Source organism: Rhizobium sp. WW22 (assembly GCF_047041135.1).
Taxonomy (GTDB): Bacteria; Pseudomonadota; Alphaproteobacteria; order Rhizobiales; family Rhizobiaceae; genus Rhizobium.
This window is the reverse complement of sequence record NZ_CP178198.1, coordinates 1,864,814-2,092,557: the sequence shown is the minus strand read 5'-3', so window position 1 is coordinate 2,092,557 and position 227,744 is coordinate 1,864,814. Positions and strand designations below refer to the sequence as shown.

General features: G+C 58.9%; 210 protein-coding genes, 1 tRNA gene, 10 pseudogenes and 1 riboswitch (2 of these 222 running past the window's edge). Of the genes and pseudogenes, 106 read left to right on the top strand and 115 right to left on the bottom strand.

Annotated features, from left to right (window positions below):
• Positions 1–712: the 3' portion of a type I methionyl aminopeptidase gene (gene map / locus ACK83U_RS10340; protein WP_112604752.1), read on the top strand. It extends 41 nt beyond the left edge of the window; the window shows 712 of its 753 coding nt (coding positions 42–753); its start codon lies off the left edge, out of view; its stop codon occupies positions 710–712.
• A 9-nt stretch (positions 713–721) separates the two neighbouring features.
• On the opposite strand, the gene ACK83U_RS10335 is transcribed toward map, so the two are convergent.
• Positions 722–1,306 (bottom strand): PadR family transcriptional regulator, encoded by a 585-nt coding sequence (locus ACK83U_RS10335; RefSeq protein ID WP_112399137.1) that lies wholly within the window; start codon positions 1,304–1,306, stop codon positions 722–724.
• Between the two features lie 424 nt (positions 1,307–1,730).
• Between ACK83U_RS10335 and sbmA the strand changes: the two genes are divergently transcribed.
• The gene (gene sbmA / locus ACK83U_RS10330; RefSeq protein ID WP_112334253.1) at positions 1,731–2,996 is read left to right on the top strand and encodes a peptide antibiotic transporter SbmA; all 1,266 of its coding nucleotides are present in this window, start codon (positions 1,731–1,733) and stop codon (positions 2,994–2,996) included.
• A 238-nt stretch (positions 2,997–3,234) separates the two neighbouring features.
• Here sbmA and ACK83U_RS10325 read toward each other — a convergent pair whose 3' ends face one another.
• Positions 3,235–4,215 carry a polysaccharide deacetylase family protein gene (locus ACK83U_RS10325; RefSeq protein WP_112604755.1) on the bottom strand — a complete coding sequence of 327 codons (981 nt, stop codon included), beginning with the start codon at positions 4,213–4,215 and terminating at the stop codon, positions 3,235–3,237.
• A gap of 179 nt (positions 4,216–4,394) precedes the next feature.
• Between ACK83U_RS10325 and ACK83U_RS10320 the strand changes: the two genes are divergently transcribed.
• The 3 genes from ACK83U_RS10320 (at position 4,395) to der (ending at position 7,316) form a co-directional block, all read left to right on the top strand.
• A complete protein-coding gene (locus ACK83U_RS10320; RefSeq protein ID WP_112413571.1) occupies positions 4,395–4,976 on the top strand; it encodes an NnrU family protein in 582 nt (193 codons plus the stop codon).
• 214 nt (positions 4,977–5,190) lie between these two features.
• Complete coding sequence (locus ACK83U_RS10315) at positions 5,191–5,874, top strand: tetratricopeptide repeat protein (protein ID WP_112334256.1); 684 nt, start codon at positions 5,191–5,193, stop codon at positions 5,872–5,874.
• 11 nt (positions 5,875–5,885) lie between these two features.
• On the top strand, positions 5,886–7,316 hold the full coding sequence (gene der, locus ACK83U_RS10310) for a ribosome biogenesis GTPase Der (protein WP_112604757.1): 1,431 nt from the start codon (positions 5,886–5,888) through the stop codon (positions 7,314–7,316).
• 41 nt (positions 7,317–7,357) lie between these two features.
• Here der and ACK83U_RS10305 read toward each other — a convergent pair whose 3' ends face one another.
• The gene (locus ACK83U_RS10305; RefSeq protein WP_112604760.1) at positions 7,358–7,798 is read right to left on the bottom strand and encodes a MarR family winged helix-turn-helix transcriptional regulator; all 441 of its coding nucleotides are present in this window, start codon (positions 7,796–7,798) and stop codon (positions 7,358–7,360) included.
• Positions 7,799–8,323: 525 nt separating this feature from the next.
• Here ACK83U_RS10305 and ACK83U_RS10300 point away from each other — a divergent pair.
• On the top strand, positions 8,324–9,469 hold the full coding sequence (locus ACK83U_RS10300; protein ID WP_412474587.1) for an FkbM family methyltransferase: 1,146 nt from the start codon (positions 8,324–8,326) through the stop codon (positions 9,467–9,469).
• A 63-nt stretch (positions 9,470–9,532) separates the two neighbouring features.
• Here ACK83U_RS10300 and ACK83U_RS10295 read toward each other — a convergent pair whose 3' ends face one another.
• The 7 genes from ACK83U_RS10295 to ACK83U_RS10265 form a co-directional block, all read right to left on the bottom strand.
• Positions 9,533–10,639: a glycosyltransferase family 4 protein gene (locus ACK83U_RS10295; RefSeq protein ID WP_112604766.1), complete on the bottom strand. Its 1,107-nt coding sequence runs from the start codon at positions 10,637–10,639 to the stop codon at positions 9,533–9,535.
• Positions 10,640–10,762: 123 nt separating this feature from the next.
• Complete coding sequence (locus ACK83U_RS10290; protein WP_112605608.1) at positions 10,763–11,680, bottom strand: sugar kinase; 918 nt, start codon at positions 11,678–11,680, stop codon at positions 10,763–10,765.
• A 98-nt stretch (positions 11,681–11,778) separates the two neighbouring features.
• Positions 11,779–12,765 carry an ABC transporter ATP-binding protein gene (locus ACK83U_RS10285; protein WP_112604769.1) on the bottom strand — a complete coding sequence of 329 codons (987 nt, stop codon included), beginning with the start codon at positions 12,763–12,765 and terminating at the stop codon, positions 11,779–11,781.
• On the bottom strand, positions 12,758–13,753 hold the full coding sequence (locus ACK83U_RS10280; RefSeq protein ID WP_112604772.1) for an ABC transporter ATP-binding protein: 996 nt from the start codon (positions 13,751–13,753) through the stop codon (positions 12,758–12,760). Before ACK83U_RS10280 ends, ACK83U_RS10285 begins: the two co-directional genes overlap by 8 nt.
• A gap of 1 nt (position 13,754) precedes the next feature.
• The gene (locus ACK83U_RS10275) at positions 13,755–14,672 is read right to left on the bottom strand and encodes an ABC transporter permease subunit (RefSeq protein ID WP_112604775.1); all 918 of its coding nucleotides are present in this window, start codon (positions 14,670–14,672) and stop codon (positions 13,755–13,757) included.
• Positions 14,669–15,592: an ABC transporter permease subunit gene (locus tag ACK83U_RS10270; protein WP_112334263.1), complete on the bottom strand. Its 924-nt coding sequence runs from the start codon at positions 15,590–15,592 to the stop codon at positions 14,669–14,671. Before ACK83U_RS10270 ends, ACK83U_RS10275 begins: the two co-directional genes overlap by 4 nt.
• 51 nt (positions 15,593–15,643) lie before the next feature.
• Positions 15,644–17,224, bottom strand: a complete 1,581-nt coding sequence (locus ACK83U_RS10265) for a peptide ABC transporter substrate-binding protein (protein ID WP_112399129.1) — start codon at positions 17,222–17,224, stop codon at positions 15,644–15,646.
• 291 nt (positions 17,225–17,515) lie between these two features.
• Between ACK83U_RS10265 and ACK83U_RS10260 the strand changes: the two genes are divergently transcribed.
• The gene (locus ACK83U_RS10260) at positions 17,516–19,162 is read left to right on the top strand and encodes an alpha-glucosidase family protein (RefSeq protein ID WP_112605611.1); all 1,647 of its coding nucleotides are present in this window, start codon (positions 17,516–17,518) and stop codon (positions 19,160–19,162) included.
• 18 nt (positions 19,163–19,180) lie between these two features.
• Here the strand turns inward: ACK83U_RS10260 and ACK83U_RS10255 are convergent, their stop codons facing one another.
• The 9 genes and pseudogenes from ACK83U_RS10255 to ACK83U_RS10215 all read right to left on the bottom strand — a co-directional run bounded on the left by ACK83U_RS10255 (position 19,181) and on the right by ACK83U_RS10215 (position 28,388).
• On the bottom strand, positions 19,181–19,996 hold the full coding sequence (locus tag ACK83U_RS10255) for a DUF2066 domain-containing protein (RefSeq protein WP_162708021.1): 816 nt from the start codon (positions 19,994–19,996) through the stop codon (positions 19,181–19,183).
• Between the two features lie 85 nt (positions 19,997–20,081).
• Positions 20,082–21,779 (bottom strand): adenine deaminase, encoded by a 1,698-nt coding sequence (gene ade / locus ACK83U_RS10250; RefSeq protein WP_112604781.1) that lies wholly within the window; start codon positions 21,777–21,779, stop codon positions 20,082–20,084.
• Between the two features lie 168 nt (positions 21,780–21,947).
• Positions 21,948–22,350, bottom strand: a pseudogene (locus ACK83U_RS10245) (endonuclease domain-containing protein).
• A gap of 121 nt (positions 22,351–22,471) precedes the next feature.
• Complete coding sequence (locus tag ACK83U_RS10240; protein WP_112399126.1) at positions 22,472–23,800, bottom strand: aspartate aminotransferase family protein; 1,329 nt, start codon at positions 23,798–23,800, stop codon at positions 22,472–22,474.
• Between the two features lie 343 nt (positions 23,801–24,143).
• Positions 24,144–24,461 (bottom strand): ArsR/SmtB family transcription factor, encoded by a 318-nt coding sequence (locus ACK83U_RS10235; protein ID WP_015340680.1) that lies wholly within the window; start codon positions 24,459–24,461, stop codon positions 24,144–24,146.
• Between the two features lie 372 nt (positions 24,462–24,833).
• Positions 24,834–25,319: pseudogene (locus ACK83U_RS10230) on the bottom strand (HugZ family protein); the annotation flags it as partial.
• A 36-nt stretch (positions 25,320–25,355) separates the two neighbouring features.
• Positions 25,356–26,405, bottom strand: coding sequence for a choline ABC transporter ATP-binding protein (gene choV, locus ACK83U_RS10225; RefSeq protein WP_112604788.1), 1,050 nt, complete (start codon positions 26,403–26,405; stop codon positions 25,356–25,358).
• On the bottom strand, positions 26,402–27,259 hold the full coding sequence (choW, locus tag ACK83U_RS10220) for a choline ABC transporter permease subunit (protein ID WP_112604793.1): 858 nt from the start codon (positions 27,257–27,259) through the stop codon (positions 26,402–26,404). Before choW ends, choV begins: the two co-directional genes overlap by 4 nt.
• Positions 27,260–27,431: 172 nt before the next feature.
• A complete protein-coding gene (locus ACK83U_RS10215; RefSeq protein WP_112604796.1) occupies positions 27,432–28,388 on the bottom strand; it encodes a choline ABC transporter substrate-binding protein in 957 nt (318 codons plus the stop codon).
• A 234-nt stretch (positions 28,389–28,622) separates the two neighbouring features.
• Here ACK83U_RS10215 and ACK83U_RS10210 point away from each other — a divergent pair.
• The 4 genes and pseudogenes from ACK83U_RS10210 (at position 28,623) to ACK83U_RS10195 (ending at position 32,105) form a co-directional block, all read left to right on the top strand.
• Positions 28,623–29,203, top strand: a pseudogene (locus ACK83U_RS10210) (thymidine kinase).
• Positions 29,204–29,292: 89 nt separating this feature from the next.
• Positions 29,293–29,679, top strand: coding sequence for a c-type cytochrome (locus ACK83U_RS10205; RefSeq protein WP_112604802.1), 387 nt, complete (start codon positions 29,293–29,295; stop codon positions 29,677–29,679).
• A 66-nt stretch (positions 29,680–29,745) separates the two neighbouring features.
• Positions 29,746–30,768 (top strand): hypothetical protein, encoded by a 1,023-nt coding sequence (locus ACK83U_RS10200; protein WP_112604805.1) that lies wholly within the window; start codon positions 29,746–29,748, stop codon positions 30,766–30,768.
• 197 nt (positions 30,769–30,965) lie between these two features.
• Positions 30,966–32,105, top strand: a complete 1,140-nt coding sequence (locus tag ACK83U_RS10195) for a DUF2333 family protein (protein WP_112604807.1) — start codon at positions 30,966–30,968, stop codon at positions 32,103–32,105.
• A gap of 135 nt (positions 32,106–32,240) precedes the next feature.
• Here the strand turns inward: ACK83U_RS10195 and ACK83U_RS10190 are convergent, their stop codons facing one another.
• Positions 32,241–32,972, bottom strand: coding sequence for a helix-turn-helix transcriptional regulator (locus ACK83U_RS10190; protein ID WP_015340671.1), 732 nt, complete (start codon positions 32,970–32,972; stop codon positions 32,241–32,243).
• Between the two features lie 565 nt (positions 32,973–33,537).
• Between ACK83U_RS10190 and ACK83U_RS10185 the strand changes: the two genes are divergently transcribed.
• Positions 33,538–34,503 carry a hypothetical protein gene (locus tag ACK83U_RS10185; protein ID WP_112604810.1) on the top strand — a complete coding sequence of 322 codons (966 nt, stop codon included), beginning with the start codon at positions 33,538–33,540 and terminating at the stop codon, positions 34,501–34,503.
• Positions 34,504–34,517: 14 nt separating this feature from the next.
• Here the strand turns inward: ACK83U_RS10185 and ACK83U_RS10180 are convergent, their stop codons facing one another.
• Positions 34,518–35,033, bottom strand: coding sequence for a TIGR00645 family protein (locus ACK83U_RS10180; protein ID WP_112604813.1), 516 nt, complete (start codon positions 35,031–35,033; stop codon positions 34,518–34,520).
• 168 nt (positions 35,034–35,201) lie between these two features.
• Here ACK83U_RS10180 and ACK83U_RS10175 point away from each other — a divergent pair, with 168 nt between their 5' ends.
• Together ACK83U_RS10175 and ACK83U_RS10170 are read left to right on the top strand one after the other, a co-directional pair.
• The gene (locus ACK83U_RS10175; protein WP_112604816.1) at positions 35,202–36,884 is read left to right on the top strand and encodes a formate--tetrahydrofolate ligase; all 1,683 of its coding nucleotides are present in this window, start codon (positions 35,202–35,204) and stop codon (positions 36,882–36,884) included.
• Between the two features lie 160 nt (positions 36,885–37,044).
• Entirely contained in the window at positions 37,045–37,884 is an 840-nt protein-coding gene (locus ACK83U_RS10170; protein ID WP_112411588.1) for a methyltransferase domain-containing protein, read from the top strand.
• A gap of 49 nt (positions 37,885–37,933) precedes the next feature.
• Here the strand turns inward: ACK83U_RS10170 and ACK83U_RS10165 are convergent, their stop codons facing one another.
• On the bottom strand, positions 37,934–38,530 hold the full coding sequence (locus ACK83U_RS10165; RefSeq protein ID WP_412474586.1) for an extensin family protein: 597 nt from the start codon (positions 38,528–38,530) through the stop codon (positions 37,934–37,936).
• A 523-nt stretch (positions 38,531–39,053) separates the two neighbouring features.
• Between ACK83U_RS10165 and ACK83U_RS10160 the strand changes: the two genes are divergently transcribed.
• Positions 39,054–41,309, top strand: a complete 2,256-nt coding sequence (locus tag ACK83U_RS10160) for a TonB-dependent hemoglobin/transferrin/lactoferrin family receptor (protein ID WP_112604819.1) — start codon at positions 39,054–39,056, stop codon at positions 41,307–41,309.
• A gap of 421 nt (positions 41,310–41,730) precedes the next feature.
• Positions 41,731–43,254, top strand: coding sequence for an ABC-F family ATP-binding cassette domain-containing protein (locus ACK83U_RS10155; protein WP_112604822.1), 1,524 nt, complete (start codon positions 41,731–41,733; stop codon positions 43,252–43,254).
• 12 nt (positions 43,255–43,266) lie between these two features.
• Here the strand turns inward: ACK83U_RS10155 and ACK83U_RS10150 are convergent, their stop codons facing one another.
• Positions 43,267–44,166: a LysR family transcriptional regulator gene (locus tag ACK83U_RS10150; RefSeq protein ID WP_112604825.1), complete on the bottom strand. Its 900-nt coding sequence runs from the start codon at positions 44,164–44,166 to the stop codon at positions 43,267–43,269.
• A 123-nt stretch (positions 44,167–44,289) separates the two neighbouring features.
• On the opposite strand from ACK83U_RS10150, the gene ACK83U_RS10145 reads away from it, so the two are divergent.
• The 3 genes from ACK83U_RS10145 (at position 44,290) to ACK83U_RS10135 (ending at position 47,949) form a co-directional block, all read left to right on the top strand.
• Positions 44,290–44,655 (top strand): antibiotic biosynthesis monooxygenase, encoded by a 366-nt coding sequence (locus ACK83U_RS10145; protein WP_112604828.1) that lies wholly within the window; start codon positions 44,290–44,292, stop codon positions 44,653–44,655.
• A 265-nt stretch (positions 44,656–44,920) separates the two neighbouring features.
• Positions 44,921–47,110: an anthranilate synthase gene (locus ACK83U_RS10140; RefSeq protein WP_112604831.1), complete on the top strand. Its 2,190-nt coding sequence runs from the start codon at positions 44,921–44,923 to the stop codon at positions 47,108–47,110.
• A gap of 53 nt (positions 47,111–47,163) precedes the next feature.
• Entirely contained in the window at positions 47,164–47,949 is a 786-nt protein-coding gene (locus tag ACK83U_RS10135; RefSeq protein ID WP_112604834.1) for a TIGR02117 family protein, read from the top strand.
• Positions 47,950–48,035: 86 nt separating this feature from the next.
• On the opposite strand, the gene bluB is transcribed toward ACK83U_RS10135, so the two are convergent.
• Positions 48,036–48,776, bottom strand: coding sequence for a 5,6-dimethylbenzimidazole synthase (bluB, locus tag ACK83U_RS10130; RefSeq protein WP_246698840.1), 741 nt, complete (start codon positions 48,774–48,776; stop codon positions 48,036–48,038).
• 405 nt (positions 48,777–49,181) lie between these two features.
• Between bluB and emfA the strand changes: the two genes are divergently transcribed.
• Together emfA and queF are read left to right on the top strand one after the other, a co-directional pair.
• On the top strand, positions 49,182–50,096 hold the full coding sequence (emfA, locus tag ACK83U_RS10125; protein ID WP_112604837.1) for a CDF family cation efflux transporter EmfA: 915 nt from the start codon (positions 49,182–49,184) through the stop codon (positions 50,094–50,096).
• 1 nt (position 50,097) lies between these two features.
• A complete protein-coding gene (gene queF / locus ACK83U_RS10120) occupies positions 50,098–50,562 on the top strand; it encodes a preQ(1) synthase (RefSeq protein ID WP_112604840.1) in 465 nt (154 codons plus the stop codon).
• A 59-nt stretch (positions 50,563–50,621) separates the two neighbouring features.
• Here the strand turns inward: queF and ACK83U_RS10115 are convergent, their stop codons facing one another.
• On the bottom strand, positions 50,622–51,434 hold the full coding sequence (locus ACK83U_RS10115; protein WP_112604843.1) for a DUF2076 domain-containing protein: 813 nt from the start codon (positions 51,432–51,434) through the stop codon (positions 50,622–50,624).
• Between the two features lie 231 nt (positions 51,435–51,665).
• Between ACK83U_RS10115 and ACK83U_RS10110 the strand changes: the two genes are divergently transcribed.
• Positions 51,666–52,253 (top strand): ATP-dependent Clp protease proteolytic subunit, encoded by a 588-nt coding sequence (locus ACK83U_RS10110; RefSeq protein ID WP_112340662.1) that lies wholly within the window; start codon positions 51,666–51,668, stop codon positions 52,251–52,253.
• Between the two features lie 197 nt (positions 52,254–52,450).
• On the opposite strand, the gene ACK83U_RS10105 is transcribed toward ACK83U_RS10110, so the two are convergent.
• The 3 genes from ACK83U_RS10105 to ACK83U_RS10095 are packed head-to-tail and all read right to left on the bottom strand — an operon-like array spanning position 52,451 to position 54,798.
• Positions 52,451–52,834 carry a VOC family protein gene (locus ACK83U_RS10105; RefSeq protein WP_112604846.1) on the bottom strand — a complete coding sequence of 128 codons (384 nt, stop codon included), beginning with the start codon at positions 52,832–52,834 and terminating at the stop codon, positions 52,451–52,453.
• On the bottom strand, positions 52,800–53,990 hold the full coding sequence (locus ACK83U_RS10100) for an MFS transporter (RefSeq protein ID WP_112605617.1): 1,191 nt from the start codon (positions 53,988–53,990) through the stop codon (positions 52,800–52,802). The genes ACK83U_RS10105 and ACK83U_RS10100 overlap by 35 nt, the downstream gene beginning before the upstream one ends.
• 22 nt (positions 53,991–54,012) lie before the next feature.
• A complete protein-coding gene (locus tag ACK83U_RS10095; protein ID WP_112605622.1) occupies positions 54,013–54,798 on the bottom strand; it encodes a DeoR/GlpR family DNA-binding transcription regulator in 786 nt (261 codons plus the stop codon).
• Between the two features lie 190 nt (positions 54,799–54,988).
• On the opposite strand from ACK83U_RS10095, the gene ACK83U_RS10090 reads away from it, so the two are divergent.
• Both ACK83U_RS10090 and leuA read left to right on the top strand, forming a co-directional pair.
• Positions 54,989–56,173, top strand: a complete 1,185-nt coding sequence (locus tag ACK83U_RS10090; RefSeq protein ID WP_112604849.1) for a benzoate/H(+) symporter BenE family transporter — start codon at positions 54,989–54,991, stop codon at positions 56,171–56,173.
• A 328-nt stretch (positions 56,174–56,501) separates the two neighbouring features.
• On the top strand, positions 56,502–58,208 hold the full coding sequence (gene leuA / locus ACK83U_RS10085) for a 2-isopropylmalate synthase (protein WP_112604852.1): 1,707 nt from the start codon (positions 56,502–56,504) through the stop codon (positions 58,206–58,208).
• A 69-nt stretch (positions 58,209–58,277) separates the two neighbouring features.
• On the opposite strand, the gene ACK83U_RS10080 is transcribed toward leuA, so the two are convergent.
• The 5 genes and pseudogenes from ACK83U_RS10080 to ACK83U_RS10060 form a co-directional block, all read right to left on the bottom strand.
• Positions 58,278–60,122: an ABC transporter ATP-binding protein gene (locus tag ACK83U_RS10080; RefSeq protein ID WP_112604855.1), complete on the bottom strand. Its 1,845-nt coding sequence runs from the start codon at positions 60,120–60,122 to the stop codon at positions 58,278–58,280.
• A 272-nt stretch (positions 60,123–60,394) separates the two neighbouring features.
• Positions 60,395–60,598 (bottom strand): hypothetical protein, encoded by a 204-nt coding sequence (locus ACK83U_RS10075; protein ID WP_112604858.1) that lies wholly within the window; start codon positions 60,596–60,598, stop codon positions 60,395–60,397.
• Between the two features lie 100 nt (positions 60,599–60,698).
• Positions 60,699–61,537: pseudogene (locus tag ACK83U_RS10070) on the bottom strand (anti-sigma factor).
• Between the two features lie 3 nt (positions 61,538–61,540).
• Positions 61,541–62,053 carry an RNA polymerase sigma factor gene (locus ACK83U_RS10065; protein WP_112334292.1) on the bottom strand — a complete coding sequence of 171 codons (513 nt, stop codon included), beginning with the start codon at positions 62,051–62,053 and terminating at the stop codon, positions 61,541–61,543.
• A 387-nt stretch (positions 62,054–62,440) separates the two neighbouring features.
• Positions 62,441–63,379: a metallophosphoesterase family protein gene (locus ACK83U_RS10060; protein WP_112605625.1), complete on the bottom strand. Its 939-nt coding sequence runs from the start codon at positions 63,377–63,379 to the stop codon at positions 62,441–62,443.
• A 50-nt stretch (positions 63,380–63,429) separates the two neighbouring features.
• Here ACK83U_RS10060 and ACK83U_RS10055 point away from each other — a divergent pair, with 50 nt between their 5' ends.
• The gene (locus ACK83U_RS10055) at positions 63,430–63,921 is read left to right on the top strand and encodes an NUDIX domain-containing protein (RefSeq protein WP_112604864.1); all 492 of its coding nucleotides are present in this window, start codon (positions 63,430–63,432) and stop codon (positions 63,919–63,921) included.
• A gap of 15 nt (positions 63,922–63,936) precedes the next feature.
• Here ACK83U_RS10055 and ACK83U_RS10050 read toward each other — a convergent pair whose 3' ends face one another.
• Positions 63,937–64,926 (bottom strand): glutathione S-transferase family protein, encoded by a 990-nt coding sequence (locus ACK83U_RS10050; protein WP_112604867.1) that lies wholly within the window; start codon positions 64,924–64,926, stop codon positions 63,937–63,939.
• 324 nt (positions 64,927–65,250) lie between these two features.
• Here ACK83U_RS10050 and ACK83U_RS10045 point away from each other — a divergent pair, with 324 nt between their 5' ends.
• Positions 65,251–65,823, top strand: a complete 573-nt coding sequence (locus ACK83U_RS10045; RefSeq protein WP_112334295.1) for a GNAT family N-acetyltransferase — start codon at positions 65,251–65,253, stop codon at positions 65,821–65,823.
• Positions 65,824–65,857: 34 nt separating this feature from the next.
• Here the strand turns inward: ACK83U_RS10045 and ACK83U_RS10040 are convergent, their stop codons facing one another.
• The 5 genes from ACK83U_RS10040 to ACK83U_RS10020 are packed head-to-tail and all read right to left on the bottom strand — an operon-like array spanning position 65,858 to position 73,136.
• Entirely contained in the window at positions 65,858–66,280 is a 423-nt protein-coding gene (locus ACK83U_RS10040) for a GNAT family N-acetyltransferase (RefSeq protein ID WP_112334296.1), read from the bottom strand.
• A 2-nt stretch (positions 66,281–66,282) separates the two neighbouring features.
• Positions 66,283–68,355 carry a hypothetical protein gene (locus ACK83U_RS10035; protein WP_112604870.1) on the bottom strand — a complete coding sequence of 691 codons (2,073 nt, stop codon included), beginning with the start codon at positions 68,353–68,355 and terminating at the stop codon, positions 66,283–66,285.
• A 1-nt stretch (position 68,356) separates the two neighbouring features.
• Complete coding sequence (locus ACK83U_RS10030) at positions 68,357–71,179, bottom strand: DUF4159 domain-containing protein (protein ID WP_112604873.1); 2,823 nt, start codon at positions 71,177–71,179, stop codon at positions 68,357–68,359.
• Positions 71,176–72,096: a DUF58 domain-containing protein gene (locus tag ACK83U_RS10025; protein ID WP_112604876.1), complete on the bottom strand. Its 921-nt coding sequence runs from the start codon at positions 72,094–72,096 to the stop codon at positions 71,176–71,178. The genes ACK83U_RS10030 and ACK83U_RS10025 overlap by 4 nt, the downstream gene beginning before the upstream one ends.
• A 26-nt stretch (positions 72,097–72,122) precedes the next feature.
• Positions 72,123–73,136: an AAA family ATPase gene (locus ACK83U_RS10020; protein WP_112604879.1), complete on the bottom strand. Its 1,014-nt coding sequence runs from the start codon at positions 73,134–73,136 to the stop codon at positions 72,123–72,125.
• A gap of 167 nt (positions 73,137–73,303) precedes the next feature.
• Between ACK83U_RS10020 and ACK83U_RS10015 the strand changes: the two genes are divergently transcribed.
• From ACK83U_RS10015 to ACK83U_RS10005, 3 genes are read left to right on the top strand one after another with little or no spacing between them, the layout of a single operon-like run.
• Positions 73,304–73,927 (top strand): DUF1285 domain-containing protein, encoded by a 624-nt coding sequence (locus ACK83U_RS10015; RefSeq protein WP_112604882.1) that lies wholly within the window; start codon positions 73,304–73,306, stop codon positions 73,925–73,927.
• The gene (locus tag ACK83U_RS10010) at positions 73,924–74,559 is read left to right on the top strand and encodes a CoA pyrophosphatase (protein WP_112604885.1); all 636 of its coding nucleotides are present in this window, start codon (positions 73,924–73,926) and stop codon (positions 74,557–74,559) included. The genes ACK83U_RS10015 and ACK83U_RS10010 overlap by 4 nt, the downstream gene beginning before the upstream one ends.
• Entirely contained in the window at positions 74,556–75,812 is a 1,257-nt protein-coding gene (locus ACK83U_RS10005) for a CCA tRNA nucleotidyltransferase (protein WP_112604888.1), read from the top strand. Before ACK83U_RS10010 ends, ACK83U_RS10005 begins: the two co-directional genes overlap by 4 nt.
• A gap of 41 nt (positions 75,813–75,853) precedes the next feature.
• On the opposite strand, the gene ACK83U_RS10000 is transcribed toward ACK83U_RS10005, so the two are convergent.
• The 3 genes from ACK83U_RS10000 to hemF all read right to left on the bottom strand — a co-directional run bounded on the left by ACK83U_RS10000 (position 75,854) and on the right by hemF (position 77,540).
• Positions 75,854–76,039 (bottom strand): DUF1059 domain-containing protein, encoded by a 186-nt coding sequence (locus tag ACK83U_RS10000; protein ID WP_015340634.1) that lies wholly within the window; start codon positions 76,037–76,039, stop codon positions 75,854–75,856.
• Positions 76,040–76,165: 126 nt separating this feature from the next.
• Positions 76,166–76,444 (bottom strand): hypothetical protein, encoded by a 279-nt coding sequence (locus ACK83U_RS09995; RefSeq protein ID WP_015340633.1) that lies wholly within the window; start codon positions 76,442–76,444, stop codon positions 76,166–76,168.
• A 184-nt stretch (positions 76,445–76,628) separates the two neighbouring features.
• A complete protein-coding gene (hemF, locus tag ACK83U_RS09990) occupies positions 76,629–77,540 on the bottom strand; it encodes an oxygen-dependent coproporphyrinogen oxidase (protein WP_112604891.1) in 912 nt (303 codons plus the stop codon).
• A gap of 171 nt (positions 77,541–77,711) precedes the next feature.
• On the opposite strand from hemF, the gene ACK83U_RS09985 reads away from it, so the two are divergent.
• Positions 77,712–77,972 carry a hypothetical protein gene (locus ACK83U_RS09985; RefSeq protein WP_041677939.1) on the top strand — a complete coding sequence of 87 codons (261 nt, stop codon included), beginning with the start codon at positions 77,712–77,714 and terminating at the stop codon, positions 77,970–77,972.
• Between the two features lie 87 nt (positions 77,973–78,059).
• Here ACK83U_RS09985 and ACK83U_RS09980 read toward each other — a convergent pair whose 3' ends face one another.
• A complete protein-coding gene (locus ACK83U_RS09980) occupies positions 78,060–79,211 on the bottom strand; it encodes a hypothetical protein (protein ID WP_112604894.1) in 1,152 nt (383 codons plus the stop codon).
• 77 nt (positions 79,212–79,288) lie between these two features.
• Positions 79,289–79,786, bottom strand: coding sequence for a tRNA (cytidine(34)-2'-O)-methyltransferase (locus tag ACK83U_RS09975; RefSeq protein WP_112604897.1), 498 nt, complete (start codon positions 79,784–79,786; stop codon positions 79,289–79,291).
• A 395-nt stretch (positions 79,787–80,181) separates the two neighbouring features.
• Between ACK83U_RS09975 and ACK83U_RS09970 the strand changes: the two genes are divergently transcribed.
• Positions 80,182–82,035, top strand: coding sequence for an ABC transporter ATP-binding protein (locus tag ACK83U_RS09970; RefSeq protein WP_112604900.1), 1,854 nt, complete (start codon positions 80,182–80,184; stop codon positions 82,033–82,035).
• Between the two features lie 107 nt (positions 82,036–82,142).
• Here the strand turns inward: ACK83U_RS09970 and ACK83U_RS09965 are convergent, their stop codons facing one another.
• Entirely contained in the window at positions 82,143–82,754 is a 612-nt protein-coding gene (locus ACK83U_RS09965; RefSeq protein ID WP_112604903.1) for a LysE family translocator, read from the bottom strand.
• Between the two features lie 835 nt (positions 82,755–83,589).
• Between ACK83U_RS09965 and petA the strand changes: the two genes are divergently transcribed.
• The 4 genes from petA (at position 83,590) to ACK83U_RS09945 (ending at position 87,005) form a co-directional block, all read left to right on the top strand.
• Positions 83,590–84,168, top strand: coding sequence for a ubiquinol-cytochrome c reductase iron-sulfur subunit (petA, locus tag ACK83U_RS09960; protein ID WP_112413579.1), 579 nt, complete (start codon positions 83,590–83,592; stop codon positions 84,166–84,168).
• Between the two features lie 14 nt (positions 84,169–84,182).
• Positions 84,183–85,457: a cytochrome b gene (locus ACK83U_RS09955; RefSeq protein ID WP_112604906.1), complete on the top strand. Its 1,275-nt coding sequence runs from the start codon at positions 84,183–84,185 to the stop codon at positions 85,455–85,457.
• A gap of 22 nt (positions 85,458–85,479) precedes the next feature.
• Positions 85,480–86,346, top strand: a complete 867-nt coding sequence (locus ACK83U_RS09950; RefSeq protein ID WP_112334311.1) for a cytochrome c1 — start codon at positions 85,480–85,482, stop codon at positions 86,344–86,346.
• A 116-nt stretch (positions 86,347–86,462) separates the two neighbouring features.
• On the top strand, positions 86,463–87,005 hold the full coding sequence (locus ACK83U_RS09945) for an adenine phosphoribosyltransferase (protein ID WP_112334312.1): 543 nt from the start codon (positions 86,463–86,465) through the stop codon (positions 87,003–87,005).
• A 47-nt stretch (positions 87,006–87,052) separates the two neighbouring features.
• Here the strand turns inward: ACK83U_RS09945 and ACK83U_RS09940 are convergent, their stop codons facing one another.
• Both ACK83U_RS09940 and ACK83U_RS09935 read right to left on the bottom strand, forming a co-directional pair.
• On the bottom strand, positions 87,053–87,520 hold the full coding sequence (locus tag ACK83U_RS09940) for a MaoC family dehydratase (protein ID WP_112604909.1): 468 nt from the start codon (positions 87,518–87,520) through the stop codon (positions 87,053–87,055).
• Positions 87,517–87,981: a MaoC family dehydratase gene (locus ACK83U_RS09935; RefSeq protein ID WP_112399086.1), complete on the bottom strand. Its 465-nt coding sequence runs from the start codon at positions 87,979–87,981 to the stop codon at positions 87,517–87,519. The genes ACK83U_RS09940 and ACK83U_RS09935 overlap by 4 nt, the downstream gene beginning before the upstream one ends.
• Before the next feature lie 186 nt (positions 87,982–88,167).
• On the opposite strand from ACK83U_RS09935, the gene ACK83U_RS09930 reads away from it, so the two are divergent.
• Complete coding sequence (locus tag ACK83U_RS09930; RefSeq protein WP_112604912.1) at positions 88,168–89,292, top strand: hypothetical protein; 1,125 nt, start codon at positions 88,168–88,170, stop codon at positions 89,290–89,292.
• 123 nt (positions 89,293–89,415) lie between these two features.
• Here the strand turns inward: ACK83U_RS09930 and ychF are convergent, their stop codons facing one another.
• Entirely contained in the window at positions 89,416–90,519 is a 1,104-nt protein-coding gene (gene ychF, locus ACK83U_RS09925) for a redox-regulated ATPase YchF (protein ID WP_112604915.1), read from the bottom strand.
• A 228-nt stretch (positions 90,520–90,747) separates the two neighbouring features.
• Here ychF and clpS point away from each other — a divergent pair, with 228 nt between their 5' ends.
• Positions 90,748–91,059, top strand: a complete 312-nt coding sequence (clpS, locus tag ACK83U_RS09920) for an ATP-dependent Clp protease adapter ClpS (RefSeq protein ID WP_112334317.1) — start codon at positions 90,748–90,750, stop codon at positions 91,057–91,059.
• A 16-nt stretch (positions 91,060–91,075) separates the two neighbouring features.
• Here clpS and ACK83U_RS09915 read toward each other — a convergent pair whose 3' ends face one another.
• The 5 genes and pseudogenes from ACK83U_RS09915 to ACK83U_RS09895 all read right to left on the bottom strand — a co-directional run bounded on the left by ACK83U_RS09915 (position 91,076) and on the right by ACK83U_RS09895 (position 96,317).
• Complete coding sequence (locus ACK83U_RS09915) at positions 91,076–91,501, bottom strand: GNAT family N-acetyltransferase (RefSeq protein ID WP_112604918.1); 426 nt, start codon at positions 91,499–91,501, stop codon at positions 91,076–91,078.
• A gap of 55 nt (positions 91,502–91,556) precedes the next feature.
• The gene (pth, locus tag ACK83U_RS09910; protein ID WP_112605627.1) at positions 91,557–92,273 is read right to left on the bottom strand and encodes an aminoacyl-tRNA hydrolase; all 717 of its coding nucleotides are present in this window, start codon (positions 92,271–92,273) and stop codon (positions 91,557–91,559) included.
• Positions 92,274–92,346: 73 nt separating this feature from the next.
• Positions 92,347–93,078 carry a transporter substrate-binding domain-containing protein gene (locus tag ACK83U_RS09905; RefSeq protein WP_112605630.1) on the bottom strand — a complete coding sequence of 244 codons (732 nt, stop codon included), beginning with the start codon at positions 93,076–93,078 and terminating at the stop codon, positions 92,347–92,349.
• Positions 93,079–93,092: 14 nt separating this feature from the next.
• Positions 93,093–95,458, bottom strand: a pseudogene (locus tag ACK83U_RS09900) (EAL domain-containing protein).
• A 241-nt stretch (positions 95,459–95,699) separates the two neighbouring features.
• On the bottom strand, positions 95,700–96,317 hold the full coding sequence (locus ACK83U_RS09895; RefSeq protein ID WP_015340613.1) for a 50S ribosomal protein L25/general stress protein Ctc: 618 nt from the start codon (positions 96,315–96,317) through the stop codon (positions 95,700–95,702).
• Positions 96,318–96,616: 299 nt separating this feature from the next.
• Here ACK83U_RS09895 and ACK83U_RS09890 point away from each other — a divergent pair, with 299 nt between their 5' ends.
• The 3 genes from ACK83U_RS09890 to ACK83U_RS09880 all read left to right on the top strand — a co-directional run bounded on the left by ACK83U_RS09890 (position 96,617) and on the right by ACK83U_RS09880 (position 100,891).
• Positions 96,617–98,059 carry a hypothetical protein gene (locus ACK83U_RS09890; protein ID WP_112605633.1) on the top strand — a complete coding sequence of 481 codons (1,443 nt, stop codon included), beginning with the start codon at positions 96,617–96,619 and terminating at the stop codon, positions 98,057–98,059.
• 110 nt (positions 98,060–98,169) lie between these two features.
• The gene (locus ACK83U_RS09885; protein WP_112604924.1) at positions 98,170–99,630 is read left to right on the top strand and encodes a hypothetical protein; all 1,461 of its coding nucleotides are present in this window, start codon (positions 98,170–98,172) and stop codon (positions 99,628–99,630) included.
• Positions 99,631–99,655: 25 nt separating this feature from the next.
• A complete protein-coding gene (locus ACK83U_RS09880; protein WP_112604927.1) occupies positions 99,656–100,891 on the top strand; it encodes an MFS transporter in 1,236 nt (411 codons plus the stop codon).
• A 14-nt stretch (positions 100,892–100,905) separates the two neighbouring features.
• Here ACK83U_RS09880 and ACK83U_RS09875 read toward each other — a convergent pair whose 3' ends face one another.
• The 6 genes from ACK83U_RS09875 to lgt form a co-directional block, all read right to left on the bottom strand.
• On the bottom strand, positions 100,906–101,838 hold the full coding sequence (locus ACK83U_RS09875) for a ribose-phosphate pyrophosphokinase (RefSeq protein WP_015340609.1): 933 nt from the start codon (positions 101,836–101,838) through the stop codon (positions 100,906–100,908).
• Positions 101,839–101,942: 104 nt separating this feature from the next.
• Positions 101,943–102,824: a hypothetical protein gene (locus ACK83U_RS09870; RefSeq protein ID WP_412474585.1), complete on the bottom strand. Its 882-nt coding sequence runs from the start codon at positions 102,822–102,824 to the stop codon at positions 101,943–101,945.
• A gap of 55 nt (positions 102,825–102,879) precedes the next feature.
• Positions 102,880–104,031, bottom strand: coding sequence for a M24 family metallopeptidase (locus tag ACK83U_RS09865; protein WP_112604933.1), 1,152 nt, complete (start codon positions 104,029–104,031; stop codon positions 102,880–102,882).
• Position 104,032: 1 nt separating this feature from the next.
• The gene (gene pgeF / locus ACK83U_RS09860; RefSeq protein ID WP_112604936.1) at positions 104,033–104,815 is read right to left on the bottom strand and encodes a peptidoglycan editing factor PgeF; all 783 of its coding nucleotides are present in this window, start codon (positions 104,813–104,815) and stop codon (positions 104,033–104,035) included.
• Positions 104,816–104,949: 134 nt separating this feature from the next.
• On the bottom strand, positions 104,950–106,047 hold the full coding sequence (locus tag ACK83U_RS09855) for a class I SAM-dependent methyltransferase (protein ID WP_112604939.1): 1,098 nt from the start codon (positions 106,045–106,047) through the stop codon (positions 104,950–104,952).
• Positions 106,048–106,123: 76 nt separating this feature from the next.
• Complete coding sequence (lgt, locus tag ACK83U_RS09850; protein ID WP_412474584.1) at positions 106,124–107,053, bottom strand: prolipoprotein diacylglyceryl transferase; 930 nt, start codon at positions 107,051–107,053, stop codon at positions 106,124–106,126.
• Positions 107,054–107,271: 218 nt separating this feature from the next.
• Here lgt and ACK83U_RS09845 point away from each other — a divergent pair, with 218 nt between their 5' ends.
• The 4 genes from ACK83U_RS09845 (at position 107,272) to ACK83U_RS09830 (ending at position 109,626) form a co-directional block, all read left to right on the top strand.
• Positions 107,272–107,532, top strand: coding sequence for an accessory factor UbiK family protein (locus ACK83U_RS09845; RefSeq protein ID WP_015340603.1), 261 nt, complete (start codon positions 107,272–107,274; stop codon positions 107,530–107,532).
• Positions 107,533–107,922: 390 nt separating this feature from the next.
• Positions 107,923–108,423: a YbjN domain-containing protein gene (locus ACK83U_RS09840; RefSeq protein WP_041677603.1), complete on the top strand. Its 501-nt coding sequence runs from the start codon at positions 107,923–107,925 to the stop codon at positions 108,421–108,423.
• Position 108,424: 1 nt separating this feature from the next.
• Complete coding sequence (gene proC, locus ACK83U_RS09835) at positions 108,425–109,264, top strand: pyrroline-5-carboxylate reductase (RefSeq protein WP_112604941.1); 840 nt, start codon at positions 108,425–108,427, stop codon at positions 109,262–109,264.
• A 20-nt stretch (positions 109,265–109,284) separates the two neighbouring features.
• Entirely contained in the window at positions 109,285–109,626 is a 342-nt protein-coding gene (locus ACK83U_RS09830) for a tRNA-binding protein (RefSeq protein WP_112399074.1), read from the top strand.
• Between the two features lie 34 nt (positions 109,627–109,660).
• Here the strand turns inward: ACK83U_RS09830 and ACK83U_RS09825 are convergent, their stop codons facing one another.
• From ACK83U_RS09825 to ACK83U_RS09800, 6 genes are all read right to left on the bottom strand, one after another.
• Positions 109,661–110,242, bottom strand: a complete 582-nt coding sequence (locus tag ACK83U_RS09825; RefSeq protein WP_112604944.1) for a DUF1349 domain-containing protein — start codon at positions 110,240–110,242, stop codon at positions 109,661–109,663.
• A 12-nt stretch (positions 110,243–110,254) separates the two neighbouring features.
• Positions 110,255–111,637, bottom strand: coding sequence for an ATP-binding protein (locus tag ACK83U_RS09820; RefSeq protein WP_112399072.1), 1,383 nt, complete (start codon positions 111,635–111,637; stop codon positions 110,255–110,257).
• Positions 111,638–111,659: 22 nt separating this feature from the next.
• A complete protein-coding gene (locus tag ACK83U_RS09815; protein ID WP_015340597.1) occupies positions 111,660–112,361 on the bottom strand; it encodes a response regulator in 702 nt (233 codons plus the stop codon).
• Positions 112,362–112,437: 76 nt separating this feature from the next.
• On the bottom strand, positions 112,438–112,908 hold the full coding sequence (locus ACK83U_RS09810; RefSeq protein ID WP_181476084.1) for a MarR family winged helix-turn-helix transcriptional regulator: 471 nt from the start codon (positions 112,906–112,908) through the stop codon (positions 112,438–112,440).
• 461 nt (positions 112,909–113,369) lie between these two features.
• Positions 113,370–113,633, bottom strand: a complete 264-nt coding sequence (locus ACK83U_RS09805; RefSeq protein ID WP_112604947.1) for a hypothetical protein — start codon at positions 113,631–113,633, stop codon at positions 113,370–113,372.
• Between the two features lie 245 nt (positions 113,634–113,878).
• Positions 113,879–114,517 (bottom strand): DUF1236 domain-containing protein, encoded by a 639-nt coding sequence (locus ACK83U_RS09800; RefSeq protein ID WP_112604949.1) that lies wholly within the window; start codon positions 114,515–114,517, stop codon positions 113,879–113,881.
• 248 nt (positions 114,518–114,765) lie between these two features.
• Between ACK83U_RS09800 and ACK83U_RS09795 the strand changes: the two genes are divergently transcribed.
• On the top strand, positions 114,766–115,410 hold the full coding sequence (locus ACK83U_RS09795; RefSeq protein WP_112604952.1) for an MBL fold metallo-hydrolase: 645 nt from the start codon (positions 114,766–114,768) through the stop codon (positions 115,408–115,410).
• A gap of 42 nt (positions 115,411–115,452) precedes the next feature.
• On the opposite strand, the gene ACK83U_RS09790 is transcribed toward ACK83U_RS09795, so the two are convergent.
• The 5 genes from ACK83U_RS09790 to ACK83U_RS09770 form a co-directional block, all read right to left on the bottom strand.
• Positions 115,453–115,971, bottom strand: coding sequence for a nucleoside kinase (locus tag ACK83U_RS09790; RefSeq protein WP_112604955.1), 519 nt, complete (start codon positions 115,969–115,971; stop codon positions 115,453–115,455).
• A gap of 51 nt (positions 115,972–116,022) precedes the next feature.
• A complete protein-coding gene (locus tag ACK83U_RS09785) occupies positions 116,023–116,460 on the bottom strand; it encodes a BA14K family protein (RefSeq protein WP_112604957.1) in 438 nt (145 codons plus the stop codon).
• 148 nt (positions 116,461–116,608) lie between these two features.
• Positions 116,609–116,824: a cold-shock protein gene (locus tag ACK83U_RS09780; RefSeq protein WP_004116423.1), complete on the bottom strand. Its 216-nt coding sequence runs from the start codon at positions 116,822–116,824 to the stop codon at positions 116,609–116,611.
• Positions 116,825–117,322: 498 nt separating this feature from the next.
• Positions 117,323–118,213 carry a DMT family transporter gene (locus ACK83U_RS09775; RefSeq protein WP_112411610.1) on the bottom strand — a complete coding sequence of 297 codons (891 nt, stop codon included), beginning with the start codon at positions 118,211–118,213 and terminating at the stop codon, positions 117,323–117,325.
• Between the two features lie 100 nt (positions 118,214–118,313).
• Positions 118,314–119,474 (bottom strand): PQQ-dependent sugar dehydrogenase, encoded by a 1,161-nt coding sequence (locus tag ACK83U_RS09770; protein WP_112604960.1) that lies wholly within the window; start codon positions 119,472–119,474, stop codon positions 118,314–118,316.
• Between the two features lie 517 nt (positions 119,475–119,991).
• Between ACK83U_RS09770 and ACK83U_RS09765 the strand changes: the two genes are divergently transcribed.
• A complete protein-coding gene (locus tag ACK83U_RS09765; protein ID WP_112604963.1) occupies positions 119,992–121,194 on the top strand; it encodes a pyridoxal phosphate-dependent aminotransferase in 1,203 nt (400 codons plus the stop codon).
• 142 nt (positions 121,195–121,336) lie between these two features.
• Here ACK83U_RS09765 and ACK83U_RS09760 read toward each other — a convergent pair whose 3' ends face one another.
• Positions 121,337–122,398: a calcium:proton antiporter gene (locus ACK83U_RS09760; RefSeq protein WP_112604966.1), complete on the bottom strand. Its 1,062-nt coding sequence runs from the start codon at positions 122,396–122,398 to the stop codon at positions 121,337–121,339.
• A 269-nt stretch (positions 122,399–122,667) separates the two neighbouring features.
• Here ACK83U_RS09760 and ACK83U_RS09755 point away from each other — a divergent pair, with 269 nt between their 5' ends.
• Positions 122,668–122,949: a DUF2188 domain-containing protein gene (locus tag ACK83U_RS09755; RefSeq protein WP_015340586.1), complete on the top strand. Its 282-nt coding sequence runs from the start codon at positions 122,668–122,670 to the stop codon at positions 122,947–122,949.
• Here the strand turns inward: ACK83U_RS09755 and ACK83U_RS09750 are convergent.
• The gene (locus tag ACK83U_RS09750; RefSeq protein ID WP_412474845.1) at positions 122,946–123,467 is read right to left on the bottom strand and encodes a GrpB family protein; all 522 of its coding nucleotides are present in this window, start codon (positions 123,465–123,467) and stop codon (positions 122,946–122,948) included. The genes ACK83U_RS09755 and ACK83U_RS09750 overlap by 4 nt on opposite strands.
• Positions 123,464–124,378, bottom strand: a complete 915-nt coding sequence (locus tag ACK83U_RS09745) for a LysR family transcriptional regulator (protein ID WP_112604972.1) — start codon at positions 124,376–124,378, stop codon at positions 123,464–123,466. Before ACK83U_RS09745 ends, ACK83U_RS09750 begins: the two co-directional genes overlap by 4 nt.
• Before the next feature lie 92 nt (positions 124,379–124,470).
• Between ACK83U_RS09745 and ACK83U_RS09740 the strand changes: the two genes are divergently transcribed.
• Positions 124,471–125,448, top strand: a complete 978-nt coding sequence (locus tag ACK83U_RS09740) for an SDR family oxidoreductase (protein ID WP_412474583.1) — start codon at positions 124,471–124,473, stop codon at positions 125,446–125,448.
• A gap of 101 nt (positions 125,449–125,549) precedes the next feature.
• On the opposite strand, the gene ACK83U_RS09735 is transcribed toward ACK83U_RS09740, so the two are convergent.
• The 4 genes and pseudogenes from ACK83U_RS09735 to trxB form a co-directional block, all read right to left on the bottom strand.
• Positions 125,550–126,662 (bottom strand): alkene reductase, encoded by a 1,113-nt coding sequence (locus tag ACK83U_RS09735; protein WP_112604978.1) that lies wholly within the window; start codon positions 126,660–126,662, stop codon positions 125,550–125,552.
• Between the two features lie 149 nt (positions 126,663–126,811).
• A pseudogene (locus ACK83U_RS09730) lies at positions 126,812–127,104 on the bottom strand (ArsR/SmtB family transcription factor).
• A gap of 562 nt (positions 127,105–127,666) precedes the next feature.
• Positions 127,667–128,563, bottom strand: coding sequence for a LysR family transcriptional regulator VtlR (locus tag ACK83U_RS09725; RefSeq protein WP_015340580.1), 897 nt, complete (start codon positions 128,561–128,563; stop codon positions 127,667–127,669).
• 23 nt (positions 128,564–128,586) lie between these two features.
• Positions 128,587–129,561: a thioredoxin-disulfide reductase gene (gene trxB / locus ACK83U_RS09720; protein WP_112334343.1), complete on the bottom strand. Its 975-nt coding sequence runs from the start codon at positions 129,559–129,561 to the stop codon at positions 128,587–128,589.
• Between the two features lie 236 nt (positions 129,562–129,797).
• On the opposite strand from trxB, the gene ACK83U_RS09715 reads away from it, so the two are divergent.
• Genes ACK83U_RS09715 through ACK83U_RS09705 form a run of 3 tightly spaced genes read left to right on the top strand, consistent with a single transcriptional unit; the run spans position 129,798 to position 132,148 of the window.
• The gene (locus tag ACK83U_RS09715; RefSeq protein WP_015340578.1) at positions 129,798–130,265 is read left to right on the top strand and encodes an Lrp/AsnC family transcriptional regulator; all 468 of its coding nucleotides are present in this window, start codon (positions 129,798–129,800) and stop codon (positions 130,263–130,265) included.
• A gap of 4 nt (positions 130,266–130,269) precedes the next feature.
• Positions 130,270–131,178, top strand: coding sequence for a glycosyl transferase (locus ACK83U_RS09710; protein ID WP_112604981.1), 909 nt, complete (start codon positions 130,270–130,272; stop codon positions 131,176–131,178).
• A 55-nt stretch (positions 131,179–131,233) separates the two neighbouring features.
• On the top strand, positions 131,234–132,148 hold the full coding sequence (locus ACK83U_RS09705; protein WP_112605640.1) for a glycosyltransferase family 92 protein: 915 nt from the start codon (positions 131,234–131,236) through the stop codon (positions 132,146–132,148).
• 9 nt (positions 132,149–132,157) lie between these two features.
• Here the strand turns inward: ACK83U_RS09705 and ACK83U_RS09700 are convergent, their stop codons facing one another.
• The 6 genes from ACK83U_RS09700 to ACK83U_RS09675 all read right to left on the bottom strand — a co-directional run bounded on the left by ACK83U_RS09700 (position 132,158) and on the right by ACK83U_RS09675 (position 140,579).
• Positions 132,158–133,237 carry a glycosyltransferase gene (locus ACK83U_RS09700; RefSeq protein ID WP_112604984.1) on the bottom strand — a complete coding sequence of 360 codons (1,080 nt, stop codon included), beginning with the start codon at positions 133,235–133,237 and terminating at the stop codon, positions 132,158–132,160.
• Positions 133,238–133,243: 6 nt separating this feature from the next.
• The gene (gene greA / locus ACK83U_RS09695; RefSeq protein WP_015340574.1) at positions 133,244–133,720 is read right to left on the bottom strand and encodes a transcription elongation factor GreA; all 477 of its coding nucleotides are present in this window, start codon (positions 133,718–133,720) and stop codon (positions 133,244–133,246) included.
• A gap of 252 nt (positions 133,721–133,972) precedes the next feature.
• A complete protein-coding gene (gene carB / locus ACK83U_RS09690) occupies positions 133,973–137,458 on the bottom strand; it encodes a carbamoyl-phosphate synthase large subunit (protein ID WP_112604987.1) in 3,486 nt (1,161 codons plus the stop codon).
• 232 nt (positions 137,459–137,690) lie between these two features.
• Positions 137,691–138,860, bottom strand: a complete 1,170-nt coding sequence (locus tag ACK83U_RS09685; RefSeq protein ID WP_112604990.1) for a glutathionylspermidine synthase family protein — start codon at positions 138,858–138,860, stop codon at positions 137,691–137,693.
• A gap of 11 nt (positions 138,861–138,871) precedes the next feature.
• A complete protein-coding gene (locus ACK83U_RS09680; protein ID WP_162708022.1) occupies positions 138,872–139,441 on the bottom strand; it encodes a DUF1190 domain-containing protein in 570 nt (189 codons plus the stop codon).
• Between the two features lie 313 nt (positions 139,442–139,754).
• On the bottom strand, positions 139,755–140,579 hold the full coding sequence (locus ACK83U_RS09675) for a LytTR family DNA-binding domain-containing protein (RefSeq protein ID WP_112604996.1): 825 nt from the start codon (positions 140,577–140,579) through the stop codon (positions 139,755–139,757).
• Positions 140,580–140,665: 86 nt separating this feature from the next.
• Here ACK83U_RS09675 and ACK83U_RS09670 point away from each other — a divergent pair, with 86 nt between their 5' ends.
• Both ACK83U_RS09670 and ACK83U_RS09665 read left to right on the top strand, forming a co-directional pair.
• Positions 140,666–141,157, top strand: a complete 492-nt coding sequence (locus ACK83U_RS09670) for a DUF2306 domain-containing protein (protein ID WP_112605000.1) — start codon at positions 140,666–140,668, stop codon at positions 141,155–141,157.
• 93 nt (positions 141,158–141,250) lie between these two features.
• Entirely contained in the window at positions 141,251–142,171 is a 921-nt protein-coding gene (locus ACK83U_RS09665) for a neutral zinc metallopeptidase (RefSeq protein ID WP_112605003.1), read from the top strand.
• A 49-nt stretch (positions 142,172–142,220) separates the two neighbouring features.
• On the opposite strand, the gene ACK83U_RS09660 is transcribed toward ACK83U_RS09665, so the two are convergent.
• Positions 142,221–143,213: an aldo/keto reductase gene (locus ACK83U_RS09660; RefSeq protein WP_112605006.1), complete on the bottom strand. Its 993-nt coding sequence runs from the start codon at positions 143,211–143,213 to the stop codon at positions 142,221–142,223.
• A gap of 123 nt (positions 143,214–143,336) precedes the next feature.
• Here ACK83U_RS09660 and ACK83U_RS09655 point away from each other — a divergent pair, with 123 nt between their 5' ends.
• The 4 genes from ACK83U_RS09655 to ACK83U_RS09640 all read left to right on the top strand — a co-directional run bounded on the left by ACK83U_RS09655 (position 143,337) and on the right by ACK83U_RS09640 (position 147,879).
• Positions 143,337–144,248: a LysR family transcriptional regulator gene (locus tag ACK83U_RS09655; protein WP_112605009.1), complete on the top strand. Its 912-nt coding sequence runs from the start codon at positions 143,337–143,339 to the stop codon at positions 144,246–144,248.
• Positions 144,249–144,408: 160 nt separating this feature from the next.
• Positions 144,409–145,665 carry a TCR/Tet family MFS transporter gene (locus tag ACK83U_RS09650; protein WP_112334806.1) on the top strand — a complete coding sequence of 419 codons (1,257 nt, stop codon included), beginning with the start codon at positions 144,409–144,411 and terminating at the stop codon, positions 145,663–145,665.
• 148 nt (positions 145,666–145,813) lie between these two features.
• Complete coding sequence (locus tag ACK83U_RS09645) at positions 145,814–147,214, top strand: MATE family efflux transporter (RefSeq protein ID WP_112605012.1); 1,401 nt, start codon at positions 145,814–145,816, stop codon at positions 147,212–147,214.
• A gap of 92 nt (positions 147,215–147,306) precedes the next feature.
• Entirely contained in the window at positions 147,307–147,879 is a 573-nt protein-coding gene (locus ACK83U_RS09640; RefSeq protein ID WP_112605015.1) for an EVE domain-containing protein, read from the top strand.
• A 115-nt stretch (positions 147,880–147,994) separates the two neighbouring features.
• Here ACK83U_RS09640 and carA read toward each other — a convergent pair whose 3' ends face one another.
• Positions 147,995–149,203 carry a glutamine-hydrolyzing carbamoyl-phosphate synthase small subunit gene (gene carA / locus ACK83U_RS09635; RefSeq protein ID WP_112334807.1) on the bottom strand — a complete coding sequence of 403 codons (1,209 nt, stop codon included), beginning with the start codon at positions 149,201–149,203 and terminating at the stop codon, positions 147,995–147,997.
• Positions 149,204–149,504: 301 nt separating this feature from the next.
• Here carA and ACK83U_RS09630 point away from each other — a divergent pair, with 301 nt between their 5' ends.
• On the top strand, positions 149,505–149,957 hold the full coding sequence (locus tag ACK83U_RS09630; RefSeq protein ID WP_112605018.1) for a GatB/YqeY domain-containing protein: 453 nt from the start codon (positions 149,505–149,507) through the stop codon (positions 149,955–149,957).
• Here the strand turns inward: ACK83U_RS09630 and ACK83U_RS09625 are convergent.
• Together ACK83U_RS09625 and ACK83U_RS09620 are read right to left on the bottom strand one after the other, a co-directional pair.
• Complete coding sequence (locus ACK83U_RS09625; protein ID WP_112605021.1) at positions 149,932–150,840, bottom strand: hypothetical protein; 909 nt, start codon at positions 150,838–150,840, stop codon at positions 149,932–149,934. The genes ACK83U_RS09630 and ACK83U_RS09625 overlap by 26 nt on opposite strands.
• A 348-nt stretch (positions 150,841–151,188) precedes the next feature.
• Entirely contained in the window at positions 151,189–151,422 is a 234-nt protein-coding gene (locus ACK83U_RS09620; RefSeq protein WP_015340561.1) for a hypothetical protein, read from the bottom strand.
• A 568-nt stretch (positions 151,423–151,990) separates the two neighbouring features.
• Here ACK83U_RS09620 and dnaG point away from each other — a divergent pair.
• Together dnaG and recQ are read left to right on the top strand one after the other, a co-directional pair.
• Positions 151,991–153,976: a DNA primase gene (gene dnaG, locus ACK83U_RS09615; RefSeq protein ID WP_112605024.1), complete on the top strand. Its 1,986-nt coding sequence runs from the start codon at positions 151,991–151,993 to the stop codon at positions 153,974–153,976.
• Positions 153,977–153,983: 7 nt separating this feature from the next.
• Positions 153,984–155,864 carry a DNA helicase RecQ gene (recQ, locus tag ACK83U_RS09610; protein ID WP_112605026.1) on the top strand — a complete coding sequence of 627 codons (1,881 nt, stop codon included), beginning with the start codon at positions 153,984–153,986 and terminating at the stop codon, positions 155,862–155,864.
• Between the two features lie 38 nt (positions 155,865–155,902).
• On the opposite strand, the gene ACK83U_RS09605 is transcribed toward recQ, so the two are convergent.
• Entirely contained in the window at positions 155,903–156,673 is a 771-nt protein-coding gene (locus ACK83U_RS09605) for an SDR family oxidoreductase (protein WP_112605029.1), read from the bottom strand.
• A gap of 261 nt (positions 156,674–156,934) precedes the next feature.
• Here ACK83U_RS09605 and ACK83U_RS09600 point away from each other — a divergent pair, with 261 nt between their 5' ends.
• The 6 genes and pseudogenes from ACK83U_RS09600 (at position 156,935) to ACK83U_RS09575 (ending at position 165,314) form a co-directional block, all read left to right on the top strand.
• Positions 156,935–158,122, top strand: a complete 1,188-nt coding sequence (locus tag ACK83U_RS09600; protein ID WP_112334361.1) for a glycine C-acetyltransferase — start codon at positions 156,935–156,937, stop codon at positions 158,120–158,122.
• A 21-nt stretch (positions 158,123–158,143) separates the two neighbouring features.
• Positions 158,144–159,181 (top strand): L-threonine 3-dehydrogenase, encoded by a 1,038-nt coding sequence (gene tdh, locus ACK83U_RS09595; protein WP_112605032.1) that lies wholly within the window; start codon positions 158,144–158,146, stop codon positions 159,179–159,181.
• 449 nt (positions 159,182–159,630) lie between these two features.
• Positions 159,631–161,690: pseudogene (rpoD, locus tag ACK83U_RS09590) on the top strand (RNA polymerase sigma factor RpoD).
• Positions 161,691–161,790: 100 nt separating this feature from the next.
• The gene (locus ACK83U_RS09585) at positions 161,791–162,591 is read left to right on the top strand and encodes an APH(3')-II family aminoglycoside O-phosphotransferase (RefSeq protein WP_112605035.1); all 801 of its coding nucleotides are present in this window, start codon (positions 161,791–161,793) and stop codon (positions 162,589–162,591) included.
• Positions 162,592–162,827: 236 nt separating this feature from the next.
• A complete protein-coding gene (locus tag ACK83U_RS09580) occupies positions 162,828–164,201 on the top strand; it encodes a DUF930 domain-containing protein (RefSeq protein WP_112605038.1) in 1,374 nt (457 codons plus the stop codon).
• A gap of 135 nt (positions 164,202–164,336) precedes the next feature.
• Entirely contained in the window at positions 164,337–165,314 is a 978-nt protein-coding gene (locus ACK83U_RS09575) for a DMT family transporter (RefSeq protein ID WP_112605041.1), read from the top strand.
• A 103-nt stretch (positions 165,315–165,417) separates the two neighbouring features.
• On the opposite strand, the gene ACK83U_RS09570 is transcribed toward ACK83U_RS09575, so the two are convergent.
• Positions 165,418–165,591 carry a hypothetical protein gene (locus ACK83U_RS09570; RefSeq protein ID WP_412474844.1) on the bottom strand — a complete coding sequence of 58 codons (174 nt, stop codon included), beginning with the start codon at positions 165,589–165,591 and terminating at the stop codon, positions 165,418–165,420.
• On the opposite strand from ACK83U_RS09570, the pseudogene ACK83U_RS09565 reads away from it, so the two are divergent.
• From ACK83U_RS09565 to ACK83U_RS09545, 5 genes and pseudogenes are all read left to right on the top strand, one after another.
• A pseudogene (locus ACK83U_RS09565) lies at positions 165,509–165,790 on the top strand (AraC family ligand binding domain-containing protein); the annotation flags it as partial. The gene ACK83U_RS09570 and the pseudogene ACK83U_RS09565 sit on opposite strands and share 83 nt — an antisense overlap.
• A 69-nt stretch (positions 165,791–165,859) precedes the next feature.
• Positions 165,860–166,213 (top strand): helix-turn-helix transcriptional regulator, encoded by a 354-nt coding sequence (locus ACK83U_RS09560; protein ID WP_412474843.1) that lies wholly within the window; start codon positions 165,860–165,862, stop codon positions 166,211–166,213.
• Between the two features lie 81 nt (positions 166,214–166,294).
• Positions 166,295–167,026, top strand: a complete 732-nt coding sequence (locus tag ACK83U_RS09555) for a phenylalanine--tRNA ligase beta subunit-related protein (RefSeq protein WP_112605048.1) — start codon at positions 166,295–166,297, stop codon at positions 167,024–167,026.
• 94 nt (positions 167,027–167,120) lie between these two features.
• Positions 167,121–168,350, top strand: a complete 1,230-nt coding sequence (locus tag ACK83U_RS09550) for an MFS transporter (protein WP_112605051.1) — start codon at positions 167,121–167,123, stop codon at positions 168,348–168,350.
• 288 nt (positions 168,351–168,638) lie between these two features.
• A complete protein-coding gene (locus tag ACK83U_RS09545) occupies positions 168,639–169,565 on the top strand; it encodes a LysR substrate-binding domain-containing protein (RefSeq protein WP_112605057.1) in 927 nt (308 codons plus the stop codon).
• A 14-nt stretch (positions 169,566–169,579) separates the two neighbouring features.
• On the opposite strand, the gene ACK83U_RS09540 is transcribed toward ACK83U_RS09545, so the two are convergent.
• On the bottom strand, positions 169,580–169,972 hold the full coding sequence (locus ACK83U_RS09540) for a GNAT family N-acetyltransferase (RefSeq protein WP_412474827.1): 393 nt from the start codon (positions 169,970–169,972) through the stop codon (positions 169,580–169,582).
• A gap of 137 nt (positions 169,973–170,109) precedes the next feature.
• Here ACK83U_RS09540 and ACK83U_RS09535 point away from each other — a divergent pair, with 137 nt between their 5' ends.
• From ACK83U_RS09535 to ACK83U_RS09520, 4 genes are all read left to right on the top strand, one after another.
• Positions 170,110–170,463 (top strand): DUF1428 domain-containing protein, encoded by a 354-nt coding sequence (locus ACK83U_RS09535; protein ID WP_112605063.1) that lies wholly within the window; start codon positions 170,110–170,112, stop codon positions 170,461–170,463.
• Positions 170,464–170,542: 79 nt separating this feature from the next.
• Positions 170,543–170,968, top strand: a complete 426-nt coding sequence (locus ACK83U_RS09530; protein WP_112605643.1) for a secondary thiamine-phosphate synthase enzyme YjbQ — start codon at positions 170,543–170,545, stop codon at positions 170,966–170,968.
• A gap of 179 nt (positions 170,969–171,147) precedes the next feature.
• Complete coding sequence (locus ACK83U_RS09525) at positions 171,148–171,453, top strand: hypothetical protein (protein ID WP_112411637.1); 306 nt, start codon at positions 171,148–171,150, stop codon at positions 171,451–171,453.
• A 245-nt stretch (positions 171,454–171,698) separates the two neighbouring features.
• Complete coding sequence (locus ACK83U_RS09520; RefSeq protein ID WP_112334374.1) at positions 171,699–172,037, top strand: hypothetical protein; 339 nt, start codon at positions 171,699–171,701, stop codon at positions 172,035–172,037.
• A 124-nt stretch (positions 172,038–172,161) separates the two neighbouring features.
• Here the strand turns inward: ACK83U_RS09520 and ACK83U_RS09515 are convergent, their stop codons facing one another.
• Positions 172,162–172,905: an SIMPL domain-containing protein gene (locus tag ACK83U_RS09515; RefSeq protein WP_112605066.1), complete on the bottom strand. Its 744-nt coding sequence runs from the start codon at positions 172,903–172,905 to the stop codon at positions 172,162–172,164.
• A 163-nt stretch (positions 172,906–173,068) separates the two neighbouring features.
• Between ACK83U_RS09515 and ACK83U_RS09510 the strand changes: the two genes are divergently transcribed.
• Positions 173,069–173,144: transfer RNA gene (locus tag ACK83U_RS09510), tRNA-Ile, on the top strand.
• 441 nt (positions 173,145–173,585) lie between these two features.
• Here the strand turns inward: ACK83U_RS09510 and ACK83U_RS09505 are convergent.
• Positions 173,586–175,367, bottom strand: a complete 1,782-nt coding sequence (locus tag ACK83U_RS09505; protein ID WP_412474826.1) for a hypothetical protein — start codon at positions 175,365–175,367, stop codon at positions 173,586–173,588.
• A gap of 843 nt (positions 175,368–176,210) precedes the next feature.
• Here ACK83U_RS09505 and ACK83U_RS09500 point away from each other — a divergent pair.
• From ACK83U_RS09500 to ACK83U_RS09480, 5 genes are all read left to right on the top strand, one after another.
• Positions 176,211–176,441 carry a hypothetical protein gene (locus tag ACK83U_RS09500; RefSeq protein WP_112605072.1) on the top strand — a complete coding sequence of 77 codons (231 nt, stop codon included), beginning with the start codon at positions 176,211–176,213 and terminating at the stop codon, positions 176,439–176,441.
• 92 nt (positions 176,442–176,533) lie between these two features.
• Positions 176,534–178,294 carry an ABC transporter permease gene (locus ACK83U_RS09495; RefSeq protein WP_112605075.1) on the top strand — a complete coding sequence of 587 codons (1,761 nt, stop codon included), beginning with the start codon at positions 176,534–176,536 and terminating at the stop codon, positions 178,292–178,294.
• 21 nt (positions 178,295–178,315) lie between these two features.
• Positions 178,316–179,647 (top strand): AAA-associated domain-containing protein, encoded by a 1,332-nt coding sequence (locus tag ACK83U_RS09490; protein ID WP_112605078.1) that lies wholly within the window; start codon positions 178,316–178,318, stop codon positions 179,645–179,647.
• 228 nt (positions 179,648–179,875) lie between these two features.
• Positions 179,876–180,940: an ATP-binding protein gene (locus tag ACK83U_RS09485; protein ID WP_112605081.1), complete on the top strand. Its 1,065-nt coding sequence runs from the start codon at positions 179,876–179,878 to the stop codon at positions 180,938–180,940.
• A gap of 3 nt (positions 180,941–180,943) precedes the next feature.
• Positions 180,944–181,594: a response regulator transcription factor gene (locus tag ACK83U_RS09480; protein ID WP_112334384.1), complete on the top strand. Its 651-nt coding sequence runs from the start codon at positions 180,944–180,946 to the stop codon at positions 181,592–181,594.
• 70 nt (positions 181,595–181,664) lie between these two features.
• On the opposite strand, the gene ACK83U_RS09475 is transcribed toward ACK83U_RS09480, so the two are convergent.
• The 3 genes from ACK83U_RS09475 to ACK83U_RS09465 form a co-directional block, all read right to left on the bottom strand.
• Entirely contained in the window at positions 181,665–182,060 is a 396-nt protein-coding gene (locus tag ACK83U_RS09475) for a DUF4440 domain-containing protein (RefSeq protein WP_112605084.1), read from the bottom strand.
• 47 nt (positions 182,061–182,107) lie between these two features.
• The gene (locus ACK83U_RS09470; RefSeq protein WP_246779863.1) at positions 182,108–182,494 is read right to left on the bottom strand and encodes a hypothetical protein; all 387 of its coding nucleotides are present in this window, start codon (positions 182,492–182,494) and stop codon (positions 182,108–182,110) included.
• A gap of 306 nt (positions 182,495–182,800) precedes the next feature.
• Positions 182,801–183,589: an XRE family transcriptional regulator gene (locus ACK83U_RS09465; RefSeq protein ID WP_015340459.1), complete on the bottom strand. Its 789-nt coding sequence runs from the start codon at positions 183,587–183,589 to the stop codon at positions 182,801–182,803.
• Between the two features lie 361 nt (positions 183,590–183,950).
• Here ACK83U_RS09465 and ACK83U_RS09460 point away from each other — a divergent pair, with 361 nt between their 5' ends.
• The 4 genes from ACK83U_RS09460 (at position 183,951) to ACK83U_RS09445 (ending at position 185,647) form a co-directional block, all read left to right on the top strand.
• On the top strand, positions 183,951–184,175 hold the full coding sequence (locus ACK83U_RS09460) for a hypothetical protein (protein ID WP_112605090.1): 225 nt from the start codon (positions 183,951–183,953) through the stop codon (positions 184,173–184,175).
• A gap of 75 nt (positions 184,176–184,250) precedes the next feature.
• On the top strand, positions 184,251–184,532 hold the full coding sequence (locus ACK83U_RS09455; RefSeq protein WP_112399018.1) for a hypothetical protein: 282 nt from the start codon (positions 184,251–184,253) through the stop codon (positions 184,530–184,532).
• A gap of 58 nt (positions 184,533–184,590) precedes the next feature.
• Positions 184,591–185,007, top strand: a complete 417-nt coding sequence (locus ACK83U_RS09450) for a hypothetical protein (RefSeq protein ID WP_112334391.1) — start codon at positions 184,591–184,593, stop codon at positions 185,005–185,007.
• Positions 184,982–185,647: a DUF6362 family protein gene (locus tag ACK83U_RS09445; protein WP_112605095.1), complete on the top strand. Its 666-nt coding sequence runs from the start codon at positions 184,982–184,984 to the stop codon at positions 185,645–185,647. Before ACK83U_RS09450 ends, ACK83U_RS09445 begins: the two co-directional genes overlap by 26 nt.
• A 70-nt stretch (positions 185,648–185,717) precedes the next feature.
• Here ACK83U_RS09445 and ACK83U_RS09440 read toward each other — a convergent pair whose 3' ends face one another.
• Positions 185,718–186,356 carry a class I SAM-dependent methyltransferase gene (locus ACK83U_RS09440; RefSeq protein WP_183709558.1) on the bottom strand — a complete coding sequence of 213 codons (639 nt, stop codon included), beginning with the start codon at positions 186,354–186,356 and terminating at the stop codon, positions 185,718–185,720.
• Positions 186,357–186,554: 198 nt separating this feature from the next.
• On the opposite strand from ACK83U_RS09440, the pseudogene ACK83U_RS09435 reads away from it, so the two are divergent.
• A pseudogene (locus ACK83U_RS09435) lies at positions 186,555–186,923 on the top strand (sugar phosphate isomerase/epimerase); the annotation flags it as partial.
• Between the two features lie 90 nt (positions 186,924–187,013).
• Here ACK83U_RS09435 and ACK83U_RS09430 read toward each other — a convergent pair.
• From ACK83U_RS09430 to ACK83U_RS09420, 3 genes are all read right to left on the bottom strand, one after another.
• The gene (locus ACK83U_RS09430) at positions 187,014–187,220 is read right to left on the bottom strand and encodes a hypothetical protein (RefSeq protein WP_112334397.1); all 207 of its coding nucleotides are present in this window, start codon (positions 187,218–187,220) and stop codon (positions 187,014–187,016) included.
• 305 nt (positions 187,221–187,525) lie between these two features.
• The gene (locus ACK83U_RS09425) at positions 187,526–187,822 is read right to left on the bottom strand and encodes a hypothetical protein (RefSeq protein WP_112605101.1); all 297 of its coding nucleotides are present in this window, start codon (positions 187,820–187,822) and stop codon (positions 187,526–187,528) included.
• Between the two features lie 131 nt (positions 187,823–187,953).
• Positions 187,954–188,922, bottom strand: coding sequence for a polysaccharide lyase (locus ACK83U_RS09420; protein WP_112605646.1), 969 nt, complete (start codon positions 188,920–188,922; stop codon positions 187,954–187,956).
• Between the two features lie 190 nt (positions 188,923–189,112).
• Here ACK83U_RS09420 and ACK83U_RS09415 point away from each other — a divergent pair, with 190 nt between their 5' ends.
• A complete protein-coding gene (locus tag ACK83U_RS09415; protein ID WP_112605104.1) occupies positions 189,113–189,601 on the top strand; it encodes a heme-degrading domain-containing protein in 489 nt (162 codons plus the stop codon).
• A gap of 45 nt (positions 189,602–189,646) precedes the next feature.
• Here ACK83U_RS09415 and ACK83U_RS09410 read toward each other — a convergent pair whose 3' ends face one another.
• Positions 189,647–190,903: an AGE family epimerase/isomerase gene (locus ACK83U_RS09410; RefSeq protein ID WP_112605107.1), complete on the bottom strand. Its 1,257-nt coding sequence runs from the start codon at positions 190,901–190,903 to the stop codon at positions 189,647–189,649.
• A 262-nt stretch (positions 190,904–191,165) separates the two neighbouring features.
• Here ACK83U_RS09410 and metH point away from each other — a divergent pair.
• Positions 191,166–194,941 (top strand): annotated as a pseudogene (metH, locus tag ACK83U_RS09405) (methionine synthase).
• A gap of 131 nt (positions 194,942–195,072) precedes the next feature.
• Here the strand turns inward: metH and ACK83U_RS09400 are convergent.
• The gene (locus ACK83U_RS09400; protein WP_112334406.1) at positions 195,073–195,837 is read right to left on the bottom strand and encodes a GntR family transcriptional regulator; all 765 of its coding nucleotides are present in this window, start codon (positions 195,835–195,837) and stop codon (positions 195,073–195,075) included.
• Positions 195,834–196,718, bottom strand: a complete 885-nt coding sequence (locus ACK83U_RS09395) for a BadF/BadG/BcrA/BcrD ATPase family protein (RefSeq protein WP_112605112.1) — start codon at positions 196,716–196,718, stop codon at positions 195,834–195,836. Before ACK83U_RS09395 ends, ACK83U_RS09400 begins: the two co-directional genes overlap by 4 nt.
• 543 nt (positions 196,719–197,261) lie before the next feature.
• Here ACK83U_RS09395 and ACK83U_RS09390 point away from each other — a divergent pair.
• From ACK83U_RS09390 to ACK83U_RS09370, 5 genes are all read left to right on the top strand, one after another.
• A complete protein-coding gene (locus ACK83U_RS09390; RefSeq protein ID WP_112605115.1) occupies positions 197,262–198,521 on the top strand; it encodes an ABC transporter substrate-binding protein in 1,260 nt (419 codons plus the stop codon).
• 199 nt (positions 198,522–198,720) lie between these two features.
• Positions 198,721–199,674: a carbohydrate ABC transporter permease gene (locus ACK83U_RS09385; RefSeq protein WP_112334409.1), complete on the top strand. Its 954-nt coding sequence runs from the start codon at positions 198,721–198,723 to the stop codon at positions 199,672–199,674.
• A gap of 12 nt (positions 199,675–199,686) precedes the next feature.
• Entirely contained in the window at positions 199,687–200,526 is an 840-nt protein-coding gene (locus ACK83U_RS09380) for a carbohydrate ABC transporter permease (RefSeq protein WP_112605117.1), read from the top strand.
• 47 nt (positions 200,527–200,573) lie between these two features.
• Positions 200,574–201,587: a Gfo/Idh/MocA family protein gene (locus ACK83U_RS09375; RefSeq protein ID WP_412474842.1), complete on the top strand. Its 1,014-nt coding sequence runs from the start codon at positions 200,574–200,576 to the stop codon at positions 201,585–201,587.
• A gap of 12 nt (positions 201,588–201,599) precedes the next feature.
• Complete coding sequence (locus tag ACK83U_RS09370) at positions 201,600–202,604, top strand: ABC transporter ATP-binding protein (RefSeq protein ID WP_112605123.1); 1,005 nt, start codon at positions 201,600–201,602, stop codon at positions 202,602–202,604.
• Between the two features lie 66 nt (positions 202,605–202,670).
• On the opposite strand, the gene ACK83U_RS09365 is transcribed toward ACK83U_RS09370, so the two are convergent.
• Positions 202,671–203,276: a TetR/AcrR family transcriptional regulator gene (locus ACK83U_RS09365; protein ID WP_112605126.1), complete on the bottom strand. Its 606-nt coding sequence runs from the start codon at positions 203,274–203,276 to the stop codon at positions 202,671–202,673.
• 121 nt (positions 203,277–203,397) lie between these two features.
• Here ACK83U_RS09365 and ACK83U_RS09360 point away from each other — a divergent pair, with 121 nt between their 5' ends.
• From ACK83U_RS09360 to phnF, 4 genes are all read left to right on the top strand, one after another.
• Entirely contained in the window at positions 203,398–203,844 is a 447-nt protein-coding gene (locus tag ACK83U_RS09360; protein ID WP_112605129.1) for a tautomerase family protein, read from the top strand.
• Positions 203,845–203,912: 68 nt separating this feature from the next.
• The gene (locus ACK83U_RS09355) at positions 203,913–204,308 is read left to right on the top strand and encodes a VOC family protein (RefSeq protein WP_112605132.1); all 396 of its coding nucleotides are present in this window, start codon (positions 203,913–203,915) and stop codon (positions 204,306–204,308) included.
• Positions 204,309–204,427: 119 nt separating this feature from the next.
• Positions 204,428–205,114, top strand: coding sequence for a class I SAM-dependent methyltransferase (locus tag ACK83U_RS09350; protein WP_112605135.1), 687 nt, complete (start codon positions 204,428–204,430; stop codon positions 205,112–205,114).
• Position 205,115: 1 nt separating this feature from the next.
• Complete coding sequence (gene phnF, locus ACK83U_RS09345) at positions 205,116–205,844, top strand: phosphonate metabolism transcriptional regulator PhnF (protein ID WP_112605138.1); 729 nt, start codon at positions 205,116–205,118, stop codon at positions 205,842–205,844.
• A 39-nt stretch (positions 205,845–205,883) separates the two neighbouring features.
• Here the strand turns inward: phnF and ACK83U_RS09340 are convergent, their stop codons facing one another.
• The 7 genes from ACK83U_RS09340 to ACK83U_RS09310 all read right to left on the bottom strand — a co-directional run bounded on the left by ACK83U_RS09340 (position 205,884) and on the right by ACK83U_RS09310 (position 212,097).
• Positions 205,884–206,234, bottom strand: coding sequence for a VOC family protein (locus ACK83U_RS09340; protein ID WP_112413630.1), 351 nt, complete (start codon positions 206,232–206,234; stop codon positions 205,884–205,886).
• Positions 206,235–206,293: 59 nt separating this feature from the next.
• Positions 206,294–206,770, bottom strand: coding sequence for a 6,7-dimethyl-8-ribityllumazine synthase (locus ACK83U_RS09335; protein ID WP_112399004.1), 477 nt, complete (start codon positions 206,768–206,770; stop codon positions 206,294–206,296).
• An 89-nt stretch (positions 206,771–206,859) separates the two neighbouring features.
• Positions 206,860–207,005: riboswitch (FMN riboswitch) on the bottom strand.
• A gap of 106 nt (positions 207,006–207,111) precedes the next feature.
• The gene (locus ACK83U_RS09330; protein WP_015340398.1) at positions 207,112–208,173 is read right to left on the bottom strand and encodes an ABC transporter ATP-binding protein; all 1,062 of its coding nucleotides are present in this window, start codon (positions 208,171–208,173) and stop codon (positions 207,112–207,114) included.
• Between the two features lie 11 nt (positions 208,174–208,184).
• On the bottom strand, positions 208,185–208,973 hold the full coding sequence (locus ACK83U_RS09325; RefSeq protein WP_015340397.1) for an ABC transporter permease: 789 nt from the start codon (positions 208,971–208,973) through the stop codon (positions 208,185–208,187).
• Positions 208,970–209,860, bottom strand: a complete 891-nt coding sequence (locus ACK83U_RS09320; RefSeq protein WP_015340396.1) for an ABC transporter permease — start codon at positions 209,858–209,860, stop codon at positions 208,970–208,972. The genes ACK83U_RS09325 and ACK83U_RS09320 overlap by 4 nt, the downstream gene beginning before the upstream one ends.
• Before the next feature lie 72 nt (positions 209,861–209,932).
• Positions 209,933–211,036 carry an ABC transporter substrate-binding protein gene (locus ACK83U_RS09315; RefSeq protein WP_112334428.1) on the bottom strand — a complete coding sequence of 368 codons (1,104 nt, stop codon included), beginning with the start codon at positions 211,034–211,036 and terminating at the stop codon, positions 209,933–209,935.
• A 188-nt stretch (positions 211,037–211,224) separates the two neighbouring features.
• On the bottom strand, positions 211,225–212,097 hold the full coding sequence (locus tag ACK83U_RS09310; RefSeq protein ID WP_015340394.1) for a MurR/RpiR family transcriptional regulator: 873 nt from the start codon (positions 212,095–212,097) through the stop codon (positions 211,225–211,227).
• A 179-nt stretch (positions 212,098–212,276) separates the two neighbouring features.
• On the opposite strand from ACK83U_RS09310, the gene ACK83U_RS09305 reads away from it, so the two are divergent.
• From ACK83U_RS09305 to ACK83U_RS09285, 5 genes are all read left to right on the top strand, one after another.
• Positions 212,277–213,044: an N-formylglutamate amidohydrolase gene (locus ACK83U_RS09305; protein WP_112605141.1), complete on the top strand. Its 768-nt coding sequence runs from the start codon at positions 212,277–212,279 to the stop codon at positions 213,042–213,044.
• 126 nt (positions 213,045–213,170) lie between these two features.
• Complete coding sequence (locus ACK83U_RS09300; protein ID WP_112605144.1) at positions 213,171–214,742, top strand: amino acid permease; 1,572 nt, start codon at positions 213,171–213,173, stop codon at positions 214,740–214,742.
• A gap of 125 nt (positions 214,743–214,867) precedes the next feature.
• Positions 214,868–216,238: a glutamine synthetase family protein gene (locus ACK83U_RS09295; RefSeq protein ID WP_015340391.1), complete on the top strand. Its 1,371-nt coding sequence runs from the start codon at positions 214,868–214,870 to the stop codon at positions 216,236–216,238.
• Positions 216,239–216,392: 154 nt separating this feature from the next.
• Entirely contained in the window at positions 216,393–217,778 is a 1,386-nt protein-coding gene (locus ACK83U_RS09290) for an aldehyde dehydrogenase family protein (protein WP_112605147.1), read from the top strand.
• Complete coding sequence (locus ACK83U_RS09285) at positions 217,775–218,923, top strand: iron-containing alcohol dehydrogenase (protein WP_112605150.1); 1,149 nt, start codon at positions 217,775–217,777, stop codon at positions 218,921–218,923. Before ACK83U_RS09290 ends, ACK83U_RS09285 begins: the two co-directional genes overlap by 4 nt.
• 111 nt (positions 218,924–219,034) lie before the next feature.
• Here ACK83U_RS09285 and ACK83U_RS09280 read toward each other — a convergent pair whose 3' ends face one another.
• The gene (locus tag ACK83U_RS09280; protein ID WP_210294827.1) at positions 219,035–220,459 is read right to left on the bottom strand and encodes a L,D-transpeptidase; all 1,425 of its coding nucleotides are present in this window, start codon (positions 220,457–220,459) and stop codon (positions 219,035–219,037) included.
• A gap of 252 nt (positions 220,460–220,711) precedes the next feature.
• Here ACK83U_RS09280 and ACK83U_RS09275 point away from each other — a divergent pair, with 252 nt between their 5' ends.
• The 3 genes from ACK83U_RS09275 to ACK83U_RS09265 all read left to right on the top strand — a co-directional run bounded on the left by ACK83U_RS09275 (position 220,712) and on the right by ACK83U_RS09265 (position 222,391).
• A complete protein-coding gene (locus ACK83U_RS09275) occupies positions 220,712–221,551 on the top strand; it encodes a DUF4432 family protein (RefSeq protein ID WP_112605156.1) in 840 nt (279 codons plus the stop codon).
• Positions 221,552–221,623: 72 nt separating this feature from the next.
• Positions 221,624–221,962, top strand: a complete 339-nt coding sequence (locus ACK83U_RS09270) for a beta-lactamase hydrolase domain-containing protein (protein WP_112334441.1) — start codon at positions 221,624–221,626, stop codon at positions 221,960–221,962.
• An 87-nt stretch (positions 221,963–222,049) separates the two neighbouring features.
• Positions 222,050–222,391: a RidA family protein gene (locus ACK83U_RS09265; protein ID WP_112605158.1), complete on the top strand. Its 342-nt coding sequence runs from the start codon at positions 222,050–222,052 to the stop codon at positions 222,389–222,391.
• Between the two features lie 42 nt (positions 222,392–222,433).
• Here ACK83U_RS09265 and ACK83U_RS09260 read toward each other — a convergent pair whose 3' ends face one another.
• The 4 genes from ACK83U_RS09260 to ACK83U_RS09245 are packed head-to-tail and all read right to left on the bottom strand — an operon-like array spanning position 222,434 to position 227,220.
• Positions 222,434–224,092 (bottom strand): thiamine pyrophosphate-binding protein, encoded by a 1,659-nt coding sequence (locus tag ACK83U_RS09260; RefSeq protein WP_112605161.1) that lies wholly within the window; start codon positions 224,090–224,092, stop codon positions 222,434–222,436.
• Entirely contained in the window at positions 224,089–225,291 is a 1,203-nt protein-coding gene (locus ACK83U_RS09255; protein WP_112605164.1) for a CaiB/BaiF CoA transferase family protein, read from the bottom strand. Before ACK83U_RS09255 ends, ACK83U_RS09260 begins: the two co-directional genes overlap by 4 nt.
• A 17-nt stretch (positions 225,292–225,308) precedes the next feature.
• Complete coding sequence (locus tag ACK83U_RS09250) at positions 225,309–226,268, bottom strand: DMT family transporter (RefSeq protein WP_112605167.1); 960 nt, start codon at positions 226,266–226,268, stop codon at positions 225,309–225,311.
• Positions 226,269–226,287: 19 nt separating this feature from the next.
• The gene (locus ACK83U_RS09245) at positions 226,288–227,220 is read right to left on the bottom strand and encodes an alpha/beta hydrolase (RefSeq protein ID WP_112605170.1); all 933 of its coding nucleotides are present in this window, start codon (positions 227,218–227,220) and stop codon (positions 226,288–226,290) included.
• A gap of 165 nt (positions 227,221–227,385) precedes the next feature.
• Here ACK83U_RS09245 and ACK83U_RS09240 point away from each other — a divergent pair, with 165 nt between their 5' ends.
• A protein-coding gene (locus ACK83U_RS09240) for a ribonuclease T2 family protein (protein ID WP_112605173.1) crosses the window boundary here: on the top strand, positions 227,386–227,744 show its 5' end (the start). The gene runs 388 nt beyond the window's last position; only the first 359 of its 747 coding nucleotides appear in the window; it begins with the start codon at positions 227,386–227,388; its stop codon lies beyond the right edge, outside the window.

Here is a 227,744-nt window from a genome sequence, read left to right as displayed (position 1 = left end):
TATCGGGCGCATCTGCGCCAACGCGCTGCAGGCCATGGCCTCGGCCCTGGAGCCGGGCATCACCACGCTGGAGCTGGACGTTATCGGCCGCAAGGTGCTGGAGGATGCCGGCGCGCAATCGGCGCCGGAACTGGTCTACAAGTTCCCCGGCGCGACCTGCATCAGCGTCAACGAGGAAGTAGCGCATGGCATTCCGGGTCCACGCGTGATCAAGGCGGGGGATCTGGTCAATCTCGATGTATCGGCCGAGAAGGACGGCTTCTTCTCCGATACCGGCGCATCCTTTACCGTGCCGCCGGTCAAGCCGAAGATCGAGCGCTTGTGCCGCGACGGCAAGCGGGCACTCTGGGTCGGCCTCAATCAGGTGAAAAGCGGTGCGCCGCTTGCGAAGATCGGGCAGGCTGTCGGAGCCTTCGCGCAGAAAAACCGCTACACGCTGATCGCCAATCTCGCCAGCCATGGCATTGGCCGCTCCCTGCACGAGGAGCCCGCGGAGGTTTCCACCTGGGCGGACCCTTCTGAGAGCCGGATCATTGAGGATGGGCTTGTCTTTACCGTCGAACCGTTTCTTTCACTCGGCGCGATCTGGGCAGAGGGCGGCGATGATGCCTGGACGCTCTACGCCGATCCGCAGGCGCCCACGGTTCAGTACGAGCACACGATCATTGCCACCCGCAACGGACCTGTCATTCTGACATTGTCGGACAAGTGAGGTCCCGACTTAGTCGTCGGCCTGTGTCTTGTCTTCGTTTTTCGTTTCGCCGCGGATAATGTCAGCGGCGGCGCGCTCGAGGATTGCCGCGATGCGAGCGCCTTCGGCCTTGCTCCAGGGGAACTTTGAGCGAAGCGCGGAACGCAGCAGGTGGCGAGCGCGATGAACGTCGCCGCTGCCATGGCGATCGAACGGATTGTCGCGACCGTCCTCATCCCCCCCGTCGAAGACCTCGCGAACGCGGGCCATTTTCTCGCCGATGGCGGTGAGCTTGGCGAGGGTCACCTCGACCAGATCACGATTGTCGTCGACACGCTTCTGGCCGCTTTCGGTGATACGGTAAAGCTTCTTCGTGCCGCTGACCTCGACTTCGGCCTGGCCCGTCTCCTCGAGATAGGTCAGCGCCGGATAGATGACGCCGGGGCTCGGAACATAGAAGCCGCCGGAACGCTCCTCGAAGATCTTGATCAGTTCATAACCATGGCGGGGCTGCTCGGAGAGCAAAGCAAGGATGATGAGCTGCAGGTCGGCCGCATCGAACTTGCGGCCGGTGCGAAACCCGCCGCCGAACATGCCGCCCTTGAAGCCTCTCATGAAGTCTCTCCTATGCTCGCCGCGTGATTCACGGCCTCGGCCATGTCGTAGGATATATGCCTCGACGATGTCAAAGCCATCTCCGAACATGCGATCTCTGAAACCTCTCATATCGTTTCTCCTTGTGAAGTGTGAGAGTTTATATCGTTAGTCATGTCGTAAGATATATATCGTAAGATAGTATTCTGCAAGAGGCGGTTTGCGGATGAGATGGGCTGGAGGAGAAAGTGTGACCATATGGGGGAAGGAGTTCATCCCATGGGTGAAATTTCGTTGCTGAACAACTGCATCACGATCATGGGATAAGCGATTACATCTACGTAAGAATAGGCTTCTGGCGGTTGCCGCTCCCGGCGAACTGTCCTAGGCTCGCCTCAAATTCACGCCATTGCGGTCGTTCGAACCAACAGGAAGCCTAACCGTCGTGTTTCATTCTTTCTTCCCTCAGCCGAAACTCTTCTTCACTTCGATGGTGGTCTGGACGCTACTCTGCATCGCGGCCTGGTATTCCGTCGTCTCCGACCTGGGAACGCATCTGGGTTTCATCATGCCGCCGGAGGGGCAGCAGCCTTACGACCTGAGCTATTTCCTGTTGTGGGGGAACCTCTGGTTCTATGCTTTTTTCTTTCTCTGCATCGTTCTTTTCTGCGGGACGTGGCACCTTCGCGCCCGGGAAAATCCGTGGAAGCTCTGGTCGATATGGGGCTCTGCCTTTATCATTTTCGTCACCTTCTTCGGCGTGCAGATTTCGGTGGTAATCAACAATTGGCGCCGGCCGTTTGGGGATACGCTGCAGAACGCCTTGGCGAAGCAAGCGAATGTAACGGTCGGGGATTTCTATGGCCTGATGCTGACTTTCGTGCAGATCGTCTTTCTCAGCATGTTTGTCTCGATCCTGACGGACTTCTTCACCAGCCACTATATTTTCCGGTGGCGGACGGCGATGAACAATTTCTATATGTCGAAATGGGAGAAGCTGCGCCATATCGAAGGGGCGTCCCAGCGTGTTCAGGAAGACACCATGCGCTTTTCCACCGTGCTGGAGGGCCTGGGCATCAGCCTGATCAACTCGGTCATGACGCTGATCGTATTCCTGCCGATCCTGTTAGCGCTTTCGACCTATGTCACGGAACTCCCTATCATCGGCAAGATTCCGCATTCGCTCTTCTGGCTGGCGCTGTTCTGGTCTGTTTTTGGCACGGTGTTGCTGGCAGTCGCCGGTATCAAGCTGCCCGGCCTAAACTTCAAGAACCAGCGTGTCGAAGCAGCTTACCGCAAAGAACTTGTTTACGGCGAGGATCATGAGGATCGTGCGCAGCCGGCAACCGTCAACGAGCTTTTCGCGAATGTGAGACGGAACTACTACCGCATCTACTTCCACTATCTTTATTTCAACGTTGCCCGCTATTTCTACCTTCAGGCCGACGTCCTGTTCGTTACCTTCATGCTGGTTCCGACCATCGTGGCTGGCGTGATCACCTATGGTATATTTCAGCAGATATCGACAGCCTTCGGCCAAGTCAGCAACTCGTTCCAGTATCTCGTCAATTCCTGGACGACGATCATCGAACTCCTGTCGATCCATAAGCGTCTCAAGACCTTTGAGGCAGCGATCGATGACGAGCCGCTTCCGTCGATCGATCAGCGCTACCTGGAGCGCGAAGCAGGTGTCGTTCACGCGGATGGTTGACGACAAAAGGTTGTGACCTTTTCATTGGTCAAAATATCCGGGCCATCCTCGCCCTTCGGCAAGCTCAGGGTGAGGATGGTGCAGGTTGCCGCGTGAAGCCAGTTTAATAGCAGTCTTGCGCAGAGGGAGCTCTCATGGTGAGGAGACCCGAAGGACCGTCTCGAACCACGAGGGCGAATGGCGTATGGCGATACCTTCCCTTCCAATCTCGAAAATCGAGCACGCTCCGCCCGACCGCTCAGCCCTGCTGTAGCTTGCCGCGTGCTGCGATCAGCGGAATTGCCTCGGAATAGCTGACGCAGGCGACATCCTGTTTGTGGCAGACATCGCTGACGAAACGGTCGAGGGCGCGCCAATAGGCGCCGTCATTCATTTCGACGAAATGGAAGCCTAGCTGCAGCGGAATGCGCTCGCCGTCATATTGCTTGTTGAAGGCGGCTTCGAAGGCATCGAAGGTGCGGTCCTCATAGGTCTTGGCATTGGCCTTGTCCTCGACGCCCTTTGAATGGCGGACATAGAGATTGTAGTCCATGCCGATGACCGGGCGCTGCTGGGGGCCTTCTGGGATCAATGGCAGCCCGAAGCGATAGATGCCGTCGATCACCTGCGGCAGGGCAGGGCCTTTGGTGACCAGGCTTGCATCATACTGAAAGCCCATCTCTTTTTCCGCCGGCACGAGACCGTCGCTGGTGGAAAGATAGGGTGCGCGAAATCCCTTGACGTCATTCGTGGCGAAGTCTTTCCAGCCCTGGGGCTCCTTGTCGGCGAGGCCGACATTCTTCCAGGCGTCGCGAAGCGCAATGCGGGCATTCATGAACTCCTGTTTCCAGTCGGAGGCACTCCAGCCCTTGCCGTCGAAATGGCCGCAGGCGTGACTTGAGATGTCGTGACCTTCCTGGTGTGCACCCCAGATGTTGGCGATGCGCGTGCGCACATCGTCCTCGCTCTTGGCAAAGCCGACATTCGATTTACCCGGGCGTTGCTTCGGCCCCTGATAGGCTTTTGCCTGTGCCTTGTTCATGAGGAATGTGCAGGAGAGAAAATAGGTGAAATGTGCGCCGTTGCGCGAGGCGATCTCGCGGCTCCTGGTCCAAAGCGCATTGTCGTGAGCGCCATCGAAGGAGATCATGACCAGTTGCTTGGGCTTGCCATCGGCCAGGGCGGCTGCGGGCAGCCCCAAGGAAATGGCGAGGGAGAGACAGGTAGCTAGGCGAAACATGGGCACCGGACACTAATTGGATCGAGCACGGCTTACAAGGGATCATCCGGCGATATCGGATGGCGCGCTCAGGGTCGCTTCCTTCCTTTCGCGCAAATGCGGCGAAGCTGCGGTGATGCTGGCATTTTTTTACGGCAGCCGATAAGGATGTGACTACAAGACCATAAAGGATTTCATCCATGGCATTGCTCATTCTCGGCATTGTTCTTTTTCTCGGCCTCCATCTGATCCGCGTCGTGACACCCGGCTTGCGAACGTCATTGATTGCCAGCCTTGGCGAAGGCGGATGGAAGGGCGCCTATTCGATCGCGAGCGTCATAGCTCTGGTCGTCCTGATTTACGGCTTCGGTCAGGCGCGCGACATGACGCCGGTCTGGTCGCCGCCGTTCTGGATGAGCCACATCACCATCCTGCTGATGCTGTTCGCTCTCATCTGTCTTGTCGCCTCGCTGCTGCCGGCGGGGCATATCGCGGTCAGGACCAAGCATCCGATGGTGCTTTCGGTGAAGATCTGGGCGCTGGCGCATCTTCTCTCCAATGGCGACGGTGCTGCCATATTGCTCTTTGCTGCCTTCCTCGCCTGGGGCGTGATCCTGCGTATTTCGTTCAAACGGCGCGAGCGGGCCGGCGAAATCACCGTGCGCCCCTTCGTCTCGGCGAAATACGATCTCTATGCTGTTGTCATCGGTGTGGTCGCCTGGGCCTTGATCATTTGGAAGCTTCATGCGTGGATTATCGGGGTTTCGCCGCTCGTTATATGACGATTTCCACCATTCCCCCTTACATAAGCCGCAAAATGGAGTAGAAGGCCCCACTAGAGCCGGATGATTTTAGGTCCGATAGACCTAAAATCTGAATCCGCTCTAGCATCATGGAATTAGAGCATGATGTCGTCCGAAAACCGCTCACAATTTTCGGCATCATGCTCTAACCCCTAAGCTTGTTGGAACTATTTGGCCTGGGCCGGAGACGAGAATGGCATTCAATGACGATAGCTTCATCCGTGAGGTGAACGAGGAACTGCGCTCGGACCAGTTACGGTTCATATGGCGCCGTTTCGGCAAGCTCATCATCGGTGCTGCGGTGCTCGTCGTTCTCGGTACCGCAGCCTACAGCGGCTATCGCTATTGGGCCGGCAATCAGGCTGGCAGCGGCGGGGATCAGTTCATTGCCGCGCTGACGCTGGCCGATCAGAACAAGACGGATGAGGCGCTCGCCGCATTCGCCGCCATCGAAAAGAACGGCCCTGGTTCCTATCCGGTGCTGGCGCGCCTGCGCGCCGCGACACTGCAAGTGCAGAAGGGTGACAAGGCCGCGGCCATCGCCACCTTCTCGGCGATCGGCAAGCAGACGGACCTTCCCGTCGTTATCCGCGATGCGGCGCGCCTGCGGGCTGCCTATCTGCTCGTCGATACCGGCACCTATGACCAGGTCGCCGCCGAAGCGCAGGAACTTGCCGTCCCGGCTGATGCCTTCCGGCATTCGGCGCGCGACGTTCTCGGCCTTGCTGCCTATAAGGCCGGCGATTTCGCCAAGGCCCGGCAGTGGTTCCAGGCAATCGTCGACGATCCGCAGAGCCCGCGCAACGTTGCCAACCGTGCCCAGATGCTGCTCGATCTCATCACTGCATCCGGCAAGGCTCCGGTCGCAAAAGGCTGAAGGATCGCCCAATGAGTTTTACGGTCGCGATCGTCGGTCGCCCGAATGTCGGCAAGTCCACGCTGTTCAACCGTCTGGTTGGCAAGAAACTGGCGCTCGTCGACGATACGCCGGGTGTCACGCGTGACCGCCGCCCGGGTGAAGCCAAGCTGATCGATCTCCGCTTTCGCATCGTCGATACCGCCGGTCTCGAAGAAGCTGGCGAGGAGACGCTGGAGGGCCGCATGCGCGTCCAGACGGAAGCGGCGATCGATGAAGCCGATCTGACGCTCTTTGTTGTCGATGCCAAGATGGGCCTGACGCATGTCGACAAGACCTTGGCCGAAATGCTGCGCAAGCGCGGCCGGCCCGTCGTGCTCGTCGCCAATAAATCCGAAGCGCGCGGCTCGGACAGCGGCTTCTACGATGCCTATACGTTGGGCCTTGGGGAGCCTTGCCCGATCTCGGCCGAACACGGCCAGGGCATGATGGATCTGCGCGACGCCATCGTCGAGGCCATCGGCCCCGAACGCGCCTTCCCGGAGGACGAAGACGAGGCGGAGACGAATGTCAGTATTCCGCGCTCGGAAGTCGGCGAAGATGGCGAGGAGATCGACGAAGAACCGGCCTATGACGACACGCGCCCGTTGCGCGTTGCGATCGTCGGCCGCCCGAATGCCGGCAAGTCGACGCTCATCAACCGCTTTCTCGGCGAAGACCGGCTGCTGACCGGCCCGGAAGCAGGCATTACCCGCGATTCCATCTCCGTCGACTGGAGTTGGCGCGGTCGTACCGTGAAGATGTTCGATACCGCCGGTATGCGCCGCAAGGCGAAGGTCATCGAGAAGCTGGAGAAGCTTTCCGTCGCCGACACGCTGCGCGCGATCCGCTTCGCTGAAACCGTCGTCATCGTCTTCGACGCGACCATTCCCTTCGAGAAGCAGGATCTGCAGATCGTCGATCTCGTGATCCGCGAGGGGCGCGCCGCCGTGCTCGCCTTCAACAAGTGGGACATGATCGAGGATCGTCAGGCCGTGCTTGCCGATCTGCGCGAAAAGACCGACCGGCTGTTGCCGCAGGCACGCGGCATTCGCGCCATTCCGATTGCCGGCCAGACGGGCGAGGGGCTTGACCGCCTCATGCAGGCAATCGTCGATACCGACAAGGTCTGGAACAAGCGCGTCTCGACCGCGCGCCTCAACCGCTGGCTCGAGACGCAGCAGGTTCAGCATCCGCCACCGGCCGTTTCCGGCCGCCGCATCAAGCTGAAATACATGACGCAGGTGAAGGCGCGGCCTCCGGCCTTCATGATCTCGTGTACTCGCTCGGATGCTCTGCCTGAGTCCTATGTGCGTTATCTGATCAACGGTCTGCGCGCAGATTTCGCAATGCCCGGCGTACCGATCCGCATCCATTTCCGCACGTCGGAAAATCCTTACGAAAACAAGAAGAAGCGAACCTGAAGCACCTTACCCGACCGGATGGTCGGGGAGGGTACATCCGGTCAGGCCGCGTTCCTGCTGAGCGCCTGGCGCAAAGCGATGATTTCACTCTTCAAGCGTGTCAATTCGTCGGGTGTTTGCTCCGTGGCATCGAGAATGCAAGGGGGAACAGTTGCCGCCTTCTTCTTCAGCGCCTTGCCTTCGCCGGTCAGCTGAATCAACACTTGGCGCTCGTCTTCCTTGCTGCGAATGCGCTTGATAAAGCCGGCTGCCTCCAGACGCTTCAACAGCGGCGTCAGCGTGCTTGATTCCAGGAACAGCTTTTCACCGATGCCGCCGACGGTCTGTCCGTCTTCTTCCCATAACGTCACCATGACGAGATATTGCGGATAGGTGAGATTGAGCGCATCCAGCATGGGTTTATAGAGCCGGTTCATCGCATGGTTCGCCGAATAGAGCGCGAAGCAGATGAAGTTATCCAGCTTTAACAGGTCGTCAGTCATCTCAAGAACTCCCTGAGAGGTCTTATGTAGATCGTGCGATAAATAATTGTACACCCAAATTTATGCCCGAGCTATGGATTTCTTCTGCTTTAGGAAGTCAGCGCAGCGGACAATATCCCCATTGCTCTCGTGACGATCGCCGATGTCCTGGAAATTTGCTTTTCAAGAATGCGTTCTTCTGTGTGAGATACGGAAAGCAGGAACGGCGAGAGACATCGATAGGACTATGATCGCCGCCTTTCTCCAGGATCCGGCCACGCTGAGCCGACGATGAGGCTGGCGTAGCGGTCAGGGACATGATCGAGGACGTATAGCGCCCCGTTTGGACGGAACGCGCCCATCTTTCCCCATGGCAAAATTTATCCTTGTCAAACATAGGCTTAGATATCAATCTCGCGCCGGAACCGAGCTTCCGGCAGGACTTGTTATCTATGAGACGGCCTTTTGTCTCTGTTGCCAAGAAGGAAACCGACTTTGTTCTACTCCGCGATCGGGCAGGTTGAGAAGGTACAAGGAAATGAACGCGTGTCCGTCAAGAAGGGACAGGCGGGATGGGTGCTTTACGGCCCCTACGTCACCCTGTCCCCAGGACGTTATGTTGTCGAATTTCATATCGATGCTGACCCCTCCGCGCCATCGAAAGAGGTCTGTTGTTCTATCGATGTCACTGCAGGTTTTGGCGCCCGTCAATTGATACGAAGGGAGCTAACGGGCGCGGATATAGTGCGGTCTGGTAAGGGTGTGACCTTGCAGTTCGACGTACCGGAAGAGGATGTTTTCGAGTTCCGGATCGATTCAACTGGGGTTGGAGCATTCGCCGCTTATGCTCACCGGCCCCTGAAACGAATCGATCAAGAGAGCGGGCGCATGTCGGATGTCGTATTGCCTGACACTGCCAATCAATTCTTTAATACACATATCTATGATTTCAAGGTGCTCGAGAAAAATGGCTTCACTTTTCACGTCGGTGCGGAAGAGGTAATTGCCGAATTTTCAGGAACTCGGCTCTATGTCAACAATGCCGAAGATTTCCAGGTTCTGAGCGAAATTTTCATTCACAACGAATATAATTTCATCACCGGGCGCGACAAAATCATCATCGATATCGGCATGAATGCCGGTCTTGCCTCGCTCTTTTTGGCGAGAGACCCTTCGGTGCGGGAGATACATGCATTCGAGCCCTTCGCTCTCCCCCATGCGCGAGCACTGAAGAATTTCGCGCTAAATCCGAACGTGGCGGCCAAGATCAGGCCAAACCAATTTGGGCTTGGCGAGAGGGACGAGCAGATGGAGGTCATGGTCCGCTCAGATGCAACGATCGGCATCTCCGTAAGGGGAGCAGATTCTGGCAAGCCGGAAACGATCCATATCAAGGAGGCGGCTGGCGTCATCGCACCGCTTGCGGAGCGTGCGCGGAGAGCGGGCATGGATCTGGTCATCAAAATGGATTGCGAGGGATCCGAGTTCGGGATTTTCGAGACCCTGGCGAGACACGGCCTCTTCGGATCGATCAATGCCATGGTCATCGAATGGCACAAATGGTGGTCCAAGGACAAGAACCAGATGACGCTTATCGCACCGTTACTGAATGCGGGTTTCATCGTGCTGGACAAGACCCAGCTATCCAACCCGCATGCTGGCTTATGCTATGCTGTAAGAGCAGCGCGCTGATCCGCGAAGACACACGAACTGAGACGCGGTAAGCGAATTCCGGGTGGATCATCGGCCCGGAGTTCACTCCTTGTAGGCTTGTAATCGACCCCGATGATTGGCAATGCGGACATTGCCGATAAATTGCGTTGTTGCCGCTTCCCAGGAGTAATTGAGTGCCAAGGAGCGCGCTGCCTCGCGTGAGCATGAGAGCGCGGCGAGGCAGGCGGTGGCCAGGTCCGCATCCACGACGCCAGCCGCCCTGTTTCCTCCCAGAATGTCCGCGGGGCCGGTAACCGGGTAGGCGGCGACCGGAACGCCGCTCGCCAATGCTTCCAGAATGGCGTTGCCGAAAGTGTCGGTCTTGGACGGGAAGACGAACACGTCCGCCTGCGAATAGGCATGCGCCAATTCCTCACCGAATTTCGCTCCCAGAAAATGGACATCCGGATAGAGTGTCTGCAACTCCGCCCGCGCGGGGCCATCGCCGACCACTACTTTCGATCCGGGCAGGTCGAGGTCGAGGAAAGCGGGCAGGTTCTTTTCCAGCGCCACGCGACCTACAGTCATGAAAATCGGACGAGGCAGGTCGAAGGGTGCGTCGTCCTGGGCCTGCGGTCGAAACAGTGAGGAGTCGATGCCACGGCTCCAGGGCAGCAGGTTGCGAATGCCGCGTATCTTGAGTTCGTTTGCGAGACTTGGTGTCGCCACCATGCAGCCATAGCCCGCATTGTGAAACCATTTGACGAAGGCGTAGAGCCAGCTTTCCGGTATCGGCAGGCGCGCCGCGACATATTCGGGAAAGCGGGTGTGATAGCTCGTGGAAAAAGGCATGCAATTTCTCAGGCACCAGCGCCTTGCGGTAAGCCCGAGGGGACCTTCAGTGGCAATGTGGACATAAGTCGGCCGGAGCGCCTCTATTCTCGCGGCAATCTTGCGATAGCTGGCAATCGAAAGCCGGATCTCTGGGTAGGTCGGGCAGGGGATGTTGCGAAAGCCGTCCGGCGTGATCATCGAAACCTCGATGCCCATGCGCGTCAGTTCGCGGTTGGTGTTCTCGATGGAGCGAACGACACCGTTGACCTGCGGATGCCAGGCATCGCTGACGATAAGTAGCCGTTCAGGTACTGCGACAGGTGTCGCCGCCTGCGCCCAGGTGGTTTGATCGATGTCTGACAAGCGTTGCAACATGCCCAAAACAGTCCATCCGCACCGCATCCTCATGACGACGGTGCCAGCGATTGCGGTGTTTCAAACATGATTCCCGCGCCCACTCTATTGTGGGGGGTGTCCATGATGGAAATATTACAGCGTCTAGCGGATGGATTTCAGCTTCTCGGGCGAGACGAGCGCACCGTATTCCTGAATGACCCTAGCAGCGATCTTGGCTGCGAAGCCGGCGGCGGTAATTGCATTTTTGTGCTGCAGATAGTGCGCCAGAAATGCACCGTTGAAACTGTCGCCGGCGCTGGTTGTGTCGATAACCTTGACGACCTTGACCGCCGGCACGAGTGTCTCCTGAACGCCGTCGCCAATGGTCGCGCCATCAGGGCCATTCTTGACGATGACCATCACTGCTCCATATTGCCGATAGCGGCGGATCGTGGCGGTAATCGAATCGTCACTGAAATGCGCGGCTTCATCATCGAAGCTCGGCATGACGAGCGTCGCTGCACGCGCTCCCTCGGCGATCATCGTATGCATCGCGTCCAGGCTGGACCAGAGGCGAGGGCGCAGATTGGGATCGAAGGCGACCAGCTTGCCGGCGGCTTTGGCACGGCGCAGCTCTGCGAGCAAGGTGAAGGCATCTTCGCGCGACAGGATCGCGAGTGTAATGCCCGAAAAATAAAGGACGTCGGAGGCCTCGATTGCGGCACGTAACGCATCGCCGTCGGTCGCAAGCTGGCGGGCGGCAGAGCTGTCTCGCCAATAGCTGAAGGAGCGTTCGCCGTCCTTCAGATTGATCATGTAGAGGCCGGGCGTCTTGCCGCGAAGGCGGCGGATGCTCTGCGTGCCGATGCCGGCCCTGCCCATGAAGGCGATCATCTCGTCGGACATGGCATCGTCGCCGAGCGCGGTGAAGTAATCGATCGCCCAGTCCTCAGGCAGGCAGGCTCGGGCATACCAGGCGGTGTTGAAGGTGTCGCCGGCAAAGCCTTTGCGCAGGTGTCCGTCATCGGCCTGCGACAGTTCCACCATGCATTCGCCGATCGATAGAAAACGCCCACCCAAGACTGCCTCCTGCATTTGCCTTGGTGCTGCATACGCGGAAGCGGCGGCTGGGGCAAGCTGGACGGCGGCAGCCGCCGTCCACTGTTGCTGGCGCTGCTTTACGGCCGGTCCATGTGATAGCAAGCCGCCGTCTGGCCTGGGCGCACGTGCTCGGTCGGTGGCATCTTCGTGCGGCAGATATCCGTCGCCTTCCAGCAGCGGGGTGAGAAGACGCAGCCCGGCGGCGGATTGAGCGGCGAGGGCGGATCGCCCTGCAAGCGGATGCGCTCGCGGCCACGTGCAAGCTTCGGATCGGGGATCGGCGCGGCAGAGAACAGCGCCTGCGTATAGGGATGCGCCGGATGGTCGAAGACCGTCGCAGCCTCGCCCGCTTCCACCACCTTGCCGAGATAGAGCACCAGCACGTCGTCCGAGATCAGGCGGACGACCGAGAGGTCGTGGCTGATGAAGATCAAGGTGAGGCCGAACTCCTTGCGCAGGCGGCGCAGGAGCGTGATGACCTGTCCCTGGATCGAGACATCCAGCGCTGAGACCGGCTCATCGCAGATGATGAGCTTCGGCCGGGTGATGACGGCGCGGGCAATGCCGATGCGCTGCGCCTGGCCGCCCGAGAATTCGTGCGGGTAGCGGTTGATCATCTCAGGCACCAGGCCGACTGCCGCCATGATCTCGCGTACGCGATCCTGCCGCTGCGCGCGGCTCAGTTTCGGTTCGAAGACGGTCAGCGGCTCCGCGATGATGTCGCCGACGGTCATGCGTGGGTCGAGCGAGGCGATCGGGTCCTGGAAGATGATCTGCATGTCGCGCCGCGCGGCGCGCATCTCCTCTTCGGTGAGATCGAGCAGGTTACCGCCCTGCCAGAGAATGCGGCCCTTCTGGGCCTTGATCAGCCGCAGGATGGAGCGGCCGAGCGTGGACTTGCCGCAGCCGGACTCGCCGACGATGCCGAGCGTGCGGCCGGTCTTCAGCTCGAAGCTGACATCGTTGACCGCGGTCAGGATCATCGGCGGCTTGAAGAGGGATTTCGAGGGTAGTTCAAATTCGGTCGTCAGATGCTCGACCTTCAGAAGCGTTTGCTCAGCCATGGACGAGGCTCCGTTCCTGATCAGCCGAAAGGGGGTGGAAGCAGGCCGCGCAACGGCGTGGCGCCAGCGGATCGAGCGGCGGGGCCGCGTCCAGACAGTCGTCCTGTACATGGGCGCAGCGCGGCGAGAAGGAGCAGCCGCGCGGCAGATGCATCAGGTTCGGCGGTCGTCCGGGGATGACGGTGAGATCGTCGACATCCTGGTCCGGCCTCGGGATCGCCGAGTGAAGCGCCGCCGTATAGGGGTGGGCCGGGCTTTCGAACAGCTCCTCCACCGGCGCTTCTTCGACGATGCGGCCGGCATACATGACGGCAACGCGGTCGGCGAGGCCGGCGACGACACCGAGGTCATGGGTGATCATGATGAGCGCCGTATGCATTTCCGCCGTCAGCTCATTGAAGAGATCGAGGATCTGCGCCTGGATCGTCACGTCGAGTGCCGTCGTCGGCTCATCGGCGATGAGGAGCTTCGGTTTGGTCAGCAGCGCCATGGCGATGACGATGCGCTGGCGCATGCCGCCCGAAAGCTCATGCGGATAGAGGTTGAAGCGGCGTGTCGGATCAGGGATGCCGACCCGTTTCAGCATATCGAGCGCCGCTGCCGAAGCTGCGCGCGCTGTCAGGCCGCCATGGACTTCCAGCTGCTCCGTCAGCTGCCGCGAGATGCGCAGCGACGGGTTAAGCGCGGTCATCGGGTCCTGGAAGACCATGGCCATGTCCTTGCCGCGCACATGGTCGAGCTCGCGCGGCTTCAGGGTCAGCAGATCCTTGCCGTCGAGCAGCGCCTGGCCGCTAGTGCGGCCGTTCTTGGCGAGCAGGCCCATCAGGCCGAGGAAGGTCTGGCTCTTGCCGGAGCCAGACTCGCCGACGACGGCGATACGTTCGCCGCGGCCGATCTTGAGGTTCATCTTCGACACCGCGGCCACTTCGCCTTCTGGCGTGCGGAAGGTGATCGAATAGTCTTTGAGTTCGAGAAGTGTTTCTGTCATGTCAGCGATCCTTCGGATCGAATGCGTCGCGCAGACCGTCGCCGATGAAGAGCAGGCTCATCAGCAGCGCGACCAGGAAACCGGCCGGGAAGAACAGCAGCCAAGGCGTCGTCTCCATACCGGCCGAACCTTCCGCAATTAGGGTGCCGAGCGATGTCAGCGGCTCCTGAACGCCGAAACCGAGATAGGAGAGGAAGCTCTCCGTCGCGATGATTTCCGGGATGGTGAGCGTGGCGTAGATGACGACCGGGCCGACGAGGTTCGGCACGATGTGTTTCAGGATGATCTTGAACGATCGCTGCCCCGATGCACGGGCGGCCTCGATGAATTCCCGCTGCTTGATCGACAGGGTCTGGCCGCGCACGATACGGGCCATGGTGAGCCATTCGAGTGCGCCGATCGCCGCAAACAGCAGATAGACGTTGCGGCCGAAGATCACCATTAGCAGGATGACGAAGAGGACGTAGGGCAGGGCGTACATGATATCGACGAAGCGCATCATGATTGCATCGACGCGACCACCGAAATAACCGGCAACAGCGCCGTAGAGCACGCCGATGACGACCGAGACGAGGGTGGCGACAAGTGCGACCGTTAGCGAGACGCGGGTGCCGTAGAGCGTGCGCGCCAGCAGATCGCGGCCGTTGCCGTCCGTGCCGAAATAGTGGCCGGCGGCGAAGTCCGGAGCGCCTCGGAACGACGTCCAGTCCGGATCCTCATAGTTGAAGGGCAGGAAATACGGGCCGAATATGGCGACCAGAACCAGCGCGGCCAGTATGATCAGCGAAAGTGCCGCCGCCTTGTTGCGCAGGAGACGACGCATTGCGTCGCCGGTGAGGGATCGCCCCTTTGGTGCGAGCCCTTCTGCCGAAAGCAATTCCGCTTCCAGCAATTCTCTCTTGGCGGAATTGAGGATCATCGCATTCTCACTTTCGGGTCGAGCCAGGCATAGGCGATGTCGACCAGCAGGTTGAGGACCACGATCAGGACCATGTAGAAAACGACCGTTCCGAGGACCATGCCGTAATCGCGGTTGAGCGCTGCGCCGACGAAGTAGCGGCCGACGCCGGGGAGGCCGAAGATGCTTTCGACCACCAGCGAGCCGGTGAGGAGGTAACTTGCCGCGGGTCCGAGATAGGAGACGACGGGCATCATGGCGGGCTTCAGCGCGTGGCGCATGATCGTCAGCCGCGGGCCGATGCCCTTGGCCTTGGCGGTGCGAATGAAGTTCTGGCCCATCACTTCGATCATCGAGCCGCGCATCAGGCGAGAGATGCGAGCCGCGTGCGGCAGGGTCAGGACGATGATGGGCAGGATCAGGAACTTGATCGAGCCGTCGCCCCAGCCGCCGACCGGCAGCCAGCCGAGCGTATTGCCGAAGATGAGCTGAAGGATGGGGGCGATGAGGAAGCTTGGCATGACCAAGCCGATGAGGAGGCCGCCGCCCAGCCAGTAATCCGCTGCGCGATTCTGATAGAGCGCCCCGAGACAGCCTATGAAGACGCCGACGATAGTCGCGAGCACGAAGGCGGAGCCACCGATGGTCAACGTATAGGGGAAGCCGGACATGATCTGCTGGGTGACGGTGAAGTCCTGATTGGCGAAGGAGGGGCCAAGGTCGCCCTTCATGACATCGCCGACATAGATCAGATATTGCTCAACCAGGGGCTTGTCGAGGTTGTAGTGAGCCGCGAGGTTGGCTTTGACTTCCGGCGGCAATGGCCTTTCGCCATCGAAGGGGCCGCCGGGAGCGAGGCGCAGAATGAAAAAACACACTGTCACGGCAATCCACAGAACGGGGATTGTCGACAGCAAACGACGGAGAGCGTAGCCAAACATGATCTTAGACGGCTCCCTCCCGGTTGTGTTCGGGAGGGAGCCTGTTCCCAATTATTCTTTAACCGACAGCCAGCGCGTACGGTGGATGTCCTGGATGTTGTCGACGAAGCCCTGGACCTTCGGGGCGACGATGTTCTGGGAAACGTAGTAGTAGATCGGGATTGCGGCGCTGTCGTCGAGGGCCAGCTGCTCGGCTTTCTTGTAGATCTCGGCGCGCTTCTTCAGATCGATCTCTTCATTGCCCTGCTTGATCAGAGCATCGTAGTCCTTGTTGCTCCAGCGGCCGTAGTTCATTTCGACGCCGGTGGACAGCAGGTTCAGGAAGTTGATCGGATCGTTGTAGTCGGCGAGCCAGCCGGCACGGCCGATCTGCACCTCGCCGCGCTGCATTTCATCGTAATGCACCTTGGTTTCGGTGTTGTAGAGCTCGATATCGACGCCGAGCGGCTTCCACATGGCGGCGATCGCAACGGCGATGCGCTTGTGGTTGTCGTTGGTGTTGTAGCGCAGCTGAGCCTTCAGCGGGTGATCGGGACCGAAGCCGGCTTCCTTCAAGAGCTTCTTGGCTTCTTCGACCTTCTGCTTGTAGGGCTCGTCCTTCCAGCTGACATAGGCCGGTTCACCGTAATTGGCGGTACCTGGCGGTACCCAGGAATAGGATGGCAGTTCGCCGGTGCCGAGAATCTTCGGGCCGATGACCTCGCGGTTGACGGCCATGGAGAGAGCCTGGCGCACGCGCTTGTCGTTGAAAGGCGGCTTGGTAGAGTTCAGGACGTAGTAGTAGGTGCCAAGGAAGGGCACCACATGCGCCTGGCCGGGCAGGTTCTTCTGGATCCAGTCGAACTGGTCGGCCGGGAAGGAGGTCAGGATATCGAATTCGCCGGCGCGATAGCGCTTCAAGGCAGCGGCCTGATCTTCCAGCGTGTAATAGTTGACGTTGTCGATCTTGATGTCCTTGGCGTCGTAATACTGGTCACTCTTGACCATGCTGACGTGCGAACCGGGCACCCATTCGGTGGGCTTGTACGGGCCGTTGGTGACGATGTTGCCGATCTTGACCCACTGGTCGCCCTTGGCTTCCACGACATGCTTCGGCAGCGGATAGGCCGTGTAGTGCATCAGGGCGTTGAGGAAGTAGGGTGTCGGGTTTTCAAGCGTGATTTCAAGCGTCTTGTCGTCGATCGCCTTGACGCCGAGCTGTGTCAGGTCCTTGATCTCGCCCTTGTTGATCTTTTCCGCGTTCAGGATCGTGTACTGCAGATAGGCGTATTGCGCGGCGGTCTTTGGATCCATCAGGCGCTGGAAGGCAAAGACGAAGTCCTGAGCCGTCACAGGTTGGCCATCGGACCACTTGATGCCGTCGCGAAGCTTGAAGGTATAGACCTTCTGGTCGGGCGAAATGGTCCAGCTTGCAGCCTGGCCGGGAATTGGGTTGTCCTTGGGATCTTCGGTCACCAGCCCTTCGAAGATATCGCCGTCGATACGGTTCTCCCAATCGCCGGAAATTTTTTGCGGATCGAGCGAAGTCGGGTCGCCGCCGTTGTGGATATTGAGGGTCGCGGCATGCGCGGAAACGCTCAATATCGTGCTGACGAAAGCCGCAGCGATAAATTTTCTGGTGATATGCGCCATATGTTTTCCCACCTTTCTGGAGTTCTTGTCCTTGTTTTACAAGGGTGTTTTTGATCCGCAGGTGACCTGTACGTGCAGGTCAATGCGCGAAGTTATCGAAAGCGACGTCGCTTTCAAGTTAAAAAAAGTCGGGCATGCTTAGCGTGTGAACTTTCATATTGATAATTCGCTTAAATTGATACTGCGAATTTATCCGCCGATGGTTGAGCTTTTCGGATGGCCGATTTGCGGCTTGCCGCCTGCGCACGAGTGTGCAAACTGGAAGGCCTTGTGCGATATCGAGGCGGTTTGATGAAATCGACGAATAAAGCGGCGGGAGCCGACTGGTGGCGCGGGGCCGTGATCTATCAGGTCTATCCGCGGTCGTTTCAGGACACCGATGCCAACGGGCTCGGCGATATCAGGGGGATAACCCGGCGCCTGCCTCATATCGCCGCACTAGGAGTGGATGCGATCTGGCTGGCGCCGTTCTTCACCTCACCGATGGCCGATATGGGCTATGACGTCGCCGATTATTGCGATGTCGATCCGATTTTCGGCACGCTTGCCGATTTCGACGAGATGATGACGGCAGCACACGACCTCGGGCTGAAGGTCATTATCGACCAGGTTATCTCGCACACCTCGGACCGGCATCCCTGGTTCGTGGAAAGCCGCGCAAGCCGCGACAATCCCAAGGCGGACTGGTATGTCTGGGCCGACCCGAAGCCGGATGGCACCGCGCCGAACAACTGGCTGTCAATTTTCGGCGGGCCGGGTTGGGAGTGGGATGGCGTACGCCGACAATATTACCAGCACAATTTTCTGACCTCGCAGCCGGACCTGAACTTCCACAATCTTGAGGTCCAGGATGCTGTGCTCTCGGCCGTCAAATTCTGGCTTGATCGCGGCGTGGACGGTTTTCGTCTGGATACGGTCAACTACTATTTCTGCGACAAGAAGCTTCGCGACAATCCGCCCGCGCTCGTCGCAACGGGCGGGCTCGATGCCCCCGAGAGCAACCCTTACGGGATGCAGAACCATCTCTACGACAAGACGCAGCCGGAGAATATCAGCTTCCTGCGGCGGTTCCGGGCATTGCTCGACCAATATGAGGATCGCGCGACCGTCGGCGAAGTGGGGGATGGTGCGCGCTCGCTGCAGACCGTGGCCGCCTATACCAGCGGCGGCGACAAGCTGCATATGTGCTACACGTTCGACCTTTTAGGGCCTGATTTCACGCCGGCGCATTTCCGCCGTTGCGTCAGCGATTTTCAGGACAATGTCGTCGATGGCTGGGTCTGCTGGGCCTTTTCCAACCACGATGTCCAGCGGCATGTCAGCCGCTTTGCCAAAACGGAGGAGGAGCAGCCGCGTGTTGCAAAGCTCGCGATTTCGCTGCTTTCCACATTGCGCGGTTCGATCTGCCTCTATCAGGGCGAAGAACTCGGTCTGCCGGAGGCAGAGTTAGCCTTCGAGGATCTGCGCGATCCCTATGGCATTCGCTTCTGGCCGGCATTCAAGGGGCGTGATGGATGCCGCACGCCGATGCCCTGGGAAGCGGGCCGTGCTCATGCGGGCTTTACAACGGCCGACAAGTCATGGCTGCCGGTTCCCTACCAGCACGCGGCTCTGGCTGTGGACAAGCAGGAAGCGGATGAGCACTCCGTGCTGCATCACTACCGGCAGACGCTTGCTTTCCGTGCAGAACATCCGGTCCTGCGCGACGGCGATATGACCTTCCTCGACACAGAGGAGGACGTTCTCGCCTTCACGCGCTCCAAGGGCGGCGAGACGCTGCTCTTCATCTTCAATCTCTCCCGCAAGCCGGTGAAGATCGCACTTTCCAAGTATATCAAGCTCGGCAAGACGATCGCCATGCCTGGGTTTGGCACGGCGGATGCCGGAGCGACGGTGGCGCTTGCCGCACTGGACGTCTATTGTGGCCGGGTCGGATAATCGAAGTTGGCCGAAGGCCTATTGTTTGACAGGGACCAAGGCGCCGGCGGGTTCGCCGTTTACCGACAGAATCTGCGCGGCACCTTTAAGGGCCGTGCGGAACGCATCGTCGAAACTGACGCCTCGCACCTGCCATATGACGTCGTGCGGTCCAATGCCGCTTTGCTGATCGCTTAGCGTCCACGTCGCGACCCAGCCTAGGGCGCTCTCATCCCACTCCAAATCGCCTGATAAGGGAATGGTGCCCGCTGTCGAACCGGTTTGGAACTTCCCCTCGGAAGGGAAAACGACGTCGATGCCGGTGAGATCGGACGCTGCCGTGAATGCTTCGCGCATGGCCAAATCGCGACCGCTCTCGGCCGTTACCTGATAGCTCAAGTCACCACGACGGACAGTCAACAGGATTTCGAGCACCGGCCGCTTGGCGAGCCAAGGGCGGGTGCCGAGCCTCTCGAGCAGATCGTCGATGCGTTCTTTGCGAAAGCGGCATGTGAGGTCGAAGGGTCGGTCGTGGGTGCCTTGCTCATCATGGATAGGACGGCCCGCGAGCCTGTCGCGATAAGTGAATTCCTCGATGTAGTCGGCCGCATGCTCGCGAGCGGTCCCCATGAGAGGGCCGTCAGTCAATCGCGAATTGCCGGAGACGCGGGGCAGAACCTTATCCAGGCAATCGGCAAAGCCCTTGATCCGATTTTCCGGTCCCTGGCCGGTAACGACACAGACGCTCGTGTAGACATCGTCAGGCATGAAGGCTTGGGCCTGAGTGGCAGGAAGAGAGGCGGTCAACAGCAGCGCAAGTAACTGCCAACTCGTCGCATAGGCGAGATTTCGCACCATCCCCTCCCTGCGGCTTCCGAGCAGGAAAGCACACAGGATAATCCAGATGAGGGATCGAAACAAGGACGGACGATTGCCGCCGTCAGCCGATCAGCATGAACTTGTCGACATCGACCAGGCCCTTGTCCGATATCTTCAGATGCGGGATGACGGGCAGGGGCAGGAAGGCGAGCTGGAGGAAAGGTTCTTCCAGCGTTGCGCCGAGGGCATAGGCGGCCTGGCGCAGATGATGCAGCGTGTCGCGCACGCTTTCATAAGGCTCGAGGCTCATCAGGCCGGCGACGGGCAGGGCGATTTCACCTGTCACGACGCCATCCTCGACGACGACGAAGCCGCCATTGATATCACTGAGGCGGTTGGCGGCGAGCGCCATGTCATCCTCATTGACGCCGACGACGCAGATATTGTGGCTGTCATGGCCGACTGTGGAGGCGATCGCGCCTTTCTTCAAACCAAAACCTTGGACGAAGCCGTTGGCATGGTTGCCGTTCTTGCCATGCCGCTCGATGACGGCGACCTTGATGATGTCGTTACCGAGGTCGATAGCGGTCTGGTTGCCCTTGGTCGGCAGGCGATAGCGGCGATGTTGGGTGATGATCTTGCCGGGCGTCACGCCAATGACGGAGCTCTCGCCTTCTGCTACCGGCACACCAAAATCGGCGGCATTGATCGGGCGGGCCTTGACGCTGTCGAGGCCGACCGGCTCGACCGAACCGCGGGTCGCAAAGAGTTCGGCGGTAACGCGGCGGCCTGCGGAAAATACGATCTCGGCCTTGCAGTTTTCCAGGCTATCGACAACCACGAGATCGGCGCGCCAGCCCGGCGCCACGAGACCGCGATCCCGAAGGCCGAAGGCGCGGGCTGCGGAGATCGAGGAGGCGCGGTAGATCGCCAGCGGCTCGACGCCATGGGCAATCGCCGTGCGGATCATGTAATCGAGGTGGCCCTGTTCGGCGATATCGAGCGGATTTCGATCGTCTGTGCAGAGTGCGAGGTGGGGTGACAGGCGCTCGGTGATAATAGGCATCAGCGCGTGCAGATCCTTGGAGACGGAGCCCTCGCGCACGAGGATATGCATGCCTTTGCGGATCTTTTCCAGCGCCTCCTCTGATGTCGTCGATTCATGCTCGGTGCGGATGCCGGCCGCGAGATAGCCGTTGAGGTCATTGCCGCGCAAAAGCGGCGCGTGGCCGTCGATGTGGCCGCCCTGGAAGGCTTCGAGCTTCGCCATGCAGATGGGATCCTTATGGACCACGCCGGGGAAATTCATGAATTCTGCAAGGCCGATAACCTTGGGATGATTGCGGAAGGGCAGGAGCTTCTCGATCGGCAAATCGGCACCCGAGGTTTCCAGATGCGTTGCCGGCACGCAGGAGGAGAGCTGGACGCGGATGTCCATGATGGTTTCCTGCGAACAGTCGAGGAAGTAGCGTATGCCTTCCGTGCCGAGCACGTTGGCGATCTCATGCGGATCGCAGATGGCGGTGGTCACGCCATAGGGCAGCACGCAGCGATCGAACTCGAGCGGGGTCACCAGCGAGGATTCGATATGAAGATGGGTATCGATGAAGCCCGGAACGACAATCCGGCCGGCAATATCGATCTCTTCACGCCCCTGGTAATTGCCGCAGATGCCGACGATGCGATCGCCGCAAATGGCGATGTCCGAAGCGACCAGCTCTCCCGTCACCAGATCGAAGAAGCGTCCGTTCTTCAGCACGATATCCGCAGGCTCCCGGCCGACGCCTTGGTCGATATAGCGTTCGAGTTTGGTGGTCATGGCTTTCCTACCCGCTGTGATTCCGTATAGCCCCTCACCCTAGCCCTCTCCCCGTTCTACGGGGAGAGGGGATCTGTCCGAATTTGTTGATAGGGCAGTGTCTCTTACGGCCTGGCGAGAACTAAGACTCCCTCTCCCCGCGAGCGGGGAGAGGGCTGGGGTGAGGGCCTATTTCGAACACGCTGCCGGAAGAAATTTGAAATCACGAGCTGCTACAGCTTCGGTCAACCTGCCTTCGCAGATCGCTACGATGGTTTCGAGAACTGCTGGCATGGCTGTGAGGACATCAATGTTCCAGAGGCGTGCGACAGACCAGCCTTCAGCGGTCATGAATTCATCGCGAATGGTATCGTGCTTGCTGTTGGCATGTGACGCCATCGATCTCGATGACCAGGGATCGCTCTCCGCAGGCAAAGTCAGCGAAATAAGGATCGATTGGAAACTGCCGAACGAATTTGAAGCTGTTCAGTCGACGGTTGCGAAGTTCCGACCAAAGTTTTGCCTCGGCATCGTTGTCCGATTGCCGAAGCATTCTTGCGCGCTGTGTCGTTTTAGGTTCCGGACCGCGCATCTTATTGTCCCCGTGAACGGCACCTCACCCTAACCCTCTCCCCGCAGGTGGGGAGAGGGGATACCTCGAATGCGCAGATATCACTGTGTCTCATTGAGAGGAGGCAATGAGATATTTCGCCTCAGATATTATTCTGCAAGATCTCTCTCAGCTTGCCGAACAACTCGTCGATGTGATGTTTCTCGATGATCAGCGGCGGCGACAGCGCGATGATGTCGCCGGTGGTGCGGATCAGGAGCCCCTTTTCATAGGCCTTCAGGAAGGCGGTGAAGGCGCGCTTGGTAGGTTCGCCGGCGATGGGATCGAGCTCGATGGCGCCGATCAGGCCGGTGTTTCTAATGTCGATGACGTTCGGGCAATCCTTCAGGGAGTGCAGAGCGTCGGCCCAGTAGTCGGAGAGTTCGGCTGCGCGCGTCAGCAGGCCTTCTTCCTTGTAGGTGTCCAGCGTCGCCAATGCCGCGGCCGAGGCGATCGGGTTGCCGGAATAGGTGTAGCCATGGAAGAACTCGATCATGTGCTCGGGTCCCTGCATGAAGGCGTCGTGAATCTCCGAGGTGACGAAGACCGCGCCCATCGGAATGACGCCGTTGGTCAGGCCCTTGGCTGTCGTGATGATATCCGGCTTCACATCATAATATTGGGCGGCAAAGGGGGTGCCGAGGCGGCCGAAACCGGTGATGACTTCGTCAAAGATCAGCAGGATGCCGTGCTTGGTGCAGATTTCGCGCAGCTTCTGCAGATAGCCCTTCGGCGGGATGAGCACACCGGTGGAGCCGGCGACCGGCTCGACGATGACGGCCGCGATCGTCGAGGCGTCATGCAGAGTGACGATGCGCTCCAGTTCGCTGGCAATATCGCCGCCATGCTCCGGCTCGCCGCGCGTGAAGGCGTTCTTGCCGGGCACATGGGTGTGCGGCATGTGGTCGACACCAGTCAGCAGCGTGCCGAACATCTTGCGGTTGGTGACGATGCCGCCGACGGAGATGCCGCCGAAATTGACGCCGTGATAGCCGCGCTCGCGGCCGATGAGGCGGAAGCGCGAGCCATTGCCCTTCACGCGATGATAGGCAAGCGCGACCTTGAGCGCGGTTTCGACAGATTCCGAACCGGAGTTGGTGTAAAGAACGTGGTCCATACCCTCAGGGGCAATATCGACCAGCCGGTTCGCCAGTTCGAAAGCCTTGGGGTGGCCGAGCTGGAAGGCGGGTGCGTAGTCGAGTTCGCCTGCCTGCTGGCGGATGGCCTCGGTGATCTTCGGGCGGCAGTGCCCGGCGTTTACGCACCACAGGCCCGCAGTTCCATCCAGCACCTGCCGACCATCATGGGTAGTGTAATACATATCCTTGGCGCTGACGAAGAGGCGCGGTTCCTTCTTGAACTGGCGGTTGGCCGTAAACGGCATCCAGAAGGCGCGCAAATCGTTGGGGGCGGCATTCAAACGGTCCGACATGCTGTTCTCCAATGGCCAATTCGGGGGGCCATTTCCCGGCCACGGCCTACGCCGCGCTATTATATTTACTGCTTGGTCAAATTATCAGCCGCCTTTTTGGCGTCAAGGCAAAGATGGCGGTGAAAGCGACAGGTTGAGCCTCGAAGAATGCGTGTCAACATGTCGGGGAGGAAAACGGGCCACGAAGCACCGTGAGGTAGTCCCCATATGAAAAAACTGGCAAATCCTAGGATTTGCCAGTTAAAGCAGTAAAACACCTGGTAATGAAAGCAAGTCGATCTTTCGAGATCTAAATTGTCCCCAAAAAGATCATGCGTCGACAGGCCGGGAGCTATCTTAGCTCTTAGGCAGCCGATCTACTTTTTTCCGGCTCGCAATAAATGTCTTCCAGCGTTTCGAGAACACGGATCACGGATTCCGATGTGCTGGAGTAGTAAATAGTTTGAGCATCACGACGCGTCTTGACCAGCTTTTGGGCACGAAGCTTCGAAAGATGCTGGGAAAGTGCTGATTGGCTCAGTCCGACCTGATTGGCAAGAACGCCAACTGGAACTTCGCCTTTAACGAGACTGCAAAGGATCAAAAGACGCTTCGGGTTCGCCATTGCTGATAATAGTGCTGCCGCAACATTAGAGTGTTCGGCCAAATCTCTTGTCTTCATCTTTTAAACTTCCCAATGCGGAGCGAACATCAGAAATTGTGCTATTTCCAACCCGGTCCTTACCGATATCTAACAATACCAAGAGCGGTCGAAGATTGTATATACCTAAATTTAAGGTATCGAGTATGCTGTTTTAGATATGTACGTATGATGCTCCGGCGATGATGCAGGCGTCCCTAACGTCCCATCTAGGGGCTCGATTAGACCAAAATAGGTCGATTTTTATCGTTTCGGAGCAGCAAATATGCCAAATTTGGTCACCGAAGATTTGCAACCCGCCAATATCAGCCGTTTCTACTTCGAGCTGTCCGACTACTAATTCTCGCACTATTGTATGATTTATTGCCGGCGCGCTCTGTTTTCGGCTTAAAGCATCATCAGGTCCTGCGAGGACAAGATATAGGCCCTTCCGAAGCCGCCGTTCAGGCTGGCATCCAGAGGAACGAGGCGGAAGAAGCAGAAGTCCGGAAGGTCGATATAGAGCTTGGATTTCGGATGACGATCGAGAAAAAGCGTTCGGATGCGATTGTGAGCTTGGCTTTGCCGACCGATGCGCTCCGCGCTGCAACGTAGGGTCAGGCGAGGGTGGGCGAGAGGATCGCCCTTGCCAGGCTCGCCGAAGAGCGCTGAAGCGCGGCTGTCCTTCATCAAAGCCTTGGTATGTGAGGAGAGGCCGGAGACCAGGATGACCGGAGCGCCATCGGCATCCATGGCAGTCAGGACGCGGCTGACGGCGGGAAAGCCGGTGTCCGGATCGATGACGGCCAAGGCTGCATGTGCGGCTTTGCGCATGAGGTCGCGCGCCTGAATGCGCGCATCCTCATCCGTTTCCCTCAGCACCGATGGCTTGTCGTTCATTGCCTGCTCCATGAATTGAGGAGCAGTCGCGAACAACTACTCCTTTCGCCGGTGGCTGGTGAGGCCTGACACCACGTCTTGCGCGGAGATCGTTCCGATAATCGTGCCATTGTCAACAACACCGATATTGCCCGGCTGGCGCGTCAAGGCGTCAAGAATATCGATGAGCGGTGTCGCGGCGGTTGCCGTCGCGGTGACGGAACCTGCATTGGCCGAATGTCCGACGCCCTGCTGCATGACATCCCGCGCCGTTAGCATGCTGATCGGGTTCATGTGCTGCACGAAGTCGGCAACATATTGGTCGGCAGGGTTCTTGACGATCTCCTGTGGCGTTCCGCACTGGATGATGTGGCCGCTTTCCATGATGGCGATGCGGTTGCCGATGCGGAATGCCTCGTCCAGATCGTGGCTGACGAACAGGATCGTGCGTTTCAGGCGGCGCTGGAACTCCAGAAGCTCGTCCTGCAAGCGGGTGCGGATCAGCGGGTCGAGCGCGGAGAACGGCTCGTCCATGAGCAGGATCGGCGCCCCGGTTGCAAAGGCACGGGCGAGACCGACGCGCTGCTGCATGCCACCCGAAAGCTCATTGACCTTGCGATTGGCCCATTGCGTGAGGTTCACGAGCTGTAGCTGCTCGTCGACCCGCTTCTTGCGCTCAACATCCGGCACGCCGGCAAGCTCGAGCCCGAAGCCAACATTGTCGGCGACCGTCCGCCAGGGCAGCAGCGCGAACTGCTGGAAGACCATCGAGACGGTGTGCATGCGCAGGTCGCGCAGGGCCTTGGGGGTGCAGGAATAGGGGTTGACGGCGCCGTTCTTGGTGTTGACGGAGACCTCGCCGCGCACAACCGGGGCCAGGCCGTTGACGGCACGCAGCAGCGTCGATTTGCCGGAGCCGGATAGCCCCATGAGCACGAGGATCTCGCCCTCTTCGATTTGCAGCGAGGCATTGGCGACGCCGAGCACCATGCCCGTGGACTTGCCGATCTCGTCGCGCGACTTGCCTTCGTCGACGAGTTTAAGTGCGGCATCGGAACGATCGCCGAAGATGATGCTGACATTTTTGAAATCGACGGCGACAGTCATGAGTGGTCTCCTTCGCCGGGCGCGCGGAACATACGGTCGAGAATGATCGCCAGGATGACGATGCAGGCGCCGGAATCGAAGCTCTTGGCGACATTGACGCTATTCAGTGCGCGCAGCACGGGGACGCCGAGCCCAGGGGCGCCGACGAGTGCCGCGATCGAGACCATCGAGAGTGACAGCATGATGGTCTGCGTCAGGCCAGCCATGATCTGCGGCGTGGCAAAGGGCAGCTCGACCTTGCGCAGAACCTGGCGAGGCGTCGCACCGAAGGATTCAGCTGCCTCCACGAGCGAAGGGGGAGTGGAAATAATGCCGAGGCGGGTCATGCGGATCGGTGCGGGAAGAGCAAAGACGACGGTGGCAACCAGGCCCGGGACCATGCCGAGACCGAGCAGGATCATTGCCGGCACCAGATACACGAAGGTCGGGATGGTCTGCATCAGATCGAGTATCGGTCGCATGATGGCGTAAAGCCAGGGACGGCGTGCTGCCGCGATGCCGAGCGGCACGCCCACCAGCATGCACACGAAGGTGGAGGCCAATACCAGTGCCAGCGTCTCGGTCGTCTCTTTCCAATAGCCCTGGTTGATGGTGATCAGCAGGCCGATCAGGGTGAGGACCGTGATGGTGACGCTCCGGCGCATCCAATAGGCAAGTGCCGTGAAGGCGACGACGACGATCAGCGGATGCGGTGCCTGCAAGAGGAACAGCAGCCCTTTGATTCCGTGCGCGACCAGGAAGGAAAGGCCGTCGAAGAACCACGTGACGTTGCTCGTCAGCCAGTCGACGACGGCTTTGGCCCATGGCCCGATGGGGATGCGGTAATCGGTTAACCAGTTCACATCTTTGCCCATGATTGGGGGCGGCGTTTCCGATTGTTGCGTATGATGCCGGAGATGCCGCCGTAGAATAACGGTCTGTCACGCCAGGCGGACCATTGTCCGAGTGATGGCGGGACGCGAAAGCAAGCAGTCCGTTCAAGGAAGAGAAAGGGGCGGTTTGGCCGCCCCTCCATCCATCCTCGTATTACAGGCCGAGCTTGGCCTTGACCGCCGCCAGGCCGTCACCGCCATCCTTGGTGGTGACGCCGGCAAGCCAGGGCGTGACCGCCGACGGATTGGCCTTCAGCCATTCGGTGGCAGCCGCCTCCGGCTCCTTGCTGTCGTTCAGGATCTTGCCCATGATTTCGTTTTCCATCGGCAGCGAGAAGACGAGATTCTTGACGAAGGCGCCGACGTTGGGGCATTCCTGCAGGTAGCCGGCCCGGACGTTGGTATAGACCGTCGCACCACCGAAGTTCGGTCCGAACACGTCATCACCGCCGGTGAGATAGGTCATCTTGTAGGTGGTGTTCATCGGATGCGGCGCCCAGCCGAGGAAGATGATCGGCTTGCCTTCCTTGTCGGCGCGGGACACCTGCGCCAGCATGCCCTGCTCGGAGGACTCAACCACTTCGAAGCCTTTGAGGCCGAAGGTGTTCTTGTCGACCATGTCGATTACCAGACGGTTGCCGTCGTTGCCCGGCTCGATGCCGTAGATTTTGCCGTCGAGATCGTCCTTATGAGCGGCGATATCCTTGAAGTCCTTGATGCCGAGCGCGGCACCCTTTTCGTTGGTCGCGAGCGTGTACTTGGCGCCTTCCAGGTTGGCGCGCACGGTTTCGACCGACTTGTCCGCGGCGAACGGCTTGATGTTCTCGGCCATGGAGGGCATCCAGTTGCCGAGGAAGACATCGATGTCCTTGTTCTTAAGCGACTGGTAGGTCACCGGGACGGCGAGCACCTTGACGTCGGTGTCGTAGCCGAGCGCCTTCAGAAGAACGGAGGCGGTGGCCGTGGTGGAGGTGATGTCGGTCCAGCCTACATCGGCGAAATGTACGGTGCTACAGCTCGCCGGCTCGGCCGCGGAGGCCGCGGTGGCGCCCAATGTCAGTGCGGAGAGAGTTGAGGCGAAAGCGAATGCAGTAAGGGTCATTTTTATCATTGCGTGACTCCCAGTCTAACGTTCCCAAGCAACCATCAATAACTGACATTTTCAAGCGACCACAGTGTATTTGCGGCGGTTTGAGGGGGCTGAATGCGACGCCCGCCTTTTTATGTCCGCCGGTTGCCAAGGCTTTTGCGCCCTCGGCCATGCCTGTCTGAATCCTGTGGTTTTCGCCGAGACTATCTTTTCTTATCGTCGCGCAGCTCCCATGAAGCATTCAAGGAGAATGTCATGGCCAAGCTCTACTTCCATTATTCGACGATGAATGCCGGCAAATCGACCATGCTGCTGCAGGCTGCCTATAATTATCAGGAGCGCGGCATGCGCACGGCGGCTTTCATCGCGGCTCCGACGATCGCGCCGGCCGCGGCACGATCGCCTCGCGCATCGGACTGGCGATGGATGCCTTGCCGTTCGAAACCAGCGACGATCTCTATGCGATGGTCGATGAAATGCATGCAAAGGAGCCGCTTGCCTGCGTCTTCGTCGATGAGGCCCAATTTCTGACGCGCGAGCAGGTCTGGCAGCTTGCCCATATCGTCGATCGCCTCGATCTTCCGGTCATGACCTACGGGCTACGCACGGATTTCCATGGACATCTGTTTCCGGGATCGCAGGAGCTGCTAACCATCGCCGACGAGTTGCGCGAGGTGCGCACCATCTGCCATTGCGGGCGCAAGGCGACGATGGTGGTGCGCTTGGACGCTGCCGGCAATGTCGTCCGCGAAGGCGCGCAGATCGAGATCGGCGGCAGCGACAAATATGTTTCGCTCTGCCGTCGTCATTGGGAAGAGGCGATTACCTGCGAGTGAAGCAGCCGCTCGTGCAGACTTTCGATAGCGGTTCTGACTATTTTCGGCACGTAATTGCGTATCGAAGTCGAGGCTGACGGGGAGAGACGATGAAACTGCAATGTCTGGCGTCGGCTGTCATCCTGTTCGCTTCGGCTTCCGCTGTGCTCGCGGATGGCGACGCGGTCGCCGGTGCCGCCGTTTTCAAGAGATGCGGGGCATGTCACACGGCGACCGGCCCTGATAATCGCGTCGGTCCCTCGCTGATGGGGATTGTCGGGCGAGCCGTCGCAAGCAAGCCGGATTACGCCTACTCGCCGGCGATGAGGGCATTCGGGGCTGACGGCAAGGTCTGGGATGAGGCGTTGCTGCGGAAATATCTGCCGGCGCCGCAATTCCTCGTCAAAGGCACCCGGATGGCGTTTCCAGGCCTGAAAAGTGACAAGGATCTCGACAATCTCATCGCCTATCTGAAGAACCCGGCCGCTGCTCAGTAGCGTTCGAGCATTTCCTTCGCCTCCGGAAGCAGCTAGTCTTGCCAAAGGTAAGGTGGGAATGTTTTCATGCTCAGGCCTCATTCCTTCGATGGCATGCTCGACAGGGCGCGCACGACGCTCGAAGACGCTATGAACGACGCGAATTCGGCAGTGGCGACGCTCGCCCGCCACGCCAGGGACAGCGAGCACGCCGCAGCAGTTAATTTTCCCGTCGAAGAGGCATTTGTTCGCGAAGCGGTCGAATTGCTCGACCGTTGGAAGTCAGTCGCCCTGTCGCTCGTCAAAGAGCTGGATCATGCGACCGACGAGGCTGATCTGCAGCATCGGCGATTGTTCAATGAGAAGCTTGGCCTTGAAAATGCAGGCTTGCTCAGCCGGGTGCTTGCACGCAGACCCATGGGGCCGGATGAGATCATCGTCAATGTCGACGCGGCCCTTGCTGTATCGGCCGAACTCGATCTTCTTTTCAAGCAGGCGAGACCCGTATTCTCCCGGTGCTTTCATGAATGCGAACTTCAACTCGAAGGCGTGATCGAGAGGCGAAGGAAGCTCGATTTCGAGATAGAGGAGGTGCAGCGCCGGGCCGATGTCTTGGCGGAAAAGTTCATGTATCAGAGGCGCAACCGCCCATCCTCACGCCATGCCGATCTGCAGTCCGAACTCGAAGCGGACTATCGCGCTCTGGTGACAGAGCAGGATGATATTCGGCGGCAAGAACAGGAGCTTCAATCCCGCCGCACCGTGCGGCAGCGCCTCATAGACATTTACGAAGGGCTGGCGGCTGCCCTGAACAATCAGATCGCCGCCATCGGCGCGATGGCAGCCAAGCTGAGCGTCGATATCGAGCAGCGGATCGCCCTGCTCAAGGCATTGGCGTCAGAAGTGGAGCCGGCATCGATTGGGGTTTCGCGAACGGGAGCGGTCGAGAGCCTGATCCAGGCCTTCGAGGCGAATGTGCTGGCCGGGCATGATCTTGCCGTGCGCAAGGCTCATGTAGATGCTGTCTTCAAACGACGGTTGGAGCCTCATCCGCTGCACGCATCCTCAGATTCGAGCGAAGTGGCGGAAGAGACGCAACCTGAGGGTTGATTGCTGTCCGTCACGGAAAATTCCGTTCGGACGGTTGTTGTTTTTCCCAAGAACACATATTTGCTGGAACGCGAGTGGCGATAAGGACTTAATGATCCGAGGACCGCGGCGATTTTCGCGGCGTCCATTGCGCAGGTTGGTGTGGTGCGTCTTTCGCGTGTCGGCGGGATGCGCGGTAGGGTTTAGGAGGCGTGTCCATGCTTGACTCGATCACGGCGTTCTTCAAGCGGATCTGGGCCGCTATCGCACGCTGGCTGGGACTGGTTTTCGTCGGGCTAAGCTGGCCATTTCTCGCCGTTCATGGCTGGTATCGGCAGCGCAACTGGCTGATCAAGCTGCCGCTTGCTGCCTTCGTGGCGCTGATGGCACTGCTTTATGTCTATTTCGTTTGGCAAACGCAGGTCTGGACCGGGTTCAATCCGGCCTATCCGGACGTCTACAAATTCTCCGAGCGCAAATATTCCGCCGGACAGGAGCTGCCTGCGACGGATGGTCAGCAGGCGGCTGCAACAGCACCTAAGACTTGCCAAACCTCGGCTGTCGTCGACGTTGCCACCGATCTGACCGATTTCAACGTCAACCAGAATGCCTGGATTTCCTCGATGCTGCTCTACAAGCTCGGCTTCTTCGGCATTTCATGGGATGACACGCCCTTCCTCGACAACAAGGCTTCCTTCCAGCGGGGCATCAATTCGGTCGTTCGCCGCACCTCGGCGGAGTTGGTCGATACGCTCGGCCGTGTACGCGGAACATCCGGTATCAACAGCGATCTGCAGAAGGCGCGCGGCAACCTGCAGTTCGACGAGTCGAGCTGGTATTTCGGCCTGCATCCCTTCGGACCGAAGACGCCGAGCCCAAGCTATTATCGCGCTGCAATGAGCAATCTGCGCAGCTTCAATAGCGACCTCGGCAATTGCAAAGCGATTTTCGATGGACGTGCCGACAACCTCCTGCAGTTCGTCGACCATATTGCCAACGATCTCGGCAGCACGGCGGATATATTGGCCCGGAGGGCGGGGGATCACAGCTATGGCTGGCTGGATATGCGGGCTGACGATCGTTTTTGGTTTGCCTATGGGCAGCTTTATGCGAGCTACGGTATCCTGATGGCGGCCCGCTCGGATTTCCAGCAGGTGATTGCCGAACGCAATGTCGCCACGCTCTGGGCCGATGTCACGACGCAGCTGCAGACGGCTTTGCGCATTCAACCTTTCATCATTTCCAATGGGCCTGAAGACAGCTCCTTCATGCCGAGCCATCTTGCAACCATGGGCTTCCATATTCTGCGGGTGCGTTCGAGCCTCGTGGAAATCCGCACGGTCCTGGGCGGTCGCTAAACGAAGCTTAGCGGGCGTAGACCCAGTAGGCGGACACCGACGCTGAGCCCGGCTGCCGGGCTCAGTTTTGCGTCCGGAACTGCGTAAGAACAAGAAGATAAAGCGTTTTCGCGATTCGAAGAAAAGCGGAAAGCTTTAGCTGATCAGCTTCAGGCGGATGGCTTTTGCGACGAGCTGGGTACGGTTGACGCAATCGAGCTTCTTGATCGCGTTCATCATATACGCGTTGACCGTATGGTCGGAGAGCGAAAGAATCTGGCCGATCTCGACCGAGGTCTTGCCTTGGGCCGTCCAGCGGACCACTTCCAGCTCGCGCGCGGAAAGCGAATGCGGCGCGGCACCACCGTTGCGCTTGAGGCAATTATAGGAATCGAGCGCCTGCAGCATGATCAAGGTGAGTTCGTTGATTTCACTCTGGCCGAGGCTATTGCGATTGCCCATGAACCAGAAAACGAGGCGCTGGCCATCCGGAGCATTGACCGGGATTATGACGCTCATCGGACAATTGTAGCTAATCAGGAGTGCTCGAAGCTCGCCCGGTACATCGGCGTCAGGTTCGGCATCTTTTTCCAGCAGATGCCACGCGCGCGGCATCACTGAATCACGCGTGCGCAGCAGCATAGGACAGCGGCGAACCAGATGATGCCGATCGAACTCACGCACGAACTGTGCGGGCACCGTCCCCTCGATAAGCAGCGGCGTCATCATCGTATCATCGGGAACCGGGGCGTTCATCAGAGCCACATGGCTGAAGCCAAAAGCCGATCCCGTCCGTTCCAGGCCCATTGCAAACGCCGCCTGTGTCCGAGCGGCAGCCAACTCGGCAGAAAGCAGCAATTGTCTCTCGGCGGTAATGATATAGGACATATGAGTTAAGGTGTCCGCGGCGTGGTATCGATATCAAATACTCGATTTATGAGTGAATGCTAGACGCAAAAATACCACACGGCCAGAAATAATTTTCATTTTCATATATTTTAATATTTAAACATACAATTCTCCCAGTCTTCGCCCAAAATGGGCGATAAGTGCCCGCGACCACTCTTTCGTTGGCCGGATCTCGACGAGATCATACATTTGACGTCATCGCCGAGCCGATCGAAGGGGTCTGACGACGCTTCCCCACTATGTCAAAATTAAGCCTAAAACCGAGGTTTTGAACTGGGTTCTGCACTTTGGGCGGCGCGTCAGGAATGCCTGTTTTGTACCGTTCGCAGTTTATCGCCCACAGCATAAGCTGGCATGAGATCTCACGCTTTTGAGTTCGTCGGTAGCCAATTTTTGGAAACGTACTTCTTTGCACGCGGGACTTTCCGTGAAGGCGGCCATGAGTTTTAATCAAATGATGCATCGCCGTGTTGGTGCGCCTTGCGGAGGCCCAAAGCGGTTGCTATCGGTCTTGCCAAAGTAATCGCTTGCAGGCGTATAGCTTATGAATTTTCGCTTCTTTCCGCAGCTTGGGGCGTGCTGTTATCAAACGCTGTTGTGGTTCGTCACCGGCGTTTCGCTTTTTCTGGTTTCGCCTGCGCTGGCTGAAGCTGCCGGCGCGGTCGGTGGCGCGCCGATGCAGTTTTTGCTGGTTCACGGCGAGATGGGCCAATGCCGAGCCGATAGCACTTGCCCGGACTGGATCTCCGCCGAAGGGCAGATCATGGCGGATACGCCGCGGAAGCTGCAGAAAATCCTGAAGCAGGTTAGCAACCGTAAACTGCCAGTCGTCGTCAGTTCGCCGGGGGGCGATGTCAAGGCAGCGATGGAGATGGCTCGCATCATTCGCAAGCAAAAGCTTTCGATCGCAGTCGGCCGCACCCGCTCGCGGGCGTGCCCCTATGCCGAGCCGATCTGCTCGGCTGCTTTTGCCAAGGATGGCTCGATCACAGGTCAGCCATTTTCCGACGGCGCAATCTGCTTTTCGGCCTGCCCTTTGTTTTTTGCAGGCGGCGTTCAGCGCGTTTCCAGCCCCTTCGCGCTGCTGGGCGTTCACCAGATCACCACCACCTATAGCGAAGTGCGCGTCCAGTATCGCACCGAATATGAGATGGTGGACGGCAGGCGCAAGATCATCTCCAAGAAGGAAATCGGCCGCAAATTCGTCGGTAAATACGATACGACGAAGCTCGACAAGGCGCAGAGGACGAGGCTGGTGAGCTTTCTCGACAAAATGGGTGTGGACCGGGGACTTGTCGATCTGATGCTTGGAACCGACCCGAACGGCATTCATCTGCTTTCGCAGATGGACGCGTTGAGGCTGAAGCTGACGACGGAGCTTGCCGATGCCGACGCTCTAGTCTCCGCGCGCAACTGCAAGGAAAATCAATCGATTTCCGATTGTGTCGCGCCGGCACCGTCGGCGACCGCTGCGCCGATGACCAGCGTATCGGCAATGGCCGGCAAGTAGCCGCTGACCCGGCCTCAGCTATCCCTGGCTTTTGCTTTCGCCATGATCTTTTCTAGGAAGCCCAACAATAGCGCGGACACGACGAAGGCCAGGTGGATGATGGTGAACCACATCAGCTTGGCGTTGTCGTATTGAGTAGCGTTCAGGAAGATCTGCAGCAGGTGGATCGAGGAAATGGCGACGATCGAAGAGGCGACCTTGATCTTGAGGCTGCCTGAATCGAGCTTGCCGATGAAGGAAACCTCGCCTCCATTTTCGGCCTCGTCGAAGCGGCTGACGAAATTCTCGTAGCCCGAAATCATTACCATAACGATCAGGCTTGCCACCAGGGCGGCGTCGATAAGGCCGAGAATGGCGAGGATCATGTCGGCTTCGTCATAGGCGAAGACGTTGATCGCCACCTTGTAGAACTTATAGGCGAACGAAACGGCGTAGACGGCGAGCGAAGCGGCAAGGCCGAGATAGAAGATCACCAGGAGCCAGCGACTGGAGAGGATGATGCGCTCGACCAGCAATTCCAGGGACTTCATATCTTCATCTTTCCTTCTCGGTTTGCATTGGACGCCGAAAATAGGCACGCCTGCGTCCTTAGACAAGGCGGTGCGTTTCGACTAGCAGAGTGCTTTGCCACTATTCACACCCGATAGATATTGGTTTATCCCGACAGGGAAATGACCGTACGTTCGGGGGCGAGACTTATGGCGACGACCGTGGCATCCGATATCGAGATTGCGCGCGCAGCAAAGAAGCTGCCAATTATGGAGATCGGCGCAAAGCTCGGGATACCGGCGGAAGATCTCGCACCTTACGGCTACGACAAGGCAAAGATCGGTGCCGGGTTCATCGCATCGCAGGCCGGCAAGAAAGATGGCAAGCTGATCCTCGTCACGGCGATCAATCCGACGCCGGCGGGCGAGGGCAAGACCACGACGACGGTTGGCCTCGGCGACGGCCTGAACCGCATCGGCAAGAAGGCGGTAGTCTGCGTGCGCGAGGCCTCGCTCGGTCCGTGTTTCGGCGTGAAGGGTGGGGCGGCCGGCGGTGGCTACGCGCAGGTCATCCCGATGGAGGACATCAACCTCCATTTCACCGGCGATTTCCATGCGATCACGTCAGCGCATAATCTGCTAGCGGCGCTGATCGACAATCACATCTACTGGGGCAACGAGCAGAATATCGACCTCAGGCGCATTACGTGGCGGCGGGCGATGGACATGAACGATCGGGCGCTACGCGATATCGTATCGTCGCTTGGCGGCGTTGCGAACGGCTTTCCGCGCGAAGGCGGCTTCGACATCACCGTTGCCTCCGAGGTGATGGCGATCCTCTGCCTGGCATCCGACCTCAAGGATCTGGAAAAGCGGCTCGGCAACATTATCATCGGCTATCGCCGCGACCGCACGCCGGTTTATGCCCGCGATCTGAAGGCCGATGGCGCCATGGCCGTGCTCCTGAAGGACGCCATGCAGCCGAACCTCGTGCAGACGCTGGAGAACAATCCTGCGCTGGTGCATGGCGGCCCCTTTGCCAATATCGCCCACGGCTGCAATTCGGTGATTGCGACGCGCACGGCGCTGAAGCTTGCAGATTATGTGGTCACGGAAGCCGGCTTCGGCGCCGATCTCGGAGCGGAAAAATTCTTCGACATTAAATGCCGCAAGTCCGGGCTTTCGCCGGATGCGGCCGTCATCGTCGCGACGGTGCGGGCCTTGAAGATGAATGGCGGTGTCAAAAAGGACGATCTTGGCAGGGAGAATGTGGAAGCTTTGGTGAAGGGCTGCGCCAATCTCGGCCGGCATGTCGCCAATGTCCGCAAGTTCGGCGTTCCCGTCGTCGTCGCCATCAATCATTTCGTTTCGGACACGGAGGCCGAAATCGAGGCGCTGAAGAATTATGTCGCACGGCTCGGCGCCGAGGCGATCCTTTGCCGGCACTGGGCCGAAGGTTCGGCCGGCATTACCGACCTCGCACATAAGGTGGTGGAGCTTGCCGAATCCGGACAGGCGAAATTCCAGCCGCTCTATCCGGACAATCTGCCGCTCCTGGAGAAGATCGAGATCGTCGCCTCGAAGATCTATCATGCCGGCGAAGTGACCGCCGACAAGGCCGTGCGTGATCAACTCAGATCGTGGGAGGATCAAGGTTACGGCCATCTGCCGGTCTGCATGGCGAAAACACAATATTCCTTCTCGACCGATCCGAATGTCCGGGGAGCGCCCGAGGGCCATATCGTGCCTATTCGCGAGGTACGGCTTTCGGCGGGGGCCGGCTTTGTCGTCGTCATCACTGGCGAGATCATGACCATGCCCGGTCTGCCGAAATCGCCGGCAGCAGAGAGGATTTTCCTCAACGATCAAGGCTACATCGAAGGATTGTTTTAAGTTCAGAATCCGATTCAACTTTTCTGTCGGGAAGTGCCGGTTCGGCGGTTGCACCCAGGACTGTTGTCATCCCATCCCGTTACGATATCTAACGTATTGACCTTGGCGGAGGCCGAAAGAAATCGGCACGGTCCAAGCATCGTCAAGACGGAGACGGATCGTGACTGCTGATAGCCGCGCAAGTTTGGATGAGATACGGGACTTCCATGCGAAGATGATGGCAGCTGCCAGCAATTCTTCGGATGAAAGACTGGAGCAGGCCTTTCGCCTCGTTCGCCGTGAGGCCTTCATGGGGCCAGGGCCTTGGCGGATCGTGGTCAAGGGACGCCATCTCGAAACGCCGAGCAGTGATCCTGCCTTTCTCTATCAGAATGTTTTGGTCTCCCTGGACAAATCCAAGGGCATCAACAATGGCGAGCCGTTTCTCCATGCTGCCTTCTTGGGTGCCGTCGCGCCGCAGCCCGGTGAGACGGTCATCCAGATCGGCACGGGAACTGGATATTACACGGCCATTCTGTCGACGCTGGTGGCACCGGGCGGCCATGTTCACGCCGTCGAGATCGATGAGGCATTGGCCAGCCGCACCCGCGATAATCTTGCCTCGTTCGAGAACGCCTCCGTCATCTGCGCCGATGCGACCGAGCTGGAGCTTCCGCAAGCGGATCTGATCTACGTGAGTGCGGGGGTGGTGGCGCCGCCGATATCGTGGTTGCAGGCGCTGCGCCTCGGCGGCCGGATCATCGTGCCCTGGCAGGCGAATGATAAGGTCGGGCTTGCCGTCCTGATCATACGCGCAGAGCAGGGGTTCAGCGCCCGCGCCTTGATGCCGGCCTATTTCATTCCCTGCATCGGAGCTTCCGATCCCATGCAAACCACGAAAACGCCAAGTGGAGGCGAGGCTCGCTCCATCCAGTCGGTTTGGCTCACCCAGGATCGAGCGCCGGATGAAACGGCGGTTGCGATCTATAGAGACCTGTGGTTCTCGAATGCAGGTCTCTGAATATGACGGAATTTAAAGATCAACGCCCCGTCGATTCCGCGACGCATTTCTAGTGGCAATAGCGAAAGCCGCCATTCCTCTCGATGACGTCGAGATGGAAATGGCTTTCGTGCGCGGCATCGCTCTCCGGGTCCAGAACGGTCGTGAAATAAAGGCAGGCCGAGGCGCTGGCTGCGCGCTGGAATGCGCCTGTGAGCGTCGGATCTTCACGCCGCGGCTCGATCGCAATGGTCTTGCCGTTTTCGAAGGTGAAGCTCGCGACATCTATGGCGTTGCCACGGGCATGCTCGGAGATCTTGCCGGTGGAAGCATTGTTGCGCAGCCGGCAGACATAGGTCGATGCTTGGTTAATCGTGACGATCTTGCCATTGTCCAATGCCGAGGCTGACGGAATGACACTTTCCTTCATCCATTGAGCCAAGGCGAGAGCGGCTTCGCACCGCATTTGCCCTTCGGGCTTGAATTCTATGCCCGGCAGCGGGGAGCTAAGCGCGATCGGCTTGTCGATGCCGCAGCCATTGCCATCGTCGATGCGGGCGAGCTCTTTGAAGGTTGCTCCGATGGCGGTCAGCGCCTTCAGGCAGGCCTGGTGTTCGTCATCCGGTTCGGAAGCGATGGTCAAGGGCGGACGGGGAGGGCCTTGCATCTGTTGGCCGCTTGTTTGCTCCTCCGGCTGTGAAGCCGGCTTTTCCTCGGGTTGAGCCGTCGGTTTGTCCGCCGGAATGACGGGGTCGTTTGGTGATGTTGCGGGTTTTTCTGTAGGGATTGGCGCGTTGCCATCCGGCTGAACTTGTTCCTGACCCGGTTTTTGCTCGGGTATCGGGCCGGTCTGAGGGAGAGACGTGGCCATGAGAAGGACGGCGGCGGAGATTAATGAGATAGTTCTAAACAGCATCAAGTAATTCAGCCAATTCTAATGATGATGCCGATAGAACGCGCGAGGCTGTGATTTCGTTGCAATTCAGCAACGTTCATCTCTTGTCTTAAAAGGTGACAATCTTATTCATGATTATGCACGCCGAATATATTGACAATAATACTCATGTTTTTTATGCGGCAGAAAGAAGGCGGGATATTTCCGCCCGTTAACAAGATAACCTAGCCAGCCCCTTGTCTGCATTCGACGCAGCAACCAGCCAGCCCGGTGAAGCAATTCGAAAGGAATGGTTATGGTTGTCCGGCGATCCCGCTCGGTTCTTTTGGCATGCACCGCGTTTCTCGCTCTCGGGCTGGCGACGACATCTCTTGCGCAGACCGCAGCTCAGAACGAGGAGGCGACGGGCGAGGCCGCCAAGGGTGACCGCGTCACCAATCTGAAACCGATTGTGGTGACTGGGAAGGGCAAGGCAAACAAGGATGTGCTTGCCGACTCTCCGACCACAAGTGAGACGACGGCCCAGGACATCGACGACAAGCAAATCACACGTATCGAGGATCTCGGCCGCAGCACCGAGGTCGGCGTCGGCTTCAACCGCGCTACCGGCGGTGTCAATATTCGCGGCCTCGGTGATGACCGTGTGCTGACGACGGTCGACGGCATTCAAATTCCTTTCCTTCTCGATGCTTCGCGCGGCAGCGCCAATGGCGCCAATAATGGTGGTAATGGCGGCGTCAACAGCTTTGATTTCAACGCGCTTTCGAGCGTCGATATCGTGCGCGGCGCCGATTCCAGTCGTGCCGGTTCGGGCGCTCTCGGCGGTGCCTTCGTGCTGCGTACGCTGGAGCCGGAAGATCTGATTGCGCCCGGTTCTACCTGGGGCGGTGTTTTCAAGTTCGGCTATAATGGCGACGACCGCAGCATCGGCGGTTCAGCCGCGGTTGCCAAGCGCATCGACAATACTGCTGTTCTCTTCCAGGGCGGCTACACGCATGGTCATGAGCTGGAGAACAACGGCGATGTCGGCGGCTATTCGACCAAGCGCACCGAGGCTAATCCGGCTGACTACAATCAGAGAAGCGGCCTGTTCAAGATCCGTCAATATACCGACATCGGCACCTTCGGCATCACGGCCGAGCATTACAACAAGGACAAAACCACTGATCTGATGACCCTGCAGAGCCCGACCGGAAACTTCCGGCCCGGCAACTATAACGGGACAGACAATGTCGAGCGCAATCGCGTGTCGCTCGATTACAAATATGAAGCCGAGAGTGCCGATTCGCTGCTCGATACCGCCAACGCCGTCTTCTACTGGCAGAATCTTCTGCGTGAAGGCGGTGTTGAAGGCTATCGCTATACATCCGTCATCGGCGACTATTGGCGCCGTAATGAAATGGAAGACCGCAGCATCGGCTTCGCCGGCAATGCATCGAAGTCTTTCGATACCGGCAGCCTGCATCACCAAGTCACTTTTGGTCTCGATGTTGCCTTCGACAAGGTTCACCAGTACTCGGCCGGCAAGGATAGCTGCGCACTTCCTCGCTGGCGTGCTTCCTGCGCCTTCCTGCACACCAACCAGTCCGATATGCCCGATGTCGATGGCAAGCGCGTCGGCGTCTTCATCGACGACAAGATCGAATTGGGCTCCAGCAATTTCTATCTGACGCCGGGTCTTCGCTTCGACTGGTACGATTACTCGCCGAAGAACACGGCTGCCTATCGCGACAGCGCCAACTATAATGGCTTGCCCTCCGGCCAGTCCGACAGCCGTTTCTCGCCGAAGCTGCGCGCCTCCTATCAGCCTCAGGACAATGTCGAGCTCTATGCGCAGTGGGCGATGGCCTTCCGTGCGCCCAGTGTCAGCGAACTCTACGTCAACTACGGCGTGCCCGGCGGTTATGTCACCTACGGCAACTCCGACCTGAAGCCGGAAACCAGCAACGGCATCGAAATCGGCACCAACCTTGGTGACGACGATTTCGGCGGCCATATCGGTGCGTTCTATAACAAGTACAAGAACTTCATCGACACGCTGAATTATCGCGATCCCACAGGCACCTATCCGCTCGGGATTACCGAATACTTCAATCGCGCCAACGTCCGCATGTTCGGTGTCGAGGTCAACGCGCACAGGAAGTTCGACAACGGCATCCACATCAAGGGCTCGGTCGCCTATGTGAACGGCAAGGACTCCGATACCGGACAATGGATCAATTCCGTCGCCCCGGCCAAGGCTGCCTTCTCCGTCGGCTATGCGACCGAAGTCTGGGGAACGGATCTGACCTTCATCACCGCGGCTCGCGAGGCGAAGAAGACAGGCGACACGCTGCAGACCCCCGCCTACGGTATCTTCGACCTCACAGCATGGTGGGAACCGGAGCAGGTGAAGGGCCTCAGCATTCGCGGCGGCGTCTACAACATCTTCAACAAGACCTATTACGACGCGCTCAACGCGCCGTCCTATAGCGGCACGCTAACCCAGCCTGCTTCCTACTATTCCGAGCCCGGCCGAACCTTCAAACTGACGCTGACGCAACGGTTCTAAGCGGTTACATCAATGCAGCAACCTCGGGCGGTGCTTCGGCATCGCCCTCTTTTTTGCCCTCATGCGTAGCATCGGGAAAATTGCGCAATTGTAAATCGCAACGCTTGATGTTATTCGAGCGGCACAGTCTTAAACCCGTCGAGAGAAATGAGAGGAGGACCATATGACCAAGATAGTCTGGCATATTCGCCAGTTTGGTCCGACTCGTGCCCTGCAGATGCGTTTGCAGGGCTGATCAGAGGCTGTTCTCACTCATTCCTTCTGGTCTGCCCTTTGGGCGACGCGAGTTCACGCATCCGCGTGGCCGCGTCATGACATGTTTTCGAGCATTGGGCTGCTTGTGGCCATCGACATCGGCGTAACGCGGCAAAGGGAGCCGTCGGCGATGTCTTGAGATGCTCGATCGAGACCGGAAAAGACCATGACTCTGATCAATCTCCGCAATCTGGGCGTCACCATGAGTGTGCCGTTGTTTTCCAATCTCAATTTCACCGTGGATGCCGGCGATCGCGTCGGCATCGTCGCCGCGAATGGACGCGGGAAGACCACGCTGCTCAACTGCATCACGGGCAGGCAGGAGCCGACCACGGGCGAGATCACCCGCGCGCGCGGCTTGCGCGTCGGCTACGTCGAACAGAATGTGCCAGCGGATCTGATGGATGTCTCCTTTTATGACGCCGTTCTGCGCGCTTTGCCCAAGGAGCAGGTAGAGAGCGAGAGCTGGCGTGTCGACGTCACCCTTGATTCGCTCGATGTGCCAGAGGCGATGCGGGAGAGGACGTTGGCTCAGCTCAGCGGCGGCTGGCAGCGGCTTGCCATGCTTGCCCGCGTCTGGGTAACCGAGCCCGATGTGTTGCTGCTCGACGAGCCGACCAACCATCTCGATCTCGCCAAGATCGCGCTGCTGGAGGATTGGCTGAATGCCTTGCCGCGCGACGTGCCCGTCATCATTGCCAGCCACGACCGTGCCTTCCTCGACGCTGTCTGCAATCGAACCCTGTTCCTGCGCCAGGACCAGTCGCAAACCTATGCGCTGCCATATAGCCGGGCGCGGGCGGCGCTGGACGAGGTCGATGCTTCGGATGAACGCCGCTATCAGAAAGAGATGAAGACGGCACAGCAGCTGCGCAAGCAGGCGGCCAAGCTCCACAATCTCGGTGTCAACTCCGGCAGTGATCTCTTGACCGTCAAAACGAAGCAACTGAAGGCGCGGGCCGAGAAACTGGAGGACAGCGCGAGGCCGGGCTATCGCGAGCGCTCTTCCGGCTCGATCAAGCTCGCCAATCGCGGCATTCACGCCAAGGTGCTGCTGACGCTGGAGGAGGCTGCGGTAACGACGCCTGACGGTACGCTGCTGTTCAAGACCGGTCAGCAGTGGATTTGCCAGGGCGACCGCATCGTGCTGCTCGGGCAGAATGGCGCGGGCAAGACGCGGCTCGTGGAGATGATCCGGAAGGCCATTGCCGATTCGTCTGCCGGCGGCGCAATCAAGCCGACGCCATCCATCGTACTCGGCTATAGCGATCAGCGGCTCTCCAATCTCGGCCAAAAGGACACGCCGCTCGGCATGATCACGCGCCTGTTCGAGCTCGGCGAGCAACGTGCCCGCACGCTGCTGGTCGGGGTCGGGATCAATATCGATATGCAGGGCAAAGAAATCGGACGTCTGTCCGGCGGGCAGAAGGCGCGGCTTGCCATGCTGGCGCTGCGGCTGACCAATCCCAACTTCTACCTGCTCGATGAGCCGACAAACCATCTGGATATCGACGGCCAGGAGGCGTTGGAGGGCGAGCTGACGGCAAATGAGGCAAGCTGCCTTCTCGTCTCGCACGACCGCAGCTTCGTGCGGTCGGTCGGCAATCGCTTCTGGCTGATCGACCGGAAACGGCTGGTCGAGGTGGATGGGCCAGAAGAGTTCTTCGAGGCGGCGAGAGTGCAAGAATAGGAAGGCCAGCCTTCAGGCGGCCGGCTGCTCCGAAAACAGATTGGCCGCCATGAAATCCACGAAGATCCGTATTTTCGGAGAGAGATAGCGGCTTGTAGGCCACAATATGCGGAAGATGCCTGTCTTCGCGATATGGTCTTCGAGCAGTGGCACGAGCCGGCCATCGGCGATTTGTGCGCTGACGGCAAAGGGCGGCAGGCATGTGATGCCGAATCCGTTTTCGGCAAGATGGATGAGCGGTTCGATAGTGCTGGCGATCGTCGTCGTCGGCAAGGTGAGCCGCAACTCCTCCCCATTGCGCACCAGAGGCCACGGCTCCAGCTTGCCCGTGCTGTGATAGCGATGATGCAGGCATTTGTGCTGCAGCAGGTCTTCAGGTGCAAGCGGGGTTCCTTCCGCTTTCAGATAGTCGGGTGCGGCGACGATTTGAAAGCGGAATGTGCCGAGCTTGCGGCTCATCAGCCTCGTGTCCCTGATGTCGCCGGTCCGGATGACCGCATCGAATCCCTCCTCGATCACATCGACCAGCCGGTCGGTAAAATCCAGATCCAGCGTGATATCGGCATAGGTGCGCATGAAAGCCGATATCGCCGGCATCAGCAGCATTCCGGCCAGGGGGAGGCTGATGCGAAGATGACCGCGAGGAGCCGCATGCGATTTCGAAAGCTCTGCCTGAGCCGTATCCAGCTCGGAGATAATGCGCCGGCAGGTGTTGAGAAAGAAGCTGCCTTCTTCGGTCAGGGTCATGCTGCGGGTCGAGCGGTGAAAGAGGCGGACCCCCATCTCTTGCTCCAGGCGGGCGATTGCCTTGCCGACTGCGGAGCTGGAGAGGCCAAGCCGCCGCGCGCCCGCGACGAAGCTGCCGCCTTCTGCCGTATGCACAAAGATGCCGAGCGTTCCAAGCCTGTCCATCGCCACTCCGATTACGGAATATAATTCCGATCTTATGAGAATACCGGATCATTTATCCGCTATCTCAACCTCGATATCCAGTGTCGGCGCGGCAATGACGCCGCTTTTCCAGAAGGAACCGCAATGGATACGAATTCCGCACATTTCATCGCCCAGCCGCAGCCGACCACCTTCATCGTCAATGTCATCCACGTTCATCCCGGCAAGCAGGAAGAAGCCTTCCGGGTGATCCAGGATGTCGTTCACTATGTCGCCGAGCGGAAAGAAGGATTCCTCTGGAGTAATCTCGCCAAGAGCACGGACGGTCTGACGGTTGTGAATATCGAAGCCATCAAAGGCGCCGGCAACGTCGACGAATTCTTTTACGATCCGGTCTTTGTCGAGAAATTCCGCAGGCTCGACGAGGTTTCGACGAGCGAATTCCATACCTACACCGTTGGCGATCTGGTTTTGCCGAAGCTCCGCCATTCCGAAAGTGGTCGCGTCTAGCGAACCTTGATCGATCGCGGGCGGAAGCTGCTATCCCATACCGGAAATTTCCTTCCATCTTCCGCTTGCGCATCGCGGCATCTCACGCTAACAATTCCTGCCATGAACATGTCCTTGAACAACATCGCAGTTTGGTGGTGGGCTCGCTGAGGCGGCCTCGACCAATCGTATTCAAAGACGACGAGTGAGCCGCCCGAGATTTCGAGGCGGCTTTTTTGTTATATTGGCCGCCTGTCATCCGGGCCCGATAACGGAGTGAGGAACAATGGTAACGATCCTTCGGGATGACGGTGCGGAAATCTACGAGACGAAGGGCAGCATTACCGTCACCCGGCAGCGCCGGCCGACGCCCTATGCGGATGCCGTGTCGTCCTATATCGACAAGCTCGACGAGCGCCGCGGTGCGGTCTTCTCATCGAACTACGAATATCCCGGCCGCTATACACGCTGGGACACCGCCATCGTCGACCCGCCGCTCGGTCTTTCCTGCAACGGGCGCGATGTCTGGATCGAAGCCTATAACGAGCGCGGCGAGGTCATCCTCGGCTTCATCGCGGAGAAGCTGAAGACAGTTTCCGAAGTGGTGCTTGGCGCCTCGACGCCCCGCCGGCTCGATCTGACCGTAAAGACGCCGGATCGCGTCTTTACCGAGGAAGAGCGCTCGAAAATGCCGACGGTCTTCACAGTGCTGCGCGCCGTGACCGATCTCTTCTACTCGCAGGCGGATGCCAGCATCGGTTTCTACGGTGCCTTCGGCTATGATCTCGCCTTCCAGTTCGACGCGATCGATCTGAAGCTCAAGCGCCCGGACGACCAGCGCGACATGGTGCTTTACCTGCCGGACGAAATCCTGGTGGTGGACAACTATTCCGCCAAGGCCTGGATCGACCGGTACGATTTCTCCAAGGGCGGCGTATCGACGGAGGGTAAATCGGGCGAGATCGCGCCCGAGCCATTCCGGCACACTGATGCCATTCCGCCGAAGAGCGATCATCGCCCCGGCGAATATGCCGAGCTGGTGGTCAAGGCGAAGGAGAGCTTCCGCAAGGGCGATCTTTTCGAAGTCGTGCCCGGTCAGAAGTTCATGGAGCGCTGCGAGAGCAAGCCATCGGATATTTCCAAGCGCCTGAAGGCGATCAATCCGTCGCCCTATTCCTTCTTCATCAATCTCGGCAATCAGGAATATCTCGTCGGCGCTTCGCCTGAGATGTTCGTGCGCGTATCCGGCCGCCGCATCGAGACCTGCCCGATTTCGGGCACGATCAAGCGCGGCGACGATCCGATTGCCGACAGCGAGCAGATCCTGAAGCTGTTGAATTCCAAGAAGGACGAATCCGAGCTGACCATGTGCTCCGACGTCGACCGCAACGACAAGAGCCGTGTCTGCGAGCCAGGTTCGGTCAAGGTCATCGGCCGCCGGCAGATCGAGATGTATTCGCGCCTCATCCACACGGTTGATCATATCGAGGGCCGCCTGCGTGACGACATGGACGCCTTCGATGGCTTCCTGAGCCACGCCTGGGCCGTCACCGTCACCGGCGCGCCGAAGCTTTGGGCCATGCGCTTCATCGAGAGTCATGAAAAGAGCCCGCGCGCATGGTATGGCGGCGCGATCGGCATGGTCGGCTTCAACGGCGACATGAACACCGGCCTGACGCTGCGCACTGTTCGCATCAAGGACGGTATTGCCGAGGTGCGGGCCGGCGCGACGCTGCTCAACGACTCGATTCCCGAGGAAGAAGAAGCCGAAACCGAATTGAAGGCCTCCGCTATGCTTTCCGCTATCCGTGATGCCAAGGCCGGCAATTCCGGCAAACAGCAACGCGACGTTGCTTCCGTCGGCAAGGGCGTGAAAATCCTGCTTGTCGACCATGAAGACAGCTTCGTCCACACGCTTGCCAACTACTTCCGCCAGACGGGCGCGACGGTTTCGACCGTGCGTACGCCGGTGCCGGAAGAGGTTTTCGACCGGCTCGATCCGGATCTCGTCGTGCTATCGCCTGGTCCCGGCAATCCGAAGGATTTCGATTGCAAGGCGACGATCAAGAAGGCGAGGGCGCGCAACCTGCCGATCTTCGGCGTCTGCTTGGGCTTGCAGGCCCTAGCCGAAGCTTATGGCGGCGAGCTGCGCCATCTGGCGATCCCGATGCATGGGAAGCCCTCGCGCATCCGCGTGCTGGAGCCCGGTCTGGTCTTCTCCGGTCTTGGCCGCGAAGTGACCGTTGGTCGTTATCACTCGATCTTTGCCGATCCGTCGAGCCTGCCGCGCGACTTCATGATCACGGCCGAGAGCGAAGACGGCACGATCATGGGCATCGAGCATGTGAAGGAGCCGATCGCGGCCGTGCAGTTCCACCCGGAATCGATCATGACGCTTGGCGGCGATGCCGGCATGCGGATGATCGAGAATGTCGTGGCGCATCTGGCGCGGCGGGCGAAGACGAAGGCCGCCTGAGGCCAGCGTTTGGAGCGCAGAATTTGCTAGTCCCATGCACTCGGAAAAAGTGCATGGGACTATTTTTATGCCTTGAAAGAGCCAACAAACCGCTGGAAGAATTGAATGATGGCGGGGGCGTTCAGTCGGTGATCTCAAGGATATTCAAGGGCGTTCTCTACGTCGTTCTTGCCGTCGGGCTCCTCGGCTGCCTCGGCATCGTGGTGCCGCGGCCGCTCTGGCACGATGCGCCGACCGCGAAAGCTGAGGGATTCCAGCAAATCCTCATGCTCAGCAACCCTATCCATACGGATGTCGCCATACCCGTCGATGACGATCTCCTCACACGTTTCGCCTTCCTGCGGACTGCCGGGCTCAATCTCGACAATCCCAACCTGCGCTATCTCATCTTCGGCTGGGGTGGCCGGAGCTTCTATACGGAGACGCGGACATGGGCCGATTTGAAGGCTGGTCCCGTGTTGAAGAGTTTCGCGCTGGACCGTTCCGTCATTCATGCGGAGCTGGGGGGCGATATACCGCTGGATGCATCGGCTGTGACGGTCGTCGACATCGATGCCGAAGGGCTGGAGCGCCTGAAGCAGTTCATCCTTACCAGCTTTGATCGCTCCGACAGTGGCCCGATACCTCTGCCTGGCAGCAATTACGGGCCAAACGATGCGTTCCTCGAAGCGCAGGGTTATTTCAACGCGCTGATGGGATGCAATACTTGGACGGCTGCCGCGCTGAGGCAGGCTGGATTGACCTCCGGCTTTTGGACGTCATTGCCGTGGATGCTGCGAATGTCCCTGAGGCTGCATAATGACGATAAACGCTTTGTAGCACGCCATGCCCTGCCTTGAGGCGGTTTGACTTGCTGGGCGCAGAAGAACGTCAGCATTCTGCGGTTTCATCACCAATGCCTGGAGTTGCCGGAAATCGCCGGCCCTCACATATCCTCGCAGTCCTGCCAGCCTTCCTCGAAGACAAGTTTGTCGAGCGGCAGGCGGTCACGCCATCCCTTCACGGCGAGTTCCGGCATGTCGTAGAGTTCGTCGACATAACCGACACAGAGCCATGCAACGATCTTCACATGCTCGGGTATGCCGAGGATCGCCTTGATGGCATCCTCGTGGAAGATGCTGACCCAACCGACGCCGACGCCTTCGGCCCTTGCCGCAAGCCAGAGGTTCTGGACGGCGCAGACCGTCGAATAGACATCGGTATCCGGATTGTGGGTGCGGCCGAGCACGACGGGACCGCCGCGCTTGGTGTCGCAGGTGATGCAAATGCTGAGGGGCGCTTTGCGGATGCCTTCGAGCTTCAGCCGCTGATACTGCGCGCGGCGATCGCCCTCAAACATCGCGCAGGCCTCCTCATTGGCCTGATGGAAGGCCTGCCACACGCGTTCGCGCGTCTCTGGCTGACGAATGAGGATGAAGTTCCATGGCTGCATGAAGCCCACGGATGGTGCCGAATGGGCAGCCTCGAGCAGGCGCCGGACAAGATCGTCGGGCAGGGGATCGGGCCGGAACTGGTCACGCACGTCGCGCCGCGTCTCGATGGCGCGATAGACGGCGCTGCGTTCCCCCTCCGAAAATGCCCCGGCTGTGACCAGATGGTCCGACACACCCGCGGGAGCGTCGGCGATGGACGGGATATCATCGGCGGTGTTTTCAGGAGCGGGCATGTTTAACCATGATTTTCATTAGTCGGCGGCGTATCGGCCGGTATCGCCGACCCTTGCACACCAGGCTGAAGCACAGCTTAGTGCTGGATGGCAAGCCAAACTACCAGGACGATTTTCCACAGGCGAGCGCATTATCGGCTTCCAATTGTCGTGGAACGGCGGTTTGGGAAACGTCTTCCTCATGTTCCACGAATGTATTGCCCGGATGACGCTTCCTTCAATCCGCACATCGGCAACGAATTGTCGTGTGAAAAGGTGACTGCCTTTGACAAACGCGAAGTCCTGGCCCATATGGACCGTCAATAAGCCGCCTGCGCGAAAATCCGCGCGGGCGGTTTTGCATTTCAACGGCGCCTTTTTTGCAATTCATTCGCATAAGCACGGCGCGGGATACTGGAGAAAGGCATGAGCGCTCAAGGAAACGATACGATCAGGCGGCTCGCCCTTTGGGGCATTCCGCTGTCGCTCGGCGTCATGGGGCTGAAGATGCTGGCCTGGTGGCTGACGGGCTCTGTTGCGCTTCTGTCTGATGGACTTGAATCGCTCGTCAATGTCGTTGCCGCCTTTATCGCCTTTTTCGTCATCCGTTATGCGCAGAAGCCGGCCGACCACGATCATCCTTTCGGTCATCACAAGGCAGAATATCTTTCCGCCGTTACCGAAGGCGTGATGATTGTCGTTGCGGCGCTGATGATCGTGCAGGAGGCGGTCGGGCATCTCGGCAATCCGCAGCCCATGCAGGCGCCGGTGCTGGGGCTCGCCATCAACTTCGTCGCCGGCGTCATCAACGGCGTGTGGGCCCTGACGCTGATCCGCGCCGGAAGGACGCACCGCTCACCGGCACTGACGGCGGACGGCCAGCATATCATGTCGGATGTCTATACTTCGATCGGCGTGCTCATCGGCCTATTGCTGGCGCTCGGCACCGGCCAGCCGATCTTCGACCCCGTACTTGCCATTCTCGTTGCCATCAACATTCTCTACCAGGGCTGGAAGGTCATCTCCACTTCGATCGACGGATTGATGGACAAGGCCGTCCTGCCGGAAGAGGAGGAGACTATCAAGAATGCGATCGCGGGGAATGCCGAGGGTTCGCTTGGCGTGCACGATCTCAAGACACGCAGGGCGGGGGCAGTGACCTTCGTCGATTTTCATATGGTCGTGCCTGCCGCCATGCCTGTGCGGGAGGCCCATCGAATCTGCGACCGCCTTGAAGATGCCATAAGGGCGATCCATGCGGGCGCCGAAATAACCATTCATGTGGAGCCGGAGGGCGAGAAAGCCCATGGTATCCGCGTCAAAGTGATCAAGGAGACCTGAGATGCCAAAGACCGATGTGTCCGGCCTGTCGATGCTCGGCAACCAGACGGAAACGGCCAGCAATCCGGAAGAGGCCGTTCTGGAGAAGGTGCCGTCCGGCCATGCCGGCGCCGATTATGTCGTGCGCTTCACCGCGCCCGAATTCACCTCGCTCTGCCCGATGACGGGTCAGCCGGATTTCGCCCATATCGTCATCGACTACATTCCGAACGAATGGCTGGTGGAATCGAAATCACTGAAGCTTTTCCTGCATTCCTTCCGCAATCATGGTGCTTTCCACGAGGATTGCTCGATCTATATCGCCAAGCGCCTGGTGGATCTGCTGCAGCCGAAGTGGCTGCGCATCGGTGCCTACTGGTATCCGCGCGGCGGCATTCCGATCGACGTCTTCTGGCAGACCGGCAAGCCGCCAGAGGGTGTGTGGCTGCCGGATCAGGGCGTGCAGCCCTATCGCGGCCGAGGCTGAATGAAAAAGCCGCCATCCGGAGATGGCGGCTTTTCTGCTAGATGCGATGAGGTTGCGGCTCAGGCAAACGAGTTGTCGTCGCCATTGTCATAGGACGAGTCATCATAATCGTCGTCCTGAGCGTCTTGGGCAGCATCCTGGGCGTAATCGGCCGCGCTCTGATCATTCTGATCGCTATTATCGTCATTGCCGAAATAGTTGTTGTTGATGATCGTTTCCTGCACCGGCTGTTCGGCTGCATTGGCCGCCGTTCCACCGAAAAGGCCGCTGCCGGCATTGCCGCCGAAGAGGCCGCCGCCAGTTCCGCCCAGATGCGGGCTGAAGAGGCTGGAAAGTGATTCCGCCAGCATTACGCCGCCGGCCACGCCAGCCGCTGTGCCAAGCGCGCCGCGCAGAAAACTGCCGCCGGCCGAAGGCGCTGATGCCTGCTGGCTCCAAGGGCCTGACGGCTGTGGTTGCGGCTGGCCAGTCCAAGGGCCGGGCTGAGGCGCATTGCGGGCATAATCGTCATAGAGGCGACCTTGCTGCTGCGGGTTGCTACCCTGTGGTGCGGCGGCGCGCTGCTGCTGGCCGCCGCCGAAGAGCGAGCCGATCCCGCCCAAGAAACCGCCGCTCTGGCCTTGCGGATGGTTGTCGGCGCCCTGCTGCTCGAGCTCGTGCACGCGGGCTTCGAGCTGCTGGATGCGATCGGCTGCAGCCTTCATGCCCTGTTCCTGCATGATGACGGCCTGCGCCAGGAAATAGGGCGCATAGGGCTGGTCGCGGACCGACTGGTTGATGAAGGCCTCTGCATCGGCGTCGCGCTGCGTGCTGGCGGCACCGCGCACGCGATCGAAGAGAGAAGCAAGCAATTGACGTTCTTCCGGCGACATGATGGCCTCCTTGGCTATCCGTGCTGCAAATTCGTAACGCAGTCCTCGACCGCGCTCACCTGACGTAGGATCAAATCTCGGCTTTTCAAAGCCATTCAAGTTACATTTCGGTAATCCGCAACCATAACACCATGTTGTCAGCCGCTATTCCCGCCTTGTCTTTTTCCGGCATTGTTTTACGCATTGAGTCGCACTATGTGCGGTGAACGACGCATCATGCTGGAGAGTTGAATGAACGACGAAGACGAACAGGAAGACAAGAAGACCGAGCAGCCCTTGGGCAAGGACGCGGAGGCGAATCTTTTCAAGTCGCGTTCGATCTTCATCTATGGCGGCATCACGCAGGAACTGGCGCAGAAGGTCTGCTCGCAGCTCGTGGCGCTTTCCGCCGCCAGCGACGATGACATCCGCATCTATGTGAACTCGCCCGGCGGCCACGTCGAATCAGGCGATTCCATCCATGACATGATCAAGTTCATCAAGCCGAAGGTCTGGATGATCGGTACGGGCTGGGTCGCCTCCGCCGGAGCGCTGATCTATGTCTCCGCTCCCAAGGAGCGTCGCATTTGCCTTCCGAACACGCGCTTCCTGCTGCACCAACCGTCGGGTGGCACGCGCGGCATGGCCTCGGATATCGAAATTCAGGCACGCGAGATCATCAAGATGAACGAGCGCCTGAACAAGATTTTCTCGGAAGCCACCGGCCAGCCGATCGAAAAGATCGCCAAGGACACGGACCGCGACTACTGGCTTTCTGCTGAAGAAGCCAAGGCTTACGGCCTGGTCTCGCGCATCGTGACCTCGCAGGCAGAGATCTGATCTGACGGGTTTTCCCGATTGAATTGAGCGCCCTCTCTTGCCGGATGGCAGGCGGGGGCGTTTTGCGATGAATCAGTTTTGATAAAGCCCAAAGCTGGCGGCAGAAATCTCCGCCGCCAGCCTTCGCCACTCGGGAACTGCAACGTTTCCGAGGAGCGGCGAACTCGAAAGCTTAAGTTACAAGCGGAGTGCGCCTCCTAGATGGTAATCTCCACCGGTGTTCCCTCGGGCATGGTGATGACAGCCTCATAGAAGCCGTCGCCAGTGGTGCGCGGCGTTGATTTCAAGCAGTTATCCCTCTTGCATCGTTCAGCCAGCGCATCCACGGCAGCTTTGCTGCCGAGCGATATGGCAATGTGGTCCCAGCCGATGCGTTCACTTTGCGGGTCACAGGGAAGCCAGGGGCCGGTCATCAGTTCGATCTGGGCGTTGCTTTCCGGCAGAGAAATGAAGCGGGTGACGAAGCCAGGCCGTCGCTGGCTTCGATAGGGTTCACCGACGGTCGCGCCGAAATAGGTCTCCCAGAAATTCGCAGCGGCATCGAGATCATGCGTCCATAGAGCGGTATGAGCGATCCGCATTGGTCTCTCCCTGTTCCTGTTCGTGATTGCGGGTAACGATGCCGGCGCAGAGAGGAGCGATGCAGAGCAACAGAGCGAGCATCCAGAAGGCGCCGGGCAGGCCAAGATGATCCGCGACGAAGCCAACGCCGGTGGGGCCGACCAGCACGCCGGCATATCCCGTCATGGTGATGGCCGCGACGGCAAGGCCCGGCGGCATGATCTTTTGCGCGCCGCCCTTGCGGAAGAGCACCGGGACGATGTTGGAGGCGCCAAGACCGATCAGCAGGAAACCGCCCATGGCGAGGATTGTGATCGGGCTGAGGAGGAGGATGACAAAGCCTGCCACCGCGACGATGCCGCCCCATAGCATGACCGCCCTGTCTCCAACCCTTGCGATGATGGCATCGCCACTCAGACGGCCCGCCGTCATTGCAATGGCAAACAGCATGTAGCCGAGGCCGCCATGGCTTGCATCAACCCGGCCTTGCGTGGTGAGGAGAAGCGCGCTCCAATCAAGGATGGCGCCTTCGACAAGGAAGGTGATGGCTGCAAGAGCCGCCAGCAGCAGGACGAAGCCACGTGGCATAACGAAAAGCGGGGCGTCTTCCGCGGGGACGGTCCGCAACAGTCGCGGCCACGCGACGATCATGGCGACCACCATCACGGCCGAGCTTAGAAGCGTTGCGGCAAAGGGGCTGGCCTTGATCGACAGCAAAAGCGTGACGAGCAGGGAGCCGATAAAGCCGCCAATGCTGAACAGGGCATGGAAGCCGGACATCAATGGCCGACCCGCGCCTTTCTCCACTTCGACGGCGTGGATGTTCATAGCAACGTCGAGCGATCCGAGGCAGGCGCCGAAGGCTGCCAGCGCAATGCCGAGGGTGAATGGCGTGCTCGCCACCGCCAGCGTCGGCAAAATGAGCGCGAGACCGAGGCCGCTCGCGATGATGATCGGCTTGCTGCCATATCGGGCGCTCAGCATACCGGTCGCCAGCATCGCCGCCACCGAGCCCAGGCCGAGGCAAAGCAGCAGCATGCCAAGCACGCCGTCATCGACCCCGAGGCGAGCTTTGGCGAAGGGGACGAGGGGAGCCCAGCAGGCGAGGGCGAAGCCCCCGACCAGAAAAGCAAGTCGTGTTGCCAGCCGGGTTTCCGGCCGATCCGTGGATTGCATGGTCATTTCTTGTCTTTCGAAATCAGGAGGATGACGTGACGTCGCTTGCTTTGACGAGCGAGAAGCCGGCGTCTGAGGCCGCCTTTTCGTCTGCGGCAGGCAAGTCATCCTCGACAACGAGCCAGTCGATATCGTCGGCGCCACCGATGCGGTGCGGTGCGCGTTCGTGAAATTTCTCCGAAGTAATCAATGCGATGCGGGCAGCGCTTCTCTTCAGTAGCGTCCGCTTGAAGATCGCATCTGCATGTTCGTACACGCTGATGCCGTTTCTTGCCGAAACGGCGCAGACGCCCAAAAAACAACGGTCGATGTTCATGGCTTCGATGGCCGCAACGGCGGACGCATCGACGCTGCCGCCGACGACGGGATCGACTGCGCCGCCGATCAGGACAAGCGGGATATCGCCGCGCTTCATGATGGCGCTGGCGACATCGATGGAATTCGTCGCGATGGTCGCTTTCAGATCCTTCGGTAGAAGATCGACTATTGCGAGATTGGTGCTGCCGCTGTCGAAAAACAGGAATTCGCCTGCCTCGATCATCGCCACGGCGGCTTTGGCCAAGGCTTTCTTGCGGCCTGATTCCTGTCCTACGCGGGCGGCCATGGGCTGCGATGGTGTCAGCAGGGGGAGCGCGCCACCATAGACGCGGCGGCATTTACCCTCTGCGGCAAGCGCCCGCAGGTCGCGGCGCACGGCATCTTCGGACACGTTGAATTCGACAGCCAGAGATGCAGCAACGATCTGCCGGCCCTCTGCGAGCCGCGCTTCGATAACGTCCCGGCGGGACAAGGGGAGTGGATTGCTCATAATCATGCATTAACGTGCATAAATGAGAGAGTCAATTTGCATGTTTGTACACGATTTGAATCATGCTTGATATAGACGGCGATCGATCGGCCTTCCCGCCGTCAGTTCGTCCAGAACTGCACTTGCACGCCCGATGCTTGTGATGCTCCATGCGGTTTCAATCGATCGTCGCCTCTGAGTCTCCGCCGCCATGCTCAAAGATTTTTCCATCCAAAGCCTCTTCATGGGATGCCTTACGGCTTTCGTCGGCTTTGCCAGTTCCTTCGCCGTGGTCTTTCACGGCCTGCAGGTGGTGGGCGCCACGGATGCGCAGGCGGCCTCCGGTCTGACGGCGCTTTCCGTTGCGATGGGCCTCTGCGCGATTGTGCTCAGCATGGCGACGAGGCTTCCGATCAGCATTGCCTGGTCGACGCCGGGCGCGGCGCTGCTGGCGAGTGCAGGGGCGATCGAGGGCGGCTTCCCGGCAGCCGTCGGTGCATTTTTCGTTTGCGGCATATTGATCGTTATTGCCGGGCTTTTTCGGCCTTTCGGCCGGGCGGTCGCATCAATCCCGGCGCCGCTCGCCAATGCCATGCTGGCCGGTGTTCTGCTCGGCCTCTGCTTTGCGCCCGTCAAAGCGATTGCCTTTAATCCCGCCTTCGGTCTGCCGATCGTCCTTGCCTGGATCGTCGTTGGGTCTTTCAAGCGACTATGGGCGGTGCCAGCGGCACTTGCCGCTTTCGCGCTGGTGCTGGCCTTCGGCGTGAAGATACCGGATGGTGCCTTTGCCTCGCTCGAACATTCGCTGCTGCCGACGGCCGAATTCGTGAAACCGGTCTTCACGCTTGCCGGCATCGTGTCCATAGCGCTGCCGCTATTCATCGTGACGATGGCGTCGCAGAACATTCCCGGCATCGCGGTGTTGAAGGTGCATGATTACGATCCGAAGCCAGGTCCGCTGTTTGCCGTGACCGGCGTGTTCTCGCTGCTTGCTGCTCCCTTAGGCGGCCATGCGGTCAATCTTGCGGCGATCACCGCGGCGATGTGTGCCGGACAAGATGCGCATGCCGATCCAGGGAGGCGCTACTGGGCGGCGATCGTCGCCGGGATCGGCTATGTGATCCTCGGATTGCTGGCGAGTGCCGTCACGGCTTTCGTGGCACTGGCGCCGCCTGTTCTCATCGAGGCGGTGGCGGGCCTGGCGCTGGTCGGTGCGCTTTCGAATTCCGCCTTGAACGCCTTCCAGCAGCCGGAATCACGCGAGGCCGCCGCCATCACTTTTCTGGTGACGGCATCGGGCGTTTCGTTCGGCGGGATTTCCGGCGCCTTCTGGGGGCTGATCGCAGGCGGATTGATGCTGGCGCTGTCGCGCGGCGTGCAGATGCTGAAGAAGTAGGCGAGGGGTTGCTTCTTTTTGATCCGGCGGCTATAAGCGCGGCCATGAAGCTGAATGGCGCAAAGATTTCCGAACAGATTGCACGTGGGCGCGTTGCCCTGCGTGACAATACGCGCGCCCTTACCTCGCTTCTCCTCCTCGGCCTTACGCGCGGTTGCCGGGTCCTTTGAGGAGCGCCCGGCGGCCGAAAAGCCCGCTGGCCATCGCTCCTCGCGACTTACCCTAAAATCGACAGCTTACCCGCAAAGGGTCCGCATTTGTCATCGCCAAGCCGCATCCGATCGGCTAAGACGCGGGACGAAATGACGGGAAAGGAAGAGACGAGACCATGGACGCGAACAGCCATTCCCCCAAAGGCATGCCCGAAGCAGCGGTGAAATACCGCGCCTATCCCCAGATCAACATTCCCGACCGGACCTGGCCGTCCAAGGTCATCACCAAGGCGCCGATCTGGTGCTCGGTCGACCTGCGCGACGGCAATCAGGCGCTTGTCGACCCGATGGGCCATGACCGCAAGGCGCGCATGTTCCAGCTGCTGCTGGATATGGGCTTCAAGGAAATCGAGATCGGCTTCCCTTCGGCTTCGCAGACCGACTTCGACTTTGCCCGCTGGTGCATCGAGCAAGGCAACGTGCCTGCCGACGTATCGCTGCAGGTTTTGGTGCAGTGCCGTCCCGAATTGATCACTCGCACCTTCGAGGCTCTGGAAGGCGCCAACAAGCCGATCGTCCATTTCTACAATTCCACCAGCGAGTTGCAGCGCCGCGTTGTGTTTGCCAAGGATGTGCAGGGCATCAAGCAGATCGCCGTCGATGCGGCCAAGATGATCACCGACATGGCGGCCAAGGCCGGCGGCGGCTACCGCTTCGAATATTCGCCGGAGAGCTTCACCGGCACCGAGCTGGATGTGGCGCTGGAAATCTGCAACGCCGTCATCGACGTCGTGAAGCCGACGCCTGATAACAAGCTGATCATCAATCTGCCGTCGACAGTCGAAATGGCGACGCCGAACATCTATGCCGACCAGATCGAGTGGATGTGCCGCAATCTCGACAACCGCGAAAACCTGATCATCTCGCTGCATCCGCACAATGACCGCGGCACCGGCATCGCCGCCGCCGAGCTGGCGCTGATGGCGGGCGCCGATCGCGTCGAAGGCACCTTGTTCGGCAATGGTGAGCGCACCGGCAATGTCGACGTCGTCACCATGGCGCTGAACATGTTCACGCAAGGGGTCGATCCGGAGCTGGATTGCTCCAACATCGAGCGTATGAAGGAAGTCTTCGAATATTCCAACCAGATGGCGATTGGCGAGCGTCACCCTTACGTCGGCGAGCTGGTCTATACCGCCTTCTCCGGTTCGCATCAGGATGCGATCAACAAGGGCATGAAGGCTGCCAAGGTCGCCAACGATCCGGTGTGGGAAGTGCCCTATCTGCCAATCGACCCGCAGGATGTCGGCCGCACTTATGAGGCGATCATTCGCATCAACTCGCAATCCGGCAAGGGCGGCATTGCTTATATCATGCAGCAGGACTACGGCTTGAACCTGCCGCGCAATCTCCAGGTGGAATATCGCGAGGAGATCCAGCGCATCACCGACGAGGAAGGCAAGGAACTGCCGTCCAAGCGCATCTATGAGCATTTCATCGAGCGCTATGTGACGCAGCCGGACGCGCGGATCCGCTTCGTCGATCACCACACTTTCGCCGATCCCGAGCATAAGGGACAGCGCATCGTCGCGGCCGAGATCACCGACAATGGCGAGGTAAAGCGCATCGAGGGCAGGGGAAATGGCCCTATCGACGGCTTCATCAATGCGCTCTCGATTTATCTCGGCATTCCGATGTCGGTCGAGGATTATTCCGAGCATTCGCTCCAGCACGGCTCCAACGCTGCGGCGATCTCCTACGTCGAGGTCTCCTATCCGGGCGGCAAGCTTTTCGGCGCCGGCATCAACACCAATATCGTCGCGGCGTCTCTCGAGGCGATCGTATCGGCGGCGAACCGGGTGCTTGCAGTCAAGGCGGCCTAAGGCTTTGGCTTGCTTCCAGTTCTGGTTTGAAAGCCCCCTCGGTTTTTGAGGGGGCACTTTTATTGCACATCAGCCGGCCGCTGGCTCGTCACCTTCGATGAAGCCGCCGGATTGATGCGACCACAGCGTCGCGTAGATGCCGTTCCGGGCGATCAGCTCTAAATGCGTGCCGTCCTCGACGATACGGCCTTGGTCGAGCACGACAATGCGGTCCATCCGCGCGATGGTCGACAGGCGATGCGCGATGGCGATCACGGTCTTGTCTTCCATGATGCCGTAAAGCGTATCCTGAATTTCGGCTTCGACTTCCGAATCGAGGGCGGAGGTTGCCTCGTCGAGCACCAGGATCGGGGCATCCTTCAGGATAGCGCGCGCAATTGCAACGCGCTGCTTCTGACCGCCCGAGAGCTGGACGCCGCGTTCGCCGGCGTGAGCGTCGAAGCCCGTACGCCCCTCCTGATCCCGCAGCTTTGCTATGAAATCGCTGGCGGCAGCCTTCTCGGCGGCAGCCAGAATCGTATTTTCCGAAAAGTGCGGATTGCCATGGGCGATGTTATCGCGGATGGAGCGGTGAAGGAGCGATGCCTCCTGGCCGACCACGGCAATCTGCCGGCGCAGGCTATCCTGCGTTACCTGCCGAATATCCCGTCCATCGATTTCGATTATGCCACCCTCCGGATCGAAGAAACGAAGCAGCAGATTGACCAGCGTCGATTTCCCGGTGCCGGAGCGGCCGACAAGACCGACTTTCTGGCCTGCCGCAACTCGAAGCGAAACGCCGTCGAGCCCGCCATCTCCCTTGCCGTAGTGATGCGTGATTTGCCGGAAGACGATCTCGCCCTTGGCGATGGCAAGCGGCTCGGCGTCCGGCGCATCGGTAATCGCAAGCGGCTGCGAGACGGTCATCAATGACTGCCGCATGGCGCCGAGATGGGCAAAGAGCGAGGAAACGGCATCCAGCATCCATTCGGCCATGCCGGTTATGCGGAAGCTCAAGGCGAGTGATGCCGCGATCAGCCCTAGCGGCGCGCCACCGGATTGCCAGAGGACGACCGCATAGCCGACAAGCGCGACGATGAGGAAACTGCCGAGGAACAGCATGCTCGAATTGACAAGCACCTCAAGCTTCTGCACCCGAACGAATGTCTCGCGGGTATGAGCGAAACGACGACGGGCTTCCTTGTCTTCCGCCTTGGCATCGGCAAAAAGCTTGATGAGGTCGATATTGGCATAGCTGTCCACCAGCATTCCCGTCAGCTCGGCATAGGCTCCCTGATATTGCGCGGAGGCCTTCTGCAGGTGAGGGATGACATAGGCCATCAGTGCGAGATAGCAGAAAAGCCAGACGGCGAGGGGCCAGATCAGGCGCGAGTCGATCGAGGCCATCAGCCAGAGCGAGCCGGCCACATAGATCGTGACGAAAGACAGCGTGTGCAGCACAGCATAGGCGGCGCCCGTTGCGGCGGTGCCGATATCTCGCACCTGGCTCGCGATACGCCCGGAAAAATCCTGGCGAAACCAGCCGACTGATTGCCGAAGAAGATGACGATGAGCCCGCCAACGGAACAAGGTTTCGGCATTGGGCCGAAATGCTATGTCATCCAGGCTTTCGCGGAGATAGCCGGTAAGCGGCCTTCCGATCAGGACGAGGGCGGCTGCGGCGAGCAAGCCCAACCCTTCGGATACCCAAAAGTCTTCCCGCCGGGCGACGGCCAGATTATCCACCAGCCTGCTGGAATAGCCGATGAGCCAGATCTCGATGACGGCGCCGATGACAGTCAGGCTGAGGCTCATCGCCATGACTGTGCGAAACGGACGAAGGTTAATTAGGAGATAGCGCCAGGCCTTGAGTGATGGCTGCCGCTCGTCATGATCCTGAAATGGATCGACAAGCTCTTCGAAGCGACGAAACATGAGTGCCCTCCAAGGGCGAAGATATCAATCTGATGGTCGGGCCGATAAAGCAGCCCTTCACGGCACTGCTTTTCAGCGGTGGTTTCCTGTGCCGTGATTTTTCATCAGAGTGCTCTCCTCATTGGTCGCTGCAACCTACATAGCTTGTATCGGTGCCGCTGTCAGCAGCAATTGTATCGGGGATCGTTCGACATAGATGAGCGAATACCGTCCTTTACACGGCTCGCGTCGAGGCTGTCCGAGGATATATATGTTTCAATGGTGAATTTTGCTCAGGCTTGGCCTTTGGCAAGTTCATCGCGTCGCTTCGTCAGACGCTCGAGCTCTTCTTCCTGTTCGGCTATCCGCACGGACGCCCGCTCTTCGTCGGCGGCGCCGGAAAAGGCTGCTGCCTGCTCAATCAGTTCGCGAAGATTTTCCCTGATCGCCGCAATACGCCTGTCGATTTCAGGAATGGTCAGCAGAACGTCGGACATGTTGAAACTCCAGCAAGACTATCGGACCCCACGCGATTACCGCATCCATTATCCATCGACCGGCTGGTGGCTGCAAGCGGCAAAACGGATGGGATATCAGTCATATCTCCGAGGATACCCGATTGGCGATCTGATCGAGCATCGCATTCGAGGAGGGGCCAACGATCGCATAGGTAGTGCCGTTGCGATGCCAGGATACGATGCTGATATCGTCCTTGATGGTTTCGCTGAAATCGTCGTCGGCGATGCCGTCCGTCTTGGTAAAGCAGATGGCGACGACATCGCCATCGAGGTTCTTGTAGATCAGCTGGCCGACAGGCTTACCGGCGGCGATGGACATGCGCGCGCCCTGGAAGACGAGACCATCAGCTGCGAGATCCGGAAAGTTGAATTTGACGCCGGCGGTGCTTGCCAGCCACTTGGTGATCTCGTCCAACTGGCTTGCCTGCAACTCTACCATATGCTGCGGCTGGCGCGCATAGATGCGGTGGTAGGCGGCAATATCGTCCAGCCAGTTGCGAGTCATAAGCTGTGACGGGGTCGGCGGAGGGCTCGCCGGGACGTCAGCGGGCTGCATACCGAAAAGATAGCCGATGCCGCCGCCGACGGCGAACAGGATAAGGGCCGCGGCCAATGATTGCTTACCCGTCGGCGCCAGTTTCAGCGAATGCCTGGTAATACGCGGAGATGGCTCTCGGGTCTTCGGAGGCTGAGCGCTCTTGATGGAGCGAACAAGGGCCAGCGGTACCGGCTCCTTCAGAACCTCATCGAAAGCCTTGCGGCCGACATCGGAGCCGTGTTTCAGCTCATCGAAAATACGCCGGGCGTCCGCGTCGGAGGCAATGAGCTTTTCCAGCTCTTCTTTTTCTTCGCGGCTCGTCTCGCCATCCATGAAGGCGGAAAGCGGACTTCGAGCGGCGTTTTCTTCATATCTTGCAATGCTTAAAACCTTCGGGACGAGCGGCTATGACCCTGGGAGGCGAGGTAAAGGCGTGCGCTGGAGAGCCTTGATGTCACCGCCGCCAACGGGATGCCGAGAACATCGGCCGCCTGCTTGTAGCTGTGTCCTTCGACATCGACCAGCAGGAAGACACTGGCAAGTCCTTCTGGCAAAGATGTGACCAGGCGATGCGCTTCACCGGCTTCCACCGGATTTAAATGGGTTTGTGATGCAGGATCGCCCTGTTCCAGCGCATTGCCCTTGCCGGCGGGACGCAGCTTGTGACGTCGCGCTTCGTCAACCCATTGGTGCCGGGCCATGGTATAGAGCCAGCTTTCCAGCTTGCCGCCGCTGTTCCAGAGGTGGAACTTGGCTATGCCGCGCTGACAGACGTTTTGGACAAGCTCGTCCGCCTCGGCAAGATCGCCGGTCAGCGTCACAGCAAAGCGGCGAAGCTTCGGAAGAAGACCGACCAGATCGCGTCTGATATCGATGGCTGCTACCGGCGTTGGCATGATGGTTCCAGGAAGGCGTTGGAGGTTGTCAGATCGGCAATTTGCTTCCGCGATCGACGGCCTTCCCCGTAAGAAAGGTGATGCGAGCGGAATAATCGTCCTGTGCTGGTATGAACCATTTTCCTGCCGTTTCGCAAGTCTTCAAAAGCACCCGCGCGTTTGACCGTCATCCTTAATGCGCTATCCCACAATGTCCCGACCCGTACTGCGCCAATGTTGGCCCAAGCTCTCCAAGAAGCAGTAACCTGGTCAGATACAGGCTTCGAAAGCCGGCATGCGTCGCTCCTCACAATGCATCCCTTATTTCGGAATTTCAGTGCTTCGATTGTAGCTCCGTATCTTAGAAAACGCTACCGAAACGATGCGCGCGACGACGCAAAAAGCTCGTCATGTCGCCAGAATATCGAAGCCTTCGGGGTCGACGCCGCTGCCATTGTCGTTGAGGCTATAACGCTCCGCTTTCAGTTCCCAGGCGCCGGGACGGCCGGCGATGGTGAAGAGATTATAGGCGGCGCGCGGCTTCAATCCGCCGATCCCTTGCGATGCGGAGGCGATCCCGACGACGGGAACCGAGCCCATGTGCCCCCGCAGCCAGTGCAGGGTGTTGAGATGTGTATGGCCGTGCAGGACGAGTTCGGCGCCGCCGGTGGAGATGACGGCTGCGAAACGGCGAATGCCGATCATCCGCTTGTAGAAGCTGGTCGCGCCGCGAATCGGCGGGTGATGGATCATGACGACACGAAAGAGCCCGGCATCCTCGGCTGCGCGCAGTATATTCACCGTCTCGCGGGCCTGGCGTGAGGAGTAGAAGCCGCTTGCGGCAAAGGGTGGGGTGGCGACGGCTGTGGAGCATCCCACAATAGCGACCTGACCGCGGATACGCAGATAAGGGAAAATGCGCTGGTCCTCCTGCCATTCGGCGGGAGCCTCGTCGCCGCGGACATAGGGATACCAGGAGCGCATGGCCTTTTCGTAGGCACCGGGCACATAGGCATCGTGGTTGCCGGGAACGACGGATGTGTGAAAGGGATCGCCGACCGTCTTCAGCCATGCGGCCGCTGTCTGGATCTCCATGCCGCTCGCAAGGTTGACGAGATCGCCGGTTACGGCCAGATGATCGACCTGTTTCGCCTTGATGTCGTCAAGAAGGAGATCAAGCGTGTCGCCAAAAAGATGCTTGCGCCGGTTCCGGTGCCAGTTCACAAATCCGGTAATGCGTTTGGAGGCGAGTTCTCTGATCGAAAGACGTGGCAGCGGACCAAGGTGAACATCGGAAATATGCGCGAGCTTGAACATGGGATGAGACATAGCCCACTCTATTGTCAAAACAAATACATCCTCGATCCGATTGCAGATCACGATGCCGGGGTTCAGGCATGAGTGAAGACAATCGACGCGATGAAAGGCAGGGTTTGGCTGTGCGTCTGTTCGGCCGCGCGTTGCATGTCTATTTCGTGCTGACCCGCAGCATGACGATCGGCGTGCGCGCCGCCTGCTTCGATGGCGAAGGGCGGATTTTTCTGGTTCGGCATTCCTATATCGCCGGGTGGCATATGCCCGGCGGCGGCGTCGAACGCCATGAGACTGTGGCGCAGGCGCTTGAAAAGGAGCTGCGCGAGGAAGGCAATCTGGTGATCTCAGGCAAGCCGCAGCTCTTCCACGTCTATTTCAACAATCACACCAGCAAACGCGACCACGTCGTCTTCTATCGCGTCGAGGTCACCCAGACCTCGCCGCGCAAGCCGGATCGCGAAATCGTCGAAAGCGGCTTCTTTCCGGTCGATGCGCTGCCGCCAGGCACGACGAAGGCAACCTATCGCCGGCTGAAGGAGCTGGAAGGTGCATCGGCTCCCTCCAGCTACTGGTAGCCTCCGAGGCTTGGGTCAGGCGACTTTTGCCAGCCGCTCACGCCCGTGCGGGCGATCGAAATCCAGTTCCGGCCCGATCGGCACGATGCCTGTCGGATTGATGGTCTTGTGGCTGCGATAATAGTGGTTCTTGATGTGGTCGAGATTGACGGTCTCCGCAACGCCGGCGACCTGATAGAGATCCCGCAGATAAGCCGAGAGGTTGGCATAATCGGCGATGCGGCGGATGTTGCATTTGAAATGCCCGACATAGACGGCATCAAAGCGGACGAGCGTCGTGAACAGCCGCCAGTCGGCCTCCGTCAGGCGATCTCCGAATAGATAGCGCTGCGTTGCCAGTCGTTGGTCCAGCATGTCGAGGGTTTCGAAGAGACGGAGCGCGTTTTCCTGATAGGCTTCCTGCGAGGTCGCGAAGCCGGCCTTATAGATGCCGTTGTTGACCGTATCGTAGACGCGCTCGTTCAATGCATCGATGTCGGCCCGCAAATCAGTAGGATAGAAATCCGCCGTGGAGCCGGTCAGGCTGTCGAAGGCCGTGTTGAACATGCGGATGATTTCGGCAGATTCGTTGTTGACGATCGTGCCGGTCTGCTTGTCCCAGAGAACGGGAACGGTCACGCGGCCGGAATAATGCGGATCGGCTTTGACATAGACCTCCCAAAGCTTCGTTGCGCCAAAGAGATGGTCGACGGTGCCGCCGTCCGTTCCTTTGAATTCCCAGCCGTTTTCAACCATCAGCGGATCGACGATCGAGACGGAGATCAGCTCCTCCAGCTTCTTGAGCTTGCGGAAGATCAGGGTGCGATGCGCCCAGGGGCAGGCAAGTGCCAAATAGAGATGATAGCGACCGGCCTCTGCCTTGAAGCCGCCGGTGCCTGTGGGGCCGGCGCTGCCATCGGCGGTCACCCAGTTTCGAAACTGCGAGGCGGCGCGCTTGAAATGGCCTTTCGTCTCCTTGGTATCGTACCAGACGTCATGCCAAACGCCGTCCACCAACATGCCCATTGCTTCATCCTTTCGGGAAACTGCCGAAGTCTATCTCCAGAGATACGGCATGCACGCCGGATTTCGAGACGGCAAATGATGAACACTGCGTCATAGGTGCCGTCAAGGTCGAGAAAAGACGCGATGTCGACCGATCTTGCATGAATGAACAGCTGGATGCATTTTGCATTGGACGCGCCGAATATTTCCTGCTATCCGGCTTTTCACAGTTTAAGGACCCCTTGTCATGAAAGTAACCAGAAGCCTGCGACGACGCCGATGATCTTGAACGCTCGATGAGCGCTTTCGGGAACAATATCGTCCGTCTACTGGTTGTCTGGGCTAATGTACAAGCACGATCTGGTCTACCTCACTGAGGATGCGTCGCACGACGCTGCAATCGAACTCATCAACGAAGAAGCTTTCGGTCCGGGACGGTTTACCCGTGCCGCTGCTCGCATTCGCGAGCAAGGGCCGCATGACCATTCGCTGTCCTTCATCTGCGCCGATGATGGCGAAACGATCGCCTCCGTGCGGATGACGCCGGTGCTGGCCGGATCGGTCAAGGGACATCTCCTCGGTCCGCTCGCCGTACGTCCGTCGCACAAGAACAAGGGGATCGGCCGCGAGCTTGTGCGGATCGCGGTGGCCGCTGCTCAGCGCAAGGGATCGGAAGCCGTCATCCTGATCGGTGATCCGCCCTATTATTGCCCGCTCGGTTTCGAAAAGGTTGCCTACAACGCACTGACCTTCCCGGGGCCTGTCGATCCCAATCGGGTGCTGGTGGTGCCGATCGCCGCAGACACGCATGCGCGGCTGCAAGGCTCGATCGCATGGCGCGATGATTCCACTGCAGCTGTGGAAGACGATGACGACGATCTGGACGATGTCGTGCAGCTCACGGCGATTGCCGTCTAAGGCGTTATCATCGAAAGATTGCCCCGCTCGAATCTCAGCGGGGCGACAATTTCTTCTGCAGAAAGAACCGGCTGCGACCGGCCGGGAAATCCGGCAGTTCGCCGAAGACGGCATAGCCCTGCCGCTGATAGGCTTTCAGCGCCTGTGGATTGAAGGTATCGATCCACGCGCCGAAACAGCCACGCGCGCTTGCTTCCGCTTCCGCCGCGTCCAGAAGCTTTCCGGCCATGCCCTGGCCGCGCAGGCTTTCCGGCACGAAAAGCCATTGCGTGAACAGCCACCCCCAGGCGGTATAGCCGGATATGCCGCCGATGGTCTTGCCCGTATCGTCGCGGATCAGAACAGCCAGGGATTGCCGAGCGGATGGCCCGACGTCCGCGGTGTTGAACGCCGTCAATCCTTCGCTGATAGCCGCAAGGTCGCTTTCCGATGGCGTATCGGTCACGTCGATCTTCATGGTCACCGTCCTTCGCGCCACCACGTGGCGGAGAAAGCAAAGAGGAGGGCGGCGAGACCGGCAAAGCCTGCAAACAAGGGCAGGGTATTGATCCCCTTCAGCACGGTTTCGTCGGTCATGCGGATGGTCAGGCGCTGACCGTCGGCGACGCGAACGGCGCCGCGAACCGGCAGAACCTGCGGCACCGTCACGCCGCCATTTGCACCGGCAACGCGGGTAACGAGACCCTTGGTCTTCTGTGCGAGCGGTTTCAGTGTTTCGGTGGTCGAGATCATGGCCTTGAATTCCGGAGCGTCGATGGCGCCGATATGGACCAGCGTCGACAGATTGCCGCTGGCGATCTGGTAGAGGCCGATCTCGCCCATATGCTTCTCCGCCTGATAGAGACCTGGCTGCGTCTGCTTCAGCGGCAGGGTGTCCGTCTTGCCCGATGGCGTTTTGATCGTGGCGGGACCGGGATCGTTGCCGATCGTCTGGCGCGTTACCTGCAGCGTGCGCCCGGCGGCATTGGCGGTCAGGGCTTCTTCTTCCAGCGACGGCTCCTTCAGCAGCCAATGGGCAATGCGACGGTAGAGCGACACATGCGGGCCGCCGCCTTCGAAACCACGCGCCCAGAGCCAGCCTTCGTCGGAGAGCAGCATGGCGACACGACCCTGGCCGACGCGGTTCAGCACCAGCAGGGGACTGTTATCGGCACCGACCATCACGGTCTGGCCTTGAGGTCTTTCAACATCGACGCTGCGGAACCAGCGGCCCCAATGCGGTGGCTCGGTTTCGGAGCCGTCCAGCCCCCGCGTGACGGGGTGTTTCTTGCCCTGGTCCGACAGGCGCGGATAGAAAGCTTTCTCGATCATCTGGCCCGTCGGCTCGGCCGGCAGGACCGAGGCAAGCGGCGTCAGAGCGATCGAGCTGCCGCCGGCATGTTCGGGACCGGCCGCGACAAGCAAGGCGCCGCCATTTTCGACATATTGAGCCATGTAATCATAATAGATCGTCGGCAGGACGTTCTGACGGTCCTGATAGCGGTCAAAGATGATCAGGTCGAAAGAATTGATCTTATCGACGAAGAGCTCGCGCGTGGGAAAGGCGATCAGCGACAGCTCGTTGATCGGCGTGCCGTCCTGCTTGTCCGGCGGACGCAGGATGGTGAAATGCACGAGATCGACCGATGCGTCCGATTTCAAAAGGTTGCGCCAGGCACGTTCGCCGGCATGCGGTTCACCCGAAACGAGGAGAACGCGCATGTTCTGGCGGATGCCTTCGATCACTTGGACCGTCTGATTGTTGATGCCGGTGACTTCGCCAGGCACTTCGGCGACCGCAAATTCGAGGACATTGTTGCCGGCGCGCGGCACCTTGAAGCTGAAGGGTGTATCCTGGCCGGGCGTGGCCTGCAGTGTGGCAATCTCGTCGCCATTCATCTTGACTGTGACTGCTGCGGTACCGCCAGGGCTCTTGCCGTCGTCGACGACGCGAAAGACCAGCTGCTGTTCATCATTGACGATGCCGAAGCGCGGGGCGCGCACGATCTCTATGCGGCGATCGAATTCGTCCGGCTTGCCTGTGATCAGCCCGTGGACGGGCGCGTCGAAGCCGAGCTGCTGATTGACACCGGGGATATCATGGATCTGGCCATCGGTCAGAAAGATGGCACCGCCGATACGAGCCGGTGGCACGTCCGCGATCGACGAGGATAACGCAGAGAAAAGCCGTGTCGACGGTGATTCCGATTCCGCCGGATCGCGGAATTCCACAATGCGCGGCTCAATGCGGGGAAATTGGGCCAGCCGATCCTTGAGCATCGCCAGGGCTTCGTCCGTCATTTTGGTACGTTCCGGCGTCTGCTGGCTGAGGCTGCGGTCAACGACGACGGGAACGATCGTCGATAGCTGATCCCTATCTTCCTGCATCAGCACCGGGTTGGCGAGTGCGGCAAGCAGAGCGATGCCCGCCAGAGCGCGAATCCAGCCGCCCCGCAGGCGCCTGTAGATTGCGAGCGCCGCGATGGCGAGCGTCAGCACCGCCAAAGCGGCAAGCACGGGCCAGGGGAGGAAAGGGGCAAAGCCGATATTCATATTATTGCCCCAAGCGCTGCAGGATATCGGGAACGTGGACCTGATCGGACTTATAATTTCCGGTCAGCATGTACATCATGATGTTGACGCCCGTACGGTAGGCATATTCGCGCTGGGTCTCGTCCGGAGGCACGGTCGGCAGCAGCGGCGAGCCATTGTCGGCCACGGCCCAGGCCCCGGCAAAATCATTGCCGGTGATCATGATCGGCGTTACCCCGTCTGAGGTCGCGACCGCATTCGCGTCGCGTCGCGCATCCTGGCGCGCCTCCACCCAGAGCGGGCTGTCGGCATAGCGCCCGGGGAAGCTCGACAGCAGATAGAAGGACTTGGTCAGCACATGGCCCGCAGGCACCGGCTCCAGGGGAGGGATATCGAGATTGGCAAGGATTTGCTGCAGCCGCTGGCCGTTCGGACTTGGTGACGAGGTGTCACCCATCGTATCGATGGCGTCGCGGGTGTCGAAGAGCACGGTGCCGCCATTGCGCATATAGGCATCGATGCGATTGATGGCGTCACTGGACGGCATCGGTGCGGTTGCAGAAATCGGCCAGTAGATCAGCGGATAAAAGGCGAGTTCATCCTTGGCAAGATCCACCCCTACCGGCGGGCCGGGTTCGAGCGTCGTGCGATAGGTGAGATAGTCGGAGAGGCCTGCAAGCCCGCGCTCCGAAATGTGATCGACGTCGGTTTCTCCTGTCACGACATAGGCAAGGTGTGTCTTGTCCAGCCGCGAGAAGATGGTGTCGTCGCCCGGTTTGGAATCGTCGGCCAGGACGCTTACCGGATGTAAGAACATGGCGAGCGAGACGGCCAGCAGCAGCATTGCCGCACCACCCGCGATCGTCTTTGCCGATCGGCCCAGGCGCGGAAAGGCGCCGTTCATAAACAGCACGATGATGCTGTCCGCCAGCAGGAGGAGGAAGGCGAGGGTGAAGAGGATCGGCTTTGCCGACCAGGCCTCGCCGCCGATCAGGCCCTCGCGTGCGACCGCACCAGCTGCCGAGGCATCCAGCGGCTTGAGCGCTGTGCCGCTCGGCAGGGTATTGAGCGCGCTGAAACCCTCTTCGGAACCATAGAGGCCGGGCGGGTTGTCGAAGCTTGCGACTGCGGCTCCCTTGTTGTTTGGTTCCAGCGGGCGGGCACTGCCGATCTCGCTGGTCAACACGCCCTTGGCGGTCAAGAGCCGGTAGGGCGGCATCGCTTCGCTTGCCTTGGCAACTCCTTGTCCCGACGCGACGCCGCCGGCGCGCGACAGCTGAACGATACGGCGCAGCATCTCAACGAAATCACCCGATATCGGCAGATCGGACCATTGCGGCTCGGCACTGACGTGGAAGAGCACGATGCGGCCGGCCTGCATCTGCTTTTCCGTGACGAGCGGCGTGCCGTCGGCAAGGCTTGCCCAGGTGCGCTCGGCCAGATCCGGTGTCGGCTCGGCCAGGACCTGCCGCTTGATCAGGACGTTGTTCGGCTTCGGCATGCCGGCGAAGGGGCCGAACGACGGAAAATCGGCAAGCGGCTGCGGTTCGGCCCAGGAAAGGGCGCCGCCGAATGTGCGCTCGCCCTGCCGCAGTGTGACCGGGACCAAGGGATCGTCGGCGGGTGCCGCGGCAAGGCGCGGGCCGGCAAAGCGGACAAGCGTGCCGCCATTTTCGATCCACTTCTGCAGCGGCGCATAGGTTTCCTGCGGCAGGCGGCCGACATCGGCCATGATGATGACGGAGGGATTGCCCGCGAGCAGTTGCGGGATCGACTTCGCCAGATCGGCGCTGTTGGGCTGGGTCAGATCGGCATAGGGTTGAAGCGCACGCTGGATATAATAGAGCGGCGACAGGATCGGCTGGAATTCGTCGGCGGCCTGTCCGGAGAGGAGCGCCACGCGGCGGCGGCGAAAACCGTCGTCCAGCAGATAGACGCTGCCGGCATTTGCCTGGCGGTCGATGCTGATGCGGGCGAAATCATTGCGCATTTCGAAGGGCGCGGCGATGGACCCGGTCGCAACTGTCTGCCCGCCCGAGAAATCGAGCGAACCGACGGCAATCGGCCGTCCCTGATTGTCCTGTGCCGTCAGCCCGAGGCGCATCGGGCCACTGCCGTCCAGCCGTGTGGCCGTGACGGTCATGTTGCTGGCGGTATTGGCTGCGCCGGTAAGCGCCATGATATCGCGGCCATCGCCCTCGATGAGCCGCAGCTCGCTTGGCTGCAGGGCAGCAAGGCGGCTGACGATATCGTCCTTGGCCTTGCTCTCGATACCGTCGGAGATGAAGGCGATGGTGCCGGGCTTGCTGCCATTGAGCGCCGCCTTGACGGCATCGGTGGCGCGTTGCCGATCCGGCACCAGCGGCCTCGGGTTCATTGCATGCAGCTTGTCTCGGGCAGCTATTGCCGCACTCGGGGTCGCATCGTTGCCCTGTTCGGCGGTGAAGGCGATCGAAACGGGAATGCCCTTGGCGTCGGCATCGTCGATCAGAGCGTCGGCCGTACGCACACGGCGTTCCCAGTCGGAGACGCTCGCCCAGCTATTGTCGATCATCAGCACCAGCGGGCCGCCGCTCGACAGCGTGTTGGTGCGCGGATTGAACATGGGATTGGCGATGGCGAGAATGACGAGGGCGGCAAGCAGCATGCGCAGCAGCGTTAGCCACCAAGGGCTGCGGGCGGGCGTCTCCTCGCGCTTGAGGATGCTCGCCAGAATGCGCAGCGGCGGGAACACTTCCGTGCGCGGCTGCGGCGGCGTCAAGCGCAGCAGCCACCAGATCGCGGGAAGCAGAATGAGCGCTGCCAAGATGGCCGGCGAAGCGAATGCAAAGGAGAGGCCGCTCAAAGCTGGCCTCCTGACGCGACCCTCGCGGGCATGCCTGAGAGATACATATGCACGGCGACCAGGGCTTCGGAAGCCAGCCGGTCCGTGCGGTGGCTGACGAAGGTCCAGCCGAGATGGCGCAGCGACTGGCCGAGATTTTCGCGCCGCGCGACATAGGCGCGCTGATAGTCGTCACGCAGGTTTTCCGCGCGGCCGGCGATCAGCTTCGAGCCCGTTTCGGGATCGCTGAATTCGGTGCGTCCACTATAGGGAAAGAGTTCTTCGGCGGGATCGGCAACCTCGATCACATGACCCCGCAGACCGCGACGTGCCAATGGTCCGATCCTGCCCATGACGCTATCGGCATCGTCGAGAAAATCGCCGATCAGCACGATATCGCTCCAGCCGCGGATCATCGCCGTCTGCGGCAGGCCGCCTTCGAGCGGCGTATGCATCAGCGCTGCGGCCAGGCGCTCGGCAGCATTGCGGGTCGAAACCGGCTCCATGATGCCGGGGCAGCCGATACGCTCGCCGGAGCGGGAAAGAATTTCTGCCAGCGCCAGCATCAGGACGAGCGCGCGACCCTCCTTGGACACATGGCCATAGGTCGACTTATACATCATGGATGGCGAGAGATCGGCCCAGAGCCAGATCGTGTGGGCGGCTTCCCATTCATGATCGCGGATATAGGTGTGATCGTCGCGGGCCGAGCGCCGCCAGTCGATGCGCGACAGGCTTTCACCTTCGGTATAGGGGCGGAACTGCCAGAAATTCTCGCCGATGCCGCGCTTGCGGCGGCCGTGCCATCCGGCAATGACCGTGTTGGCGATGCGCTTGGCTTCGACGAGACAATCCGGCACGAGGGCGGCACGGCTGCGCGCTCGGGAGAGGGCATCATTGCCTGAGGTCGGTCTGACGGTCTGTCCGATGGATGCCACGCGCTATACTCTCCTCGACATCCGGGTCACGATTTCGACTGCTTGACCAGCCCTGAAATGACATCGCGTACGGACATGCCTTCGGCGCGGGCTGCAAAAGTCAGCGCCATGCGGTGTTCCAATATTGGCTCGGCAAGTGCGTGAATATCGTCGATCGACGGGGCAAGCCGGCCCTCGTAAAGGGCGCGGGCACGGGCGCAGAGCATCATCGCCTGGCCGGCACGCGGACCTGGACCCCAGGCGACATGCTTGTCTGTGGAGGCATTGCCCTGGCCCGGACGGGCAGAGCGCACGAGTGACAGGATCGCATCGACGACGCCGTCGCTTACGGGCATCTGGCGGATGAGCTGCTGGATTTCCAGCAAGCGTTCGGCGTCGATGACAGCCTGCGGCGTCACTTCGCTCAAGCCTGTGGTTTCGAGCAGGATGCGGCGCTCGTCGGCAAGTTCGGGATAGTCGACATCGACCTGCAGCAGGAAACGGTCAAGCTGGGCTTCCGGCAGCGGATAGGTGCCCTCCTGCTCCAGCGGGTTCTGCGTTGCGAGAACGTGGAAGGGCGCGGGTAGGTCATAACGCTGGCCGGCGATGGTGACGTGATATTCCTGCATGGACTGCAGAAGGGCCGATTGCGTGCGCGGCGAGGCGCGGTTGATTTCGTCGGCCATCAGCAATTGCGCGAAAACCGGACCCTTGACGAACCGGAAAGAGCGGCGGCCGGTTTCGTCCTGGTCCATCACTTCTGAGCCGAGAATATCCGAGGGCATCAGGTCCGGCGTGAACTGCACACGGTTGGAGGCAAGGCCGAGGACGGCGCCGAGTGTCGTCACGAGCTTCGTCTTGGCAAGACCCGGCACGCCGACCAGCAGGGCATGACCGCCGGCAAGAACGGCCAGAAGCGTGTTTTCAACGACGCTTTCCTGACCGAAAATGACCTTCGACACCTCCTGGCGAACGGCGGCGATATCGTCCAGTGCCTTTTCGGCCGAGGCGATGATGGCCTGCTCGTCGAGGCTCGTTTCGGTCGATTTGATCATGCCCATTTGCGTCTCCAATGGCAGAAAAACGGTGCGCGCGATTCGCAGACGTTACACATTTGCCTCATAATCAATACAACTTATCGCCAGCAAGACCGCTGACAAGCACGTTTCAAATGACTATCTCGTGAGAAATGTCATATTCGTGACTAACGACCAACCGGGACAGAAGAATGGCAACCGAGGAAATCAGGACAACGGGCGATGCCGCAAGCCTCGCGGCGCTGATTTCGCGCGCCGCCGGTGATAGCGGCGGCTCCAAGAAGGGTCTGCCGCCGGTCGATCGCTGGAATCCGCCGTTCTGCGGCGATATCGACATGGAGATCCGCGCCGACGGTACCTGGTTCTATCTCGGCACGCCGATCGGCCGCGCGCCTTTGGTGCGGCTGTTTTCCACAGTTCTGCGCAAGGATGACGACGGCAAGACCTATCTCGTCACCCCTGTGGAAAAGGTGGGCATTCGCGTCGTCGATGCGCCTTTCGTGGCCGTCGAGATGAGCGTGACGGAGCGTGAGGGCAGACGGGTGCTGACCTTCCGCACGAATGTCGGCGATGTCGTCGAGGCGGGCAGGGACCATCCGATCCGCTTCGTCATACGCGGCGAGAACGACGAGCTGAAGCCTTATCTGCATGTCCGCGGGCGGCTCGAGGCTCTGGTGACGCGTGCGGTCATGTACGATCTCATCGAACTCGGCGAACCGGTGGAGATTGCCGGGCGAGAGATCTTCTGCGTGCGTTCCGGCAGCTCCATCTTTCCCGTCATGCCGGTTGCCGAATTGGATGCACTTACTCGATGAATGAATTTCCCCTTTATTCCGCGGACGAGTTCCGCCGTCGCGCCCTCCATCAGAGTGGCGGGCCGGTAGAGCTTGCCTGGCGCGATCACGGCGATCATCTCCTCAATCCCGAGACCATATCCCAGGTCGCGGACCTGAAGCTCAAGGATGCCGCGGTGCTTGTGCCCGTCGTCGACAGCGGAGACGATGCCAGGGTGATTTTTACGCTCCGGACATCGACGCTCCGCAAGCATTCCGGCCAGATCGCCTTTCCGGGCGGGGCCATCGATCCGGAAGACGCGTCGCCGGAAATGGCGGCGATGCGCGAAGCGGGCGAGGAAATCGGGCTTGCCGACATCTTCATCGAGCCCGTCGCGCGGCTGCCGCATTATCTGGCGGCGACCGGCTTTCGCATCACACCCATTCTTGCCGTGGTAAAACCCGGTTTTCATCTGGCCCTCAATCCGACCGAAGTGGAGGATGCCTTCGAGGTGCCGCTCTCCTTCCTGATGGACCCCGACCACCACGTGACCGACACGATGCTCTGGCAGGGGACGGAACGCCATTTCTACCGCATGCCCTATGGGCAGCGCATGATCTGGGGCATTACTGCGGGTATCGTCCGCACACTTTATGAAAGGCTCTATAGATGACGTCCGTTGCCGATGAGGCCTGGTTTCGCGATGAGGCATTGCATCGGGTGCTGGCGCTGCTCGACGCCGATGGCGGCGAGGGGCGTGTGGTCGGTGGTGCCGTCCGCAACAGCCTGATGGGGCTGCCCGTCGCCGATATCGATATAGCAACGACGCTGTTGCCTGAAACCGTCGTCGAAAGGGCCGAGGCCGCCGGAATCAAGGCGGTGCCGACGGGCATCGCGCATGGCACGGTCACTTTGGTCATTGATGGAAAGCCGTTCGAAATCACGACCTTGCGGCGTGATGTCGAAACAGACGGGCGCCGTGCCGTCGTGGCCTTCAGCCGGGATTGGCAGGCTGATGCCGAGCGGCGCGATTTGACCATCAATGCGCTCTATGCATCCGCCGATGGCGAGGTCGTGGATCTCGTCGGCGGGCTGGCCGATCTGGAGCGCCGCAACATTCGCTTCATCGGCGATGCCGCGACGCGGATTGCCGAGGATTACTTGCGCATCCTGCGTTTCTTCCGCTTCTTTGCCTATTATGGCACCGGCCGCCCCGATGCGGATGGTCTGCGCGCCTGTGCTGCGGCAAAATCAAAGATTTCAACACTCTCGGCCGAGCGTGTCTGGTCGGAAATGAAGAAGCTGCTCGCGGCTCCAGACCCGGGCAGGGCGCTGCTTTGGATGCGCCAGATCGGCATTTTGACCGAAGTGCTGCCGGAAACCGAGAAATGGGGGATCGACGCCATTCCCGGACTGATCGCCGCCGAACAGGCTTTTCGTTGGCCGGCGGAGGCTCTACTTCGCCTTGCTGCCATCGTACCGCCCGATACGGCAAGGCTTGCCAAGCTTGCCGAGCGGCTGCGCCTCTCGAGGGCCGAAGGCGCCTATCTGCAGGCCTGGGCGAATGCGCCGATCGTGAAGGACGACATCTCGGAAGTGGCCTTCGATCGCCTGCTTTATCGCCATGATCAAACCGGCGTTGCGGCTTGCCTGAAGCTCGCGCTGGCCGTTGCCCGCAGCAAGGCGGAGGGCGATTTCGAGGAAATGGCGCGCGTGGCGCGGCTTGGGAAATTGCTGGAACGAACGGCAAACTGGAAGAAGCCGGCTTTTCCGCTTAATGGCGCAGATGCGCTTGCCGCGGGCGTCAATGCGGGGCCGCGCGTGGGCGAGCTTCTCGGCAAACTCGAGCAGGAGTGGCTCGATGGGAATTTTGCGATGAACCGGGCGAGCCTTCTCGCCCGGCTAAAGGATTTGGCCAGTGCCTGATAACGGGGCCTGATCCCCGGGACTGACTTGCCGGCCTCCGATCAGGCCGCGTTGGCCTCGTCGCGAATCCGGGCCTTGATATTGTCGACCATGTTTTCGCGGATGACGGTTTCGCCATGCGCTTCGCGCATGTGCTCGACCGCGCGACGCACCACCTCGGCGTCATCCTTGGCGCGGGTGTGCCAGGCGCAACCGGGCACGAGCGTACCACATTCGAACAGTCGCATATCTTCCTCCTCGTCTTTCAACGGATTCTCGCCCTACAAAGGACCTGAAAGCCTAAACGCTACGAACGAGAAAAGGTTTCTGCCGTTCGGCAAGTGTTCCGCTTGCCGGTGGCAGCCTTCCGGACATTAATCCGGCATTGCCCAGGATTTGAAGCAATCCGAGGATTGATATCGGGTGATAGGCGCCTGCTTGGCCGAACGATCGGCCGCGAAGCGGGCGATATCGCTTGGAGATTTGCCCGCCAGCTGCATCCTCACCTGCTCCAGGAAGCAGGAGAGGGGTAAATCGGATCCACTGCGGGTCCGCATATCCTCTGCCAGTCGGATGATGAACTCCGGACTATCGACGGTGCGCGACAGTTTCTGTTCTTTCGAAGCTTCCGTGACTTGTTTCTCTGCTGCCATTACAACCTCCTCCGATTGAACGAACATTAGGTCACTTAGGCACTCCTCCCGCTGATTTCAGGGCGTTGTCCGATCATTTAATGTTGAACGTTCAAGCGCATCGCGATCTTTCAATCGTTTGCTGCGCTTGAGGTTTCCCGCATGCCGCGATCGCAAAATTGCCGCCCAGCTTACGCGACACGCCTCAAGGCCAACGCACCACCGGCGGCAGAGACGATAGGATCGACTCGACGTTACCGCCTGTCTTCAACCCGAATATTGTACCCCTATCGTAGAGCAAATTGAACTCCACATAACGTCCGCGGCGAATTAATTGCTCATCGCGGTCTTCTTCCGTCCATGTTTCGTTGAAATTGGATCGGACGATGCGCGGATAGACCATCGCGAAGGCGCGGCCGACGTCGCGCGTGAAGGCGAAATCCGCGTTCCAGCCACCGGCTTCCTCTGTCGAATGCAGCCAGTCAAAGAAGATGCCGCCGATGCCGCGCGGCTCGTTGCGGTGCTTCAGGAAGAAATATTCGTCACACCAGCTCTTGTAGCGCTGATAGTCGGCGACGGCATGACGATCGCAGACGATCTGCATGGCGCGATGGAAGAGGGCGCTGTCCGGATCTTCCTGGGTGCGGCGGCGATCGAGCACCGGCGTCAGGTCGGCGCCGCCGCCGAACCATTGGCTCGTCGTCACCACCATGCGGGTGTTCATATGCACGGCCGGCACATTCGGATTGACGGGGTGGGCGATCAGCGAGAGCCCCGAGGCCCAAAAGCGGGGGTCTTCCTCGGCGCCAGGAATCTGGCTGCGAAAGTCGGGAGAGAATTCGCCATAGACCGTCGAGGTGTGGACGCCGACCTTTTCGAAGACGCGGCCCTCCATCATTGACATGCGGCCGCCGCCGCCCTGGCCCTTGTCGCGCTGCCAGTCCTTGGCGATGAAGCGGCCCGGTTCCTGGTCGGAAAGAGGGCCGGTCAGCTCGCTTTCCAGCTGCTCGAACTCCGCGCAGATCGTGTCGCGCAGGCCTTCGAACCAGTGTCGCGCTGCCTCCTTCTTTTCTTCAATATCCTCGGGTAATCCCTTGGGAAGATTGGGTCGTTCCATTCACGCTCTCCGACGATGCGAGCAGCCGGCGGCCCGCGATTCGCACCGTATGTATCGTGATTTGGAATATCAGCAAGATTGCGGCGCAGCCAGTGCAGCAACACCGCAGGAGAATCGACTCGCAAATTTCACACTGCGGTATTATGTTCCCTCTCTCAAAGGCGAGGTTTTATCATGAAGATACCCGGACCGCCGCCCCTGGATGGGTTGAGAAACAGAATATTCCGTTACCGGCAGGACCATCCCGCCGGTGGAAAGAGCGAATTCGTTCGCGAGACCTTTTGTCTCAGTCGCCCGGAAGCGCGCGAAAAGGCGCGTGAATGGTTCAACGAATTCCCCAAGGCTGCCTATTGGACCGAAGTGGAAAGCTGGCGCCAGGTCGACGGCGATCGCATCGAGTTCACCATGCGGCGTCTGCCATCGGCGGACTGAACTGGGCGACATGGCCCGCATCGACGGGTGATGGCTCTCGAAGTGCGTTCCCGTTTCTCCGAGGCGCGTTGGCGATGTGCTGCGAGTTTAATGCGGTATGGGCGGTGGCGTATCATCCGACGGGCCGAATGCGGGCGGCTGAGCGCTTGGCATCGGCCTCGCGGAGATAGCTTTCTTGACCTTCTCGATTGCAGTCGTAGTGCCGCCGGCCGGAGCCGGAGGAGACTTTGTCTCTGGTATTGCCGCCGGTTCGGCCGCGGCACCGAGCCTTGCAGCTTGGTGTTCTCCAGCTTTCTGATTTCCGGCGACGGGCGATGCCGCGAGAATTTCCATCAGCGTGGTGGTCACCGGCAGGTGCCCGCCCAAGTCGGTGTTCGTGTGATGCCACGCTTGCGCAACACGCCGATCGGCATGAATGAATGCTCGGGAGTTGATTTCGCCGAACCAGTCCCATTCCCCCGTGACGTCGACGACATCCGTGAAAACAGGCGGCATAGCGATGCGTGCGCCGATCGTCACGATCTTTGCATGCCGCGCCAGCTCGGTGATCCGCGCTTCGTCCTGTTTGCAGAGGTTATGGAGTGCAGCCGACAGCACGAGGTTTCCCTTGGAGTGGCCGGTCAGCAGACGGAAGGAAAGGCGGGGATCGGCAAGAAGCGCCTGCACCGTTCTGGTGTCCAGGCTGGTGCGGGCCGCAGTTCCATCGCGCTGCGCTCCAACCTTGGGCCGGCCGGCAAGATCATCCAGGCTTTCAAGCAGCGGCCGCAGCCCTCTCAAATGACCGAAGAAAAACGATCCGCCGAAGGCTTCGGTGATGGCATCGGCTATGCCGTAGCCTGAGACGACGACCGCGACCGGTGCGTCGATCGCATCGGCCACATTGCGGGCAAAGGCGGCTGCGCCGAGCGCGGAACCGCCGATGCCGGCGACTGCGAGCGCCCGGGCATTACCGCCGCCGCGCAAGACGAATTCATCGATGGTTTCGCAGAGGGTGAGTGCTCCAAGACCGCTTGGCGGCACGATCAGGATCGCGCCTTCGGCGGCGAGCGAGTCACTGATGTAGAAGGCTTCTTCGGGTGTGATGACCTTGACGTCGTAGAACAGCGCATCGAGAGCGAGGTTGCGCTGGCGAAGGCCTTCAAGCGCAAGGTTGCGCAAAGGGGAGTGCTGGAGCCGTTCGGGGAGGCTTAGTGTACGGGCGAACTGCGTAAGGGAAAGCGTGAATGCCGTCTGGAACATGGGTCACCTCGTCAAGGCTGCCTGAGTTAGAGCATTCCAGAGCGAAGCTTCTCACACTTTATCCGGCGTGCCAACGTCTATTCCGGTGCGACATTCAGGCTCGGTGCTGAGGACGACGGCCATTGCGTTTGCCGCAGTGCTTCACCTGAAATCATGGCGGCGGACATGGCGACATTGATCGAGCGCTGACCCTCGACCATGGGGATCAGGATGCGGCCATCGGCTCTGTCATGCACGTGCTCCGGCACACCGGCGCTTTCGCGGCCGAAGAGGAGAATATCGTCGTCGCGATAAGTAAAATCCGTGTAGCGCTGCGCCGCCTTTGTGGAGGCCAGCACCAGCCGTCGTCCGCTTTCTTGCCTCCATGCCTCGAAGCGCTCCCAATTGACGTGTCTAGTCAGGGTGACGGCGGCAAGATAATCCATGCCGGCGCGCTTCAGATTGCGGTCGGATATGTCGAAGCCGGCCGGCTCGATAATGTCGACGCCGAGGCCGAGGCAGGCGGCAAGCCGCAGGATCGTGCCAGTGTTGCCGGGAATATCGGGTTGGTAGAGGGCGATGCGGAGCTTGGTCATATGTTGCAACTAGCGAAATCGCCCCGATTTGTCTCCGGTTTTTCCTGGGACCCCTCGATTCCTGTGATGTCTCCCATCAGCAGAATTGAAGGATTCAGCCCATTTTTCAGGCATATTTCGCTTTTCAAACAGGAAAAGTCGCGCTAAAAGACGCGTGCTCTACAACTTGCGAAAGAAGGAGGCTCAGATGGATATCTTGTTTATGATGCTGCGCCTCGGTGCCGTGAACCCACGGATTTGAAGAGCGCTACAAGGCGCATATTCGCAAGTATCCCCCTTCTTTAAGTCATTGCGCGGCCACTATGGCCTCGTCGTTTTACCGCCCGGCCACCATATGAATCTGCGATCTTTCAGCGCAGTGGGTGGTCGAAGGGTCGAGTCTTTGGAGCATTTCCATGTTTAGCTGGTTCGAACGCCGACTAAATCCATTTCCGAGCGAGGTGCCGGATACGCCGCCGCGTGGCCTCTTCGCCTTCTGCTGGCATTATTCCAAGCCGGCCCTGCCTTGGCTGATCGCCATGAGCATTCTCACCATGTCGATCGCGATTGGCGAGGTGGCGTTGTTCCAGTTCCTCGGCGATATCGTCGACTGGCTGACGCATGCGGATAAGGCGACTTTCCTGCAGACGGAATGGCACAAGCTGTTCTGGATGGGGGCGATGGTGCTGATCGGCTTGCCGGCTGCGGCGATCCTCGACAGCTTCATCATGCACCAGGTGCTGCTCGGCAACTATCCGATGATCGCGCGTTGGCAGATGCACCGCTTCCTGCTGCGCCACAGCATGACCTTTTTTGCCAATGAGTTCGCAGGCCGCGTCGCCACCAAGGTGATGCAGACCTCGCTTGCCGTGCGCGAAACGGTCATGAAAATCCTCGATGTCTTCGTCTACGTCGTCACCTATTTCCTGTCGATGATCCTCGTCATCGCGGCTGCCGACTGGCGGCTGATGATTCCGATCCTGGTCTGGCTTGGCGTCTATGTCGCCATCGTCGCCTATTTCGTGCCGGTGCTGCGCAAGATCGCCGCGCAGCAGGCCGACGCGCGCTCGATGATGACGGGCCGCGTGGTCGACAGCTACACCAACATCGCCACGGTGAAGCTGTTCTCGCATGCCGGCCGCGAAGAGACCTATGCCAGGGCCGGCATGGAGGAATTCCTCGATACCGTGCACAAGCAGATGCGCAAGGTGACGCTGTTCCACGCCTCGGTCTATTTCAACAACTGCGCGGCGTTGTTCATCGTCTCGGCTCTGTCGATCTGGTTCTGGCTCAGCGGCTCGATCTCTGTCGGCTCCATCGCCATCGCCATCGGCCTTGCGATGCGCGTCAACGGCATGTCGCAATGGGTGATGTGGGAAGTTTCGGCGCTCTTCGAAAACATCGGCACCGTCTATGACGGCATGGAGATGATGACGAAGCCGCACGATATCGTCGACAAGCCCGCGGCATCGCCGATCATGGCCAAGCAGGGCGCGATCCGCTTCGACCACATTCGCTTCCATTACGGCAAGGCGAAGGGTGTCATGGAGGATCTGACCCTCGATATCCGCGCGGGCGAAAAGGTCGGCCTTGTCGGCCGTTCCGGCGCCGGCAAGACGACGCTGATGAACCTGCTGCTGCGCTTCTACGATCTGGAGGGCGGTCGCATTACCATCGACGGCCACGATATCGCGGGTGTGACGCAGGACAGCCTTCGCTCGATGATCGGTGTGGTGACGCAGGACACCTCGCTGCTGCACCGTTCCATCCGCGACAATATCGCCTACGGCCGTCCGGACGCCACCGATGAGGACATCATCCAGGCGGCCAAGCGCGCCAATGCCTGGGACTTCATCGAAGGTCTGGTGGATATGCATGGCCGCACCGGGCTCGACGCTCAGGTCGGAGAGCGGGGTGTGAAACTGTCAGGCGGCCAGCGGCAGCGTATCGCCATCGCCCGCGTCTTCCTGAAGGACGCGCCGATCCTGGTGCTCGACGAGGCAACCTCGGCGCTCGATTCCGAAGTGGAAGCGGCGATCCAGGAAAACCTCTTCGCGCTGATGCATGGCAAGACGGTGATCGCCATCGCCCACCGCCTGTCGACGCTGACTGAGATGGACCGCCTCGTCGTTCTCGACAAGGGCCGGATCATCGAGATGGGCACGCATCAGGCGCTGGTCCAGCAGGGCGGCATTTATGCCGAACTCTGGAGCCGGCAGTCGGGTGGCTTCCTCGCCGACCATGAAGAGGTCGAGACGGCGGCACAATAATGAGACGGACGACTGGGGCGCCAAGGTGCCCCAGTTGTTGTTTTCCTGAGTGCCTATTTTTCAGAAATTCAAAACGTAACAAAGAAGTCTGGAAACGATGTTGCGGGCTAGCGGCTCGCCAGAGCGAGTTGTGCCGCGAGCAATCCGAACGCAGTTGCGAAGCTTCGCCGCATCCATGATTGCACCGTTTGATTCGAGACGATATGGCGGCGCAGGTGAGCTGCGAATACGCCATAGGCTGCGAAAATGAAGAAGGTGAGCGCCATGAAGACCAGGCTGAGCTTCAGCATCAACATGATCGGGCTTGTCTGATCCGGCGTCACGAATTGAGGCAGGAAGGCGAAGAAAAAGATCGACAATTTGGGATTGAGCAAATTGATCAGGATTGCCGAGCCAATCATCTGTCGCGTGCTCTTGTCGGTCGGTGCGCCGTCAATGCGCAAAATACCCTTTTCCAAAAACATCGACCAAGCCATGTAGAGCAGATAGGCCACTCCCAGCCATTTGAGCGCTTGAAACGCCACGGCGCTGGTGTGCAGGAGTGCGGCGAGGCCGCTTATCGCCGCAAGCAAATGCGGGATGATGCCAAGCGTGCAGCCGAATGCGGCGACCACACTCGCCCTCGTGCCGCCAGACAATCCGGCGGCAAGCGTGTAGATCGCGCCCGTGCCGGGAGAGGCAACGATAATGAAGGTCGTGATCAGAAACTCGATGTTCATGCGACAGCCCCCACGGAGGAGGGGAATATCGGCGGTAAGGCCTGAGTCGAGATGCCTGTTTCGGCGGCTGATCCACGCGAGGTGTCCTGATGGACTCTCGGGGAAGCTTTCTCGACGACGTGAGCCGTCGCCGTACGATTTCGCGCGGTGAAATATCCGACTGTTAGGTTTGTCGCGGGCAAGGTGTCGAGCAACCACGGATGCTGTCGATACATGGCGTCGGCTTGGGTAGCGTGCATGACTCTCACTCGATAATCGCTTGCGGCAATATCGAGGCATCGCGTTTTCCGGTCTTGAATGAAATTGCAGTTCAACCGGCATTTTGCGCTCGACGCTCAATGCGTCGCTCACGACCGTTGGCAACTTGACCGGTCGATCCCGGCTCCGTTTTACAGTTCTTGTAGGGTTGCAGGGAATATGGCGTTCACTGATAAATCGCGGACGAAATTCGGTCTGCGTTCAGGTGAGGAAGGAGAGGTTGAGATCGGAATTTCGAGGAATTTTCATTGTTTTTGTTGCTGTGCGGTATTGTGCTGATCGCTTATTTTGCGTCGCGCCAGAGAAAAACGCTGCGGAATTCCCTAGTTTTTCATGTGCTTAACTTCTCTCCGTGGAGAAGGGGAAGATTGAGCTCCAGCCTTGCGACGCATTAACGCAGTTTTGCCGCGACATTGTGCCCTGACCCCTTGCCAAGACTGGACATAATTTGCGATCAAGCTTAGAACGCAGCGGGTTACGGAGGAATCTATGGCGGAATTATGGTCGCATTGATTCGCCGTTAGTGAGAGGGGTACCGCGGTTTTTGCCGTGGTTTGCGGGAAGAGGATGTGCAGCTTTGAGCGAGCATAGTACGACAGTTGAGTCCACCGGCGAACCTACTCGCCGCGATTTCCTTTATTTGACGACAGGTATGGCCGGTGCGGTGGGTGCAGTTGCCGTCGCATGGCCGTTTATCGACCAGATGCGGCCCGACGCATCGACACTCGCTCTTGCATCCATCGAAGTCGATGTGTCGAGCCTTGAGCCCGGCATGTCCCTGACGGTGAAATGGCGCGGTAAGCCCGTCTTCATCCGTAACCGCACGCAGAAAGAAATCGACGATGCCAAGGGCACGCAGCTTTCGGACCTGAAAGATCCGGTCGCTCGCAACGCCAATCTACCGTCCGATGCACAGGCAACCGACGTTGCCCGTTCGGCCGGCGAGGGCAAGGAAAACTGGCTCGTCATGATCGGCGTCTGCACTCATCTCGGCTGCATTCCTCTCGGTCAAGCGGGCGAATATGGCGGGTGGTTCTGTCCCTGCCATGGCTCGGTCTACGACACCGCCGGCCGCATACGCCACGGGCCTGCGCCGATGAATCTTGCGATTCCGCAATATGCGTTCACGTCGGAAAAGAAGATCAAGGTCGGTTGAGGGGGAGCTGAATCATGAGTGGTCATTCGTCTTACGAGCCATCCACAGGGCTCGAAAAATGGGTCGACGCGCGGCTTCCGCTGCCACGTATGGTCTATGATAGTTTCATCGCCTATCCGGTTCCGCGCAACCTGAACTATGCCTATACGTTCGGCGCCATGCTGGCGGTCATGCTGGTCCTGCAGATCCTGACCGGCGTCGTGCTGGCCATGCACTATGCGGCCAATACGGCGATCGCCTTCAATTCGGTCGAAAAGATCGTCCGCGACGTCAATCACGGCTGGCTGTTGCGCTATATGCACGCCAACGGCGCATCTTTCTTCTTCGTGGCCGTCTACCTGCACATTGCCCGCGGCCTCTACTACGGCTCCTACAAGGCGCCGCGCGAAATCCTCTGGATTCTCGGCGTGATCATCTACCTCCTGATGATGGCAACCGCCTTCATGGGCTACGTTCTGCCCTGGGGCCAGATGTCCTTCTGGGGTGCGACCGTCATCACCGGCTTCTTCTCGGCCTTTCCATGGGTCGGCGACTGGATCCAGACCTTCCTGCTCGGCGGCTTTGCCGTCGATGATCCGACGCTCAACCGCTTCTTCTCGCTGCACTATCTGCTGCCGTTCATGATTGCAGGTGTCGTCATCCTGCATATCTGGGCGCTGCATGTGACCGGCCAGACGAACCCGACCGGCGTCGAAGTCAAGCTGAAGACCGACACTGTTGCCTTCACGCCCTACGCGACGTTGAAGGATGCGCTTGGCGTTTCCGTCTTCCTGCTGGTCTTCGCCTATTTCGTCTTCTACCTGCCGAACTTCCTCGGTCATGCCGATAACTATATTCCGGCCAACCCGCTGAAGACGCCGGCTCACATCGTTCCGGAATGGTACTTCCTGCCGTTCTACGCGATGCTGCGCTCGATCACCTTCAACATCGGCCCGATCGACTCCAAGCTCGGCGGCGTTCTGACGATGTTCGGCGCCATCATCGTGCTGTTCTTCCTGCCCTGGCTCGATACGTCGAAGATCCGCTCGGCTGTCTATCGCCCGTGGTACAAGCTGTTCTTCTGGCTGTTCATCGCCGATGCCATCCTGCTCGGCTGGCTGGGCTCGCAGCCCGCGGAAGGCATCTACACCACGGCTGCGCAGTTTGCGACGCTGTTCTACTTCCTCTTCTTCCTCGTCATCATGCCGGTTCTCGGCATTGTCGAGACACCGAGGCGCATTCCAAATTCGATTACGGAAGCGGTTCTTGAGAAACAAGGCGGTAAAGTTGCCGCTTCGGTTCAAGTATAACCGGCGATAGAGGAAGAAAACGATGAAAAAACTTGTTGTCGGCCTTCTATCCCTGACGCTCATCGGAGGCCTTTCGACCGCCGCCGTGATCGCTGCGGAAACGAAGCCTGCCGCAGAAGCAGAGACGCCGCACTATCCGCTGAAGGAGCCGCGCGAGCAGCATTGGACCTTCTCCGGCCCATTCGGCTATTACGATAAGGCGCAGCTGCAGCGTGGCCTCAAGGTCTATACGGAAGTCTGTTCCGCCTGCCATTCGATGAAGCTGGTGGCTTACCGCACGCTGGAAGACCTCGGCTATACGGAAGCACAGGTGAAGGCCTTTGCCGCCAATTACGAAGTGCAGGACGGCCCGAACCCTCAGGGTGAGATGTTCACCCGCAAGGCGCTTCCGTCTGACCATTTCAACTCGCCGTTCCCGAACGACGAGGCTGCCGCTGCCTCTAACAACGGCGCCGTGCCGCCCGATATGTCGCTGCTTGCCAAGGCACGCGAAATCGAGCGCGGCTTCCCGCAGTTCATCTTCGATATCTTCACGCAGTATCAGGAAGGTGGACCGGACTATATCTACTCGCTGCTGACCGGCTACGAAGAGCCGCCGGCCGGTTTTAAGGTGCCGCAAAACTCGCACTACAATCCGTATTTCGATGCGGCCGCGACCTTTGCGATGCCGAAGCCGCTTTCGGATGGTCAGGTGACCTACGACGACGGTTCGCCGCAGACGGTGGATCAATACGCTCGCGACGTATCTGCCTTCCTGATGTGGACATCCGAGCCGCATTTGGAAGATCGCAAGCACCTCGGCTTCATGGTCATGGTGTTCCTGCTGATCTTCTCAATCTTGATTTATCTCACCAAGCGTTCCGTCTATGCCAAGGCCGGCGCTCACTGAGCATCGCACAATGATCGAGAAAAGGCGGCCCGGCGAGGCCGCCTTTTTTGTTGGTATAGCGCCCTGGTATTGATAGGGTGCAGCCGGCCCTATCACAGCCTGAGAGACTATATTTGATGAACACTATTGCTTCGGAGCTTGCCGCCAGCATCCGCTCCATTCCGGACTATCCCAAGCCCGGCATCATCTTCCGCGACATCACGACGATGCTTGGCGATGCCAGAGCATTCCGCCGTGCCGTCGATGCGCTGGTACAGCCTTACGCCGGCACGAAGATCGACAAGGTTGCCGGTATGGAAGCACGCGGCTTCATTCTCGGGGGCGCGGTGGCGCACCAGCTGTCGTCCGGCTTCGTGCCGATCCGCAAGAAGGGCAAGCTGCCGCACGACATCGTCCGCATCGCCTACAGCCTGGAATATGGTGTCGACGAAATGGAGATGCACCGTGATGCGGTCAATCCGGGTGAGAGGGTCATTCTCGTCGACGATCTGATCGCGACTGGCGGCACCGCCGTCGGCGCGACGAAGCTTCTGCGCCAGATCGGTGCCGAAGTGGTTGCCGCCTGCTTTGTCATCGACCTGCCTGATCTTGGCGGCCGCAGGAAGCTCGAGGAGCTTGACGTGCCGGTACATACGCTGGTGGAATTCGCCGGTCACTAAATGGCCGAAAGGACTGTTGGGGCCGCTCCGAACGGCCCCGCAGCTCGCTATTCAAAAGCCAGAACGCTGCTTTCGAAGCGCAGGGCGGGAGCGCCGTCCTGGTTCACTCCATCGCAGGCGAGCGTATAGAGCGTCCAGCCAGCGCGCGAGGCCAATGGGCGGCTGTCAAGGATCGTGACGCCATAGCTGATCGTATCACCGGCGAAGACGGGCCGCAGCCATTGCAGGTTTTTGAAGCCAGGCGAGGGGCCGAGGACGGGCGGCGTCTTGCCTTCGGCAATCAACCGGGCCTGTTCGGACTTCCAAAAATCGACGAAGCTGCGCATCCACATAGAGCAGCTATGCCAGCCGGAAGCGCAGAGACCGCCGAACAGGGAGTGCTTGGCCGCTTCCGCATCCATATGGAAGATCTGTGGATCGAAGCGCGAGGCAAAGTGCACGATGCCTTCAGGCGTAAACGTATGGCTGCCGATATCGATGCGTTCGCCGACGGCATAGAGTTCGTTCATCTTCATGCCGAAACCTCCGAGACGCTGCGCATGCGGATCATGACCGCGTTCTCTCCGAGGCAGACCAGTTCGCCGCGTTGGTTTTCGACCTCATGGCGGAACCTGACGATGCCGATACCCGGACGGGAGCGCATGGGACGGGCCTCGACGACGATCGATCGGCCCGACAGGGTATCATCAGCCAGAACCGGCTTCTTCCACTCCATAAAATCGATGCCCGGCGCGCCTTGCGCATCGGTGGCAAGGAGATAGGAATCGCACATCATGCGCATGAACACCGCCGAGGTGTGCCAGCCGGAAGCGGCAAGGCCGCCGAGAATGCTGGCGCGGCCCGCTTCCTCATCCAGATGCATCGGCTGCGGATCGAATTCCCTGGCGAATTCGATGATCTCCCCCGCCGTTACATGTTTCGGGCCGAGCGGAAATTCTCGCCCCGGCTGGAAGTCTTCGTAGACGAATTTCGTCATGTCTTCTCTCCTCCTCCACGTCTCGTTTATCGGCAAATCGCATGGCCGGCCGTGGTGGCGCAAGCATTTTCACGGTCAATATAAGGAAGGGACGACGATGACTGTCTATTGGCCGCCGACAGCCCTTGATTGTATGCCGGCGATATGTTGAGGCTTGGGTCGTGGCAAGATGGTATGAGAGCTAGAATGAGCGAACTCAAAGTCGCACTGGAAGAAGCAGCAGGCGCGGGGATCATTTCCTCCGGTCAGGCCGAGAGATTGCTGCCCTATCTGGCGGACAAGAACATCGGTGCGTTGCCGACCGGACAGGGTCTCTCGGCACCGCGTTTTCCGGATGATCCCAACCCTCTGGAAGATACGGAAGCGCCGCGTTTCGTGCGAGGCTTTCACGATGTGCTCATCACCATCGGTCTCGTCGTTCTGCTCATCGGGCTATGGGGGCTTGCGAACCGCTATGCGCCCTTGCTGGCAATCGTCATCCTGGCCGAGATCCTGGTGCGCCGACAGCGGCTGGCGCTTCCGGCCGTGGTCTTGACCGTCGCGCTTGTTGTCTGGGTTTTCTACATGGTGGTCAGCTATGTGAGTTCCACACCGACGCTGAGCGATAATTTTACGATCGGCGCAATCGTCCTGGTGGCGCCATTCCCGCTGTCGCTGGCCTTGTTTTACTGGCGCTACCGCGTGCCGCTGTCGCTGGCCTTGTTCCTGTTTTCACTGTTCGGCCTGTTTCTCGCCGCGGTCTTCTATGTCGCCGGCACAGTAGCTGGCTCTTCGAATGTGCCGACGGATTACCCCATCCAGACGATGATGATCTTGCTGGTGACTGCTCTTGGCAGTTTTGCGTTGGCAATGCGTTATGATCTCAGCGATCCGCAGAGGGTTACGCGCCGTTCCGACGTGGCCTTCTGGCTGCATCTCGCAACGGCGCCGGCTCTGCTTTATTCGACGATCCTCTTGGCCCTGCGCCTCGAGCTCGCCAGCAGCGGCATCGTCTTCACCAATCTCACCGATGCCCTCTTCGGGGGCTATCTGCAGGCGGTGACCGTCCTCGTGGCGGTGCTGGTGATGATGCTGATTGGGCTTATCATCGATCGCCGCGCTTTCGTGACCGCCGGCCTCGTATCGCTGGGCTTGGCGACGGCAGCCATCCTCAGGCACAACAATGCCGGGCTCGACAAGGTCGGCTTCCTGGTGCTGATGATTGTAGGTCTGGTCGTCCTCGTGATCGGCATCGGCTGGACCGATCTGCGCCGCCTTATCGTGCGGCGCCTGCCCGCCGGCGTGCAAGCGAGATTGCCGGCGCTCAGATAGAGTTTTTCCGCTTTTTCCTCGAATCGCGAAAACGCTCTATCCATTTGTTTTAACGCAATTCCGAACGGAAAACCGCTTCGCACTTTTCCTGAAATTGCTTAGGCGCCGGCATCCGAAAAGCGATCAGGTGTTGAAGCGGAAGTGAATGACGTCGCCGTCCTGGACGACATATTCCTTGCCTTCGTCACGGGCTTTGCCGGCTTCTTTCGCGCCGGTTTCGCCGTTGTAGGCAATATAATCGTCATAGGCGATCGTGTTGGCGCGGATGAAGCCGCGCTCGAAATCCGAGTGGATAACGCCGGCGGCCTGCGGAGCCTTCGTGCCCTGTTCGATCGTCCAGGCACGCGTTTCCTTCGGGCCTACGGTGAAGTAGGTGATGAGGTGGAGGAGCTTGTAGCCTGCGCGGATCAGGCGATCGAGGCCAGCTTCATCGAGGCCGAGCGCGGAGAGGAATTCCTTCGCTTCTTCGTCGGGCAGCTGCGCCACTTCCGCCTCGATGGCGGCGGAGATGATGACGACTTCCGAATTCTGCTCCTTGGCCATGGCGGCGACGGCGGCCGTGTGCTCGTTGCCGGTTGCGGCATCGCCTTCGGCGACGTTGCAGACGTAGAGCACCGGGTGCGAGGTCAGAAGGTTCAGACTCTTGAGGATGCGGGTTTCCTCGGCATTGAGCTTCGAGAGCAGCGTGCGAACCGGCTTGCCTTCCTGAAGCAATGCGAGCGACGCATCCATGATCGGCAGCATCGCCATGGATTCCTTGTCCTTACCGGTGGCGCGCTTGCGCGTCTGCTCGGTGCGGCGCTCAAGGCTCTCAAGATCGGCGAGCATCAGCTCGGTCTCGATCGTCTCGGCATCGGCGACCGGATTGATGCGGCCTTCGACGTGGGTGATGTCGCTGTCTTCGAAGCAGCGCAGCACATGCACGATGGCATCGACTTCGCGGATATTGGCAAGGAACTGGTTGCCGAGGCCTTCCCCCTTCGAGGCGCCACGGACGAGACCTGCAATATCAACGAAGGAGATGCGCGTCGGGATCAGTTCCTTCGACTTGGCGATGTCGGCAAGCTTGCGCATGCGTGGATCGGGAACCGCGACTTCACCCGTGTTCGGCTCGATCGTGCAGAACGGATAATTCGCCGCCTGCGCCGCCGCCGTCTTGGTCAGCGCGTTGAACAGAGTGGACTTGCCGACATTCGGCAGCCCGACGATACCGCATTTGAAACCCATGGCACCTTGTCCATATCTTGAAAATCTTTGCAGTGCCTATGGGGGAAGGGCCGTTGCGGGTCAAGTCTTGTGCTGAAGCTGAGCCGATTTTCTGCTGAAAGCTGGGCTTCCGGGTGGATGCTGGCGGCATTGTCCCCTGACGCAACTGTCCTTGAAGGATGTGGTGCGCTGCACTATAATCCTCTCATTAGCCCAAAACCCTTTCCCCTGTCGTCAACGGTGATGCCGATGAGTGACAATGATGTTGTCCTGAAGCCAAAGCCTAAAACGAAGCCGAAGGTCGAAAGGCCGAAGCTCTATAAGATCATTCTCGTGAACGACGATTATACGCCGCGGGAATTCGTTATCATGGTTCTGAAGGCCGTCTTCCGCATGAGTGAGGAGACCGGCTATCGGGTGATGATGACCGCACACAAGCTCGGGACCTGCGTGGTCATGGTCTGCGCGCGGGATGTCGCCGAGACGAAGGCGCAAGAGGCGGTCGATCTTGCCAAGAGCGCCGGTTTCCCGCTGATGTTCACGACCGAACCGGAAGAATAGGAACGCTTGCGGCCCGCTAGGTAGCCGAGGGCCGGCGGATATGGAAGCCGGTCTTATCCTGCTTGAAACCGCAATTGGCGTAGAAACGCAACGTTGCCGGGTTCTTCGAACCGGTCAGCAGCATGACCTTGTAGCAGTTCTTTTCCCAGGCAGTTGCGAATGCCGCATGGATGACTGCGCCGGCAAGGCCGCGCTGACGGTAATCGGCGTGGGTTACCACGTTCTCGATCAAAGCATAGGGCGCACCGCCGCGCGTGAGATTGGGAATGACGACCAGCGTCACGGATGAGACGGCCTTGTCGCCGTCAAAGGCGGCGAGGATCGTCATGCCGGGATGAGTGAGGATTTCTGCGAGGCGGCTTTGCGCCAGTTGCAGATCCAACACCGGGTCTTCCGTGTTCAGGTGCCGATAAAGGGCAAGCAGCGTCGGAAGGTCCGCCATTGCGACCGAACGGATTGGGAGATTTGCGGCGTCTGCGACTGCTGGCTGCGGCACCTCAATCGTCCTTCTTGCCGAACATCCGCTTCAGCATTTCCGCCATAGGCCCGGTTTCCGGAACCTTTGGCTTGATCTGATTGCGCGCCTGATGAATGTGGGACTTGGCGGCCGCTTTCTTTTCCGGCTTTGGTGCGTCTTCTTCCGGCTTGCCGCCGAGGGCAAGCGCGATCTTGTTCATCAGCTGCGAATCCTCGCCGCGCACCAGCATGTCGGCATTGTCGGCGAGCGCATCGAACAACGGGTCCAGCCAGTCCTTGTCCACTTTGGCGAAATCTCCGAGAACGTGGTTATGCACCAATTCCTTGGCACCGGGATGGCCGATGCCGAGCCGCAGACGGCGATATTCCTTGCCGCAATGAGCGTCGATGGATTTGATGCCGTTATGGCCGCCATGGCCCCCGCCCGTCTTCAGCCGTGCCTTGCCGGCCGGCAGGTCCAGTTCATCGTAGATGACAACAAGATCGGACGGCTGGAGCTTGTAGAAGCGCATGGCTTCGCCGACGGCTTCGCCGGAGAGGTTCATGAAGGTTTGCGGCTTGATGAGCAGGACCTTCTGGCCGCCGAGTTCGCCTTCGGCTATCTCCGCCCTGAATTTCCTCGACCAGGGCGAAAAGCTGTGGCGACGATAGATCGCATCTACGGCCATGAAGCCGATATTGTGGCGGTTGCCTTGATACTTGGCGCCCGGATTGCCGAGGCCCGCGATGAGAAGCATGCGCTTCATCCCTTGGAAAATACCGATGCCCTTCACCACAGCGATTTGACGGCAAAGTCAAGGCGGGATGCGGTCAGTCGCCCAGGTGCAGGCCGTACTTCAGGAAAATCTGCCGCTGCGTGCCGTTTGCGATCAGCATGTCGAGCGCCGTCTGCATTCTGCCTTGGAGTTCGGCAGGAAAATCCTTCTGGCATGCAATGCCCATGGGCTGCTGGGAAAGGATCGTCACTTTCTCGACGGCATTGCCTTCTTTGTGCAGCTTGTCGAAATAAAATTCCGAGATCGGCATCAAGTCGATACGATCGCTCATCAGCTTCTTCAGGGTAGCTTTGAAATCGCTGCCGATGTCGATGCGCGGGAAATTATTCCGGCGCAGGATCGCTTCCGTATAATCTTCGCGCCATGTGCCGACGATATATTTCTTGGCTTCGGCGATGGTCGTTGCGGCAACGTTGGAGCCGCTGTGCTTGATTAGAACGTTGCGATCGATCAGCAGCGGCTGTATCCATTTAAAGAGCTTGTCGCGCTCCTCATTATGCGCAGTGACGAATACGCAGGTCATCGGCTCCGCCAGAGCCTGATTGTAGGCTCTCGCCCACGGCATGACATCGATCGTGTAGTCGACTCCGATATCGGCCATAAGCTTTTGTATCTGCTCGGTGGCTGCGCCGACGGGCGTCTTGCCTTCACGATAGTTGAAGGGTGGATATTCCTCGGTGGTGAAATGAACGCTTTCGGCGTGGGCCGGAAAGAGACATGAAAACGAAAGCAGGCTGGTGGCGATTATGAACAGCAGCCCTCGCATCCGGCTCTCCATTGCTATGACGCCTGCGCCACGGGGGAAGGGCGGTCTTCCTGCAGGCTCGCCAGCGTCTTCATGAGGTGGTCGGGATGCAGCGGGCGATAGAAAAGATAGCCTTGGCCGTAGTCGATACCCATCGTACGAAGGGTTGCGCATTCCTCTTCCGTTTCCACGCCTTCGGCAATCACCGTACAGTTCATCTTGTGCGACAGAGTGGTAATGCTTTCGACCAGCATGCGGCTCTTGGCGCTGACATCGGAGGCGGTATCATTGATCGCGCGGATGAAGGATTGGTCGATCTTGATGATATCGACCGGGAAGCGGTTTATATAGCTCAGCGAGGAATAGCCCGTGCCGAAATCGTCGAGCGCGATGCGGCAGCCATAGCGGCAGATCTCGTTGATGACCATGCGCGTCTCGGGATTGTCGTCCATGAGCACGGCCTCGGTGATTTCCACGACGATGCGCCGGGGTGCGATTTCGTAGCGTGACAACAGAGCCGCCATGCGCAGCGGCAATTCGGATTCGAATTGCAGCGGCGAGAAGTTGATGGCGAGATAGGTATCCTGCATGCCCTCGATCCGCGAGAGACGGGCAAAATCGGCGATAGCCTTCTCCATGATGCGGTTGCCGATGCGAATGATCGAGCCGGTCTCTTCTGCGACCTCGATGATGCGGCCAGGGGGCAGGATGCCTTTCTGCGGGTGATGCAGGCGCATCAGCGCCTCGAAGCCGGCGATGGAGCGGTCGTCTATATTGACCACGGGCTGGAGATAGGCCTCGAACCAGTCTTCGTTGAGGCCGGTTTCGATATGGCTCTCGAGTTCGGCGCGGCGGCGGGAATCGTCCAGCATGCCGTTGTCGAAAATCTGTGCGCCATTCTTGCCATCGCGCTTCTTGGCATACATGGCGATATCGGATTTCAACAGCAGTTCGGCCGCATTGGCGGCTTGACGCGGGTAGATCGCGATCCCGATGCTGGCGCTGAGGCGCGCATCGCCGACGAAGGGCGCCTCGAAGACCTCGGCGATGAGGGCGGTCATTTCGATTGCTCTTGCTTCGGCATTCTCGGCCAGAAGCAGCATGGCAAATTCATCGCCGCCGAGGCGGGCGGCAATATCGCCCGGCGTCATGCATTTCTGCAGGCGCGATACCAATTCGCGCAGTGCAGCGTCGCCGGCAGATGGCCCATATTGTCGTTGATCCATTTGAAACGGTCGAGATCGACGAAGAGGCAGGCGAGTTCGCGCTTGCGCAGGTCGGCTTCGCTGATCTTGGCATCCAGCGCGCTCTCGAAGCCCTGGCGGTTGAGAAGGCCGGTCAGATGGTCGGTAATCGCCTGCCGCAGAATACGGTCTTCGGATTGCTTGAGTTCGGTGACGTCGGTCATGACGGAGAGCGACAGGCCATCCTGGATCGCTGTTGTCTCAAGGATAAGGACATCCATGACCCTCCCATCCCGGCAGAGGAATTTTACCGTGACGTCGATGCGGGCGGCGCTGTGGGTGTTGCCGCGTTTGCGCTCGACATATTGCGTGCGCGAATCCAGCGAGACCAGGCTCGCAAACTCGCGTCCGATCACTTCGGCACGATCATAGCCCGTGGTGGCAAGCCAATAGTCGCTGACGGCCGCGATGCACTCGTCCTTGTCGAGCGAAAAGAGCATGGCGGGCGTTAGATTATAGGTGTCGGTTGCCCGGCGGTGGGCAAGCTTAAGTTCGTTTTCCTCTCGTTGCAGCTTGCTCTGCATGTCGTTGAAACTGCTTGCAAGCCGGCCCATTTCATCATTCGACTGCCAGTCGACATGATGGCGCGAGCCGAGCCTTCGCGTCGCCTCGATGGCATGCGTCAACCGCATCAGCGGCTGGATGACGAAGATGCGATTGCCGATCAGCGCCGCGCCGAACACAGTCAGGACGGCGAAGATGAAGATGGAGATGAAGACGATCTCCTCGCTCTTCAGGCCGTCGAAGAGGCCGAGCTTAGGATAATAGACCGTGATGGTCCCAAGCCGTTTCGCACCATCGATGCCGTTATAGATGATCGGCCGGTCAATGGACTCGAGATCGCCCTTGTATGATTTCGGAATGGTCGATTGCGTGACGTCGAGCTGGCCGGAAAGATCGCGGACATTGACACGGACGATCGCGCCTTCCGCAACGGTCGTCGCACTGATCTGGGTCACGCTGTCTTCGTCCAGATCCCATAGCGGTTTTGCAAGGGCTTGGGCATTGGCGACGAGGAGAACGGTTATGTGATCCTTGATTTCCTTTTCCGCGCGTTCAGACGACAGAAAAAGGAATAGGACGAAGAGTGGCGCCACGAAAATCAGTAGCGCACCGCAGACGATCGCGAAAAACCTGTTTTCGACCGAATGACTCATAATTCCGTTAGCTCCCCAGCCATAGACCAGCAGATCTTGGGGCCGCATTCTACAACTCTTTCGCGTAGGTTTTCATGAATCCGTTAAATGTTGCTGAAACTGTGGGGTTAATGGAAATCAACCAATAGTATAGATTCCAAATCGTTCTTAGTTTTACTTTCTCTAATATTTATTTCTAGGCATAAAAAACCCGCCGTCCCGGAGGGCGGCGGGTCTCAATGTGCGGGCTTGAAGATGCCAATCAGGCGCTGGCTTCTTCGCCGCCTTCAGCTTCGTCTTCAGCAAGGCCGGCAGCCGGGGCAACGATCGTTGCAATCGTGAAGTCGCGGTCGGTGATGACCGGGGTCACGTTCTTCGGCAGCTTGATGGCGGAGATGTGGATGCTGTCGCCGCTCTTCAGGCCCGTGAGGTCAACGGTGAAGAATTCCGGGATCGCATCGGCCGGGCAATGAACTTCGACTTCGTGGCGAACGATGTTCAGCACGCCGCCAGCCTTGAGGCCAGGCGACTTCTCGTGGTTTTCGAAGTGAACCGGGATTTCGACGGTAACCGCCGTGTTGCCGGAAACGCGCAGGAAATCGACGTGAAGCGTGAAGTCGCGGACCGGATCGAGCTGGTAGTCCTTCGGCAGAACCTTGATCTTCTTGCCGTCGACGTCGATCGTGGCGATCGTCGTGAGGAAACCACCGGCGTGGATGCGCTTCGTCACCTCATTGGTGTTGAGGGCGATGGAAACGGGGGCCTGCTTGTCACCATAGATGACAGCGGGGATCAGACCATTGCGGCGAAGTTCACGGGCGGACCCCTTACCAACCCGTTCGCGCGCCTCGGCCTTGAGCTCGTAGCTTTCGTGGCTCATAGCTATTCCTTTCGAGGTTATTTGGAGAGTTCAGTCGGTCGGCCTACGCCGCATCGATTGAACTGGAGGAGGGCATGCCCTGCCTCATCCGCGTTGCCTCCAAGGGTGTCTACGCGGACGCGTGGCGTATAATACAAAGCGGCCGAAGGTGCAAGCACCCCTGGAATCGGGGCCTTGTGATGACATTGCAACTGCCGCCGACAAGCCTGCGACTGGGCCTCTATCAACGGCTTGACATATATCCTCAGCCCCATCAACAGTCGAATGCAATCGTTCCGGATCAAAAGGAGAGATCGGGCATGCGTTCCAGGGTTATTGCCGCCGCGGTTTTTTCCATGGGTCTTGCTGGTGTCTCACACGCAGCCGACGTGAACGAGCAAGGTGCCAAGGAACTCCGCAATGTTCTGACGCATTCGCTTTCGCAGGACCTTGCCCGCAGCGATTTCGTGACCGTAAAACCGGCCGGCGATCAATATGAGATCACCTATGATCTTGCGAAATTCTTCGACAAGATCAATTCGAGCGCGTTTTCGGTGACGGGTTTCAAGCCGCTCTCCCTTTTCGCACAGCCCGTCGAGCAGGGAAGGTGGCATCTGACGGGCGACAACAGTCTCGATGTCGCCTTGCATTCGCCGACCTCGGACATTGCCTATTCCATCGCTTCCAGCTCTTTTGACGGTGTTTTCGATCCTGCCATCGAAATGATGCGGTCGATGGGTATCAAGAGCAGCGGCGTGAAATTTTCGAGCGCCGGCGGCGGTCAGAAAAGCGGGCGCAAGATCGATGCGACCATCGACAGCGCCTCATTCGCTCACACGGTCACCGACAGCAGCGAAGCGGGTAAGGTCGATCTGCAATTGCAAGGTACGCTGCAGCGCTTGCATGAGCAGGTGACCCTGCGGCCGGATGCGGCGCCGATCACTTTCAGCGCCGACAGCGTCGATACCAACCTTACTGCCACCAGCTTGCCGGTGAAGGATCTGCGCGCGCTCATCCGGTTCTTCGTTCAACACGTCAAGGCCAAGCAACTTTCGCAAAGTGGCAGCGAAAAGTTCGAGCAGCTGGTCCATCAAGCTCTGCCGGTTTTCGGCTCGCTCGGCAAGACCGTGACCGTGAACAACGCGCTGGTGGCAACGGAGAAAGGCAACGTCGGCGTCAAGCGTATCGATTACAGTTTCAAGATGGACGGCCTAACCAAGGCGTCCAATGTCAATCTGGAGCTTAGGGCCGAGCAGTTTACGCCCGATGCGGGTCTTGTGCCGGTTGCTTTTATGCCCTTCCTGCCTGCGATGGTGGATGTTCAGCTCGGCGTGCCCAATATCAATTTCGCCGGCCTCATCGATGCTGGTCTCGATTCAATTGTCGCGCGGGCGACGCCGGTTTCCGGCGAGGCTCTGAAACGCACGATGTTCCCGAGCGGTTATGGAACGCTGGAGTTTCCGAAGATCAGTGCAAAATCCGATGTGTACGACGTCGAGGTTTCCGGTGAGCTGAAGGCCTCGACCAAGCCACATTCCGGCTTTTCGCTGCAGGCGACGATCCTGGCGCGCGACTTCGACAAGACGGTCGCTGCCATGCAAGAGGCTGCCAAGACCCAGCCTCGCTTGAACAGCGTTTCCTTTAGCCTGATTGCTGCAAAGGGTTTTGCCAAGACCGATCCGGATGGCCGTCTGCGCTGGGACGTCACCATGGATGAAGACCGAACGGTGACGGTCAACGGACAGGTGATGAAGAAGCCTTGAAGTTTGAGGGTAAGCCCATGTATCAGGGCGATGATAAAGTTCTATGTAAAAGGCCGGTCGGCTCTTTCCAGATTTCCACGTTTCTTTTCCATCATATTTGGGGGTGAGTTATGCGTTTCAAAGCGGTTGCCACGGCGGCTGTTCTCGCTGTCGGCGTGGCCGGCGTTGTGCAGGCAGCTGATGTCAGCGAGCAAGGTGCCAAGGACCTTTACGGCAATCTGACCTATTTCCTGCCCGATGATATCGCCAAGAGCGGTGCGATCGCGGTCAAGCCGGTCAGCCCACACTACGAAGTCACGTATGATTTGCAGAAGCTGCTCGATAAGTTGAATGTGAGCGGTTTCGATATCAGTGGCCTCAAGCCGCTGATGATGCTGGCAACGCCGCTTGATAGCGGCCTTTGGAACATTGAAGGCAACAATGCCTTCGATGTGACGGCCCGTTCGAAGCCTGGCAGTGGCCCCGATACCGAATTTCGCTATGCCTTGGCATCATCGACCTTTCAGGGCGTTTTCGATCCGGCACTTCATTATCTGCGTTCCATGGATATGAAGGGCAACGGCATCACCATCGCGACAAAGACCACCGACGAAGATAAGAGCGTCCAGAAGAATGACGCGACCGCCGACAGCATCACCTATACCGTGTCGTCGGCAGACAGCGGCGAGCCGGGCAGGCTCGATCTCAAGATGAACGGCAGCCTGCAATCGCTCTATGACAAGATTTCGGCCGACGATGCGACGCTCGGGGAAGTCAAGATTGCAGCGATTGATTTCAGCATGGGGGCGACGAAGCTGCCCTTGAAGGCACTGAATTCGCTGCTGCAGTTCGTCTCCGAACACAAGGATGAGAAGACGCTTTCCGATGCCGATAGCAAGGCGATCAAGGCCTTGCTGATGGATGCCATGCCGATCGTCGGTTCCTTTGACGAGTCCGTCGCCATCAAGGATATCGCGGTCACGACGCCTTTCGGTAATGGCGGCCTGCAGAAGATGGGCTATTTCTTCAAGGTAGCCGGGCCAGCCAATGCCATGAATGCGGACTTCGGGCTGAATGCCGAGAAGCTCGTACTGGAAACGGGCCTAATCCCCGAAGACTATGTCGCCTTCATTCCCGATACGGCCGATATCCAGGTGCAAGTGCCGAATCTGAATTTCTCCGCTCTCGTCGATGTTTTTCAGCAGGCCGATTTGAAGAATCCTGAGAGCGACACAGCCATGGACGAGAAGCTGCAGAAGGCCATGTTCCCGGACGGGACGATGACCGTCAACTTCCCGAAGATCAGCGCCGTATCGGGTCTCTATGATGTCGAGGCATCCGGTAGCCTGCGCGGCTGGCTGAACGAGAAGGACCGCGTTGCCATGAAGATGACGGTTCTTGCTCGCGATCTCGACAAGACGATCGCCGCCATCCAGGAGGCCGCAAAGACCAAGGAGGATCTGTCTCAGCTCTCCTTCGGCCTGATGATGGCCAAGGGCTTTGCCAAGACGGATGCAGATGGGCGCTCGCGCTGGGATATCGATCTTTCAGACGATGGTCACGTGTCGGTCAACGGTCAGGCCCTGAAGTAAGCCAATTTGAAATCAGAATGCGATCATGTTTGTCCTGAAGCCGCTGAGCCAGCGCTCGATCTCTCTCCTATGGGCCGGCCAGGTGCTGGCAGCTACAGGCTCCGAATTCTACATGGTCGCAGTCGTCTGGATTGCGGCTGATTTCATCGGCAGCAATGCGGGATATGTTTCGGCGTTGCAGTCCGGCGCGCTGCTGTTCGGCAGCCTGTTCGGCGGTATCGTCACGGATCGCTGGCGGCATAGCAGGACGATGATCACGGCCGATCTGATGCGTGCGGCTCTATTGCTGATGCTGTCGTTGGCAAGTCTTCTGCATCTGATGAGCTTGCCGTTGTTGGTGGTGCTTGCAGGAAGCATCGCGTTGTTGACGTCGACGTTCGATCCGTCGCTGCAGGCGACCCTGTCGGTGATTGCGGTCGATGCCGAAGTCCGGCACGCGACCAACGGCCTCTTCGACGCCACGCGCCGCATGGCGCGCATTCTCGGTCCGAGCCTGATCGCGCTTGTGAACGGGTTCCTGCCGAAATCTCAGTTCTTCATGGTCACGGCCGCCGCCTTCACACTCTCAGCGCTTGCCGTGTGGTTGGCAGTGGCGAAGCTCCCGACGGCGTCGCGGCGCCGCAATTTCTCCGGAATGGCGGCCGTCGTGGACGGCATTCTTGGCGGATGGCGCGCGGCGCGTGGCCATGCGGCAATTCTCTATGGCCTCTTCGCCAACCTGATGGGAAATGTCGCCTGGGCGATGGGGATTCTGCTCGGCATGATCCTGCATTTGCGCGAAACCAGCGCCGACCCGCTGACCGACTACAGTCTGATGATGACGGCTTACGGTGTCGGCAACCTGACCACCAATCTGATCCTCGGAAGCGTCAAGCCGCGCCGGCCGGTGGTCTGGATTATCGTGGCGAAGCTCATTTTCGGATCTGGCGTTTTCCTGTTGCCGCTGATGCATGATCGGATCGGGCTGATGATCGTTGCCTGCTTTGCGGCGATCAACGGACCTTTCGAGAACCTTGCCATGCTCCATCTGATGCAGACGCGCAGCGAGCCGCATCGTCTGGCGCAGGTCTATCGCTTATCGATGTGCGCGATCTTCACCGGCCTGCTTCTGGCCTATCTGATGTCGCCAACGCTGTTTGCGTGGTTCGGCATCGGGCCTTCGATCATGGGATCGGGCGCGGCCGTCTTCATCTCGGGGCTGTTGGGCATTGGCCTGCTCGCATGGAAACAGTCGCATCCCCTGCGTGCGAAGGCGAGTTGAGGCGGCGCTGCGCCTCAGTCGAAGAGGCTCGAAACCGATTCTTCCTGGCTGGTGCGGTTGATCGCTTCGCCGATGAGGCCAGCCGTCGTGATGACGCGAATATTCGGAGCCGATAGCACGGCGGTCGTCGGCTGGATGGAATCGGTAATCACCAGTTCCTTCAGTTGCGAGTTTGCGACGCGGGTCACGGCGCCACCGGAGAGAACGCCGTGGGTGATATAGGCGGTGACGCTTGCCGCGCCTCGTGCGAGCAGGGCATCGGCAGCGTTGCAGAGCGTACCGCCGGAATCGACGATATCGTCGATCAGGAGGCAATCCTTGCCGGAGACGTCACCAATGACGTTCATGACTTCGGATTCGCCGGGGCGATCACGGCGCTTGTCCACGATTGCCAGCAGACAGTCGAGGCGCTTGGCGAGCGCGCGGGCACGTACGACGCCGCCGACATCAGGAGAAACGACCATGACATTGCCGATATCGTAGTTCGCCTTGATATCGCGCGTCAGGATCGGCAGTGCGTAGAGATTATCCGTCGGGATATCGAAGAAGCCCTGAATCTGGCCGGCATGCAGGTCGAGCGTAAGAACGCGGTCCGCACCTGCCTCGGTGATCAGATTGGCGACGAGCTTTGCCGAGATCGGCGTGCGCCCCGAGGCGCGGCGATCCTGGCGGGCATAGCCGAAATAGGGAAGAACCGCCGTTATGCGTCGTGCCGACGAGCGGCGCATCGCATCAATCATGATCAGCAGTTCCATAAGGTGATCGTTGGTCGGAAACGACGTCGGCTGCACGAGGAACACATCCTCGCCGCGTACATTTTCCTGGATCTCTACGAAAATCTCCTGGTCGGCGAACCGGCGGACGCTAGCTCTTCCCAAGGGAACGTTGAGATAATTGCAGATCGCTTCGGCAAGATGCCGGTTCGAATTGCCTGCGAAAACCTTCATTGTGGCCCGCCTATTACCAACCTGATAGCCGCGCTTTTAACCGCCTTGCTCTCGAATGCAAGAGGGGGAGGCCCGTTAGCTTCATATTTCTGAAAAGCTTTTAGCTATCCACCGTTGGATTCGCGCCAGGAATTGAAATCCGACATGGTTTTGGTGGCAATTTTCTGCATAACCGTTGGAGGAACGGCCGACCAAGGATCGCCACGCTTCAGAGGCGCGCTTTCCGAGCCCTGGATGCGGTGGACGCGGTTGCCATTGCTGTCCAATACATCCCAGACGTAGGTCACGGAAATCTGCGGGCCATCTTCAAAGGCGGAAAGATAGCCCTTGAGGATATAGGCGGCACTGGAATCGCTTGAGCTCTTGATCGTCAGGCCGAGCGAGCGAGCGTCGACACCAAACTGGCGCGACAGCGGCGTGACGGCTTCCACTGGAGCGCCGATGATCGGAAGAAAGCGTACGCTGTTGCCGCCGGCTGCGGCTGTGGGCGGCAGCGACGCCTGTTGATCCGGCTGCTGTTGATCTGGCTGCGGGTCGTCGGCAGTCTGTTGTTGCTGCTGCTGCGGTTGTGGATCGTCCGACAGGCGCCGGTCGGCCTCGTGCTGCTCGTCGGCTTCCGAAAACTGATTGTTAGATGGAGCGATGGAGGCGGTGCGGGAACCATCGAGCGGGCGAGATGCATAGGGATTGGTGCCGTTCGATCTCAGCGCCGAGGCCTGGTCGTCGAGCGTGCCGCTGCCGCCGTAGTTTTGCGGCTGATAGGCCTGCTGCGAGGTCTGCTGCTGATAGCCGTAGCTCTCTTGCGCGCTTTGAAAGGTTTGGCGGCGCTGGGGTGTCGAAGCCATGCGCTCGACATCCCGTTGGGTTACCGGGCTGGAGCCGGCATCACCGATCGCTTCGGGCGGCGTCAGGGCGTCCGTGGTGTTGCAGGCGGAGAGCGCCAGGCAAAAGCCGGCGACAATCAACGTTATCCTGACCACTCCCATTGACGCGATCCTTTCTCCCGACGGTCTGACCGTCCAGGATCGCTATCTTACGCCCCTAACGGTTAAGAAATTCGAGAGGGTGGCGGGAAAGGGCTTTCGGGGCCTGCGAGGTCGTCAGATAGGTCTGACCGAGTGTCATGGCGGTGCCGCTGTCGGAATCCATGATGATCATATGCACGAAGAGCGACATGTTCTCCTGGATCTCAAGCGGATTGCCCATGTGGAACATCTCGTGCTCCATCCATGAAGGCGAGAAGCGGGCGCCGAGAGAGTAGCCACAGGCGTTCAGCCGGTGGCGGCTAAGGCCGCGCTCGTCCATGATCTTGGCGTGCATGTCGAAGACGTCGCCGAAGGTGTGCCCCGGCATCAGGATTGTCTCGATCGCCTGCAGGGTTTCAAGGCAGGCGCTGTAAAGCTCGCGATGGCGATGGCTGGGAGTGCCGATGACGACCGTGCGCATCATGGCTGCGTGATAATGGGCATCGACACCGGCCCACTCGAGGGTCAGCTGGTCATCGGCATCGAGCTTACGACGGCCGGACTTATAGCGGCAGAGCAGGGCCTCCGCGCCAGAGCCGATGATGAATGCATTGGCGGGATAATCGCCGCCGCCGGCAAAGACGGCACCCTGCATGGCTTCCAGAATGTCTGACTCATCCGCGCCCGCCTTAACCAGAGACAGGGCAGCGTCCAAGGCGTCGTCGGCCAATGCTGCGGCGCGTTCGACATAGACGATTTCCGCCGGGCTCTTCGTCAGACGCAGGCGGCTGATGAGATAGGAGGCGTCGACGATCTGGCCGAAGCTCGCCAATTGCTGGTCAAGCAGCCGGGCGATGCGTCCGGTCATGCCATGGGTGTCATATTCGATGCCGATACGGGCACCGAGAAGATCGAGATCCGACAATAGTTCCTTGAGATCGAGTGTCGGATCAGCGTTGACGCGATCGACCCAGATGCGGATGTCGGTGATGACGGAAGTCAGCTGCGCCTGGCGCAGATCGGCCGAGCGCGTCATCAGCGTCAGAGATCCATCCGCCTTGACGACCAGTGTCTGGAAAAAGCAAAAGCCGAACGTATCGTAGCCGGTGAGCCAATACATGCTCTCCTGTGCGAAGAGCAGCATGGCATCGAGTTTTTCTTCCTGCATTCTCGCCAGCAGGCGTGCCAGACGAGCATCGAATTCGCTGCGTTCGAAATGCAGGGCCATATTAACTTGCCTCCCCGATAGCGATGGCGGAAATCTGGCGTCCGTAATCCGGCTCCTTCGCATGCGTCGTGCGGCGGTAGGAGAAGAAACGCTCTGCGTCCGGATAGGTGCAGAGGTTCAGGCTTTCGGCGGTGACACCGGCTTTGCGCAGGCGATCGACCGTGAGGGACGGCAGATCGAACATGGCATGGCCGTCGCGCTCAGAAGGGGCGAAATACTTGGCATAACCGGGATCGTGAACAATAAAGCGTTCGACGAATTCTGGGCCGACCTCATAGCTCGCCTGGCTGATCGATGGGCCGAGGCCGGCAATGATGGCGTCACGCCTTGCGCCGAGCGCCACCATCGCGTCGATGGTGTTTTCAAGCACGCCGGTCAGCGCGCCCTTCCAACCGGCGTGGGCTGCGCCGATAACCCGGTTTTCGGGATCGGCAAAAAGGATCGGGCCGCAATCGGCGGCGAGCACGCCGATTGCGATGCCCGGTGTGGCCGTCACCATCGCATCGGCCTGCGGCCGGCTGCCGTCGTAATGCGCACCGATGGTCACGACATCGGGCGAATGTATCTGATGCACGGTGGCGAGCCGCTCGACCGGCAAGCCGAACCAGCCGGCAACACGGCGCCGGTTTTCCTGCACGCGCTCGCGATCGTCATGCGAACCGAGCCCAACGTTCAGCCCGCGATAAAGGCCCTCCGACACGCCGCCGGCGCGGGTGAAATAGCCGTGGCGAATGCCCGCAGCCTCGGCGGCGCTCAGCAATGTGCTTGCAAGTGGTGTCGGCAACGAGATGTCCCTTGATAATCTTGATTGACCTGTCGTGCTTGAGATAACGCAGCCGCGGCGAAGCAGTTCGATCATTGAGGAATGTTGGCCCAGCCCGATGCACGCTGTCAATCCGAAGGATTGGTGGTCAAGTCTCAGCTGACGGGACGAAAGGGCAGGAGATCGATCGCCGGACTGGAGACTGCCAGCACCTTGAAAAGCTCCCCCATCTTGCCTTCGCCGGCGCCGGCAAGCCGCTCTACCGCGACGCTGATATTCTCCTGCGTTGCTGCATCCTGGTCGCGGCCGAGGGCGGCTGCACGCTCCAGCAGACCGAGCCCGACAAGAAAATCGCCCTGATGACAGCAGCCGTTGATATGCAGGCCGGAGGCGAGCGCCGTCTGGGCCAGATGCTGGAAATCGACATGGCTGGTCAGGTCGGCTTCGCCGGGGTGCTCCAGCGGCGAATCGTATTCATGCATGCGGACGGCCTGCAGCGTATCGCCGAAGCTTGTCGCCATATGACCGTAGTCGATGGCAAGCGCCGTGCCGCCATGGGCGGCAAGCCTGTCGCAGATTGTCGTCATGACGGCCTGACGGGCGGGCGCAATTTCAAAGATCGTGCCGATCGGCGGCAGGCCACCGTCGGGAAGAAGCGAGGGGTCGAGAGTCGCGACGCCTGTCGTGAAGGTCAGCTCGTCGCTGATGTCGAGACCGACCATCCGCTCGCGAAAACCATTGGCGGTGCGCACGAACTGGCGGATCGGAATGGCGTCGAAAAGCTCGTTGGCGGCTAGCAGGGTGAAACCCCCAGGCACCTCGCCGAAATCGGTATGCCAGGAAATTTTGGCGCCATACGCTTCCAGGGTTTGCCGCTGGAAGCCCTGCAGGCGTTCACTGGTCTCGACGAGATGCACCGTCATGACATCGTAAAGCGGCGGCGCCAGCTTGCCGATGACGCGCAGCATGTCGGACATCATCGTGCCGCGGCCGGGGCCGATCTCGACAAGGCGTACCTGGGCCGGCGTTCCATGCCGCTGCCAGGCATGCACCATGAAGACACCGATCATTTCGCCGAACAACTGGCTGATCTCGGGTGCCGTAACGAAGTCGCCGGATTGGCCGAAGGGTTCACGCGTCTTGTAGTAACCATGCACGGGGTCGGCGAGACACAACGAAAAATAATCCGTGATGCTCAATGGTCCGTTGGTGCGGATGATGGCTTTGATTTTTTCCCCGAGCGCCGTCGTCATTCTTTGCTTTCGCTAGTGCGTGATCCTGAAAGGCTGGGAGCCGTTCCTGAAAGGATCCCGCGTATTGAACTCCACCTCAAGCCATCTGCCTTGCCGCCAGCCGGGCGCGGATGACAGCCCATAGGCCGATGGCAACCATCGGAAGCGACAGCACCATGCCCATCGTCAGCCAGTTCGTGCCGAGCAGATAGCCGAGCTGCTCGTCAGGCTGACGGAAGAATTCGACAAAAATACGCGAGAAGGCATAGCCGATGACGAAAATACCGCTGATCGTACCCGGCTTTTTCAATGCCAGCGCCCAGCGCGTAAGCATAAAGAGAATAAGGAAGAGGATGATGCCTTCGATGCCGGCTTCATAAAGTTGGCTCGGGTGCCGCGGGTCTGGGCCAGCAGGACATACGCCATTATGGGCGGCGATCACATGTGGGCTGCAGAAGACCATCGCCCAAGGAACGTCGCTGGCCCGACCCCAAAGCTCGCCGTTGATGAAATTGGCGATGCGGCCGAAGAATAGGCCGATCGGCGCGACGGCGGCGACGATATCGAACAGGCTCCAGGTGGGGATCTGGTTGCGCCTTGCGAACAAGATCATGGCGATAGTCGTGCCTATTAATCCGCCGTGGAAGGACATGCCGCCATTCCAGACCTCGATAGCGCGGATCGGATTGGCGATCACCGGGTCGAGATCGTAGAAAAGGATGTAGCCGATGCGGCCGCCGAGAACGATGCCGAAGGCGACCCAGAGAATGAAGTCATCCAGATGCTGGCGCGTCATCGGTGCAGTATCGTTCAGCCAGAGTTTGCCATTGTCGACCAGCCGCCTTGCATAGAACCAGCCGAGCAGGATGCCTGCGACATAGGCAAGCCCATACCAATGCACTGAGATCGGGCCGAGGGAGACGGCGATGGGGTTGATGTCCGGGAACGGCAGGATGGCGGCGAGATTGGCGGATGTCAGCAAGATCGTCAGGCCCGTTTCAGCATGTTCCCGAAAGCACCGTGCCATTCCGGAACGGGGATCATGCTATATAGCTAAATGTGCGCGGAACATGGCGTTCGCCGTCGAAACGGTCAAGTCGATTGTTGATCCGGCCGAGATGGGGCTCCGGTTGTCCAGTCCTATCTCAATTTGCTTGCATCGGCCCCTTGGAAATCCTACCTCAGCACTATCTGGCCCATATCGATGCCTGACCGTTGAGGGCCGACGGCTGCAAGGAGATTGCCATGAGCACTGGACCGAACCGAATCTTGGATGAATTCGCCAAGCTGATGACCGATGCCGCCGGTGCTGCCCAAGGCGTGCGCCGTGAAATCGAGACCGCCTTCAATGCCCATGCCGAGCGCTGGCTGAACAGCATGGATATCGTCAAGCGCGAGGAATTCGAAGCCGTCCGCGAAATGGCGATCAAGGCGCGCGACGAAAACGAGGCGCTGCTGGCGAGAATCGAAGCGCTTGAAACCAAGCTTGCTTCCAAGGGCAAATAAGCCCGATCTTACGTTTGCAGATCGGCACGGCACCCGTTTGCCGTGCCTTTTTCCTCTGAAAATTTGCGTTTGTTTTTCCACCTGTGGACATAGGCAAAAAAGCCAATCGCCAGAGTCGGTTATGACTCCCTTCTGAATAGGCGTCGGAAGAGCTTTCCACAGTGCCGTTTCCAAAATCACCGTTCAGGGGCTGGCATGCCGGGCATGCCGCTATACACTGATTTTAAATGATGATTCGAAACGGACTTGGTAAGCCCCGGGCATGGTGGAAGCGTTAGTCTGGCAGCCGTTCAACATCATCCCGAGGATGTTTCCGGAGTAAAATTGTTTGCGTTCTTTCAGTGTCGAGCCACGGGAAAACTGCAACCGATCCGGTCAAGAAGGTGCTGCATGAGCCTTATGGAAATGGAAGCCGAACGACAATCGAACCCGGTCGACATGATCGAATTCGTCGCTGCCAATAACGATTGGTCGTTCGAACGGTCCGGCGAGGACGAACTCGCCATGACCGTCGAGGGACGATGGACCGACTATCACGTCTCGTTCTCCTGGATGGAGGAGTTCGAGGCGCTGCACATAGCCTGCGCGTTCGACGTCAAGGTTCCGGATCCCCGGGTCAACGAGGTGATCAAGCTCCTGTCCTGCATCAATGGGCAGGTGCTGATGGGTCACTTCGATCTATGGCGTCAGGAAGACATCGTTATCTTCCGCCAATCGCTTCTCTTGTCGGGTGGGGCGGAGCCCACCAACCGTCAGGTGGAAGTGCTGCTTTCCAACGCGCTTGACACCTGCGAAGCTTACTATCAGGCTTTCCAATTCGTTGTATGGTCCGGCCTTGACGCGAACCGCGCCATGGAAGCCGTACTTTTTGAAACGGTAGGCGAAGCGTGACATGACAGGCGAACAATCCGCCAATGCATTTGCAGCCTCCGGGCCGATCGTCCTGATCGGCGCCGGTAACATGGGCGGGGCATTGCTGACGGGGTGGCTGAAAAACGGCGTGCCGGGATCATCCGTCATCGTTGTCGATCCAAACCCTGCCGAAGCGATGCGCAAAATGATTGCGGATGCCGGCGCAAGCCATGTCACCGAAGTGCCGAAAGGTGTGACGGCGGGGGTTCTCTTCATCGCCGTCAAGCCGCAACTGATGGACGCAGTCCTGCCGCCGTTCAAGCCGCTTGTGGGCGAGACGACGGTCGTCGTCTCCATCGCGGCCGGCAAGACGCTGTCCGCGCTTGAAACGCATCTGGGAAAAGCGGCCATGGTGCGCGCCATGCCGAACACGCCCGCCATGGTCGGGCGTGGTGTGACGGGCGCTTTTGCCAATGCACGCGTGAGCGACCGCCAGCGGCAGCTGGTTCAAAACCTGTTGAAGGTATCCGGTCCGGTCGAATGGGTGCCCGGCGAAGCCGATATCGATTCGGTAACCGCCGTTTCCGGCAGCGGCCCGGCCTATGTCTTCTATCTCGTGGAATGCATGGCGGAGGCGGGCCGAAAGCTTGGCCTGCAGGCGGACCTCGCCATGCGGCTCGCACGGGAAACCGTCGCGGGGGCTGGTGAACTGTTGCACCAGTCTCCCGACGACGCTTCGCGTCTGCGCCAGAACGTGACCTCTCCCGGCGGCACCACAGCTGCGGCGCTGAGCGTCCTGATGGCGGAGGATGGCATGCAGCCGCTGTTTGATGCGGCCCTCGAGGCGGCGCGCAAGCGGGCACAGGAATTGGCCGGCTGAGTTTTCTAAAAAGGCAGGACATGGCGGAAGAGATCACTTACGGCGATTTCGAGCGGGTGGACATCCGTGTCGGGACGATCATCGAGGCGGAAACTTTTCCAGAAGCGCGCAAGCCCGCTTACAAGCTCAGGATCGATTTCGGGCCGGAGATCGGAATCAAGCGTTCCTCCGCGCAGATCACCGTGCACTATACGCCGGAAACCCTTGTCGGCCGGCAGGTGCTGGCGGTCGTCAATTTTCCGCCGCGTCAGATCGGTCCGGTGCGCTCCGAAGTGCTGACCCTGGGCTTCGAAGACGAATCCGGCGCGATCGTTCTGGCCGCGGTGACCCAGCCGGTGCCGAACGGCAAGAGGATGATGTAAGCCTTTTCCCTTTCGCAATAGGAGAGGGAAGACGTCAGTGAATATCCCGTGAAACCGGGTCGGTCAGGCTGAAATCGAGGAATTCCGCTTCGAAGCCTTCGCGTTGCGGCGAGCAGAAGGCCGGGCCGACCAACACTTCCTCGAGCATCGGATCGAACCAGGCGAGCCTTGCCATCCGCCATTCGCTCATGCGGTCGGTGCGGTACTGGATGAAGAGGGCGTCGCCGTTGCGGGTGACCCGTGCCGACATGGCATCGAACTCGTGATCGAGGCGGAAGGCCGACCAATCGGAATTGCCATTGGTGACGACGACGCTGAAATGCCTGGCGCCGTCGGTATATTCTATCCCGCATTTCATCCAGTGCCTGGCATCATGGCGGACTATCAGGCCGGCCTGATCGTAAAGCTCGCGATAATGCCCGACGAAGGTGACTTCGGCGGTAAAATCGCCCCGGCGGGACGTCCCAAGAAAATGACCGTCGTCGCGGTGGAAGCCGTAATAGGTTTCCTGCCAGAAATCGGTCTTGTTGCCGGATTGAACGAACAGGCGTCCCTGGTTCACTTCCCACATGGGCGGCGTGTTCAACCAGTGCATGCCCTCGATATCGATCGGCATATGCCCTCCCCCTCAGGCAGGAATGCGGATGGTGGCGCGCAAGCCCCCGAGCGGGCTGTCGCCAAGCGTGACGTTGCCGCCATGGCTGCGGGCGATGTCGCGCGCGATGGCAAGGCCGAGACCTGTGCCCGATTTGTCGAGATTGCGGGCTGAATCCAGCCGGAAGAACGGTTTGAAGACGTCGTCTCGCGCGGCGACGGGAATGCCGGGGCCGTCATCATCGAAAATGATCGTCAGCCATTTGGCGCTGTGCCTGGCTTCGACGCGGAGGCTGTTGGCATAGCGTCGTGCATTGGTGGCGAGGTTCGTCACCAGACGGTTGAATGCATTCGGCCGGACGGAGATTTCGTCATCCCCTTCAATGGAGAAGCTCATGGACTTGTCGTGCAGCGTGAAGTCCTGCCGGATCTTTTCGAGGATATCGCTGAGCTTGAATTGCCCGACATCTTCTTCGGCTTCGCCGCGCGCGAAGGCCATGTAGCCCTCGAGCATGCTTTGCATGTCCTCCACGTCTTCGCTTAGGCCGACAAGATCCGGATTTTCGCCCACAAGGGCGAGCTGCAGCTTGAAGCGGGTGAGAACGGTGCGTAGGTCGTGACTGACGCCGGAAAGCATCGCCGTGCGCTGCTCGATCTGCCGTTCGATGCGCTCGCGCATCAGGATGAAGGCAAGGCCCGCGCGGCGTATTTCGTCGGCACCGCGGGGAGAGTAGTTTTCCAGGCGCTGGCCCTTGCCGAAGCTTTCCGCCGCCTGAGCCAGCGCCAGGATCGGGCGGATCTGGCCGCGCAGGAACAGAACGGCGATGCCGATCAGCACCAGCGAGGTGCCGACCATCCATAGAATGAAGATATGGGTGTTCGAGGCATAGGTCTGGCTGCGCTTGGCGAAGACGCGCAGCACCTTGTCCGGCAGTTTGATGCGGATTTCGACCAGACTGGAGTTGCCGACGGTATCGATCCAGAAGGGTAGATTGATCTGTTCCTTTATCTCGTCGCTCAAAATGCCATCGAGGATCGAGAAGAAGGGCTTTTCGCGCGGCGGCGGCAATTCGCCCCCGGGTTCGATCGATATGCTGAGGTCGAGCTTTTGCCGTGCCATCTGCGTTATGGCGGAATAGTCGGCATCCTGCGGATAGGTCTGGATGATGGTGATGATGGCGGCGATGTCGCGCGTGGTCGCCATCGACAGCCGCTGCGTCACCATCTGCCAGTGGCGCTCCATGAAGACGACGGTAACAACCGCCTGCAGAATGATCATCGGCAGGATGAAGATCAGCAATGAGCGGGCGTAGAGGCCGGTCGGCAGGATATAGCGACGCATCCAGCGCGAAAGCCACCGCAATCCGTTGGATGGCGTGTGATCCTGGTCGCGTCTGATGGAATCGAATGTCACCATAATCTGGTCCCGCGGGCCGATCTCAATCTATGCTCAGGCGATAGCCGATACCACGCACCGTCTGCAGCCAGATAGGGTTGGCGGGGTCATCTTCAATCTTGCGACGCAGCCGGTTGATCTGCACGTCGATCGTCCGCTCTCCCACTTCGGCGTCACTGCCGATGAGTTCATGGCGCGGGATCGTCTCGCCGGCGCGCTTGGCAAAGAGCAGCATGATTTCCTGCTCGCGATCGGTAAGCCGGATGAGTTCCGCGGCCTTCTTGAGCTCCTTGCGGGTGAGCGAAAAGGTGTACGGCCCGAACATGACCAGTTCGATTTTCGGGGAATCGGCGGGCGCATTGCGCCGCAGGATATTGTTGATGCGCAGCACCAGCTCACGCGGGTCGAAGGGTTTCGGCAGATAGTCATCCGCGCCGGCCTCAAGGCCGGCTATGCGGGAATCGGCTTCGGCCAGCGCCGTCAGCATGATGATCGGAATGTTCTTGATGGCCCGCAGGCTCGACGTCAGCGCAATGCCGGATTCGCCGGGCATCATCACGTCCATGATGATGAGATCGAAATCGAGCCCTTCCAGCTTGCGGCGCGCTTCGGCGCCATCGGCGGCAGCCGTGACGCGGAAGCCCTTCTCCATAAGGTAGCGGTTGAGGAGGGCGCGGATACGGGTATCGTCATCCACTACCAGAAGATGTGCTGCATCATCCGAAATTGCTGCTTTTGTCGTCATTCGATCAATCTCGATCCTGTCCTACCCGTCGGTTTCGTTGACGCATTCCATTCCGGCCCCGCAGACTGGAGTGCTGTCATTTTACGGTCTGCATTCCTCTCAGGAAACGCTTCACGCTTTCGCGCGTCGCTTCGGACGCGCCTTCGAATGCCCTTTCAATGCGGCGCGATTGGGGCTCGGCCAAAGCCAGCGCCAAGTCTCTGCCGGCTTGCGTCGGGTACAGCTTGCGCTGCCGCCGGTCCTCCGGACCTGCGACCTGGCGAATATAACCCGAATCGATCAATTGTTTGAGAACCCGCGCCAGACTCTGTTTTGTGATCTGCAATGTTTCCAGAAGGTCTGCAACCGTCATGCCGGGTTCGCGGTTAACGAAATGGACGACGCGATGATGAGCCCGGCCGAAGCCGCTCTTGAGCAGAATCTGGTCCGGATCGGAAACGAAATCGCGGTAGGCGAAGAAAAGCAGCTCGATGATCTCGAAATCGATGCTTCCCGCGTTCTGCAACGGCGTGGCCAGCAGCTCCGTCTTTGCCGCATTCTGGCTCATCTGTCGTGGCACCGTGGCATTTCCTTTCCTATTATGGAGCATTCGGGAAATTTCCGCAAAAATACGTCAGGCCTGTTGACGCATTTTTACGTTGACGCCCGGCTTCGCACAATGCCATGTTGCTCGAATGGCGCTGCTTCATGAGGAAATTAAGCGCGGTCCCAACGAAAACTCTAACATATCCTGTATTTTCGCTCACTGCCACCGGTGTTGAGACTCGGCGATTGGCCGCATGGCGAATCGGCAGATCGTCTTGGGCAAGTGGAGACGAGAGACAGACGCCTCGGGCTGGAAAGCCGATTCATATCCGACCGTCGAAGACGGCGAAAACCCTGGGGACGTCATATTTTTCCGCTCCGCCCGGCTAGAAGCACGGCGGAGGCAGCTGTGGCCAAGCAGAATTACGCATTGATCCGCACAAGCCGGGTCATTGCCAAGCCCGGCCTGCACGCTCCGATTATTTACGCCTTGCGGCCGAGAACGGCACCGACGATCGCGGAGAGTACGCCGCCGGCAACCAGCGAGGATATGCCCTGCGCGATAAGGCCGGTCAGGGCCTCGCTGCCGATCAGGTTCAGGATCAGGCCGCCTCCAAGGCCGCCGACGGCCCCGGCGATCGTTCTCGCAACAAGATTGATCCCGTCCTGCTTCAAAACGGCGCTCGCGGCGTTGCCACCGATCGCACCGGCAATCAATTGCGTAATGATAGGCGCTAGACTTTCCATGACTGCCCTTCTCCCATAATTCCGGAGACGCTTCCGGATGCCCTCTCGCCGCAAACAGGTTCGATGCCAGGCAGCGGCGATAATCCCTGCTGATATTAGAATTACATCATGCATGGATCGCTGGAAATAGAAGGGCAACTCAAACGGGAGAATTCCGCAATAATTTCAGGGGAAATCCGCGGTTTGGACATGCGGCTGTCTGGCCGCATGTCAATTTCGCCATTTTTGCGGTCCCGTGAGGCGAATCAGCGGTAGACGTAGACGATCCTGCGCGTGCCGGGATCGACCAGAACCGGCTGATGGTTCACCTCGACATAGCTGTATTGATAATCCGGAATGCGGTGCACCTCCACGCTTTGCGGGACGGTGGCGCCCACGACCAGATCACCATTCAACCGAACCGTATCGACCGGGTTGTCATCAATATAGGTCCGGACTTCCTCAGGCGGGGTGACGGCGACCACATCGGTGCCGTTCTCATCGACCGGACCCAGTAACTGATCGTTCGAACTTGGCTGAACGCGCCGGACGCTGCCGGTCTGGACTGGGTCTGTCTGTTCATAGGTGATGGTGGGAATGCCCAGGTCATCCCGGTGGTCCTGGACGACGACCGAGGCGCCATTCTGTTCCACGCTTAGATATTGCGCATAGACCCAGCCCCGCATGCCGTTGACATCGACCCGGCACCAGCGGCTGCCTTCGACGCAGCCATCCAGAGTGGCTTCGGACCCTCGTGTGGCGATGCCGACTGTTGGGAATTCCGCGCCTGGACCGGAACGAACTTCGATATCGGTGGCGGTCGTTGCGGCCATCTCGGCCTCGGCGAGGCCCGCACTGCCGAGAAGGACAAAGCTGGCCAGCAACAGATTTCTTTTCAAGGACATTGGTTTTCTCCTTCTGTCTTGAAAGACTTCTCTTCAACGCTTCGGATGCTTCGGTGTTCCGATTGGCCAGGTGAGAGCAATGTGACAATCAATCGAAAATCAGAATAACCATATGGAATAACTTGCCCTTCTGGAATTTCACGAGGATGGTCTTCGTTACCCGCGCCACTTTGCAGCCTACAGGGGCTGTTTTACCTGGAGTTTGCCGCTATACCGGCGACAAGACGATCAAACAGACGAGGCGCTCCATGGGCATGCTCCAGGCCGGCATCATTCCGGTGACCCCTTTCGAACAGAACTGCACCATCCTGTTCGATCCGGAGACGAAGGAGGGCGTGGTGGTCGATCCGGGCGGTGATGTCGATATCATCCTACAGACGGTGCGCGAGAACGGCATTACTCTGAAGGCCATCTGGCTGACACACGGCCATATCGATCATGCCGGCGGTGCCGACGAGGTGCGCGAAGCGCTCGGCATCGAGGTGATCGGTCCCCATGAAGATGACCGCTTCCTGCTCGAGGATATCCAAGCCAAGGGCAAGATGTTCAACATCAGCGGCGTGCGCAACGTCACGCCGGACCGCTTTCTGAAGGAGGGGGACAAGGTCTCCTTCGGTGAGCATGAGTTCGAGGTTTTCCACTGCCCCGGCCATGCACCGGGTCACGTCATCTATGTCAACCGGAAGCAGGGTTTCGCCCATCTCGGCGACGTGCTGTTCAACGGCTCGATCGGCAGAACGGATCTGCCCGGCGGCAATCACCAGCAGCTTTTGGAATCGATCCGCGACAAGGTCTTTCCGCTGGGCGATGAGGTAGGTTTCATCTGCGGCCATGGACCTGGAAGCCGCATCGGCGACGAGCGCCGCACCAATCCCTTTCTGCGCGGATTATGAGGAACGCTCCGCTCGCTTGCTAGCGGCCATCCGGCCGCTTTGCTAACATTTCGAGAGAATATCATCGACAACGCTGACGAGCGGCGCGGTGGCGTCAATGGTCACCGCGTTCTTCGGAACATCCTCCTGCGTCGCATGCAATCGCATGATGACATCTCGCTCGGCAGGCCTGCCGCCAAATTCGTCTTCCGGCCTGCTGGCAAGGCGGTGCCTCAGCGTGTCCAGATCGACATTCAGAACGAAGACTTTATCGAACAGATCGATAAAGCGATCGAAATTCCGTGAGCCGCCGCAGAAGAAGGAGATCGGGTGGCTTCGATCGGCGGCCAGGGATTTGACCTTGCCGACATCCCAAAGATGATGTCTGTGCCCGAAGGCCACATCCGCAATGTGCTTCCGAAGGGCATAAGCATCCAGCGGTTCACCCGTCTCCGGATCGCCCTTATAGGCCAACTCCCGGTCACCATGGATCACATGATACCCGCGCCGCTGCAGTTCGGCGGCGACAGCGGTCTTGCCGGTTCCTGAAACACCTTCGATCAAATAGTTCTTGATGCCCATTTGAAAGCGGTGCCTTGGTTCCTGCATTCTCATGCGGAGGCACGGTCGAAATCAATCGGCCGTGCAGAAATGGCGCATGCCGTCATAGCCGGCATAGGTGCCGGAGCGGCTGTCGAAGCTTCTATAACGGTCGTAGCAATAACGCATCCACGCCGGCGACCAGGGACGTAGGCCATATGCCGGCGGCGGCGCGTAATAACTGACGTCACGCTCGACATAAACACGGCGCGGCGGTGGACGATAATAATAGGCCGGAGGAGGCGCATCGTAGTCCGGATCGACATAGGCCGGGGCCGGCTCGGCGTAGCGCGGCTGGCTGGCAATGGCGGAGCCGACGATCAAGCCGGTTGCAAGCCCCGCAGCGCCGAGCGCCCAACCATCGCGGTTGTGATGACGCCAATATTCATCGGCGGAAGCAGCGCTCATGGAAGTGGCTGTCAACGCCGCGGCGACGGCAGACATGACGAGCGTTTTGCCGAGTATGGTCATTGGCCTGTCCTCTAACGGAGGCGGGATAAAAATCAGTCCCGCTCTTTCATGGAAGGCAAATTATATGGGGCAAACTGAATGCAGACTGAATGACAAAACCCGGCATTGCTGCCGGGCCTCAACTCGAATTTGATAACCGTAGGGTGTCTCAGCCAGCAATCTGCAGATTGACGGCCTTCGGTCCCTTGCCGCGGCGATCCGGTTCCGTGTCGAAGCTTACCTTCTGGTTTTCCGACAATCCTGCCAAACCAGAAGCCTGAACTGCAGAAATGTGTACAAAGATGTCTGCGCCACCCTTGTCCGGTTTGATGAAACCGAAGCCCTTATCGGTATTGAAAAACTTTACAGTGCCAGTCTCGGCCATGCCTCAGGTCCTTTTCTCTCTGCCCACCATCCACACGGGCAGCATTACTTCAGTTGCCCTTGCGGGCGCTTGCAGGCAGTTCTCGAAATTTGAAGGAAAAGGTCCCCGTAACTCGGCATGGACGTGATGCGATGTTTGCCACCCCGCTTCTCGACCAAGCTGACCGGAATATTAGCGTTTCCGGCTCGCAATTCTATTAGGACTTCCCATGCTCTAAAAATGCCCGAACACTGTTGAGAGTGCTGTGTTTAGGGGAAATTGGCAAGCAAAAGTTTTTTAACGTGGCACAACGAGCACAATACCGTAACGCGAATATGTTATGGCGATTCGCAAATTTTCCCACTTTGAAACAGGTTTCTAAGGGTTTTGCATCGTCCACGATATAGTTTTGACAAAATTTCTCCAAATCCGTTGGTGTGAACGGTCGTTTTCGATCGTTCGAAAAATTTTGCCAAACCATAGAGGCACGCGACCGAAAGCCCGCATTTCCGGCGTTTTTTACGCTGCAGCGTCGCGCCGGCGTGTCAGTTCTGGGACCAATTCTACAGCGAGCATCGCCGCAAACATTAAGGCGCAGCCGGCATAGCCAAGCGGGCGGATGGTCTCGCCGAGCAGCAAGGCGCCGAGTGAAGCTCCGAACAGTGCTTCCGAAGACAGGAAGATCGCGGCCTGGGGTGCGGTCGTATAACGCTGGCCGATGATCTGCAGCGCAAAAGCCAGGCCGGAGGAAAAGATGCCGACGTACAGGATCTCGCCGAGTGCGGCACTTATATCGGCAATGCTGATTGGTTCGATGACGGCGGCAACCGCGAGAGCGAGAACGGCGGTGACGGCAAATTGCGTGGCCGAAATACCGAGCGGCCGACCGGTTTCGTTGACGGCGGAGCCGGCGAGCGTGATTTGGGCTGCCCAGAAGAGGGCGCAGATCACAGTCAGGAAATCGCCAACGGTAAGGCGCGAGAAGGAGCCCCCCGAGAGCAGGTAGATGCCGCAAAGCGCCATCAAGGCTGCAGGCCAGATGACCCAATGCGGCGAGCGTCGCAGGAAGATAACGGCGATCAGCGGCACGAAGACCACGTAAAGGCCGGTTATGAAACTCGAGTTCGTGACGGTCGTCGTCAGCAGGCCGAGTTGCTGCGTTGCCGCTCCGCCGAAAAGAGCAAGGCCGATCAGCAAAAAGGAGAGCCAGTTGCGAGGCGTCAGGGGCTTCGCAGCCTTCCTGTTTTCCATCCACACGAAGGGCAGGACGACCAGGGTGGCGACAGCGAATCTGAGACCGATGAACCAGAAGGGGCCGATCGCCTTCATCGCTGTCGATTGCGCAACGAAACCGCCACCCCAGATCGCGGCGGCAAGCAACAACAACAAATTCGCCTGTATGCGAGACATCTGCATCCTGCGGAAAGGGGAGGAAAGAACGAGGCCGACCGTTAGCAGCTGCTTTTGTTTGCGGCAAGGCAGAAAGGCGCAAGAAGCGGAATGCTTCCCACTAGCTTGCAGCCCTCGAAATCCTCAGGAGCGCACCATCGCTTTCGTCCGTCGTTATCAGCAAGGCACCATCGGGCGCGACTATTACATCGCGCATGCGGCCGAATTTTCCCTCAAATATGCGTTCCTGTTCGATGATCTTGCCTTTGCCGTCCTGGCTTAGCCGTGAGAGCAGCTCGAACTTCAGCGCCGTGACGAGAAAATCGCCATTCCACTCGGGAAACATCTTGCCGCGATAGACGGCAATGGCGCCGGGCGCGATCGAAGGATCCCAATAGAAGCGGGGCTGCTCCATGCCGGCGTTTGCGGTTCCGATGCCGATCTTGGTGCCGTTATAATTGACGCCGTAGGAGATGACTGGCCAGCCGTAATTCTTGCCGGCTTCGGGCGTGTTGATCTCATCGCCGCCCCTGGCGCCATGTTCTGCCGTATAGAGCCTGTTTGTCTGGCTGTCGAAAGTGATGCCCTGCGGATTGCGATGGCCCTTCGACCAGATTTCGGGCAGGGCACGCCTGCCGTTCTTGAAGGGATTATCGGCGGGGATACTGCCGTCCGCGCCGATATGGATGATGGAGCCGGCGTCGTCGTGAAAGTCCTGAGCTCGGTCTTGCTGGCCTCGATCGCCGAGGCTGACGAAGAGGCTGCCGTCGCGGGCAATTGCGATGCGCGAACCATACTGGATATTGCCGCGCGACAGCTTGTTCATCAGGAAGATGCGCTTCACATCGGTCAGCCGAGTTTCGTCCGGCGATAGTCCGGCGCGGAATACGGCTGTGCCGCTTCCGCCGTCGCCTGCCACGGAGGCCGTCAAATAGAGGGTGCGGTTGCTGGCGAAGTTCGGATCAAGGGTTATATCGAGGAGGCCGCCCTGGCCATGCGCGTAAACTTCGGGCACGCCTGATATAGGGCCTGAGACCTTGCCGTCGCGGATAAGGCGAATGCGGCCGGGCCGCTCGGTCACGAGATAGGCGCCATCCGGCAGCACTTCGACGGCCCAGGGGTGATCAAGCTCCGTCGCGACCGTTTCAACTTTGACATCAACCTTTTGCGTCTTGAAAGTCTGCACCGGTTCGGCAAGCACCGATGTTACCGTGAGCAGAGCGCCGGCCATCAAGGCGATGGAGAAACCCGTTCTGCCTAATCCCGTTCTGGTGCCGCGCATCTTTTCGACCTCCCCATAGGCTCGCTTTTGGAAGGTGGGACCGTTCGGTTGCCATTCAAGGCGGATCGCGGAACCGATAACGTCTTTGTGTTCTTGACTTCGGCGAAAGGACGTTTTTTGGATCTGCCGATCTCGTCTGCAGCCGAAAGCATTTCCCACGCAAGAGCCATTCGACCGAGGGCGCGAGAAGCCGATGTTGAAGAAGTGTCTGATCCATATAGGAAATTCCCACCGTCTTCAGAGTTTGATTCAGGTGCTTCGCGTGATGATTCAAGTTGAGAGGGGTTGGAGGTGCCGGGCTACGGCCGATCTAACCTTGGCGAAAGGGGCGCGCGGTCTCTTGGGCAGGCTTCTAGCCGGATAAAAAAAGCTAGCGCGCACGGCGCGGAAAGCCATGAAATAAAGCCACTGTGACGCCTTTGTGCTTGAAACGTCGGTCCATATTCGACATAGAGCTTAGCGCAGAAATCTGGTCCACAGGCTTTCTGCCATTTTCAACCGAATAGGACCGATCACCATGGCCTTTCTTGCCGACGCTCTTTCCCGTGTAAAGCCTTCTGCCACCATCGCCGTTTCCCAGAAAGCGCGCGAGCTGAAAGCAAAAGGACGCGACGTGATCGGCCTCGGCGCCGGTGAGCCCGATTTCGATACGCCCGATAATATCAAGACGGCGGCCATCGACGCGATCAACCGCGGCGAGACGAAGTACACGCCGGTCTCCGGCATTCCGGAACTGCGCAAGGCGATCGCCGCCAAGTTCAAGCGCGAGAACAATCTCGATTATACGTGGGAGCAGACGATCGTCGGCACCGGCGGCAAGCAGATCCTGTTCAACGCCTTCATGGCGACGCTGAACCCGGGCGATGAAGTCATCATCCCGACGCCTTACTGGGTTTCCTACCCGGAAATGGTGGCGCTGTGCGGCGGCACGCCGGTTTTCGTCGCAACCACGCAGGCCAACAACTTCAAGCTGCAGCCGGCCGACCTCGAAAAGGCGATCACGCCGAAGACCAAGTGGTTCATGTTCAACTCGCCGTCCAACCCGTCGGGCGCTGCCTATTCGCATGCCGAGCTGAAGGCGCTGACGGACGTGCTGGTCAAGCATCCGCATGTCTGGATCCTGACCGACGACATGTACGAGCACCTGACCTATGGCGAGTTCAAGTTCGCCACCCCGGTCGAAGTCGAGCCGAGCCTCTACGACCGCACGCTGACGATGAACGGTGTCTCGAAGGCTTATGCCATGACCGGCTGGCGTATCGGCTATGCCGCCGGCCCGCTGCAGCTCATCAAGGCCATGGACATGATCCAGGGCCAGCAGACCTCGGGCGCAACCTCGATCGCGCAGTGGGCTGCCGTCGAGGCGCTGAACGGTCCGCAGGACTTCATTCCGCGCAACAAGAAGATCTTCGAAGGTCGCCGCGATCTCGTCGTCTCGATGCTGAACCAGGCGAAGGGCATTTCCTGCCCGGTTCCGGAAGGCGCCTTCTACGTCTATCCGTCCTGCGCCGGCCTGATCGGCAAGACGGCTCCGACCGGCAAGGTCATCGAGACGGACGAGGATTTCGTCTCCGAGCTGCTGGAATCGGAAGGCGTTGCCGTCGTCCACGGTTCGGCTTTCGGCCTCGGCCCGAACTTCCGCATCTCCTATGCGACCTCGGAAGAACTGCTCGAAGAAGCTTGCCGTCGCATCCAGCGCTTCTGCGGCGCCTGCAAGTAAGCGGCTAGCGATAGCTTACATGGAAAGCCCGCCAGAGATGGCGGGCTTTTTCGTATTCAGGCTGACGGTTTCGGCTTCATCAAATGATTTAAGCACTTTGCATTTTGAATCCGCCAATCGGCGCAAGTCCTTGAAATCGGAATCAAAGACCGAGCGCCGTCAGCATGATGAAGGTGGCGAAGAGAATGAAATGGGTCATGCCCTCGATGGCGTTGGTTTCGCCGTCATTGAGGTTGATGGCGGCGACGATCAGCGTGATCATCACCATAACGGTCTGCACCGGCGACATGGCCATCATGAAGGGCTGGCCGGTATAGAGCGCGATCGCCTCCATAACCGGTACGGTCAGGATGACGGTCGAGAGTGAGGCGCCGAGGGCGATGTTGACAGTCGCCTGCATGCGGTTTCTAAGAGCTGCCCGCAGAGCGGTCAGAATTTCCGGCGCTGCCGAGATGGCGGCAACAACTATCGCGGCGATGGCGGGCGGAGCGCCGGTGCCCTTGAGGCCGGTATCCATGAAGGCCGACATGAATTCGGCGAGCGTACCGATCAGGACGACGCCGATCAGGATTGTCACGATCGAAGTCGCCGTGGAGTCCTCTTCATGATGTTCTTCAGCCTCTGTAGATGCGAGCTTCTTTTCCGCGCGCGGATAGCTATAGCTGAAGAAATAGCTGTGCCGGCCGACCTGCATGCGCAGGAACAGCGCATAGAGGGCGATCATCGCAACGATGGTGAAGGCGGAATAATAATGCCATCTCGCATCCGGGATGAATTCCGGCACGATCATCGAAATGCCCATGGCAGTCAGGATCATCACCCCGTAGGTCCGGCTGGAATCGTCATTATAGGGCTGTTCACCATGCTTCAACCCGCCGAGAAGGGCGGCGAGGCCGAGGATGCCGTTGATATCGAGCATGACGGCGGCGTAGATCGTGTCGCGCACCAGCGTCGGCGAACTCTCGCCGCTCATCATGATGGCAAGGATGATAACTTCGACGGCAACGGCGGAAAGGGTGAGGATCATCGTGCCGTAGGGATCGCCGACCTTGACGGCGAGCGTCTCGGCATGATGGGCGACGCGCATGGAGGCCAGCACAATGGTTGCGATCAATGCCGCGGCTGCGATCATTGATGCGCCCTGGCCCATTTCCAGAATGGAATGCTCGCCGACATAGGCGCCAACGGCAACTATCAATGCCACCAGCAGGTTTCTTTCCTGCTTAAACCACTTTGCTATGAGCACTTTCCCACCTCTGCGCCGATTCACGGTTGCACTCTAAAGCAAGGAGTTCGCACATCAAGCTTGCGGGTAGAGGGCGAAATTTGCAGTTAACGCGGTTTAATGGAATACTGCGCGGATAGGTCTGCCCAACCACAACGCCGCGGCATCCTCGAACCCGTCCCTGATGCACGCGATTCTGCCGGCAACATCCGGTTCGAAGGTCTTGGCAGATGAGAAGGAGGGTCTGAATGGTCAAGGTCGTTTACGAAATCGTGCCGCATGACGGTGGGTGGGCTTATCGCTTCCGTGATGTTTATTCGGAAGCGTTTCCAACACATTCCGAGGCGGTGGAGGCCGCCAGGATCGTGGCGGCGGAACAGCAGATCGGGGGAGACTCAGCCGAAATCAGCTGGCAGGACGAGAGCGGCAAGTGGCATGAGGAATATGCCGACGGCGGTGACCGACCGGAAACGGAAGTCATCGATGGCCAGGTGCATTTCCCGCCGATCGATACTGCTCCTGGCGCTTAGCCTTTCGGCTTCTTTAACGCCTTTTCTATAATCGTGTCGACGAAGCGACGCTTTTCGGCGGTGTAGTGATCGCCATCATGGCGACGGAGTTCGGCCAGCTCCACTTTCAGCGCGGTATAGGCTGCTGCTTCTGCCGGGTGGATCCGAAGATAATCGCGAAAGATCAAACGTCGTTCGTGTGTTCGATTGTCCGGTGGGCAGAGATAAATTCGTTCCGGCGGCCTGCCGTCGCGCCGCATGAATGCCCAGACATCGTCGTCATAGCGATTGCCACGTGCTTCGTAATTCTCCCTTAGAAGAATCTGGGTCGCCGGCGGTACATCGGCTGAGCTGCGCAGGATGATGTCGATATCGATGAGCGGTTTTGCGACAATCCCGGGAATTGACGTACTGCCGATGTGCTCGATCGCCATGACATAGGGCGCCAGCAATCGCTGAAGCTTATTACGGATGCGCTCGAAATCCTCTGGCCAGCGCCGATCGTATGGGACCAGTTCCACTGCTGTTGCCATGGTCAGGATCCATTATCCACGCTGTTTTCCTTGATATAATCAAGCAACCCCATCACCAGCGCATCGAACGTCACGCGGCAGCGTGGCGATGTCTTCAGGTTTTCGTGCATGACGATCCAGGTGTCGATCTCGACCTTGATCTCCGGCAACAGCTGCACGAGGGCCGGATCGCGGCTTGCCAGGGGGATTTGAAGGAAGCCGATGCCGATGCCGGCGCGCACGGCGTTATGCAGAGCAATGCTGTGATCGGAACGAAAGCTGAAGGAAATGCCTTCGAGCACAGGATAACGCTTGGTCATCATGCGGATATAGGCAGTCTGGCGATCGAAGCCTATGAGCTTGTGCCGGCCCAGTTCCCCGACGGTTTCGGGCTTGCCGTACCGCTCGATATAGCTGCGATGGGCGAAGAGGCCGAGAGAGATGATGCCGATGTGCCGAGCGAGCAATGCTTCTTGCGCGGGCGCGACCATGCGCACGGCGATATCGGCCTCGCGCTGCAGCAGATCCTCCACCGTATCGGAGGCTGAAAGCTCCACGATCAGATCGGGATAGCTTGCCTGCAACTTGGCGAGGATCGGCGGCAGCACTTCCGTGCCGATGACCTCGCTTGCGCTGATGCGCACCGTGCCGCTGACCTTATCCTTCGAGCCGGAGGCCGCGCGCAGCAGAGCCGCGGCTGTGCTGGCCAAAGTCTCGGCATAGGGTTTCAGAACCATAGCGGCATCGGTGGGCAGCAGCCCCTGTTGCGAACGCGTGAACAGTTCTGCGCCGACCGATTGCTCCAATGCAAGGATATGACGGCCGACCGTCGGCTGTGTCAGACCGAGCTCGCGCGCCGCAGCCGACAGCGAGCCGTGCTCCAGCACGGCGAGAAAGGTACGATAGAAATCCCAGCTTGGCTCAGCGACTCTAGTCATACATTTATGTATAGCATCTGCAAACTTTTCGGCAATTTCGTTTATCACCGATACCAAGCATAGTCAGCCCATCGAAACCGATGGAGATGACAATGAGCAACAACAAGGAAAGCACGAAGACAGCCCTGGTACTCGGCGCGACTGGCGGCATTGGCGGTGCTGTCGCGCAAGGGCTTGCCCTTCGCGGCTGGCGCATCCGAGCGCTGAACCGCAATGCGGCCGAGGCGGCTCGCCGCCAGCCGGATTTCGACTGGTTCCAGGGCGATGCCATGCAGGCGGATGATGTTCTGAAGGCGGCACAAGGTGCGGATGTCATCGTGCATGCGGTCAACCCGCCCGGCTATCGCAATTGGGGCAAGGTCGTCCTGCCGATGCTCGACAATACCATTGCCGCCGCCAAGGCGGTCGGTGCACGGATCGTGCTGCCAGGTACGGTCTATAATTTCGGTCCCGATGTTTTCCCGATCGTCACGGAAGACAGCGCGCAGCGGCCGAAGACCCGCAAGGGCGCCATCCGTGTGCAGATGGAGCGGCGTCTGAGGGCAGCGGCAGAGCAGGGCGATAGCCCTGTCATCATCGTTCGCGCCGGCGATTTCTTCGGGGGCGCGCGCGCCAACAGCTGGTTTTCTCAAGCCATGGTGACGCCGGGTAAACCGATCACTTCGATGACCTATCCGGGCAAACGCGGCGTCGGCCATCAATGGGCCTATCTGCCCGATGTTGCCGAAACCATGATCCGGCTGATCGAGAAGGGCGACGAGCTGCCGGCCTTCGCCGTCTATCATATGCGCGGTCATTGGGATGGAGACGGCAGACAGATGATCGAAGCCGTACAGCGCGTGGTTGGACACAAGGTGAAGGTGAAATCGTTTCCCTGGTGGATAGTACCGCTAGCCTCTCCCTTCGTGACATTCATGCGAGAACTGCGCGAGATGAGCTATCTCTGGGATGTGCCGCTGGAGATGCGGAACGACAGGCTGGTGGCTGTGCTTGGCGAGGAACCGCATACGCCGATCGATGAGGCGGTGAGGGCAAGCCTTGTATCGATCGGTTGCCTGCAAGCTGTGTGAATGGCTCGTTTCACTCGCTTCTGAAGCCGATATGGAGAGCCCCCGCAACATGGGTTGCGAGGGCTCTTTGTCGAAAGCGCACTCTGGCTGAGAAGCCCCAATTAGGCTGCTTCTTCGAGCGTCGGATAGTCGGCGTAACCCTTGGCGCCGCCGCCATAGAGCGTTGCCTGGTCCCATTGGGCGAGCGGCGCATTTTCCTTCAGGCGACGGACAAGATCCGGATTCGAAATGAACGGCTTGCCGAAGGCAACGACATCAGCCTTGCCGCTCTCGACAGCTTCGATCGCCATTTCGCGGGTATAGGCATTGTTGAGCATCCAGCCGGCCGTGCCGCTTGCAGCCTTATAGGCCGCGTGCAGCCCGTCGTAGTCGAAGGGCAGGAAGTCGCGCTTGCCGCCGGTCTGGCCTTCGACGACATGGATATAAGCAAGGCCGTATTTTGCCAGGCCTTCGACGACCTGGGTGAAGAGCTGCTGGGGAGCCGGGTCGCTGGCATCGCCAGAGGGCGTGACGGGAGAAATACGGATTGCCGTGCGGCCAGCGCCCACTTCCTTGGTGACCGCATCGACCACTTCGAACAGGAAGCGGGTACGGTTCTCGATCGAGCCGCCATACTGGTCGGTGCGATCGTTGATATCGCCGCGCAGGAACTGGTCGATCAGGTAGCCGTTGGCGCCGTGGATTTCGACGCCGTCGAAACCGGCATCGATGGCGGCGCGGGCGGCCTTGCGATAATCTTCAACGATGCCCGGAATTTCCGAGGTTTCCAGGGCGCGTGGTTCGGAAACATCGGCAAAACTGCCGGTGCCGTCGCTATTGACGAGATAGGTCTTGGAGTTTTCAGCGCGCCTGGAGGTCGAGGAGACCGGCTTGCCGCCGTTCGGCTGCAGGGTTGTGTGGGAGATACGACCGACATGCCACATCTGGACAACGATCTTGCCGCCATTGGCGTGCACGGCTTCCGTCACTTTCTTCCAGCCGTCCAGCGCTTCCTTGCTGTAAAGGCCGGGAACATTGGCATAGCCTTGACCTTGATGGGTGATTGCCGTTGCCTCGGTGATGATCAGGCCCGCGGTCGCGCGCTGGGCATAATATTTGACGTTCAGATCGTTCGGCACAGCATTCGGCGAGCGATTGCGTGTCAGGGGCGCCATGACGATGCGGTTGGCGATGGAGATATCACCAAGCTTCGTCGGTTCGAACAGTTTGGTCATGGGTAGTCCTTTCTTTTGGGGGAGGGAGAAATCAGGAAGAGGCGACCGCCAAGGCCGGGAACCTATGTGTTAAGGTAGTCGCTTCTTGGGGAAGATCGCGGCGGTTGCGAAGGACGTGAGCACGGGTGCAGGGAGAGCAACCCACATTTTCAGAGTTCCTTCTCCATGGCCGCGAGGAATTCGGCGATTGTTTCCTCGTTGCGCTTGTAGAAAATCCACTGGCCGAGGCGCCGGGTCGTCACCAGGCCGGCACGGTGAAGCGTGCCGAGGTGGGCCGAGACGGTGGATTGCGAGAGACCGCACCGCTCAAATTGGCTGGCGCAGACACCAAGCTCCAGCGGATGTTCCTGCGTCGAAAATGGGCTTCCGGATCTTTCAAGTGGTTGAGGATTTCGAGCCGGGCCGGATTGGCCAACGCCTTCAATATCTCGTTTTTGTCCATGGTGCTTACCAGCAATATCGAATAATTACGATTTATGTATCGATGATTTTCGATATATCAAGGGTGACGCCGAATATTATTTTCGGCAAGGCTGCCGACACGCGTGCTTAGAAATTGGGCAAAAAAAGAGGGCCACCGGTATGAACCAGGGCCCTTATAGGTGTGAAGGTCAAAACCTCCAGAGGGGAACAGCCAATGCGGTGGAACTGGGAGGAAAAGCCACCGTGTGCATCAGCTGTGTGCGTTATGATGTTAATTTGTGCAGTGCGCAATGCTTTTTTGTGCATGGCAGTTATGCGTTTGGCGTGTCTGGGACAAAAGAGCAAAAAAAAGGGCCTCCGGAGTAAACCAGGGCCCTATAGGTATGAAGGTTAAAAACCTCCAGAGGGGAACAGCCAATGCGGTGGAACTGGGAGGAAAAGCCACCGTGTGCATCAGCTATGTGCGATATGGTAGTTAAATGTGCAGGCTTCAACTCTCATTTGTGCATATCAGCTATGCATCATATGCGCGGCTCGTATGCTAGTCCTAAAAAGAGTTGGTTATCAGTGACTTACCTTCGTCAGAAATTCCAGTTGCGCGCTTTCGCGACGATAAAATCACGGAAAACCTTGAGCTTGGCCGCATTCTTCATTTCGTCCGGATAGCAGAAATAGGTGTCGAAGGACGGCACGTCTGCATTGATCGCGAGTTGAATAAGGCCTGGGTCGCGGCCGACGATATAATCGGGCAGTACTGCGATGCCAATGCCAAGCAGGCAGGCGCGCTTGATTGATGTCTGGCTGTTGATCTGCAGATGCGGAGCGCGCTTGTTGTCGGATGAGCGGCCGGCAATCTCGAGCCAATTGACATCCAGCAGGTAGTTCGGTGCCGGTTCGCCGAAGCTGATGATGCGATGCTCGTCCAGATCCTCGACCGACTGCGGCTCGCCGTAGCGGTTGATATAGGAGGGGGCGGCATAGACGTGCATATGCACGGTAAAGAGCTTGCGCTGGATCAGATCCGATTGCTGCGGCTGGCGCAGACGGATGGCGCAATCGGCGTGACGCATGTTCACGTCCAGCTCCTCATTGTCGAGAATGAGCTGGATCGACATGTCAGGATAAAGCTGCAGGAATTCCTGGATCTTGTCGGTGAGCCAGCCTTGGCCGAGGCCAACGGTCGTAGTCACCCGCAGTTTGCCGCTTGGCTTGTCGGTCGTCTCGGTCAATTGCATCTTGACCGTTTCGAGCTTCAGCAAAACGTCGTGAGCGGTGCGATAAAGCAGCTCGCCCTGTTCCGTCAGGATGAGGCCGCGCGCATGGCGGTGGAAGAGTTTTATGCCGACATCCTGCTCGAGAGCGCTGACCTGGCGGCTGATGGCGGATTGGGACAAATGCAACTTGTCTGCCGCATGCGTGAACGAACCCGCTTCGGCAGCCGCGTGAAAGATACGCAGCTTGTCCCAATCCAATGGCATGCCGTTTCCCCTCATCGGCTGCATCACTCCGCAGCCACGGCGACGGGCATGTGCCCAGTCAGATAGCGTTCCGCTTCAAGCGCGGCCATGCAGCCCATTCCTGCTGCCGTGATCGCCTGCCGGAACGTATCGTCGGTCACATCACCGGCCGCATAGATGCCTTCGACGTTGGTCGCGGTCGAATCCGGTGCGGTCCAGAGATAACCATTGTCCTTGAGCTTCAATTTGCCCTTGAAGAGCTCGGTCGCCGGCGCATGGCCGATGGCAACGAAGACGCCGTCGATCGGCATCTCCGTGATGGCGCCAGTGCGCGTATCGCGCAGGCGCGCGCCCGTGACGGATGGCGGCATCGGCGGCTTGGCCGGCGTCCCGGTGATCTCCGCGACCTCAGTGTTCCAGAGAATCCTAACGTTTTCCTTGGCGAACAGGCGTTCCTGCAGGATCTTTTCCGAACGGAAAGTATCGCGGCGATGCACCACCGTCACCGATTTGGCGATGTTGGAGAGATAGAGTGCTTCCTCGACAGCGCTGTTGCCGCCGCCAACCACGATCACATCCTTGTTGCGATAGAAGAAGCCGTCACAGGTGGCGCAGGCGGAGACGCCGAAGCCCTGGAAATGCTGTTCGCTCTCGATACCCAGCCATTTCGCCTTGGCGCCGGTGGCAATGATGAGAGTGTCGGCGGTCCAGACCTGGCCGCTGTCGGTATGGGCAACGAAAGGACGCTTGCTGGTATCGACTTCGGTCACGAGGTCGTTGACGATCTCGGCGCCTACATGCTGGGCCTGCTGCAGCATCTGCTCCATCAGCCACGGACCCTGGATCGGATCGGCAAAACCCGGATAATTCTCGACATCGGTCGTGATCATCAGCTGGCCGCCCTGTTCGAGACCGGCGATCAGAACGGGCTGCAGCATCGCGCGCGCGGCATAAACCGCTGCGGTGTAACCGGCTGGGCCGGAACCGATGATGAGCACCTTCGTGTGGCGGGCAGGCATAGTCAGTCCTTTCAATTCGGCGATTGCGAAGCCGCGGCTTCAAGCGCGCAAAACAGGCGGTTTCGCGATCCGCGCTTCATTTATGATTGCCTTATGCATTTATTCAAGGGCAGCCTTGCATTACACACAGAGCAAATCTGCTTTGTGTTAGAATCAACTACGCGGGAGAAACTTTCTTGCGTATTTTCCAGCCTTATATAGAAGCTGGCGAGGGGGAATTAAAGAAAGGCAAAAAAGTGCTTCGCGCTGAGCTCGATGCTATCGATATCAAGATTCTGCGGGAACTCCAGCGGGACGGACGCATGACCAACGTCGAGCTCGCGGACAGGGTCGGCATTTCGGCGCCGCCATGCCTGCGCCGCGTGCGCAAATTGGAAGAGGCTGGCGTCATCGAAGGCTATCACGCCATGCTGAACAGCCCGAAACTGGGCTTCGATCTCGTGGCTTTCTGCATGGTCGGCCTCAAGCATCAGTCGGAAGCGAATCTCAAGGCTTTTGCCAGCGCAACCTCGGCTTGGCCGCTGGTTCGACAGGCTTGGATGGTGTCCGGCGACAGTGATTTCCTGCTGCATTGCGTTGCGGAAAATCTCACCCGTTTCCAGGATTTCGTCATCGAAGTCCTGACGGCGAATGAACATGTCGATACCGTGCGCACCATGCTGACCATCCGACAGGTCAAGAAACTCGGCTTGGTGGAGCTCTAGGCGAATGGCGGATCGCCCCTGGCATCGGTCGCTGATCAAAACCGGCGTGCGCCTCTTTCTGGGCGGCTCGCGGGCTCATGTGCAGGACTGGTTTCCGGGGCTCAGTATCGTCCGCAGCCAGAATGTTAGCGAGGTGCTTTACCGCGGCGTCAAGGTCGCGAGCCTTGCGGGCATGGACCGCCTGCGCGAACGCTGCGGCGATGCGGTCTACATCGTCGGATCAGGGCCATCGATTCGCGATAGCGATCTGAGCGGCCTGGAATTCCGCAGCGCCATTCTTTTGAATGGTGCGATCGGCCTGTCAGGCGACACAATCTCCGAGCCTTTGGCAATTGCAGTCGAGGATGAGCGTTTTGTCTGGCGGCATCTCGATATGCTGCGCGAGAAGGTGGCTCCCGGTTCGCTTTGCCTGTTTTCCGTGGCGGTGCTGCGTGCACTCTGCGAGATCGACAAAAGCTGGCTGGCGGACAAGACGATCATCCTGATCGACGATATCCGCAAGCCCTATGGCGCGCGCCGCCGCTCCCTCGACGATCTCAAAAAACTGCAATATGTGCGATTGGATGCTGAGGGTTCGGCAGGTTTTTCGCTTTCGCCTGATCGCGGAGTTTTTCTGGGCGGATCCGTTGCCGTCTCGGCCCTGCAATTTGCTCTTTACTGCGCGAAGCATCAGGTCGGCTTTCTGGGGATCGATATCTCCAATGCCGGCGAGCCCCGCTTTTATGAGACCGCCGGCGATACCGCTTTTTCCGGTATTGCACGCGCTGAAGCCCGCATCATCGAGCATCTCGTACTTGCACGGCAAATCGCTGCCGAGCGCGGCGTCTCTTTCGTCAACTATTCCCGTGTTTCGGCGTTGCTCAAATATGATTTTGGTTACGACGACAGGTTTGCGTTGAAGCCGCAGGCGTGATCTTTGCCGGAACCGGCGAGCCTGCTTTGAAATTAGGGTCGATGGAATGAAGCTTATGCGCTGGCTAAAACCCAAGGCGTCCGACGCCAAGAAGCTGTCCATCGAACCGCCCGAGCCAAGGGCAGGACGCCATGGCATCGCCATTGCCGCCTGTGTGAAGAACGAGGCTCGTTATATCGAGGAATGGGTGCGCTTCCACCAAGCGGTCGGCATTCGTCACTTCTATATCTATGATAATGGATCGACGGATGAGACCTGCTCGCTTCTTCGAAGCCTGCTCTCTGAAGATGCGTTGACGATTGTTCCCTGGGCCGGGCGCATGCGCGATGCGGCGACATCGGCGGTACTGAACGGCCAGGTCATTACCTTCGCGCATGCCATCCTGAATTTTGGCGGTGACTACCGCTGGATGGCGTTTATCGATGTGGACGAATTCCTCCTGCCGAAGGAGGCTGCGACGGTCGAACAGGCGTTGGAAGCCGTCGGCGATTTCCCGAATGTCTCGCTGCCCTGGCATATGTTTGCGACCAGCGGCCATGAGATGCCGTCGGACGGACCGTTGACGTTGAATTATACGATGCGCGGCGCCGATCCAATGACGACGAAGGAAAACGTCAGCAATTTCAAGTGTATCGTCGATCCATGTGAAGTAACCGAAGTCAGTGTGCACCAGTTCCGGACGCGGGCCTACGGGGATCTGACGGCCAATGACGCGGGCAAGCGGTTTACCCGGCGTGCGCGGAAGTCGCCCGAGTTCTATTCGAACCGTTTTCTGCAGCTGAACCACTATTATACGAAGTCCCGGCAGGAGCTGATGGAGAAGCTGGCGCGGGGTTGGACCTATGACAGCAGTGCGACGAAATATCGGGACAAGGTCCTGTCCATCGTCAAAAGCATCGAGGAAGAGATGGTGGAGGATCGTTCGATGATCGATTTCATCGAGCGCAAGCGCATCGATCTCGGCCGCTGATTGATCCGCTCACTTGTTGGCGACCAGCAGCCGCTTGTAGACGTCGCCGATGGCGGTCGCTTCCTTTTCCAGGGCGAATTCGCTGCGCACATGGCGCACGGCATTTTCTCCCTGGCGAAGCGTTTCCTCCGGATTGGCCAGATAGAAGGCGATCGCTCTGGTGAGAGCCTCGCCATCGCCCGCCGGCACCACGGCGCCGGTTTCGCCCGGCACGATCATTTCGGCATAGGCGCCGGCATCCGAGGCGACGACGGCGGTGCGGGAAGCCATGGCTTCGAGCGGCGTCAGACCGAAACCCTCGTTGCGGGAAGGGGCGACATAGAGGGTAGCGCGGCGATACCAGGGCTTGATATCGTCGACTTCGCCCATGAAGCGGATGCGATCGGTGAGGCCTGCATCCGCCGCCATCTTTTGCAACTGGTCGCCAAAACCGCGATGCTCTGATGTCACGCGGCCGCACACGACGGCTGTCCAGTCCGGATAGCGCGGCAACAGCTCGATCATCGCCTTGACGAAGAGATCCGTGCCCTTCTGATGGCGGACGCGGCCGAAGCAGCCGATCAGATAGGTGCCGGGCAGGCCGGTTGCGGCCATGCGGTCATCAGGCTTTTCCGGCGGATGGAAGCTGTTGAGGTCGACGCCGTGCTGGATGACGGTGTGCGGCACCTCGAGAAAGCTGCCCGAGCGGGTGCTGGTGGCAATGACCGCGTCCATGCGGCGGATCAGCCAGCGCGTATAGCCTGTATGGCGGCGCTGGGCGGCCGAGGTAAAGACTAACTTGAGAGGCATGCGCAGAACGGAGCGCAGCAGCAAACCCGCTAGCATTTCGTTATTGCGGCGGGCATGCCAAATGCGGACGCGATAGCGGCGCGGCTTCATCCACAGACCGGGCAGGCGGAGCCAGCCGAGCCTTGGCAGGCTCTCCGGCAGACCGGGGCCGAGTGTGGCGATATGATAGCCGAGCTCGACCTGCTTGGGGATCAGTTGCACGATCGTAGACGTAACGCCGGAAAGCCGGCGTTTGAAGTTCGTTGCTATGATTTCGATCTCACGGAGATCGCTCGCATGCGCTGTCTCGCGATCGCGCACGGGCGATCAGCCCCAAGTGATGGAGAGAATTTCGTAACCCTTGGCGCCGCCGGGTGCATTGACCTCGATGGAATCGCCGACTTCCTTGCCGATCAGGGCGCGGGCGATCGGGGAGGAGATAGAGATGCGGCCTGCTTTCACGTCGGCTTCCTGGTCGCCGACGATCTGGTAGATCTTCTCTTCTTCTGTGTCTTCGTCGACCAGCTTGACCTTGGCGCCGAACTTGATCTTCGAGCCGGACATCTTGGTGAGATCGATGACTTCGGCGCGCGCCGTCAGATCTTCGAGCTCGGAGATGCGGCCTTCATTATGGCTCTGGGCTTCCTTGGCGGCATGGTACTCGGCATTTTCAGAGAGATCGCCATGGGCGCGCGCCTCTGCAATTGCCTCGATGATTCGCGGGCGCTCTTCCTGCTGACGCCAGCGCAGTTCTTCCTGCAGCTTGACGAACCCGTTCTGCGTCATCGGTACCTTTTCAACCATTTTTCTTGTCCTTCACTCCCTGTGTTGCTCTGCTGCAGACACAAAAGAAAACAGGTCCCGAAGGGGTACTTCGGAACCATCCAGAGCCGTTATTCCCTCATCTATAGCAGATTGCGACAGACGAATGCCAGAAAATTCGAAGGTTTAAGACAAGCTCCTGTTGAAGCCCTTGACCATTCGACCGGCTGGCGGGGGCGCAGCGAAGGTGAGCCGGCTATCCCGCTCACGCTCCTGACTACGGAATTAACTGCTTCAGAAATAGCTCTGCAACGGTTGAACTTCGAGGTTTCCGGCCTTCAGCGCCTTGATCGCCATGGCGGCTGCTTCGGCACCAGCCATGGTGGTGTAGTATGGCACCTTCTGCATCAGCGTCGCACGGCGCAGGGACTTCGAATCCGAGATCGCCTTGTTGCTGTCGGTCGTATTGATGACGAGCTGGACCTGACGGTTGCGGATCGCGTCCTCGATATGCGGACGTCCCTCAAGCACCTTGTTGATCTTCGTCGCCTCGATGCCGTTTTCGGCGAGGAAGCGCTGGGTGCCGCCGGTTGCGAGCACCTTGAAGCCCTGTTCCGCCAGCATGCGGATGGCCGGCAGCACGCGCGGCTTGTCGTCGTCGCGGACCGAGACAAACACCGTTCCGTCACGCGGCAGTTCCACGCCGGCGCCGAGCTGGGACTTGGCGAAGGCGAGCGCGAAATCCGTATCGAGGCCGATGACTTCGCCGGTCGAGCGCATTTCCGGCCCGAGCAGGGTGTCGACGCCAGGGAAGCGGGCGAAGGGGAAGACTGCCTCCTTGACGGCGATATGCTTCAGCTTGCGCGGATCGGGTTTTTCGCCATAGGCGGCAAAGGTCGCATCCAGCTTTTCGCCGGCCATGACGCGGGCGGCGATTTTGGCGATCGGCGCGCCGATGGTCTTGGCGACGAAGGGCACCGTGCGCGAGGCGCGCGGGTTGACTTCGAGCACGTAGACCGTGTCGTCCTTGATGGCGAACTGAACGTTCATCAGGCCGCCGACATTCAGAGCCTTGGCCATGGCTTTCGCCTGGCGCTCCAACTCGTCGATCATCACAGGAGAGAGCGTGCGAGGGGGCAGCGAGCAAGCGGAGTCACCCGAATGAATGCCGGCTTCTTCGATATGCTCCATGATGCCGGCAATGTAGACGTCGGTGCCGTCGGAGAGGCAATCGACGTCGACTTCGATGGCGTTCGTCAGATAGCTGTCGAACAGCAGCGGGTTCTTGCCGAGCAGCGTGTTGATCTGGCCGGTCTTGTCGTTCGGATAACGCTGCTTGATGTCTTCCGGCACCAGTTCCGGAACCGTGTCGAGCAGGTAGCCCTGCAGCTGGCCTTCCGAATGGAGGATCTGCATGGCGCGGCCGCCAAGAACGTAGGACGGGCGCACGACCAGCGGGAAGCCGATTTCGGAGGCGACGAGGCGTGCCTGTTCGACGGAGTAGGCAATGCCGTTATTCGGCTGGTTGAGATCAAGCTTCATCAGGAGCTTCTGGAAGCGGTCACGATCTTCGGCAAGGTCGATAGCATCAGGCGCAGTGCCGAGGATCGGGATACCGTTCTTTTCCAGCGCTTCGGCGAGCTTCAGCGGGGTCTGGCCGCCGAACTGGACGATGACGCCAACGACTTCGCCCTTTTCCTGCTCCGCACGCAAGATCTCGATGACATCTTCGGCCGTCAGCGGCTCGAAATAGAGACGATCCGACGTGTCGTAGTCGGTCGAAACCGTTTCCGGGTTGCAGTTGATCATGATGGCTTCATAACCGGCATCCTTCAGCGCGAAGGCGGCATGGCAGCAGCAATAATCGAATTCAATGCCCTGGCCGATTCGGTTCGGGCCGCCACCGAGGATGACGACCTTCTTGCGGTCGGAAACCTGGGCCTCGGAGCGGGCAGCGCCGACGAAGGGCGTCTCATAGGTCGAGTACATGTAGGCCGTCGGCGAGGCGAATTCGGCGGCGCAGGTATCGATGCGCTTGAAGACCGGGCGGACATTCAGAGAATTGCGGAGTTCGGCGACTTCCTTCGGGCGCTTGCCGGTCAGCGTCGCCAGACGGGCGTCGGAGAAGCCCATGGCCTTCAGCATGCGCAAATTAGCGGCGTCCTGCGGCAGGCCGTGCTCGCGGATGCGGCTTTCCATGTCGACGATGTTCTTCAGCTGCTCAAGGAACCAGGGGTCGATCTTGCAGCCTTCATGCACCTCTTCGACGCTCATGCCCTGGCGCAGCGCCTGGGCGACCATGCGCAGGCGATCGGGCGTCGGCGTGCCGATGGCGGCGCGGATGGCATTCTGGCTGCCTTCGCCTTCCTCGATGCCGGGAATTTCGATCTCGTCCAGGCCCGTCAGGCCGGTTTCGAGACCACGCAGAGCCTTCTGCAGCGATTCCGCGAAGGTACGGCCAATCGCCATGACTTCGCCGACCGACTTCATCGCGGTGGTTAGAACCGGGGATGCGCCAGGGAATTTTTCAAAGGCGAAGCGTGGGATCTTGGTGACGACGTAGTCGATCGAGGGCTCGAAGGAGGCCGGGGTTGCGCCGCCGGTGATGTCGTTTTCGAGTTCGTCCAGGGTGTAGCCAACGGCGAGCTTGGCTGCGATCTTGGCGATCGGGAAGCCGGTTGCCTTCGAGGCCAGCGCGGAGGAGCGCGAAACGCGCGGGTTCATTTCGATGACGACGAGGCGGCCGTCCTTCGGGTTGACGGCAAACTGTACGTTCGAGCCGCCGGTTTCGACGCCGATCTCGCGCAGGACCGCGATCGAGGCGTTACGCATGATCTGATATTCTTTGTCCGTCAGAGTCAGAGCCGGGGCGACGGTGATCGAATCGCCGGTATGAACGCCCATCGGGTCGATGTTTTCGATCGAGCAGATTATGATGCAGTTGTCCGCCTTGTCGCGGACCACTTCCATCTCGAATTCCTTCCAGCCGAGAACCGATTCTTCGATCAGGACTTCCGTGGTCGGGGAAGCATCGAGGCCGCCGCCGACGATTTCGAAGAATTCCGAGCGGTTGTAGGCGATGCCGCCGCCCGTGCCGCCCAGCGTGAAGGACGGGCGGATGATGGCGGGCAGGCCGACATGGTCGAGCGCCTGCGCGGCAATTGCCATCGCATGGCTCATATAGCGCTGCTTGCGGTCGCTCTCACCGAGGTTCCACTGGTTTTCCAGTTCGTCGAGTGCCTTGTCGAGCTCGGTGCCGGTAAGCTGCGCCTTCAGCTTGCTGCGCTCGGCCTCGTGGGTCTTGCGGTCGGCATCCTTGATGTCTGTGGCGTTTGCCAGCATGGAGCGCGGCGTTTCGAGGCCGATGCGGGCCATGGCTTCGCGGAAGAGGGCACGGTCTTCGGCCATGTCGATGGCGGCAGGTTTCGCGCCGATCATCTCGACATTGTAACGGTCGAGCACGCCCATGCGCTTCAGCGACAGCGCGGTATTGAGTGCGGTCTGGCCGCCCATGGTGGGCAGCAGCGCGTCAGGGCGCTCCTTGGCGATGATCTTGGCGACGACCTCGGGCGTGATCGGTTCGACATAGGTCGCATCCGCCAGGCCCGGATCGGTCATGATCGTTGCCGGATTGGAGTTGACGAGGATGACGCGGTAGCCTTCCTCTCGGAGCGCCTTACAGGCCTGCGTGCCGGAATAGTCGAATTCGCAAGCCTGTCCGATAACAATCGGTCCTGCGCCGATAATGAGGATCGATTTGATATCTTGGCGCTTCGGCATGGGCTCACATCCATTTTTTCGTTGCGCCAAAAACCGGCCAGGGTGGGAGATCACCGGCCGGGGGCGCTATGGGCAATATTTTCAGGCTAGAAGCGGCTTATAGGCAAATGTATTTGCAAACGGAACCCCATAAATGGCGGAATCGACATGAATTCTGCCAAGATCGCCCAGGGGCGGTTAAATGATATGCCAAATGGGAAAGCGCGACAGCGACGGGACCCTCGTTGATCGGCTAACCCTCAATATAATGTGGTACGAAGCGGGACGTGTCACGGGTGATGGGGGTGTCATCCTCGCGAATGCCGATGCCCGCTGGCTGGCCGGCGACAACCCAGGAGCCGATGACAGTCCAATCATCGCCGAAACAGGGGAGCAAGTGCATTGCCTGCCGTATATATCCCTCTTCGCCGTAAGGTCCTTCGACCTGATATATGCCGGCACCGGCTTCGTAATTGACGAGCGTTACATTCGCGCCTTTGCGCGATAGCAACGGCTTGCGGACATATCGCACGCCGAGATCGCCGATACGCGTATCGTCCTCGAAATAAGCGGGCAGAAGGTTTTCGTGACCGGGGAACATATCCCATAGAACCGGTAGCAGTCCCTTGTTGGACAAGGTCAGTTTCCACAGCGGCTCAATGACACGCGTCGGGGTGAGCGGCAGATGGCGGCCGAAAGGTTCGCGCACCATGTCTTCGAGGGGATAAAGCTTGAACAGGCAGTCGATGGGCTCATCCTGAAGGTCGATCAGCCGATGCTCATCGTCGACGCCGATATCCGGCATGGCGATGAGCTTCGCCTTGCAGCCGGCCTGAGCGGCGCAGTCGACAAGATAGTTCAACGTCACGAGGTCTTCTTCGGATTCCAGCATGCCGGCAAAGTGCATGTGCCCCGCAGGTGCCGCAAGAATACGTATGGCATCGATCAGTCGTTCGTGCACCGAATTGAACTGGTCTGCCGAGGAGGGAAGTTCGCCGCGCTGCTTCATATCTTCCAACCAGCGCCACTGAAAAACAGCACTTTCGAATAGACTGGTCGGTGTATCAGCATTGAATTCAAGAAGCTTTGCCGGACCGTTCCCGTCATAGGAAAGGTCGAAACGGCCGTAGAGGTCACGCTCGTGATTGCGCCAGGAACGCTGTACAGCATCATGATAGGCCGAGGGAATGGCCATCCGGCGCATCAATTCCTCGTCCGAGGCGATCCTTTCGACCGCCGCATAGCACATGTCGAGCAATTCGGTAGAAGGATCTTCGAGTTTCGTCCCTACTTCCTCCAGGGTAAAAGCGTAGGCGTGTCTCTCATCCCAATAGCGTTGCCCGTACATGGAATGTATGGTGAAGCCACAGGCCTCGGCGTCGGCCTTCCAATCCGGCCGTTCGTTCATCACAACGCGTTTCATTCGTTCACCCGTCAGCCCGAAAGATGGAAGCCACGAAAGCCCCAACCACCGCGTTCTACTGCGCCGCTCGAACGGCTGGCACGTTCGGAGGATTTTCCCCAAGAGCCACCGCTACCGCCGCCACCGGAAGAAGACGATTGTGTGTTGTCGTCTTTTCTTTCGGCATATTTCGTTTTTCCAAGCAGCATGCCATTGGCAAGGCTTCGTCCGGTCGCCGTTCGAAAGTCGGTACTCCCAAACGGCTGATATAGCGCCTTCGTATCAAACGATCTGGCGGCGCTGCCGACGAGATAACCGGCCAGGAGGGGAATGAAGTGCCCCATACCGGACTGATGCGTGCTTGTCGTTGGCTGACAATTATTGACGCCATAGTCCTTTTCGCAGTTTGCGGCTGTTTCATAGGCAGGTGCATTCTGCTGGCGTTCCACTTCGGCCGAGGCAAAGTCAGATCGACATTCATCAGCGGAAAAGACTTTACCCGCAATGCAGGCATTGACGTCTTTGTAAATTTGAACCCTATCCTCCTTCTCGCCACAGCTCGTCAATGCCGCTGTTCCCATGAGCAGCAAAGACACACTCATCGATCGCTTCATAAACCCCTGCGCGGTGCGCGTTAAGACACCCACATCGTTCAGGATTGCCTGACGGCATCGCGGTTGTCCGCTTATGTAAGAGATACAATGTGAAAAATGTGGGCGCGAAATCTGAGTTAGGTGCAAATCGTCCGCATTTAAAGAATGCGGACGCAAGTTAGGCCGATTTTTTTAAATCAATGGTTGTGACCGTAAAGAATATCTTTCCAACTTTCATAAGTCGCATTGACTCTATGTATTTGGAGGGAGCTGTCTTTGCCTCCGGTCCGCCCCGGCAGAAGCGGTGGTAATCCGGCAGCCATCAGCCGAAACGACGCCGAACGGCTTCCGCATACGAGCGGCTGACTGGCATCTCCATTCCGTCGCGTGCGACGACGAAAAGCTTGCCGTTGTCGCGTTTGAGGCCGGCAACATGATCCGCCGCGACCCAGTGCGATCGATGCAGGCGGATACCCTCGGTATTGCCGATTTCCATCAGGGCATCGCTGAAGCGCAGCAGGATGAGTTCACGGCCACGTGTCGTCACGACCTCCGTGTAGTGGTCGCGAACGGTAAGCCTTATTAGCGCTCCACGGTTTTCCGGCTTCAAACGCGAGAGAATCGGAGGTTGCGATATTCCGGGCCGAATCTCAGATGCGGAGGCGGATATCGTCTTCGCTTCCGCGAGATCTGCTCCTCCGGCTGCGATCGCTATCTGCCGATGCATGGTCATATAGGAGAGAATGCAGAAGAGGGCGCAGAGGGGTATGGATCCGATGGACTGATGCAGGCTGCCGGCTACCGTGGGCCATGTGCCGAAGAATGCGAAGTCGATGAGCGCGATGCCGAAGCCGATCGGCAATGCGGCGGCGACAGAACCGATCATCATCCTGGCGAACATGCTTGCTATTTGCCCGCGCAGCAGGATCTCGGCGACGATGGAGAAGACGATCGCGATCGACCACGCCATGGCGTGCAGCGCAAGCCAGTAGCCCAGTCTTGCTCCCGGCATCAGCCTGTCAAGGGTGCCGTACGGTCCGGTCAGGGCAAAGATCAGGACGATCGTGACGAAGGTCGCCCAGAAGCGCGGTGAACGCTGGATGACCTGCAATTCACGAAGCGTGGACTGCAGAAAGGTGTGATCCACGAAGATGTCTCGTTCTTTCGCGCAATTTCGGTTGAGAGAACGGCACTATCACGGAAAGGCTCGATAAACTCAACCGGATAGAAATCATGACGTTCGAGCCGCTTCTTGATGCACCAATTGCGATCCAGATCCATGTCGCGGCGGTCGTCCCGGCCGCATTGCTGGGGGCCTATCTTCTCGCAAGGCCGAAGGGGACGCCGATACACCGGGTGCTCGGCAAGATATGGCTGGCTCTCATGGCCGTCACGGCGCTCTCGAGCTTCTTCATTCATCAGATCAACATGTTTTATGGCTTCAGCCCGATCCACCTGCTTTCCCTTTTCGTTCTCTTCGGTTGCTGGGGAGCGATCGCCAATGCCCGCAAACATGATATCGAGGCGCATAAACGCATCGTCAGAGGCCTTTACTTCGGTGGCATCGTGGGTGCCGGAGCTTTTACCTTTCTTCCGGGGCGGATCATGAGCAAGGTGGCCTTCGACGGCGATGAAGTGGCGCCGTTTCTGGTGGCGGCGGGTATAGTCATCGCGCTTTTATGGCTGATGTCTAAAGAAATATGGCAGCGCCGCCGTTTAAGCTAATGTTCTGTCGATAGCCAACTGGCTTTGTTACACTTCCTGGATATATAAATACCTCAAGGGACTTTGATTTTAGGCATCGCCAGGAGGTGCACTATGGATTGGAAGGGGCGTCGGCAATCCGACAATATTGAGGACGAACGCGGCTCATCACCGATGAGCGGCGGCAGTGGCGGCGGCTTTCGATTTCCGGGTGGAGGGATTGGCGGCGGCGGTTTGAGCTTCCGCACCATTATCGTCCTTATCGTGATCTTCCTGATCCTGAGGGCCATGGGCGTCGATGTCATCGGCCTACTGCAGCAAAGCGGCATTCTGGAGGGTGGCGGCTCCGGATATCAGCAGAGCACTTCCAACAATAGTAGTGGCGGGCAGCCGGCCAATGACGAGATGAAGCAGTTCGTCGCGACCGTGCTTGCCGATACGGAGGACACCTGGACCGGCATCTTCAAATCGATGGGCCAGACCTATACGGATCCGAAGCTCGTGCTGTTTTCCGGCAGCTTCCCTTCGGCTTGCGGTCAGGCTTCGGCGGCGACCGGCCCCTTCTATTGCCCGAGCGATCAGAAGGTCTATCTCGACATGGCCTTTTTCCAGCAGATGAAGGACCAGTTCGGCGCATCCGGCGATTTCGCGCAAGCCTATGTGATCGCGCATGAGGTCGGCCACCATGTCCAGGACCTGCTCGGAATCCTGCCGAAGTTCAACCAGGCCCGCCGCACCATGAGCGAAGTGGACGCCAACAAGATGTCGGTGCGCATCGAACTGCAGGCCGATTGCTTTGCCGGTATCTGGGGCAAGTTCACCCAGCAGAAGGGCATCCTGCAGGCCGGCGACCTCGAAGAGGCGCTGAACGCAGCGCAGCAGATCGGCGATGACACGCTGCAGAAGCGCACGCAGGGCTATGTCGTTCCCGACAGCTTCAATCATGGCACTTCGGCGCAACGCATGAAGTGGTTCAAGCAGGGTTTCGATTCCGGCAAGCTCTCGGATTGCGATACGCTGAACAATCCGGTCTGATCTTGCTTGCCCGCTGCCGTGATGCCGGCGAGCGGGCAAGCCTTTCGGGTTATTTCTCGCTGTCGAGATGCGTCAGCTGCGCTTCGGGGTAGCGGCCACCGGCAGCGGCGTCTTTCGGGATCGCGCGTTCGATCGCGGCCATATCGGCTTGCGACAATTCAACCGAGAGCGCTCCCAAGGCTTCCGTCAGGCGGTCGCGGCGACGGGCGCCGATGACCGGGACGATATCCTTGCCCTTGGCTGCGACCCAGGCAATCGCGATCTGGGCGACGGTTGCGCCCTTCGCCTCGGCGATCCGGCGTAAAGCTTCCACCAGTTCCAGGTTCTTTTCGACGTTTCCAGCTTGAAAGCGCGGGCTTATCGTGCGGAAATCGCCCTTTTGGACATTACCCTTCTGCCAGTGGCCGCTGATGAGGCCGCGCGAAAGAACGCCGTAGGCGGTGATACCGATACCTAATTCACGGCAGGTCGGCAGGATCTTGTCTTCGATGCCGCGCGAGATCAGCGAATATTCGATCTGCAGGTCGATGATCGGATGGATGGCAGCGGCGCGGCGGATGGTGTCAGCGCCGACTTCCGACAGGCCGATATGTCTGATGTAGCCTGCCTTGACGAGGTCCGATATCGCGCCGATCTGATCTTCGATCGGCACGTTCGGGTCGAGGCGAGCAGGGCGGTAGATATCGATGTGATCGACGCCGAGGCGCTGCAGCGAATAGGCGACGAAATTGCGGATCGCTGCCGGCCGGGCGTCGTAGCCGAGCCATGCGCCGGCGGGATCGCGCAGCGCGCCGAACTTGACGCTCAGCAGGAAATCGTCCCGCTTCACCCCCTTGATCGCTTCGCCGATCAACATCTCATTGTGGCCCATGCCGTAGAAATCACCGGTATCGAGCAGGTTGATCCCGGCATCGAGCGCGGCATGGATGGTGGCGATGCTTTCGGTGCGATCGGACGGCCCATACATGCCAGACATGCCCATGCAGCCGAGGCCAAGCGTGGATACCTGCGGTCCGGTTCTTCCCAGTTGATGTTTTTCCATCGTTACTCTCCTTGGTCGAAGGTGCGCCCTCTTTTCCAAAGGCCTCTGTGATGATGTTTTACTCCGCTGCTCTCTGTGCGATAATCCCGGTAAATCGAAACGGGTCGTTTGGAATTTCGCACAATGGATGACTTGCCACTGGCAGACCTGGTTGCCTTTACTGCGGTTGCCCGCGAACGCAGCTTTCGCGAAGCGGCACGCAAGCGCGGCGTTTCCGCCTCGTCATTAAGCGAAGCGGTTCGGCGGCTGGAGGAACGGCTGACGGTCCGTCTGCTCAATCGCACGACCCGAAGCGTGACGCCGACGGAAGCTGGGGAGCGGCTGATGGAGCGGCTGACGCCCGCTATGAGCGAGATCTCTGTGGCGCTTGACGATATCAACAGCTTTCGTGACAGCGTCGGCGGGACTTTGCGGCTGAATGTGCCACTTGTCGCTGCCATGGTCGTCATGCCCGACATCATCAGCCGCTTTCTGAAGGAGTATCCGGCGATATCAGTCGAAATCGTCGCCGAGGACAGTTTCATCGATGTCGTGGCGGCCGGCTACGATGCCGGGATTCGCTATGACGAGCGGCTGGAAAAGGACATGATCGCCGTGCCGATCGGGCCGCGGCAACAGCATTATATCACGGCTGCCGCGCCGGCCTATCTGGCTGCAAACGGCACGCCACAACATCCGCGCGATATACTCGAGCATCGCTGTATTCGTCATCGCTTCCTAAGCGGATCCGTGGTGCCTTGGGAGTTCGAAAGGAACGGCGAGACGATCTTCATTACGCCACCGATGGTGGTTGCGACGAATTCGATCGAGATAGAGCGCAGCGCTGCGGCGGCTGGATTGGGCATCATCAGAACATTCAAGGAATTCCTCGCGCCACAGATTGCCAGCGGAGAATTGGTGCCGATTTTGGAAGAATGGGACACGGCTTTTTCCGGCCCGTTTCTCTATTATGCCAGCAGACGCCATATGCCGGCACCGCTTAGAGCCTTCGTCGACTTTCTCAATCGAGAACAGCGGCGCGGTCGCGACAGATAGTCGCTTTTGTGCCAAGGATCAAAAAAAGCGTTCGATAAATCAATAGGATTGAAGCGTTCACGTATTGTTTCCGCCAAAATCTTTATGTATGGGGAACGCACCGGTTTTTCGTTCACGTTCTGTCTCTTTCATCGAGGCGGAGCCGCCAGAAGGCATCTCCATGATCGATCAGAAATTCGCCCGTCGAGGCCTGTTCCTCGTCTTCCTTATCCTCTTTCTCGACGTCATCGGTATCGCGATCATCATGCCGGTGATGCCGAAATATCTTGAGGAGTTGACGGGTGCCTCGGTCAGCACGGCGGCGACCGAGGGCGGCTGGCTGTTGCTGGCCTATGCCGGCATGCAGTTTCTGTTTTCACCCTTGATCGGCAATCTGAGCGATCGCTATGGCCGTCGGCCGCTGCTATTGGCCTCCGTGCTGACCTTCGCGATCGACAATTTCATCTGTGCGATTGCCGGCTCATACTGGATGCTGTTTGTCGGCCGCATCCTCGCCGGCATCAGCGGCGCAAGCTTCTCGACCTGCTCCGCCTATATCGCCGATATCAGCAATGATGAGAACCGTGCGAAGAATTTCGGCCTGATCGGCATGGCTTTCGGTGTCGGCTTCGTGCTTGGCCCCGTCATCGGGGGCTTTCTGGGCGAGTTCGGTCCCCGCGTGCCCTTCTATGGCGCGGCGGCTCTCGCGTTCCTAAATTTCGTCGGCGCCTATTTCCTGCTGCCGGAAACGCTCGACGCGAAACACCGCCGGCCCTTCGAGATCACGCGCGCCAATCCGTTCGGCGCGCTGAAGCACATGCGCCGCTACCAAGGTATCGGCTGGGTCTGTGTCGTGATGTTCCTGAACTGGCTGGCGCATGGCGTTTACCCGGCGGTCTGGGCTTTCGTCACCTCCTATCGCTATGACTGGAGCGAGGGGCAGATCGGCTTCTCGCTCGCTGTCTATGGGATAGGTGCCGCCGTCGCCATGGGTCTCGTATTGCCACGGCTGGTGCCTGTGCTCGGCGAGTGGAAGACCGCAGTGCTCGGAATGGTGTTTTCCGGTCTCGGCCTGATCGGCTACGCCTTTTCATGGCAAGGTTGGATGGTTTACGCAGTTATCGTCCTGACTGTTATTGAAAATGTCGCGGACGCGCCGCTTCGTTCCATTGCAGCCAGCAAGGTTCCGCCTTCCGCACAAGGCGAATTGCAGGGAGTGCTCGGCAGCCTGACGAGTATAACCGCCATCATTGGGCCGGTGCTGTTTCCGTATCTGTTCCAGTATTATACCGCGCCAACCGCACCCGTCGTTTTTGCTGGTGCGCCCTTCATCATGAGCGCAATCCTGGTGGTCGCCGGCCTTGTCGTGCTCGTGGCGAAGGTCCGCAAGACCGAGCCGAAAGCGGTATCCCAATCGCAGGCGGGCGAAGCGGCCTAAAATATCATCAGATATTTTGATGTTCTGATGAATTCTTTAGCATTATCGACTTGTCTGCTGGCTTTTTAACCTAGGTTGCGTTAATGCGGCAGGCTCGCGCACCCTTGGGTAGGACGGTTTGCGCGACTCTAAAGATCGAGTCTTCGCTATGGATATGCCGGCACCTGTGCGCCCTTACGCGCATGACAATGATAATTCGTGGTCTGCACATGTGCGCGCAACGCTTGCGCTGGGCATTCCGCTGATCGGTGCGCAATTGGCGCAGCTCGGGATTAACACCACTGACGTCATGATCGTGGGCCGGCTCGGTGCCGAACAACTGGCTGCAATGGTGCTTTCCGCGCAGTTTCTGTTCACGATCCTGGTTTTCGGTTCGGGTTTTTCCATCGCAGTCATGCCGCTGGTGGCGCAGGCCTATGGTAGAGGCGACGTTACCTCGGTGCGCCGTGCGCTGCGCATGGGCCTCTGGGTCGTAACGGCCTATTGGCTGTTGGCGCAGCCGGCTTTCTTCTATTCCGAGGAGATTTTGCTCGCGGCGGGGCAGAAGCCCGATGTCGCGAAATTGGCGAGCGGCTATATCGACATCGGCCACTTTGCCGTGTTGCCGGGGCTGCTCTACAATGTCATCCGGGCGCTGGTGAGCGCCATCGGCCGCGCCGGCATTATCCTCAAAGTGACTATCGCCATGTTGGTGATGAATGCCGTGCTTGCCTATATCCTGGTGCTAGGCCATTTCGGCCTGCCGGCGATGGGCCTGCATGGTGCGGCCATTGTCTCGGTCGCCGTGCAGACCGCCGGTTTGCTGTTCATCGTTGGTTACGTGCAAGCCCACCAGGAAACGCGGCGCTACGAGATCTTTGTGCGATTCTGGCGGCCCGACTGGCATGCTTTATGGGATGTCATCCGGCTTGGTTTCCCAATCGGCGTAACGGTTCTCGCTGAGGTCAGCCTATTCACGGCAGCATCGCTGCTGATGGGCCAGATCGGCACCGTCGAGCTTGCTGCGCATGGCATCGCTTTGCAGTGGGCGTCCATCGCCTTCATGATTCCGCTGGGCCTCAGCCAGGCGGCGACCGTGCGCGTCGGCGTCGCCCACGGGCAGGGCGATCATTTCGGCCTGAAGCGCGCCGCCATCGTCGCGCTCATCCTTTCGAGCTGCATCGCGCTTTGCGGCAGCATACTGTTTGCGACTATACCCTCCTGGCTGGCAAGCTGGTTCCTTGACGTTCATTCGGCCGAGGCGCCTGAGGTCCTTGCCTTTGCCGCACCGCTGATCGTCGTGGCCGGCTTCTTCCAGCTTGTCGATGGGCTGCAGGCGATTGCGAGCGGTCTGCTGCGCGGGCTGAAGGACGCACGCGTGCCGATGATCCTGGCGCTGATCGCTTATTGGCCAATCGGCTTCTTCCTCGCCTGGTTGCTGGCGTTTCCGCTGAATTTCGGCGGTATCGGCATCTGGTTTGGGTTCCTGCTCGGCCTTGCCTCCGCAGCGGCGATGCTTTGCGCGCGCTTCTACATTCTCGTGCGGACGGAGAAGGCTGCCGCCGCTTGATAGCGAGAGTCATCCCCGTCCTGCGAGACTGCTGACAAAAATTGACAGTATGATCGTCTATATCTGTCTCATACCAGAGACGGGAGACGACCATGAATTTCAAGGCAAGCAATCCTAGTGATGCCGCGCTTTTCCCGCGGGACGATCAGATCAATCGGGGGGCGGCCGTACGCCTCCTGCCACACGCCAACACGTCGTCCCGGCGTCCGGAGCCGGAGCAGAAGTCCTACTGGCTGGCCGTGGCCAGTGCCGAGCATGTACGCATTGGGCGTGAACATGGCTTCATGCAGGTGAACCACGGCAAGCGAGCCCCCTTGAAGCGTATCAAGCCGGGCGATGGCATCGTCTACTACTCTCCTTCAGTGAAGATGGGCGAGAGGGACGGCTTTCAGTGCTTCACCGCCATCGGTTTTGTCCGTGAGGGTGAGCCTTACCTGGCCGAGATGGGTTGCGGAAAAGCCTATCGTAAGGATGTGGACTGGCTTGATGCGCCCGAACAGCCGCTCCGTCCTCTCCTGGGCTGGCTTGATTTCACCCAGGACAAGAATTGGGGCTACAAGCTGAGATTCGGTCTCGTTGAATTCGGGCAGTCGGATTTCGAGTTCCTCGAAGAAATCCTGATGAGCGAGCTCGAAGTGGTCAAGCAGCGCCGCCTGCAAGCCTGAGCTTCGGCAAGCATGAACATATGTGCCGAGAGACCTCCCAAGTTGACACACAAAAAGAAAGCCTCGGATTGGCACCAATCCGAGGCTTTCTCATGCGATTAGATGGTCGGCTTTATCAGGCGCGCTCCGCCAGGGCTTCTTCACCCTTCTTTTCGCGCACTAGGTTGATGAAGCGGCGGAAGAGATAGTGGCTGTCCTGTGGGCCGGGCGATGCTTCCGGGTGATGCTGCACGGAGAAGACCGGCTTGCCGGAAACGCGAAGACCGCAATTGCTGCCATCGAACAGCGAAATATGAGTCTCCTCAACGCCTTCAGGCAGCGACTTCGAGTCGACTGCGAAGCCGTGGTTCATCGAGACGATCTCGACCTTGCCGGTCGTATGGTCCTTGACCGGATGGTTGGCACCGTGATGGCCCTGATGCATCTTTGCAGTCTTGGCTCCGAGGGCGAGGCCAAGCATCTGATGGCCGAGGCAGATACCGAAGAGCGGGATTTCGGTCTTCAGCAGATCCTTGATGACGGGCACGGCATATTCGCCGGTCGCTGCCGGGTCACCGGGGCCGTTCGAGAGAAAGATGCCATCCGGCTTGAGATCGAGGACGTCATTCGTCGAAGCCGTTGCCGGCAGGACGGTGACCTTGCAATCGAGGCCGGCGAAGAGGCGCAGGATGTTGCGCTTGACGCCGTAGTCCAGGCAGACGACATGGTACTTGGCGTCATCGGCGCCGAGTTCGCCATAGCCTTCGTTCCAGACCCAGGGTGTCTGCGACCATTGCGAGGACTGGCCGGAAGAGGCGACCTTGGCGAGATCAAGACCTTCAAGTCCGCTCCAGGCCTTGGCGTCCGCCTTCAGCTGCTCGATGTCGAATACGCCGTTCGGATCGTGAGCGATTACGCCATTCGGCATGCCGTTCTCGCGGATCCAGGCGGTCAGCGCACGCGTGTCGATGCCGCAGAGACCGATGATGCCGCGCGCCTTCAGCCACTGGTCGAGGTGCTTGGCGGCGCGGTAGTTCGAGGGGTCGGTGATATCGGCCTTGAAGATCACGCCGACGGCACCGTGGCGGGCGGCGGGCGTCAGGTCTTCGATGTCTTCATCGTTGGTGCCGACATTGCCGATATGGGGGAAGGTGAAGGTGACGATCTGGCCGAGATAAGAGGGGTCGGTCAGGATCTCTTCATAACCCGTGAGCGCCGTGTTGAAGCAGACTTCGGCCTGGACCTTGCCGGTCGCGCCGATACCCTTGCCTTCGATCACAGTGCCATCCGCGAGAACGAGGAGGGCAGTCGGCTTTTCAGTGGTCCATGGGGCTGTGGCGGTCATAGTCGTCATCCCGTTTCCGGCGTCGGGCGCGGCCTTGAAGAGACCGGCGGTTCCGCCATGTTTGTAGCAAGGTGCAGCCGTCGACAGAGGTCGCGGCTTGAGATCTTCCTATCGATCTTATGTGCAGGTGATGGACATAGCTAAACAAGGCGAGCCGGTCAATGCGCGCTTTTGCTTTCCCGTCAAGGAATTCGGGCTCTCGGGCGCAATTGCGTTGATCGACACTGTTGGTTTAAGAGACAGCAACATGACATAAGTGGCCGGGACGATCGTCGCCGGCCTGCTTCAAGGAGTTAAAGACATGATCCGCGAAACCCTTTCCAACGCCCAGAAAGATGCCATGAAGGCCAAGGACACGGCGAGGCTTTCGACCGTCCGTCTCATCCTTGCAGCCATCAAGGACAAGGACATCGCCAATCGCGGTCTCGGCAAGGAACAGGCGAGCGAAGACGAGATTCTGCAGCTGCTCGCCAAGATGATCAAACAGCGCGAGGAATCGGTGAAGATCTACATCGAGGGCGGCCGTCCCGAGCTGGCAGACAAGGAGCGCGAGGAAATCGCGGTCATCCAGGGTTTCATGCCGGAGCAGCTTTCCGAAGATAAGGTCCGCGAGATCTGCGTTGCGGTTGTCGCGGAACTTGGCGCGCAGGGCCTGAAGGATATGGGCAAGTGCGTGGCCGCCCTGCGCGAGCGCTATGCCGGTCAGATGGATTTTGCCAAGGCTTCGGCTATCTTGAAGGAGCTGCTGAAGTAAAATTCTGTTTCGCGCTCGGCATGCGGATTGGCCGCGTGCCGAGGGTGTTTTGCCAGGCGGCGTCTATGATGGCGAGTTTCCCCGCCTGATAGTTGCAATACTCCTCGATGAAGGCGCTTGAGAGCCAAAGCTGGCTTCGCCCCGGCGATCCTGTCCACCCCACGCTTTGCATCTTTATGGCCTTGTTCATGAGACGCTTTGCGTTTGTTCTGGAGATGAGAAACCGGTTGCAGATATCGGTAAAGGCCACCGGACCGATAATCGCTTTCTTAGTCGCGGTGTTGATCGTCCCGATGCGGGAGATCAGATAATCCATGATGATGCCGCCCGAGTTTGCCCAGGTAAACAGGTCGAAGGTTTCTCCCGGATTGCGCAGCTCGTCGCTTTCAATGATGCCAACCGAGATCGTGGGCTGTAGCAGGGCAATGAGTTCCGGTCTTTTGCTAAATGAGACATTACGCTTGCCGCCATCCAACCGATCCAGGACGGAAAGATGGATGCTCAGCCATAGCGCAAGCTGCTTTGCGGCCTCTTCCGTTGGCTGCATCGGCCGAGCGCGCCGATCATTGGCTACGGGCAGGTAGCGCAGGAAACCGAGAGCAAGCATCTCCTGAATAAAGCTGAGCGCGGTGTTGTGGCTGGCGATTTCGTGCTCGACAATATAGTTGGCGAAACGATTGGCATGGATGCCGGGCGGTTCCCCGTCAATGCCGCCACAATAGAGGGCGAAGCCGGCAAGCGCCATCAGCCAGCGCTGCTGTGAAGCAAAGACGGAGCATACGCGCTGATTCCGATCATAAGTGGATATAATCTCTCGTGTATAATCGAGGATTTCTGGGAAAAAATTCGGGTTTTTTGTAAGTTCCTTTGTAGACAAAGACATGCAATCGTCTCCGATCAACTGAACTAAGTTTCAAATTGTCTGACGAGATAATTAATAAGATCGCATATACGTAGATAATAAAGGATATCGATCGATAGCGTTGCGTCAAGATATTCGCGGCGAGGAACCAAAGATGTTCCGCAGCATGTGCTCAATAATCGTGCTGTCGCGAAATGGAGATGGCCAAAATTAGAGAAGGCAGGAGCTGGGGGAGCTCCTGCCTTCTTGCGCTTTGCTGACATTTGATGACGCAGGGTGGGGCCCAAAAATCAAACGTCTTTTGCAAAGGCACTCAGGTGGGGCGGCGCCGGGGGTAGGGATGGTGCCCCACCTGAGTATCTGCTGAACTTATCGGAGAATCCTGATCTGCTGGGGCAAAGCCAATGCCTGCGGCGGCAGTTCGGACATTTGAATCTTTACGCCTGCTGAAAGGGCAGGGACTTTCATATCCGCCGGCAGCTGATATCCTGCACCGGCATAGAGCACGTTCTTGTCGCTGGCGCTGCCGGTCATCGTGGCCGAGCTATAAGTAGCTGTGGCAAAGATGGCTGCTGCTGCCAAGGGTACGATAAGAACGCGCATTTTTCTCTCCTAAACTGAAAGCCCGTACCTGTTGGCCTTCGGTTCGTCAGGGCGTCTCGGCATGTCGCGTCGCGAAGAAGTCCTTCGCCGGCTTGTCTCGCCCTGTGAGAAGGACGCTATTGCGACGCACACCAACAATCAAATTACAAAAAAATAATGTTTGGCTTACGAACCATGCCGCAAATGTGCCTTCAAGGAGTGTCGCCCGGGCGCGATTGCTTTGCAGCCATTGATTGTTCATGGCGTCGCCCTTGTTCGCATTTGTCGACCATAGGCTGTGCAAGCCTTTGCTTTTTCGCAGATTTTTGCGGACGAAATAGTTACTCCTATGGACATAATCCTACCAGTTCCGGTCACGGTGAAGCGGTTTTTGGGCGTATCGGGCCTGTCAAACGCGGCCGTGGATTTCGAGGCGAATGCGAATAAATGTGCCGCCGTGTTCACGGAGTTGTGATCGAGGGGCGAAAATGTAATCGCCGGCAAAGGGCTGTGAATAGCGTGGGAGGCGGTCGGGTGGTCGTGGCAATGCCCCGTATTCCTGTTTATATGGAGCGAGCCAGAGGTAGCCATGCGATTTTCTAATACGTTTCTCGATGAGATTCGCGACCGCGTCTTGATTTCAGACGTGATCGGTCGTCGCGTGACGTGGGATCGGCGCAAGACCAATGTGCCGCGCGGCGATTACTGGGCCTGCTGCCCCTTTCATGGCGAGAAATCGCCGAGCTTCCACTGTGAGGATCGCAAAGGGCGCTATCACTGCTTCGGCTGTGGTGTCACAGGCGACCATTTCCGCTTTCTGACCGAATTGGAGGGCTTGAGCTTTCCGGAGGCCGTGCAGCAGATCGCCGACATGGCAGGCGTTCCGATGCCCGTTGCCGATCCGATGGAGGCGAAAAGGGAGAAGGAACGCACGTCGCTGCTCGACGTCATGGAAATGGCGACCCAGTTTTTCCAAGACCAGCTGCAGACAGCCAATGGAGCGCGAGCGAGGGCCTATCTGAGAGACCGCGGCCTCAGCGGCCGCACGATCGAGACCTTCCGTTTGGGATATTCGCCCGATAGCCGCAACGCCCTGAAAGAGCATCTTGCCAGCAAGGGTGTGCTGAAGGAGCAGATGGAGGCCTGTGGCCTCGTCGTGCATGAGAACGTGCCGGTCTCCTATGACCGCTTCCGCGACCGCATCATGTTTCCGATCCTGTCCTCGCGCGAGAAGGTGATTGCCTTTGGTGGCCGCGCCATGTCGCCGGATGCGCCGGCGAAGTATCTGAATTCCAACGAGACCGAGCTCTTCCACAAGGGCAATGTGCTCTACAATTTCACCCGCGCCCGCCGCGCTGCGCAGGGCGGCGATGGCGCGGGGACCATTATCGCGGTCGAAGGTTATATGGATGTCATCGCGCTGCATCAGGCCGGCGTCGAGAATGCCGTTGCGCCGCTCGGCACGGCTCTGACGGAGAGCCAGCTCGATCTCCTCTGGAAGATGACGCCGGAGCCGGTGCTCTGCTTCGATGGCGATGGCGCCGGCATCCGCGCCGCCAATCGTGCCGCCGATCTGGCGCTGCCTCACATCAAACCGAACCGCACCGTACGCTTTGCCTTGCTGCCCGATGGCAAGGACCCTGACGATCTCGTGCGGCAGGATGGGCGCGCGCCGTTCGACAAGGTGCTGGCGCAGGCAAAGCCTCTTGCCGACCTCATCTGGACGAGAGAGGCCGGCAGCGGGGCCTTCGAGACGCCTGAGGCGCGGGCGGAGCTGGAAGCACGGTTGCGGCGCATCGTGTCTGTCATCGGCGACGAAGATGTGCGGCGCCATTATCAGCAAAATATGCGCGAGCGGCTGAACGGGCTGTTCCAGCCGCAGTTCCAGCGGGGCGGCCAGCAGGGGCGTGGTTTTTCTCGCGACGGTAATAGCCGCAACTTTGCAGGTCGTGGCGGACAGGCACGTACCGGGGCTGCGGTGGCGACGACCGCATCCGATCGCTTGCAGCGTTCGGCCATGATCAAGGGACATCAGGATATTCCGAGCCTTCGCGAAAGCGTGCTCGCTTTGACCATCGTCAATCATCCGGCACTGCTACAGGACGAATATGACGAGATCGCCGCGATCGATTATGACAGCCGCGAACTGCAGCGGCTCTGGTCTGCGGTCCTCGGGGCTGCTGCAACTCTGGTTGGGCCTCAGCTCGTGCGCGAGCGATTGCTCGAGCAATTGGAAGAACAGGATTTCGGCGCCCTGCTGAAAAGCTTGGAACAGCAGATTCGCAATGCCCGCCTGTGGACTGCCACCGAGGCCGCCGCCATGGAGGATGCGCGCGAGGGCTATCGCCAAGCACTTGCGCTCCACAAGCGCTCGAAAGCATTGCGCTGGCACAAGATCGAGCTGGAAGGCGCTATTGCCGAGGCGACGGAAGAAGGCGACGGTGAAGCGATCGAGCCGTTGATTCGCGCCTTGCAGGAAGTACAGCTCGAGGCGCTGCGTCTGGAAAATCAGGAAGCGATCATCGATGGCTTCGGCGTGCTCTCCGGTCGCGTTAAAGGTGCCGCTGGAAAATAGGGAATAGATGCCTCAGCCTGAACGACAAGAGCCGCGATTTTCCGTAGACGACGCATTGTTTGGTGAGGGCACACGTGCGCCGGCGCCGCTCGATGTGCTGAAACGTGTCTATGGCTATTCCGCCTTTCGCGGTAAGCAGCAGCAGGTGATCGAGCATGTCGTCTCCGGCGGCGACGCGGTCGTGCTGTTTCCGACCGGTGCCGGCAAGTCGCTGTGCTTCCAGATTCCCGCGCTTTGCCGCGATGGTATCGGCATCGTCGTCTCGCCGCTGATCGCGCTGATGCGGGATCAGGTAGAGGCGATGAAGCAGCTCGACATTCGTGCCGCCGCCCTGAATTCGTCCCTGTCGCGCGAGGAAGCGAGCGATGTCTATCGCGCCATTTCCACAGGCAAGCTCGATCTGCTCTATGTAACCCCGGAACGCATCGTAACTGAGGGCTTCTGCCAGATGCTCGGCCGGGCCAAGATCGCGCTTTTTGCGATCGACGAGGCGCATTGCGTCTCCCAATGGGGCCATGACTTCCGACCGGAATATCGCGATCTCGGCAGGCTTGCGGAGCTTTTTCCCGGCGTGCCGCGGATCGCGCTAACGGCAACGGCCGATCCGCATACGCGCGAAGATATCATTGAACGGCTGGCGCTCGACGATGCCAAGGTCTTCACCACCAGCTTCGACCGACCGAACATCACCTATGAGATTGTCGAGCGCGACCAGCCGCGCCAGCAATTGCTGCGTTTTCTCGAGGGCCATCGGGGCGATAGCGGCATCGTCTATTGCCTCTCCCGTGCCAAGGTCGAGGACACGGCGGAGTGGCTGAATGGGCAGGGCATCCGCGCGCTTCCCTATCATGCCGGCATGGATCGAGCGCTTCGCGATGCCAATCAGGATGCCTTCTTGAAAGAGGAGGACCTGTGCCTCGTGGCGACGGTTGCCTTCGGTATGGGCATCGACAAGCCGAACGTGCGTTATGTCGCCCATCTCGATCTGCCGGGATCGGTGGAGGCCTATTACCAGGAGACTGGCCGCGCCGGGCGCGATGGGCTGCCCTCCAATGTCTGGATGGCTTATGGCATGGCCGATGTCATCCAGCGCGGGCGGATGATCGACGAAGGCGGCGCGTCCGAGGAAATCAAGCGGGTAGAACGGGCAAAGCTCAATGCGCTGCTCGCGATCTGCGAGACGGCCGGCTGCCGGCGGCAGTCGATCCTTTCGCATTTCGGCGAGGCACATGGCGGCGGCTGCGGCAATTGCGATACCTGCCGGAAGCCTGTGGAGACCTGGGACGGAACGGAAGCTGCCATCAAGGCGCTTGCCGCCGTCTATCGCACCGGCGAGCGTTTCGGCACCGGCCATGTCATCGATGTGCTGATGGGAACGGTCAATGAGAAGACCGAGCGTTTCGGCCACATCGATATGCCGGTTTTCGGCGCAGGCAAGGATATTCCCTCTCGCATCTGGCAATCGATCTTCCGGCAATTATTGGCGAACGGCTTTATCAGCATCGACCACACGGCCTTCGGTGCCATGAAGCTCCAGGAACAGGCGAGGGCCGTCTTCAAGCGCGAGCGGCAGGTGTTTTTCCGCAAGGATCGACCCGAAACGGGTCGTCGCGGCAAGAAGGCGGGACGACCGGAGAAGCAGGCACACGGGCTTTCCGGCAAGGCACAGGCACTGTTCGATGCGCTGCGGGCCGAGCGCACCCGGATCGCCAAGGAGTTGAGCGTGCCGCCTTACGTCGTTTTTCCGGATACGACGCTGATCGCCTTTGCGACAGAACGGCCCAGGAATCACCGAGATCTTCTAGGGATATCGGGGGTCGGGCAATCGAAGCTGGACCGCTATGGAGACGCGTTCCTTGCCGTGATTTCGGAGTTCGCCAATCGGTGACGTGTTGATGCCATTATCGAAGCCTGCCTGCCGACACGCTACATGCGCACCGTCATTCCGCCATCGACGGTCAGGACGTGGCCGTTAACGAAAGAAGCGGCATCGCTGGCGAGGAAAAGTGCTGCGCCCGCAATCTCGTCGGGACGTCCCCAGCGCTGAACGGGGATGCGTTGGCGCACGATGGGGATCAGGTCTTCGTTCGCGACCATGGCGGCGTTGGTTTCCGTTGAGAACCAGCCTGGCGCGATGGCGTTGCTTGTGATGCCGTGAGGGCCAAATTCCACAGCCATGCTGCGCATTAGACCTGTCAGACCCTGCTTGGCGGCGGGATAGACGCAGTCACCCGGCATGACGACCTGTCCGCTGATCGAAGTGACCGAGATCAGCCGCCCGTGATTATTTCGTTTCATCAGGCGCGCGGCGTCGCGGGAGAGCATGATCGAGGCGGCGAGATCCGTGTTGAGCAGGGCGAGGATCGCCTCGTCGTCGAAGTCGGCCAGCGGGCGCCTGTCGCGGGCACCGACGTTGTTGATCAGTATGTCGAGCCGGCCGTGATTTTTCTCGACGTTGTTTATTGCTGCGTGCTGAGCGTCGCGATCGGAAATGTCGAAGGCGGCGGTTTCGGCGGAGCCACCTCTCGCCTGGATGATCCCGATCGCCGTATCCAACGTCGCCGCGGTCCGCCCATTGATTATGACGTGTGCGCCGGCATCAGCGAGAGCCTTCGCCATTTCGAATCCGAGCCCGCGTCCGCCTCCCGTGATGAGGGCAACCCGTCCTGCGAGGGAGAATCTATGGAATATGCTCATGGCTCTCCCTTATTTTCAGAGTAACGCAATCTGTTGCAAAATATTGGACTGAGTCAAGTAATTTTTGCGATAACCAGCAATGAGGCCTGGCTGGAAAGTTGCGTGATTTCCCTCTGCTTCGACAGATCCTGTCGAAACCGTCGCCTATCGCGCGGACGTCACAGCGTTGCGCATTTTTGCCGCTGTCGGATGCAGCAACAGGCCGGATCCTATGTTATTCCTTGATTAATTAGGCCCTTTGACCAGCATCGGAATGCGACCATGACTTCAGCGTTCATATCCCATTTGCGCAACGAACTTCTCGGCCTGAAAGAAGCCGGCCTCTATAAGGCCGAGCGCGTCATCACCTCCAAGCAGGCTGGCGAAATCGCTGTGCTTGGCGGCGCGCGCGTCCTCAATTTCTGTGCCAACAACTATCTCGGTCTCGCTGACAACGAGGAGCTTGCCGAGGCCGCGAAGACGGCGCTCGATCGCTATGGCTACGGCATGGCCTCGGTGCGCTTCATCTGCGGCACGCAGGAAGAGCACAAGCAGCTCGAGGCGCGGATTTCGGCTTTCCTCGGCATGGAGGCGACGATCCTCTATTCGTCCTGCTTCGATGCCAATGGCGGGTTGTTCGAGACGCTGCTGTCGGAAGAGGATGCCATTATCTCGGATGCCCTTAATCATGCCTCCATCATCGATGGCGTGCGGCTCTCCAAGGCAAAGCGCTTCCGCTATGCCAACAATGACATGGCGGCTTTGGAAGAAGAGCTGAAGAAAGCGGAAGGCAGCCGCTTCAAGCTGATCGCGACCGACGGCGTCTTCTCGATGGACGGCATCATCGCCAACCTTGGCGGCGTCTGCGATCTGGCGGAAAAATATGGTGCGATGGTCATGGTCGATGACAGCCATGCGGTCGGCTTCGTCGGCGAGCATGGCCGGGGATCGGCCGAATATTGCGGCGTCGAAGGCCGTATCGATATCATCACCGGCACGCTCGGCAAGGCGCTCGGCGGTGCCTCGGGTGGCTATACGTCGGCGAGAGGCGAGATCGTCGAATGGCTTCGGCAGCGCTCGCGTCCATATCTGTTCTCGAACACCTTGGCACCCGTCATCGCGGCTGCCTCCTTGAAGGTCTTCGATCTGATCGAAAATGGCGCGGACCTGCGTGCACGCCTTCAAGGCAATGCCGAACTCTTCCGCCGTGAGATGACCAAGCTCGGCTTCACGCTTGCCGGCGCCGATCACCCCATCATTCCTGTCATGCTCGGAGATGCAAAACTCGCGCAGGACATGGCGGCGCTCATGCTGCAGAAGGGCGTATACGTCATCGGCTTTTCCTTCCCCGTGGTGCCGAAGGGGCAGGCGCGCATCCGCACGCAGATGTCAGCCGCCCATTCGAAGGCCGATGTCGAAAAGGCGATTGCAGCCTTTGCCGAAGCCGGAAAAGAACTCGGAATCATTTGAATTGGTTGGAGAGAGCCGATCATGTCGAACATGATGAAAGCGTTGGTCAAATCCAGGCCGGAAGTCGGGCTGTGGATGGAGCACGTCCCAGTTCCCGAGGTTGGGCCGAACGATGTCCTGATTCGGGTCAAAAAGTCGGCTATCTGCGGCACGGATGTCCATATTTGGAACTGGGATCAATGGGCGCAAAAGACCATTCCCGTACCGATGGTCGTCGGCCATGAATTCTGCGGTGAGATCGCCGAGATTGGTTCGGCCGTGACGAAATATCATGTCGGCGAGCGCGTCTCGGGCGAAGGTCATATCGTTTGCGGCAAATGTCGTAACTGCCGGGCGGGCAGGGGCCATCTCTGCCGCAACACGCTTGGCGTAGGCGTCAATCGCCCCGGCTCCTTCGGCGAGTTCGTCTGCATTCCCGAATCCAATGTCGTGCCGATACCCGACGATATCCCGGATGAGGTTGCCGCGATCTTCGACCCCTTCGGCAACGCGGTCCACACCGCGCTTTCCTTCGATCTGGTCGGTGAAGATGTGCTGGTGACCGGCGCAGGGCCGATCGGCATCATGGGCGCGATGGTCGCCAAGCGCTCAGGCGCCCGCAAGGTCGTCATCACCGATATCAATCCCACCCGGCTGGCGCTCGCCCGCAAGGTCGGCATCGATTATGTCGTCGACGCTTCCAAGGAGAACCTTGCCGATGTGATGAAATCCATTGGCATGACCGAGGGTTTCGATGTCGGGCTGGAAATGTCAGGCGCGGCTCCCGCCTTTCGCGACATGATCGACAAGATGAACAATGGCGGCAAGATCGCCATTCTCGGCATCGCGCCGGCCGGCTTCGAGATCGACTGGAACAAGGTCATCTTCAAGATGCTGAACCTGAAGGGTATCTATGGCCGCGAGATGTTCGAGACTTGGTACAAGATGATCGCCTTCGTGCAAGGCGGTCTCGATGTATCGCCCCTCATCACCCATCGTATCGGCATCGATGATTTCCGCGATGGCTTCGAAGCAATGCGTTCAGGCAATTCCGGGAAGGTCGTGATGGACTGGAATTGATGCCATTCGGCCACACTCCCGGCCTCGGTAATACCTGCCGATGTTGGAAATATGAGGCTTTGCTCAGGATGCTCTTGTCATCGCGCGGGGACTTCCTAAATACGGGAAACAATAAATTGCTGCGTGCGAAGCCTGTGGATAAGGCTTTTTCGCGCATTTAACGGGCTTTTTTGCTGGAAAAGCTTGACGAGAACTAAAATTCTGGGAATCACCGTTTAACTTCGGAAAGAACGGTAAACTGGATCAAGCGGATCACCTAATACCATGGCCGGAAATCCAAACGCAATCCAGCTTTGCAATCCGGTGGCGGTGATCGTGGTTAATCGGGCATTAAAGGTCATTCCGTTAGGTGTTCGTCGGTGAGTCGCGGCTGGTGCAGGGCGCGCCAGCCAGTGTGATTGTTTCACCGCGTGAAAGTTTGCAGCGTCAGGGAAAGCGACGATATAAAAATGGCAACAAAGGTCAAAGAGAACGAAGAAGCTGAAGTCGAGCGCGACGGCACCTCCGACGGCCCCCTTCTCGATCTTTCCGACGACGCGGTCAAGAAGATGATCAAGGCCGCGAAGAAGCGCGGCTACGTGACGATGGACGAGCTAATGCCGTTCTGCCGTCCGAAGAAGTGACGTCCGAACAGATCGAAGACACGATGGCCATGCTTTCGGACATGGGCATCAACGTCATTGAAGACGAAGATGTCGAAGAGGCTGGCGCTGCGGCTAGTGACGACGACGATGCCGGCGGCGACGATGAAAGTGAAGGCGGCGAACTGGCCCCCTCCACCGGTTCCGCGCTTGCGACCGCGAAGAAGAAAGAGCCTACCGACCGTACGGACGACCCGGTGCGCATGTATCTGCGCGAGATGGGTTCCGTCGAGCTTCTGTCGCGTGAAGGCGAAATCGCGATTGCCAAGCGCATCGAGGCTGGCCGCGAAACCATGATCGGCGGCCTTTGTGAGAGCCCGTTGACGTTCCAGGCGCTGATCATTTGGCGCGATGAACTCAACGAGGGCACGACGCTGCTGCGCGAGATCATCGACCTCGAAACCACCTATTCCGGTCCCGAGGCCAAGGCTGCGCCGCAGTTCCAGAGCCCTGAGAAGATCGAGGCTGACCGCAAAGCAGCCGAAGAGAAGGAAAAGGCACGCCGCGGCCGCTCTCCTTCCGGTGACGACGACATCACTAATGTCGGCGGCGAAGGCCTGCCCATCGAGGAAGAGGAAGAGGACGAGGACGAATCCAACCTCTCTCTCGCCGCGATGGAAGCCGAGCTTCGCCCGCAGGTGATGACGACGCTCGACATCATCGCCGAAACCTACAAGAAGCTGCGCAAGCTGCAGGACCAGCAGGTCGAGCAGCGCCTGTCGGCTTCCGGTACGCTGTCTTCGGCGCAGGAGCGCCGCTATAAGGAGCTCAAGGATGAGCTGGTCAAGTCGGTCAAGTCTCTGTCGCTGAACCAGAACCGCATCGACGCCCTCGTCGAGCAGCTCTACGACATCAACAAGCGCCTTGTTCAGAACGAAGGCCGCCTGCTGCGCCTTGCCGAATCCTATGGCGTCAAGCGTGACAGCTTCCTGGAGCAGTATCAGGGCGCCGAGCTCGATCCGAACTGGATGAAGTCCATTGGCAATCTGGCTGCCCGTGGCTGGAAGGAATTCGCCAAGAGCGAAAACACGACCATCCGCGACATTCGCCAGGAAATTCAGAACCTTGCGACCGAAACCGGTATTTCGATCTCGGAATTCCGCCGTATCGTTCACATGGTTCAGAAGGGTGAGCGCGAAGCGCGCATTGCCAAGAAGGAAATGGTCGAAGCCAACCTGCGCCTCGTCATCTCCATCGCCAAGAAGTACACGAACCGCGGCCTGCAGTTCCTCGACCTCATTCAGGAAGGCAATATCGGCCTGATGAAGGCGGTCGATAAATTCGAATATCGCCGCGGCTACAAGTTCTCGACCTATGCCACTTGGTGGATTCGTCAGGCGATCACCCGTTCGATCGCCGACCAGGCACGCACCATTCGTATTCCGGTGCACATGATCGAAACGATCAACAAGATCGTTCGCACGTCGCGCCAGATGCTGCACGAAATCGGCCGCGAGCCGACGCCGGAAGAACTGGCCGAAAAGCTCGCCATGCCGCTTGAGAAGGTGCGCAAGGTGCTGAAGATCGCCAAGGAGCCGATCTCGCTCGAAACGCCTGTGGGTGACGAAGAAGATTCGCATCTCGGCGATTTCATCGAGGACAAGAATGCGCTTCTGCCGATCGACGCCGCCATTCAGGCGAACCTGCGTGAGACGACGACCCGCGTTCTGGCATCGCTGACGCCGCGCGAAGAGCGCGTGCTGCGCATGCGCTTCGGCATCGGCATGAACACCGACCACACGCTCGAAGAAGTCGGTCAGCAGTTCTCGGTGACGCGCGAACGTATCCGTCAGATCGAGGCGAAGGCGCTGCGCAAGCTTAAGCATCCGAGCCGCAGCCGCAAGCTCAGAAGCTTCCTCGACAGCTGAGGTCTGGCGCAAGCCGACATCGGTGTTTTATGAGATAAGGCCCGGTTCGCGAAAGCGAGCCGGGCTTTTCATTGGCACTATCAAATTTGAGGAGCCGCTTATGGCAAGCAAGCCGCAATTCATGGAGACATCCCTTCCTGTCCGACTGCGCGATCTGCTGGCCGGGTACGAATGGCGACAGGATGGGCTCGGGCGTTCCTCGGCCCATGTTTTCCGGCTTGAGGCCGATAGGCGTGCGCCGGTCTATCTCAAGACCGAGCTGGCCGATCCCTTGGGTGAGCTGGCCGGCGAGGTTGCGAGGTTGCGATGGCTCGCCTCGCAGGGTTTTGCCTGCCCTGAAATCATTGCCCACGAGACGGACGACGAACGCGAATGGCTTTTGATGAGTGCTCTTCACGGCAGCGATCTCGTCAGCGCCGAGTGGTTGCAGCCGCTCGAGCGGGTGCGGCTTTTGGCGGATGCGTTGCGGCAATTGCATGCCATCGATATCGCCGCTTGTCCCTTCGATCATCGGCTGGAGAACAGAATCGGCACGGCGAAGGCGCACTTGCTTGCCGGTCGCGTCGATGAGGATGATTTCGATGAGGCCCGGCTTGGAAGATCGGCAGAAGATCTCTTCCGCGAACTTCAGGCCAAGAGACCGTCAATGGAGGATCTTGTCGTCACCCATGGCGATGCCTGCCTTCCGAATTTCATGGCCGGCGGCCCGAAGTTCAGCGGCTATATCGATTGCGGTCGCCTCGGCGTTGCCGATCGCCACCAGGATATTGCGCTCGCCTGCGGCAGCATCGAGCACAATTTCGGAGAGGAATTGGTTGCGGAGTTTTTAAAAGCCTATGGCGATTTTCAGCCACAAGAAGAAAAGATGGCATACTATCAGCTACTGGATGAGTTCTTCTGACCGGGCATGCGACTGTCTAGGCGAAGCGCGATCACGCAGGTTTGTTTTTGCGCCATTGCGGATCGCGCAGAGGCCTGACAAGTTTGATTTCGACCGATGCCTCTTTCGCGGTGCGTGGTCGGGCACCATATGTCAGCGACCGGAAAATCTTCTGATCTGTTTGCCGATAAGGATCGAATGAATCGATGCATTGTTTTCGCCTGATTGCTTTCTCGTCGCGAGCCATCCGCTGAACGATGGAAAAGGTCGCGGAAAAACGGGATAGGGAAATAAGGCCGGGCTTTGTCCTGTCGATCCTTCTGCACGTCCTGTTTGTCGCGATTTTTTTGCTGCCGCTATTTCCCGCGCCACCCGAGGCGAAGCCCGAGCAGAGCGTCAATGTCGAGTTGGTGCCGCAGCAGGAGGAAAAGCAGGAGCTTGCGACCAAGGCGAACGAGAAGCCCGATCAGCCTCCGACGCCGACGCCGAAACCTGACGAGAAGCCGGCGGAGCAGACGGCCGAAACCCAACAGGAGCCACAGCAGCCTGAGGGAAAGAAAGCGGACGAGCAGCCGCCGAAGCAATCCGACCCTCAGGGCAAGGAGCCGGCTGAGAAGCCCGCATCCAAGCCTGACGAGGCCAAGGCTGATAGGCCGGTAGAGCAGGCGAAGTCTGAGACCAAACCTGATGATCCCAGTGCTGAGAAGTCGGTCGAAAAGGCTGAGCAGAAACCCCCTGTCGTAGACGTGCCTGTTCCAGACATGGACGGCGATCAGAAGAATCCGACCACTACACAGCAGGCCGACGCCTCGGAGCAGCGGAACGATATGCCTCCAACGCAACCAAACAATGCCGCGGCGGAGCAACAGGCAGCTGCACAAGCGCCAGCAATACAACAGGCGCAGGATGCCCAGCAGCAGGCTGATGCCAAGGACCAGACGGTTAATGCGGCTAAGCCACCGGCGAGCGATTCGACCAACACGGCCTCATCATCGGTGCCTGATGTTCTTGCGACCAACGAGCCTTCGGATTTTCAGGTGCAGCAGCGGCAGGTGGCGGCGTCCGATCTGAAACAGCGGGCGCATTCTGAGCAGGTCGAGAATGAAGCGAAAGACCTGCCGCAGATTGTCGTTCCGGCGGTAAAACCTTCTCCCTCTCAGCAAGCTTCTCAAGGTCAGACCACCTCGAGCAGTCAGAGCGATCAGACCGAGGGCGCTGCTTTGGTAACTGAAGCGCAGCCTAAATCAGACGCGACGAAGATGGCTGTCCGCGCGAAAAAGCTTTATTCAGAGGTCGAGATGGCTAGACTGTCGAAGAGCAATTATGATGCCTGGAAGAAGATGCCACGTAGAGAGCGCGTTTCGTATCTTTGTCGCAGTGAAGCTCTAGCTCAATTTGGGCATGAATTTAACGCGCCAAATTATGTCAATTCGGCATTCTCGCCTACTATGCTAAGTGACACTGGTGTCTCCGCGGACGGGTTAGCGGTTCCGACCTCGAAAGGTTGGTATAGAATTGCCTTCAGGTGCAAAGTTGACGATGCCGCTTTGAAGGTCACGGCTTTCTCATACACGAACGATGGACGTGTCCCCAGAAATCAGCTTGAGAGGCTCGGTTTGCCTGTATTTTGACGAAGCTGACAATCATGCTTTCAGGCTAGAAAATAGTTTATTCCCAACCCAATCGAAATTGGGATCATTTCATCATACAATTGCCTGTATCTCCCTGATTCAGTGTCCTCCCATCGCACTTTTCTGAAGATTCCGATGTCCTCGATTACAGCCGATTCCAGCTCTGCGGCCGCAAGCCGCTCCGCCCTGCGTGGTGTCCTTGTGGCATTCGCGTCCTATGCCGTCTTCGCCTTCAGCGATGCCTCGATCAAGATCCTGCATGGGGTGATCCCCTCCTATCAGGTCGCCTTCATCGGCGCGCTGTTCGGCTTTGCTGCCGTGCCTTTCCTGAAGAAACGGGAGGACGAGTGGCTTGATATGGTGAGGACGTCGAACCGTCCCTTGTGGCTGTTGCGTTTCGTCTGCGGCGCGACTGGCGCCATCTGCTCCGTCGTTGCCTTCACCAAGCTGCCAATGGCGGAAGCCTTCGCGCTGCTGTTTCTGCTGCCGTCCTTTGTCACCATTCTCTCGGTGATCTTTCTCAAGGAAGATGTACGCTGGCAGCGCTGGACGGCCGTGATTCTCGGATTCGTCGGTGTGCTGATCGTCCTGCGACCGGGTTTTCGCGAGCTTTCGATCGGTCATCTCTGTGCGGCGATCGGCGGTCTTGCGGCGGCGATCTCCATCGTCGTCAACCGCGCGCTCGGCTCAAAGGAGAAGCGCATCTCGCTTTATGGCGCTGGTCTTTTTGGAACGCTTATCGTCAGCGGCCTTCTCATGCTGTCCGAAGTCACCATGCCGACGCTGACGCAGTGGATATTCCTCGCGAGCTACGGCCTGCTTGGCGCGTGCGGCAGCGTCTTGCTCTTGACGGCCGCGCAGATGGCGCCCGCCAATCTGGTTGCGCCGCCGCAATATAGTCAGATGCTCTGGGCGATCGCCTTCGGCTACCTGCTGTTCAACGATAGCATCGATATGCCGATGGCCGTCGGCATCGTCCTCATCATCTTTTCCGGCTTGCTGACATTGGCGCGGGAGCGCAAGCGCGGCACACCGCTGCCGGCCGCCGTTACCGGCGATACGCAGGCGGCATTGGCGACAGCGGAGGATCACAAGGCCGCAGGAGGCGCTTAAGCCTTGTGTCCCGATTGCGGATGCGCAAAATTGCCGCTCGAATAGGATGTCATAGCTGATACAGCGAACAGGCGGAATGAGGGGCGCCAGCGATGAAGTCCGGTCAATTCAGGATATACCGCTCTCGCCTTGCCGGCATCGAGGCAGTTCGGGCCGAAACCGGCCATAGCTTCCCCAAGCATACACATGACCAGTTCGGCATCGGTGTCATCGAGGCCGGCGCGCAGAGGTCGCTGAGCGGGCGAGGGATGGTGCATGCCGAGGCCGGCGACGTCATCAGCGTCAACCCGAACGAGGTGCATGACGGCATGCCTATCGGCGAAAGCCGCGCATGGTCCATGCTCTATTTTGATCCCCGGCTGATCGGCGATCTGTTGCGCGATGTCGGCGAGGGCAGGTTCGGCGCGGTGGAATTTCCATCGCCTGTCATCCGCGGCGGCGAGATGGCCGGGCATTTCAAAACCCTGTTTTCGCTTCTGATCGAGGATGCGGCTGAGAATGTCCTCCTGCGGGATGAACTGCTTCTGTCGCTTATTGCCGATGCGATGCGCGAGGGGGCAGGCGCCTTGCGCGAAGATGCCATTCCCGCTGATATCAAAAGGGCACGGGAATTGATCGATGACGATCCCGCCGCTTCAATGACCCTTGCCGAACTGGCAGAACTATGCGGGCTGAGCCACTTCCGTTTCCTGCGTGCCTTCAGCAAGGCGACGGGACTGACGCCGCACGCCTACCTCATGCAGCGCCGCATTCACGAAGCGCGGCGGTTGATTGCGGCGGGCACGTCTCTCGCGGAAGCGGCCTTTGCCAGCGGTTTTTCCGATCAGAGCCATATGACGCGCCTCTTCGTCCGCAATTTCGGCGTTTCGCCGGGCGCCTATGCGGCAGCCACCGGCTGAAGCTTCCGCAATTTTATTCAAGACGGAAAGATGGTGCCGAGGTTTTCTGCTGCGACAAGCAGAGACCTACGAGGAGGCGTGATGTTTTTCCGACATTCGAACGAGATCTGGAGTGAGTTCCCTGAGTTGGTTCCCGGTGTGTTATCTGCCGAAGGGATCACCTCGACTGCCAATGTCGAGGGTCGGATCGCAAAATATCATGCGATCGCTACAGAGCGGTTGGCGAGACGTCCGGAAAGTGAGATGGCTGAAATACAGGCCTGGCGGCGTGGTTTCTCCAAAATGGGATTGAAGCCGACGCAATATCGCTGCGCCTCCGAAGCGCTGCTGCGCCGATTTCGCCAGGAGGGGTCGTTGCCGCGGCTGCATCCGCTCGTCGATCTCTGCAATGCCATCTCGATCGCCTTCGCGATTCCCGTTGCCGTTTTCGATATTTCGAAAGTCGCTGGCGATCTCGAAGTGCGGCATGCAAGCGGCAGCGAATCCTATTTGACCTTTTCCGGTGAGGTGGAGCATCCGGAGGCTAGGGAGGTGATCTTTGCCGATGCGGCTGGGCAGGCACATGCCCGCCGCTGGACCAATCGGCAGAGCGGCCTGTCCGCAATGCGTGACGACACACACTCGGTGCTTATCGTCGCGGAAGCGCTGCACGGTTCTGCGGCCAGCGATGTTCCCAAGCTGATCGATACGATCGCAGCGGAGCTGGCGGCGATATGGTCGATCGAGGTCAGGCAGGGTGTTCTCAGCCCGTCTTCACCGCGATTTGATCTATCGTCCGCGATGAATTTGCAGCTGCAGCAAAAACAAGATTGACAGGAGGCGCATCGAGGCAGAGCAGGGAGGTGTAGAAAATTCGATTGTTGAGAAGCAAGTCTGCGAGCGCCCCTGCCGGCAGACGAAAAGGCCCATGGATACATTGCAGACTCTGGACCGGCCAAGCGTGCTCGGTCACCCCGGCTATCGTTCATTCGCTGCGTCGCGCGTCTTTTCTTCGATAGGCTTTCAGTCTGTCACGGTTGCCATGGGCTGGATGATCTACGATCAGACCCATAGCGCCTTTTTCCTCGGTCTCGTCGGCTTCTGCCAGTTTCTGCCCATGGTCATTCTGACCTTTGTCGTCGGGCATGTCGCCGATCGCTTCGACCGCCGCCGCATCGGCCTTGCCTGCCAGCTGATCGAGGCGCTAACCGCGCTGGTTCTTGCCATGGCCGTCTGGCAGCACTGGATAGGTCCCGCCGGCATTCTGGCTGCCGTTGCCGTCATGGGCGCAGCAACCGCCTTTGAACGTCCCACGATGGCAGCACTTTTACCGAATATCGTGCCGTCTTCGTTGCTGCAGGTTGCCATTGCCACCTCCACTTCGATGATGCAGACGGCCTTCATCATCGGGCCTTCGCTGGGCGGTCTGCTTTATGGCGTCAGCCCCGTTGCTCCGTTTGCTATGTCGGCCGTGCTTTATATCATCGCGAGCGTCAACGTCATTTCGATCCGGGTCGAGCGGGAGCAACCGGCATCGCGCGAGCCGGTGACGCTGAACTCCGTTTTTGCCGGCGTTTCCTTTATCGCAAGCCGCCCGGTTATGCTGGGAACGATATCGCTCGATCTCTTCGCCGTGCTGCTTGGCGGCGCGACGGCGCTGCTGCCGATGTTCGCGCGCGATATCCTGCATGCCGGACCTTGGGGGCTCGGCCTGTTGCGTGCCGCGCCGGCAATCGGCGCGCTCGCCATGTCCATCTGGCTCGCACGCCGGCCGCTGCAGAGCGATGTCGGCAAGAAGATGCTGTTTGCCGTGCTCATCTTTGGGGTCGCCACTATCGTCTTTTCACTCTCGAGCAACATCATCCTTTCGGTCGCGGCGCTCTTCGTCGTCGGTGCCTCGGATACCGTCAGCGTCGTCGTGCGCAGCTCGCTCGTGCAGCTCCTGACGCCTGATGCCATGCGTGGTCGGGTCAATGCCGTAAATTCGCTGTTCATCGGCACGTCCAATCAGCTCGGTGAATTCGAGTCCGGCATGCTTGCCACTGCACTTGGACCTGTCCTGACCGGCATCGTCGGCGGCGTCGGAACCATCGTCGTGGTGCTCTTCTGGATGCGCCTCTTTCCAGATCTGACCAGGGTGAAGACGCTCAGAGGTTAGCGGCGTCCATCCTTGGATTGCTTTTCCGCGAGATTGATTAACCCGACGTCCCGCAGCAGATGTTGGTTTTCCTCAGGCAGCATGTCTCGCTTTCGGCCACCTTCATTGTGCGAGCGTCGTTCCGCGGCGCCTTGCCAGATCAGGAGTCGGACGACCCATGCTCTCCAGCTGTTAATATGAAGGATGTTCATCTATCTGTGACCTCGAAGTGCTTGGTCAGTAGATAGGTGCGCCTAGAATAGAGCGATGTATAATGAATCCTCAGGCTACAAAGCATGAGGGATTTTCATGGGAAAGAGGCCGTTGCCACCGCTCTCGGTGCTTCAGACATTCTGCGCCATTGCCGAGACCGGTGGCTTCGGCAGTGCCGCGGAGCGGATAGGGCAGACGCAGACCGCCGTCAGCCATCAGCTTGCACAGCTGGAAGGATGGATCGGTGGGCGCTTGTTCGACCGAGGCCGAAATGGGGCGCGGCTGACGCCGTTGGGTGCGCGCCTGCACCCAGCAATCTCAGGCGTGATCGCGGAGCTGGAGGCGGCACTGTACCAAGCGCGCGCGAGTATTTCGGTTCGCAGCGTCGCGGTCTCCGTCTCGCCGGAGTTTTCCAGCCAGTGGCTGGCGGTGCGGCTGCCGGATTTTTGCCAGCGTCATCCGAACATCGAGGTGAAGCTGGCTGTCGGCTACCAGTGCCCGGATTTTCAGCCTCGAGGTACCGATCTCGCCATCTGGCTCGGCCGTGCCGACGCGGCTTTCACCCATGAAGAGCTACTGACGGACGAGGAGTTCGTCGTCAGTTCGCCGGAACTGTCCAAACGACTGCCGCCGCGCTGGGCCATAAGGGCTGCTCCGCTTCTGCGCTATTCCGGCATGCGGCATACGATTCTCGATTGGCAGCGCTGGCACGAGCAGGTGATTGGCGAGAGCGGCGGCGAGGACGGCGTGCGTTTCGATATCGCACGGGCTGTGGAGGAGGCGCCTCTCTTCGATTCCTTTGCCGAGATGCTGGAGGCTTGCCGACAGGGCCGCGGCTTTGCTCTCGTGCGAAGCTCGCTGGTGGCACGCGATCTCGCCGAGAAAAAGCTGGTGAGATGCTTTGTCGAGGTGCAGCCGGCTGCCGTCAGCTATAGCCTGGTCTATCCGCCGAACGCCTTGCTGAACCCGGCTGCGGCCCTGTTCCGCAACTGGCTGCTCGCGCAGGTTCGTTCGCCGGACTAGTGGGAGATGGTCTGTTAATCGCGCAGCCGAATGAGACCGGCCTCAGTGGGAGCAAAACCGAGCCCTCGATAAAAGCCGCTGAGATGCGGCTCGAAATCGACATGGAGCCATTCCGCGCCACGTTCGCTGGCCAGGGTTTTCGCCCGCTCGACGAGAGCGCTTGCTATGCCTCTGCGCCGCAATTCCGGATCGACACAGGTATCGAGAATAAAGGCATGAATGCCGCCGTCCCAGGCGACATTGACGAAGCCGACCAGTCTCGTGCCAGCGAATGCGCCGACATGGGCGAGATTTCGGGAAAGGATGGGCTGGAAGTCCCGTGGGTGGGGAGTGTTCCAGGCGGTCGCCCACAGGGCATTGAGCGCCTCGTTTCCCAGATCCGGATTATCCCTGTATTCTATAGCCATTGGCATTTCCCCCGCGTGTTACTTCGGCGCATTCATTCCGACCGCTCGGAAGCGTGCGGAATATATCTGCTGCCGATGTCGGATCCGGTTGTGGTCGATCGTCCTTTGAAGGTGAACATAGAACAGAGGAGGCTGAAATGTCCTATGTCGATGGTTTCATCGTCGCTGTGCCGAAAGACAAGATCGAGGCGTACAAGGTGCTGGCGCAAAGAGCCGGGGCGGTCTGGCGTGAATATGGCGCACTCAGCTACGTCGAGGCCATAGGCGACGATGTTCCCTATGGCGAACTCACCTCCTTTCCGCGTGCCGTTCAGGCAACGGAAGACGAGGTCGTGGTGTTTTCATGGATCACCTATGAATCACGGCAAAGCCGCGATTCGATATTGGCCAAGGTCATGGCCGATCCCCGGTTGAAGGATGAGATGGAAAACATGCCCTTTGACGGCAAGCGCATGATCTATGGCGGCTTCAAGGTCGCCATCGAGCTTTAGTCCGAGCAGAGGCCGGACTTGACATCCGGCCACTGCGCCCGACCTGATGCGCATCGCTATCGTCATGTTCGGGGATACCATGCCACAAACCGTTGTCACGCTCTCGACCCATGGTCAGGGGCTCTATGAATTCACCGATCAGGTGGCGAAATTCGTCCGCTCAGTAGCGGCAGGCGGTGAGGGGCTTCTGACTGTCTTCGTGCGCCACACCTCCTGTTCCCTTCTGGTTCAGGAAAATGCCGATCCCGATGTCAAGACCGATCTCAAGGCCTTCTTCAGCCGGCTCGTGCCGCCATCCTCAGATCCGTCGATGCGCTGGATCGTGCACACGATGGAGGGGCCGGACGATATGCCGGCGCATATCAAGGCTGCGCTGATGCAGGTCTCCATCGGGATTCCGGTGATGAACGGTCGGCTGGCGCTCGGCACCTGGCAGGGGATCTATCTTTTCGAGCATCGCGACCGACCACATCGCCGCGAGATCGTGCTGCATTTTTCTGGTTGAACAGCGCGCCTTCTCTCGTCAACTGATTGTTAACCGTCGTGAATACAATCTGAACGGCCAATTCGTGTTCGGTTCAGCTTGGCTGACCTAACGTGGCCCCAATCCCAAGGGCGTTTACCAATGAGCGACCAATAAGGGGATTGCAACGATCCGCAGCAAGGATTTGAAGGAGAAACACCATGACCAATCTTTTCGCCAAGGCAGGTATTGCAGCTCTCATGGCATTCGGCGCCATGTCCGCCACCACCATGACGGCATCGGCCAACGACTTCCATCCTGGCATCCAGCAGGCTCGCTATGATCACCCGCGCGGCCGCATGTGCTCGCCCCGTCTCGCTGTTGAGAAAGCACGCGACATGGGCCTGCGCCGCGCCCGCATCGACAATATCACGCCGCGCCGCGTCGTGGTCGAAGGCTTCGGCCGCCGTGGCCCGGATCGCGTTGTGTTCGCTAATGCGCCGGGTTGCCCGTTGATCCGCCGCTGATTGCTGCGTACCGAGGTTTTCCACATCTATGTGATGAATTTGAAGCCGTCTCCAAAAGAGAGGCGGCTTTATTTTAGCTCTATGCTACTATCGGCCCTCTGGTTTCCCCTTAGCGTTCATTGTAGCTGAGTAATGGATGAATGGCTGATTCCGAGCTCATTCAGCATCTGCCTTTACCTCTCGGGCACTCGTTCAGCGCTAATCGCTGGCATGAGAGAGAGGCTTTCTGCTTCACGGAGAACACAATGAGACAAATGCTGGCAAAGTTGGGGGTCGCTGTCTGTGTCGCGGTGACTGCATTGTCGGGCACTGCGGATTTTGCCTCTGCACAAGGGGTGGATATTTATGTGAACCCGGGCCGCCATCGCCCGCCGCCGCCGGATTATGATCGTCCGCCGCCGCGTTTTGATCGGCGTGGCTGCGATCCCCGTCAGGCCGTGGATGTTGCACGCAGCTATGGTCTGCGCCGCGCCCGCGTCGTGGATGTGACGCCGCGCCGTGTCATCGTTGACGGCTTCGGTCGCCGCGGTCCGGATACGATGATGTTTGCCAATGTTCGCGGCTGCCCGCTTCTGGGCCGCTGACAAGCAAAACGGGCGCACAGAGCGCCCGTTTTTCGTTCTCTGACCTTTTCGCCTTTGGCGGGGGCCGCGGAACCGCCCTTTGCGCGATCCGATGGGATCTGAGCGAAGGGCGGTTTTGTTTTGTCTACGGCTGGATCGCGTAGGTGATGCTCACCGATGCGTTGTATTCGTTCTCGCCGGTTGCGACAGGGACGGCCTTGTCCATAGGTGCGGATGCAGCCATGGCGCGCATATAGGGCTGAGGCGGTGCAGCAACGACGCCGTCATGAATGGCGATGATACGGCCGAGTTTGACACCGGCGGCATCCGTCAGGGTCTTTGCCTTGGCGGCGGCATCGGCGACGGCCTTCTTTCGTGCGTCTTCGAGTACGGTATCCGGCTTGTCGTTGGTGAACTGGATATCGCCGCCCTGGTTGATGCCGAGCTTAACCGCCTGGTCAAGCAATCCGCCCAGCTTGGAGAGATCGCGCACGCGAACGGTCAGGCCGTTCGTTACCTGATAGCCGTTCAGAACCGGCGGCTGGTTGTGGCCGTCCTTGTCGTTCGGGTAGGTATATTGCGGCTGAATCGAAAAGCCGGAGGTCTGCAGGTCGCGTTCGGCAATGCCGCTTTCCTTCAGCGTTGCCAGCACGGCACCCATGGCCTTGTTGTTCTGATCGAGAGCGTCCTGCGCAGCCTTGGCCTGTTGAACGACCGACAGCGTCACCACAGCCATATCCGGCGCGATCGCCGCATGTCCCTCGCCGGTGACAGTGATGACGGCCTCGCGCGGCTTGCCATCTTCGGCAAAGGCAGCAGCCGCCGGCACGAAAAAAGTGGCGCTAACAAGAGCGGCAAGAGCAAAATCTCTGGTTTTCGTCAGAAGCATGGTTCGTTCCTTGGTTGATGATCCCTCAAGATGAGCTTTTGCGGATTCATTGTGAAGGTATTACGGCAGTCCCTTGTCGGAAAAGAGAAATTGGGTTAGAGCCAAGTCGGCTTCGGAGAACCATTGCTCCGGAACTGCAAGCGCAACGTCTTTTGCTGCGCCCGGGCCTGTAGCTCAATGGTTAGAGCCGGCGGCTCATAACCGCTTGGTTGGGGGTTCGAGTCCCTCCGGGCCCACCAGTCATTTTTTAACCAATTCATTTTGTTTCATTTTCGGCAACATTCCCCTCGCCAGATTCACATGGGGGGCAAGTTCGTTCGCCAACTGTTCAGAAACGATGCGAGAAGCCTTTACTCCAAGGCGAGCTCTATCAGCCCCTTGGTGTAAACTTCCGCCTGCTTAGAGTTGGTCCAACCGAATTGGCTCATCAGTTCGTAGGCAGTCGCCCCACCATTGGCGGCCATCGTTGCTGCCAACTTCCTCAGCCCGTGAGTATTTTTTCAATCCTCGCTTTTCTCGCGGCGTCCCAAAACCAATTACCAAATCCTGGAACAGAAAACGGCTTTCCATATTCCGTAACAAGAAAATGAAGATCGCCAGTCTTGGTGGCGTCGATGATGTCTACGTTCGATCTACCTCAGGGAGGGTTGCCAAGATCTACGGCTAGGAGGCTTCAGCGTTCAAAATCCTGCCTTTTTGAGACCTTCTCGATACAGGTCCTTGTGCCATCGCTCCTTCACGGGGACGAGCGATAGCCATTCATCGACGTCGAAAGCAGGATTGTTCTCGCGGACGCGACGAACGAGTGCGCGGGCTTCATCCTGATTGCCGAGCATTGCCCAGCTCGCTGCGGCAAGCCCGTCCGCTTGCCTTGGATCGATCATTCGGCCGATATAATCGAGTACGGTCTGGAACTGGTTCAGGGCATAATTCGCTCGGGCGGCGATCCAGAGATAGACATCCGGATTTATGGGATTGAGATCCATGGCCCGCTGGATTTTTTCGAGAGCCAGGCCGGGCCGGGAAAAGTGGACCAGCGTGTCAGCATGGTCGGCAATAATATCGGCGTTATGCGGACTGAGGGTCTCCGCTATTTCCAACGCTTCTACGCTGCTGTCGATAGAACCCAGAAAAAGCTTGGCGACGCCCAGCTCGCGATAGCCGTCCGACAAATCGTTGCGAACCGAGATGGCGCGTTCGGCAAAATCTTCGGCCGACTTCAGCAGTTGGTGCTCGCCGCGCGGGGTTAACCGCCATTCCTTGGAATAGGTGCGGGCAAGGGAGCCGAGGGCCGGTACAAAATCGGCGCTATGGCGCAGCGCGGCTTTCAGCTCCTTGCGGGCGTGCGTCAGGTTGGGCAGGGTAGGGCGATCGAGATATTGCAGCCCGACAAGGTATCGGTGATACGCGACAGGGCTTGGCTCAAAATATATGCGCGCCAATTCATGATGCTCGACCTTCGCGACGGAGATGCGCACGATCTCCTGCGAGATTTCGCGCTTGTAGCGCGCAAGATCCGGTTTAGCGAAGGAGAAATGCTTCGCCCACAGAATCTTGCTGCCTGGCAATGAAATGAGCTGCGTAAAGAGCGTGGGATCTTCCTTCGGCCCGATTAATCGGCTCTCCAAGACGTAATTGATGTCGTATCGGTCGAAAAGCGTGGTTTGATCGCCGCTTTGGCGTCCAATCTGAGCAGCGGAGTAGGGGGCGATCACTCTCAGGCTATGCAGTGCGCTGAAGCCCAGGATGATATCTTCGATCAGGGAGGACGCGAGCATGGTTGCCATGTCATCGGTACTGCCGCTGGCGGGCGGCAGCAATGCGAGACGTGGAATGCGCGAGATCGTCCGCAAAGGGATATCCTGTTCGGATATGGCGGTCGAATGCGGCGCAGCGGCCGATATTGATGAGCGAGAGGATGCCCGAAGGAGCGCCGGCCATGATGAGGCGAGATCCTTACGTTGCGTAAATATGCGTTTGAGTTGTTCCAGACCGCCCTCGGCATCGAAAGCCTTCAATAATATACGATGCGTTGCAATGTCCTGCGGCTCGGCTTCGAAAAGAAGGAGAGCTGCCTCCTTGATGAGTGCGACATCGCTGGTCGCTATCGGAAGCTTCACCGCCGCATCCAGTGTTTCCTTCAAGATCGCAAAGTGGCGCTTTCTTTCGCCCTCTCGCCAGTCGATGAAGGCTCTGGTCTGACAGTTGGCCCGCTCCATGAACTTTGATTGCAGGGCCTCGATCAAGCGAGCAAGGCTCTTTATCGGATCCTTGGACGTGTCTGCGCCGGCCGGGAAGATGTCGCTTTTGAGCGAGCCGGTTACCAGGTAAATATCCGTATCGTCAAAGGCCAGAAATTCGGTATTCAATTCCGATTGTCGGCTTTTGATACGAGAGACCAGCTTGCGAAGATTTGTCAGCGAATTCGCCAAGTCGCCATCGCCCCAGAGAAATCTCGCCATATTTGTTCTGCTGAAGGATTTTCTATTGTTCGCGAGCAGATAGGCAATAATCAGAAGCGCCTTCTTGGGGAAATTTATTTGATGTTCGCCGTCATCCAGAAGAGCGATTTCACCAAAAGTTCTGAGTAAAAATTTCATCGCGCCTTCTATATTGCTTCAGATATATAACCGCGGCCGCCTTTCGCGCTCCGTCTGGATAAACGGCGAAATGACAGTGGAATCGATTATATATTCCTGATGCAACGCACAAATATTTGCAAATGAACTATTCTCGAGCTTTAATTTCGAAAGTTATTGTTGCACAAAAGCTCAGTTTTCCGACATTCATTCGACGTCTGGCGAGCTCGTTTCCGATGCGGGTCCGTTAAGAAAACAGTCCTGATCGGCTAAATTCCATCTTCCCCGCAACTATTGGCGGTCGGAAAATTAGTGACCAACGCAGTGTTAGAGAGCTCCCGGCCTCCAGATACTTCCCCGCTACAGAAGTGGTAACTTCAATTAGGGTCAGGATTTTATTGCCCCTATCGGTCCATTCGCCAACAAAGCCTACGGCTTATACTTTGGTATAATGGCGGTGCACCATTGCCTGATTGACCGCTCTTCGCGGCTGTGACACTACGGCCATGTCTTCGCAACATCAGGCGAAGGCTTACGAAACCAACAGATCAAGAAACCAATGGATAGCTACCCTAGTCGCTGTCCGGTTGTGGCGTCATGCTGCATCCGGACGGTCATCGCAACAGCCTGGACCGCTGCCGGCATTTGCCGGGCGAGCGTCGGTCGGGCTTAGCCTGTCCGGCTCGCCCTTCGAATCTGCCGTTAGGCGGGCCGATGAGGTGAGCCATGAACAACATCGTTCTTTTCCGCGGACGCAGGTTCGCAACCAAGTTTTCCGCCCCGAACGCTTTTGCCGTTTCGACCGGCAGCCGTCCGGCAGAACGTTCCGTATCGCTGCAGCGTCCGCGGCTGATCGCCATTTGGCACATCAATTCCCATACCGGGAAGCTTGAGTGCTTTTGGACGACGGAAAGCGGGCCTTTCCTTGATGAGGATGGCAGCCGTCGCGCGGCCTAAACCGTTCCTTCCGAAAGAAGTACCTGTGGCGTCGCTATGCGGCGCCTACGTCGCACCCTGGCTAAAAATTCCTGTTTTCAAAGGGTTATCACATGGTTTTCCTTGCTAACGATCGACGCGGGCGTAGTGCCGTCGCTGCGTTGGCGGGTGCGCGTATCCTGCCGAATGGCTATGATCTCGCCGCATTCGCTTTCATTGCCGCTGCCGCCTATCTCGCACTTCATGGTATAGCCGAGATGCGCGCGCCGCTGGCTGGCCTGTCCACGGTACCGCTGTCGCTCGACCCGGCCTATCTGCCCGAATACGCCCTGCGCACGACTTTGCGGATGATGGCGGCCATCATCGCCTCCCTCATTTTCACCTTCGTCGTCGCGACGCTTGCCGCAAAGAGCCGCCGCGCCGAGAAGATCATCATTCCGGCCCTCGACATTCTGCAATCGGTGCCGGTGCTCGGCTTTTTGACCTTCACGGTGACCTTCTTCATGGGGCTTTTCCCCGGAAGTCAGCTCGGCGCAGAATGTGCGTCGATCTTCGCGATCTTCACCAGCCAGGCATGGAATATGGCTTTCTCCTTCTATCAGTCGCTGCGGACGGTTCCGCGTGACCTCGATGAGGTCAGCCGTGGATTTCGCCTGTCGAGCTGGCAACGTTTCTGGCGGCTGGAGGCTCCCTTTGCGGCGCCCGGTCTCGTCTGGAACACGATGATGTCGATGTCCGGCGGCTGGTTCTTCGTGGTTGCATCCGAAGCGATCACGGTGGGTAACACCACCGTGCAGCTTCCAGGTCTGGGTTCGTGGCTGGCGGTTGCGATCGACAAGCAGGATTTCACCGCCGTAGGCTGGGCTGTGCTCGCCATGGCAGTTGTCATCCTTCTTTACGATCAGCTGCTTTTTCGCCCGATTGTCGCGTGGGCAGACAAGTTCCGCTTCGAGCAGACGGCCGGGCAGCAGAAGCCGCGCTCCTGGGTCTATTCGCTGATCCGCCGCACGCGACTCCTGAAATACGTGACCACGCCTTTGGCCGCTGCATGGGGTCGGCTGATGCTCCTGCGGTTGCCACCGACGTCGCGAGCCGTCGCAAGAGAGCGCGGCGGGCAGCGAGCCGTCAGCTGGGCTATCGACATCGCCTGGTATGCGCTGATCGCCGTCATTGGTGCCTGGAGTATCGGGGATGCGGTTTCCTATCTCAGCCAGACGCTCTCCTTGGCTGATGTCTGGATTGCTTTTGCCGGTGGGTTCGTGACGCTCATTCGCGTTGTCGTTCTCATTGCAGTCGCCAGCGTCATCTGGGTTCCGATCGGCGTCTGGATCGGCTTGCGTCCAGCTGTTGCCGAGCGCGTCCAGCCTCTGGCGCAGTTCCTGGCGGCCTTTCCGGCCAACGTACTCTTTCCCGTTGCAGTGGTTGCGATCGTTGCGACGGGCGCCAGTCCGAACATCTGGCTGTCGCCGCTGATGGTCCTCGGCACGCAATGGTACATCCTGTTCAACGTGATTGCCGGCGCGAGTGCATTCCCTACCGATCTGCGGGAGGTATCCTCGGTTTACCGGCTGCGCTCGTGGACCTGGTGGCGGCGAGTGATGTTGCCGGGGATATTCCCTTACTACGTCACGGGAGCGCTGACCGCTTCCGGCGGTTCCTGGAACGCCAGCATCGTCGCTGAACTGGCGAGCTGGGGCAACACGAAACTCGAAGCCTTCGGACTTGGATCATACATCGCGAGGGCGACTGAGGCGGGCGATTTTCCGCGCGTCATCCTTGGTATCGTCGTCATGTCGATCTTCGTGACGCTCTTCAACAGAACACTCTGGCGGCCGCTTTACGTCTTCGCCGAACGCCGCATGCGCCTCGATTAATTCAAGATCGGAGAACCGAATATGGAAAACGCTGTCATCTCCAGGAAGCTCGATATTGTAAAGAATGCACCGCTGGTTCTCGCCAAGCAGGTGTGCCAGGCTTACGACAAAGGAGCTTCCGGCTCGCTCGTCGTTCTCGAAAATGTCGATCTTCAGCTCTATTCCAATGAAATCGTTGGGCTGCTCGGCCGCTCCGGTTCCGGCAAATCAACGCTGCTGCGTGCAATCGCCGGCCTGATCCGCCCGAGCAAAGGGGACATCACCTTCCAAGGCAGGCCGGTCGTCGGCCCCAACCCCGATGTTGCCGTGGTCTTCCAGAGCTTTGCGCTCTTTCCCTGGCTGACCGTCCTCCGAAACGTCGAGCTTGGCTTGGAGGCGCAAGGTGTTGCCTCTTCTGAGAGGCGCAAGCGTGCGCTCGCTGCAATCGATCTCATCGGCCTAGACGGTTTCGAAAGCGCCTATCCGAAGGAGCTGTCGGGCGGCATGCGCCAGCGCGTCGGCCTTGCGCGTGCGCTCGTCGTCCGGCCGAAGGTTTTGCTGATGGATGAACCCTTTTCTGCGCTCGACGTACTGACGGCAGAAACGCTTCGCACGGATCTGCTTGATCTGTGGTGCGAGGGCCGCATGCCGATCGAGTCGGTTCTCATGGTGACACACAATATCGAAGAAGCGGTGCTGATGTGCGACCGTATCCTGATCTTCGGGTCGAATCCCGGCCGCGTGATTGCGGAGATCCATGTGGATTTGCCGCAGCCGCGCAATCGTCTCGATCCGGCCTTCCGCATGCTCGTCGAAGACATCTACGCGCGGATGACGGTAAAGACCGATGCGCCGTCGCGCGAAGGCCTTTTCCCCGGCACGGGTATTGCCATGGCGCTCCCGCGCGTGTCGACCAACCTCATGTCCGGTCTCATCGAAACGGTCGCCGCCGAACCGTATCGCGGGCAGGCCGACCTGCCGCCGCTGGCGGCCCATCTGCATCTCGATATCGATGATCTCTTTCCGGTCGCCGAAACGCTTCAACTCCTGCGTTTTGCCGATCTGGAAGGGGGCGACATTAAGTTGACGGCACCGGGCTTGCGTTTCTTCGACAGCGACGTCGATGAACGCAAGAAACTCTTCGAACAGCACCTGGCGACCTATGTGCCGTTGGCTGCACATATTCGCCGTGTGCTCGACGAACGGCCGACTCACCGCGCACCTGCACGGCGCTTCCGCGATGAGCTGGAGGATCACATGTCCGAGGATTATGCCGACACCACCATCAAGGCCGTCACGAACTGGGCTCGCTACGCGGAATACTTCGCCTATGACGAAAACGCCGATCTGTTCACGCTGGAAAACCCGAGTTGAAACCCCGCTGGAACGAACGCGAGAGGGCGCCGCCGGTTGAGGCGGCGATCAGCTCATGGCATTCCAGGATTTGACAGGCCGCCTAGCCAAGACTTAGCGCATCAGATCCGGCGGGTCGCCAGCTTTCTCGGCACCGGAGAACGCGGTTGTTGTTTTGATGCTTCGGTTCGGGCAGTTTGCAGCTTCCGCACGCAATCTTGCGGAAGCCGTGATGCAGGGATGCTAGAGATGAGGCGCGAGTTTTTGAAATACCTCTTCGAGATGCCCTTGCTTTGGCTCGGCATTGCTGTTCTTGCCGCTCTCATTTTTATCGGCGATACGATCACCGATCTGGAGATCGCCTTTGCCGTTTTGTATGTATCCGTCATCTTGCTGGCGGTCTATTCGGGGCGGACAGGCGCTATCGCGATAGTCGGGATTGCATGTGCTGCTTTGACTGTCATCAGCTATTTCCTGACGCGTCACGGCGCTTCGCAGGCGGGCCTGATCAACAGTACACTTAGCTTAGTCGCGATCGGCGCGACCACTTATCTGGCGATCAGGATCGAAATGCTTGATGCAAGGGCGAGGCAGGCGCAATCCGAGCTTGCACGCATGTCACGTCTCATGATCGTCGGTGAGTTGGGCACATCGATAGCCCACGAAGTCAGCCAGCCGATCACCGCAATTGCCGCTAACGGCAATGCCGCGCTTCGATGGCTGTCCGCAACACCGGCCGATCACGACGAAGCCCGCCGCGCTATCGAGCGAATTGTCGCGGATGCCGGGCGAGCAGGCGATGTCATCGGTCGTGTTCGCGGGCTCGTGGCGCGCTCGTCGCCCTCTAGCGACGCGATCGATCTCGTCGAGGCTATCAATGATGTACTGGAACTCGTTCGCAGCGAGATTCGACGGAATAAAATCCTGTTCCGCGCGGAATTGGTGAGCGATCTACCATTGATGGCCGGCGACCGGGTCCAGCTGCAGCAGGTGATCCTCAATCTCGTCATGAATGCGATCGAAGCTCTGGCGGAGGTCGATGAGGAAACGCGCGAGATGCTCGTCAGCGCTGCCGCGGACGAACGAAAGGTGACCGTCAGCGTGCGCGATACCGGCAGCGGCATCCCGGCCGAAAGGCTCGACAGGATATTCGATGCCTTCTACACGACCAAGCCGAAGGGCATGGGGATGGGGCTTGCCATCAGCCGATCCATTATCGAGGCGCATGGCGGGACCATATATGCCGCGCCGAATTTTCCACGCGGAGCCGTCTTCGGTTTCACCTTGCCGCTGAGCGGAAAGGCAAAGGGGTAGGGCATGCAAGGACAGCAGCCGACCGTTTACGTGATCGACGACGATCCATCCGTGCGCGATGGGCTGGACAGCCTATTACGCTCCGTCGGCTACGATACGCGTGCCTTTGCATCGCCGCGGAATTTCCTGGCTTCTTCTCGGTCTGAGGGGCCAGCCTGCATCGTGCTCGATGTCAGGATGCCGGATGCGAGCGGTCTTGATTTTCAGGATGAGCTTGCGCGTATGGGATATGCAATCCCGATCATTTTTCTCACCGGGCACGGCGACGTGCCGATGTCCGTCAGGGCGATGAAAGCGGGGGCGGTGGAGTTTCTCTTGAAGCCGTTCCGTGAGCAGGATCTCCTGGATGCAATCAGGCAAGCGCTCGAAATCGATCGCATCCGGCTGCGCAAGCAGGCGGCGGAAGTCGATCTTCATGAGCGATTTTCGACACTCACGCCACGTGAACGCGAGGTGATGGCGCTCGTCGCACGAGGTCTCCTCAACAAGCAGATCGCTGCCGAGATCGGCCTCAGCGAAATCACCGTCAAGGTTCATCGAGGTCAGGCGATGCGCAAGATGCGGGCCGACTCCGTCGCCGACCTCATTCGGATGGCGGATAATCTCGGCCTCACGAACGATAAAGCCAGCGATACTGCGCCCGGGCTTCGTTAGTCTTGCAGCACTCGTCCCCAGTCGCGAGGATCTCATGGCTTACGAATGCGGTGTTGCCACGCGGATTAGTTCAATCCCGCGGAATCGTTGGCGTTCCCTGATGAAAGATCATCTGCCATCGCCCATCGATACGCTGCCAAATCGAACTCCGTAAAGTATGCCGCTCCGGACTGCTCTCTCCGGCCCGCCGGATGCTTCTGTAGGTGACGAGGACAGCATCTGGGGAGATCGATCTAAAGGCATAGTCGCTGGAAATAATGGGAGGAGCGGCTTCTTCCCTCTTTTCTGCAGCCAGACCGGCGATCAGGTCATCCCTATCGTCGTAAACCGTACCGGAACTGCCAAATTCAACGAAGCCTTTGGCCAGCAATTCCGCCACGACTGCCGGCGACCGTCGTATTTCCGGGAGATGTAGCTTCTGCTCCAGCAGGCGGATCTCTTCAAGCTCGTGCTGGGGAACGTTCATTGTTTCAGCGACCTCCGGTGAATATCGATGTTTGTATGTCGCGGACCTCAGTATGTCACGAGCGCTTCCAGTTTTCTCTCCCGCTCGAACTTGTGGTTTTGATCATAGTCAGCTTCTCTAGATTGCTCCAACGCAGAGACGAAAAGTTCGGCGGCGTGACGACCCGCCTGTGTTCTGTCGTCTTCGATGACCGTTGCTATCCGCCGGAATAATTCGGACTCGAAGCTGCCTGCATTGTTCGAGGCATTCGGCCGTGACAGTCTTGCACCACCATCCAGTCTGATTGCCGACACATAGAACTCGTCCTCGTAATCGGCTCCTGCCGAGGTCAGCTCAGCACGCCCGTATAACAGCAATCCGGTTTCCCAACGATCGCATAGACGGATACTAAGCTCATCAAATGAATATTCGCAGGAGAATTCTGAAGCGTACATCATCATTCTCCCGCCCTGGCGATCGACGATAGCTCGGCAGCGCCGGCTCCCCTCACGGCATCTGCCGGTATGATTATGAAAGCATTCGGCTGTCTCGGCATGAATGACATTCTCCTTCGATGGCCTTGCGGCTTTTCCAATCGTTGCAATTGGCCTGTCCGGTTTCGCTAACTTCGGACGAGATCCTGCTCTTGTCCGGGCTCATTCCATTCAGGGCCAATGGCTCTTCTCGGTGAAGTTGCCATTCAACATGATATATGTCAACATAATTTATGTTTATCGCGTGCCTCAAATAGAAAATTGGTTTTATTTGCGTGCGATATGACCGCAGATCCGGCCGATGATCGTCAAGCGGTCCAATTCGACGGTAAAAGTTTCCAGTGCCGGATTGTCGGAGATGATCTTGACTTCGCTTGGCCGGCTAAAGGGAACTCGCTGCAAGCGCTTGATCTGCGGCTCCGTATAACCGTCGCTGATCGCATAGACCGTATCGGTGGTCATTTGGTTCTGTGAGAGATCGACGATGACGCGATCGCCGGGCATGTAGGTCGGCTGCATGGAATCGCCGACGACTTCCATGATGATCGTGTGGCTCGGGGAAGCCTTGGCCTCGTTTCGCAGATAGCCGGTGGGGATAAGCCATTCTGCGACGATCTTATGCCCGGCGACATTGCCTGAGCCGACGGGGAGGTTGATGACTTCGCCGACGACGCCGCTACCGGCGCCGAGCTTGACGTCCACTTCCGGTGTTGCGCCTTCGATCTGCGGCTTCCAGTGTTCCCGGCTATAGCTGAGCTCGTCGCCGCTCTCGGCAAATCCATCGTGATCCTGCTCGTCGGGATCGAAGGACATGACAATGTTTGGTGCCGGACGTGCGGTTTTGCGCTGGCCTTCGCCGGTGAGAAGATAAGCCGCGGTCGTGCCGAATTTCTTGGCATAGCGATTGGCGACTTCGGCGCTGAATTCGTTCTGACCGTTTTCATGCGCGCGATAGGTGGACAAGCTCACGCCCAGCGCTTCTGCCGCCTTCGTGGCTGATGGATAATTTGCGGCTTCGCGCGCCGCTCTTAGTCGTTCGCCCATGGATTTCTGCATCTTTTGACCCTTGCAAAATTTCCGACATAAATCATGTTGACAAGGTCATTATTATAAACATAATTTATGTTTATCAAGATGCCTGTGGCGCAAAACGCTATTTGGCGGGTGAGCGGCGCGGCGCAGTACGCGGCGGACAATGTTTTGGAGGTGAAGTTATGATCACAGGCAATGGGAACAGGAGGACAGTGTCGCAGGCTGGATATTTCGATCGCTTTTGGGGGTGCCCCGGATGCCTCCGAATTCTATCGATCGCGGAGATCATCGAGCTGCATTGTGAGGGTTGTGATGCAGCCGTCGAGCCTGCGGAAATGACGAAGATCGGGTCTTTTTCCGAAGCAGCTGGTCAGGAGGCGCTGCCATGATTGAAATGCTTCAGGGTCTTCTAGCCTGTATCGGCGCGGCGTTGTTTTTTGTCGCTATGGTGATCGCGATAAAGTCGGTCACTTGGAAATCGCCAATGAGATCCCTTGAGGATGAGGACTTCGGTGCTCCGGAGGGAGACCAAATTCATTTCCGCATTGCCGAAGACCCCACGCTTGCGCCCAAAGAGCCGGCACGGCCGGCGGAACTGCGCAGGCGGTAGGCGGGCACCCAAACGTCAAAACCCAATCGAAAACTCTAGAGATGGACCCGGCCAAGCGAGTCGGGGGAGGTTGCTATGAACGAATTTCAAATCGGAACAGAAGCCGTTGCCGGCGGCCATCTCGGCTGGATTCGCAAGGTTCACCGAGCGACAAATGAGGTCCTCCGGGATAGGAGAGGTGAACCGATCGTCTTTGCGACGCAAGATGCTGCCAAGGCTGCAGCCGGCGAGGCGATGGTTGCTTATCTCAACACGCCGATGCTCCGAGATGGGGCGAGGGTGGAAGCGATTTCTAAGGCGGAGGCCTTCTTCAAACCCAAATCGGCCAGCGCTACCGCCACGATTGGAAGCGCTTAGTGAGCTGCCCATGGATGGAAGAGGCAACAAATTCGCCGACGAAAGGAGTTGAACTGTCATGACCAAAGGCAGGCTGGATCTTATTCTCGATGGGCTCGGTATCAAGCTGGTTCCCGTCCATCGGCGCCGCGCACCGGCGGAGAGCCACGCGCGCGGTACGATGCAGGAAATCCGGGGCCGCTACGGGGACGGTCATCTGGTCTTTGTTCTGCGATGCATCCGACAAACCGGGAGCAATCGTGATGAACTCTGGTCGGACACGATCGGCGCCATATCCGATGTCCTGGCGCAGCGCCAGGATTGGGCGCTGCAGCGTCCAGGTGATCTCTTGGGTGCCTTCGATGATATAGCGCTTGCCACATTGCGCACGGATGCAGTGGCGCGGCGGCCGTGGCCCGTTCGGGCGACATTGCGAACGCTGATTTATCAGGAATTGGAGAAACGACTTGATGCACCGGTCCGCCTTGCAGTTTGACGATCTGTCCCGTCGCGCGGCTGAGATTGCCGACCTGAGCCTGATCGTCCGTGCACGTTTCGTCGAAGCTGCCGATACGATGGTTCATCTCGACGTGCGCGGCATCCGGCCCGACAGGATGCGGACACTTTGGCCGGAGGTTTTGCCCGAACCGATGGATCACGCCGATATCCGCATTCGCTATCGGCCGAGTGCTGCAGCCATCAGTCGGGCAGAGGAGGTTTTGCTGGAATGGCTCCGGGTTCACGTCCAGGATGAGGAGCGGCGCATTCTGCTTTCGCGATGGTCCATTTGTCTTGCCGCGCCCTATATTGCTGGTTCGTTTCGGGATTTTTGCGCGCGGACCGGGCGCGTACGGCGCACGGCCGAACGGCGTATTCACAGCAAGTTCCAGAAGTTGGCCGATGTACTTCTCGCTGCCTCACCGATGCTTCAGGAACCGGATTGGTCGCGCATATCGCCAATGATGCCGAATGCGCCTGGCGGTCTCGACCGGGCAAGGCCGAAGGCACTCAAACATGAAACACATTGGCTGCCGGACGATGCGCGGCCAGTTTTCGACGCGGCAAGCCCGGAACTTGCCGAACTGGCCAAGCGACTGGAACGCGGGAATCGTAGGCGCGCCAAGATGAAAGTCTGAGCCGTCGCACTGATGCGGTCCGAACCCGCGATCATTGTGATGCACCAATATCTCCGATTGGTGACTTTGTTCAATCAAGCGCAAAAACGCCGGCGGGGCGAGTCTTTGCAGTGATCTCGCCAAAATCTGGGACCGTGTATTCTGCCAAGAGCCGGAGACGCGATGTCGGCAGATGAACTCGCCAGGGATCACCGATCAGAATCATGATTTCCCGAGCCAGGCAGCGGTCCAGAAATGCGATGACGCTCTCCGCAAGCGCTGCCTCATAGAAAAGATCCCCGACGCATATGACGTCGACGTCAGGCGGTTCGCTTTTCGTCAGGTCGGCGAGTACCGTATCGATCGTCACATCATTGAGCGCGGCATTGAGCTCGATAGCTGCGATTGCATAGGGATCAATGTCGGCGCCATATACCTTCGCTGCGCCTGCCTTTGCAGCGGCAACCCCGACAATTCCCGAGCCGGCGCCCAGATCTAATACGCGGCGACCAGCCACACTTTCCGGCCTATCAAGAAGATAACGGGCGAGAGCCAGACCTCCTCCCCAGTAATGCGCCCAGTACGGTGAGCCGAATTGCGAATCTTGTTCTGCGAGGTGTCGCAGCCCGCTTTGTGGATCTGCTTTATGCAGGCAAATATCGGGGATACCTGGAACATGCATGACCGGGAGATTGGCGGCGATGAACCGCCGAAGCCAATCCTGGCTCATGGGATCATCCGAACTGCTGTTTCGTCTTGCCGAGATTCCTGTCGGCCGGCCTTTGCGCATCTTGAGTATTTTCGCGAATTGAGGGCTAGATCGTTTAGTTCGTCGGACTGGAGAATCCGATATTTACGGGGAATTTCAATTGGTTATTTGTAGCCCTCGTCAAAATCCTTATTCCTTGCGCGCTGATCGGCCTTCAAGGGTGTCGCCAACTCAGCCGAAAATTGGTTCGATCTTCTGCCAGGGCCGGCGGAGGTCAACCGAATTCTCGATGCTCTGCACGGTACAGTCGGCCTCAATGGAGATTTCGGCAACTGGGAGCGAGCCGGCAAATACGAGGATCTAGCGAAGATCATGGGCCGCGCCGAACTCTGTCACGCAAAGGGACGATATTCAGCAGCAGGCCTCGATAAGGAGGATTATGTTCGCTGCATTAAGCTTTCCAACTCCGCTGGCTATCAAGGTCCTTTCACACTGATCTACGACTCCGCTTACCATCAGGATGAATGGTCCGGGATCCTCGACGAGCGAGACTGCATCGCCAGCGTCTTCGAAGAGAAATCGACATAAAATAAGGTCGCCACCGCCACATTTGCAGAGGCGTTACTTGGGGAAATTGTGCTCAGTTTTGGATATAAAGCTGGATATCCGAGCAACACATCAGTGTAAATCGTAATTGTGTAATGCGCCAAGCAACTGATCTTGTGTTTGATAACCGGCGTTATAAAGATCAATGGCCACATTAGCTGCGGACAGACCTTCCTGACTTTGCAATTTGATGCTGCGCTCGGCGCACCATGCAAAAAGGGCACCTGCGAGGACGTCGATATCATCGGAGTAAAGCGGCGTGTTGACCATCATAGACATTCACTACACCATTCATGTCGGAGCTTGATATTGTGGGGTGAAGTGAACACTGCGTTGGTTTCGGAAATTTGCAACCAAGTTTACCGCGCGACGTTAACGGCCGCCTGATACGGGACAAACTCTGTGCCTTAACATAACATAGGCTCATTATTGGACATATTATTGCTGATTTTGATGTCCGCCGGGTGGTGGCAGCGACCGAGTGAGCCTGTCACCTGTATCGTGGGGCGCAATCAACAACACCACGCCGAGCGTAATTGCCAGCGCTACTAAGACGGATAATGCCAGCCTTGGCCGCGAAGGCATCATTGATGGACGGGATGCGATGCCTTAACCGCGGCCTCGATCAACTCCTCGGCATATAAAAGTGCCGATGCCGTATCTTCTCCGTCGAGCTTTAAATCCTTACACTTACGATGCATGGCTATACGAATTTGGGCTAGCAATGCTGCGTCAATATCGACTTCGCCTTCTTCGAACACATGCGTTAATGCCGACTGGGCGACAATTTCCAGGACCGCAACCCGGCCTTCGATTTCACCCAAAGAGGGTATCGCGTTCCTCTTCACATGCTGCTTGCAATCGCGATGGGTAGTAAGCATCTCGGTCACCTCCTTCACGAACGAGGATAACTATCGAGAAAGGAAAAAGTTCGGCCACTTCTCAAAAAAACTGCGCTCTCGCAATGCGCGCGGCCGTATTGCTATGGAGTTGTACATTCTCAGCAGCCTTTTCACTTCATAGGGCAAAGCTTCGGATCCGCTAGTACATCGGCACAGCGGGGTGACCGGCGGAAATCATCATAATAAAGTGTCCATATGGTGGTATCCGCGGCGCGATATGGCCCAAACTTGAAATATTGGTTTTTTCCCAACCCATGATCCGCATGTCCTATATGGCCGGTGACAGTAACGATCCATTTATTGTTAGCAAATATCTCGATATGACCCGAGCCATCCGGGCCTGGTTTGCTGTAAATGGCAAAATCGATCCAGCCTGATGCAGGCATCGGCAACTTGTTTCCACGATTTATGACTTTGATCGCGTCTGTGCAGCCTGTAAATTCTTGTCCGTCGGATTCGTCCCAATTGTCATCCGTAGCCACCAATGCGCGCATCTGATTGGTATCGGGACGAAACCAAACCGGCGCCTCTTCATTATTGCAGACGTTGCCTTTGTTTCCAGGCTCCTGGTTCTTGATGGGCGCAACGTAGTTGGTTTCCACAGTCGCGAAGAGCTTCCCATTATTGAGCCGCAGCGCGAGAAAGGGACTGAAGTCCCCTTCGGCTTTCGGCCCGATTTCCCGCTTCCATTGAGCAATGAGGTAGCGATGGTCGCCAGAAGGTATGGGGTCGGCGAACTTTACAGCGAAACCGTACCAAACTCCCTGATTGTATGGCACGCGATATTTAGTGCGCTCCCAGATCTCGGCCCTTTCGCTGCAATTTGTTTTATCCGGCGCGCAGAATGGCCGGACGCTCAGCTTCAAGGCTCCCGCGCCGGTACGTTTTACGTCTGATTGAAATTCGATCGTTCCTGCCTTTTGTTCAGCATTATCGCGATAGTAAAGGTGCCCAGATCGAGCGAAATCCTTGCCGTCGAAACCGTCTCGCAGCACTAATTGCGCTGGACTGTCGGCCAGAGCCGATGTTGTGGCACAGGTGCAGGCCAGTATGGCGGGCAGCGCATATTTTGCATTCATGCTGGAGTATTCCTCTGGCGGGACATTCATAGAGCTTTATCAATGACCTGTTCGCTTCCTGCAAGCAAGCAACAGCGCTAGCCTTCAAGGCCGGGTGATGGCAGCTTGGTTTCGAAATGCGGAAGAGATAGATGGACAAATCGTTCTCTCCGCGTTTCATAGGCGAATACAATTTTTAGAGAAGGTTTCCATGACGATCGACCAGGATCTCGCCCGCATCGAACTGCAAGAGGAAATGCTGCGTTTCGATGCTTTTGACCTTTCGACCGCTTGGGTGCTCGGCAAGTTGTTGCGCGACCTCGCCAGCGAGCGCAACATGGGCGTTGCCATCGATATCACCCTGCATTCCATGCCGGTTTTCTACATAGCCTTGCCCGGCTCGACACCTGATAATTCCAATTGGATTCGTCGGAAGCGCAATATGGTGCTGCGTTACTTCCGCAGTAGCTACGCTAGTACGTTGCGGCTACAGCAGCAGGGTAAGACGATCGAGGACAATGGGCTTTCAAGCGCGGAATATGTCGCATCTGGCGGTAGTTTCCCCATTTTTGTCAACGGCACGGGGTGCGTTGGCGCCGTCACCGTTTCAGGTCTGCCGCAGCGGGAAGATCACAATCTTGTTGTCGAAGCCCTGGCTCTCACTCTCGGCCACGAGCTTCACAATCTCAGCCTCGCATAGAGGGGCGAAGCGGCGCCGCAAGTCGAGCGGGCGCCGCTGCTGATCTCAGATATTGCCGCCGGCCTCGGCGATAACCTTGGTCAGGCTGCCCTTAGCCGGGAAAAGGGGGATGAGGCAGGCCTGCAAGGCATGATAGATATCGCCTTTGCCAGGAAACAGCGTATGAGCCGGAATGAGATCTTCCGTCAGCTCTTCATGCCAGGCGCCATTGACGCGATCGATGAAGGCTTGGCCGATCACGCTCCAGATCCTGCGGTAGCTTTCTTCGTGAAAATCGCTCGGGACGTGTTCGTTCAGGTAATGAGCGGCACCAGCCCCCTCGCAGGCAGGCCACCAAAGCTTGTTGCGCTTTGCAGGCACATCTTCCCAATCAAGTGTATAGAAGAATCCGCTCTTCTCATTGTCCCAGCCGAGTGACATGGACTGAGAGAAGAGGCCCTTGGCTGCTTCCGGCATCCAGTCGTGCCGCTTTTCCCCAAGCGCCCAAAGCTGCAAAATCAGACGCGCCCATTCCAGCCAATGCCCTGGTGTCGTACCCGACGGGCGAAACATCTCATTGCCGCGGTAATTCTTATCGAGCACCCAATCGGCGTTGAAGTGTTCGGCAACGCGCCAGCCGACGGACCCCGCCGAACGGCGAATGACGAGATCGGCGATACTTTCTGCTTTTTCGAGATATGTCTTGTCGCCGGTCGCTTCGAAAGCAGCCATCAGCGCTTCCGTCAGGTGCATGTTGGAGTTCTGGCCGCGATAGGTGCCACCGTCGATCAAGGACCAATCCCGATTGAATTCCTCGGCGATCGCCCCGTGCTTTGCTTCCCAGAACTTAGTATTCAGAATTTCCATGACGTCTGCCAACATGCCATCGGCCAGTGGATGGCCGATCGTCTTTGCGGATGAGGCAGCAAGCAGCACGAAAGCGTGGCCATAGCCCTGTTTGCTGGAATCGACGGGGCCGTCATTGTTCAGCGACCAAAAGTAGCCGCCATGCTCGGTGTCGCGATGATGCTTCCATAGATAGTTCATGCCGTGATCGACAATTTCGTTTGCGCCGGGACGACCGAGCAACGACCCGATCGAGAAGCAGTGCACCATGCGGGCGGTCGAATGAATGCCGCGTACGGGATTTACCTTATCCAACGGTTTGCCGGCATCATCCATGTCGTGGAAGCCGCCTTTGGGATTGACGGCGCGGTACTGGAAGAAATTGAAAAGCGCATCGGCCTGATCGAGCAACCAGCGCCTGTGATAGGCGCGGGTGCTCCAATTTCCGAGCGCTGTGGGTTCAATCTGTATGTTCATGCCGTCCTCCTAGGATTCTCTTCCAGAAGCCGTATAGCGCCGTCCGAAAGCGCTGTCATGGCGTTATGGGATGAAGCTGTGTCGTTACCCTCGCGTTGTCCATGGTCGGTCGGCAATTCGCCCGGTCTGCTTTTCCTGAAAGAACACAGCTATAGAAGATGCGCGCTTGCGCTGCAGAGAACATGAGCGTAGATATGTTGACATAAAGATATCTTTATGTGATCTGGTTGCGGAGTCGCAATCAGGCCAGAGGAATTCGCTTATGTTTGACACTCTTTTTGGTTCAGAGACGACGAAGCGTAATGGCGGCGAGATTTTCGAAGCCTTGCGAAAGGCGGCGAGTGAACGGATACTCGTGCTTGATGGTGCCATGGGCACGCAGATCCAGGGTCTTGGCTTCGACGAGGATCAGTTTCGCGGCCACCGGTTCATCGGTTGCGCGTGCCACCAGAAGGGCAATAACGACCTCCTCATCCTGACCCAGCCCGATGCGATTGAAGATATTCATTATCGCTATGCCAAAGCCGGTGCGGATATCCTCGAGACCAATACCTTCTCTTCCACCCGCATTGCGCAGGCGGACTACCAGCTGGAAGGTGCGGTCTACGATCTCAACAAGGAGGGCGCCGAGATCGTCCGCCGCGCTGCGATCCGTGCGGAACGCGAAGATGGTAAGCGACGCTTCGTGGCCGGTGCGATCGGTCCGACCAATCGGACGGCGTCCATTTCTCCCGATGTTAACAATCCCGGCTACCGTGCGGTCACTTTTGATGTTCTGCGCTTGGCCTATGGCGAGCAGATCGACGGTCTGATCGACGGCGGTGCAGATATCATCCTGATCGAGACAATTTTCGATACTCTGAATGCAAAGGCCGCGATCTTTGCCTGTGCGGAGCGCTTCGAGGCCAAGGGTGTTCATCTGCCCATCATGATTTCTGGCACGATCACCGATCTTTCCGGGCGCACGCTATCCGGCCAAACGCCGTCAGCCTTCTGGAATTCCGTGCGCCATGCGAAGCCTTTCACAGTTGGGCTCAACTGTGCTCTCGGTGCAAACGCTATGCGGCCGCATCTGCAGGAGCTTTCGGCTGCTGCGGATACCTTCATCTGCGCTTATCCCAATGCCGGTCTGCCGAACGAATTCGGTCAGTATGATGAGACGCCCGAGATGATGGCGGCACAGGTCGAAGAATTTGCGCGCGAGGGGCTGGTCAATATCGTTGGCGGCTGCTGCGGTTCGACGCCGGAGCATATCGCCGCTATCGCTCAGGCGGTTTCGAAATATCCGCCGCGGCAGCCTGCCGAGCATCGTCCCTTCATGTCGCTCTCGGGCCTTGAGCCATTCGAGCTCACCAAGGATATTCCGTTCGTCAATGTCGGTGAGCGAACCAACGTCACTGGCTCGGCGAAATTCCGCAAGCTGATTACCAATGCCGATTATACGGCGGCGCTTGCCGTCGCCCGCGATCAAGTCGAAAACGGCGCGCAGGTCATCGACATCAACATGGATGAGGGTCTGATCGACTCCGAAAAGGCGATGGTGGAGTTTCTCAACCTCATCGCCGCTGAGCCGGATATTGCCCGCGTTCCCGTGATGATCGACAGTTCCAAGTTTTCGATCATTGAGGCAGGCTGAAATGTGTTCAAGGCAAGCCGATCGTCAACTCCATCTCGCTGAAGGAAGGCGAGGAGAACTTTCTCAAACAGGCGAGGTTGATGCGGATGTACGGCGCAGCGGTCGTCGTCATGGCCTTCGACGAGACAGGTCAAGCAGATAGCTACGAGCGCAAGGTCGAGATATGCTCACGTGCTTATAAGCTGCTGACTGAAGTGGCGGGTCTATCGCCGGAAGACATAATCTTTGATCCCAATATCTTCGCCGTTGCGACTGGCATCGAAGAGCACAACAATTACGGTGTCGACTTCATTGAGGCGACGAGGACAATCCGGAAGACCATGCCTCTGGTCCATATTTCCGGCGGTGTCTCAAACCTGTCCTTTTCGTTCCGCGGTAACGAACCCGTCCGCGAGGCCATGCATGCCGTATTTCTTTACCACGCCATTCAGGCGGGTATGGACATGGGCATCGTCAATGCCGGGCAGCTGGCTGTCTATGACAATATCGATCCGGAATTACGGGACGCCTGTGAGGACGTAGTGCTCAACCGCCGTCCGGATAGCACGGAGCGCCTACTTGAGATTGCCGAGCGCTTTCGCGGTGCCGGCAGCAAGGAGGCGAAGGCCCAGGATCTCTCCTGGCGCGAATGGTCGGTCGAGAAGCGGCTCGAACATGCGTTGGTCAACGGCATTACCGAATATATCGAGGCCGATACCGAGGAAGCGCGTCAGAAGGCCGAGCGGCCGTTGCATGTTATCGAAGGCCCGTTGATGGCCGGCATGAATGTCGTGGGCGACCTCTTCGGTTCGGGCAAGATGTTCCTGCCACAAGTCGTGAAGTCCGCCCGTGTCATGAAGCAGGCCGTTGCCGTGCTGCTGCCATACATGGAAGCCGAGAAAGCTGCCAACGGCGGCAGCAGCGAACGGCAGTCAGCCGGCAAGGTGCTGATGGCGACCGTCAAGGGCGACGTGCACGACATCGGCAAGAACATCGTCGGCGTCGTGCTTGCGTGCAATAATTACGAAATCATCGATTTGGGCGTTATGGTGCCGGCGACCAAGATCCTCGAGACAGCCGTCGCTGAAAAGGTCGATATCATCGGCTTGTCGGGATTGATTACACCGTCATTGGACGAGATGGTGCATGTCGCCTCGGAGATGGAGCGGCAAGGCTTCGATATTCCGTTGCTGATCGGTGGGGCCACCACCAGTCGTGTTCATACAGCGGTAAAGATCCATCCGAGTTATCATCGCGGACAGACGGTCTATGTCACGGATGCAAGTCGTGCGGTTGGTGTTGTCTCAGCGCTGCTATCCCCCGATGCACGGCAGGGCTATGTCGATACCGTTCGGGCTGAATATTCCAAGGTCGCTGCCGCGCATGCGCGGAGCGAGGCCGAGAAGATACGCCTGCCGATTGCAAGAGCGCGTGAGAATGCCGAAAAAGTGGATTGGTCGGGCTATAAGCCAGTCAAACCGCAGTTCCTCGGTACCAAGGTATTTGAGAGCTACGATCTGGCTGAGCTGGCGAAATATATCGACTGGACCCCATTCTTCCAGACCTGGGAGCTCAAGGGTCGTTTTCCGGCAATTCTCGAAGACGAGAAACAGGGCGAGGCGGCGCGGCAGCTCTATGCCGATGCACAAGCGATGCTCGAAAAGATCATCGCGGAAAACTGGTTTCGCCCGCGCGCCGTCATCGGCTTCTGGCCAGCGGGCACGGTCGGCGACGATATCAGGCTGTTCACCGACGAAAGCCGCAACGAGGAGCTTGCCACTTTCTACACGCTGCGGCAGCAACTGTCGAAGCGGGACGGTCGCCCGAATGTGGCGTTGTCGGACTTTGTGGCGCCGGTTTCCAGCGGTGTCGGCGATTACGTCGGCGGCTTCGTCGTCACGGCCGGTATCGAGGAGGTGGCCATTGCCGAACGCTTCGAACGCGCAAATGATGATTATTCGTCGATCCTCGTCAAGGCGCTGGCCGACCGCTTTGCCGAAGCCTTCGCCGAGCGGATGCATGAGCGGGTGCGTCGAGAGTTCTGGGGCTACGCTGCGGATGAGAATTTCACGAGTGAGGAGCTCGTTCTCGAAGCCTATGCAGGTATCCGTCCAGCGCCTGGCTATCCGGCGCAGCCTGACCATACCGAGAAGGAGACGCTTTTCCGCCTGCTGGATGCCGAAGCGACAACGGGCGTAAAGCTCACGGAAAGCTATGCGATGTGGCCGGGTTCTTCCGTTTCGGGCATCTATATCGCTCACCCGTCTTCCTACTATTTCGGTGTTGCCAAGATCGAGCGCGATCAGGTCGAAGACTATGCAGCCCGCAAGGGCATGCCCGTGGCAGAGGTAGAGCGTTGGTTAGGCCCTGTCCTCAATTATGTGCCGGAGAAGCGCGAGACCGCGGTCGACGACGCAGCCTGATCGCGAGTCATGTCAAAGACTTGCGGTATTCAGCTTAGAATTTGATTCCATATACAAGCGCCACCTCAGCCATTCGGTTGGGGTGGCGCCTTTTTTTGATTCTGGGATTTCTTCGGTTTCGCGGGCGTGGGCTAGTTCGCGCCGATCGTCAGTTCCGCGACGAAGTCATAGGCGTCACCGCGATAGAGCGAGCGCGTAAATTCGACTGCGCGGCCTGAACCGAGATAGGAGATGCGCTCGATCGATAGGCCGGCTGCTCCCACGGGAACGCCGAGCAATCCTGCATCGGCTTCTTTCATGTTGGTTGCAGATATGCGCTGAACGGCGCGAACGGGACGTACCTGGCGTTTTTCCAATTCCGCATAGAGCGATGTCGTTACTACCGACGGATCCGGCAGGAATTCACCGGAAACGCTGGCGTGCTCGATCGCGAGCGGCTGATCGTCGGCAATGCGCAGGCGACTGAGGCGCGACACCCGAGTGTCGGCGGCAAGCCCGAGAATCATCATCTCATCGGGGGAGGGCGTATGGATGCCCTTGTGCAGCCATTCCGAACGAGCCGTCATCCCGCGCCTCGCCATGTCCTCGGTAAATGAGGTGAGTTGCGACAGTCGCTGCTCTACCTTGGAAACGGGCTTTGCAACGAATGTACCCGAGCCGTGACGGCGAACGAGAATGCCTTCCGCCACCAGGTCGTCGATCGCCTTACGCACCGTGACACGGCTGACCGCAGCAAATTCGGCGATGTCGCGCTCAGGTGGAAGCGCATCCCCATGTTTCAGCCTACCGACCTTCACGGCCTCTTCAAGCCTGCGTCGTAGCTTGACGTAAAGTGGACCCGTCCCACCTCCGGAAAGGCGCTCCGGCGAGAAGATCGCGCTCAAGTCTTCAGTCATGCCCTGTTTACCTCTCCACCCAGCAGCAATTTCGCCGCCAACTCCACGGCTCCGCGCAGAACGTCCCCTCTTGGCTCAGCGAGAATCGCCTTGTGGCGTTCATCAAGCCAGGGGCGATAGGCTTGGGCAAGGCCGCCGAGAAGGCAGATCGAAGGGCATTCCGGCCAAAGCAGCGCATCCAGGCTTTCGGTTATCGATTTTGCCGCAGTTCTCACGATGTCGATGGCGACCGCATCCTCCATTCCGGCATATTCGAAGATAACAGGCGCGTAGCGGGCAAAATCCTTGGGCTTGGAGGCGTGCGCAAATTCGACGATCCGTTCTGGATCATTACCGTATTCGGCCATGATCGATGCCGTCAGTGCCGAACCCGCCGTCACCTTGTCATGTGCCAAGACAGCTCTCTCGAGCAAATCTCGCCCAAGACGAGCGCCACTTGCTTGGTCGCCTATTACAAAACCCCAGCCGCCGATACCCCAAATCCTGCCGTCACGGCGGGCATTATAGACTGAGCCGGTGCCGAAGGCGCCGATGACGCCATCGGCGTCGCCGAGCGCGCCTTGAAGCGCTGTCGTCGCATCCGTGACAACACGTGTGCTTGCAAAGGGCAGGGCGCCTTCGACCTTTTTGCCGTAATTGCCGACATTGGCTCCTGCTGTTCCGATGACGGCCGGTAATTCCTGCAGCAGTTCGGGAGTGAGCCCAGCATCGATCAAGGCCTGCTTTGCCGAGGCGACGATATGAATCAGCGAATTTTCCAGATCGGAGAGGATGTTCGCCGCACCCGCCTTGCCGGTACCGAGCACCTGCCCGCTATGATCTATGACAGCCGCCCTGCAACTCGTGCCGCCGCCATCGATACCAATCGCAAACTGCCCCATCGTGCCTCCGGATGCCGCCTGTTCCCCATTTTTCACATAATACCAAAAAAATACCATTTACCAATAGGCAAAGCGAGCATTTTTGCTTGTCTTCATCTCATTGAATTACCTAGGTAAATTAATGAGCTTCAATCTTTTTGCATTCGAAAGTTAAATTTGGCTGGACAATTGGTATTTTTTTGGACTTAATTCGGAGTAAGGGAACAGTGCAAACGGACATCGGCAAAGCCGGCAGAAAAACAACAGCCGGTAAGTGAAGCGGAAGGGCGTGCATCTCGTCGTTGCGCCAGGCCGTTCGGGATCAGGAGGATCTCGTTTCGACGTTTGTCATAATTTTCCCGCGTGGTTCTTGCTGTGTCTCCGTCTGGTGGCGGCGACGGCAATTAATAGGGCCGATCGGGCACAAAGCCTCTGAAGCCTTTTGCATGGAGGGGTCGGCAATATTGGCGGTCCCTATGGAGCGCTGACCGTTTCCTCGGACAGGCCAGCGGATTTCAGATCGAGAACAGCGCCTTGCTATGGCGCGGAAAACAGGAGAGGGAAATGAAAACCAATGTTCTGAAAGGCTTGCTTCTTGCATCGAGCCTGCTGACCTCGGTCAGCCTGGCGCATGCGGCCGATGTGACGCTGACGGTTGAAAGCTGGCGTAACGACGACCTGCAGATCTGGCAGGATAAGATCATCCCGGCTTTCGAAGCGAAGAACCCGGGCATCAAGATCGTCTTCTCGCCGACGGCGCCGACTGAATACAATGCATCGCTGAACGCCAAGCTCGACGCCGGCTCCGCAGGCGACATCATCACCTGCCGTCCGTTCGATGCTTCGCTCGACCTCTTCAACAAGAAGCACCTTGCTGATCTAACGAGCCTGAAGGGCTTGGAAAATTTCTCGGCTGTGGCCAAGGCTGCATGGTCGACCGACGACGGGAAATCCACCTTCTGCGTGCCGATGGCGTCCGTCATCCACGGCTTCATCTACAATAAAGACGCCTTCGACAAGCTCGGCCTGAAAGTGCCGGCGACGCGTGACGAGTTCTTCGCCGTCCTCGACAAGATCAAGGCCGATGGCACCTACATCCCGATGGCCATGGGCACGAAGGATCTTTGGGAAGCCGCAACCATGGGCTACCAGAACATCGGCCCGAACTATTGGAAGGGCGAAGACGGCCGTAAGGCTCTGATCGCTGGCAAGGAAAAGCTGACGGACGCGCCGTGGGTCGATCCTTACAAGGAACTGGCCAAGTGGAAGCCTTACCTCGGCGACGGCTTCGAAGCTCAAGGCTACGCTGACAGTCAGAACCTCTTCACGCTCGGCAAAGCTGCGATTTATCCGGCCGGCTCGTGGGAAATTGCTCTCTTCAACACCCAGGCGCAGTTCAAGATGGGTGCATTCCCACCGCCGGTCGCCAAGGCTGGCGACACCGCCTATATCTCCGACCATCCGGATATCGGTGTCGGCTTGAACACGAAGAGCAAGCATCAGGAAGAAGCCAAGAAGTTCTTGAGCTGGGTCGCTTCCGACGAGTTTGCCAACATCTATGCCAACTCACTGCCCGGCTTCTTCAGCCTGAACTCGCATCCGGTAAAGATGAGCGATGCACTTGCGCAGGAATTCGTCTCCTGGCGTGACAATCACAAGTCGACCGTTCGTTCTACCTATCAGATCCTGTCGCGCGGTAAGCCGAATCTGGAAAATGAAACCTGGACCGAATCCGCAAACGTGATCAACGGCACGGATACACCGGACGATGCTGCCAAGAAGCTCCAGAAGGGCCTGGACAGCTGGTACAAGCCCGGCAAGTAAATAGCTGCATCATGCGGGCGAGGGACCTTACGGGCTCCTCGCCCTTTTCATTGCTTGATAATCGAACCGGCGATCGCCTCGCCATTGCATTCGACACACCCGATGCCGTTTCACTTCGGCCATAAGCCGTAACTGCGGGTGGATTTAAACCTTAGAGCTGCTGCGTCGGCATGCAGCCAAGAAAAACAGGCAGAAAGCCATGAGCGACGCTGCGACGTCAGATGCCCTTGAGGTCATGCCGATCAGGCGCTCCAAGCGCTGGCACATCCTCGTCTTCTTATTCCCGGCCTTTGTCGTTTATACGGCGGTCATGATCTTGCCACTGATCGAGACCTTGCGGCTGTCGCTTTACAATGTCGTCGACAATCAGTCCGTCTTCGTTGGCCTGAACAATTTCAAGGTTTTGTTCGGCGACGAACGCTGGTCGCATGATTTCTGGAACGCGCTGCGCAACAACCTGATCTTCTTCGCCATCCACATGTGCGTTCAGAATCCGATCGGTGTGGCTTTGGCTGCACTCCTGTCTTTGCCGAAGCTGCGTTTTGTTGCCTTCTACCGCACGGCCATCTTCCTGCCGACGCTGCTTTCCTTCGTCGTCGTCGGCTTCATCTGGAAGCTGATCCTCTCGCCGCTTTGGGGTGTTGCGCCCGAGCTTCTGAATGTCATCGGTCTGAAATCGTTCTTCGCCCCGTGGCTCGGCAGGCCGAGCACGGCGCTGATTACCGTCGCGCTTATCTCGGTCTGGCAATATGTCGGCATCCCGATGATGCTGATCTATGCGGCACTGCTCAACATCCCCGAAGAGGTCATCGAGGCGGCCGAATGCGATGGCATCACCGGCTGGAGCCAGTTCTGGAAGATCAAGTTGCCGCTGGTATTGCCGGCGATCGGCATCATTTCGATCCTGACCTTCGTCGGCAATTTCAATGCGTTCGACCTGGTTTATACCGTGCAGGGCGCCTTGGCTGGGCCGGACGGCTCGACGGATATTCTCGGCACGCTGCTCTACCGCGTCTTCTTCGGCTTCCAGCTGCAGTTGGGCGACCGTTCGATGGGTGCGACGATTGCGACGGTGATGTTCCTGATCATCCTGGCCGGTGTGTCTTTCTATCTCTTCATCGTCCAGCGGCGCATCCGCCGCTATCAGTTCTGAGGAGCGCGACCCATGTCCAAGGCACGCACTTCCCTTATCCGTACCGGCTTCGTCCATCTGGCACTTATTGCCTATACGCTGGTTGCTATTTTTCCGGTATTCTTGACGGTCATCAACTCCTTCAAGGATCGCGCTTCGATTTTCCGTGCACCCTTGAGCGTCCCGACGCCATCCTCCTTCAGCATGATCGGCTATGACACCGTTCTGAAGCAGGGGGATTTCCTGACTTATTTCCAGAACAGCTTCATCGTCACCATCGTCTCGATCATCCTGACTTTGCTATTCGGGGCGATGGCCGCTTTTGCGCTGTCGGAATACCGCTTCCGCGGCAATACGGTGATGGGCCTCTATCTGGCGATCGGCATCATGATCCCGATCCGTCTTGGTACGGTCGCGATCCTGCAGGGCATGGTGGCTGCCGGCCTCGTCAACACGCTGACGGCGCTGATTCTCGTCTATACGGCGCAGGGTCTGCCGCTCGCGATCTTCATCCTGTCCGAGTTCATGCGGACGGTTTCCGACGACCTGAAGAATGCCGGCCGTATCGACGGTCTCAGCGAATATGCCATCTTCTTCCGTCTCGTCCTGCCGTTAGTCCGTCCGGCGATGGCGACAGTTGCCGTCTTTACCATGATCCCGATCTGGAACGATCTGTGGTTTCCGCTGATCCTCGCGCCGAGCGAGGCGACCAAGACGGTGACCCTCGGATCGCAGATTTTCATCGGCCAGTTCGTGACCAACTGGAATGCGGTGCTGGCGGCGCTGACGCTCGCCATTCTGCCGATCCTCATCCTTTACGTCATCTTTTCGCGTCAACTCATTCGCGGCATTACCTCCGGAGCAGTCAAGTGAGCTCCTCCGAAAAGCCGATCCGCGTTCTCGTCGCCGGCCTTGGCAATATGGGCCGCAGTCATGCGCTGGCCTATCACAACAATCCGGGTTTCGAGATCGTCGGCCTCGTCAATCGCTCCAGGCCGGAGCTGCCTGAGGAACTGCGCGGCTATACGATCCATGCGGATTTCGAGGTGGCATTGAGGGAGCTGAAGCCGGATCTCAGCTCCATCAATACCTATTCCGACAGCCATGCTGATTTCGCCGTCATGGCTTTTGAGGCGGGTTGCCATGTCTTTGTCGAGAAGCCGCTGGCAACTACGGTGGAGGATGCCGAGCGCGTTGTCGCCGCTGCCAAGAAGGCCGGCAAGAAGCTGGCGATCGGCTATATCCTCCGCCACCATCCCTCGTGGATGCGGCTGATCGCCGAAGCCCGCAAGCTCGGTGGTCCCTATGTGTTCCGCATGAACCTTAATCAGCAATCGAGCGGCCCGACCTGGGAGACGCACAAGGCGCTGATGCGCACGACCTCGCCGATCGTCGATTGCGGCGTGCATTATGTCGACGTCATGTGCCAGATCACCGACGCCAAGCCTATCGAGGTGCGCGGCATGGGCCTGCGGCTGTCGCAGGAGGTGAAGCCCGACATGTATAATTATGGGCATCTGCAGGTGATCTTCGAGGATGGCTCGGTCGGCTGGTACGAGGCTGGCTGGGGGCCGATGATTTCGGAAACGGCCTTCTTCGTGAAGGACGTGATGTCGCCGAACGGCTCGGTTTCGATCGTCATGGATCAGAACGCCAAGTCCGACGATATCGACATGCATACGAAGACGTCGGTCATCCGGCTCCATAGCGCCGAGACAGGGCCGAACGGCCAATTCATCCGGCCGGATCAGGATCTTCATATGGATGGTGAGCCAGGTCATCAGGAGCTCTGCGACTTCGAGCAGGCCTTCATGCTGAAAGCCATCCGCGAGGATCTCGACCTCAATCGCCATATGGCAGATGCCGTTCAATCGCTGCGCATATGCCTCGCCGCCGATGAGAGCGTGCGCACCGGCAAGCCTGTTTATCTATAAGGACAAGAGACTGTGGGATCGCTTCAACTGAAATCCATCCGCAAGGCCTATGGTACGCATGATGTGCTGAAGGGCATCGACCTCGAGGTGAAGGATGGTGAGTTCGTCATCTTCGTCGGGCCCTCAGGCTGTGGCAAGTCGACCCTTCTGCGCAGCATCGCCGGCCTTGAGGACGTGACCTCCGGCGCCGTGCTGATCAACGGCCAGGATGTGACGGTCACGCCGCCGGCCAAGCGCGGCATCTCGATGGTGTTCCAGTCCTATGCGCTCTATCCGCATCTGACCGTCAAGGACAATATGGGCCTGGGTCTCAAGCAGGCCGGCACTGCGAAGGCCGAGATCGACAGCCGGGTTGAGAAGGCGTCGGGCATGTTGTCGCTTGCGCCCTATCTCGGACGTCGCCCGTCAGAACTTTCCGGCGGCCAGCGCCAGCGTGTTGCCATCGGCCGCGCTATCGTTCGTGAGCCGGAGCTCTTCCTGTTCGACGAGCCGCTGTCGAATCTTGATGCCGCGCTGCGCGTGCAGACGCGTCTGGAGATCGCCCGGTTGCATCGCAGTCTCAAGGCGACGATGATCTACGTTACCCACGATCAGGTCGAAGCGATGACGCTTGCCGACAAGATCGTCGTGCTCAATGCCGGTGCGATCGAGCAGATCGGTTCACCGATGGAGCTCTACAATCGTCCGGCCAACACCTTCGTGGCCGGCTTCATCGGCTCGCCGCAGATGAATTTCATCGCGGCTGAGCGTCTGGGCGAAAGCGGCGTCAAGACCGTCGGCATTCGCCCCGAACATATCACGCTGTCGCGCGATCAAGGCACCTGGGCAGCTAAGGTCATCCATGTCGAGCATCTCGGCGCGGACACGATCATCTATCTCGAATCCGAGACCACCGGCCTTCTCACTGCGCGTCTCTTCGGGGAGCATCAATACGAGCCGGACGAGATAGTTTATGCAACGCCCGATGCGAACCAGATGCATCGCTTCGATGCGAACGACAAGGCGATCCGGGCGTAAATGACCCTGCCGAGACGGAGCGGGAAGCTTCGCCTCGGCTATTCCTTCATCGCGTGAATTGCATCGTCATTCGCCTCGCGGTCGTGAAGGGGTGCCGGCCGCTAAAGCAGCCCGCTCGATGACTTCGGCTATGTGGACGGAAAGGGCGGGATCGGAGACGGCGCGGGCAAGCGTCAGACCACCGCTCAGCGTAGCGAGAAGAACGATGGCGCGATCCTCCGCCGTTGTTTCGCCGGAGTTTGTGCTTTCCGGCAGGCCGGCAGCGACATCTGCGATCAACTTTCTCAACTCTACCGTATAGACGCGGCGTGTTTCCTCGTCGGCACGCATCACGTCGGGGGAAAGGCTCGGCAGCGTGCAGCTGTCACCGAGATCGCAGGTCCGCTTGTAGCCCAAGTAGAAGCTGGCAAGCGCCTTCAACCAATCTTTAGGCTGGTTTTCCCTGAGCGCCAGGATTCCTTGACGCAGCTCTTGCAAGCCTTCCACGACGGCTGTTCGAAACGCTTCGCTCTTGGATTTGAAGTGTCCGTAGAAGGCGCCGTTGGTAACGCCGGCAGCCTTGGTCAGAGCATCGATACCCGCGCCGCCAAAGCCTTCCTTGCGAAATACCTGCCCTGCAGCCGCGACGACCCGCGTCCGGGTTTCTTCCTTGTGTTCGGCGCTATAGCGCATTGCTGCCTCCATTGAGAGTGGTCGCTCTTTATTGCTTGCATAGAGAGTGATCTGTATGTATTGTTAAAGAGTGATCGGTATATATCAATTGCCGCCATAGGTCCAACAAGGAGATGTTCCAATGCCCATTACGCTCACCGTATCCGAAGGATTGCTTTCATCCGAAGCGCAGGCGCAAGCCTTTGCCGGATTGACGGATGCAGTCCTCGATGTTGCCGGCTTGGCCGGGAATGAATTCATGACGGCCAATGTCATCGGATCGATCAATGTGCTTCCGGCCGCACATGTGCTGGCAGCTGGAAAGCCCGTTGCTGCGGCCTTCATCGAACTCAAGCTGCCCGAAATCGCCCTCGCGACCGCCGAAGCCAAGCGTGCTTTCATTGCAAGGGCGACCGATGTCGTTGAGCGGGCGGCCGAAGGACGGATCAAGCGTGAGCATATCTGGTCGAATATAGTCTATGCGCCTGAGGGTGCTTGGGGCATTGCGGGGCAAAGCTACAGCAATGCCGATCTGGTCGGCGCTATTGCGAGCGCCGCAGCGCCTGAGGTCGAAGCTCATCGCGCTTGAGATGAGGTAATTGGCATCAATACCGGGCGGCCGCATGGGCCGCTCGTTCGACAACAAGGGGGCAGGAAATGCGACTCGCCAATTATCTGTTTTTTACGACGCATTGCGACGAAGCCCTCGCTTTCTATACGGCCTGCGGGCTGGGCCGAGTGACGCTATTGATCCGTCACGGTACGGAGGGGATACCGCTTGCCAACGAAGCGATGCGGGGCAGGGTAATGCACGCTCGCTTTGAGGGACCAGGCATCTTGTTCTTCGCCTCTGACAATCATGATGCTGAGCCGATGCGCGGTTCCGCTCATATGCTCATGGTGGACGATCGAGAGAGTACCGACAGGATTTTTGCCCGATTGGCAGAAGGCGGCAACGTGACGACACCACTCGCCGTGCAGCCATGGTGTAGTTATTACGGCAAGCTGACTGATCGGTTCGGCGTGCAATGGATGGTGGACTGCCTGCAATAACCAGCAACCGATCACGCGTGAGAGATTATCATTATTAGTCCGGTCGTCCGGATGAATTCACATGACTGTCATGAGACTTGGCTATCAAGTGTTCAGTCTACTCCAACAGCGAGAGCATCATGACGAGCGCAGCAACGACTTATGCAACCTGGCACAAGGAACCGCAGGGTGACGCCGCAATGGCAGAATCTCATAGCCCCTATTGGCGGCACTTCATCGAGACGGTGCCGGAGCGGGATTTCTCCTCGAAGACCGTTCTGGATTTCGGCTGCAACCGCGGCGGCTTTTTGCGGCTGCTTTATGCCATGCGGCCGTTCCGACGCGGTATCGGTATCGATATTGCTTCGGAGTCTGTGGCTGCTGCCGTCGAAGCCGCGGGCAACATGCCGCTCCAGTTTCATGTCACGACCGACCTGGCGCCCTTTGCCGACAGCTTCGACGTGGCCTTCAGCTATGAGGTGATCTATCTGCTGCCGCAGCTGAAAGAGCATGCCGAAGGGATGTTCCGGGCCATGCGCAATGGGGGCGTCTACTACGCGGTGACCGGTTGCCACAACGAAATGCCGCTCTGGCCAAAATGGCTTGAGCTTATCGGCAACAATAGCAATGCACCCATGCAGGATCGCGCGCCACAGGACTATATCGAAGCCTTCACGGCGGCAGGCTTCGATGTTTCCGTCAGGCGCTTCGGCTATGATGGTTTTGTGCGTGCCACCAAGGATCGGAAATATTATCCGAGCATTCTCGATGCGTTGAGCTATCCTGCCGAATACAAGCTGCTGTTCCGGTTGGAGAAGCGTATCTGATATGGAGACGATCGACCGAAAGGGCGGCAGCGCGCTCTGGCATCAGATCGGCGAGATCCTGGCGGCTGATATTGCCGCCGGGACTTTTGCCCCGGGGACGAAATTGCCGGCCGAGCCGGAGCTGATGCAGCGTTTCGGCGTCAGCCGTTTTACCGTGCGCCAGGCGCTGGGGCACTTGGAGCAGCGTGGATTGGTCCGCGCCGAACAGGGGCGCGGAACCTTCGTTCATAGGGGCGTGCTCGACTATACGCTGTCGAAGCGCACCCGCTTCCACAAAAATCTGATCGAGCAAGGTTTCGAACCGGGCGGCGAGCTGCTCATTCACGAGATCGTGCCCGCGACCGAACGCGTCGCGGCCTATCTGAAGATCGCAATCGGCGCGCCGGTCATCCATCGTCGCGGCGTTATGACGGCCGACGGCATTCCGGTGGAATTGGGGGATTCCTACTATCCGGCCGAACGTTTTCCCGATTTCGATCATGCTAGATTGCGGCATCCGACAATCTCGGCGGCGCTCGCCAGCTATGGCGTCATCGACTACGAGCGCTTGTCGACGGAGATCGAGGCGCGTATGCCGACGGCCGACGAAGCGCGGATCCTGCGCCAGCCGAAATCCGCGCCGCTGCTGGTGACGCGCAAGGTGGATGCGGATACCGACGGAGTGCCGATCACCTATTCGGAATCGGTCTGGCCGGCCGAGCGCACCACATTCAATCTCGATCTGCGGTGAGAGTGCCGGGGAACCCTTGAGGCTCTCCGCGAGCTTGAATTAGCGGTGGGAAAGGATGTTGACGACTTTGCCAAAAGGGTCGCGGACATAGAAGCGGCGGACACCCCACGGCTCGTCCGTGAGGTCGTACAATATGCCGAAGCCCATGGAGGTGGCACGCTGATAGAGCGTGTCGACATCGTCGACTTCGATGGAAAGGTCGGGGACGAGCGTTCCCGAACCGCCTTCGCTGGCGACGCTGATCTGCGGCACAGTTGCCGCTTCGGAGGCGAAGGTCAGGATCCAGCCGTGATCCATGACGATGTCGAGGCCGAGCAGGTCATGATAGAAAAGACGAGCCGTGTCTGGATCAGCTGCCGGCAGGTTCGGGATGATGCGTAGGACGGTCACTGACTTCCTCCCTGGTGGACATGGAGGCGGGCCTTCGCCGCGCCTCCATCTATGTTGGATCAGACCGTGACTGCGGGGAGCAGTTTGGCGCGCTCCGAAAGGATGTGGCGGCAGGCGCTGGCGACTTCACGGCCCTTGATGATGAAATGTTCCTTGAAGAACTGGATATGCGCTTCCGATTCCTGGAAGTGATGCGGCGTCAGGACCGCCGACAGGATTGGCACACCGGTATCGAGCTGGACGCGCATCATGGCATCGAGAACCGTATTGGCGACGAATTCATGGCGATAGATGCCGCCGTCGACAACGAAAGCGGTGGCGATGATCGCGGAATAACGGCCGTTGCGGGCAAGCGTCTGAGCGTGCAGCGGAATTTCCAGCGCCCCTGGTACGTCGAAGATATCGATCGGCGGTGCGCCTTCGACCGTCTGCCATTCAGCAACGAAGGAATCGACCGAGCGATCGACGATATCGGCGTGCCAACGGGCCCGAATGATCGCAATGCGGCTCGGTTGAGTAGAAATCGAAATGGTCATGAATTGTGCCTTTCAAGGGTTGTTGTCAAATATCCCTTGGGCGAACACGCAACATCGCAGCACCCCTCGCGCGGAGGAGGTACGATCCTGCTTGCTCTCTTCCATCCGGACTATACCGTCGGCTCCGGCATCTCACCGGATCTGCTGACCCTTCCGAAATCCGGAAGGCGCTCGCGGGCTCGAGGAAACTCCCCATACCGCCGGTGGGGAATTGCACCCCGCCCTGAGAACGCGTGGACTATAGATGCTTTGCCTTATGGAAATCAAAGAAAAACGCCGGGGTTTTGGCCCGGCGTCTGCGAATAATTTTCCAAAATGACCCGGCGATGGAGGGCTCTTTCTCAGTCCTGAATGACGAGGAGGTCGGAGGAGGCAAAACGTAACGTCACCTTCTCACCAACACTCGGAGGCATCATGCCCGGGCTGTTGAACATGTCGAAGGAAATCGTGTTGCCGGCGACATTCATGCGGGTGCGGATGACCGAGCCCAGGAAATGTGCCGAGGAGACTTCGCCTGTGAGGGCTGTATCGCCCTTGGCCGATTCCGCCAGCGAACCGGCTTCCGGACGCAGGGCAAGCGATACGGTATCGCCTGGCTTATAGGCGGTCACCGACTGCTTCAGGGTCACGCCCTGATCGCCGATCATGATGCGGTTACTGTCGGGATCGACGACCTTGCCTTCGATCAGATTCAGCGTGCCGACGAAGGAGGCGACGAAACGGGTTGCCGGCTTGTTGTAGATTTCGAACGGCGTGCCGATCTGATCGGCGCGGCCTGCATTCATGACCACGATACGGTCGGAGATGGACAGCGCCTCTTCCTGATCGTGCGTCACGAAGACGGTGGTGATGCCGAGCTGCTGTTGGATGGCGCGGATTTCCTCGCGCAGCGAGATACGGATCTTGGCGTCGAGAGCCGAGAGCGGCTCGTCGAGCAGGAGCACCTGCGGCTTGACGGCGATGGCGCGGGCGAGCGCCACGCGCTGCTGTTGGCCGCCGGACATCTGGTATGGATAGCGGCCTGCGAGATGATCGAGCTTGATGAGAGCCAGCATCTCCTTGACGCGCTTGTCGATGTCGGGCTTCGCCATGCCGGCGACCTTGAGGCCGAAGGCGACGTTGTCATGCACCGTCATGTTCGGAAACAATGCGTAGGCCTGGAAGACCATGCCGATATTGCGCTGGTTCGGTTTCAGCGCCCGCTGGTCCTTGCCATTGATCGACAGTGTGCCGGCGGTCGGCGTTTCGAAACCTGCGATCATGCGCAGCACGGTCGTCTTGCCGCAGCCCGACGGTCCGAGGAAGGAGACGAATTCTCCTTTCTCGATTTGCATATTGAAATCATGGACGACGTGAATGTCGCCGAAGGACTTCTTGATGTGGGTGAGTTCGAGAAAAGCCATGGTGAGAAGCCTTACGCCTTAATCGGAGCGGATTTTGAGAAACGGGAAACGAGCTGCAAGAGGCCCATGCTGAGCCAGGTAACGGCAAGCGCGATGATGGCCAGGGCAGAGGGCTCGTAAGCTCTATTGGCGCCCATGAGCTGCATGTAGGGCCCGAATGCCGGACGGTTGAGCAGCGATGCCATGGTGAATTCGCCCATGACGATCGCAAGGGTGATGAATGCTCCGGAAAGCACACCGCTCATGACATTCGGAAAGATGCATTTGAACATGATGGTTGTCCATTTTGCACCAAGGCTTTCGGCAGCCTCCGTCAGCGTGCCGACATCAATGGTACGCATCGCCGTATCGACCGAACGATACATATAGGGCAGCGACAATACAATGTAGGAGCAGACGAGCAGAATGTTCGTCGTCGAATTATAGCCGGTCAACGGCAGGATCGACGACGAATTATAGAGCCGCAGATAGCCGAAAACGATGACGATGGCCGGAATGACCAACGGCATCAAGGTGATGAATTCCACGACAGGGCGGAGCTGCGGCAACCGCAACCGCACCCAATAGGCCGTGGGCACAACGAGCAGCATACCGAAGATAATGGTCAGAAGCGCCATCAACATCGAGAAACCAAAGGCCGTTATGAAACCGAAATCTGAAAAGACGGAGGCATAGGCGTCAAAGCTGTAAGCGTTGCGCCGCATGCGCAGCGAGAACTCCAGCGTACCGATGAGCGGCACCAGGAAGTAGATGAGGCCGATGGCAACGGCGATCCAGGCGAAGAATTTTTGCAGCTTCATTTCTGCCACCGTTCAGCGCGCATGCGCATCAAGATATAAATGACGTTCGAAATACCCGTAATGACGATCATGCCGAGCGCGAGCGCATAGCCAAGATTGGCATTGTGCAGCACGTCGCCGCGGATCTGCGCATAGAGTACGATGGGAACGATATTCAGCGAGCTGCCGGTAAGTGCAATTGCAGTCGCGATGGCGCCGAACGAATTTGCAAACAGCAGCAGCGTCGTGCCAAGCAGGCTCGGCCAAAGGATCGGCAAGGCAACCATCCGCCAATATTGTCCATTGGTTGCGCCTAGAATGGAGGCAGCTTCTTGCCATTCCTTCTTCATGCCGTCGAGCGCAGGCGTAATGATCAGCACCATCAGCGGAATCTGGAAGTACATGTAGGTAATGGTCAGGCCGAAGAAGCTCAGCAGGTTGAAGCCACTGCCGTAGAGGTTGAAGCCGAAATGAGCGAGCAATATCGTGACCAGACCCTGGCGGCCGAGCGTGGCGATGAACGAGAAGGCCAGCGGCACGCCGGCGAAATTCGATGCGACCCCCGAGAAGGTCAGGAAGGCGTGACGGATCCAAGTGGGAAGCCCGCCAAGGACCAGCGCCCAAGCCAGGTAGAAGCCGATGATCGCGCCACCGAGCGCCGAAGCGACCGAGATTTTGATACTGATCCAATAGGCGCTCATGATCGTCGGCGTGAACAGGTCAGCGATGTTCTTGAGCGTCAGGCTGCCGTCCGGCGTCAGAAAGGCGCCTGCTATCAAATAGATTGTAGGAAGAATTAGGAACAGCAGCGCGAAGATCAGGAAGGGTGCTATTCCCAGCCAATCGATAACCACACGCTTGTTGATCATCGGGGTGGAACTGACCGTTGATGTTGTGGCGATGCTCATGATTGGCCCAATCCGCGGCGTCAGAAAAACGGAAACCTCCCCGCCGAAGCGGGGAGGTCATGTCAGGTCAAATTACTGTACGTTCGAACCGACGACAGAATCCCACTTGGTGGTGATGGCGGTCTTGCCGGCAGCCTGCTCGTCGAGCGTCGGGAAGACGGCCTTTTCGTAGGCGGCAGCCGGCGGCAGCTTGTCGAGAAGTTCCTGCGGGACCTTCTTGTTCTTCGCCAGGTCGTTGAAGCGGATCGGGTGGCAATAGCCCTTCAGCCAGCCGATCTGGCCTTCGTCGGAATAGAGGAACTCCATCCAGAGCTTGGCAGCATTCGGATGCGGCGCGAAAGCCGAGATCGCCTGGACGTAGACGCCTGCGATAACGCCCGAAGCCGGAACGGTGACGTCAACCGGCGGGTTGCCGTTCAGGCTGTCGCGCCAGGAAAGACCGTTGTAATCCCAAGCAACGACAATCGGGGTTGCGCCCTGAGCCAGCGAAGCGGACTTGCCGATGACCGGAACGAAGTTGCCGGCCTTGTTCAGCTTTGCGAAGTAGTCGAGACCGGCGGCGCCGACCTTGACTGCATCCTTCTCGCCAGCGGCGAGACCGGCGGCGTAGACGGCCTGAACGGCCTGGTTCGAGGTGCGCGGGTCGCCGGCGAGCGAAACGGTGTTTGCATATTCCGGCTTCAGGAGGTCAGCCCAGTCCTTTGGCGGGTTCTTCACAACGTCCTTGTTCACGACGAAGGAGAGAACGCCGTAGTAGTCGCCGTACCAGTAGCCTTCGGCATCCTTGGCGCTGTCCGGAATCGAATCCCAGGTGGAAACCTTGTAGGGCTGCAGCAGGCCTTCCTTCTTGGCCGTCGGACCGAAGGAGAGACCAACGTCGATCACATCAGGAGCCTGCGGGCCGGTGTTACCCTTATTGGCGCGGATTGCTTCGACTTCATCGCCCGAACCGGCATCCGGATTCAGTTCGTTGACTTCAATGCCGTATTTTGCCTTAAAGGCAGAGATCAGATCGCCATAACCGCACCAGTTGTGGGGCAGGGCGATGGTGGTCAGCGTGCCTTCCTTCTTGGCGGCAGCGATGAGATCGGCGCTCGGTTCCGCGGCGGCAATAGCCGTCGAAGCGACGAGCATCGCCGTGGAGATTGTCAGAAGACGATGAATTTTCGAGATCACTGCATTTCCTCCTTTTGGGTTTTCAGTGTCTGGCGTTGCTGTTAATGACGTTACATGAAGGTTGTGTGACGACTTCAAAGCGTTGGGTTTGCTGAAAACGCAGTCGATTTTTGCTTCTAATCGACAAGTATGACAGTCGCTGTATTCCATATCCTCCAGGAGCTGTTATTTTCTGTTTTCATTCCCCTTCAGCTTAGCTTGCGAAACAGCTTAGTTTGTTCGAAAAGACCTTCCAGTGTCTTCATGCGCTCGCTCGTTTCGTCCCATGTCGAGCTTTGCACGGCTTCGATCAGGGCTTCGACGATGAACAGGGTAACGACCGATGAATCCCAGGCGGATGGCGCCTCGATCTGCACGCGGAACGTGTGCTTGGCGTGTTTGGCGGCCGGAGTTGCCCACTGATCGGTGAAGACGATGATTTCAGCGCCATGGCGGCGGGCAGCCGCCGCGAGATTGACCATTTCCTGCTCGTAGCGCCTGATATCGAAGATGACGAGCAGGTCGCCCGGATTCATGTTCAGGACATATTGCGGCCATGCGCTTGAGTTCGAAGAAAGCAAGGTCGTATTCGGTCGGATGACCTGCATGTGAGTGAAGAAATATTCGGCAAGCGCCCCGGTGATGCGGCCGCCTACGAAATAAAGTGCGCGTTTTCTCTCCGACAGCAGTGCCGCGACGCTGTCGAAGGTTGCCACGTCGAGATCCGACAGGGTCTGCCGCAGATTGCCTGTGATGGTATCGGCAAAGCGATTGAGGATATGCGTACCCGGAGCGTTCGACGCCCAGCGATCGTGCTTTGTCAGCGGGTTGGAGATCGTCGCTTCTACTTCCTGATGAAGATGGGCCTGGAAGTCCGGATAGCCTTTGTATCCGAGTTTCTGCACCATGCGTGCGACTGTCGGGGTCGAAACCCGTGCATTCTCGGCGACGGTGGTGATGCTACCCAATCCGGAAACGGGATAGTTGTCGAGCAAGCTCTTGGCGAGCTGCTTTTCGGCGCGCGTTAAAGTGTCAAAGCGCGCATTGATCACGTCCGAAACTGTCTTCGACGCATTGCTCACTCGATTTTTGCTCCCCGAACGGTCTGTTGCCGTTTTCTTTCCAGGATATAACAACGCTGTCACAATTCGAGTCAATGTCACAAATGAAGAAATAATTTCAGTTTCCAGTTGACAGCAGGGAAAACCTGAAGAATTCTTTTCTTATAAAGATTTTATTAATCGGCACTGGGGCGTCTCTGATGCTTGCGCAGCAAGGCATTTTGTCGAAGGCAGACGGCGATTGCGTTGCGGTCGAAAGGCCGGACGGACGCAGCGCAGTTTTGCTCGTTTGCGAGCATGCCTCGCGTGAGATTCCAGAGCGGTTCGGCGATCTCGGGCTTTCAGCCGAGGCGCGTTCCAGCCACATCGCCTGGGACCCGGGTGCACTCGCGGTTGCAAGGAAAATCTCCGCGGGCCTTGATGCCACTCTGGTGTTTCAGCGCTTCTCCCGGCTGATTTATGATTGCAACCGGCCCCCCGAAAGCGCCGGTGCCATGCCGGAGACAAGCGAGATCTATACGATCCCCGGCAATCAGCATCTGAGGGAAGCGGACAGGCAGGCCCGCACGGAGGGGCTCTATATCCCGTTCCACGATCGCATTCGGTCGCTTTTGAAAGAGCGTGCCGCACGCGGACAAAAAACCGTGATCGTGACAATTCACAGCTTCACGCCGATCTACAATGGCAAGCCACGCGCAGTGGAGCTTGGCATTCTGCATGACGAAGACCGTTGGCTGGCCGATCGCATGTTGGACGCAGCGACCGAAGCGCCGCTCTACAAGACTGAACGCAACCAGCCTTACGGGCCTGAAGACGGCGTTACCCATACGCTGAAGCTGCATGGGCTTGCCAACGGTCTGCATAACGTAATGATCGAGGTCCGCAACGACCTCATTCGGGATGACGTCGGCCAAGGGGTCGTGGCCGATTATCTGACGGGGCTTCTCCAGAGCAGTCTGGAAGCCTGAGCATAAAAGAAAAAGACCCCGGGGAGCAGTTCAACTGCGATCGGGCCGCATGGTGAAATGCCAGCGGTCAATGTGACACATGGTTTTCCGCAATCCCGCGGACGACCGGGCTTTAGGGGGAATGGCATGTCTGATTATTCAGAGTTAGACAAAAAGCAGGATATACAAATCCTGCACTCCATGGGCTATGCTCAGGAGCTGGAACGGCGCATGAGTTCGTTTTCGAATTTCGCCATTTCCTTCTCCATCATCTGCATTCTATCCGGCGGCATCAATTCGCTTGCACAGGCGACTTCTGGCGCGGGCGGTGCCGCCATTGGTATAGGGTGGCCGCTCGGCTGCCTGATTTCGGGCGTTTTCGCGCTCTCGATGGCGCAGATTTCTTCGGCTTATCCCACGGCCGGCGGCCTCTATCACTGGGGGTCGATCCTCGGCAACCGGTTCACCGGCTGGCTGACGGCCTGGCTCAATCTTCTCGGCCTAATCACGGTGCTTGGCGCGATCAATGTGGGTACTTGGGGCTTCTTCAGTGGCTCCATCGCCCCTTGGTTCGGCATTGCCGTCGATACCACCACTTCGACCGGTTTTGCCAACCAGATCATTTTCGTTGCCATCATCACCGGCCTGCAAGCCTTGATCAACCATTTCGGCATTAGGCTCACGGCAAAACTGACCGATATGTCCGGCTACCTGATCTTTGCCGCCGCGATCGCGCTGACCATCGTCTGCCTGATCGGTGTCAAGAGCTGGGATATCAGCCGCATCTGGACTTTCACCAACTACTCCGGAACGCCGGAAGGTGATGCTTCCGTTTGGCCGAAGATGGACAATATCTGGTACGTCTTCGCTCTTGGACTGTTGTTGCCGATCTACACGATTACGGGATACGACGCCTCGGCGCATACGTCGGAAGAGACGGTCAAGGCTTCCAGCTCCGTGCCGCGCGGCATGGTCTCCTCGGTCTGGTGGTCATCGTTGTTCGGCTACATCATGCTGCTGGCCTTCCTCCTGGCCATTCCGGACATGAACGAGGCATCGAAACAGGGCTGGAACGTCTTCTTCTGGACGATCAACAGCATCACGAATCCGGTGGTCGCCAATATCCTCTATGTTGCGATCTTCATCTCGCAGCTGCTGTGCGGCCTAGCGACCGTAACCTCCGCATCGCGCATGATTTATGCCTTCTCGCGGGATGGCGGCCTGCCATTCTCGAAGTCGCTCGCCAGCGTTAGCCCGCGGTTCCGTACGCCTTCGATTGCCATCTGGACGGCTGCGATCCTTTCGGTCCTATTCGTCTGGGGCGCTTCGCTCGTTACGATTGCTGGATCTTCGGCCTATACCATCGTCGTGTCGTGCACCGTCATCTTCCTGTTCCTTTCCTTTACCGTGCCGATCGTCCTCGGCATCAAGGCGATCGGAACTGCGAAATGGCCAAAGATGGGGCCTTGGAACATGGGCATCGGCACCTACAAGCTGGTTTCTGTTCTGGTGGTTATTGCCATGGCAGTCATCTTCATCATCGGTGTGCAGCCGCCGAACGAATGGGCGCTCTATATCACAATCGGCTTCCTGGTCCTGACTGCAATCATTTGGTTCGCCTTTGAGAAGCGCCGTTTCCAGGGTCCTCCGATCGGCGACATGATTGCCAAGCGCCAGGGCGATATCGCTGCTGCCGAACGAGCTGTCGGCGAAGTGTGATCCTCATTCAGCATCAATCCGGCAGGGGCCGCAGCCGCGGCCCCATCCATCTGACGAGCGGCTCCGGTAACATATCCGACAGCACCGCTGGCCGACCCACTTCCATCTTCTAGGCGGACCAAATTATGAGCAGCAGCTATACGTTCGACGACCTCAAGCGAGATGTGGCCGAAGGGCGCATTGATACGGTTCTGGCATGTCAGGTCGACATGCAGGGCCGGTTGATGGGCAAACGCTTCCAGGCGGAATTCTTCATCGAAAGCGCATGGAAGGAAACGCATAGCTGCAACTATCTGCAGGCGACTGATATCGAGATGGAGACCGTCTCCGGCTACAAGTCGACGAGCTGGGAGAAGGGTTACGGCGACTATACGATGAAGCCCGATCTCGCCACGCTGCGCCGTATTCCCTGGCTTGAAGGCACGGCGCTCGTCCTCTGCGATGTGCTCGACCACCATACTCATGAGGAAGTCGCGCATTCGCCACGCGCTATTCTCAAGAAGCAGGTCAAGCGTCTCGAAGCGATGGGCATGAAGGCCTACATGGCTTCGGAGCTTGAATTCTTCCTGTTCGATCAGAGCTACGACAGTGCCCGTGAATCCGGCTATCGCAATCTCAATCTCGTCAGTGGCTACAACGAGGATTACCACATCTTCCAAACCACGAAGGAAGAAGATGTGATGCGGGCGATCCGCAAGGGACTGCAGGGTGCGGAGATCCCTGTCGAAAACTCCAAGGGCGAAGCATCCGCCGGCCAGGAGGAAATCAACGTCCGCTACGCCGATGCTCTGACCATGGCCGACCGCCATGCCATCATCAAGAATGGCTGCAAGGAGATTGCCTGGTCGAAGGGCAAGGCCATTACGTTCCTGGCGAAGTGGAACTACAGCGCTGCGGGCAGTTCCTCTCATATTCATCAGTCGCTCTGGAGTGTGGACGGCAAGACGCCGCTGTTCTTCGACAAGGAAAAAGAACACGGCATGACGCCGCTGATGAAGCACTATGTCGCGGGCCTTCTGACGCATGCCAGCGAAATCACCTATTTCCTTGCGCCCTATATCAACTCCTACAAGCGCTTCGTTGCCGGCACCTTCGCACCCACCAAGGCAATCTGGAGCACGGACAATCGCACCGCCGGCTATCGCCTGTGCGGAGCCGAAACCAAGAGCATTCGCATCGAATGCCGCGTCGGCGGCTCGGATCTCAATCCCTATCTGGCATTTGCTGCCCTGATTGCCGCCGGCCTTGATGGCATCGAAAACAAGCTCGAACTGGAGGCGCCCTTTGTCGGCGATGCCTATGGTGCGCGCGAAGTTCGCGAGATACCGCGCACCCTGCGTGGTGCGACCGAAGCCCTGACCAATTCGAAGATGTTGCGCGCCGCCTTTGGCGACGATGTCATCGATCATTATACCCGCGCTGCCGAATGGGAGCAGGAGGAGTATGATCGTCGCATCACGGATTGGGAAGTGGCGCGCGGATTCGAAAGAGCGTAAGGCATTTGCGATCTGCCGCTTGCCCGATTTTCATTCTAGGATCGGGCAGGGGGCGCTGGGATGCTCGTTGACCTGCCGTTTCTTTTTAGAGGCGGCCAAAGGTTCTGCAACATCAGGCAATCAATTGGATGATTAAGAAAACAGGAATTCGATCATGACCATGATCACATGCGTCTCCCCGGTGAACGGAGAGGTTTATGCCGAGCGTCCGTCTCTGTCGCTGGAAGCCGCCAAGGACGTCGTCGCGCGCGCCCGAAAGGCACAGAAGGATTGGGCGCGTCGTCCGCTGGAGGATCGCGTTCAGCTCGTGCTCAAGGGCGTGGCCCGGCTCAATGAGATGGCCGAAATAGTGGTGCCGGAGCTTGCCTGGCAGATGGGCCGCCCGATCAAGTACGGCGGCGAATATCGCGGCTTCAACGAGCGCTCCAACTATGTCGCGTCGATCGCCGCCGATGCGCTGGCACCCTTGGTCGTCGAGAACAGCGCCAATTTTGCCCGCCGCATCGAGCGCGAACCGCATGGCGTCGTCTTCGTCATCGCGCCGTGGAACTATCCCTACATGACCGCGATCAATACGGTCGCCCCGGCGCTGATGGCTGGCAATACCGTCATTCTCAAGCATGCAAGCCAGACGCTGCTCGTCGGCGAGCGGCTGGTGCAGGCTTTCGTCGAGGCCGGCGTTCCCGCCGATGTCTTTCAGAATGTCTTCCTCGATCATGAAACGACTTCGGCGCTGATCGCAGCTGGCAGCTTTAATTTTGTCAATTTCACCGGCTCCGTCGAAGGCGGCCGGTCGATCGAGCGGGCCGCTGCCGGCACCTTCACCAGCCTCGGACTGGAGCTTGGCGGCAAGGATCCGGGCTATGTCATGGAGGACGCCGATCTTGACGCTGCCGTCGACACGCTGATGGATGGGGCGACCTACAACTCCGGCCAGTGCTGCTGCGGCATCGAGCGTATCTATGTGCATGAATCGCTCTATGACGCCTTCGTCGAGAAGTCCGTTGCCTGGGTTTCGAACTACAAGCTCGGCAATCCCCTTGATCCCGAGACGTCGCTCGGGCCGATGGCGCACAAGCGCTTTGCCAAGGTGGTGCGTGAACAGATCGCCGATGCGGTCGCTAAGGGCGCCAAGGCGCTGGTCGACCCGAAGCTGTTTCCGGCTGACGATGGCGGTGCCTATCTCGCGCCGCAGGTTCTCGTCAATGTCGATCATTCCATGGCCTTTATGCGCGAGGAGACCTTCGGCCCTGCCGTCGGCATCATGAAGGTGAAGAGCGACGCGGAAGCGCTAGAGCTGATGAACGACAGCCCCTACGGCCTGACGGCTTCGCTGTGGACGAAGGATGTCGAGCGCGCCTCGCGCATCGGCCGCGAAATCGAAACCGGCACCGTCTTCATGAACCGCGCCGATTATCTCGATCCGGCGCTGTGCTGGACAGGCGTCAAGGAAACCGGCCGCGGCGGCTCGCTGTCGATCATCGGCTTCCACAATCTGACGCGCCCGAAATCCTATCATCTGAAGAAAGTAACAGCATGAGCACTATCTCAGCCAATTGGAGCTATCCGAACGCCTTCAAGCTCGGCCGTGGCCGGATTAAGGAACTGGCGGACGCCTGCAAGAGCCTGGGCATGAAGAAGCCTCTCCTAGTCACCGACCGGGGACTTGCTTCGATGGCGATCACGGCGACGGCGTTGGATATTCTGGAAGATGCAGGTCTCGGCCGCGCCATCTTCGCTGACGTCGACCCGAACCCGAACGAGAAGAACCTCGAAGCCGGCGTGAAGGCGTTCAAGGACGGCGGCCATGACGGCGTCGTCGCCTTCGGCGGCGGTTCCGGCCTCGATCTCGGCAAGTGCGTCGCTTTCATGGTGGGCCAGACGCGTCCGGTCTGGGATTTCGAAGATATCGGGGACTGGTGGACCCGCGCCAGCGTCGAAGGCATTGCGCCGATCGTCGCGGTGCCGACGACTGCCGGCACCGGTTCGGAAGTCGGCCGTGCCAGCGTCATCACCAATTCCGCAACGCATGTGAAGAAGATCATCTTCCACCCGAAATTCTTGCCCGGCGTCGTCATCGCCGATCCCGAACTGACCGTCGGCATGCCGAAGATCATCACCGCCGGCACTGGCATGGACGCTTTCGCCCACTGCCTGGAAGCCTATTCGTCGCCCTTCTATCACCCGATGTCGGCTGGTATCGCGCTGGAAGGCATGCGGCTCGTCAAGGAATTCCTGCCGCGCGCCTATCGCGAGGGAACGGATCTCGAAGCCCGCGCCAACATGATGAGCGCCGCCGCCATGGGCGCCGTCGCCTTCCAGAAGGGGCTTGGCGCCATCCATGCGCTCTCGCATCCGATCGGCGCCGTCTACAACACGCATCATGGCATGACCAATGCCGTCGTCATGCCGGCCGTCCTGCGTTTCAATCGCAAGGCTATCGAGGATAAGATTGCCCGCGCCGCAGCCTATCTGGGTATCTCGGGCGGTTTTGACGGCTTCTACGACTATGTGCTGCAACTGCGCTCGGAACTCGGCGTGCCGGAAAATCTGTCTGCCATGGGCATCGCGCCCGATCGGATCGACGAGCTCTCCGCCATGGCGATCGAAGACCCGAGTGCCGGCGGCAATCCGGTGCCGCTGACGCTCGAAAATACCAAGGCTCTCTTCCGGGATTGCTTCTGATACTGCGCTGAGCTCCCCGATATGCGGGATAAAATTGGCAGCATATCAGGCCAAACAAAAAGCCGCCGAGTGTCACCCGGCGGCTTTTTTCGTTGAAGCTCTGTCTGGTAATCAATCCACGAATTCGACGACGACGCCCGGCTTGACCATCTTGGCAAGTTCGGTCGCATCCCAATTCGTGAGGCGCACGCAGCCATGGCTCTGCGTCTTACCGATTCTCGAGGGATCCGGCGTGCCGTGAATGCCGTAGGTCGGCTTCGATAGAGCCATCCAGACCGTACCGACCGGGCCGTTCGGGCCTGGCGGAATATTGAGAACCTTGTCGTTTCCGGCCTGCTGGAAGTTGATCTTCGGATTGTAGGTATAGCCCGGGTTGAAGGCGACGCGCTCGACTGTGACTGTGCCTGACGGCGAGGGCGTGTCGGCAGAGCCGATGCTGGCCGGGTAGGCGGCGATCAGCGTGCCGTTAGCGTCATAGGCGAAAACCTGCTTGCGGCCCTTGTCCGCCAGGATCTTGGCGACTGCGCCGGTCTTACTGGGGCCGGTATTGACGACCTTGATGGTGCTGCCCGGCACGGTGAAATCGACGCCGGGATTGAGCGCCTTCAGATAGCCTTCATCCATGTGAAAGCGTTCGGCCAGCATCTCCGTCGTCGAGGTATAGCCGAGGGACGGCATCTGTGCCTTAGCCGCATAGTCCTCAGGGATAGAAGCGACATACGGGCCTGCGGCGTCGGCCGCCGTGATCGTGTAGTTGACGATCGGCATACCGCCGGACATGCGAAGCTGCTCGAGGATCGCGTCGGTATTGTTCGGGTCGAGCGTCTGGCCGGTCATCTGCTGATAGGCATAGATCGCCTTGGTGACATTGGCACCCATTCTGCCGTCGATCGCACCAGGCGAAATGCCCTGCCGCGCGAGGAAGACCTCCAGCGCGGTGATCTCCATCTTCGATTTGCCCTTCAGCGTAATGACGGGTTCGGCCGGTGCCGGTTTGTTGACGATGTCGGGCGCGCTCTGCTGTGGATCGATCGACGCGTAGTCGTTGCCGTTCGGGTTCGTCTGGCCCTGGTTCTTACCAGGCAATGGCTGACTGTCGAGCGGCTGGCGCTGGATATCGCTGTCGCGCGGAATTCCGCCGGTGACCACACCGCGATCCTGCTGGTCGTAACCATTGTTGGGTGCGCCGTCGTAATTTCCGTAGCTGTCGGAGCGATATTGACGATAGTCCTGGTAGTCGCCGTTGTTGGAAAGCTGCGTGTCGCCATACCGACCGCCATTATTGCCATAGGTATCGCGGGCTGGGGCGCGGGGATAGTAGGTGCTGGCCCTCATTTCCGTGGCGACGACATTGCCGTAGGCATCAATCAGGACCCGGCGGCCGCGACCGTCGCGGGCCATGGAATATCCACCACCATAAGGATACTGATCGAGGATCCGGCCGTCAGGGGTGACAAGAACCGTGTTGCCGTTGCCGCTACGATAATATTGTGCCTGCGCGTTCGTGAGCGCGAGCATGGACACGGTGGCAGTCATTGCCAGGGCAAAACTTAATTTTACGAACCGGTTCACGTCTGTCGGATCCTCGGGATGGTCATTCGGCTGACACACACATGGCAATTTTGACGCCAGTATGGAGATTTAGATTATCATGCTGAATAAAATATAAAAATTTATGTGATCAAGGCTTCAAGTTAAGATTTGGTAAGCCAAATAACCGCTTCTTTCAGCCGCGCGCCAGCTTGGGACAGCACCTGCGCTCGGCGCCAATCAGGGAGGACTTTGGGGATGATGGGTTTTTCTGCGGCGAAAGGGCCGAAATTGACGCTGGACGAGGGGTCTGTGCTGGATATAGGCGCCTGCATTGTCGAGGGCAATAATCTTGCGCCCGGAAGCGCCGTTCCTGATGATGGCGATCCGCGTATCAGTCATTCGGTGGAAGGCTTCCTCTTCACCTGCGGGCCGGACCATATCCGCCATCCCGAGCCGATGTCCGGCGCATATGAAGGCAAGCGCTATCCGCTTCACGGTTCCTTCGCGTCCCATCCAGCCAAAATTCTCTGGACTAAATTCGAGAATGGTAATGCGGAATGCCGCGCCGATATCGATGTTGTCACCGCCGAAAGGCGAACGGCAAGGCTCGAACGACTTTGGCAGATCGATGGCGCGACGGGCGAGGTCTCACTTGCCGATTGTTTGGTCAATACCAGCACAGAGGCGATGCCGGTCTTTCTGATGTACCACATGAATATCGGCGGCAAATGGTTCGATAACGGCACGCGTCTTGCCGGTCAGATGCTTGACAATGGCGGCTTTCCCTGGACCTTCGGCGAGGAGGGGGGCGATATCTTCTGTGTGCCGGCGCAGGACAAGGGCGAGGATTGGGCAGAAATCAGCCTCGGCCCCATCGCGGCCATCGGCGGCAAGACACTAAGGGTGCGGTTCGGAACGGACACGCTGCCATTCCTGCAGGTCTGGCGCAATCAGCGCGCGCCGGCGCATGTGCTCGGTATCGAGCCTGTTTCGCATCGCTGGGTCTCGCGGTCCGAGCTGGAAGAGGCGGGCGAATTCAATATTCTCCAGCCCGGTGAAACCCGCAATTTCATGCTCAACTTTGCCTTCGTTTGAGAGTGCGCCGCGGTTGACGCTCGCCCTATGGCGGCGTAGATCAGGGCCACGGTTTTAGAGAGGACATGAACCATGGATATCCGCCCGATCGACGATGAATACTCGGTGTCCGGCCAGATCACCGTAGAGGATCTCGACCAGATCAAGGCCCTGGGTTTCAAGTCCATCGTCTGCCATCGCCCCGATGGCGAAAGCCCGGATCAGACGCCATTCGGTGTCATCGAGGCTCGCGCCAAGGAACTCGGCCTGGAGATCACCCAGGTGCCTGTCGGCCCGATGGGCGTGACTGAAGAGGCCGTGCAGGGCATGGTTGATGCGCTGGACGAGTTTCCGCGGCCGATGCTCGGCTATTGCCGCTCCGGCGCACGCTCGACCGCGATCTATCAGAAGACACATCACATTCGCGGCTGAACGGGTTCTTTCCCCCGGCCTTTTGATTGCAGGGCAGGCCATGGTCATGCCTTTTTATCTGTCGAAGAACAACACCAGGAGAACACCATGAGCATCAAGCGTATCGACGTTGGCGTCCGCATGAGCGGCGCTGTCATCCACGGCAACACCGTCTATCTCGCCGGCCAGGTTGGCGAAGGCGAAAGCGTCACTGATCAGTGCAAGTCGGCACTGGCTGAAGTCGACCGTCTGCTCGCTGCAGCTGGCACCAACAAGTCGAAGATCCTGCAGACGCTTATCTACCTCTCGGACATCTCCTACTTCGCTGAGATGAACGCCGCCTGGGAAGCCTGGGTCGATCCGGCCAACACGCCGGCCCGTGCGACCAGCGAAGCCAAGCTTGCAGCGCCGAAGTACAAGGTCGAATTCATCGTGACGGCAGCGCTCTAAGTCGCGCCATCCGTGATTTTTTCAAGGCCGGTGGGCTCGCGCTCACCGGCCTTTTGTCTGGGCGATTTCCGTAAGGGTGCGGGAGGGCGTGATCGCTTCCGGGTCGAGCGCAATCTCGATGATGGCCGGCTTGCCGCTCGCTCGCGCCCGTTCGAAGGCCGGGCCGAATTCTTCCGTCGCCTTCACTGTTTCGCCGTGGCCGCCATAGGCGCGGGCAAGGGCCGCGAAATCTGGATTGTCGAGTGCGGTGGCGCTGACCCGGCCGGGATATTCCCGCTCCTGATGCATGCGGATCGTACCGTACATGCCGTTGTTGATGACTAAAGCGATGAGCGGCAGTCCATACTGGACAGCCGTCGCAAATTCCTGACCATGCATCATGAAACAGCCGTCGCCGGCAAAGCAGATGACTTCGCGATCAGGAAAGAGCTGCTTTGCGGCAACCGCTGCCGGCAGGCCATATCCCATCGAGCCCGACGTCGGAGCCGCCTGCGTGTTGAAGCGGCGGAAGCGATGGAAGCGGTGAAGCCAGGTGGCATAGTTGCCGGCGCCGTTGGTGAAGATCGCATCATCGGCCGTATTGGCTTCGATCCAATCCATGATGCGGCCCATATGGACGGCGCCGGGGCTCTTTTCCGGTGTTTTCGACCAGGTGAGGTAGGCTGCGTGCATACGTTCCGTGCGCTCGGCCCACGGAGTCGCGGTTGGCGCATCGAGTTCCGCCAGAGCTGCAACGAAGTCCGCTGGGCTGGCACAAATGGCCAGGTCCGGCCGATAGACGCGGCCGAGTTCTGAAGGGTCGGGATGGATGTGGACGAGCTTTTGGCGCGGGTAGGGGATATCGACCAGCGTATAGCCGGAGGACGGCATTTCGGAAAGACGTCCACCGAGAAGGATCAGCAGATCCGCCTCTTTGATTTCCTTTGCCAGCGCCGGATTGATGCCGATGCCGACATCGCCGGCATAACTGGGATGCAGATGGTCGAACAGCATCTGCCGGCGGAAGGAGCAGCCGATCGGCAGCTTGAAACGCTCGGCGAATTGCCTGATGCCGGAAACTGCTTCTTCGTTCCAGCGCGTGCCGCCAAGAATGACCATCGGCCGCTGGGCAGCCGCAAGGCGCTGACTAAGCTCTGCAAGCTGGTCGCGGCCCGGATGGGCGGCAACAGGGACATAGGGCAGCGCTTGCGGCGCTTCGACCTCGTCACGCAGCATGTTCTCGGGCAGGGTCAGCACCACCGGACCGGGACGCCCCGATGTTGCCACAGCAAAGGCACGGGTGACGAATTCCGGAATGCGGGCGGCATCGTCGATCTCGCCGACCCATTTGGCGAATTCGGTAAAGGCGCGGCGAAATTCGACTTCCTGAAAGGCTTCGCGTTCGCGGGCATCGCGCTGGACCTGGCCGATGAACAGGATCATCGGGATCGAATCCTGCCGTGCGATATGAAGGCCCGCAGAGGCGTTTGTCGCGCCGGGACCGCGGGTGACCATGCAAATGCCCGGCTCGCCGGTCAATCGGCCCCAAGTATCCGCCATCATCGCCGCGCCCCCTTCCTGGCGGCAGACGAGCACCTTGATATCGCTGTCGCGCAGGGCATCGAGCACGGCGAGAAAGCTCTCGCCCGGCACGCAGGACATACGCTGCACGCCATTGGCCTTCAAAGCCTCGACGATAAGTTGCCCGCCCGTTCGCTTCATTTCCTCGCCTTCCCCTCCAGTTTGGCCAGTTCGGCCAGAACTTCCTCCTGATGTTCGCCGAGACGCGGGCTCGGCCGCGTATAGGTCAACGGCGTTTCCGACAGCACGATCGGCGTGCGGACGCTCGGAATGACAGTGCCGGCGCTATCCTCAAGATCGATCCTCAGTCCGCGCGCCACAATCTGCGGATCGGCGAACATATCCTCGATCGTGTTAATGGCGCCGGCCGGTACGGCGTTGGCCTCACAGGCTTTCAGCAGCTCTGCCTTGTTCCACTTCAGCGTTTCGGCAGAAATGAAAGCGCGCACTTCGTTGCGGTTGGCGACGCGGGCCTTGTTGGTCGCATAGCGCTCGTCGTCGGCATCGGTCTCCATGCCGAGAATGGCGCAGAGGCGCCGGAACTGCCCGTCGTTGCCGACAGCGAGAATGAGATAGCCGTCGGCCGTGGGTATGACTTCGTAGGGCGAGATATTGGGATGGGCATTGCCGAGCCGCACGGGCGGCTTACCCGAAATCAGATAGTTCATGTTTTGATTGGCGAGCACTGCGGATTGTACATCGAGCAGCGCCATGTCGATGAGTTGTCCTTCCCCGGTCTTCAGCGCATGGATCAGGGCGGCCTCGATTGCCGATACGGCATAGATGCCGGTGAAGATATCGGCGATCGCGACGCCGGCCTTCATCGGCTGGCCATCCGGCTCGCCTGTGATCGACATGAAGCCAGACATGCCCTGCACGATATAGTCATAGCCGGCGAGACCGGCATAGGGGCCGGTTTGCCCGAAGCCGGTGATCGAGCAGTAGACGATGCGGGGATTGATCTTCCTCAGGCTTTCATAATCCAGCCCGTACTTTACCAGGCCGCCGAGCTTGAAATTCTCGATCACCACATCGGCCGTCTTTACCAGTCGGCGCACCAGGCCCTGTCCATCCTCGGTCTTGAGGTCGGCAGTAATGGAGCGTTTGCCGCGATTGGCAGAGTGGTAATAGGCGGCAGAGAGATTCTCGCCGTCCTTGCCTTCGACGAAGGGCGGTCCCCACTGGCGCGTGTCGTCGCCGCCGTCGGGATTTTCCACTTTGATGACATCGGCGCCGAGGTCGGCCAGCATCTGTCCGGCCCAGGGACCGGCGAGAACGCGGGCAAGCTCAATGACGCGAATACCGGAGAGCGGAGGTTTCTTGGTTTTCTGGTCCGTCATGTCATCCGCTCTGCCGCTTACGGCGTGAATGCAGTTTCAGATGTATCGGATACCGGCTTGGAAGCAAAGCGCCGCTCGCGCCAGAGAATGTAGAGGCCGGAGCCGGTGATGATGAGGATGCCGAGCCATTTGATCGCATCCGGGAAATTGTCGAAAACGAGCCAGCCGAAGATCGTGGCGGAAACGATCTCGAAATACTGCAGCGGCGCAAGTGTCGAGGCCGGCACGGCGCGATAGGCATATACCGTGAGGATACCCGCCGCTGCCGCAGTAACGCCAACGCCGAGCAGATAGAGCGTGGCCATCAGATCCGGAATGACCGGATCGAGGATTGTAGACCCCGTCGTTCGACCGATGGCAAGCAGGACCACACTGATGCCGGTCCCCCATAAAGCCGTCTGGAACTGCATCGACCATGCGTCCTCGCTATGGGAGACCACGCGCGTGATCATGACGTAGACGGCGACGCAAAACGCGGTGACGATAGGAAGCAAGGCGAAAAAGCCGACTTCCTGAAAGCTTGGCTGGATGATCAGCATCGCGCCGAAAAAGCCGACGGCACAGGCGGTATAACGCCGCCAGCCGATGGTTTCCTTCAGGAAGACGCTGCTGAGGATGGTGAGTATCATCGGCTCGACGAAGAAGATGGCAATGGCATCGGCCACTTCCATCACCTGCAGCGTGGTCACGAACGACACCATGGACAGCGTGAGCACGGCGGCACGGATGGCATGGACGCCGCTGCGTCGCCAACTCCACACGCCCCATTTCCCGCGCATTGCCATCATGGGGAGCGCAAAAAGAGCCTGGAAGATGAAGCGGGCGGCGGTCACTTCGCCCGGCGGAATCGTGGTCGCCGCGAGCTTGGAGAAGATATCCATGACTGGCGAGAGGACGACGGAGAGAAACATCGTCACCAAACCGAAGGTCAGCTCCGACTGCAGCAATCGCGCCGAGGAGCCGCTGGAGGTGTTCATTGTGGAATTCCCATGAGAATCAGTTGTTTGCCGTTACCCTCTTGCACCAGTCGGCGAAGTTGGAAATGGCTTTTTCGGCACCGATTTCGCTGAGAGTCTCGTGCCGCATGTCGGGATAGATTTCAGTGGTGATACGAGAGAAGCCGGCTCTTTTCAAATGATTTGCCAGCCAGGAAATCGCTTTCGCGCCGTCGGTCGCGGGATCCTTGCCACCGCCGACGAGATGAATCGGCATGTCGCGGCGGAGACGATTGAGATGCGCCTTCTGTGGTGCGCGGAAGGTAAGTTCAAACAGGTCGAGCCAGAGCGAGACCGAGGCATCGAAGCCGCAAAGCGGATCGGCGATATATTTGTCCACCTGCTCGGGAATGCGCGAGAGCCAGTCGAAATCGGTGCGGCGGTTGGCGATCGATTTACCCCACGTGCCGAAGGTCAGTTTCGGCAGCGGTCCACTCGGGACGTCCGATCCCTTAAACATGCGCTCCGTTTTGAGGATGAGTTGGGCGGCGCGGCCGGCGAGGCCCGGATTGAAATTGGAATTCCAGACCGTGACGGCATCGAACTTGGCTGGATGCGTGACCACAGTATTCAGGCTAATCAACCCGCCCATGGAATGCCCGAACAGGATGATAGGCAGATCAGGATGGGAGCTTGCGGCAAGCTCGCGCATTGCGAGCACATCGGCGATCACCTGCTCGACACCATTTCTCCGGGCAAAGCGGCCGATGGGGGCATCAGGGGCCGTCGTCTCGCCATGGCCGCGATGATCGTGAGCATAGACATGAAAGCCTCGGCCCGCCATCGCATCCGCGAAGACCTCGTATCGGCGGGAATGCTCGGCGAGACCGTGCGATATCAGCAGGATGCCGCGAGCATCGGTTGCCGCCGGCAAATGATGATAGGCAAGGGTTGCGCCTGTCGGACTTTTCAGGCGCTGCGTCTCGGCGAACATATATTGGCTCCTCCCCAGTTAGACGAAAGGTTATCCTCCGCTCGATTGCAATGGATAGGTGGTAAAGCTCACAGAAATAAATCTTTCCGAGCGCCGTGATTCAGGATTGCGCCTGCTCGCTCAAACTGCTTATTTGTTCCCATAATGTTCTAGTTGGAGGCAGGAATGAAGCAGTGGCTTCGAGTATTTGCAGTTGTACTTCTTTCGGTCGGAACGGCGGCGAGCGCCATGGCTCAGGAACATAGCCGCGGACGGACGCGCTTTATCCTGGCGGCGAGCTGGGAGCCGGCATTTTGTCAGACGAACCAGAAAAAGGTGGAATGCCGGAACCAGTCGTCGAACAATCATGATGCCACGAATTTTTCTCTGCATGGCCTCTGGCCGATGCGGCAGGAATATTGCGATGTTTCCGAGGATCTGAAGCAGGCGGATCGTGGCCGCGACTGGAAGGATCTGCCTGCCGTGCAGCTTTCCCAAGACGTGAAGGCGAAGCTGGACAAGGCAATGCCAGGCACTCAATCCGG

Coding starts and splice junctions, on each gene's coding strand:
- ACK83U_RS10335 (WP_112399137.1), bottom strand. CDS start 1,306: ATGAGAGGCTTCAAGGGCGGCATGTTCGGCGGCGGGTTTCGCACCGGC.
- ACK83U_RS10325 (WP_112604755.1), bottom strand. CDS start 4,215: ATGTTTCGCCTAGCTACCTGTCTCTCCCTCGCCATTTCCTTGGGGCTG.
- ACK83U_RS10320 (WP_112413571.1), top strand. CDS start 4,395: ATGGCATTGCTCATTCTCGGCATTGTTCTTTTTCTCGGCCTCCATCTG.
- ACK83U_RS10315 (WP_112334256.1), top strand. CDS start 5,191: ATGGCATTCAATGACGATAGCTTCATCCGTGAGGTGAACGAGGAACTG.
- der (WP_112604757.1), top strand. CDS start 5,886: ATGAGTTTTACGGTCGCGATCGTCGGTCGCCCGAATGTCGGCAAGTCC.
- ACK83U_RS10305 (WP_112604760.1), bottom strand. CDS start 7,798: ATGACTGACGACCTGTTAAAGCTGGATAACTTCATCTGCTTCGCGCTC.
- ACK83U_RS10295 (WP_112604766.1), bottom strand. CDS start 10,639: ATGTTGCAACGCTTGTCAGACATCGATCAAACCACCTGGGCGCAGGCG.
- ACK83U_RS10285 (WP_112604769.1), bottom strand. CDS start 12,765: ATGGCTGAGCAAACGCTTCTGAAGGTCGAGCATCTGACGACCGAATTT.
- ACK83U_RS10280 (WP_112604772.1), bottom strand. CDS start 13,753: ATGACAGAAACACTTCTCGAACTCAAAGACTATTCGATCACCTTCCGC.
- ACK83U_RS10275 (WP_112604775.1), bottom strand. CDS start 14,672: ATGATCCTCAATTCCGCCAAGAGAGAATTGCTGGAAGCGGAATTGCTT.
- ACK83U_RS10270 (WP_112334263.1), bottom strand. CDS start 15,592: ATGTTTGGCTACGCTCTCCGTCGTTTGCTGTCGACAATCCCCGTTCTG.
- ACK83U_RS10265 (WP_112399129.1), bottom strand. CDS start 17,224: ATGGCGCATATCACCAGAAAATTTATCGCTGCGGCTTTCGTCAGCACG.
- ACK83U_RS10260 (WP_112605611.1), top strand. CDS start 17,516: ATGAAATCGACGAATAAAGCGGCGGGAGCCGACTGGTGGCGCGGGGCC.
- ade (WP_112604781.1), bottom strand. CDS start 21,779: ATGACCACCAAACTCGAACGCTATATCGACCAAGGCGTCGGCCGGGAG.
- ACK83U_RS10240 (WP_112399126.1), bottom strand. CDS start 23,800: ATGTCGGACCGTTTGAATGCCGCCCCCAACGATTTGCGCGCCTTCTGG.
- ACK83U_RS10235 (WP_015340680.1), bottom strand. CDS start 24,461: ATGAAGACAAGAGATTTGGCCGAACACTCTAATGTTGCGGCAGCACTA.
- choV (WP_112604788.1), bottom strand. CDS start 26,405: ATGACTGTCGCCGTCGATTTCAAAAATGTCAGCATCATCTTCGGCGAT.
- choW (WP_112604793.1), bottom strand. CDS start 27,259: ATGGGCAAAGATGTGAACTGGTTAACCGATTACCGCATCCCCATCGGG.
- ACK83U_RS10215 (WP_112604796.1), bottom strand. CDS start 28,388: ATGATAAAAATGACCCTTACTGCATTCGCTTTCGCCTCAACTCTCTCC.
- ACK83U_RS10205 (WP_112604802.1), top strand. CDS start 29,293: ATGAAACTGCAATGTCTGGCGTCGGCTGTCATCCTGTTCGCTTCGGCT.
- ACK83U_RS10200 (WP_112604805.1), top strand. CDS start 29,746: ATGCTCAGGCCTCATTCCTTCGATGGCATGCTCGACAGGGCGCGCACG.
- ACK83U_RS10195 (WP_112604807.1), top strand. CDS start 30,966: ATGCTTGACTCGATCACGGCGTTCTTCAAGCGGATCTGGGCCGCTATC.
- ACK83U_RS10190 (WP_015340671.1), bottom strand. CDS start 32,972: ATGTCCTATATCATTACCGCCGAGAGACAATTGCTGCTTTCTGCCGAG.
- ACK83U_RS10185 (WP_112604810.1), top strand. CDS start 33,538: ATGAATTTTCGCTTCTTTCCGCAGCTTGGGGCGTGCTGTTATCAAACG.
- ACK83U_RS10180 (WP_112604813.1), bottom strand. CDS start 35,033: ATGAAGTCCCTGGAATTGCTGGTCGAGCGCATCATCCTCTCCAGTCGC.
- ACK83U_RS10175 (WP_112604816.1), top strand. CDS start 35,202: ATGGCGACGACCGTGGCATCCGATATCGAGATTGCGCGCGCAGCAAAG.
- ACK83U_RS10165 (WP_412474586.1), bottom strand. CDS start 38,530: ATGCAAGGCCCTCCCCGTCCGCCCTTGACCATCGCTTCCGAACCGGAT.
- ACK83U_RS10160 (WP_112604819.1), top strand. CDS start 39,054: ATGGTTGTCCGGCGATCCCGCTCGGTTCTTTTGGCATGCACCGCGTTT.
- ACK83U_RS10155 (WP_112604822.1), top strand. CDS start 41,731: ATGACTCTGATCAATCTCCGCAATCTGGGCGTCACCATGAGTGTGCCG.
- ACK83U_RS10150 (WP_112604825.1), bottom strand. CDS start 44,166: ATGGACAGGCTTGGAACGCTCGGCATCTTTGTGCATACGGCAGAAGGC.
- ACK83U_RS10145 (WP_112604828.1), top strand. CDS start 44,290: ATGGATACGAATTCCGCACATTTCATCGCCCAGCCGCAGCCGACCACC.
- ACK83U_RS10140 (WP_112604831.1), top strand. CDS start 44,921: ATGGTAACGATCCTTCGGGATGACGGTGCGGAAATCTACGAGACGAAG.
- ACK83U_RS10135 (WP_112604834.1), top strand. CDS start 47,164: ATGGGACTATTTTTATGCCTTGAAAGAGCCAACAAACCGCTGGAAGAA.
- bluB (WP_246698840.1), bottom strand. CDS start 48,776: ATGCCCGCTCCTGAAAACACCGCCGATGATATCCCGTCCATCGCCGAC.
- emfA (WP_112604837.1), top strand. CDS start 49,182: ATGAGCGCTCAAGGAAACGATACGATCAGGCGGCTCGCCCTTTGGGGC.
- queF (WP_112604840.1), top strand. CDS start 50,098: ATGCCAAAGACCGATGTGTCCGGCCTGTCGATGCTCGGCAACCAGACG.
- ACK83U_RS10115 (WP_112604843.1), bottom strand. CDS start 51,434: ATGTCGCCGGAAGAACGTCAATTGCTTGCTTCTCTCTTCGATCGCGTG.
- ACK83U_RS10110 (WP_112340662.1), top strand. CDS start 51,666: ATGAACGACGAAGACGAACAGGAAGACAAGAAGACCGAGCAGCCCTTG.
- ACK83U_RS10105 (WP_112604846.1), bottom strand. CDS start 52,834: ATGCGGATCGCTCATACCGCTCTATGGACGCATGATCTCGATGCCGCT.
- ACK83U_RS10100 (WP_112605617.1), bottom strand. CDS start 53,990: ATGCAATCCACGGATCGGCCGGAAACCCGGCTGGCAACACGACTTGCT.
- ACK83U_RS10095 (WP_112605622.1), bottom strand. CDS start 54,798: ATGAGCAATCCACTCCCCTTGTCCCGCCGGGACGTTATCGAAGCGCGG.
- ACK83U_RS10090 (WP_112604849.1), top strand. CDS start 54,989: ATGCTCAAAGATTTTTCCATCCAAAGCCTCTTCATGGGATGCCTTACG.
- leuA (WP_112604852.1), top strand. CDS start 56,502: ATGGACGCGAACAGCCATTCCCCCAAAGGCATGCCCGAAGCAGCGGTG.
- ACK83U_RS10080 (WP_112604855.1), bottom strand. CDS start 60,122: ATGTTTCGTCGCTTCGAAGAGCTTGTCGATCCATTTCAGGATCATGAC.
- ACK83U_RS10075 (WP_112604858.1), bottom strand. CDS start 60,598: ATGTCCGACGTTCTGCTGACCATTCCTGAAATCGACAGGCGTATTGCG.
- ACK83U_RS10065 (WP_112334292.1), bottom strand. CDS start 62,053: ATGCCAACGCCGGTAGCAGCCATCGATATCAGACGCGATCTGGTCGGT.
- ACK83U_RS10055 (WP_112604864.1), top strand. CDS start 63,430: ATGAGTGAAGACAATCGACGCGATGAAAGGCAGGGTTTGGCTGTGCGT.
- ACK83U_RS10050 (WP_112604867.1), bottom strand. CDS start 64,926: ATGGGCATGTTGGTGGACGGCGTTTGGCATGACGTCTGGTACGATACC.
- ACK83U_RS10045 (WP_112334295.1), top strand. CDS start 65,251: ATGTACAAGCACGATCTGGTCTACCTCACTGAGGATGCGTCGCACGAC.
- ACK83U_RS10040 (WP_112334296.1), bottom strand. CDS start 66,280: ATGAAGATCGACGTGACCGATACGCCATCGGAAAGCGACCTTGCGGCT.
- ACK83U_RS10035 (WP_112604870.1), bottom strand. CDS start 68,355: ATGAATATCGGCTTTGCCCCTTTCCTCCCCTGGCCCGTGCTTGCCGCT.
- ACK83U_RS10020 (WP_112604879.1), bottom strand. CDS start 73,136: ATGGGCATGATCAAATCGACCGAAACGAGCCTCGACGAGCAGGCCATC.
- ACK83U_RS10015 (WP_112604882.1), top strand. CDS start 73,304: ATGGCAACCGAGGAAATCAGGACAACGGGCGATGCCGCAAGCCTCGCG.
- ACK83U_RS10010 (WP_112604885.1), top strand. CDS start 73,924: ATGAATGAATTTCCCCTTTATTCCGCGGACGAGTTCCGCCGTCGCGCC.
- ACK83U_RS10005 (WP_112604888.1), top strand. CDS start 74,556: ATGACGTCCGTTGCCGATGAGGCCTGGTTTCGCGATGAGGCATTGCAT.
- ACK83U_RS10000 (WP_015340634.1), bottom strand. CDS start 76,039: ATGCGACTGTTCGAATGTGGTACGCTCGTGCCCGGTTGCGCCTGGCAC.
- ACK83U_RS09995 (WP_015340633.1), bottom strand. CDS start 76,444: ATGGCAGCAGAGAAACAAGTCACGGAAGCTTCGAAAGAACAGAAACTG.
- hemF (WP_112604891.1), bottom strand. CDS start 77,540: ATGGAACGACCCAATCTTCCCAAGGGATTACCCGAGGATATTGAAGAA.
- ACK83U_RS09980 (WP_112604894.1), bottom strand. CDS start 79,211: ATGTTCCAGACGGCATTCACGCTTTCCCTTACGCAGTTCGCCCGTACA.
- ACK83U_RS09975 (WP_112604897.1), bottom strand. CDS start 79,786: ATGACCAAGCTCCGCATCGCCCTCTACCAACCCGATATTCCCGGCAAC.
- ACK83U_RS09970 (WP_112604900.1), top strand. CDS start 80,182: ATGTTTAGCTGGTTCGAACGCCGACTAAATCCATTTCCGAGCGAGGTG.
- ACK83U_RS09965 (WP_112604903.1), bottom strand. CDS start 82,754: ATGAACATCGAGTTTCTGATCACGACCTTCATTATCGTTGCCTCTCCC.
- ACK83U_RS09955 (WP_112604906.1), top strand. CDS start 84,183: ATGAGTGGTCATTCGTCTTACGAGCCATCCACAGGGCTCGAAAAATGG.
- ACK83U_RS09950 (WP_112334311.1), top strand. CDS start 85,480: ATGAAAAAACTTGTTGTCGGCCTTCTATCCCTGACGCTCATCGGAGGC.
- ACK83U_RS09945 (WP_112334312.1), top strand. CDS start 86,463: ATGAACACTATTGCTTCGGAGCTTGCCGCCAGCATCCGCTCCATTCCG.
- ACK83U_RS09940 (WP_112604909.1), bottom strand. CDS start 87,520: ATGAAGATGAACGAACTCTATGCCGTCGGCGAACGCATCGATATCGGC.
- ACK83U_RS09935 (WP_112399086.1), bottom strand. CDS start 87,981: ATGACGAAATTCGTCTACGAAGACTTCCAGCCGGGGCGAGAATTTCCG.
- ACK83U_RS09930 (WP_112604912.1), top strand. CDS start 88,168: ATGAGCGAACTCAAAGTCGCACTGGAAGAAGCAGCAGGCGCGGGGATC.
- ychF (WP_112604915.1), bottom strand. CDS start 90,519: ATGGGTTTCAAATGCGGTATCGTCGGGCTGCCGAATGTCGGCAAGTCC.
- clpS (WP_112334317.1), top strand. CDS start 90,748: ATGAGTGACAATGATGTTGTCCTGAAGCCAAAGCCTAAAACGAAGCCG.
- ACK83U_RS09915 (WP_112604918.1), bottom strand. CDS start 91,501: ATGGCGGACCTTCCGACGCTGCTTGCCCTTTATCGGCACCTGAACACG.
- pth (WP_112605627.1), bottom strand. CDS start 92,273: ATGCTTCTCATCGCGGGCCTCGGCAATCCGGGCGCCAAGTATCAAGGC.
- ACK83U_RS09905 (WP_112605630.1), bottom strand. CDS start 93,078: ATGCGAGGGCTGCTGTTCATAATCGCCACCAGCCTGCTTTCGTTTTCA.
- ACK83U_RS09895 (WP_015340613.1), bottom strand. CDS start 96,317: ATGAGCCACGAAAGCTACGAGCTCAAGGCCGAGGCGCGCGAACGGGTT.
- ACK83U_RS09890 (WP_112605633.1), top strand. CDS start 96,617: ATGCGTTCCAGGGTTATTGCCGCCGCGGTTTTTTCCATGGGTCTTGCT.
- ACK83U_RS09885 (WP_112604924.1), top strand. CDS start 98,170: ATGCGTTTCAAAGCGGTTGCCACGGCGGCTGTTCTCGCTGTCGGCGTG.
- ACK83U_RS09880 (WP_112604927.1), top strand. CDS start 99,656: ATGTTTGTCCTGAAGCCGCTGAGCCAGCGCTCGATCTCTCTCCTATGG.
- ACK83U_RS09875 (WP_015340609.1), bottom strand. CDS start 101,838: ATGAAGGTTTTCGCAGGCAATTCGAACCGGCATCTTGCCGAAGCGATC.
- ACK83U_RS09870 (WP_412474585.1), bottom strand. CDS start 102,824: ATGGGAGTGGTCAGGATAACGTTGATTGTCGCCGGCTTTTGCCTGGCG.
- ACK83U_RS09865 (WP_112604933.1), bottom strand. CDS start 104,031: ATGGCCCTGCATTTCGAACGCAGCGAATTCGATGCTCGTCTGGCACGC.
- ACK83U_RS09855 (WP_112604939.1), bottom strand. CDS start 106,047: ATGACGACGGCGCTCGGGGAAAAAATCAAAGCCATCATCCGCACCAAC.
- lgt (WP_412474584.1), bottom strand. CDS start 107,053: ATGGCACGGTGCTTTCGGGAACATGCTGAAACGGGCCTGACGATCTTG.
- ACK83U_RS09845 (WP_015340603.1), top strand. CDS start 107,272: ATGAGCACTGGACCGAACCGAATCTTGGATGAATTCGCCAAGCTGATG.
- ACK83U_RS09840 (WP_041677603.1), top strand. CDS start 107,923: ATGAGCCTTATGGAAATGGAAGCCGAACGACAATCGAACCCGGTCGAC.
- proC (WP_112604941.1), top strand. CDS start 108,425: ATGACAGGCGAACAATCCGCCAATGCATTTGCAGCCTCCGGGCCGATC.
- ACK83U_RS09830 (WP_112399074.1), top strand. CDS start 109,285: ATGGCGGAAGAGATCACTTACGGCGATTTCGAGCGGGTGGACATCCGT.
- ACK83U_RS09825 (WP_112604944.1), bottom strand. CDS start 110,242: ATGCCGATCGATATCGAGGGCATGCACTGGTTGAACACGCCGCCCATG.
- ACK83U_RS09820 (WP_112399072.1), bottom strand. CDS start 111,637: ATGGTGACATTCGATTCCATCAGACGCGACCAGGATCACACGCCATCC.
- ACK83U_RS09815 (WP_015340597.1), bottom strand. CDS start 112,361: ATGACGACAAAAGCAGCAATTTCGGATGATGCAGCACATCTTCTGGTA.
- ACK83U_RS09810 (WP_181476084.1), bottom strand. CDS start 112,908: ATGAGCCAGAATGCGGCAAAGACGGAGCTGCTGGCCACGCCGTTGCAG.
- ACK83U_RS09805 (WP_112604947.1), bottom strand. CDS start 113,633: ATGGAAAGTCTAGCGCCTATCATTACGCAATTGATTGCCGGTGCGATC.
- ACK83U_RS09800 (WP_112604949.1), bottom strand. CDS start 114,517: ATGTCCTTGAAAAGAAATCTGTTGCTGGCCAGCTTTGTCCTTCTCGGC.
- ACK83U_RS09795 (WP_112604952.1), top strand. CDS start 114,766: ATGGGCATGCTCCAGGCCGGCATCATTCCGGTGACCCCTTTCGAACAG.
- ACK83U_RS09790 (WP_112604955.1), bottom strand. CDS start 115,971: ATGGGCATCAAGAACTATTTGATCGAAGGTGTTTCAGGAACCGGCAAG.
- ACK83U_RS09785 (WP_112604957.1), bottom strand. CDS start 116,460: ATGACCATACTCGGCAAAACGCTCGTCATGTCTGCCGTCGCCGCGGCG.
- ACK83U_RS09780 (WP_004116423.1), bottom strand. CDS start 116,824: ATGGCCGAGACTGGCACTGTAAAGTTTTTCAATACCGATAAGGGCTTC.
- ACK83U_RS09775 (WP_112411610.1), bottom strand. CDS start 118,213: ATGTCTCGCATACAGGCGAATTTGTTGTTGTTGCTTGCCGCCGCGATC.
- ACK83U_RS09770 (WP_112604960.1), bottom strand. CDS start 119,474: ATGCGCGGCACCAGAACGGGATTAGGCAGAACGGGTTTCTCCATCGCC.
- ACK83U_RS09765 (WP_112604963.1), top strand. CDS start 119,992: ATGGCCTTTCTTGCCGACGCTCTTTCCCGTGTAAAGCCTTCTGCCACC.
- ACK83U_RS09755 (WP_015340586.1), top strand. CDS start 122,668: ATGGTCAAGGTCGTTTACGAAATCGTGCCGCATGACGGTGGGTGGGCT.
- ACK83U_RS09745 (WP_112604972.1), bottom strand. CDS start 124,378: ATGACTAGAGTCGCTGAGCCAAGCTGGGATTTCTATCGTACCTTTCTC.
- ACK83U_RS09740 (WP_412474583.1), top strand. CDS start 124,471: ATGAGCAACAACAAGGAAAGCACGAAGACAGCCCTGGTACTCGGCGCG.
- ACK83U_RS09735 (WP_112604978.1), bottom strand. CDS start 126,662: ATGACCAAACTGTTCGAACCGACGAAGCTTGGTGATATCTCCATCGCC.
- ACK83U_RS09725 (WP_015340580.1), bottom strand. CDS start 128,563: ATGCCATTGGATTGGGACAAGCTGCGTATCTTTCACGCGGCTGCCGAA.
- trxB (WP_112334343.1), bottom strand. CDS start 129,561: ATGCCTGCCCGCCACACGAAGGTGCTCATCATCGGTTCCGGCCCAGCC.
- ACK83U_RS09710 (WP_112604981.1), top strand. CDS start 130,270: ATGGCGGATCGCCCCTGGCATCGGTCGCTGATCAAAACCGGCGTGCGC.
- ACK83U_RS09705 (WP_112605640.1), top strand. CDS start 131,234: ATGCGCTGGCTAAAACCCAAGGCGTCCGACGCCAAGAAGCTGTCCATC.
- greA (WP_015340574.1), bottom strand. CDS start 133,720: ATGGTTGAAAAGGTACCGATGACGCAGAACGGGTTCGTCAAGCTGCAG.
- carB (WP_112604987.1), bottom strand. CDS start 137,458: ATGCCGAAGCGCCAAGATATCAAATCGATCCTCATTATCGGCGCAGGA.
- ACK83U_RS09685 (WP_112604990.1), bottom strand. CDS start 138,860: ATGAAACGCGTTGTGATGAACGAACGGCCGGATTGGAAGGCCGACGCC.
- ACK83U_RS09680 (WP_162708022.1), bottom strand. CDS start 139,441: ATGAGTGTGTCTTTGCTGCTCATGGGAACAGCGGCATTGACGAGCTGT.
- ACK83U_RS09670 (WP_112605000.1), top strand. CDS start 140,666: ATGACGTTCGAGCCGCTTCTTGATGCACCAATTGCGATCCAGATCCAT.
- ACK83U_RS09665 (WP_112605003.1), top strand. CDS start 141,251: ATGGATTGGAAGGGGCGTCGGCAATCCGACAATATTGAGGACGAACGC.
- ACK83U_RS09660 (WP_112605006.1), bottom strand. CDS start 143,213: ATGGAAAAACATCAACTGGGAAGAACCGGACCGCAGGTATCCACGCTT.
- ACK83U_RS09655 (WP_112605009.1), top strand. CDS start 143,337: ATGGATGACTTGCCACTGGCAGACCTGGTTGCCTTTACTGCGGTTGCC.
- ACK83U_RS09650 (WP_112334806.1), top strand. CDS start 144,409: ATGATCGATCAGAAATTCGCCCGTCGAGGCCTGTTCCTCGTCTTCCTT.
- ACK83U_RS09645 (WP_112605012.1), top strand. CDS start 145,814: ATGGATATGCCGGCACCTGTGCGCCCTTACGCGCATGACAATGATAAT.
- ACK83U_RS09640 (WP_112605015.1), top strand. CDS start 147,307: ATGAATTTCAAGGCAAGCAATCCTAGTGATGCCGCGCTTTTCCCGCGG.
- carA (WP_112334807.1), bottom strand. CDS start 149,203: ATGACCGCCACAGCCCCATGGACCACTGAAAAGCCGACTGCCCTCCTC.
- ACK83U_RS09630 (WP_112605018.1), top strand. CDS start 149,505: ATGATCCGCGAAACCCTTTCCAACGCCCAGAAAGATGCCATGAAGGCC.
- ACK83U_RS09625 (WP_112605021.1), bottom strand. CDS start 150,840: ATGTCTTTGTCTACAAAGGAACTTACAAAAAACCCGAATTTTTTCCCA.
- ACK83U_RS09620 (WP_015340561.1), bottom strand. CDS start 151,422: ATGCGCGTTCTTATCGTACCCTTGGCAGCAGCAGCCATCTTTGCCACA.
- dnaG (WP_112605024.1), top strand. CDS start 151,991: ATGCGATTTTCTAATACGTTTCTCGATGAGATTCGCGACCGCGTCTTG.
- recQ (WP_112605026.1), top strand. CDS start 153,984: ATGCCTCAGCCTGAACGACAAGAGCCGCGATTTTCCGTAGACGACGCA.
- ACK83U_RS09605 (WP_112605029.1), bottom strand. CDS start 156,673: ATGAGCATATTCCATAGATTCTCCCTCGCAGGACGGGTTGCCCTCATC.
- ACK83U_RS09600 (WP_112334361.1), top strand. CDS start 156,935: ATGACTTCAGCGTTCATATCCCATTTGCGCAACGAACTTCTCGGCCTG.
- tdh (WP_112605032.1), top strand. CDS start 158,144: ATGTCGAACATGATGAAAGCGTTGGTCAAATCCAGGCCGGAAGTCGGG.
- ACK83U_RS09585 (WP_112605035.1), top strand. CDS start 161,791: ATGGCAAGCAAGCCGCAATTCATGGAGACATCCCTTCCTGTCCGACTG.
- ACK83U_RS09580 (WP_112605038.1), top strand. CDS start 162,828: ATGGAAAAGGTCGCGGAAAAACGGGATAGGGAAATAAGGCCGGGCTTT.
- ACK83U_RS09575 (WP_112605041.1), top strand. CDS start 164,337: ATGTCCTCGATTACAGCCGATTCCAGCTCTGCGGCCGCAAGCCGCTCC.
- ACK83U_RS09570 (WP_412474844.1), bottom strand. CDS start 165,591: ATGACGTCGCCGGCCTCGGCATGCACCATCCCTCGCCCGCTCAGCGAC.
- ACK83U_RS09560 (WP_412474843.1), top strand. CDS start 165,860: ATGCGCGAGGGGGCAGGCGCCTTGCGCGAAGATGCCATTCCCGCTGAT.
- ACK83U_RS09555 (WP_112605048.1), top strand. CDS start 166,295: ATGTTTTTCCGACATTCGAACGAGATCTGGAGTGAGTTCCCTGAGTTG.
- ACK83U_RS09550 (WP_112605051.1), top strand. CDS start 167,121: ATGGATACATTGCAGACTCTGGACCGGCCAAGCGTGCTCGGTCACCCC.
- ACK83U_RS09545 (WP_112605057.1), top strand. CDS start 168,639: ATGGGAAAGAGGCCGTTGCCACCGCTCTCGGTGCTTCAGACATTCTGC.
- ACK83U_RS09540 (WP_412474827.1), bottom strand. CDS start 169,972: ATGGCTATAGAATACAGGGATAATCCGGATCTGGGAAACGAGGCGCTC.
- ACK83U_RS09535 (WP_112605063.1), top strand. CDS start 170,110: ATGTCCTATGTCGATGGTTTCATCGTCGCTGTGCCGAAAGACAAGATC.
- ACK83U_RS09530 (WP_112605643.1), top strand. CDS start 170,543: ATGCCACAAACCGTTGTCACGCTCTCGACCCATGGTCAGGGGCTCTAT.
- ACK83U_RS09525 (WP_112411637.1), top strand. CDS start 171,148: ATGACCAATCTTTTCGCCAAGGCAGGTATTGCAGCTCTCATGGCATTC.
- ACK83U_RS09520 (WP_112334374.1), top strand. CDS start 171,699: ATGAGACAAATGCTGGCAAAGTTGGGGGTCGCTGTCTGTGTCGCGGTG.
- ACK83U_RS09515 (WP_112605066.1), bottom strand. CDS start 172,905: ATGCTTCTGACGAAAACCAGAGATTTTGCTCTTGCCGCTCTTGTTAGC.
- ACK83U_RS09505 (WP_412474826.1), bottom strand. CDS start 175,367: ATGGCGAGATTTCTCTGGGGCGATGGCGACTTGGCGAATTCGCTGACA.
- ACK83U_RS09500 (WP_112605072.1), top strand. CDS start 176,211: ATGAACAACATCGTTCTTTTCCGCGGACGCAGGTTCGCAACCAAGTTT.
- ACK83U_RS09495 (WP_112605075.1), top strand. CDS start 176,534: ATGGTTTTCCTTGCTAACGATCGACGCGGGCGTAGTGCCGTCGCTGCG.
- ACK83U_RS09490 (WP_112605078.1), top strand. CDS start 178,316: ATGGAAAACGCTGTCATCTCCAGGAAGCTCGATATTGTAAAGAATGCA.
- ACK83U_RS09485 (WP_112605081.1), top strand. CDS start 179,876: ATGAGGCGCGAGTTTTTGAAATACCTCTTCGAGATGCCCTTGCTTTGG.
- ACK83U_RS09480 (WP_112334384.1), top strand. CDS start 180,944: ATGCAAGGACAGCAGCCGACCGTTTACGTGATCGACGACGATCCATCC.
- ACK83U_RS09475 (WP_112605084.1), bottom strand. CDS start 182,060: ATGAACGTTCCCCAGCACGAGCTTGAAGAGATCCGCCTGCTGGAGCAG.
- ACK83U_RS09470 (WP_246779863.1), bottom strand. CDS start 182,494: ATGTACGCTTCAGAATTCTCCTGCGAATATTCATTTGATGAGCTTAGT.
- ACK83U_RS09465 (WP_015340459.1), bottom strand. CDS start 183,589: ATGCAGAAATCCATGGGCGAACGACTAAGAGCGGCGCGCGAAGCCGCA.
- ACK83U_RS09460 (WP_112605090.1), top strand. CDS start 183,951: ATGATTGAAATGCTTCAGGGTCTTCTAGCCTGTATCGGCGCGGCGTTG.
- ACK83U_RS09455 (WP_112399018.1), top strand. CDS start 184,251: ATGAACGAATTTCAAATCGGAACAGAAGCCGTTGCCGGCGGCCATCTC.
- ACK83U_RS09450 (WP_112334391.1), top strand. CDS start 184,591: ATGACCAAAGGCAGGCTGGATCTTATTCTCGATGGGCTCGGTATCAAG.
- ACK83U_RS09445 (WP_112605095.1), top strand. CDS start 184,982: ATGCACCGGTCCGCCTTGCAGTTTGACGATCTGTCCCGTCGCGCGGCT.
- ACK83U_RS09440 (WP_183709558.1), bottom strand. CDS start 186,356: ATGAGCCAGGATTGGCTTCGGCGGTTCATCGCCGCCAATCTCCCGGTC.
- ACK83U_RS09430 (WP_112334397.1), bottom strand. CDS start 187,220: ATGTCTATGATGGTCAACACGCCGCTTTACTCCGATGATATCGACGTC.
- ACK83U_RS09425 (WP_112605101.1), bottom strand. CDS start 187,822: ATGCTTACTACCCATCGCGATTGCAAGCAGCATGTGAAGAGGAACGCG.
- ACK83U_RS09420 (WP_112605646.1), bottom strand. CDS start 188,922: ATGAATGCAAAATATGCGCTGCCCGCCATACTGGCCTGCACCTGTGCC.
- ACK83U_RS09415 (WP_112605104.1), top strand. CDS start 189,113: ATGACGATCGACCAGGATCTCGCCCGCATCGAACTGCAAGAGGAAATG.
- ACK83U_RS09410 (WP_112605107.1), bottom strand. CDS start 190,903: ATGAACATACAGATTGAACCCACAGCGCTCGGAAATTGGAGCACCCGC.
- ACK83U_RS09400 (WP_112334406.1), bottom strand. CDS start 195,837: ATGACTGAAGACTTGAGCGCGATCTTCTCGCCGGAGCGCCTTTCCGGA.
- ACK83U_RS09395 (WP_112605112.1), bottom strand. CDS start 196,718: ATGGGGCAGTTTGCGATTGGTATCGATGGCGGCGGCACGAGTTGCAGG.
- ACK83U_RS09390 (WP_112605115.1), top strand. CDS start 197,262: ATGAAAACCAATGTTCTGAAAGGCTTGCTTCTTGCATCGAGCCTGCTG.
- ACK83U_RS09385 (WP_112334409.1), top strand. CDS start 198,721: ATGAGCGACGCTGCGACGTCAGATGCCCTTGAGGTCATGCCGATCAGG.
- ACK83U_RS09380 (WP_112605117.1), top strand. CDS start 199,687: ATGTCCAAGGCACGCACTTCCCTTATCCGTACCGGCTTCGTCCATCTG.
- ACK83U_RS09375 (WP_412474842.1), top strand. CDS start 200,574: ATGGGCCGCAGTCATGCGCTGGCCTATCACAACAATCCGGGTTTCGAG.
- ACK83U_RS09365 (WP_112605126.1), bottom strand. CDS start 203,276: ATGCGCTATAGCGCCGAACACAAGGAAGAAACCCGGACGCGGGTCGTC.
- ACK83U_RS09360 (WP_112605129.1), top strand. CDS start 203,398: ATGCCCATTACGCTCACCGTATCCGAAGGATTGCTTTCATCCGAAGCG.
- ACK83U_RS09355 (WP_112605132.1), top strand. CDS start 203,913: ATGCGACTCGCCAATTATCTGTTTTTTACGACGCATTGCGACGAAGCC.
- ACK83U_RS09350 (WP_112605135.1), top strand. CDS start 204,428: ATGACGAGCGCAGCAACGACTTATGCAACCTGGCACAAGGAACCGCAG.
- phnF (WP_112605138.1), top strand. CDS start 205,116: ATGGAGACGATCGACCGAAAGGGCGGCAGCGCGCTCTGGCATCAGATC.
- ACK83U_RS09335 (WP_112399004.1), bottom strand. CDS start 206,770: ATGACCATTTCGATTTCTACTCAACCGAGCCGCATTGCGATCATTCGG.
- ACK83U_RS09330 (WP_015340398.1), bottom strand. CDS start 208,173: ATGGCTTTTCTCGAACTCACCCACATCAAGAAGTCCTTCGGCGACATT.
- ACK83U_RS09325 (WP_015340397.1), bottom strand. CDS start 208,973: ATGAAGCTGCAAAAATTCTTCGCCTGGATCGCCGTTGCCATCGGCCTC.
- ACK83U_RS09320 (WP_015340396.1), bottom strand. CDS start 209,860: ATGAGCATCGCCACAACATCAACGGTCAGTTCCACCCCGATGATCAAC.
- ACK83U_RS09305 (WP_112605141.1), top strand. CDS start 212,277: ATGCTTGCGCAGCAAGGCATTTTGTCGAAGGCAGACGGCGATTGCGTT.
- ACK83U_RS09300 (WP_112605144.1), top strand. CDS start 213,171: ATGTCTGATTATTCAGAGTTAGACAAAAAGCAGGATATACAAATCCTG.
- ACK83U_RS09295 (WP_015340391.1), top strand. CDS start 214,868: ATGAGCAGCAGCTATACGTTCGACGACCTCAAGCGAGATGTGGCCGAA.
- ACK83U_RS09290 (WP_112605147.1), top strand. CDS start 216,393: ATGACCATGATCACATGCGTCTCCCCGGTGAACGGAGAGGTTTATGCC.
- ACK83U_RS09285 (WP_112605150.1), top strand. CDS start 217,775: ATGAGCACTATCTCAGCCAATTGGAGCTATCCGAACGCCTTCAAGCTC.
- ACK83U_RS09280 (WP_210294827.1), bottom strand. CDS start 220,459: ATGACTGCCACCGTGTCCATGCTCGCGCTCACGAACGCGCAGGCACAA.
- ACK83U_RS09275 (WP_112605156.1), top strand. CDS start 220,712: ATGATGGGTTTTTCTGCGGCGAAAGGGCCGAAATTGACGCTGGACGAG.
- ACK83U_RS09270 (WP_112334441.1), top strand. CDS start 221,624: ATGGATATCCGCCCGATCGACGATGAATACTCGGTGTCCGGCCAGATC.
- ACK83U_RS09265 (WP_112605158.1), top strand. CDS start 222,050: ATGAGCATCAAGCGTATCGACGTTGGCGTCCGCATGAGCGGCGCTGTC.
- ACK83U_RS09260 (WP_112605161.1), bottom strand. CDS start 224,092: ATGAAGCGAACGGGCGGGCAACTTATCGTCGAGGCTTTGAAGGCCAAT.
- ACK83U_RS09255 (WP_112605164.1), bottom strand. CDS start 225,291: ATGACGGACCAGAAAACCAAGAAACCTCCGCTCTCCGGTATTCGCGTC.
- ACK83U_RS09250 (WP_112605167.1), bottom strand. CDS start 226,268: ATGAACACCTCCAGCGGCTCCTCGGCGCGATTGCTGCAGTCGGAGCTG.
- ACK83U_RS09245 (WP_112605170.1), bottom strand. CDS start 227,220: ATGTTCGCCGAGACGCAGCGCCTGAAAAGTCCGACAGGCGCAACCCTT.